Here is a 230686-nt window from a genome sequence, read left to right on the forward strand (position 1 = left end):
GCCGAGGTCATGCGCGGCCCCGAGATGATATAGGCCTCGTTGGTCGCGGCCTTCTGGTCGGCGGTCTGGGCCAGCGTGCCCGTCGGCAGCGTCCCGTCCTCGCTGAACTCGTATGCGGCGGCGAGCGCCAGGTAGTTGCTGGCGCTGACGATCTCCGTGTTCCAGCTGGTGATCTTCGCCTCCAGCGCCGCCTTTTCCGCCGCCGAGAGCGTGCCGCTGTTGATCTTGGTGCGGGCATCCGCGACCAGGCCGGACAACTCGGTGATGCGGGCGCCGAAGGTGGTGTTGACGTAGCTGTCGGGATCGTCGAGGTCGCTGGTCAGCGAATTGCGCACCATCTCCCGGGAATAGGTCTCGGGATCGATGTTGAAGGCGGTGAAGATGTAGTCCCGCATGCGGTCGTTGTTCAGCAGCTGGTCGACATTCGTCACGCTGTCGATGACGATGTTGTAGTAGCGCGTCTCCTCGGTCTGCACGTCGCCGAGATTGGCCATCGCGGCGGTGTAGAGGCCGATGATGTCGTCCATCTGCGCGTCCGACTGGGCAACCGCCGTCTCCTCCGCAAAGGAGAACGCCTGGGCGAACTCGCGGTAGCGCGTGTCCGTCAGGCGGTTGACGAAGCTGTTCTCGTCGGAGAGGTCGCTTTCCAGGACCTGCCGCATGAAGGCGGTGGCATAGGCCATGTCGTCGAGGCCGTAGGCCTTCATGGCATAGTTGAACAGGCGGTAGTCGCCGAGGAACTCGTCGACCGTCGAGACCTTGCCGATATTGTCGCGGTAGTACTGCGCCTCGCGCGCGTTGATGGTTTCCTCGGACTTCCTATTGAGCGTCGTCAGCATGTCTCGGGTGATGAGATTGTAGCTCGTATAGGTCGAAAGCATCCCGGAAATATCCCTTTGCATCGGCGCGGCGACGGAGAGGCCGCACGCGCGCGCATGTAACCTTTGCGATCATCGCAGGGGTCGCTTGCCCGGGGCTTTCGGGGCGGCGTTCACCAAACGGAAACCCTGCAGGACCGGCATTTTGCTAACCATCCGGCCGGGCAAAGCTTTCTTAACCGCGATTTTTAAGCCGGGCGGAACGGGCGGCGCCTAAGCTTCCCGACATAGAGGACGAAAAGTCCCGCGGAGAAGGGAAACCTGCTCTCAAGGAAGACAAGGGTGAAAGACAATGCTGAACACCGTTACCAAGCCGGCATGGGCCGGAAGCACGCTGAGACTCGATCCCAAGCGATTTCCCCAGCAGATCAGCTATGCGATGCGCAACACCACGGGTGACGTGACCATCACGCTGGACGAACGGGGCGCGGTGATGCGCAAGATCCTTCCCACGAGCGGCCTGCCGCTGTCGATCGCCCTGCCGGCGCGCGCCTTCAAGGGCGTTGCCGCCCGCGCCATCGACCACGGCAACGGCGAAGTCACCGTCACGCTCGAACTGCACCACGACGATCCGGAGCTGTGCATTCCGCTGCTCGTCGCCCACGACCTTTGCGACATCGCCGCCGACTGGCGGAGCTGGTCGGATGCCTACCGCATCCCGATGCTGATGGTGGAGGCCGACGGCGTGGCGCGTCCGCTGGAAATGCACCTCGGCAGCATTCCCGCCCGTCCGCCCCGGCAGCGGCGGCGCCATTCCTACTTCGCCGACCGGCGCCCGCGCTTCCTGGTGCGCCGCTCCACCGGCGATCTCGGCCTGATGATGCGGATCAACGGCGACGAGATCATCGCACGCAACTGACACTGCCGGCATAAAGGGGGCATCTGGGCACCCGGAATGCGACGAGGCCGCCCCTTTTCGGGCGGCCTTTTCGTTTGCGCGCTCAGGCGAAGGCGAGCGCCGCCAGCAGCCCGAGGAAGACGATCAGCCCGACGATGCCGTTGAACTTGAAGAGGGCGAGGCACTGCTCGCCGTCGTCGATGTCGATCGTGATGATCTGCCAGGCGAGCAGGGCGGCGGCGACGGCAAGGCCGGCATAGGCGAGGATGCCGGTGCCGGCGAGCGCGAAGGACAGGCCGATCAGGACGATGGCGAGGCCGTAGAGCGCGATGAGCCACCGGCGCGTGCGATCGCCGAACAGGCGGGCGGTCGAACGCACCCCGATCAGCGCGTCGTCCTCCTTGTCCTGATGGGCATAGATCGTGTCGTAGCCGATGGTCCAGACGACGGCGCCGGCATAGAGGGCGACGGGGGCGAGCGCCAGCGCGCCGAACTGCGCCGCCCAGCCCATCAGGGCGCCCCAGGAAAAGGCGAGCCCGAGGAAGAACTGCGGCCAGTCGGTGAACCGCTTGGCGAAGGGATAGACCGCCACGACCGCCAGCGAAGCGAGCGCCAGAACCACCGAAAAAGTGTTAAACTGCAGGAGTACGATCAAGCCGACGAGCGCCTGCAGCACGATGAAGAGCTTCGCCTGGCCGCGCGACACCCGGCCCGACGGCAGCGGCCGGGAGCGGGTGCGGGCGACCGCCCTGTCGATCTCGTGGTCGACGAGATCGTTGTAGGTGCAGCCGGCGCCGCGCATGGCAATCGAACCGATGACGAAGAGCAGAAGATGCCAGGCGAACTGCGAGAAGGAATAGGCCGCCTCGGCGCGCGCGACGATCGCCGCCAGCGCCGCCGACCAGAGGCAGGGCCACATCAGGAGCTGCCAGCCGATCGGCCGGTCCCAGCGGGCGAGCTGCGCATAGGGCCAAAGCGGGCGCGGCAGAACCCGATAGACCCAGTTGTCGGACGGCGCATCGGCCACACGGCCATTGTCGGGGCCCCCCGCGTTGGAGGGCCTCGTGTTGGAGGGTCCGGGACCGGAACGGCCGGAATCGGAAGGATTGGTGCTCATACCCCTTGGTTCGCAGCCTGCCGGCTCCGCGTCAAGCACCGATCCGGCACCGGTTCAACCGAAAGCCGCGGGCGTGCGGAACGAAACCGCCGCTGCGGCATTCCTGTCCCGGTTCAATGACGGGAGCGAATTTCATGAGTGCCAGCATGATGGAACTGAAGCTGAACGCCATCCGCTACGACGTCGGCCTCAGCCGCGGCGAGAAGATCGCCAAGCTCGAGCATCTGCGCAATGCCGCGAGCGCACTGAGGACGGCCGCCAGCACCAGCGCGCTGGCGCTCGAATACGGATGGTACGAGGAACTGCATCTCATCGACGAGGAACTGGCCGGCATGAGCGGCGGCAGCTACCAGGGCGCCACGATCACGTTTCGCTGAGAGCGGCCGCTCCGGGTCGGTCTTCCGGCCTTCGCCGGGACTTTGTCCCGAGGGCCGCCGTCGTCGCCCTTGACCTTTCGTCCCCGCCCGCTTAACCCGCGGGCACAGTTTGGCGGTTGCGGACGATGGGGGATCTGGCGATGAAGGTACTGTTGATCGGCGCGGGCGGACGCGAACACGCGCTCGCCTGGAAGCTCGCGCAGTCGCCGCTCGTCGAACAGCTGTTCGCCGCCCCCGGCAATCCCGGCATGGCGGAATGCGCACAACTCGTCCCCCTTGACGTCGAGGACCATGCGGCGGTTTCCGCCTTCTGCCGCGACAACGGCGTCGGCTTCGTCGTCGTCGGCCCCGAGGCGCCGCTGGTGGCCGGGCTTGCCGACCGGCTTCGCACAGACGGCATCGACGTCTTCGGCCCCTCGGCCGCGGCCGCCCAGCTCGAAGGCTCCAAGGGCTTCACCAAGGATCTCTGCGCCAAGTACGACATCCCGACCGGCGCCTACCGCCGCTTCACCGACGCCGCTTCGGCAAAGGCCTACGTGGGCGAACAGGGCGCGCCGATCGTCATCAAGGCGGACGGGCTTGCCGCCGGCAAGGGCGTGACGGTGGCGATGACCGTCGGCGAGGCGCTTTCGGCGATCGACGACTGCTTCGACGGCGCCTTCGGCGCGGCCGGCGCCGAGGTGGTGGTGGAGGCCTTCCTCGACGGCGAGGAGGCGAGTTTCTTCTGCCTCTGCGACGGCAAGAACGCGCTGCCGCTCGCCTCCGCCCAGGACCACAAGCGCGTCGGCGACGGCGACACCGGCCCGAACACCGGCGGCATGGGCGCCTATTCGCCGGCGCCGGTGATGACGGCGGAGATGGTCGAGCGGACGATGAAGGAGATCATCGAGCCGACGATCCGCGGCATGGCCGCCGACGGCCACCCCTTCTCCGGCGTGCTCTTCGCCGGGCTGATGATCACGAAGAAGGGCCCCGAACTGATCGAATACAACGTCCGCTTCGGCGATCCGGAATGCCAGGTGCTGATGATGCGGCTGAAAAGCGACCTGCTGCCGCTGCTGCATGCGGCGGCGACCGGCCGGCTCGACACGGTGACGGCGGAATGGAAGGACGAGACGGCGCTGACCGTCGTTCTCGCCTCGAAGGGCTATCCGGGCGCCTACGAGAAGAATACGCCGATCCGCTCCATCCCCGCCGACGGCGCGGCGACCAAGGTGTTTCATGCCGGCACAGCCCTGAAGGACGGGCAGCTCGTCGCAACCGGCGGGCGGGTGCTGAACGCCACCGCCGTGGCCCCGAGCGTGGCCGAGGCGCAGGCTGGCGCCTACGCGCTGGCCGACCGGGTGGAATGGGACAACGGCTTCTGCCGGCGCGATATCGGCTGGCGGGCGGTGGCGCGCGAGAAGGCCTGAGCGACAGCCGCGCGAAAATCGGCGTCTCATTCAATTTTTACCAATTCTCCTGACCGGAAGGTAACGGAAAACGCATAGTCTTTCCGTCGACCCTGGTGCATGACGTGCGCGCGAGGCCCTCCGGCTTTCACTCCGCCATGCACCGGACCCAAGCGGTGCCGCCGCCGGCCGGATGCGGCGCAACACGGAGAACAACGCATGCGCACCCTTCTGCCGACCCTTGCATTCGTGCTTCTTGCCGCACCCGCCATCGCATCCTCGATCGAGCCGATCGCCTCCGGCGGCACGGGCCGGGGCAGCGTCGCGACGATCTCCTGCGCGCAGTGCCCGCCGCTGAAGGAACACGAGCGGGAACGCTCCTACCTGGTGCCCGAGCTCGCGCCCGGCACGCAGAAGGTCGAGATCCGCGAAGTGGACGGCGAGCGCAAGATGTTCCGCAGCGAGGCCTGGTTCGGCGGCTCGCCGGTCGTCTTCGTCAGCAAGGCGCCCGAGCAGGCCGTGGCCGAGGCGCCGGCCGAGCCGGTGGCCGCCATCGACACCGCAGCCACGACCGGCGCGCTCGACGCCGGCGCGGCCGGGCGCACCGTGACGGCTGCCGCCGCCGCCGAGCCCGCCCCCTCACAGGAGCTTGATCCGTCGACATTTGAACTGCGGCTCAACTGATCCTATATTTCCCAAGTTCCCTGCCCCATCGGTCCCCCGCGGGCTGATCGGGCATCCGCCCTGCAAAGGCGCGGATGTCTTGCGCCCCTGAAGAGAAGCAGGGGCGCAAGCTCTTTTTGGCCACGTCGCGATCCTTTCGCATGTCCCTATCGCAAAACCGCTGCCCGCTCTTGCGCCACATGCTTCAGGGGCCGCGTCCTCCGCTGCCAGCACCGCCACCAGGCGGTCCACCTCCCGGTCCGAATAGACGGTGATACCGTGGCGCCTGAGCAGGGCCGCGGTGACCCCCTCGCCTTCGTGGCGCCGGCCGGAAAAACTGCCGTCATAGAGAAAGCCGGAGCCGCAGGACGGGCTGCCGTCGATCAGGAGCGCATGGCGACAGCCGTTTTCCTGCGCCACCGCAAGCGCACGCCGCGCGCCCTCGATGAAACCGTCCGAGACGTCGCGGCCGGTCGGCTCGACAACCTGCGCCGCCCCGTCGAGCACGTCGCCTCCGTCCATGGCACGGGCGATCTCGGCGGGCGGGCGCGGCACGGCAAAGCCGCCGGCAAGCTCGGGACAGAACGACACGAGCCGCCCCTCCTCCCGCCAGCGCGCCACCGCCGCGTGCAGCAGCGTCTTCGGCTTTCCGTCATAGCGCACGGGCAGGCCCATCAGGCAGGCACTGATCAGGATCTTTCCGGTCATGCGGATCGTCTCCCTGGTCGCGGTCGGCCCGGTCAACAGCCGACGACAGACGTTGGCACCCGGAGCGGATCAACCCGCCCCGGAGCTTCGCTCCGACCCTCCCCCTCGAGGGGAGGGTGAGTGGCCGCAGCGCCCTCCCCGCTCCCCCTAGAGGGCAAGGTGAATGGCCGCGGCGCCCTGCCCACCTCCCCCTTGAGGGGGGAGGTCGCCGCGAAGCGGCGGGTGGGGGTGACATCGACGGCGCGGCGATGACCGCCGTGCCCGGCGCGCGTCACCTGGAACGCAGTCGCGACCGCCCAACTTCGGCGCCCGGGGGCGATCACCCCACCCCGGAGCTGCGCTCCGCCCCTCCCCCTCGAGGGGAGGGTTGGCGCCGCCCCGCGTCAGCCGGCGATCTTGGAGAAGTCGGCGACCGTGCCGGTGGCGGCGCGGATGGCGGCGAGCAGGGCCAGGCGGTTGGCCCGGATCGCCGCGTCCTCGTCGTTGACGAGCACGTCGTCGAAGAATTTGTCGACCGGTGCCCTAAGCTTCGACAGCGCCGTCATGGCGGCGTGGAAATCCTCCTTCGCCACGGCGTCTGCCGCGCCGCGGGAGGCGATGACGATGGCCTCGTTCAGGTCCTTCTCGGCCGGCAGGCGGAAGAGATCGACGGAGACGCCGTCGGCGACGACCGTGCCCTTCTTCTCCTCGGCCGTCAGAAGCTGGGTGGCGCGCTTGGTGCCGGCGAGCAGGTTCCTGCCGTCCTCCGACGTGATGAACGCCGTCAGCGCCTCGACGCGGCGGGCGACCATCAGGAGATCGTCGGCATCCGGCGTCAGCACGGCGTCGATCAGGTCGTGGCGGGCGCCGAGATCGCGGAGATAGACCTTCAGGCGGTCGTGGAAGAAGGAGAGGAGGTCGCTTCGAATGGCCTCGACGTCGTTCACAAAGTTGGCAGCGAACTCAGGACCACCCGCCCTCCGGATCTGCTCGATGCGGACTTCAAGGGCAGTGAGAGTGTCCAGCGGCTTTTCGGATTCGCGGGCAACCTCGTCGAAAGAAGGCATTCGATCAACTAAGGCTCGGCCAAATTTGGCTGTTGCCGCTTCGACAATGGGGGTGGATAGAACCCTTCTCAAGCTGATCCTGACACCTCGCTCCAGCAAGATCCTGACCACGCCCAGCGCCGCCCGGCGCAGCGCGTACGGATCCTTCGAGCCGGTCGGCTTCTCGTCGATCGCCCAGAAGCCCGTCAGCGTGTCCAGCTTGTCGGCGAGCGCCACGGTGATGGCGACGGGATCCGACGGCACGCGGTCGGACGGGCCCTGCGGCTTGTAGTGGTCCTCGATCGCCTCGGCGACCGAAGGCGCCTCGCCCTGCAGGGCCGCATACTTGCGGCCCATGATGCCCTGCAGTTCGGGGAACTCGCCGACGGCCTCGGTGCGCAGGTCCGCCTTGGCGAGCACGACGGCGCGGTCGACAAGCGCCGGGTCGGCGCCGGTGACCCTGGCGAGTTCGGCGGCGAGCGCGCGGATGCGCTGCACGCGTTCGCCCTGCGTGCCGAGCTTGGCGTGGAAGGTGACGTTCAGCGCGTCGAGCTTGGCCATGCGCTGGTCGAGCGGCTTCTTCAGGTCGAGGCCGAATTTTTCGGCGGAGGCCTTCAGCGTGTCGAGGTCCGGCAGGTCGTGCTGGTCGCGGGTCCAGAAGTGGCGGGCGTCCGACAGGCGGGCGCGCACGACCTTGCCGTTGCCGTGGACGATCTCCCTGCCGCCGTCCTTCGCCTCGATGTTGGAGACGAGGATGAAGTGGTTGGAAAGGCCCTCGCCGCCCGCCGGGCGGGTGACGAAGCATTTCTGGTTGGTCTTGATCGTCAGGCGGATGATCTCGGCGGGGATCGCCAGGAATTCCGCCTCGAAGGTGCCCATCAGCACCTGCGGCCATTCGACGAGGCCGGAGACTTCCTCCAGGAGCCCCTCGTCCTCGACGAGCTCGAGCCCGTTGGCGAAGGCGATGTTCCGGGCGTCGGTGGCGATGATCTCCTTGCGGCGCTCGGCGTCGAGGATGACCCTGGCCTTTTCCAGTGCGGCGACGTAGTCGTCGAAGCGGCGCACGGTGATCGCCTCGGGGGCGTGGAAGCGATGGCCGTAGGTGACGTTGGAGGCGACGATGCCGTCGACCTCGAAGGGCACGACGCGGGTCTCCTCGGTTTCCGAGCCGAACAGGCAGACGATCGATTGCAGCGGCCGCACCCAGCGCAGCGCGCCGGACCGCGCTGACGCGGCGCCCGAGCGCATCGACTTCGGCCAGGGGAAGGTGCGGATGATGCCGGGCATGATCTCGGCGATGATCTCGTCTGCGGCGCGGCCGGGCTTCGAGATCACCGCGACGTAGAAGTCGCCCTTCTTCGGATCGGAGACCACCTGGGCCTGCGACACATCCGACAGGCCGGCCTTGCGCAGGAAGCCCGTGACCGCCTGTTCCGGCGCCTTGGTGGAGGGGCCCTTGATTTCCTCGCGGCTGTCGGCGGAGCGCGCGTTCAGGCCGCGGATGTCGAGCGTCAGCCGGCGCGGCGTCCAGTATTCGCGCGCGCCCTCGTAGGTGAGCCCTGCCTCGACGAGGGCGTCGGTGACGAGCTTGCGCAGGTCGCCGGCCGCCTTGCGCTGCATGCGGGCGGGAATTTCCTCGGAACGGAGCTCAAGCAGGAGATCGGGCATGGGATGCTTTTCTGGCAGATCGTTGGACTGCGGCGGACTTAGCAAGCCCGCGGCGAAAAGTCATCCTGGCAGAGGCGGAAAAGTCGCCCTTCAGGCGGCCTCATGAACCGGAATACGCTCAATCTCGCCGTGCAACCTTTCCGCCTCGATCTTGAGGTCATAGCCCGTCTGCAGGTTCATCCAGAATTCCGGCGTGGTGTCGAAGTACCTGGCCAGCCGCAGCGCGGTGTCGGAGGTGATGCCGATCTTCTCCGAAACGATCCGCTCAATGCGCGTCCGCGGCACGTTCAATTTCCTTGCCAGGGCGCCCGCGGTCATCTGCAGCGGTTCGAGATAGAGGTCCCGCAGGATTTCGCCCGGATGGATCGGAGGGAGCTTGCTCGCATTCATGATTTCCCGCTTTCGCTCAATGATAGTCCGTGATCTCGACATCTTCCGGCCCACCTTCCGTCCAGACGAAACATATGCGCCACTGCCTGTTGATCCGGATCGAATACTGGCCTTCACGGTCGCCCGAAAGCTTCTCCAGGCGGTTGCCCGGCGGCGAACGGAGATCCTTCACATCGCTCGCGGCATTCAGCAGCGTCAAAAGCTGCTGGGACCGACGGACGAGATCATCCGGAAAACCCTTGCGCACCGAGCCATCGGCAATCGATGCGGTGAGCCTGTCCCGGAACGACCGGATCATGCAGGGGCTCCGGCGGAAGTATCATCGGATGATACATGGTCGGCGCGAGCCGTCAAGGGGATTGTATCATTCAATGATACATACAATACCTCGCCGGAATCACCACCCCCCGCCACCGCCGCCGCCGCCGCCGCCGCCGGAGAAGCCGCCGCCGCCTGAGGAGCCGGAGAAACCGGAGGACGAACTCTTCGGCGGGGGCGGGAGCGAGGCGGTGAGCGTGCCGGCCATGGAGCCGGCGAAGCCGCCCATGCGGTCGGCGAAGCTGCCGGCGCCGTCGCCGCCGTACCAGGCGGGCTGGTAGCTCGCGGCGGCTGCGCCGGCAGCCGCGGTGGCGAGCCAGCGCTCGAAGGTCTGCGACCAGGGTTTTTCCACCCCGAGCGCCACCGCATAGGGCAACAGCGTCTCGTAGTGGCGCGGCGACATTTCCGGCGCGCCGGCCATGTTCATCCGTTCCTTCTCGGCCAGCGTCAGGTATTGCCGCAACCCCTCGATGCCGTCCATCATCTTCCGCCCGATCGGCGTCGGCGCGCCCATCAGGAAGAAGAACAAAAGGTTGAGCAGCAGGATGCCGCCGACGCCCGAGAGGATCGGCAGGAGCCCGTCGCGAACTCCGCTTGCGACGGCGCCCACGAACACCGCGCCGAAGACGGTGAGGAAGACGAAGCCGAAGAAGGCGATCATCAGGACGGCCATGATGCGCTGGGAGAGGCTGCGGGCGGCGCGCAGCGACTTGCCGAAGGTCGTCGCGAAGACCGAGACGAAGAAGGAGGCCGCGGCGGGGATAATGACGAGCGCGATCCCCTCCTCGTCCAGCCGGCCGAAGACCAAGAGCGCCAGGAGGCAGATCGCCGACAGCGCGATGCCGCCTGCGACATAGCCCCAGTTGGCGCGGTAGTACTTGCCCCGGTGCTCCGCCTCCATGGCGTTGCGGAAGCGGTTGCCGAGCGACTGCACCTCCTTGCCGTTCGCCTTGTCGATGGCAAACGGCTCCCCGGCCGCCTCGACCGCCTTCAGGAGCACGCCCTCGCCGGCCGGCAGCTTCTCGTCCAGCGGCTTGTCCGTGCGGGTGACGACGATCGCGTTCTTCAGGTCGTCGAGGGTGACGAAGCCCTTCACCGCGAGGTTCAGGAGCGCGGCCGACAGCGCCGTCCAGCCGGCGCCGCCGAAGCCGCGGTTGTCGATGTAGTTGACCAGCGCCGGCGAGGCGCCGTCCGGCGCATCCCAGCGCGGCACCATCACGCCGCGCGGCGGGTCGCGACCGACCCGGCTCCAGGCGCGCAGGTAGTAGAGCGCGACGAGGACCAGGCCGCCGATGCCGATCAGGGCGCCGGCATTATCCTGCAGCAACCATAGCCGCTCCTGGGTGGCGCTCGGCGGATCGATGCTGCCGGCAGGCATCATCACGCCGATCGTCAGCCCCTGGTGAGGGGCCAGCCTCCGCGTGGTGACGAATTCCGCCCGGTTGCCGGAGGCGCTGGCGCGGGCATTCTTGCCGGTGTCGCCATAGGCGCCGGTGAAATAGGTCAGTTCCTGCGGCTCGACGCCGGCCGGCAGCGTCACCGCCGCCGACACGGCGACGATCGGAAAGGCCCATTCGGTACCGGTGACGTTCCAGAAGAGCTCGTCGTGCGTGTCGAAATAGCGGATCTGGCGGGAGGTGCGGTAGGTCAGCGCGTAGACATGCCGCCCCGGGCGCAGCGTCACGTCGGCGGAGCCGAAATAGATGCGGATGCCGGAGGCGGCGCTCTCGGTGTGATAGGGTTCCTCCGCGCCGTCGCGGCGCACACCTAAGATCTCGAAATCCACCTTGCGCGTGCGCCCGCCGGCATCGACGAAGGTGAGCGGGAAATCGCGGTAGATGCCGCGGCGGATGCGGTCGCCCTCCGCATTGACGGTGATCGTCTCGGTGACGGTGATCTCCCCGTCCCTGGCCACGTCGATGTCGGCATGGAAGGCGGAGATGACCTCCTCGGCCCGGCCCGCGCCGGCCATGGCCAGCAGGAGGAAAAGCGCTGCGGCGATGCGGGCGACCATCGGCCGGTTCCTCAGAACTTCACCGTCGGCACGGCGCGGTCGGCGGGATTGTCGATCTCGAAATAGGGCGCCTTGGCAAAGGAAAAGGCGCTGGCGAGCAGGCTGGAGGGGAAGCTCTCGACCTTGACGTTGAGATCGCGGGCGGCGCCGTTGTAGTAGCGGCGCGACATCTGGATCTCGTCCTCGATCGTCTGCAGCGAGGCCTGCAGTTCGCTGAAGTTCTGGTTCGCCTTCAGATCGGGATAGGCTTCGGCAAGCGCCACCAGCTTGCCGAGCGCCTGGCCGAGCAGGCCCTCGGCGGCGGCGCGCCCCTGGATATCGCCGGCGGGCACGGCCTGGGCCTTGTTGCGCAGTTCGACGACCTGCTCGAAGGTCTCGCGCTCGTGCTTGGCATAGCCCTTGACGGTCTCGATGAGGTTCGGGATCAGGTCGGCGCGGCGCTTCAGCTGCACGTCGATGCCGGACCAGGCCTCCTCCTTGACCTGCCGCGCCTTCACCAGGCCGTTGTAGAGCATGATCGCGTAGAGCGCGATCACCGCTGCGATTGCCAGACCGATCATCCTGTCCTCCGTGGGAGCGAGCCAAACGCGGCGACATTAGCATTGACGCGGATGGAGGAAAGCCCTTTCCGCCGCTCGCGCACTGGTTGCCGGTGGAAAAGCGCAGGCGACGGACGGGCCGGTGAGGTCGCCGGCAGGCGGGCAGGTTTCTCGCTGTCCTTTCAAGGAGATCACCCCGGCGCAGCCCCGTTCACGCCGCATCTGCGCCCTGTTTCCCCGGGAACCGCGCACATCACACCGTCGGGGCGATACTCGGCCAACGATCAACCCACGCGGCCGTCATCGGAGCCAGCGCCCCAAGCCAGCGTCAACGACCATGAAGAAGCCAGCCCTCGCCCTCGACATCCTCGCCTTTGCCGCCCTCTTCCTCGCCTACACGGCGGCAGCCGAGGCCGAACGCCCCGCGGGCGTGCGGCGCGCGCTGCAGACCTATGCCGGCGAGGTCTCGGTCGACGCGCAGCCGGCGACGGATGCCGTCGTGCTTTCGCTCGCGGAAAGCCGCAGGGAGATATCGCAATGATGATCGCGCCAAGGACATTCGGCCCGGCCGGCGAGGCACGGGCGACCGTCTATCACGCAGCCTTCTCGACCCAGTTCACGCCGCCGGCGTCGGTGAGCAGGAAGGCTTCGCCGCAGGCTTTTGCGAGCGTGCGCACGCGCAGGATATAGCTCTGGCGCTCGGTGACGGAGATCACGCCGCGGGCGTCGAGCAGGTTGAAGACGTGGGATGCCTTGATGCACTGGTCGTAGGCCGGCAGCACGCATTTGTGCAGGCGACGGTTGTCGGCATCGCCGGGCGCGCCGGCCGAAAGCAGCGCCAGGCATTCCTTCTCGGCATCGACGAAATGGCGAAGCAGCATCGCGGTGTCGGCGAACTCGAAGTTGTGGCGGGAATATTCCTGCTCCGCCTGCAGGAAGACGTCGCCGTAGGTGATCTTCTCGTCGCCCTCGCGGCCGTTGAAGTTCAGGTCGTAGACGTTGTCGACGCCCTGCACGTACATGGCGAGCCGCTCCAGGCCGTAGGTCAGTTCGCCGGAGACCGGCGAGCACTCGATGCCGCAGACCTGCTGGAAATAGGTGAACTGCGAGACCTCCATGCCGTCGCACCAGCATTCCCAGCCGAGCCCCCAGGCGCCCAGCGTCGGGCTTTCCCAGTCGTCCTCGACGAAGCGCACGTCGTGCAGCAGCGGGTCGAGGCCGATCGCGGCCAGCGAGCCGAGATAGAGCTCCTGCAGGTTGGACGGGTTCGGCTTCAGGATCACCTGGTACTGGTAGTAGTGCTGCAGGCGATTGGGGTTCTCGCCGTAGCGGCCGTCGGAGGGGCGGCGCGAGGGCTGCACGTAGGCGGCCTTCCACGGCTTCGGCCCGAGCGCGCGCAGCGTCGTCGCCGGATGGAAGGTGCCGGCGCCGACCTCCATGTCGTAGGGCTGCAGCACCGCGCACCCCTTGTCCGCCCAGTAGTTGTGCAGCGTCAGGATCAGCCCCTGGAAGGAGCGGGTCGGGTGCATGTGGTCGGGCAGCGCGGCAGGGGCAAGCGGTTGGGTCATCGGTCCGGTCCGGATGGTCTTTCAGGTCGGCCGGACAGGTGCCACGGCGGGGCGGCAGGGTCAAGGGTGCCGCGCGTCCTTTGGGCCGATCAGTGCCGCTCGAGCGAGCGGAACAGGCCGGAGCCCGCCGGCTGGGTCGCCGCCGCAACCCGCCCGGGCGCAAGACCCGGAACGGTGCGGAAGACGGTGCGCGAGGCCGGCGAGAGGCGCCCCCGGTACCAGCCGGCGAGATGCTTCATCTCGCCCAGGAGCGTCGCCTCGGCCCGCCAGCCGAGCGCCTCGAGGGCCGCCGTCGAGACCTGCGAGCGGGTGACATTGGCCGGCCGGCCGGCCCCGAAGACGACGCCTGCCACCGGGTCCGGCACCGCATCGAGGACCATGCGGGCCACGTCGAGGATGGAATGGCTGCCGGGGGCGGCGACATTGTAGACGCCGTTCTTGTCGCCGCGGGCGATCACGGCGCGAAGGGCGGTGCAGAAATCCGACACGGCCAGGAAGGCGCGACGCTGGTTGCCGTTGCCATGCACCGTCAGCGGCTTGCCGACGGCGGCAAGCTCGAGGAAGCGCGGCACCAGCTTCTCGGCGTTCTGGCGCGTGCCGATCACGTTGACGGGGCGCAGCACGCGGATGTCGAGGTCATGCAGCGGCCGCAGCCCGGCCAGCAGCATCTCGGCTGCGGCCTTGGAGGCGCCCAGCGGGTTGTCCGGCCGCATCGGCGCCGTCTCCGTCGGCATGGCGGCGGCTTCGCCGTAGACCTCGGCGGTGCTGAGGTGGACCATCAGCGGCACCCGGTGCCGCGCCATCGCCTCGACCAGCACCTGCGTGCCGATGGCGTTGGAGAGGCTCGCGCGCTCCGGCGCAACCAGGGCGCGCTCGACATGGCTTTCGCCGGCGGCGTGGACAACGAGCTCGGCGCCCCTCAGGACATCGGAGACGAGATCGAGATTGCCGACGTCGCCCTGGCGCAAAGTGAGGCGGCCGGAGCGCAGCGCGCCGTCGAGGTTGGCCATGTCGGCGGCATAGGTGAAGGCGTCGAGCACGCGGATCTCGGCCATCGGGCAGGCCTGCAGCAGGTCGTCCACCACATGCGAGCCGATGAAGCCGGCGCCGCCGGTGACGACGATGGTGCGGATGCCGGCAAGGTCGAGCGAAGCCATGAAATCTGCCTTCCCAAACTTTTCAATCAGGAATGGCAGATTTCGCAGTTCGGGCGGCCGGCGCAACGTCCGCGCGGCCCCGGCCCGGCATTTATCGACGGTTAACCTTACCGGCGCCGGTTAACGTATCGTTGCGGGACAGATACGCGCCCGACAGTCCCGCCGACCGGACAGATGGGGGGGCGGCGGACCCTAAAGCCTGTCGCGCCTATTTGGAGCCCTTCGGGTTGGCCGAGAGGGGCCGGGGCATCTTTCCGCCGGGATCAGAGGCGATCGTCGCGACAGGCTTTAGTCGTCGTCGCGGCGCAGGCGATATTCGCCGGTCTTGGGATCCTTGACGAGGGTGCCGATCGCGTCGTTCTGGCGCTCGCGCTCGGCGGCGCGGCGCTTGCGGGTCAGCCGCTCGGCATCGGCGACGAACTTGCGGTAGCCCAGCCAGGCGACGGCGACGACCAGAAGCAGGAATAGGATCTGTACCATGCGTCCCCTCCCCCGGCGCTATCGACCGTAGCGCGCCCAGAGCGCCTTTTCTTCCGCGATCTCGGAGAGCGCGCCGATGCCGGCGGCAGCCGCCCGTTCGCCGGCGAGCGAGAGCATCCCCGCGCCGACGCCCGGCACCTTGCGGCCGAACAGGCCGCGCGCCGGCGAAATCAGCTTCAGGGACGCATTGGCGCCGTAGCGGCGGCGGATCTCGCCGCGCATGTCGGCCAGCCCGTCGATCAGGCCGAGCGCCAGGCCGCGCTGGCCGGTCCAGAACAGGCCGGTGAAGATATCGGGATCGTCGGCAAGCCGCGTGCCGCGACGCGCCTTCACCATCTCGATGAAGATCCCGTGGATCTCGACCTGCAGCGACTTCAGATAGTCGATGTCGGATTCCCGCTCCGGCTTGAACGGGTCGAGGATGACCTTGTTCTCGCCGGCGGTATAGACGCGGCGCTCGACGCCGATCTTCTTCAGGAGCTCGGGGAAGCCGAAGCCGCCGGAAACGACGCCGATCGAGCCGACGATCGAGGTCGGGTCGGCGAAGATCTCGTCGCCGGCCAGCGCGATCATGTAGCCGCCGGAAGCGGCGACGTCCTCGACGAAGACGAGCACGCGCTTGTTCTTCTCGGCGGCGAGATCGCGGATGCGCTGGAAGATCAGCCGCGACTGCACCGGAGAGCCGCCGGGCGAATTGATCGCGATGGCGACGGCGGGCGCGGCCTTGTCGGAGAAGGCCTTCTCCAGCACCGGGGCGACGGAGGCGAGATTGAGCGCCGGGCGGAACTGGCTGCCGCCGGCCATGATGGCGCCCTGCAGCCGCACGACCGGAATTGTGACGCCGTCGTTGCGGAACCGCTTCGGCATCAGCTTCCTCAAAAATCCGGCCATGTCGCTCTTCGGTCTCCCATCGTTTTCGTTATCGCCAGATGTATGCACGCGACGGCAAAACGCAATGGTTCCTGCACAAAATCGGGGCGTGTGGCGGCCGGGCGGCGATTTGCCTCAGGGAGCGGGCGCCTTCCCGCGGACCGCCCCCTGGCGCGGATAGGCGGCGCGGCCGTTGTTGAGGTCGTCGACGAAGGCGGAGAAGCGGTGGCTGTCGTCTTCGTGCATGACAAGCGGCGCACGCAGCAAAAGCCGCGCCCGCGAGCCCTTGACGGCGGTGACGAGGATGCGCACGGCGCTCTCGCCCGGGCGCGGGTGCAGGGCGGTGATCTCGATGCCGCCGAAGCGCCTGCCGCAGGCGTCGACGATCTCGGCGATCGATTCGGGCCTTGCGATCAGCGAGAGCTGGCCGCCGGGCTTCATGATCGCGCCGGCGGTGCGGATCCAGCGCTCGAACAGCCCGTCCTCCTTCGCATGCGCCTCGGCCTTCAGCGCATCGGGGGTGCGCCGGTCGGAGGCATCGTTGAAGGGCGGGTTCATGATGACGTGGTCATGCACCTCGTCTTCGAGCCCGGCTGCGAGCCGCGCCCGGCCGGTCAGCGCGACGTCGGCCTCGAGGATGGAGACGCGGTCGGCCAGATGGCGGTTTTCGGGAAGCGCCAGGCTCTTTCGCGCATAGCCGGCCATGGCGGGCGAGCGCTCGACCAGGAGCACGCGGGCGCCCTCGATGCGGGAGGCGACGGCGAGACCGGCCGCACCGGCGCCGGCGCCGAGGTCGGCGACGCTGAGCGGACCTTCGCCGGCGACGAGGGCGGCGAGCAGCATCGCATCCATGCCGGAGCGATGTCCGCCGCCCTTCGGCTGCACGAGGTGGAAGCGGCCGCGATGGAAGGCGTCGATGGTGAAATGGGGTGTCACGTGATGCCCCTCATCCGCCTGCCGGCACCTTCTCCCCGCGAGCGGGGAGAAGGACAAGCGTCGCATCGCCTGCGAAATTCTCCAGCGTTGCGCAGGCCACGTCCCCTCGCCCCGCTTGCGGGGAGAGGGTTAGGGTGAGGGGCAATCTCGACATCGTCACGACCGCAGCTCCGCGCCGAGGCCCGCGTCCGTCAGGATCCGGCGGGCGGCGTCCTCGCGGTCGGCCTCCACCAGCAGGCGGCGGGGCAGCATGCCGAGCGAGCCTTCGAGGATGCTCATGCCCTGGTCGGCGATCAGGCAATGGATGCCGGCGTCCTTCATCAGGCTCTCGGCGAAAGAGAGCAGCACCGCGTCGTTGGTCCGGATCAGTTCGATCATGCCTTTTTCCGTCTTATTTTCGCCGGGCTTGTCAATTCGCCTCTTGCTCCCGCAAGCCCCCCTTTCTATTGTCCCGCGACGGAATTGAACAGGAGTCCCCGCACGTGGGCGTCGTGATACCGCTGGACGAAAGTAAAAACAAACTGGCATCGGTAAAGCCGCTGGTGGATCTGACGAAAGCCGACATGGAGCGCGTCAACCAGCTGATCCTGTCGAAGGCCGGCTCGGACGTCCAGATGATCCCGGAAGTGGCCAACCACCTGATCTCGTCGGGCGGAAAGCGGCTGCGGCCGATGCTGACGCTCGCCTCGGCGGCGATGTTCGGCTACGAGGGCGACCACCACGTCAAGCTCGCCACCAGCGTCGAGTTCATGCACACGGCCACGCTCCTGCACGACGACGTGGTCGACGAGAGCGACCTCAGGCGCGGCAAGTCGACGGCGCGGATGATCTGGGGCAACCAGGCGAGCGTCCTGGTCGGCGACTTCCTGCTCGGTCAGGCCTTCAAGATGATGGTCGAGGTCGGCTCGCTGGAGGCGCTCGACGTCCTCTCGTCCGCTGCCACGGTGATCGCGGAGGGCGAGGTGCTGCAGCTTTCCGTCGCCAAGAACATGGAGACGACGGAAGACGACTATCTCGAAGTCATCCGCGCCAAGACGGCGGCGCTGTTCGCCGCCGCCGCCGAAGTCGGCCCGATCGTCGCCAATACCGGCCGGGCGGAGCGCAACGCGCTGAAGTCCTACGGCATGAACCTCGGCCTCGCCTTCCAGCTCGTCGACGACGCGCTCGACTACGGCGGCAAGGCGGCGGACCTCGGCAAGAACGTCGGCGACGACTTCCGCGAGGGCAAGATCACGCTTCCCGTCATCCTGGCGTGGCGCCGCGGCACGGCCGAGGACCGCGCCTTCTGGCGCAAGGCGATCGAGGGCGGCGAGAGCGACGATGCCAACCTCGAGCACGCGCTCGGCCTGATCACGCGCTACGGCGGCCTGTCGGACACGATCGCGCGCGCGCAGCACTACGGCACGATCGCCCGCGACGCGCTGGCGCCGCTGCCGGCGAGCCCGTGGAAATCGGCGCTTCTGGAAGTGATCGACTTCTGCATTTCGCGCGTCAGCTGATTACGAAATGTTGCGCGCCCGAGGGGACGGATTTTCTTGCCGCATCGCGCCAAAAAAGCCATTCTCTGAGGTCATGAGTCCACGCTGATTTGGACAGGATCGTGACGAACAAGCGGGCGGCAGGCCCGGCGTCCCCCCAAGCGAAAGGCATCTGCATGCGGCATTCCCTTCTCATCCGGCTTCTTTCGGGCGCGGCCATCGTTGCCGGCGTTGCGCTTGCCGGCCTGCCGGCTGCAAGAGCGGAAGAACCGGCCGCTGCCGCAGAGACCGAGACCTTCGACCCGGCGGTCGTCGACAGCTTCTCGGGCGCCTTCCTGGCGGCCCGGACGGCCGACGTCGACAAGGACTACAAGACCGCGATCGAGCTCTACCGGATCGCGCTGCAGTTCGACCCGACCAACACCGAGGTCAAGGAGCGGCTGATGATCACGCTGCTGCTCAACGGCGACTTCGACGAGGGCGTGAAGCTGGCCGAGGCGCTGAAGGACGATCCGGCCGTCGAGCGCATCACCACGGTGGTGCGCGGGATGGACGCGATCCGCAAGCGCGAATACCGCACGGCTGAGAAGATCCTCGTCTATAGCGGCCCGAACGATCTCGACCGCATGATGAACGGCCTCCTGCTGGCCTGGGCGAAGTTCGGCGACGGCAAGGCCAAGCAGGCGCTTTCCGGCATCAGCGAACTCGACGGCCCCGACTGGTTCTCGATCTTCAAGAACTACAATGCCGGCGCGATCGCGGCTGCGGCCGGCGACAAGGACACGGCGCGCAAGCGGCTGAACGACGCGATCCTCGACCGCAACGGCGGTAGTGCTGCGCCCGACACCTTCATGCGCGCGGTGATGGCCCTTGCCCGGCTCGAGGCGCGCGAGGGCAACAAGCAGAAGGCGCTGGACGCGATCTCGGTCGGCGAGAACCTGATCAACAGCTACGCGCCGCTGAAGGCGCTGCGCGACAGCATCGAGAAGGGCGAGAAGCAGGAGCAGCAGGTGCGCACCGCCACGCAAGGGGCCGCAGCCGTGCTGTTTTCCATCGGCGGCGCGCTGAACCGCGAAGGCGCCGAGGACATCGTTTCGCTCTACCTGCAGATCTCGCGGGCGCTCGATCCCGACAGCGCCGACACGCTGGTGATGCTCGGCGGCCTCGCGGAGACCCAGGAGAAGCCGGAACAGGCGATCGAGTTCTACCGCCAGGTGCCGGAAAACTCGCCGATGCGCCGCATCTCCGAGCTGCAGCTCGGCCTGCAGCTTGCCGACCTCGGCAAGGTCGACGAGGCGAAGAAGCACCTCAAGGCGCTGATCGACGAAGATCCGAAGGACATGCGCAGCTACCTCGCCTATGGCAGCGTGCTGTCGGACGCCAAGGAATACAAGGAGATGGGCGAGGTCTACGACCGCGCCGTCGACGCGATGGGCAACGTGCCCAACCGCTCGCAGTGGACGATCTACTTCCAGCGCGGCATCGCCTATGAGCGCCAGAAGAAGTGGGACCTGGCCGAGCCCAATTTCCGCAAGGCGCTGGAGCTGAACCCGGAGCAGCCGCAGGTGCTGAACTATCTCGGCTATTCCTGGGTCGACATGAACACCAATCTCGAGGAAGGCCTGGACATGATCCGCCGTGCGGTCAGCGCCAAGCCGGACGACGGCTACATCGTCGATTCGCTCGGCTGGGCCTATTTCCGCCTCGGGCAGTATGACGACGCCGTCACCGAGCTGGAGCGCGCCGCCGAACTGCGCGCGGGCGACCCGACGATCAACGACCACCTCGGCGACGCCTACTGGCGCGTCGGGCGGAAGCTCGAGGCGACCTTCCAGTGGAACCGGGCGCTGGGCCTGAAGCCGGAGGACGCCGAGATCCCGAAGATCAAGGCGAAGATCGAGAGCGGCCTGCCGGACGAAAGCAACAAGCCGCCGGCCGCGGCCCAGGCGATCGAGCAGAAAGAGCCGGTCAAGGCTCCCGCGCCGGGCGAGCCCGACAAGAAATCCTGACCCGTCCATGGCGCACGACGATGGCCTGCCCGGTTTCGGCCTGCCCGGTTTCGGCCTGACAGAGCCGGCACCGGCGAAGATCAACCTGGCGCTGCATGTTATCGGCCAGCGGTCCGACGGCTATCACCTTCTGGACATGCTCGTCACCTTTGCCGCCTTCGGCGACCGGGTCGCGGTCGCGCCGGCCGATGCCGACGCGTTCACGCTATCCGGCCGCTTCGCGGCGGAACTTTCGGATGGTCCTGAGACCGACAACCTCGTGCTGAAGGCCCGCGACCGGCTGCGCGCGGCACTCGGTGCACGCGGCATCCCCGCCCCGCCCGTCCACCTGCACCTGGAAAAGAACCTTCCGATCGCATCCGGCATCGGCGGCGGCTCCGCCGACGCGGCGGCGACGCTGCGCGCACTGTTGCGGCACTGGAACGCCGGGATCGAGGCCGACGCGCTCGGCGCGCTTGCGCTCGGCCTCGGCGCGGACGTGCCGATGTGCCTCGCTTCGCGGCCGCTGGTGGCCCGCGGCATCGGCGAGGAGATCGAGCCGCGCGCCGACCTGCCGGCCTACGCCATGGTGCTCGTCAACCCGCTCCTGGGCGTCTCGACGCCGGAGATCTTCCGGCGGCTGAAGGACAAGGACAATCCGCCGCTGAAGGTGCCGAAACCGGGCACCGGCGGGCCCTGCTGGCTTGCGGCGCTCAAGGCCATGCGCAATGATCTGGAGGCGCCGGCCGCCGCCCTCTGCCCACAGATCGAGGCGGTCAGGCAGGCGCTTGCCGCGGCCGGGCCCTTGCTCGTGCGCATGTCCGGCTCCGGGGCGACCTGCTTCGGGCTCTACGAGGACATGGAGGCGGCCGGGCGCGCGGCGCGGACGATCGAGGCCGGGCATCCCGGCTGGTTCGCCGTCGCCAGTGCGGCGTATCTGGGAGGGGATGACCATGGCGCGGCTTGACGAGACGAGACCCTTCATCCCGCTATCGATCGCGGTGCTGACCGTTTCCGACACCCGCACGCTCTCCGACGACCGCTCCGGCGACACGCTGGTCGAGCGGCTGGAGAAGGCCGGGCACCGGCTCGGCGCCCGGGCGATCGTTCCGGACGACAGGCAGGCGATCTTCGAGACGGTCGAGGCCTGGACGAAGGACGAGGCCATCGACGTCGTCATCACCACGGGCGGAACCGGCTTCACCGGCCGCGACGTGACCCCCGAGGCGCTGGAGCCGCTGTTCGAGAAGCGGATGGACGGCTTCTCCGAGGTGTTCCACCGGATCTCCTACGACAAGATCGGCACCTCGACGATCCAGTCGCGGGCGACGGGCGGGGTGGCGAACGCCACCTTCATCTTCGTGCTGCCCGGCTCGCCCGGCGCCTGCCGCGACGCCTGGGACGGGATCCTTGAAGCCCAGCTCGACTACCGGCACATGCCGTGCAACTTCGTCGAGATCATGCCGCGGCTCGACGAGCACCTGAAGCGTAAGTAGCCCCGCTGCCTGCCGCCGGCATGGAACGCAAGGCCGTTCCGCAAGGCCGCATGCCAATGTTCCCTTGGACGAGCTTCGCCGCGACGGGCGCCGCCGGCATTTGGCTTCGCTGTCAGAACCACAGGTCGCGAACGCAACGCCCGTCCCGCGGCAGGTCGTCGAAGGTATCGAGGCCGTCGAAGTGGTCGATCGGCAGGTGCGCCACCGCCTCGGGCGGCGCCAGGCGGACATTGACCGCCATGCGCCGGCGCCCGTCCTGCCCGACCTGCAGGCCCCGCCAGCACAGCACGCAGGCGCAGGTGGGGCAGAAGCGGATCTCGAGTGACGGCGTCCCGCTTCCCCTGCGGGTGAAGGCTCGGGTGGGGCCGTGCAGGCCGATGCGCCCGCCCCCATCACCGCGCCCTTCACCGTCGGCCTCGTAGTCATAGGCCCACAGGGCGCCGTAGCGGCGGCAGAGGCTACAGTTGCACGCCGTCACCGGGCCCGGATCGCCTTCCATGGCCCAGTGCGCCGCCTCGCAGAGACATGTGCCAATCAGCATCTGCACCCCCCGCGTTTCATCGTGGTCGTCAAACGCGCCGGTATTGTCCGGTCGATGCGCGTGGATTTCAAGGGCCGGCAGATGCGGGGACAGGGCCCGGACAGGACACCGGGCATGCACGTCCTGACCCTAGTCGCGCATGGCCCGAACGGCCCAGGCGGGGACGATCTCGGCCACGAGCTTGCGGGCGGCCAGGCCGGCGGCGAGTTCGTTGAGCTTCATGCCCTTGCGTACGATGGCGCAGGCCTGGCGCTTGGACACGAGCAGCCCGCATTCGAGCGGCGGCCGGCGCTGGACGAGGCGGCGCATGAAGGGCCGGCGATGGTTGCGCGAGCCGGCAAAACGCGCCGGTCCCTTGTTGAGCGAGACGTGCTCGGAGACCGCATCGACCCAGCCGAACAGCGGCCGGGCGCCGGGCTCCAGCAGCAGCAGCCAGTCGCCGCGGGCCGAGCGCACGATCTCGTCGACGCTCCATTCGGTCATGAAACGGCAGCCGGCCGCATCGGCGATCTGGGGCGAACCGTCGCCGGAGCCGTGATCCAGCACGATGACGTCGCGCACGATGCCTTCCACGGCACCCGCCACCAGCGCGGACAGCGTCTGCGCCAGTTCGGGTTCGTTGTCTCGGCTCTCCATGATCACCGTCAGCATGGTTGACCAATATCGCAATGCCACACCCAGCGCCACTGGCAACAATCGCCGGGGTTGCCGTTAGTGGTAGTAAATTGGTCAGCTGTGACCGGATCGCCGCCGCTGCGCATTTTGTTCTTGCATTGTTCTCATTTGGCCGTTAGGAATAAAGTCATTGCGGGGACACGATTCCCCGCGCGGAGAACCCCGATGACAGACCTGTCCAGTCTCAGGCAGGGCGCGCTGGCGCCTGCCCATACGGCCGATATTGCCGATGCGCTCGTGTCGCAGAGCGGCCTCAGGATCGATATCGACCGCCGCCGCGGGCGCGGGGCCGGGATGAATTTCTCCGGCCGCTTCGAACAGCAGGTGCGCGAGCGCTTCGACGACGGCTGGCAGACGCTCGAGGAGCTGCCGCCCTTCAAGACCGAGGTGCAGGTCGAAAAGCCGCGGAGCATCATCACCCGCAACGAGTCGCCGGACATTCCCTTCGACCGTTCGGTCAACCCCTATCGCGGCTGCGAGCATGGCTGCATCTACTGTTTCGCCCGGCCGACGCATGCCTTCATGGGCCTGTCCGCGGGGCTCGACTTCGAGGCCCGGCTGTTTGCCAAGCCGGACGCGCCGAAGCTTCTGGAGCGCGAGCTTTCGAAGCCCGGCTACAAGCCGCGGGTCATCGCGATCGGCACGAACACCGATCCCTACCAGCCGATCGAGAAGGAATGGCGGATCATGCGCCAGATCCTCGAGGTGCTGGAGACGGCCAACCATCCGGTCTCGATCGTCACCAAGTCGGCGCTGATCATGCGCGACATCGACATCCTTTCGCGCATGGCCGCCAAGGGGCTGGCGTGGGTCGGGCTTTCGGTGACGACGCTCGACCGCAAGCTCGCCCGCAGCATGGAGCCGCGGGCGGCGACGCCGCCGCGGCGGCTGGAAGCGATGCGCGCGCTTTCCGAGGCCGGCGTGCCCGTCAGCGTCATGGTGGCGCCGATCATCCCCGGGCTGAACGACCACGAGATCGAGCGGATCCTCGATTCCGGCAAGGCCGCCGGCGCGCAGGAGGCGAGCTACGTGCTGCTGCGGCTGCCGCTGGAGGTGAGCCCGCTGTTCCGCGACTGGCTGCTGCGCGAGTATCCCGACCGCTACCGGCACGTCATGTCGCTGGTGCGCTCGATGCGCGGCGGCAAGGACTATGACGCCGAGTTCGGCAAGCGGATGAAGGGTGCCGGTCCCTATGCCTGGCAGATCGCGCGCCGCTTCGAGCTGGCGACCAAGCGGCTGAAGCTGGTGCGGACGCGACGGAGCCTGTCTGCGGACCTGTTCGTGCCGCCCTCGGGCAGCGGGGTGCAACTGTCGCTGCTGTAGAACCTGCCGGCGGGGCGGTGCCTCCCCGGAAAACCCGCGGTTCGGGCGGTTGCTTGCCTGAGCCCGGCGACACCCACGGGACGGGTCGGCTTGCCGCTTGCCCTCCCGGCCCTCCTGCAGGCCGCCGCGTCGGCCGTGTCGGATCACCGGGGACGGACCGAGACGTGCCGGGACGCGCTTGGTGCACTGGGGCGTAATGGGGCGCACCGGGGCGCACTGCGGCCACCGGGGTGGGTGGGCGCATCCGGTGGACGCGGGACGGATGGTGTCGGGCGAGCGCGTCCAGACGACCGCGGGCAGACGGCCGTGACCAGGCGGTCGGGTGGCGAACCGGCCGACTGGCCGGGCCAATGACGGTTTTGGGCCTGCCGCCCCCTCGGGTGGCGTGCCGGCCATCAGGCGACGGGTCACCTGTGGACCCGCTGCCGCTTCCATTCGACATTGCCCTGTCCCCTCGCAATGTCGACGTTCCCGGGCGCCGCCGCCTGCCCGGGGACTTGCGGGGAATCGGTCGGTCGTGCGAGGGTCGCCGCATGCCACGCCGCGCGACCACCGATTCCCCCCTTCTCTTCGACCTTCCGGTCGGGCCCGATTTCTCGATGGAGCTTTCGGCGCGCCGGGCCGGGCAATGGCCGGTGGCGGGCGCGGACGAGGCCGGTCGCGGACCGCTCGCAGGACCGGTGGTCGCCGCGGCGGTCGTGCTCGATCCGGAGAGGATCCCGGACGGCCTGCACGATTCCAAGCAGTTGACCGCGGCGCGGCGCGAGGCGCTGTTCGTGGAGATCCTCTCCAGCGCCGTTGTCTCCGTCGCCTCCAGCGGCGCGCGGCGGATCGACAGCACCGATATCCGCAAGGCGAGCCTCGATGCCATGCGGCGCGCCGTCTTCGGCCTCACGCTGCGCCCGCAACTGGTCCTGACCGATGGCCTCGACGTGCCGCCGGGCCTTCCCTGCGACGGCCGCGCCGTCGTCAAGGGCGACGCCCGGGTGCTGTCGATCGCCGCCGCCTCGATCGTCGCCAAGGTCGTGCGCGACCGGATGATGGCCTGCGCCGACACGAGCTATCCGGGCTACGGCTTCGGCACCCATGCCGGCTACGGCACCGAGCGCCACCGCGAGGCGATTGGCGCGCTCGGCCCCTGCGCCCTGCACCGCATGACCTTCCGCCCCTTCCGTCCCGACGCGGCGGAGTGATCCCGGGGCCTGCCGGTTGAGCCTGCCGCTCGGGGCCTGCCAGTCTGAGCCTGCCGACCGGAACCTGCCGACTTGCCGGCCTGCCGACCAACCCAGCGCGGCCGGTCGTCAGCGGTGCGATGCGGCTTGCCTGCTGCTCTCTCCGCCATCCGCCGCACGGGAATCAGAACAAGCGGTGTCGCACCTATTTGGAGCCGTTCCGCCGGCGCAGGTTTTCGTCGGGGCGGAGGCGATCGGCGAAGGGCAGCCCTATGGCGCATCCGGGCCGATCGCTTCTGATCACGGCGGAAGGATGCCCGGTCCCTCGGCCGGCACTGGCTATTCGTTCGGCCGCGATAGCCGTGGCAGCCATGCTGCGCCGCGCGCCGGCCGGATGAACATCCGGCGCCGTCTCGGCCGACAGAGCGGCGCGAAATGGACCCGGCTGTGCGCTGCTCGTTCCGCCACGAGGATGGGCCGCCTGCTGCAACCGGGGACCTGAATCGCATCGCACCCAGACGACTTACCAACGGCGTCCTGGCAATGGCTGCCCTTCGGTCGGGGGACACGATGATCGGGGATGGGTGGTTCAGTGAAGAGCAGAGCCCCGGCGCTTCGGCGGGGCTCGACCCCGGCGGGTCTGCCCCGATCGCGGCCGGCAGATGGTGGCCACGGAAGAAGCGCGCTCGCCGCAGGAGACTGTGGCCGTCCGGAAGCGCGGCGCAGCATCGGACCGTGGCACCGGACTGTGGCACCGGACCGCCGGACCACCGGCGAAGGCCGGCGGACAAATGAAAAGGGCCGGATCGCTCCGGCCCCCACAATTCATCAATCCTGTCGAAGCTCAAGGCGCGTCGCGATCCTTCGGATTCGCTTCCGCGCCTCAGGTCCTCGCCCGACCTCGCAAGACTGCTCAGTTCAGGCGGGCCTTCACTTCGGTGACGGCCTTGTCGAACAGCGACTTGCTGGTCGCGGCGTCGGTCTTGCTGGCCAGCACGTTTTCTGCGGCGCTGATGGCGAGATCGACGGCAGCGGCGCGGACGGCGTTGATGGCGTCGGCCTCGGCCTGCTTGATCTTCTGCTCCGACAGCGCCGTGCGGCGGGCCACGTATTCCTCGGTCTTCTGCTTGGCCTCGGCGGCCAGCGCCTCGGCCTCGCGCTGGGCGACGGCGACGATCGAGGCGGCTTCGGCTTCGGCTTCCTTGCGCTTGCGCTGGTATTCGGCGAGCAGGCTCTGGGCCTCCTCGCGCAGGCGCTTGGCTTCGGCAAGATCGTTCGAGATCTTCTCGGCCCGCTGGTCCAGCGCGCTGCCCATCATGCCCGGAACCTTGAGATAGACGATCAGGGCCAGGAACAGGACGAGGCCGACGAAGGCGTAGAAAGTTGCGTCAAATGCCATGGTCCGCTCCTTACTTCGCTGCAGACTTCACCGCAGCCGAGATCTCGGCCTTGGTGGTCTTGCCGCCGATCAGCTGTTCGACGACGGCGGCTGCGGTTTCCTCGGCGATCGCGCCGACGTCGGCCAGCGCCTTTTCCTTGATCCCGGCGATGCGGGTCTCGGCGGCGGCGATCTTGCCGTTGAGGCTTTCCTCGTTCTTCAGGCGCTCGGCGTCGGCCTTGGCCTTGGCGGCCTCGCGGGCCTCGGAGGCAATGGCATTGCCCTTGGCGCGGGCGTCCGCCAGTTCCTTCTCGTAGGTCGAGATCGCGTTGTCGGCTTCGGCCTTCAGGCGCGATGCCTCGTCGAGGTCCTGGGCGATGCGGTCATGGCGGGTCTCGAGGATCGCGCCGATGCGCGGCACGATGACCTTGGACATGATCAGGTAGAAGATGCCGAAGGTGATCGCCAGCCACAGGAGCTGCGACGGGAAGGTCGAGGCGTCGAAGGGCGGGAAGACGCCGCTTCCGTGCTCTTCGCCATGCGCGACCCCCGTTTCGGTGTGCACCTCGCCCGCCGGAGCGGCGGCGCCGTGCGCGTCACCTGCCGGAGCGGCATCGTGCGTCTCCGTCGTGGTCTCGGCCTGAGCGATCTTGAATGGGATGGACTCGGCCTTGGCCGCGGTCGCAGACATGCTCACCTCCAGGTGCACTCAAAAATCAAGCGGACCACGGCTCCGAAAAAAAGAGCCGTGGTCCGGTCTTCGAGCCGTTATCAGACGGCGAAGAGCAGCAGCAGAGCGATGAGCAGCGAGAAGATGCCCAGAGCTTCCGTAACGGCGAAGCCGAATACGAGGCGGCCGAACTGACCGTCAGCAGCAGACGGGTTGCGCAGGGCGCCGGCGAGGTAGTTGCCGAAGATGTTGCCGAGGCCGAGGGCCGTGCCGGCCATGCCAAAGCATGCGAGACCTGCGCCGATGAACTTTGCTGCTTCCGCTTCCATGATGAACTCCTTCGAATGGGTTGTTGCGGCTTGGACTGGTGCGGAACGCACCAACGACTTTATCCTTAGTGGCTGCCCGGGTGGATCGCGTCATTGAGGTACATGCACGTCAGTACCGCAAAGACATAGGCCTGCAGGAATGCCACGAGGAACTCGAGACCGGTCAGGGCGACCGTCATGATGAGGGGCAGGATGGCGCCGCCGACGCCGAGCGCGCCGAGGGTTCCGAGCGAGGCGACGAAGCCTGCGAACACCTTCAGCGTGATATGGCCCGCCAGCATGTTGGCGAAGAGACGGACGGAGAGCGAGATCGGGCGCGACAGGAACGAGATGATCTCGATCGCGACGACGAGCGGCAGGAGCGCGCCGGGAACGCCGTGCGGCACGAACAGCTTGAGGAAGCCCAGGCCGTGCTTGAAGAAACCGTAGAGGACGACCGTGCCGATGACGAAGACCGCCAGCGCGAAGGTGACGATGATCTGGCTGGTGACGGTGAAGAAATACGGCATCATGCCGAGCAGGTTCGCCGTCAGGATGAACATGAACAGCGAGAACACCATCGGGAAGAACTTCATGCCGCTGCTGCCGGCGCCTTCGCGCAGCATAGAGGCGATGAATTCATAGGACATTTCGGAGACCGACTGCAGCCGGCTCGGGATGATGCCGCGCTGGGAGGTGGTCAGGTAGAGGAAACCGGAGGCGACGGCCGCAGAGGCGACCATGAACAGCGACGCGTTGGTGAACGAGAAATCGATTCCGCCAATCTCGATCGGAACAATCTTGTTGACCAGAAACTGATGGGTCGGATCGTTTGCCACCGCTTGTTCTCTCTCGTTTGCCGCCCAGTGGACGGTTATTCCTCTAAGGCCGGACCGCGCTCAGGCGCCGTCCTTGTTCGCATTCGTCTTGCCGGAGGCATCCCTGCCGGCCATCCGGTCGACGGGATGGGGAGACGCCACCAAGCCAGCCGACCGCATCACATTCAGCACGCCGGCGCAGAAGCCGAGCAACAGAAGCACGATCATCCCCCAGGGCGCCGTGCCGGCAAACCGGTCCACCAGGTACCCCAGAATCGCGCCGACGATGACCGCGGCGACGAACTCGCTGGAGAGCTTCATGGCGACCGCATAGCCCTTTCGGCTCTCGGCTGCCTTCTCCTCCGCGGCATCGTCTGCCGTATCCTCGGTGCGCCTCTTTGCGAGTTCCGCATCGAGACGCTGCAGGCGTTCTTCCAGACTTTCCTTGCGGCTGCCCTTCATGGCGCTTCCCTTCCCGCTCCGCCAGGACGCTTGCGCCCTATTGCAGACATAATCACGGCTAGGTTTTAAGCCAGCTTCAGGCCCGATTGAAGTCGGGCGCAACATAGTTTTAGGGGCTTGCATAGTCAAGGCGGGGAAAAGCTTTGACCAGTGCGAATTTAATCCAACAAATTCAAATATTTACTTGCCTTTCCACGATTCCCGGCAAAAGACGGGCGGGGAATCATGGGCGGCGCTACGACTTGTCACGCCCCCGCCGAAAGGGCGGGCCTTCTCAGATCCAGCCGCCACCATAGGTTCGATAGAAGACGTGCTTGCCGATCTTGGCGACGCGCTTCATCGTCGGGCCCCAGTTCGGCCTGACATAGGTGGCGTGGTAGTGGGTGGAGGAACCGATCTCGGGCAGCCAGATCTTGCCGGCGGTCACCGCCATGGCGACCTCCTTGGCGGTCTTCCAGTGCCAGGGCGCCAGCACGAGATCGGGAATGCGGTCGCAGGTGAAGGAGAACTGGCAGCCGGTGCGCAGATTTTCGCCCTGGTAGACGACGGCGCAGATCGTGTCCGGATAGGCCGGGTTGCGCACGCGGTTGAGGATCACCTGGGCGACGGCCGCCTGGCCCTTGAGGCTCTCACCCCGCGCCTCGAAATAAATGCCGGCGGTCAGGCATTTCTGCTCGGCGGCGGAGAAGACGGTGGCCGGAAGCGCGGTCGCCGCCCAGGCATGGTCTTCCGGCGAGATCTCGGGGACGAAGCGGCCGTTGTTCGGGTCCTTGCCCGTCAGGATCGAATCGAACGGCGAGACCCGCGCATAGTCCGGCTCCGCCGGCGCATAGGCGGTGGCGAGCACATCGGCGCGGTCGTTGTTGACGAGGCCGGCCAGCATCGCCGGCACGCCCGGATCGGCGATCACGGGCTTCTTGCGGTAGAAGGCGGTGGCGATCTCGATCTCCTTGCCGCGGATCTTCGGCGAGACGAAGCGCATGCGTTCGCCGGCGTCGAAATCGGGATTGATCATCATCGATGCCTGCCGATCGAGGACGGACCCGGCGGAGAACGCCTTCGGCGGCGCCACGGGGGTGACGGCGACGATTCGGCCCTTCTTGTGCGCCCGGGTGACGCGGTCCTCGTCGGGGGTGCCGCCCTGCCCCTTGCGGGCGTTGAGGAGCGAGGCCTCGCCGCCGCCCGGCAGTTCGAGCCCGGCGCCGCCTGCGAGCGCGCCGGTCGTGATCGGGTCGGCGAAGGCGACGTCGACCGCATGGATCGCGCCGGCCGGCGCGCGGGTCATGACCAGTTGCTGGTTGCCGCCCTTGCGGTTGACGCCGGAGAGGAAGGTGGCGAGGTCGGAATGGCCGACATCGAAGGCGGAGGCGGAAAACAGGGCGAGGCCGAGGGCGAGAGGCGCACGCCAGCCCTTGTGCGACAGGGCCTCTCTCAACATTCCAACGCAACTCTTACGCAACGTTACACTCCGACAACGCGGCCGCGCGGGATCGCAGCCCCGGACCGGCCGGGACGGCGCTGCACCTGCTGGCGATTACCTGCTGAAGCCCGCCCCGACGATGCGGGACGATTTCGGCCTGTTCGTTGATCGAGAATGAAGAATTAACCTTGATGGACAGTTAACGGCGCGCGCTCTCTCAAGCGGAAAGGCATATGCCGGCCCCTGCCCCGATCACATCCTTGCGAGACGCGGGGGGCAGCGGTGCGATACGGCCCTGGCGGCGGCGGCCGCGGATGGCGGTCTTCAGATGATGACCTGCGAGCCGAGTTCCACGACGCGGTTGGTCGGAAGCCGGAAATAGTCGGAGGGATCGACCGCGGCATTCGCCATGGCGATGTAGAGGCGGTCCTGCCAGTGCGGCATGCCGGAGTGGCGATCGGGAACGAGCTTGCGCCGGCCGAGATAAAAGGACGTCGTCATGATGTCGAACTTGACGCCGGACTTGCGGAACAGCCCCAGCGCCTGGGAGACGTTCTGCGTTTCCATGAAGCCGAAGCGGATCTGGATGCGGGCGAAGCGGTCCGACAGCCGCTCCATGCTGCAGCGCTCGGCGGGCGCAACCTTGGGCGTGTTCGTCGAGGTGATCGTCAGGATGAAGTTCTGCTCGTGCAGGACGCGGTTGTGCTTGATGTTGTGCAACAGGGCGGCCGGCGTCGAATCCGGGTCGCTGGTGAGGAAGATCGCCGTGCCGGAGACGGAGACGGGCGCATGCGCACTCTTCTTCTCGATCGACTTGACGAAGGCATCCAGCGGCACCTCGATGTGCCGCGTCTTCTCGCGCAGGAGCGCTGTGCCGCGCACCCAGGTCCACATCATCATCATGCAGGTGGCCGCGATCAGGATCGGCACGTAGCCGCCGTCGTGGACCTTCAGCAGGTTGGCGGACAGGAAGGTCAGTTCGAGCAGCAGCAGCGGCAGCAGCACGAGCGCCGCCGTCATCGGTTTCCAGCGCCAGCGCATGCGCAGGAACTCGAAGGCGAGCACGGTGGTCACCACCATGGCGCCAGTGACCGAGATGCCGTAGGCGGTCGCAAGCCCCTCGGACGAGCCGAAGACGAAGACGAGCAGCATGACGCCGAACAGCAGGATCGCATTGACCGCCGGCAGGTAGATCTGGCCGGTCTGGGTCTCGGAGGTGTGGAAGATCTCCATGCGCGGCAGGAAGCCGAGGTGGATCGCCTGCCGGGTGATGGAGAAGGCGCCGGTGATGACCGCCTGGCTGGCAATGATCGTCGCCGCCGTCGCGAGGATGACGGCCGGCAACAGTGCCCACTGCGGAAACAGGAGGAAGAAGGGGTTGTCGATCGCCTCGGGATGCTTCAGCACGAGCGCGCCCTGGCCCAGATAGTTCAACGCCAGCGCCGGGAACACCAGGCAGAACCAGGCCCACTGGATCGGCCGACGGCCAAAATGGCCGAGGTCGGCATAGAGCGCCTCGGCGCCCGTCACCGTCAGGAAGACGGCGCCGAGGACGACGAAGCCGAGATAGCCGTCCTGGTAGATGAAATTGACCGCATAGGCCGGGTTGAAGGCCAGAAGGATGCTGAGGTCGTCACCCAGGTGGTAGGCGCCGGCCACGCCCATCACCAGGAACCACAGGATGGTGATCGGCCCGAAGAACCGCGACACCGCCGCCGTTCCCCAGGACTGGACGGCGAACAGCACGACAAGGATGACGACGGAGATCGGCACCACGTATTCCGACAGCGCGGGGGTGACGAGCTTCAGGCCCTCGACGGCCGACAGCACCGAGAGCGCCGGCGTGATCATCGCATCGCCGATGAAGAGGGCGGCACCGGCCAGCCCCATGAAGAACAGGATCGCCTTGTGGCCGTTGGCCGTCTTCATCAAGAGCGCCAGCAGCGACAGCGTGCCGCCTTCGCCCTGGTTGTCGGCGCGCAGCAGGAAGAGAACGTATTTCAGCGTGACGATGATCGTCAGCGTCCAGATCACCAGCGAGATCAGGCCGACGACCTCCACCCAGGTGACGCCGTCGTGCGAGATCGGGCGCAGGGCTTCGCGGAAGGCGTAGAGCGGGCTCGTGCCGATATCGCCGTAGACGACGCCGACGGAGCCGATCGCCAGGATCAGGAGCGTGCGCGCGCGGCTGTGTCCGGCTACGGCATGGGCTTCGGTATGGGGCATGGCGGTCAACAGGCCCTAGAGCCAGCCTTTCCAGCGGAAGAAGAAAAACGGAATCACGGCCGAGGCGACCATCGCGGCGAGCGACAGCGGATAGGCATAGGTGGCGTGAAGCTCGGGCATGAAATCGAAGTTCATGCCGTAGATGGACGCGATCAGCGTCGGCGGCAACAGCGCCACGGAGGCGATCGAGAAAATCTTGATGATCTGGTTCTGCTCAAGGTTGATCAGGCCGAGCGAGGCATCCAGCAGGAAGGAAACGTTGCTCGAAATGAAGCTGGCGTGCTCGGCGAGCGACTGGATGTCGCGCGAGACGGTGCGGACCAGTTCGCGGCTCTCGCGATCCGGCTGCAGGACCGGGGCGGCATAGAGGAAGGTCATCAGCCGCGACAGCGACATCAGGCTGTCGCGCGTCTTGGCGACCAGGCGATGAAGTGCGGACACAGCCACCAGCCTGTCCTCCAGATAGCGCGGCTGGCGCTTCGTCAGGTGCCGGCGGTCGCCGAACACCTCCAGCGACAGCGTGTCGGCCCGGGCCACCGACACTTCGAGGATCTCGGCCGTCCGGTCGACGACGGTCTCGAGCAGCCGGGCCAGAAGCATGGTGCCCGACTGGCAGCCGCCGGTGATGCGCGGCATGGCCGCCTTGAACAGGTCGAAGGACCGCGGCTCGACATAGCGGATCGTCAGCAGGCAGCGGTCCGTCAGGATGAAGGCGACGTCGGTCAGTTCCGGCTGGTCGGTGTCCGCCTTGTAGACGATCGAGGCGGTCATGTAGACGGTGCCGTTCTCCATGTAGAGCCGGCTGGAAGGCTCGATGTCCTTCAACTCGTCCTTGGTCGGCACGTCGATGCCGAGAAGCTGCTCGACGAAGGCGTCTTCCTCATGCGTCGGGCGCAGGAGGTCGATCCAGACGACGCCGCTGGGCACGGCGGTCGGATCCGTCAACATTTCGGGGCCAAGAAGCAACGCTTCCCCGTTGGATCGGTAGACGGTCAACACTTGCGAGTGGCTCCGGGGAAGACCAACGCACACCTTTGCCTTGTCAGCTCAACGCATCCGCGTCCGCCCAGGACAGCCGAGCGGAAGCGCATATTGCGCGGTGCGGCTTCAAAATCAAGCCCGGTCACTTTTCCGTCATCCGGTCGCCGGGCGCGACGTCACTCGAAGACGATCGAGGGCGCGGAGCGGCCGCCGGCCGCCTGCCGCGCCTTCAGCTCGGCCCAGGTGCGCGCGGCGATCTCGCGGTAGATCCCGGCGGCGACCCCGTCCGGGTTGGAGACCACGACGGGTGTTCCGGCATCCGAGGTCTCGCGGATGTCCATCGTCAGCGGCACTTCGCCGAGGAAGGGAACGCCGATCTTCTCGGCTTCCTTCCGGGCGCCGCCATGGCCGAAGATGTCGTAGCGGCTGCCGGTGTCCGGCGCGATGAAATAGCTCATGTTCTCGACGATGCCGAGCACCGGCACCTCGACCTTGTTGAACATGTTCAAGCCCTTGCGGGCGTCGATCAAAGCGAGGTCCTGCGGTGTGGAGACGATGACGGCGCCGGCGAGCGGCACCTGCTGGGCCATCGTCAGCTGCGCATCGCCGGTTCCGGGCGGCATGTCGACGACGAGAACGTCGAGCTCGCCCCAGGCGACCTCGCGCAGCATCTGCATCAGCGCCGACTGGACCATCGGCCCGCGCCAGATCATCGCCACGTCCTCGTCGACCAGGAAGCCCATCGACATGACCTTGATGCCGTAGTTCTCCATCGGCTGGATGATGCGGTTGTCGACCTGCTGCGGGCGACCGGAGATCTTCAGGAGCCGCGGCATGGAGGGGCCGTAGATGTCGGCGTCGAGGATGCCGACCTTCAGGCCGTTGGCCTTGAGCCCCAGCGCCAGGTTGACCGCGGTGGTCGACTTGCCGACGCCGCCCTTGCCGGAGGCGACCGCGATGATCGCGCCGACGCCGGGAACGCCGATCTTGGCGCGCGGCGGCTGCTGGCCGGGGGCGGCATGGGCGTGTCCGGCATGGGCGTGTCCGGCCGGGGCCTGCCCGCGCCCGGCCGGCTGGGCGGACGGCTGCGGCCGCGACACCGGCGCGCTGCCCGTTGCGGCCCGCTTGTCGGCGGTCAGGGCCACCATCGCGGCGGTGACGCCGGGGATGTCCTTGACGACGCGCTCGGCCGCCGCGCGCATCGGGTCGAGCTCCTTGGCGCGTTCGGCCGGCACAGTGATCGAGAAATAGACCTTGCTGTCGGAAATGAAGACGTCCGACACCAGCCCGAGGTCGACGATGTTGCCTTCCATGTCCGGCCCGCGAACCGTCCTCAGCTTGTCCAGTACCTGGTCCTTGGAAATATCGGTCATGCCTGCCTCGCCTGAATGATTGGCGCGTTGATAGCGCATTCGGGCGCGAAGCGGAACGATTTTCGGACCGACAATCAGCTGATCAGGCCGCGACGAATCGCCTTCACGACGGCCTGCGTGCGGTTGACCGCCTCGAGCTTGCGGGTGACCTGGTTGAGGTAGTGGTTGACGGTGTGCTCCGACAGGCCGAGGATCTCGGCGATTTCCAGGCTCGTCTTGCCGGCGGCCGTCCAGCTCAGGCATTCGACCTCGCGATCGGTCAGCATCACCTGTCCGGTCTTCCAGGCGGCGCCGATCTCGGCGAGCCGGTTGAACACCTGGATGGAGATCATCTGCAACAGCAGCCGGCTGTCGAAGCCGAGATCGCCGCCCTCGCCGCTCCACACCATCACGCCGCGATTGCCGAGCGCATCGTGCACCGGAAAGAAATGGCCGAACCGCAATCCATGCCGCTGAAGCATTTCGGCGAGCTCGGCGAGCGGCTTCTCGGACGGCACCGCCTCGGCGATCCAGGCGGCCAGCTCATAGGAGAAGGACACCGTCGTCGTGCGCAGTTTGCGGATGCTCGGACTGCGGCGGATCATGTTCAGCGCGTCGTACTTGGCCATCAGTTCCGACGGCCAGTTGCTGACGATCGAATGCGGCGACAGCTTCTCCGCCTCGAAGCCGGGCAGCGAGAAGGCGATGAAATGCTTGAGTGCGAACGCCTCGCCCGTCCGCCGCAGGAAGCGGACGATGTCGAACTGGGTCTCCAGGCCGGCGATTTCGGCGCCGAAATCCTGGCCGCCGCCCTGTCCCGGCTCCTGAACCGTCATATCGTCCCGCATCCATGCACTCCGAAGTCCGCAGGTTTCCCCTCGATCCTGCGATATTGTCTGCTGTCGCCGTCCCCGGCCAGGGTCATGTCAGAAGTCCGGCCCGGATCGCCTTGGCGACCGCCTGAACGCGGTTGACGGCCTCGAGCTTGCGCGTCGCCCGGTTCAGGTAGTGATTGACGGTATATTCCGAAAGCCCGAGGATTCCGGAGATCTCGATGCTGGTCTTGCCGGCGGAGACCCAGGACAGGCATTCGATCTCGCGCCCGGACAGCGGCACCAGGGCGTTCGCCTCGGCCCGAAATTCCACGACCCTGGTGAAGACGAGATTGGCGATGGCATTGAGTTCGGCCATTTCCATGTGGGCCAGCGGCGGACGGTCGCCGGCGAATGCCAGCGCGCCGCGCTGGCCGAGCGGATTGTGCGCCGGGAAATAGGCGCCGCGCGACAGGCCGTACTGCCTGAAGAGGTTGATGGCGATCTCCGTCTTTCCGTCCACGCGGGCGTGGTTGGTGCCGACCACATCGAAGGCGAAGGGATTGGTGCTGCCCCGCAGGTGGCGGATGACGGGACTGCCGAGAATGAGGCCGGCGTCGTCGTAGCTCCGGAGCATCTCGGTCGGCCAGTTCGTCACCAGCACGTGCGGCAGGAGCTCGGTGGCCGTGCTCGCCGGCAGGACGGCCAGCAGATAGCCGCGGAAGCCGTATTCACCGGCCATCTCCGCCAAAAGCCGGGTTATGTCCTGTTCCGATCCCGCCTCGGTGAACCGGCGCACCCACCGCAGCGACGTCCTCGGGGCGATCACGATAGGCTGCTCGGTCATCCGGTGTCTTTCCAGAAAAGAAATTATGTATGCAACCAGGCGAGCCTCCAGCCCGCCGGCGTTCAATTAGTACTCGAATTGCAACTCCATGCTGCGGTATCCGATCGTCGCGACACGACCGCGAAACGAAGCACCCAGAAATGTTCATTGAAACAGAGGCTAAACGTGGCCTATTTATCCGTCCAGCGTGTTCTTCTAATTTACCGTAAAATCGCAGTGTAAGACAGCCCCTGCGCGCATGCGCCGCGCAGCGCAATCATCCCTTGGGTCCGAGGCGGGCGGCGATCTCCTCCATGACGGCCTCCGCCGCCGCCCGAACCAGCGGCGCCCAGGTGTCCAGCATCTCCTCGCCGACCCTGTAGGCCGGCCCCGTGACCGAGACACCGCCGACGAAGGTGCGCTCCTGATCGAAGATCGCAGCCGCCACGCAGCGGATACCCGCCTCGTGCTCCTCGCGGTCGAAGGCGTGGCCGGCCTTGCGGATCGCGGCGATCTCGGCCTCCAGAACGGGGCGCGCGACGATCGTGTGCTGCGTGAAGGGCCTGAAGTCCATGACGTCGAGCAGCGCATCGAGGCGGGACTGCGGCAGCGCCGCCAGCGCCGCCTTGCCGACGCCGGTGCAATAGGCCGGCGAGGCCCGGCCGATCTGCGAGGCCATGCGCACGGCCTGGCGGCTTTCGACCTTGTCGAGATAGATGATCTCCGTGTCCCGCAGCATGCCGAGGTGGATCGTCTCGCCGGTCGCATCGTGCAGCGCCTGCAGGTGGGGGGCTGCGAGCCGCCGCAGGTCGCTCCGCCCCCAGGCCCTGGAGGCGAGCTTGAGCAGGCGCAGGCCCGGCTCGTAGCAATGGTCGGCGTTCAGTTCCAGCAGCCCCTCCTCGACCAGATGGCCGAGCTGGCGGTGCAGGGTGCCGCGGGGCTGGCCGGCCAGGTCAAGGATATCGGTGAAGCGCAGGGGCCGCTCCGACAGCGCCACCAGCTCGACGAGCGCGATCGCCTTGCCGAGCGTGCCGGTGCTGGGAGACACTGTCTCCGAAGTCGATACCGCCGTCATTGCCTGACCTTTGCTTGACAAGTCCCCGTTGCTGATCATAATTCCACATATTCAAATAAAGTTCCAGATAATGGAACTATCTATTTTCCAACGCCCGTCGAAGCCGGCAGGAGACTGACATGTCCGTGAGCGTCGCGTCCTATCCCGACCTGCGCGACCGTGGCGTCGTCATATCCGGCGGCGGCTCCGGTATCGGCGCGGCCCTGGTCGAGGCCTTCGTCCACCAGGGCGCCCGCGTCGCCTTCGTCGATATCGCCGAGGAGGAGAGCCGCGCCCTCGTCGCCCGCCTCTCCGAAGGCGTCGCCCACCGGCCGATCTTCCTGAAGACCGATATCCGCGACATCGAGGCCTACCGTTCGGCGATCGCGCTCGCCGGCGAGGCGATCGGCCCGGTGCGGGTGCTGGTCAACAATGCGGCCCGCGACGACCGGCACGAGCTGGCCGACCTGACGCCGGCCACCTGGGACGAGAGTCAGGCAGTCAACCTGCGTCACCATTTCTTCGCCGCGCAGGCGGTCGCGCCGTCGATGCGCGAGGCGGGCGGCGGCTCGATCATCAATTTCTCGTCGATCGCCTTCATGCTGAACATGGGGGAACTGCCGGCCTATGCCGCCGCGAAGGCCGGCATCATCGGCCTGACCAAATCGCTCGCCGGCAAGCTGGGGCCGGACAATATCCGCGTCAACGCGATCCTGCCGGGCATGGTGGTGACCGAGCGCCAGCTCCGGCTGTGGATCGACGAGGCCGCGATCGCGGCCATGCTGGACGAGCAATGCCTGAAGCGGTCGCTGACGGCCGAGGACATGGTGGGGCCCTGCCTCTTCCTGGCCTCGGACGCGTCCCGCGGCATGACCGCACAATCCATGATTATCGACGGGGGAGTTTTCTGATGACCAAGCCAGCCTATGTCGCCGTCGACTGGGGCACGTCCAGCTTCCGGCTCTGGCTGATCGGCAGCGATGGCAGCGTGCTGGCCGAGCGCCGCAGCGGCGAGGGCATGACCACGGCCGCCACGGCCGGCTTCGCCGCCATCCTTGCCAGCCACCGCCAGGCCGTCGCAGCGCCCGAGAGCCTGCCGGTGATCGTCTGCGGCATGGCCGGCGCACGGCAGGGCTGGGTCGAGGCAGGCTATCTCGACGTGCCCGCCGCCCTTTCCGCCATTCCTACAGCGGCCGTGCGGGTTCCCGGCGTTGCGTCGGACATCCGCATCCTGCCCGGCCTCGCCCAGCGCGATCCCGCCCGCCCGGACGTGATCCGCGGCGAGGAGACGCAACTGCTCGGCGCGCTCGATGCGCTGTCGGACGGTAACGGCCTCGTCTGCATGCCCGGCACGCACAGCAAATGGGTGCACATCAGGAACGGGGCCGTCACCCGCTTTTCGACGTTCATGACCGGCGAGCTGTTCGACGCGATCGGCAGGCACACGATCCTCAGCCATTCGATCGGCGATGCCGGGCCGTTCGACGGCGGCAACGCGGCTTTCGTCCAGGCGGTGACCGAGTGCATCCGCAATCCCGCGACGGCGAGCAATCTGCTGTTCAGCGCCCGCTCCGGCATGCTCCTGCACGGGCTTTCGGCAACCGACGCGAAGGCGCGCATCTCCGGCATCCTGATCGGGCTCGAGATCGCCGGCGCGCTCGACGGCGCCGAGCCGGACGCCTCCGTCACGCTCGTTGCCTCCGGCCCGCTCGGCGCTCTCTACGAAAGCGCGCTCGAGGCGGCAGGCGCGGCCCCCGTGGTCGTCGACGCGGACGCAGCCGTCCGATCCGGCCTCGCCGTCGCAGCCCGCGCGCTCTGGGACATCTGATCCTCTTTTTGCCGAATGGAAGGCCACCCGATGAACCGCATTCCCTTTCCCCCCATGAAATATCCGCTGATCGCGATCCTGCGCGGCCTGAAGCCGGCCGAGACGGAGGGCGTCGTCGGCGCGCTGATCGAGCACGGCTTTTCCGCAATCGAGATACCGCTGAACTCGCCCGATCCGTTCCGCTCGATCGAGATCGCCGTGAAGATGGCGCCGGAAGGCTGCCTCATCGGCGCCGGCACCGTTCTCACCACCGAACAGGTGGAAAAGCTCGATGCCGTCGGCGGCCGGCTGATGGTCAGCCCGAACGTCGAGCCGGCGGTGATTTCGCTCGCGGCCGAAAAGGGCATGGTGACCATGCCGGGCGTCTTCACCCCGACAGAGGCGCTGGCGGCCGCCCGCGCCGGCGCCACCGGCCTGAAATTCTTCCCGGCAAGCGTCCTCGGACCTTCGGGGATCCATGCGATCCGGGCGATCCTGCCGCCCGAGCTCGAGATCGCCGCGGTCGGCGGCGTCTCGGAGGCGAATTTTGGGGACTATGCGAAAATCGGCGTGAAGAGCTTCGGGCTCGGCTCGAGCCTCTACAAGCCCGGCATGGGCGCGGCCGAGGTCGGCGCGCGGGCGCGGGCGACGGTCGAGGCCTACGACCGCGTCTACGGAGGCGGCCAATGACCGAACCCCTCCCCTTTTCCGGCAGCATCCTCTGCCAGGTCAACAGCGAGCTCGGCGAGGGTCCGAGCTACGATCCGGCGACCGACACGGCCTGGTGGTTCGACATCAAGGGCCGCAAGCTGCATGAACTGAAGCTCGGATCGGCGACAAAGACGGTGCACGCCCTTCCCTTCATGGGCAGCGTCTTCGCCGTCATCGACGCTAAACGGCAGTTGATCGCCTCCGACCAGGGCCTGTTCGTCCGGCGGGCCGACACCGGCGCGCTCGACCATCTCGTCGCGATCGAGGACAAGCCGGAATGCCGCTCGAACGACGGCCGGGTGCACCAGAGCGGCGCGCTCTGGATCGGCACCATGGGCCGGTCGGCGGAAAAGGGTGCCGGGGCCATCTACCACGTAGCCGGCACCACGGTGACGAAGCTCTTCTCTCATGTCAGCATCCCGAACGGCATCTGCTTTTCGCCGGACGGGGCCACGGCCTATTTCACCGATTCGGCGGTGAACCATTTCATGCGCGTCGCCGTCGATCCCGCGACCGGCCTTCCCGCCGGAGCGCCGGAAATCCTCAGCGACGAGAGCGGTTCGCCGGGCGATATCGACGGGGCGGTCTGCGATGCGGACGGACTGATCTGGAACGCGCGCTGGGGTGCGGGGACGATCGACGTCTACCGGCCGGACGGCGCCAAGATCCGCCGCCACGCCGTGCCGGTCGTCCAGCCGAGCTGCCCGGCCTTCATCGGCGCCAAGGCCGACCGGCTGCTGATCACGTCGGCCTGGCAGGGCATGGACGAGGCCGGACGGGCCGCCGACATCCATGCCGGCCGCACCCTGGAGCTCGGCATCGCCGTGCGTGGCCGCTTCGAGCCCGCCTTCAGGCTTTAGAGCCGGGAAGACCGCCTCCGCTGCAGCCTCGGATTGTCGGCCGAGGCTGTTTTTTAATGACAATTCCGTCGCGCCGCCGCCGACTTTTCTGCGGAACCATTCCTGCTTGCGTGAGTTTTCCAAGCATCAGCCGGTGCGGACGGACAGCCAAAACGGATCCGCCGCTCCTTGACCGCAAGCAAAGAAAGGCAGGTTCGACATGACCAACAAGCTTCTCACTTCCGTTGCCGCTGGTGCCATCTTCCTCGGTGCCGCCATCGCACCCGCAGCCTATGCGCAGGACACCACCCAGCCGCAGACCGCCCCGGCGATGGAGGCTCCGGCCGCCGCGCCTGACGCCGGCACCCCGGCGCAGCCGATGGACGACATGAACGAGGCCCAGACCACGACGCCGCCGGCGGCCGGCGAAACGGCCACCGACACGGCAGCGGCCACCCCCGACACCTATCTGACCGAGCAGGCACCGACCCAGATCAGCGCCAACACCTATATCGGCCAGTCGGTCTACAACTCCGCCGATGAGAGCATTGGCTCGATCAGCGACCTGATCATGGAGAAGGACGGCGGCATCACCGCAGCGGTGATCGGCGTCGGCGGCTTCCTCGGCATCGGCGAAAAGGCCGTGGCCGTCCCGTTCAACAACATCACCGTCAACCAGGCGCCGGACGGCGGCGAGGTCAAGCTGACCACGACCGAAACGGCCGAGACCCTGCAGGCAGCCCCGGAATTCAAGACGCTGTCCGAAAAGGTCGCGGAAACCGAGCAGGTCGACACCTCGACGACCTCGTCGACGACCACGACGCCTGCTGCTCCGGCGACGGAACCCGCTCAGTAAGCGGAAGATCGGAGCCGACAAGCCCGGCGACGCGCGAGCGTTGCCGGGCTATTTCCTTTCATTCTACCCGCGGCCATCGGGGCCGCGATCAGGCGACCCTGGCTTCGGGACCGTCCTCATAGGCCGGGTAGTCGGTATAGCCTTCGGCACCGCCGCCATAGTAGGTCTCGCGGACGGGCTTCGCCAAAGGCAGGTCGCGCCGCAGGCGGTCGACCAGATCCGGATTGGCGATGAACGGCTGGCCGAAGCCGGCAAGATCGATGAGATCGTCCCTGAGAAGCCGTTCGGCGCGGCCCTTGTCCATCGAACCGGCAAGGATCAGCGTTCCCGTATAGGCTCGGCGGAATTTCCGCAGGAAGGCTTCCGATATCGCCGGCGCCGCGGCGTTTCCCTGGTCCATCAGATGAACATAGGCAAGCCCGCGCGCCTGAAGCGCGGCCGCGAGGTGCAGGTAGGTCTCCTCGATCTGCGGATAATGGGGCATGTCGAACAGCTTGCCGAACGGCGAGAAGCGGATGCCGACCCTGTCGGCGCCGATGCGCGCGACCACCGCGTCCACGACCTCCAGGACAAACCGCGTCCGATCCTCGACATTGCCGGCGCCATAGCGGTCGGTGCGGTCGTTGACATGCGGATTGAGGAACTGTTCGAGCAGATAGCCGTTGGCGCCGTGGATTTCCACGCCGTCGAACCCGGCCTCCACGGCGTTCGCCGCGGCATTGGCGAAGTCGTCGACGACCCTTGCGATCTCCTCGGTCCGCAGCGGCCGCGGCACGCTCGCCTCGACGAAGCCGGCGGTCCCGTCCTCGCCGAAGGCGAAGGCCATGCTCTTGTCGTCGCGTGCCGGTATGGCGCCGGCGCTGACCGGCTGCCCGCCGCCCGGCTGCAGCGAGGTGTGCGACATGCGCCCGACATGCCAGATCTGCGCGAAGATCGTCCCGCCCTGCGCGTGGACGGCGCGTGTGACGCCGTCCCAGCCCGAGACCTGGGCCTTCGACCAGATGCCGGGAATGAAGGCGAAGCCCGTTCCCTCCTGCGATATCGGCGTCCCCTCGGAGACGACCAGGCCGGCGCCGGCGCGCTGGCGGTAATAGAGGGCGGTCTGCAGGTCGGCGACGCCGTCCCTCGCCCTCGCCCGGGTCATCGGCGCCATGACGATACGGTTGCCGAGGCGGCGTCCGCGCAAATCGTAGGCTTCGAACAGAGACTTCATGATCCATACTCCTAAAGGGTGTTGCTTCTCATCGAGGAAAGACATATTTCTTAGAGCTAAATAAATCCAATAGATGGATCTCATGATGTCTATCAATCATGCTCATATCCTGAAGTTCGACCTGAACCTGCTGGTCGCGTTCGACGCCTTGATGAGCGAGCGCAACGTCACGCGGGCGGCGCAGCGGATCGGCACCTCCCAATCCGCCCTGAGCCACAATCTCGGGCGCATGCGGGCGCTTCTCTCGGACGAGCTGTTCGTCCGCTCGGCGCGGGGCATCGAGCCGACGCCGCGGGCGCAGGAGCTCGCGGACACGGTGAGCGGCGTCCTGTGCACGATCCAGTCGCGCCTGATCGAGCCGGAGCCATTCGACCCTGCAACGGACGAGCGAATTTTTACGCTCGGGTTGACCGACTATCTGGAGAGCCTGCTGATGGCGCCGCTACTCGCCGCAGTTCACGAGCAGGCGCCGAATGTCAATTTCGTTGTACGGCCGATTGACCAGGACTATCCGGCAGATCTGCTGGACAGTGGCGAGATCGACCTCGCGATCGGCAAAGTGGACACTGGCAACGAACTCCATAAACGCCGCAAGCTCTGGTCCGAGCGCTATGTCATCCTGAGCAACCCCGAAACGACCGGGCAATCCGGGTCGATCGATCTCGAGACATTTCTCTCGACGCCGCAGGCGGTGATCGTCAGCAAGGACGGTCGTTGCCGCCTCGTGGACGAGGTTCTGGCTGACCGAGGCCTGAAACGGCGCGCGGCTGTCACCACACCGCACCTCTTCACGCTGCCGGTGCTGGTTCGGGACGCGCACATGATCGCGGCTGTGCCGGCAAGTTTCGCCCGGGCTTGGGCGCCGGTCTTTGGCCTCGCCATCAGCCCCGGGCCGGTGGGCATCCCGCCCTACGACATCTCGCTCGCATGGCACACATCGTCCGACCGCAACGCCGGCAATGCATGGCTGCGCAAGATGGTTCTCGCGGCGCTGGAGCCCGTTCGGGCCAAGGTACTGCAGGCGAACGCCGCGCCGGACGTCGCCATGGTCGCCGCGGAATAGCCCAAGGCCTGAAAACCAGCGCGCCTCAGAACAGCACGCCGTAGCGCAAGCCGTCGTAGATGCCGGCGTGGATGTTGCGGCTGTGGACGGCGTCGCCGATGCGGATCAGGTCGAAGGCCCCGTCCGGATTGCGCGGCTCGATCGGGTTCTGCTGGCGGATCAGCGCCTTGTAGTCGACGGCGCCGAGGTTGCGCGACCTCGGCTTCAGCTCGAAATAGAGCTCGGCCATCGCCATGGTGCCGTGTTCGACCACCACCTGCGCCACCCGCCGCTCCGTGCGCGCGGTGTCGGAAAAATCCGAGCCCAGCGTCGCCACCAGCCCGTTGCCGTCGCGGCGGACGGCCTTCAGCCGGGTGTTGATCGTCACCCGCACGTTCTTCTCGGCAAAAGCCCTGGCATAGGGAACGTGGTTCATGCCGCCGATCTCGGGCGCGAAGAAGCGTTCCGGCGAGACCACCTCCAGCTCGACGCCGGCATTGGCGATGAGCTCGGCGGCGGTCATGCCGGAATGGGTGCCGGCGTCGTCGTAGAGCAGCACCGGCCCGTCGGGCTTCACCGCACCGGCGATGATGTCCCAGCTGGAGACGACGAGTTCGTCGCCCGCCTCCAGCTCCGGGTTCTGGGCGATGCCGCCGGTGGCGATCACCACGAGATCGGGCTCGCGCTCCAAAACGTCCTCGGCGCCGGCGAAGACGTTGTAGTGGATCGGGACGCCGAGGCGCTCCAGTTCCGACAGCCGCCAGTCGACGATGCCGATGAGTTCCTTGCGGCGCGGGTTGCGGGCGGCGAGCAGGATCTGGCCGCCGGCCGCGCCCGTCGCCTCCAGTATTTCGACCGCATGACCGCGCTCGGCCAGCACGCGCGCCGCCTCCAGCCCGGCCGGGCCGGCGCCGACGACGACCGCCTTGCGCAGCCGCCCCGTCGTTTTCGAGATCACGTGCGGGACGATCGCCTCGCGGCCGGTCGCCGCATTGTGGATGCAGAGCGCGCCGCCGCCCTCGTAGATGCGGTCGAGACAGTAGGTGGCGCCGACGCAGGGGCGGATCTGCGCCTCCAGGCCCGCCTCGATCTTCCTCACGATATGCGGATCGGCGATGTGGGCGCGGGTCATGCCGACCATGTCGAGCTTGCCCTCGGCGATCGCATGGCGCGCCGTCGCCACGTCGGCGATGCGGGCGGCATGGAAGACCGGGAACTTCGTCGCCGCCCGCACCTCGCCGGCGAAATCGAGATGCGGCGAGGCGGCCATGCCCATGATCGGAATGACGTCGTTCAGATGCGCGTCGTGATCGATATGGCCGCGGATGATGTTGAGGAAATCGATCTTGCCGGAGCCGGCCAGGCGTCTGGCGATCTCGATGCCGTCCTCCTTCGTAAGCCCGATGTCCCAGGCCTCGTCGGCGACCATGCGGATGCCGACGATGAAATCCGGGCCGACCGCCTTGCGCACGGCATCGATCACCATGTTGGAGAAGCGCGTGCGGTTTTCCAGCGAACCACCGTATTCGTCGTCGCGCCGGTTGGTGGCCGGCGACCAGAAGCCGTCCAGCAGATGGCCGTAGGCCTCGATCTCGATGCCGTCGAGGCCAGCCGCCTGCATGCGGCTTGCGGCTGCGGCATAGTCGCCGACGATGCGCTCGATGTCCCAGTCCTCGATCTCCTTGGGGAAGGCGCGGTGCGCCGGCTCGCGGATCGGCGAGGCGGACAGCACCGGCAGCCAGTCGCCCTTGTTCCAGCTGGTGCGCCGGCCGAGATGGGTGAGCTGGATCATCACGGCGGTGCCGTATTCGTGACAGTCGTCGGCGATCTTCTTCAGCCAGGGGACGATCTCGTCGGAATAGGCGTAGAGATTGCCGAAGGCGGGCGGCGAATCCTCCGACACCAGCGCCGAGCCCGCCGTCATCGTCAGCGCGATCCCGCCCTTGGCCTTTTCCACATGGTAGAGTCGGTAGCGGTCCTTCGGCATGCCGTCTTCCGAATAGGCCGGCTCATGCGAAGTCGACATGATGCGGTTCTTCAGGGTGAGATGCTTGAGCGTGTAGGGCTGGAGCAGCGGGTCTTTCGAATGCGTCATTGACGGAATGTCCTTGGGGGCAGGCTGTTCAGTACCAGGCGTCGGCCATGGCCGCCTTCCTGCGGGCGACATAGTCGCAGAGTGCTTCGTCGACGGCGAGGTCCAGCGGCGGCGCTTCGTATTCGGCGAGCGTCTTTTTCCAGAGGCGGTTGGCGCGGGTGGCGATGTCGGTCGAGCCGCCCTCCTCGCTCCATTTCTCGAACGGCTCGTTGTCGGAGAGCGCCGAGTCCCAGAAGGCCGTCTGGTAGTTGCGCATGGTGTGGTCGCAGCCGAGGAAGTGGCTGCCGGGACCGACCTGCAGGAAGGCATCCATGGCGAGCGTATTGTCGTCGACGGTGACGCCGGCGAGGTAGGAATGCAGCGCGCCGCAGAGATCGGCGTCCATCACGAACTTCTCGTAGGACATGGCGAGCAGGCCGTCGAGGAAGCCGGCCGAATGCAGGATGAAATTGGCGCCGCAATGGACGGCCGACAGCATCGACATCAGCCCCTCCTGCATCGCCTGGCCGTCCGGCAGCTTGGAATTGGAGAAGTTGCCGGCGCAGCGCAGGGGCAGGTTCAGGCGGCGGGCGAGCTGGCCGACGACCATGGAGCCGATCGCCGGCTCCGGCGTGCCGAAGGTGGGCGAACCGGAGCGGAGCGACATGGAGGAGAGGAAGTTGCCGAAGATCACCGGCGCGCCCTTGCGCTCCAGCTGCGTCAGCGCGCAACCGGCGAGCGTCTCGGCGAAGGACTGGGCGATCGCGCCGGCGTTCGTCACCGGCCCCATGGCGCCGCCGAGGATGAAGGGGACGATGACGGCCGCCTGGTTGGCACGGGCATAGGCCCTGAGCGACTTCGTCATCGTGCCGTCCCAGACGAGCGGCGAATTGACGTTGACGTTGCCGAGGATGACGCAGTTGGCATCGACGAAATCGGCGCCGAAGACGATGCGCGCCATGTCGATGGAGTCCTCGGCCCGCTCCTCGGCGGTGATCGAGCCCATGAAGGCGCGGTCGGAATACTTGACGTGGCTGTAGACCATGTCGAGGTGGCGTTTGTTCACCGGCACGTCGACCGGCTCGCAGATGGTGCCGCCGGAGTGGTGCAGCCAGGGGCTCGACTGGGCGAGCTTGATGAAGTTCTGGAAATCCTCCAGCGTGCCGTAGCGCCGGCCCTTGTCGAGGTCCATGACGAAGGGCGATCCGTAGGCCGGGGAAAAGACGACGTTCCTGCCGCCGATCCGGACGTTCTTCTCCGGATTGCGGGCATGCTGGGTGAATTCGGCAGGCGCCGACGCGACGATCTCCCGCAGCATCCCCGGCTCGAAGCGCACCAGCACGCCTTCCACCTTCGCGCCCGCCCGCTTCCAGTGCTCGATCGCGACCGGGTCGTCGCGGAACTCGATGCCGACCTCGGAAAGGATGCGGTCCGCCGTCCGCTCGATCTTCTCGAGGTTCTCCTCGGAGAGGATGTCGTAGGTCGGAATGTTGCGGACGATGTAGGGCACGCCTACGGCCTTGCCGGCGCCCTCGCGGCGCTGCGGCCGCCCGCTCCTCGTCCGACGCGTCGCATTGTCCACCACCGCTGTCGCCACCATGTCGTCCTCCATAATCTCAGGCGATGCTATTTGGGAACGATGCGCCTGTAACGCTGGAAAAAACTTGGGACTGGTATAAACCTCACTTATGGAAACACTGCGCCGACTGCTGCCGTCCGCCGCAAGCCTGATCGTCTTCGAGGCGGCCGGGCGGCACCTGAATTTCACCCGCGCGGCCAAGGAGCTGGGCATGACCCAGGCGGCCGTCTCCTACGCGATCCGCGGGCTCGAGGAGCATCTGGGCGTGCTGCTGTTCCACCGCGTCCATCGCGCCGTGGCGCTGACGGAGGCCGGCGAACGCTTTCACACCGAGGTTTCGCTGGGGCTTTCGCGCATCCAGAAGTCGGCCGAGGACATCCGGGCCAAGGGACGCGAGGTGAACGTGACGCTCGCGGCCTCGACCGCCTTTGCCTCGATGTGGATGCTGCCGCGGCTCGCAAGGCTGCGCGAGGACCTGCCCGAGATCGACCTGCGCATCCAGACGAGCGTGCGCGACCTCGACCTGGAGGAGGAGCCGATCCCGCTCGGCATCCGCGGCGGCGATCCGGCGGACTGGCCGCGCTATCATGCCGCCCTGCTCGCGCCCGAGGTGATCAACGCGGTGGCGAGCCCGGCCTTCATCGAGGCGCACGGCATGGCGCAATCGCCGCAGGAGTTGCTGCGGCTGCCGCTGATCCACCTGGAGGAGCCGGTGCGGCAGGCCTGCGACTGGCCGGAATGGTTTGCGAGCGCGGGCCTGCGCTATCCCGCGCAGTCGCGGCGGCTGACGATCAACGACTATGTCCTGGTGATCCAGGCGGTTCTGGCCGGCGAGGGCATCGCGCTCGGCTGGCAGCACCTGATCTCGCAGCAGGTCAGGTCGGGCGCGCTGGTGCCGATCGGCACCCATGTGCTGAAGACGGGGCTGGCGTTCTACGTGGTCTGGCCGCGCTCCCGCGAACTGAACAGCCAGGCGCGGCGGGTCCGCGACTGGCTGCTGGACGAAGGCAAAAAGGATCTTCCGCTGGCAGGAACGGCAGCCGTCAGCGGCGCATGACCGGCTTCACTTCCTCGTGGAAGAAGCGGAAATAGGACGAGATCTGCGCCAGCGCATTGGTGTTGAGCTTGTATTCGATGCCGACGCGGCCGTTGTTGTACCAGCGGACCGTGCCCGACAGGCGCCCGAGTTCCTCGCTGTCCATGGTGATGATCTGCCCGGGAACGATGCGGATCGGCTTTTCCAGATCGAGCGCCATGCCGGACGGCGACAGGTCGACGACCCGCGCGCGGCTTTCCTGGTGCATGACCTTCACATTGGCGAAAATGCGGACCTTCGAGCGATCCGAGGCCCGGACAGGCATATCCTTGATGTTCTGCTGCATCCCACAATCCCTTTGTTTTTTCAGGACGGGGCTACTTTAGCGCGCGTGCATTTATTCCGACCTAATTCCCATGGTTAACGAGCGATCACCGTCGCGGAATCGGTCTCAGGCGAGCAGCGCCTTCGGCTCCAGGCCGACATAGCGCTCGGAGAGGTAGCGCAGCGTCGTGACCGCGTCGGCGGGCTTGCCGTAGAAATAGCCCTGGCCCATGCCGCAACCGAGCGCCTTGAGCTTCAGCGCCTCGGAGAAATCCTCGATCCCCTCGGCCACCACTTCGAGGTCGAGGCCTTCGCACATCGCGACGATCGCCTTGATGATGTGCTCGGAGACGCGATCGTCGGAGATGCGCGAGACGAAGGCGCGGTCGATCTTGACCTTGTCGAAGGTGAAGTCGCGAAGCCGCCCCAGGCTGGACTGGCCCGTGCCGAAATCGTCGAGCGAGACGCGCACGCCGGCGGCGCGCAGTTCGGCGACGATCTTCTGGGCGGTGGCTGCATCCGTCATCACGGCCGTCTCGGTGATCTCCAGTTCCAGCCGGCGCGGATCCAGGCCGACGCGGTTGAGGATCGCGAGCGTGGTCAGGCTCGTCTTCGGATCCATCAGCTGGGCGGAAGAGAGGTTGAACGACAGGAACAGTTCCTTGGGCCAGTAGAGCGCCGCTTCCGCGGCCTTGCGCAGGAGCGCCTCGGAGAGCGCGTCGATGAAGCCGCGCTCCTCGGCCAGCGGCACGAAGATGGCCGGAGAAACATAGCCGAGATCGGCGTCGCACCAGCGGGCGAGCGCCTCGAAACCGACGACCAGATCGTCCTTCAGGCGGACGATCGGCTGGAAATGCACGTCCACCTCGTTGGCCATGATCGCATTGCGCAGCGCCTGCTCCAGGTGCGTGGCGCGCTTCATCTCCTGGGCGATCTCCTGCGAATAGACGGTGATCTGCCCGCGCCCGCGCCGCTTGGAGCGATAGAGCGCGGTATCGGCGCTCTTCACCAGCTCGGCGAACTCCTCGCCGGCGAAGGGATAGATCGCAAAGCCGAAGGAGGCCGACAGCCGCACGTTCCGGTCGCCGAGGTCGAAGGGCGCCGAGAGCACCTCCCGCAGCATCTGGCCGATCTTCTCCGCCCCCTTGCGCTCGAACACCAGCGGAAAGAGGAAGGCGAACTCGTCGCCGCCGTGGCGCGTCACCGTCGCGCCGTCGGGAATGCAGGCCTTGAGGCGATAGGCGACCTGGCAGAGGATCTCGTCGCCGGCCTCCGGCCCGAACAGATCGTTGATCGGCTTGAAGCCGTCGAGATTGGCGATGGCGACGGTGAAGGGCGCGGGGTCCTCGGCGCGTTCGGCGGCGAGCTGGCGGACCTTGTCGCGCAGGCGGTAGGTATTGCCGAGTCCGGTCAAAGGATCGGTGTAAGCCATGGCATGCAGGTCGCTCTGGGAAACGTCCGCCACCGAATACTTACCCGACTTCATTTACGCAATTCCCGACGCCTTGATAGACTTGAAGGATGAAGCATGGGAATTAACAAAGGCATAGCAGCCATGCTCTGATCTATCGACAACTCTCCCCATATATCGGGAGTTGACAGCAAAGACGGCGATCAGGCTGCGTTCCTCCCCTCCGCATCTGCGACATACTTGTTGTAGATCCTCTCGATCATGTCCGGACTGACAGGCTTGGTGATGTAGTCGTCCATGCCGGCATCGAGACAATTCTGCATGTCGACGTTCAAGGCCTGCGCCGTAACTGCGACGATCGGCGTATGGACGCCGAGCAACCTTTCGGCCTCGCGGATCTCGATCGTGGCGTCGATGCCGTTCTTCAGCGGCATGGCGATGTCCATCAGCACCAGCCGCGGCATGTACTTGCGCCACAGCGCCACCGCCTCCTCGCCGTTCTCGGCCACCCGGTGCGAGACGCCGAGGCCCTCGAGGATCTGCGAGAACACGAACTGGTTGACCTGGTTGTCCTCGGCGACGAGCACCTCGATGTCGCCGCGCATGGCGGGCGCGAGCGCGTCGAGTTCGGTCGCGATGTGCCAGTCGTCGAAGAGCGAGGACGGCACCGTCGCGCCCGCATCCGCATCGTCCACCTCGACCAGCACCGTGTGCGGCTCGACCAGCGCGCGGAAGAAATCCGCACCGATGCCCTCCGGCGCGATCATCCGCACGGGCAGGCCCGCCTGCGCCACCGCCTCGTGCCCGTCCATCGCGCCGTCGAGCAGCACGATCTCGATCGCCACGCCGCAATCGCGGGCGGTGTCGACGAAGGTCTGGAATGCCTCATGCGACTGCACAGCCCAGCAATCGGCCCCGCGGGCCCGCAGCTCGGAAAGGACCAGCCTCTCCGTCCTGGCGTTGTCGGTCACGACCAGGATCCGCATGCCGGCGAGGTCGGACCTCTCGTCGGAACCGCACTGCTCCACAAGCAGCCGCTTCTCCACCGCCCGGACGGGATCGAAGTGGTTCTGGCCGCCCTGGAAGCGGATGCCCGGGCGCAGGGCGAGCCGGTTCGCGGCCGCATCCGGCTGGGCGATGTCGGTGACGTCCTCGGTGACGGTCACGAGCATCGGCCGGTCGGGCGGACCGGTCCTGTATTTGCGGGTGATGGCATAGAGCAGGCTGCCGTCGGCTCTGACGATCTGTTCGGCGACCTGGAACGGCACGCCGGTCGCAAGCACCTGCCGGTCGCATTCCTCGATCCGGGCCGCGTTGTCGGGGTCGACCAGATCCCAGCTCGTGCGCCCCAGGATGGCTTCGCCCTCCAGCCCATGGACGGTGCGAAACGCCTTGTTGAGGGCGACGTGGGCGAGGTTGCGGTCCTTGATCGTCAGCGGATGCGGCAGCGTGTCGAGGATCTGCTCGGTCACCGCGGCCCGCTCCATGTCGGCCCGCCAGGCGTCCTCCTGCTTTCGCTGCTCGGTCACGTCGGTGAGGGTGGAGATGTTGTAGCCATTCGGCAGCCGCCGCTTGCGGAAGCGGATCCAGCGATCCTTGCCGGTCCGCTCGACGGTGTCGTGCTGCTCGCGCCAATGGGCGGAGATGCGCGTGGAGATCCAGTCCTCGCGGTTCACCCTGTGCCGCTGGTCGGAAGCGACGCCGTAGCGCAGGCCCGCATCGAAGATCGCGCCGAGGACGTCGCGCAGGCGCGTGCCGGCGACCAGAGTCTTCGGATCGAGCGGCAGCAGCTGCTGGATCTGGCGGCTGGCGAAGACCAGGCAATCGTTGCGGTCGTAGACGAACACGCCCACGCCGAGGATATCGCAGGCCGCGTTGAAGATCTCAGACTGGATGTTTGCGTCGACGGACGCGCCATCGGTCATTTTCGTGCAGGCTCCGCCGCCGCTCGCCAGGTAAGAAGCATGCTGATCGGGCGGTAAGCCCTTGGACGGGAAGGTGCCAGCGGCCAGCGACGCTGAACATGTCCGCCGGATTGCCGGCCAGCTTGTCCTCATACAAGCAAGAACAAGACGTTCGCAGTATTTTATTAAAGCTGCATTAAACCCGGCTGCCCGCTCGCATGCGCAACGCGCCGGAAACGGTTGGAGAACCGCAACCGTGGCGCTTTCCATCTTTCCACGGGCGGGCGAATCCCCGAAAATGGGGCCATGACGATACAGCAGCTGTCCGAGACCCTCATCAACCAGATTGCCGCGGGCGAGGTCATCGAACGGCCGGCGAGCGCCGCCAAGGAACTGATCGAGAACGCCATCGATGCCGGTGCGAGCCGCATCGAGATCGCGACCGCCGGCGGCGGCAAGACGCTGCTGCGCGTCACCGACAACGGCTTCGGCATGTCGCCGGAGGACCTGGCGATGGCCGTCCGGCGGCACTGCACCTCGAAGATCAGCGACAGCCTCGACGACGTGCGCACCCTCGGCTTTCGCGGCGAGGCGCTGCCCTCTATCGGGTCGGTGGCGAAATTGTCGATCCAGAGCCGCACGCGCGAGGCGTCCGAAGGCTCGCTGATCGCCGTGACCGGCGGCAAGGTCGAGCCGGTGCGGCCGACGCCGGCCAATCCCGGCACGGTGGTCGAGGTGCGCGACCTGTTCTTCGCCACGCCCGCGCGGCTGAAATTCATGAAGAGCGAGAAGGCGGAGGCCGCGGCGATCACCGAGGTCGTCCGCCGCATGGCGATCGCCTTCCCCTCCATCCGCTTCGTGCTGTCGGGTCCCGACCGTTCGACGCTGGAGCTCGCCGCCACCGGCGACGACCGGCTGGCGCGCATCGCCCAGGTGCTGGGCAAGGACTTTCGCGACAACGCCATCGAGATCGACGCCGAGCGCGAAGGCGTGCGGCTCACGGGCTTTGCCGGCGTGCCGACCTTCAACCGCGGCAACAGCCTGCAGCAGTTCGCCTTCGTCAACGGCCGGCCGGTGCAGGACAAGCTCGTCTGGTCGGCGCTGCGGGCGGCCTATGCCGAGACCATTCCGAGCGGCCGCTATCCGATCGCCGTGCTGGAGATCGAGATCGATCCCGAGCTCGTGGACGTCAACGTGCATCCGGCCAAGTCGGACGTGCGCTTCCGCGATCCGGGGCTCGTGCGCGGGCTGATCATCGGGGCGATCCGGCAGGCGCTGTCGCGCGAGGGCGACCGGGCGGCGACGACGGGGGCGGCCGGCCTGATGCGGGCCTTCCGGCCGGAACAGCCGCGGCCGGCACAGCCCTGGACGCCGTCGGCCTCGCCCTGGCGACCGCTTTCGGACGCGCCGGTCCCGAACGGCTTTGCCGAAGCCCGGCAGGCCGGATTCGACATGGGCATCCAGCCATCGGCCCGCGCCGAGCCGATGCCGGCAGTGGTCCAGACGGAGACGGCGCAGGAGACCGTGCGCCACCCGCTCGGGGCCGCACGGGCGCAGCTGCACGAGAACTACATCGTGGCGCAGACGGAGGACGGCCTCGTCATCGTCGACCAGCACGCCGCCCATGAGCGGCTGGTGTTCGAGGCGATGCGCAACGCCCTGCACTCGCGGCCGGTCCCGGCGCAGAGCCTGCTCATCCCGGAGATCGTCGATCTGCCGGAGGACGATTGCGACCGGCTCGTCGCCCATGCGGAGCACTTCGCAATCCTCGGGCTCGGCATCGAGCGCTTCGGCCCCGGCGCGATCGCCGTCCGCGAGACGCCGGCGATGCTGGGCGAGATGGACGCGGCGGGGCTGGTGCGGCAGCTCGCCGACGAACTGGCCGAATGGGACACGGCGAACGGCCTGGCGAGCCGGCTGGAATATCTGGCGGCGACCATGGCCTGCCACGGCTCAGTGCGCTCCGGCCGGCGCATGCGCCCGGAGGAGATGAACGCGCTGCTGCGGCAGATGGAGGTCACGCCCGGCTCCGGCCAGTGCAACCACGGACGGCCGACCTATATCGAGCTCAAGCTCGCCGATATCGAGCGTCTTTTCGGGCGAAGCTGAAAGTGCTGGAAATCGGCTGACGGTCGCGATATGGCACAGGGAATGCCGTGCATCATGACGAGGCGGCGGATGTCCGCGCGGCGACTGCCGCTTGCGGCAGATGTTCTGAGAAATGCCGGCGCGCGGTTCCTCGGCCCGGGCGGGACGTGGGGGCGAGCGCGATGCACCGATCAAGAGTGTTGCGGCCAGCAGCGCCCGCCCTGCCCGGCGAGCGGCGCCGGCGGCGGGGCCAACAGGAGATGCGGATGATGAACCGACTTGAAGGTAACGGGAGCCGGGAGGCGAAGGTCCGCTATCTCGACGCGGACTTCCAGATCCTCGTGCCGGGCTCCTACGTCGTCTGCGCGATCACCGGCGAGCAGATCCCGCTCGACGAGCTGCGCTACTGGAGCGTCGCCCGCCAGGAAGCCTATGCCGACGCCGACGCCTCGCTGAAGGCGGAACTGCGGGCCGGTGGTCACCCGGCAAGCCGCTGAGCGGAGCGCCCCATCCCCTCTCATCGCTGCAATGGCGGGAAGCCCGGCCCTGCATTTCACCGACGCGACGCCGCGCCTGCGGGACATGCCCTAGGTGGGCCTCGCACCCTCGAGCTTGCGCTTTCTGGCCGAGGCCAGTGCGGCGTCGATGATCTTGTCGGGCGCGCGCGGGTCGTCGAAGCGGATCTCGACCTCGATCACCCGGCTTCTCTCTTTCAACACTGCCGCCTGCCCATGTTCGCCGGCCAGCCGGACGCTGTCCTTCGCCGTCGTCACGACGGCATAGTCATGGGCGTCGGCGTGGTCGAGGATGTCCGTGGCTTCGTCGTCGGAGATGTGGTGATGGTCGGGGAAGCTGCGCGTGGCGTAGAGGCTGGCGCCGGTGCCCTCGACGGTGCGGAAGAACTTGTCGTTGTCGGCAAGGCCCGACCAGGCGAGCACGGCGCGGCCGGCGAGGTCCTGTGCATCGACGGTTGCGAGCGTCGCGGTATGCACGGGCTTGCCCGCACGGGCGGCCTGGCGGATCAGTGCGTCGGCCGCCTTGCCGTCGCCGACCACGAGAAGGGCCGAGGTCTGGCGCAACTGCTCCTGTAGCGGGGCGCGGACCGGGCCGCTCGGCACCAGATAGCCGTTCCCCAGCCCGCGCCGGGAATCGATCACCAGCAGCGCATGATCGAAGACGAGCCTGGCGCTCTGGAAGCCGTCGTCCATGATGATCAGGTCGACGCCCTCCTCGACCAGCCGGCGCGCGCCGCCGACCCTGCGGCGGGAAATCACCGTGAGCGCCTCGCGCGCCAGAAGCAGCGGCTCGTCGCCGACGTCGCGGGCCCTGTGGCGATCCGGATCGACCACCGTGATGACGTCGAGCGAGCCGCCATAGCCGCGGCTGAGGAAGCCCGGGCGCAGGCCGCGCGCCTTGGCGGCGCGCGCGAGCGCGATGGAGGTGGGCGTCTTGCCGGCGCCGCCGACGGTGAAATTGCCGACGCAGATGATCGGGACCGGGACGGCGGCCCGGCGGGCCCGGCGCATCCGCGCGCCCGCAATGAGGCCGTAGAGCCGTGACACCGGCCACAGCGCATAGGCGCGCCAGTCCGGCTTCGTCCACCAGAAGGGCGGAGCCTCAGAAACCATTCACTTCCCCCGATCCCGTCGCCCCGCGACGGCATGCCCCATGCGCCAGAGGCGCGCTCCCACGACTGCACCGCGGGCACGCCTCATGGGTCGCCACTCAGACAACAATGCCCGGAAATCGAACGAATGCAACGATTTCAGGCGCGCGGTGCGCGCGCCGGGGCGCCTTCGGGCAGAAGCGCGGGCAGTTCGGTGATGTCGTTCAAGCAATAGTCGGAGGCCTGGGCCAGCGAATCCCGCGATCCGGTGCCGGTCAGAACAGCGACGGTCAGGCCGGCGCCGGCGCTTCGCCCCATGTGCAGGTCGTGGTTGTTGTCGCCGACGACGGCCACCTGCTGCGGATCGAGCCCGGTCGCGGCACAGAAGCCGAGCACCATGCCGGGCTCGGGCTTGACCCCGTGGCCGCTGTCGTAGCCCGCGACATAGTGGAGATACTGCTCGAAGCCGAAGCGGCGCGCGGTCTCGCGGATCGAGCGCTCGTTGTCGCTCGAGGCGACGCCCAGCCGGTATCCCCGCTCATGCAGCGCCGCGAAGAAGCCGGCGAGATCGGTCACCGCCACCGCCATCGACGCCGACTGTGCGAACAGGCCGTCGAACAGGGCGGCGAGTTCGGCGGCCCCCATCGGCGAGCCGGCTGCGACCATGCCCTCGGCAATCTCGACGGTGTTGCCGGCGGCCAGCAGGGTGTCGGGCGCGACGTGGCCGGTGTCGGGATCCATGCCGCAGGCCGCCAGGAGCCGGCGGGCGAGTTCCTCGTCGCCGGCGGCTGCGATGCGGGCGAGCTCGTAGTTCACCGGCACCCAGCTCTTCGCATAGTCGAGCAGCGTGCCGTCCTTGTCGAACAGGATGCCGGAAATGGCTTGGGCCTTGGTCATGTCGGCTCGCTCGTCACTGTTCGCGCGGGTGCAGCCGCGCCTTCACCGTCAACGGGTTGAGGTAGGGCTCCAGCCCGCGGATGGTGTCGGCCAGCGCGCCGCGCATCTCGTGGACCGTGTCATGGCCGGCCTCGATCATCTTGTTGCGCATGTCGGCATGGCTCAGCAGATAGCCGACGCCCTTGGCCAGCATCTCGACGTCGCGCACCATTTTTGCGCTGCCGCTCTTGGCCAGGCGCTGGTAGCTGTCGCGGAAGTTCTGCACGTTGGGGCCGGACAGGATGGCGCAGCCGAGCATGGCCGGCTCCAGCGGGTTCTGCCCGCCCTCGCCGAAGAGCGACCGGCCGACGAAGGCGATTTCCGTCATGCGCAGGTAAAGTCCCATCTCGCCGATCGTGTCCCCGAGAAAAATGTCGGTGTCCGCAGTCAGCGGATCATTGCGCGTCCGGCGCGCCACCTTCAGTCCCTTGGCGACAAGCGCTTCCTCGATCGCGTCAGACCGCTCGGGATGGCGCGGGACGACGATCGTCAGGAGCTTGGTGCGCTCTCTGAGTGCCCGGTGGACGGAACCGGCCGCCAGTTCCTCGCCTTCGAAGGTGGAGATCGCCGCCCAGGTCTTTCGGTCGCCGAGTTGGCCGAGATAGCCTGCCAGTACCGCCGGGTCATAGGGCGGCGCGTCGGTCTCGACCTTGAGGTTGCCGGTGACGATCACCGGCAGCGCTCCCAGCGCGCGGAAGCGCTCGGCATCGACCTCCGACTGCGCCACTACCAGGGCGAACTTTTCGAACAGGGCGTCGGCGATCGCCGGACGCTTCTTCCACCGCCTGAAGGACCGGTCGGACATGCGCCCGTTGACCAGGACCTGGGCGATGTGGCGCGCGCCGAGCTCCAGGATCGTCATCGGCCAGATCTCCGATTCCGCCATCACGGCGAGATCGGGATGCCAGTGGTCGAGGAAGCGGCTGACGGTCGGCTTCAGGTCGAGGGGGACATACTGGTGGATCACCGTCTCGCCGAGCCGCTCGCGCGCGACGCGGGCGGAGGTGACGGTGCCGGTGGTCAGGACGACATTGATGCCGCGGCGGCGGACCTCGCGGATCAGCGGCAGCAGCGCATTGGTCTCGCCGACGCTTGCGGCGTGGAACCAGACGAGCGGGCCTGCGGGCCTTGCGACGCTGGCGTGGCCGAAGCGCTCGCGCCGGCGCCCGCGCTCCTCCTTGCCCTTGGCGGCGCGGATGGCGAGGTAGGGCCGCATGACCGGGTAGAGGCCGAGGCCGATCCAGCGATAGGCGGACAGTGCGAAGCGCGCCAGAGCACTGCTCATCGGCGCCCCCTGGCTGCAATGATCCGTCCGCGAGGCTTCATGGGAATTCCGGTCATCGGTAGGCCCCCGGCGTCAGCGGACGCCGGAAGGCAAATGGCGGCATCAGCCGTTTTCGGGATCGAGCAGCTTGTGCATGTGGACGATGAAATAGCGCATGTGCGCGTTGTCGACCGTCTGCTGCGCCTTCGACTTCCAGGCCACGAGCGCAGACGCATAGTCGGGATAGATGCCGACGATGTCGAGCTTGTCGAGGTCGCGGAACTTTACGTCCTTCAGCGTGGTGAGCTCGCCGCCGAAGACGAGGTGCAGGAGCTGCTTGCTGTCGCCAGTCTCTGTCATTTTCATCTCATCGATAGTGGTATTTTTCACACAGGGTTTGAGCCATCCGGACGAAAAGGTCAATGGCCGTCAAGGCCGCCCGCGGCGCTTATCAACCTTCCAAGCCAGGCCGATCCCGCAGCGCAGAGCACGCCGTGGCGCACGTCGGGGCGATTGTAGGTGAGCGGCCTGCCGTCGAGATCAACGAGCCCGCCGCCAGCATTGGCGAGGATCAGGTCCGCGGCGGCGAGATCCCAATCCTGCGAATTGGTCTTCACCAGCGTGCCGTCGATCCGGCCCTCGGCAACCATCGCCAGCCGATAGGCGAGCGAAGGCACGTGGGGGATGCGTTCGACCGCGCCGAGTGCCGCCGTGTCGAGCCGGGAAACCATGTCCGCCGCGGCCGCGAGCCGCAACGGCTGCACCCCGTCCGGCGCGGCGACGCGGACGGGGTTGCCGTTCTTCAGCGCCGGGCCGCCCTCTGTCGCGGCGAACACTTCCTTCAGAGCGGGGGCGAAGAGCACGCCGGCCACCGGGCGGCCCCGATGGACCACCGCCGCGCTCACGCACCAGAGGTCGCTGCCGGCGATGAAGGCGCGGGTGCCGTCGATCGGGTCGATGACGAACAGCGTCTCGCAGGACAGGCGCGCCGGGTCGTCGTCGGTCTCCTCCGACAGCCAGCCGTAGTTCGGCCGCGCCTTCAGGAGCATCGACTTCAAAGTATCGTTGGCGGCGATGTCGGCGGCGCTGACGGGCGAGCGGCCCTGGTTCTTCCACCAGACGTCCGGGTCCTTGCGGAAATAGGACATGGCGATCTCGCCGGCCGCCAGCGCGGCCTCGTGCAGAAGATCGAGGTCGTCTGCCCAACGATATCGGGTGTTGCCGGCCGGCGTGTCCATCATCCGTTTCGCTTCCGGGGCGCGCCGTGGCGCCCAACATCTGTCGCGGCGCTCGATTGCCGCCAAAGACGGCCTATTCAAGGCCGCCGCCGAAGAAGGGCAACGGCGCGTGTCTAGAGGCCGGCCAGCGTCATGCCCTCGATCGCCAGCGTCGGCGCGGCGACGCCGAACTTGCGGTCGATGTCGCTCGCCGGCGTGATCCGCAGGAACATGTCGGCGAGGTTGGAGGCGATCGTCACCTCGGAGACCGGATAGGCCAGTTCGCCGTTCTCGATCCAGAACCCGGAGGCGCCGCGGCTGTATTCGCCGGTGACCATGTTGGCGCCGTGGCCGATCAGTTCGGTGACGTAGAAGCCGGTGCCGACGGAGCGGATCAGTTCCTCCGGCGACATCTCGCCGGGCTCCAGCGCCAGGTTGGTGCTCGCCGGGCCGACGGTGGTGCCGCCGCGGACGCCGCGGCCGTTGGTCTTCAGGCCCAGCTCGTTCGCCGTCGAGGTGGAGAGGAACCAGTGGTTCAGCACCCCATCCTCGATCATCACCAGGCGTTCGCCTCTGACCCCTTCGCCGTCGAAGGGCCGCGAGGACGAGCCGCGCACGACCAGCGGGTCGTCGGTCACCGAAAGCCCGGCCTTCAGGACCTGCTTGCCCATCTTGTCGCGCAGGAAGCTCGTCTTGCGGGCCACGGAGGCCCCGTTGATGGCGCCGGCGATATGGCCGGCGATCCCGCGCGCCATGCGCGGATCGAAGACGACGGTGACGTTCTTCGCCGTCGGCGCCTGCCGGGGGTTGAGGCGCTTGACGGCGCGCTCGCCGGCAGTGCGGCCGATCTCGGCGGCATCGCGCAGTTCGGCGAAGTAGAGCCGGCTGTCGTAGTCGTAGTCGCGCTCCATCTTCGTGCCTTCGCCGGCGATCGCGCTGACGGAACGGCCGAAGCGGCTGGCGCTGTAGGCGCCGGAAAAGCCGTGCGAGGTGACGAGCACGAGGCCGCCCATGCCGGCAGACGCGCCGGCACCGCTCGAATTGGTGACGCCGGCGACGTCGAGGGCGGCGGCCTCCATGGCGAGCGCCGCCTCGGTCAGGGTGTCGGAGGAGATCTCGGTCGGATCGAAGAGATCGAGATCAGGCCACTCGCGCGCGAGATCGGACGGATCGGCGAGCGAGGCGAAGGGATCCTCCGGCGAGGCCTTGGCCATGGCGACGGCGCGCTCCGCCAATTGCTGCAGGTCGAAACCCGGATTGGCCGAGACGCTGGCGACGCGCTTGCCGACGAAGACCCTGAGCGAGAAATCGTCGCTCTCGGAGGCCTCGGTTCCCTCGACCTTGCCGAGGCGCACCGAGACGGACCGGGACGCGCCGCGGACGACGACGGCATCGGCGGCATCGGCGCCCGCCTTGACGGCACGGTCGATCAGTTCTCCGGCACGAGCGAGAAGGCTTCCGGAATCGATGGTCTCTGACATGATTTGGCCTTTCATTCCTGTCCCATTTATTGTGCAGTGGCTGGGGCATCAAGGGCTGGCCTGTGATTCTTGCCTCCCGCCAATCCACATACCGAAGGAATCCCATTCGCATGGCCGATACGCATGCGCTGTTCGCCGAAGTATTGATTCTCCTCGGGGGGGCCGTTCTGGCCGCCCCGATCTTCAAGCGCCTGGGGCTCGGAACGATTCTGGGCTACCTGGCCGCGGGCGTCGTCATCGGCCCGATCCTGCACTACATCCACGACGGCGAGGAAATCCTGGGGGTGGCCGAGCTCGGCATCGTCTTCCTGCTGTTCCTGATCGGCCTGGAGCTGCAGCCCTCGCGGCTGTGGCAACTGCGGCGGGAGATCTTCGGACTGGGAACGGTGCAGGTCATGACGACCGGGCTGGCGCTGACGGCGCTGGCGTTGCTGATCGGCGTGGAAGGCTGGCAGGCGGCCCTGATCATCGGCTTCGGCCTCGCCCTGTCCTCCACCGCCTTCGCGTTGCAGATCCTCGACGAGAAGGGCGACACCAACACGCGCTACGGCCAGCGCGCCTTCTCACTGCTGTTGTTCCAGGATCTCGCCATCGTGCCGCTGCTGGCGGTGATCCCGCTGCTCGCCAAGCAGGCGCCGGAGGATACGACCACCGCCTTCCAGGACTTCATGGTCGCGATCGCCGCGATCCTGTCGATGCTGGTCATCGGCCGCTACGTCCTCAATCCGCTGTTCCAGGTGATCGCCCGGACCGGCGCGCGCGAGGCGATGATCGCCGCCGCCCTCTTCGTCGTGCTCGGATCGGCGACGCTGCTGCAATTCGCCGGCCTCTCCATGGCCATGGGCGCCTTCCTCGCCGGCGTGCTGCTGTCGGAATCCTCCTACCGCCACGAGCTGGAAGCCGACATCGAGCCGTTCCGCGGAATTCTGCTCGCGCTCTTCTTCATGGCCGTCGGCCTGTCGCTCGACATCGACGTGGTGTACCGCAACTACCAGGTCATCCTCGTCGCGGTGCCGGCGCTGATGGTGGTGAAGGCGATCGTGATCTACCTGATCTGTCGCATGGGGCGCTCGCCGCACAACGATGCGGTGCGGGTGGCGCTGCTTCTGCTACAGGGCGGCGAGTTCGGCTTCGTGCTCTTCTCGGCCGCGGCCAGCGCCGGCGTGTTCTCCTCTGCCGTCGCCTCCCTGCTCGTCGTCATCGTCACCGTGTCGATGGCGCTGACGCCGATCGCAGCCCTTCTCTCCAGCGTGCTGATCAAGGACGACGCGCGCGAGGAGATCGAGGAGGACTTCGAGGGCGCGGGTTCGGACGTGCTGATGGTCGGCTTCTCGCGCTTCGGCCAGATCGCCTCGCAGATCCTGCTCGCCAGCGGCCGCGACGTGACGATCATCGACTTCTCCGCCGACCGCATCCGCCAGGCGGCGAGCTTCGGTTTCCGCATCTATTTCGGCGACGGCACGCGCAAGGAGGTGCTGCGCGCCGCCGGCATCGAGCGAGCCAAGATCGTCGCCGTCTGCACCCACAAGGCCGAGATCACCGACCGGATCGTCGACCTGGTGCAATCGGAATATCCCAATGCGCGGGTGTTCGCGCGCTCCTACGACCGCATCCATACGCTGTCGCTGCGCTCCCGCGGCGTCGACATGGAGGTGCGCGAGACGTTCGAGTCCGGCCTGGTCTTCGGCAGGCGGACGCTCGAGGCGCTGGGCGTGGCGGACGAGGAGGCGCTGGCGATCACCAACGACATCCGCCGCCGCGACGAGGCCCGCCTGAACCTGCAGGCGGCAGAAGGGCTGGCCGCCGGGCGCGACATGCTGCATTCGCGCCCCGTCCGGCCGGAGCCGCTGATCAAGCCGAAGCACACCGAGCAGATCGCCGACGAGGAGGACGACCTGATCGTCCCGGAGACGCAGCCGGCGATGGACTGAGAAACGTCCGCCGCGGGACCGCGCGCCGGCGCTCCAGGTTGACTGCCTGCGCGCGGGCGGCCTTCAGCCGCGCATTCTCGCATGGCGCTCGAACTGGGCTTCGAGCGCGCGCTTGAACTCCTCGCGGATGCCGGCCGTGTGCTCCAGGATGTCCTTGGCCCGCAGGAAATCGAGGACGCGGAAACGGCCGACCTCGGGGCGGAAGAAGAGGTCGGGCGCGCCCTGCTTCAGCTTGAGATTGATCATCGAGCGCATCGTCAGCTGGCTGGCGCCGTAGAGGCTGTCGATGCTGTTGGGGATCTGGCCGTCGTCGCCGGTCGGCCGGCCCACGACGTCGACGCCGACGGTGATGTCGGCGGTGCCGGCGACGTGGTCGAAGGGGACCGGGTTCCACAGGCCGCCGTCGACAAGCACGCGCCCGTCGATCCTGACCGGCAGGAACAGGGCCGGCAGCGCGGCGGAGGCGGCCAGCGCCGGATAGAGCGCGCCGGTCTCGCAGACGCGCTCGCACTGTTCGTAGAAGTCGGCCGCGATGACCTTCAGCGGGATCTTCAGCTCCTCGAAGCGGTCGGGGATGCCACGATGAAGAAAGGCCCGCAAGACGCGCTCGAGGTTGAACTGGCTGATGCGCAGGCCGTTCGACCAGAAGTCGGACAGCGTCGCCGGGCGCAGGCCCCAGATGCGGCCGAGCGCTTCGGCCGGCCGGCCCACGGCGTCGAGCGTGTGTTCGCGGATCTCGCGGCCGCTGAGACCCGCCGCCATCGCCGCCCCCATGATCGCGCCGATGGAGGAGCCGGCGATGAGCTGCGGGCGGACGCCGAGTTCGTCCAGAACCTCGATCACATGGATATGCGCCAGTCCGCGCGCGCCGCCGCCGCCGAGCGCGATCGATACGGTCGGCGTCGCGGCCGGTGCAGGGCGTTCGGAGGGCAGCGGTTCGCGGGCGTCGTTCGGCATCGAGGCTCCTTGGCGAAGGCTTCGTTCGGGCGGCGTGTCGTGCCGTCCGATGCACACATGATCGGCGTACCCTCGGGTGGCCTGCGCGATCGTTCCACCACGCGCTGCCGGGCCGGAGCTTGCGGCGGCGCGCGCCTGCGATCAGGCGGGCGCGTAGCGGTAGAAGTGCATGCGGGTATCGCCGAAGGTGCGCTCTTCGAGGAATTCGTAGCCCGCGATCGGTGCGGGTGCAACATCGGCGCGCTCTTCGAGGATCGCGAGTGCGCCGGGCACCAGCCAGCCGCCCGTTGCCGCCGCCGCCATCGCCTTTTCGCCGAGGCCGCGCCCGTAGGGCGGATCGGCGAAGAGCAGGTCGAACGGCTCCATCGTCCCGACCGTGCCGAGCGCGGTGGCGTCGCGCCGGAAGATCTTGGCCCTGCCCTGCAGGCCGAAGGCCTCGATGTTGGTGTGGATCAGGCCGCGCCCCTCGACGCCCTGCTCGACGAACAGGGCCGCCCGGGCGCCGCGGGAAATCGCCTCCAGGCCGACGGCGCCGGTTCCGGCGAACAGGTCGAGGACGCGCGCGCCCTCGATGTGCTCGGGATAGCCGTGGCTCAGGATGTTGAACAGGCTCTCGCGCGTGCGGTCCGTCGTCGGGCGGATGTCATCGCCCTTCGGCGTCGCAAGCGGCCGGCCGCGGAATGTGCCTCCGACGATGCGCACGGCGCGTCAGTTCCCCCGGCCGCGGGGCTTGCCGCCGGCCGGGCGTCCGCCCGGCTTGCCGCCTGCCCTGCCCCCGCCGGGCTTGCCGCCGAACGGCTTGCCGCCGGCAGACTTCCCGAACGACGGCTTACCGCCGAAGGACTTGCCGCCGAATGACTTGCCGCCACTGGGCTTGCCGCCGAAACCGCGCTCGCTGCGGCCGCCTGCGGGACGGTCGCCGAAGGAGCGCTCGCCCGCAAACGTCTTGCCGCGCGGCTTGCGGCCGTCGCCGGCGCCCTCGCGGGGCGGGCGATCGTCACGGAAGCCGCGATCGCCCCGGGGCGGCCGGTCGCCGAAATCGCGCGGCGGACGGTCTCCGCCGCGGCCGAAGCCGCGGCCGCCCTCGTCGCGGCCGTGCCGCTCGGGCTCGCTGGCGCGGATCCAGTCGTCGCCGTCCTCGCTGCCCAGCACGCGCGGCTTGCGGCCGCGCTCGGAATCCGGATGCGAGGTGGTCGAGCGGCCGGGCGCCTTCTTGCGGTCGGGATCGAACTTGTAGGTCGTGCGGGTCGCCTCGCCGTCGCGGGTGCGGCCGTAGCGCTTGGTCTTAGGCGCGCCTTCGGGGCGGGCGCGGGGCTCGCGCCTGACCGCCTCTTCGCCCTCGGCCGCCTGTGCCTTCTTCTCGGCGACGGGACGGGCGCCGGGCGCCATCCAGACGTTGGACTTGCGGGCGCGGTTGCCCGGCTCGCGCTTCGGCCTGTCGAAGCGATCCTCGTCGCGGTCACGGCCGCGATCGTCGCCCCCGCGCCTGTCGCCGCTCCGCTTCTCGCCGCCGCGGCCGCCGTCGCGCTTCGTGTCGAGACGGGCGCGCGCCTTCTCGCGGCGATCGCCGTCCTTCTCGCGGTGGTCGCGTTCCCAGCCGCCCTTTTCGGCGCGGGCCGGCTTTTCCTCCTGCTCGCCCTGTGCCTGGTCGAACAAGGGCGCCTCGAAATTGGCCTTGGCCTCGTCGATCAGCCGCGGGCCGAGCTGATCGCGCAGCGTGCGGCCGCGGATTTCCTGGGCGTGGCCTTCCGGCAATTCGCCGAGCTGGAACGGGCCGTAGGAGATGCGGATCAGGCGATTGACCTCGAGGCCGAGCGCGCCGAGCACGTTCTTGATCTCGCGGTTCTTGCCTTCGCGAAGCCCCATGGTGATCCAGACGTTGGATCCCTGCACCTTGTCGAGCGTCGCCTCGATGCCGCCGTAGAGCACGCCCTCGACCGCGATGCCGTCCTTCAGGGCGTCGAGCGCCTCCTGCTCGATCTTGCCGTGGGCGCGCACGCGGTAGCGGCGCAGCCAGCCGGTCGCCGGCAGTTCCAGCACGCGGGCCAGGCCGCCGTCATTGGTCAGAAGCAGCAGGCCCTCGGTGTTGATGTCGAGGCGGCCGACCGACATGACGCGCGGCAGGTCTTCCGGCAGGTGCTCGAAGACGGTCGGGCGGCCTTCCGGATCGGCATTGGTCGTCACCAGCCCTGCAGGCTTGTGATAGAGCCACAGCCGGGTGCGCTCGATGCCGCGGATCGGCTGGCCGTCGACCTCGATACGGTCGGCGAAGGTGGCGTTGAGGACCGGCGTGTCGAGCACGACGCCGTTCACGCTGACGCGGCCTTCCATGATCATCCGCTCGACATCGCGGCGCGAGGCGACGCCGGCGCGGGCGAGCAGCTTGGAAATGCGCTCGGGTCCCTGGGCTGCCGCATGATCGGCGGCACCGGCAGACGCCGCCGGCCGCGGCCTTTCCGGCTTGCCGGACGCAGCCTGCGCGAACGCCTTCTTGCCGCCGGCGGTCTTTTCCGGCGCGCGCTCGCTCCTGGAGGGGCCGCCTGATTTCGCATTGGCGCCGAAGGGCTTCTTGCCGCCCGGCTTGCCGGCACCGGCCTTGCGGGCACCGTCCTGCGGCTTGCGATCACGGTCGAAGGGCCGGGCGCCCGGCCGTCTTGGCTTGTCTTTGGATGTCATTTGAAGTTTGCCTAGCGTTTTGGCGTGTCGTATCAGGTCAGACGGCCCGGGTTAAGAGGAATTCTGAGCGGAAATGTCGAATAGCTTCATGGACGAGGCGCTGGCGGAGGCCCGCGGCGCGGGTGAGCGCGGCGAGGTGCCGATCGGCGCCGTGGTCGTGCTCGACGGCGCGATCGTCGGCCGCGGCGGCAACCGCACCCGCGAGAAGAACGACGTCACCGCCCATGCCGAGATCGAGGCGATCCGCGCGGCGGCCGGCCGGCTCGGGCAGGAACGGCTCACCGGCGCCGACCTCTACGTGACGCTGGAGCCCTGCGCGATGTGCGCCGCGGCGATCTCGTTCGCCCGCATCCGCCGCCTCTACTACGGCGCCGAGGATCCGAAGGGCGGCGGCGTCGACCACGGCGGCCGCTTCTATGCGCAGCCGACCTGCCACCACGCGCCCGACGTCTATTCCGGCATCAGCGAAGGCGAAGCGGCGGCGATCCTGCGGCAGTTCTTCCGGGAGCGGCGCGAGGACGACTGAGCGCAGCCGGCCGCGACGGCCGGGCCGGCGTTCAAGGCTTCGTCGCGCATTCAGGTCGCGCATTCAGGCGGCAATCGCCGTCACCTCGCGCCCGTCGATGACGATGCGGTTGCGGCCGCCCGACTTCGCCCGGTAGAGCTCTGCGTCGGCGCGGCGGAAAAGCTCGATCGCCGCGCAGGGCGCGCTCGCACAGGCGATCCCGATGCTGACGCTCAAGGCCACCGGCTGTCCGTCGGCCACAAGCGTCGTTTCCGCAACGGCAAGCCGCAGGCGCTCGGCGGCCGCGATCGCCGCGCTGCGCCCGGTGTCTACCAGCAGTGCCGCGAACTCCTCACCGCCGATCCGGCCCCAGATGCCGATGCCGCCGATCGCGCCTTCCATGGCGGCGCCGATGCGGCACAGCGCCTCGTCGCCGACGAGGTGGCCGAAGCCGTCGTTGATCTTCTTGAAGTGGTCGGCGTCGGCGACGACCAGCGCCATCGGCCCCTTGCCGTCTGCCGCCGCCTGCTCCAGCGCCGCGAAGAAGGCGCCGCGGTTGAGGCCGCCGGTCAGCGCATCGGTGCGCGCCCTCTCGCCGAGGTCCGCATGCAGGCGCTCGAGCTCGGCATGCGCATCCTCGAGCCGCACATGCATGCGGGCGATCGCGTCGCGCTGGCGGGCGATGACGTCCACCTGATGGAACTGGTAGAGGCTGGCCGGTCCGGCGATGACGAGCGGGCAGAGCACGCTCATCCAGAAGCCCGGCCCGTCCGGCTGGCCGCCCAGCATCGGCACCAGCAGGAGCACGATGCCGACGGACGCCACCACGGACGCCGCCGTCGCGATCGCCGCCTTCACGGCCGTCTTCTTTCCGATCCCCAACATGGCGAAGACGCTATCCGGGCGGCGTTAACAGGTGGTGAGGCCGAGGCGGAATTCTGTCGCGATCGGCCGATAGCGGCGCGCCGCCCTTCGGCCGATATCAGCCGGCGGCGAAGGCCTTCAGGCGGTCGCCGGACAGGCGGTAGCGCGTCCATTCGGACTGCGGCTCGGCGCCGATCGCCTCGTAGACGCGGATCGCCGGCTCGTTCCAGTCCAGCACGCTCCACTCGAAGCGGCCGCAGCCCTCGGCGACGGCGACCTTGGCGAGGTGGCGCAGCAGCATGCGCCCGACGCCGGCGCCGCGGTGTTCGGGGGTGACGTAGAGATCCTCGAGGTACAGTCCGTTGCGGGCCTGCCAGGTCGAGTAGCTGAGAAACCAGATCGCAAAACCCGCCGGCTCGCCGGCATCGGTCTCGCAGATCACCGCGCGGGTGACAGAGCCCGGGCCGAAGATCGACTGGGTCAGCGTTTCCACCGTCGCCTCGACCTCGTGGCCGGCATTCTCGTAGACGGCGAGCTCGGTGATGAAACGCAGGATGACCGCGGCATCGGCCGCGGTCGCGTTACGGATGCGGTAGTTCATGGACGGCCGGACCTGCGGTTAGAAAGGCCACCACTTCTTGGCGCCGGAGTTGGCGACTTCGGCCTCCTTCTTGCGGCGGCGCTCCTTCTTCTTCTCCGGCTCGCCCAGATCGTTCGCCGCCTCCTCGGGCAACTTGCGGTAGTCGAGCGGCGGGTCGCTGAGGTAGCGGCGCTTGTCGGAGTAGAGCCCCTGCTGCAGCTTGCGGGCCTCGCGATACTGCTCCTGCTGCTCCTTGGTGGAGAGCTTGCGATTGGTGCTGAACTGGCTTGCGAGCGGCGAATCGTAGCCGATCTTGCGTTCGTTCTCGTCCGCCTCGGCCCGCAGGCGCTCGCGCGTCTCCTCGGGGCTTTCCACCCATTGCGGATTTTCCTCGGTGGAGGCGAGCGTCTTCTGCGGCTGAACCAGCGCCGCTTCGCCCTGCTTCGGCACCACGAGGCCGCCGCGCGGCTGGTAGGCGATCTTCTTGTCGCCGCCGTTCGGCGGCTTCAGCATCACGGCGTTGCCGATGTCGTCCATCAGCTGCTCGCCGCTGGACTTGTCGGTGCCGTAGGTCGGGCCGCCGATGCAGCCGGATAGAATGGCGCATGCCCCAAGCAGTGCCGCCACGCCGGCGCCCAGTCGAATCTTCCGCGTCATTGCCATGCAAACCCTTCCCAGCAGAGCCGGTGAATCGCGACCATCATGTCCGTCGAATGCCGTGCGTTGGCCGAAAAATCCGACGATTTTCAGGCACGAATACCGGATGAGCCGCAAAAGCGCAATTCATCCGGTCATTTACGCGCCTTGTTCACAACCTTTCGTGATCGCGCCGCTCAGGCAGCGGCGCGAAAGCCGATCTCGCGCAGGGCGGCCGCGTCGCGCGCCGAGACGTCCGGATAATCCGGATCGGAGCCGACGTCGGTGGTGATCCGCCAGGAGCGGGCGCACTTCCTGCCCTCGGCGAGCTTCGGCTCGACGGCGACGCCTGCGACCTCGGCAAGGCGGAACGCCTCGGCCGGGCCCTCGCCGGCGACCAGCGTGATCGCCGAGGTGATGCAGATCTCGGCGAAGTCCTCGCCTTCGAGCGCGGCCACCAGGACCGGATCGTTGACGTGGACGACCGGAGCCGCCTCCAGCGACGAGCCGATCCGCTTCTCGCGGCGCTCGATCTCGAGCGCGCCAGTGACGACGGTGCGCACCGTGCGGATCTTCTCCCACTTTTCCTCCAGCGCATCGTTGCGCCACTCGGCCGGGATTGCCGGGAACTGCTCCAGATGCACCGAGACCGCATCGGGCTTGAGCGACAGCCAGGCTTCCTCGGTGGTGAAGGGCAGCATCGGCGCCAGCCACAGGACGAGGCAGTCGAACAGCTTGCGGATGACGGCGAGTGCGGCCCGGCGGCGCAGGCTGGAGGGCGCGTCGCAGTAGAGCGCATCCTTGCGGACGTCGAAGTAGAAGGCCGACAGCTCGACGTTGGCGAAATCGATCAGCGCGCGGGTGATCTTCTTGAAGTCGAAGGCGTCGTAGCCCTCGCGCACGAGCTGGTCGAGCTCCGACAGCCGGTGCAGCATCAGCTTTTCCAGCTCCGGCATGTCGGCATAGGCGATCTCCTCGCCCTTGTCGTGGGCGAGCGTGCCGAGCATCCAGCGCACTGTGTTGCGCAGCTTGCGGTAGGCGTCGATGTTGGTCTGGATGATCGTCTTGCCGAGCCGCTGGTCTTCCCAGTAGTCGGTCGTCATCACCCAGAGCCGCAGGATATCGGCGCCGGCGTCCTTCATGACGTCCTGCGGCGAGACGACGTTGCCCTTGGACTTCGACATCTTCTCACCCTTCTCGTCCATCGTGAACCCGTGGGTGACGACGGCGTTGTAGGGCGCGCGGCCGCGCGTGGCGCAGCTTTCGAGCAGCGAGGAGTGGAACCAGCCGCGGTGCTGGTCAGAGCCTTCCAGGTAGACGTCGGCCGGCCACTTCAGGTCCGGGCGGTCTTCGAGCGTGAAGGTGTGAGTGGAGCCCGAGTCGAACCAGACGTCGAGGATGTCCATCACCTGCTGCCACCTGGCATGGTCGTGGTCGTTGCCGAGGAAGCGTTCCTTGGCGCCTTCGGCGAACCAGGCGTCGGCACCCTCCTTCTCGAAGGCTTCGAGGATGCGGGCGTTGACCGTCTCGTCGACCAGCACGTTGCCGTCGTCATCGGCGAAGATCGCGATCGGCACGCCCCAGGCGCGCTGGCGCGACAGCACCCAGTCCGGGCGGCCCTCGATCATGGCGCGCAGGCGGTTCTGGCCGGCGGCAGGCACGAAGCGGGTCTGGTCGATCGCCGACAGCGAGCGCGAACGCAGCGTCGTGCCGTCACCGAAGTCCTTGTCCATGGTGACGAACCACTGCGGCGTGTTGCGGAAGATCACCGGCTTCTTGGAGCGCCAGGAATGCGGATAGGAGTGCTTCAGCCGGCCGCGGGCGAAGAGCGCATGGCGGGCGATCAGCGCCTTGATGACGCGGTCGTTGGCATCGCCCTTCTTGCCCTTGTCGTCGATGACGCGGGCGGGGCCGCCCTCGGCGTCGGGGCCGAAGCCCGGCGCGTCGAGGGTGTAGAAGCCGGCGTCGTCGACCGGGAACGGGATCGCCGACGAGATGCCCCGGGCTTCCAGTTCACGCGCCTTGTCCATCCAGGCGTCGAAGTCCTCGCGGCCGTGGCTGGGGGCGGTGTGGACGAAGCCGGTGCCGGCATCGTCGGTGACGTGGTCGCCGTCGAGCAGCGGTACCTTGAAATCGTAGCCGCCGCCGAGGCCGTGCAGCGGATGGGCGCAGGTGACCGCGCCCAGTTCATCGGCCTCGATGTCGCGGACGAAGTCGAAAGTCAGCTTGGCCTTGGCGGCGGATTCCTCGGCAAGACGCTTGGCGAAGATCAGCTTCTCGCCCGGCTGCGGACCGAAATCGTTCTCGGCGGTCGCGACCTCGTAAAGGCCGTAGGCGTAGCGCGACGAATAGGCGATCGCGCGGTTGCCGGGGATCGTCCACGGGGTCGTCGTCCAGATGACGACGAAGGTGCCGACGAGCGCATCCGGGCCCTCCTTGACCGGGAACTTCACCCAGATCATGTCGCTCTCGACGTCGGCATATTCGACCTCGGCCTCGGCGAGCGCGGTGCGCTCAACCACCGACCACATGATCGGCTTGGAGCCGCGGTAGAGCTGGCCGCTTTTGGCGATCTTCATCAGTTCGCCGGCGATGCGGGCCTCGGCGTGGAAGGCCATGGTCGTGTAGGGGTTTTCGAAGTCGCCCTCGATGCCGAGGCGCTTGAACTCCTCGGTCTGGACCTTGATCCAGCCGGTGGCGAAGTCACGGCATTCCCGGCGGAATTCGTTGACCGGGACCTCGTCCTTGTTCTGGCCCTTCTCGCGGTACTTCTCCTCGATCTTCCACTCGATCGGCAGGCCGTGGCAGTCCCAGCCGGGCACGTAGTTGGCGTCATAGCCGCGCATCTGGAACGAGCGGTTGATGACGTCCTTGAGGATCTTGTTCAGCGCATGGCCGATGTGGATGTTGCCGTTGGCATAGGGCGGGCCGTCGTGCAGGACGAACTTCTCGCGGCCGGCGGCGGAGGCGCGCAGCTTCTTGTAGAGGTCCATCTTCTGCCAGCGGGCCACCGTTTCCGGCTCCTTCTGCGGCAGGCCGGCGCGCATCGGGAAATCCGTCTGCGGCAGGTAGAGGGTGGAGGAATAGTCGATCTTCTCGGACGTGTCGTTCATGGCTCAAGCAATCGTTTCATCGCGCGATCTTTCGCGCAGGCGGGGAAGAATTGTCGGTGACGGCGCGGGCGCGTCGGAAACGCCCAAAAACCCGGACCTCCCGGCCTCGCTCAGAGCGCGCGGAAGGCCGGGCCACTAATTCGGGATATGACACAAAAGCTGTGTGGCGCCATGGTGGCGGTTGTTTATGTGTTTTTGGGCGAAAAAGAAAGAGGGGCGCGCCAGGAATAGCAGATCCCGGGCATGCCCGCCGCCGGGCTGCCGCAGGCGGCTTCGGCTCGTCTCAGAACGCGATCTTCGCGTCGATGGCGCCGATCGGGCGCACGCCGGCGAGCAGGGCCCGCGCCTCCTCCTCGTCGCGCTTCATCTGCACGACCAGCGCTTCGAGGCCGTCGAACTTCAGCTCGTCGCGCAGGTGCTCGAAGAAGGACACGGTGCAGGTCTCGCCGTAGAGGTCGCCGGAGAAATCGAAGACGAAGGTCTCCAGCAGGGGCACGCCGTTGCTGTCCACCGTCGGGCGGCGGCCGAAGCTCGCCACGCCGTCGAACAGCGCGCCGTCGCCGCGGCGGAAGCGGACGGCATAGATGCCGTTGCGCAGCGGGACTTCCGGCGGCAGCTGCATGTTGGCCGTCGGGAAACCGAGCGTGCGCCCCAGTTGCTTGCCGCCGATGACCTCGGCCTCGACGGTGTAGTGATAGCCGAGCAGGCCGGCGGCTTCCGTCACCGCGCCCTCGGCCAGCAGCGCGCGGATGCGGCTGGAGGAGATCACCTCGGCATTCTCGTCGCGATAGGCATCGACCAGCGTGACGCCGAAGCCGTTTTCATCGCCGGCGGCCATCAGGAAGGCCGGGCCGCCTTCCCTGCCCTTGCCGAAGTGGAAATCGAAGCCGGTGACGATGTGGCCGGCATGCAGCCATTCCATCAGCACCTGGCGGACGAAATCGCCGGCCGACATCTGCGAGAACTGCCGGTTGAACGGGTATTCGATGACCGCGGCGAAGCCCATGCCTTCCAGGATGCGCGCCTTCAGCGGCGCCGGCGTCAGGCGGAAGACGGGATGATCGGGCTGGAAGACGGTGCGGGGATGCGGCTCGAACGTCAGCACGAGCGCAGGAACGCCGCGCGCCGCGGCGATGTCCAGCGCCCGCTGCAGGACCGACTGATGGCCGCGATGGACGCCGTCGAAATTGCCGATCGCGATGACGCCGCCGCGCAGGTGCTCGGGCAGCGGCTCCCTGGTCTCGTTGCGGTGAAATACGGCCATGGTTCGCTCGTCCGTTACTTGAGGCGCGGCATCCACCATTTGGGCGCCACCTTCTCCCGCGCAAGAAAATCGTCGAGGGCCGCCTCGTCGGTGCGGCCGTCGCGGACATATTCCTCGGCGTGAATGCCGCCGGAAACATAGAGCACGTCCAGCCCGAACGCTTCGGCGCCGCGCACGTCGGTCGGCATGCCGTCGCCGATGGCGATGACGCGCGACAGGTCGAAGCTGCCGCGCACCTCGCGCGCCTCTTCCAGCGTCTTCTCGTAGATCGGGCGATGCGGCTTGCCGGCAATCAGGGTCGAACCGCCCATCTCGCCGTAGATCTTCGCCACCGCGCCCGCGCAGGGGATCAGCCGGTGCCCGCGCTCGACCACGAGATCCGGGTTGGCACAGATCAGCGGCAGGTGGCGCGCCGCGAGCTTCTCCATCTCGGCCCGGTAGTCCTCCGGGGTTTCCTGCTCGTCGTTGCGCAGCCCGGCGAGCACGATGATGCCGGCGTCCTCGGCCGATACGGCCTCGACGCCCAGCCCGTCCAGCAGCGGCAGATCCTTTTCCGCGCCGATGAAATAGACCTTTTCCGGACCCGAGGCGATGAGCGCGCGGGTCACGTCACCCGAGGTGACGATGCGGTCATAGGCTTCGTCCAGCACGCCGAGGCCACGGATTTGCACCTTGACGCCCGGAAACGGCCGCGGCGAATTGGTGATCAGGACAACCGTCAGGCCGGCAGCGCGGGCCTGCGCCAGCGCCACCGAGGCATCCGAAAAGGCCTCGACGCCGTTGTGCAGCACGCCCCAGACATCGCAGAGCACGACGTCGTAGCGATCGGCGATATCGCGGAAGGACTGAATGCGCTTGGCCATGCTTGTTTCCCGATCCAGATGAGCCCGGCTGACATCGCAAAGCTCGACCGAGAAAACAAGGGCCAGACGGCAAAAATGGCAATTAGACCAGCGAGAGCGCGCTCAGGGCATAGCCGGCGACCGCGCTGATCATCAGCGTCCGGACGATGCCGAGCCGCAGGCGGAACAGCATCACGGCGGCCGCCGCGGTCAGCCCCAGCGCCCACAGGTCGATGGAGGCCGGATCGGGCCATACGAGCGACAGCGGCCCCGCCTCCAGCCGCCCCACCTGCCGAAAGACGACGTGCAGCCCGAACCAGACGGCAAGGTTCAGGATCACGCCCACGACGGCTGCCGAGATCGCCGCGAGGGCGCCGGAAAGGGCCGCGTTCGACCGAAGGCGCTCGACATAGGGCGCACCGAGGAAGATCCAGAGGAAACAGGGCACGAAGGTGACCCAGGCGGTGAGGAACGCGCCGATCAGGCCGGCCGCCAGGGGATCGAGGCCGCCGGTGTCGCGGAATGCCGCCAGGAAGCCGACGAAGGACAACACCAGGACGAGCGGTCCCGGCGTCGTCTCGGCGAGCGCGAGCCCGTCCAGCATCTCGCCGGGCTTCAGCCATTGATAGGTCTCGACCGCCTGCTGGGCGACATAGGCGAGGACGGCATAGGCGCCGCCGAAGGTGACCACCGCCATCTTCGAGAAGAAGACGCCGATGGCCGCAAAGGCACCGGGGCCGTCCGGCAAGAGCGGCAGCATGGCGAAGGGCGTGAGCCAGCAGAGCGCGCCGACGGCGAGGATTACGATCGATCCGCCCAGCGTCCGCGGCCTGTCGGCAAAGCCCTCGCCGATCACGGAAGGCTTGTCGGGGGCATGCGCCTTGTGGCCGGCGGGCGGCCGCAGCCAGTCGGGCGACCTGCGGGCGACCACGTAGCCGGCGATGCCGGCGCCTGCGACCACGAGCGGGAACGGCAGCGCGAAGAAGAACAGGCAGACGAAGGCGAGCGCTGCCAGCAGGCGTGCGAACGGCGTCTTCAGCGCGCGGCTTGCGACCCGCACCAGCGCCTCCAGCACGATCGCCAGCACCGCCGCCTTCAGGCCGAAGAAGAGGCTCTGCAGCCAGTCGGTCCGCTGGAACAGGGCATAGGCGGCCGAGAGCGCGCAGATGACGACGAAGCCGGGAAGCACGAACAAGGTGCCGGCCACGATGCCGCCGCGGGTGCCATGCAGCAGCCAGCCGACATAGGTCGCAAGCTGCTGCGCCTCCGGTCCCGGCAGGAGCATGCAGTAGTTCAGGGCATGCAGGAAGCGGCTCTCGGATATCCAGCGGCGTTCGTCGACCAGTTCCCGGTGCATCAGCGCGATCTGGCCGGCAGGCCCGCCGAAGCTGAGGAAGCCGATGCGGGCCCAGACGCCCAGCGCCTCGCGGAAGGCAGGATGCGGCGGCACCGCATCCTGCGCCGTGTCCAAAGTCAGGGGTTTATCCACGGCTGCCGGCATCCTTCCTGCGCGGTGTGTGGGACACCCAGTCGTGCTTCTCGTCCACCGCGTCCCGCGCCCATCGGTAGAGCGCGTCGTAGACGAGCATGCCTGCCTCAAGCTGTTCGAGATCGTCGGCATACATGCGGGAAAGCCCGAGCGAAACGGCCAGCAGCCCGGCCGCCTGCGGCTCGAGATCGGGCCTGTTGGTGTCCGCCCCGCGCACGATTCGGGCGACATGCTCCAGCGGCGGCAGCGCCAGGCCGAACGCCTGCACCATGACGTCGAAGGTGCACAGTTCGCCGCGATGGCTCCAGTGCACGCCCTCGATGTCGAACGGCGTGGCGCCGAAGCGCTCGGCGACCGCCGTCACCTCCGGCGGCGACACATAGAGAAACCGCGCCTCCGGATCGACGAAGCGACGGATCAGCCACGGGCAGGCGATGCGGTCGATCTTGGGGCGCGAGCGCGTGACCCAGAGCGTTCCGCCCGTCGCCTTTCGCTGCGGCAGGCTCGCCACCGGAACAAGCGGAAGCGCCGCTTCCTGCCAGGCGACGACGCCCCCTTCCAGGATTTCCGCCTGAATGCCGGCGCTGCGGAGCAGGGCCGCGACGCCTTCGCTGAGCTTCAGCCCCTTCTGGCAGGCCACGACGACCCAGCGGCCACGGTATTTCGGCGCCCAATCGTCCACGTCCGCGTGGCCTCTCCGGATTGCCGACGGGATGAGCGACGGCGTCGCTTCGAAATCGTCATCGTCGCGCACGTCGACGATCACCGGAGCCTTCGGCGTGCCGATCAGTCGCGCAAGTTTTTCAGGGGAGATTGCATTGTAGGAAGCCATGATACGTCCCTCCATGAGGTGCAAAGGACGCGAAGTTCGGCATGGCGCCTCGTGGGGTGTTCGCAAACCCCATGCCACCGTTAAACCGCTTCCGGACAATCAAGTCAATCGGTTCCAAATGGGAGATCTTTTTTTGAAGCCCTGTTCTTGACTCAATTCGGGCTCAAGCCTATCTCCGCCTTCGCTAGCACTCACCGACCACGAGTGCTAACACCAATCCATCGGACCGTTTCGCGGTTCGAGAATGTCATTCGATCGAGGGATTAGACAATGGCAACCACCAACTTCCGCCCGCTTCACGACCGCGTCGTCGTCCGTCGCGTTGAATCCGAAGAAAAGACCAAGGGCGGCATCATCATTCCCGATACCGCAAAGGAAAAGCCGCAGGAAGGCGAAATCGTCGCCGTCGGTTCCGGCGCGCGTGACGAGTCCGGCAAGGTCGTTCCGCTCGACGTCAAGGCCGGCGACCGCGTCCTGTTCGGCAAGTGGTCCGGCACCGAGGTCAAGATCAACGGCGAAGACCTTCTGATCATGAAGGAAGCCGACATCATGGGCATCATCGGCTGATCGCCGGTTTTCCAAGCCTATCCCGCAAATTCAAGCCGGCAGATCCGGCATTTCGAAACCAGGAGTTTTGAAAATGGCAGCCAAAGAAGTCAAGTTCGGCCGCACCGCGCGCGAAAAGATGCTGCGTGGCGTCGACATCCTCGCTGACGCAGTGAAGGTCACCCTCGGCCCCAAGGGCCGCAACGTCGTGATCGACAAGTCCTTCGGCGCTCCGCGCATCACCAAGGACGGCGTATCGGTCGCCAAGGAAATCGAGCTGGAAGACAAGTTCGAGAACATGGGCGCCCAGATGGTCCGCGAAGTCGCTTCGAAGACCAACGACGTCGCCGGTGACGGCACCACCACCGCAACCGTTCTGGCCCAGGCGATCGTCCGCGAAGGCGCCAAGGCCGTTGCCGCCGGCATGAACCCGATGGACCTGAAGCGCGGCATCGACCTCGCCGTCAAGGAAGTCGTCAAGGACCTCCAGGCCAAGGCCAAGAAGATCAACACCTCGGAAGAAGTCGCCCAGGTCGGCACGATCTCGGCCAACGGCGAGCGCCAGGTCGGCCTCGACATTGCCGAAGCCATGCAGAAGGTCGGCAACGAAGGCGTCATCACGGTTGAAGAAGCCAAGACCGCCGAGACCGAGCTCGAAGTCGTCGAAGGCATGCAGTTCGACCGCGGCTACCTGTCGCCCTACTTCGTCACCAACCCGGAGAAGATGGTCGCCGACCTCGACGACGCCTACGTTCTCCTGCACGAGAAGAAGCTGTCGAACCTGCAGGCGATGCTGCCGGTCCTCGAAGCCGTCGTCCAGACCGGCAAGCCGCTGGTCATCGTCGCTGAAGACGTCGAAGGCGAAGCCCTTGCGACCCTCGTCGTCAACAAGCTGCGTGGCGGCCTGAAGATCGCCGCCGTCAAGGCTCCGGGCTTCGGCGACCGCCGCAAGGCCATGCTCGAAGACATCGCCATCCTGACGGGCGGCACGGTGATCTCCGAAGACCTCGGCATCAAGCTCGAGAACGTCACCCTCGACATGCTCGGCCGTGCCAAGAAGGTCTCCATCTCCAAGGAGAACACCACGATCGTCGACGGCGCTGGCCAGAAGGGCGAGATCGAAGGCCGCGTTGCCCAGATCAAGGCGCAGATCGAAGAGACCACCTCCGACTACGACCGCGAGAAGCTCCAGGAGCGCCTGGCCAAGCTCGCCGGCGGCGTTGCCGTCATCCGCGTCGGCGGCTCGACGGAAGTCGAAGTGAAGGAAAAGAAGGACCGCATCGACGACGCGCTCAACGCGACCCGCGCTGCCGTCCAGGAAGGCATCGTGCCCGGCGGCGGCGTCGCCCTGCTGCGCGCCTCCTCCCAGCTCAAGGTCAAGGGCGAGAACGCCGACCAGGAAGCCGGCATCAACATCGTTCGTCGCGCCCTGCAGGCTCCGGCCCGCCAGATCGCCGAGAACGCTGGTGACGAAGCCTCCATCGTCGTCGGCAAGATCCTCGAAGAGAAGGCCGACAACTACGGCTACAACGCCCAGACCGGCGAATATGGCGACATGATCGCCATGGGCATCGTCGACCCGGTCAAGGTCGTTCGCACCGCGCTGCAGGACGCAGCCTCGGTTGCCGGCCTGCTGGTCACCACCGAAGCCATGATCGCCGAGCTGCCGAAGAAGGACGCTCCGGCAATGCCGGGCGGCATGGGCGGCATGGGCATGGACGGCATGATGTAATCGGATTGCCATCCGGCTACAACCATACGGGGCGGCCTTCGGGCCGCCCTATTTTTTCGTCTACTCAGTTAGCAACTTCGAATTTACTTGATACATTCCATTTTTTTGATGCGACCCATTGCCGGTTGCAGGCAACGCGGTATAGATACCCCAAAAAAATCTAGATGGACTGGAAACGGGAGCAGGGTTCTGGACGCGCGGCGCCGTAGGTGCGTTTCGCGCTATCCGTGTATCCACAGACCCTTTGAAGTCAGCATAACGCATTAATTCAAGTTGTCGGCGCGACGAGGGATCGGGTTGGCTGCTGGCCAGTCATATCCCCGATCGTTTCGACAGCAGTGCCATCCGCATGCCGGCAAAGCCCGCAACTTTGCCGGCATGCTCATTGGGGGACGGTGCGCTTCCTGAGGGATGCGCTGGGGGTCGGGCGGCCGACTGGGGTTTAGTTTGTTCAAGATTGCAAAGTCCACTTACACGATGCCATTCCTTCCGGGATCGGTCGCCTTCGACCACTCGGACAACGAGTGCCTGTCGCAATACTGCGTGACCGAACGCTGGGCCGGGGACCTGTCCAACGGCCTCTTCCAGCTCGGCGAGCGGGCGGCCCGCCTGCACGGGCTGGAACAGCGCAGCTGCGGCCTGCTCAATCTCGTCCGCTGCTATACGCCGCAGGACCGCGCCCACGTGCTCGAGCTGTTCGAGCAGGCGGCCACGGTCTCGTCGTCCTTCTGCTTCTCGACCACGGTGGAGGTCGCCGGCGCGCCGCGGCAACCGGTCATGTGCATCGGCGAATCGATGGGCCTGGAACAGCGCTACGCCGGCGCGATCGTCGGCGTCTTCATCTTTCCGCGCTTCCAGCTCGACAGTCCCGGCGCGGCCGTCCACCAGCAATAGAGCGGGGCCGACGGCGATCCCGTTGCGCGGCGCCGAGGTCCTGCCTCAGGCGACCTTCGAGGTCAGCGCAGCGCGATCGGCGTTTTCCATCGGCGCAGGCCGGCCGAGATAGTAGCCCTGCGCCTGGTCGCAGCCCTCGTGCAGCAGGATGCCGAGCTGCTCCCGCGTCTCGACGCCTTCGGCCAGGACCGGGATCGCCAACGTCTGCCCGAGCGCGACGATCGCCCGCAGGATCGCCTTTGCCTGGGGATTGTCCTCCACCTCGACCATGAAGCTGCGGTCGAGCTTGATCTTGTCGAAGGGGAACGAACGCAGCGTTTCGAGCGACGAATAGCCGGTGCCGAAATCGTCGATGGCGATGGTCACGCCGAGCGAGCGGATCCGGCCCAGGGTGAGCAGCGCGCGTTCCTTGTCGCGGATGATCGTGGTCTCGGTGATCTCCAGTTCGAGCCGGTGCGGGGCAAGGCCGGTTTCCACCAGGATCCGCTGGACGAGATCGGCGACATCGGCGTTGGCCAGCTGGACCGGCGAGAGATTGACCGCGATCTTGTAGGGTTCCTGCCAGCTTGCCGCCTCCCGGCAGGCCTCCCGCAGCACCCATTCGCCGATCGGCAGGATCGCGCCGCATTCCTCGGCGATCGGGATGAATTCCATCGGCGAGACCATGCCGCGCTCGGGATGCTGCCAGCGCAGCAGCACCTCGTATCCCGTCACGACACCGGTCTCGACCGCCTTCTGCACCTGGTAGTGCAGCCGGAACTCGTCGCGCTCGGCGGCAAGCCAAAGGTCCCGTGCCAGCACGCGGCGGCTGCGGGCCGCCTCGTCCATCGAAACCTCGTAGAAGCAGACCGACTGGAGCAGCTCGTCCTTGGCGCGATACATGGCGAGGTCGGCGTTGTTGAGCAACGCCTCGAGATTGTCCGCATCCTGCGGATAGATGGCGACCCCGAGGCTGGCGCCCGGCTTGATCTCGAGACCGTCGATCTCGATCTCCTCGTGGAAGCAGCGCTCCAGCCTCTGGATGAAGTCCTCGAGCTCGGCGATATCCTCGTAGCGCTTGCTGGCGGCGAACTCGTCGCCGCCGAAACGCGCCACCGTTTCGCCCGCCTCGAGGCAGGCCTGCATGCGCTGCGCCAGCGTCGTCAGGACGAGGTCGCCGGCGGCATGGCCGCGGGTGTCGTTGACCTCCTTGAACTTGTCGAGGTCGATGCCGATCGCCGCCACCTTGGTGGACGAGCGCTGCGCATCCTCGATCGCGGCAGCCAGCGTATCGTTGAATTCCGCGCGGTTCGGCAGGCCGGTCAGGCTGTCGTGCCGGGCCATGTAGGCGATCTGCTCCTCGTTTCTGAGCCGCTCGGAGATGTCCTCGTAGGTGGCGACCCAGCCGCCGTCGGCAAGGGTGCGGTAGCGGACCTGCACGGAGGTGCCCGTCGACAGCTTCTCCACGATCGCCCCGCCGCCATCGGCGATGATCTGGCGATGGCGGGCATAGAGCTCGGCCGCCAGCGGCAGCCAGGTGGCGGGCAGGCCATAGCTCTCGGCCATGGCGCGGTCGATCAGCTCCCTGAACGTCGTGCCCGCATCCAGCCGCTCGACCGGAAGCCCGAGGATCTCGGCGCTGCGCCGGTTGGACAGCACCAGCCGCTCGTCACGGTCGAACAGGAACAGGCCCTGCGATATGTTTTCCAGCGCCAGGTCGAGGTTGCGGCTCACCTCGGCGATGCGGTCCGCATCGGCCTTTTCCTTTGTGATGTCCTTGGTGATCTTGACATAGCCCAGCACGGTGCCGTCCGCGTCATGGATGGCATCGATGACAACATGGGCCAGGAAGCGGGTGCCGTCCTTGCGATAGCGCCAGCCTTCCGCCTCGTGCTTTCCCTGCTCGCGGGCGATCTGCAGCGCCTGCTGCGGAATGCCCGCCCTGCGGTCCTCCTCGCTGTAGAAGCAGGAGAAATGCCGGCCGACGATCTCGTGGGCCTTGTAGCCCTTGCTGCGCTCGGCGCCGGCATTCCAGTTGGCGATGATGCCGTCCGCGTCGAGCATGTAGATCGCATAGTCCGACACCCCCTGCACGACGACTGCGAACTGGCGCATGCTCTCGTTCACCGCCGTCTCGGCCCGGCGGGCGAAAACGGCGGTCGTCAGCCCGGTGAAGAGAAGCGAGAAGGCGACGGTGGCGATCAGCGGCACCATCAGCGCGGGCGAGAGCGTCATGCTGTCGAAGGTCACGACGGGTTCCGGCACGACGGTGACCGCGGCCATGCTGACGAAATGCAGCGTCACCACGCCGAGCGCCATCAGCGCGCCCGCGGCGATCCGCGCCCGCGCGCCATGGCGCCGCTGCAGGACGATGAGCGACAGGCAGCAGAAGGCGGCCCCGGCACCGAGCGACACCGCAACCAGCGGCCGGTCCCATTCGATCCGGCCCGGCAGCTGCATCGCCGCCATGCCGAGGTGGTGCATGGTGGCAATGCCGGTGGCGACGACGAGCCCGCCGCCGGCGGCCGCGGCCATCCCCGGCAGGCAGGTCGCAATCGCCGCACCCGCACTCGTCACCACGATCGCGACCGCGAGCGAAACCAGCGTCAGGTGCGCGCCGTAACCCGCCACCACGCCGGGATCGTAGGCGAGCATGGCGATGAAATGCGTCGCCCAGATGCCGAAGCCGCTTGCGACACCGGTCGCGCAAAGCCACAGCGCGCGGGCGCGCCCGGTTGCGGAGCGGGCCTGCTGGAGCAGCGACACCGCGGCGTGACACGCAAGCAGGCAGATGATGGCAGCGAGAAGAACCAACCGCAGATCATGCTCCACGGTGATACAGGTGAGGATGCGCAACATTGAATTTCCGGTTGTCCTGGCGTTTGGGTGCACTCCGCTGGACAAAGCTGAAAAATGGATGAATCGGCGTCCGAATGCGGGACGCGAGCCGTCGCATTCGTCGGAAAATACTTAACGAAAACCGAAGGTCAGGCGGACGGGGACGACGGCCGTGGCCGGCGCGGGCGGCCGCCGGCCGTCAGAGCGTCAACGCCTTCAGGTCGGTCGCCGGATCCGACAGTGCCGCCCTGTCCGGCGTGCGCCCCTGCTCCAGCAGCTTCTTGCCGACGACATAGGCCTTGGCGTCGTTGACCGCGTCGACCGCGATGAAGCGGCCGTCGCGGAAGTACCAGACCGAGACGCTGCCTTCGCGCTGGCCGGGACGGACGAGCGTATCGTCATAGCCGGCGCAGAAGCCGGCGATCTGCAGCTTGACGTCGTACTGGTCGGACCAGAACCAGGGCTTCGGCACATAGGGATCGGTGCCGCCGGCGATGACGGCGGCGGCGGCCTCGGCCTGGTCGACGGCATTCTGCACCGATTCCAGCCGCACCCGGCTGCCCTCGAAGGGAAGTACCGCACAATCACCCATGGCGAAGATCGCAGGATCGGAGGTGCGGGCATGCTCGTCGACGACGATGCCGCCTGCGACCTCCAGCCCCGCCTCGCGGGCGAGGCGATCGTTGGCGGCAACACCGATGCCGACGATGACGATGTCGGCCGGCAGCACGAAGCCGTCTGTGAGTTCGGCGCCGGTGACCCGGCCGTCCTCGCCGATCAGCCGGACGAGGCCGGTCTTCTCGCGGATGTCGACGCCGCGGGCGATGTGGATCGCCTTCAGGATCGTGGCGGTCGCGGGCGAGGCGACGCGCTGCAGGATGCGGTCGGCCATCTCGATGACGGTGACGTGCAGCCCCCGGCCGCGCGCGACCGCGGCGGCCTCGAGCCCGATATAGCCGCCGCCGACGATCAGCGCCCGGCGGCCCTCGGTCATCTCCAGCCCGAGCCGGTCGGCGTCCAGATAGTCGCGCACGGTATAGACGCCCTTGAGGTCGCCGCCGATCTCCGCCGGCAGCCGGCGCGGGGCGGCACCCGTGGCAAGCGCCAGGTGCCCGTAGGAAAGCCGCGTGCCGTCGCCCAGCACGACCGCCTTGTTCTTCCGGTCGATTTCGGTGACCTCGGTCGACAGCCTGAGATCGACGTCGTTTTCCGGGTACCAGGTTTCGGGACGGAAATGCAGGCGGCCGAGGTCGGCCTCGCCGAGCAGGTATTTCTTCGACAGCGGCGGGCGCTGGTAGGGCGGGCTCGCCTCGGCGCTGACGATCGTGATCGGCCGCGTGTCCTTCAGCGCCCGGAGCTTGGCGACCAGGGCAAAGGCGGCCTGGCCGCCGCCGACGACTACCAATCTTCCCGTCACGATGATGTTCCTGCCCTCGTTCTTTTGCCGGAACAGGTAGCGCGGCGGGACGGGCGGCGTCAACGCATCAACGCGCCGCCCGCTCGCGCCTTTGCGTCACGCCTCCGGGGCCCTGGCGGGAATGTCGATGCCCTTCTTCGAGGCCGGCCGGGCCATGCAGCGCTCCAGCCAGGCCATGACGGCGGGGAAGTCGGCGTAGCCGATCACCTCGCGGCCGCCATAGAAGACGTCGGCGCCGCGCACCCAGGGGAAAAGCGCGATATCGGCCACCGTATAGGTGTCGCCGACGATCCATTCGCGGTCCTTCAGCTGGGCTTCCATGACGCCGAGCAGCCGCTTCGCCTCGTCGCGGTAGCGCTCCATCGGATAGGAATTGTTGGCGACCTTCTCGGCGGCGAACTTGTAGAAGTGGCCGAACTGGCCGAGCATCGGCCCGATCCCGCCCATCTGGAACATGACCCAGCAGAGCGTCTCGTACTTCTTCGCCGGATCGGCGGGGACGAGCTTGCCGGTCTTCTCGGCGAGGTACCAGAGGATGGCGCCGGATTCGAACAGGCCGATCGGCTTTCCGTCCGGACCATGCGGGTCGATGATCGCCGGAATGCGGCCGTTCGGGTTCAGCGAGACGAACTCCGGCGTCTTCTGGTCGTTCGTGCCGAACTCGATGCGGTGCGGCTCGTAGGGCAGCCCGAGTTCCTCGAGCGCGATCGACACCTTCACGCCGTTCGGCGTCGGCAGGGAATAGAGCTGGATGATGTCGGGGTTTCTGGCGGGCCACTTCTTGGTGATCGGGAAGGCGGAAAGATCGGTCACGGACTGCTCCTGCAAGTTGGCGTCGCGCATAGATAGGACGCCGGGACGGAAGGTGAAAGGGGGTGGAGGGAGGTGGCGCCGACGTGTGCCAAATTGCTGCCACCGAGCCGTCGCCCCATTCAGCCGCACCCGATCGAGCCGTCCCCACTATCTCTCCGTCACACCGGCCCCGAGCCGGCGTCCAGCGGCGCCGCGTCCGCGGCGCCGGGAAATGCTCTTTTCGCGCAAGGACTTGCGCGGGCTGGATACCGGCTCGAGGCCGGTATGACGGAGGTCTTGGGAGCGACAACCGTCTCTCGGCCGGGGCGAGACCTCAGAGGGCGCCGCGCACCGCCGCGACGATCTCCCGGACGACCGGATCGCCATCGTGGCCGGGCTTGCGGGCGCGTACGAGGCAGGCCTCCGACTTCAGGATGACGCCGTCGGAGAGGATCTTCAGGTGGTTGGCGTTGAGCGTCGAGCCGGTGGAGGTGATGTCGACGATGATGTCGGCGGAACCCGATGCCGGCGCGCCCTCGGTCGCCCCCAGGCTCTCGACGATGCGATAGAGCTGGATGCCGTGGTTGCCGGAGAAGAATTGCTGCGTCAGCCGCCAGTACTTGGTGGCGATCGTCAGCCGGCGGCCGTGACGGGCGCGGAAATCGGCGGCGACGTCGCCGAGGTCGGCCATCGTCTCGACGTCGAGCCAGATCTCCGGCACGGCGACGACGACATCGGCATGGCCGAAGCCGAGCCGGGCGCAGAACTCCACCCGCTCGTCGGCCTGGGCCAGGCCCTCGCGCACCAGATCCTCGCCGGTGACGCCGAAATCGACGCTGCCGTTGCCGATCTCGCGCGAAATCTCGGAGGCCGAGAGGAAGGCGATCTCGATATCGTCGCGACCCTCGACGCGGCCGCGATAGGAGCGGTCGTTGCCGACGGAGACGATGGGGTAGCCGGCGCGCTGGAAGATCGCCGAGGCGTCCTCCTTCATGCGGCCCTTGGAGGGAAGCGCGATGGTGACGGTCATGCGCGCGCTCCTTGTTCGATCGCCTGCTCGATACGGTCGAGCCACAGCGAGAAGCCGACGGCGGGGATGCGCGTCTTCGCCCCGAGCAGCGTCATCAGCCGGTCGAAGCGGCCGCCGCCGGCGAGCACCGCCGGATCGTCGCCTGCCGTGATCTCGAAGACGAGGCCGGTATAGTAGTCGAGCGGGCGGCCGAAGGCGCTGCGATAGGCGATCGCCGCGGTGTCGACGCCGGCGGCGGCGAGCGCCTGCGCCCGCGCCTCGAATGCCGAAAGTGCCGCCTCGATCGCAAGCCCGTGGCCGCGGGCGAAATCATAGAGCGCCTGCGGCGCCCCGGACAAAGGCACCTCGATCGACAGGAAGGCGCGCAGCGTCTCAAGCGTGCCGGCGTCGAGGCGGGTGCTGGCGAGCTCCATCTTCTCGCGCAGGCGGCGGGCGATCTCGGCCGGGCTTCGGCTGGCGTTGGTGGAATAGCCGGTCGCCTGCATCGTCTCGTCGATGTGGCTTTCGAGCTTCGCCGCGTCGTCGAGGATGCCGAGGATCGCCAGCCGCTCGACCTCGGCGCCGAACACGCCCTTCGAGGCCGGCTCGGAAAGCTCGGCCAAGAGGCCGCGCAACCGATCCTGGTTGCCGAAGGCATGGATCAGCCGCTTCTGCCAGCCGCCGGGCAGGCCACAGGCGGCGACGACCGCCTCGAACACCGACTGGTCGCCCAGCACCACCTTGAGCGCGCGGCCGGGCAGGCGATTGGAAAGCACCATGAGCGCGTCATGGACGGCGCGGGCATCGGCGCCAGCGACGTCGCCCTCGCCCAGATCCTCGATACCGGCCTGGTAGAATTCGCTGCCGCCCTCGCGGCGCTGGCGGAACACCTCGCCGAGATAGGCATAGCGCCGCGGCGTGCCGGTGGCGCTCTCGATGTGGCGCAGGCAGACGGGAATGGTGAACTCGGGCCTGAGGCACAGGCTCTCGCCGGTCTCGCTCTCGGTCATGAAGATGCGCCGGCGCAGGTCCTCGCCGGCCATGTCGAGGAAGGGCTCGGCCGGCTGGATCACCGGCGTGTCGACGCGCTCGGTGCCGAGGCCCGCGAAGTCGGCCAGAAGATCGGGCGCAAAGGCGGGGAGATTGATCAGCGGCATGGGAAAACGTCTCCGGGAATACCCCCTCCGCCCTGCCGGGCATCTCCCCCACGAGGGCCGGGAAGGGATGGGGCGGCAAATCGCACGAAGTGCGATGGCGCGATCCGCTCGCCCCTCATCCGCCTGCCGGCACCTTCTCCCCGCAAGCGGGGAGAAGGACGGGTGCCGTGCGCTCCCTGGTCCCCTCTCCCCGCTTGCGGGGAGAGGGTCAAGGTGAGGGGCAAATGCCGAATTTCGCGACAGGCGCGACGCCCCCCGCCCTGCCGGGCATCTCCCCCACGAGCGGGGAGAAGGAAGGCGGCGGCGCCGCGGCCTGGCCCCTCACCCGTGTGGGGAGACGCTGGGGTGGCGTTTGGGCAGTTCGAGGCCATCAGCCCCTGCCCGCCCGCTTGCGGTCGTCGGCCTGGTGGGCGAGGATCTCGCGGATGCGCTGGACCATGTCCTCCTCGGAGACGACCACCTGGGCGACGCGGGCCTCGCGCCAGGTGACGTTGTCCTCGATCTCGCCGGAGAGCCGCTTGCCCTCGATCAGGTCCTTGATCTGGACGACGCCGAGGGCGCGCTCGTCGCCGCCCTGGATGACGGCGATCGGGCAGTCGCGGCGGTCGGCATATTTCAGCTGGTTGCCGAACTTCTTCCAGTTGCCCTGGTACATCTCGGCGCGGATGCCGGCCGAGCGCAGCGCCTGGGTGAAGCGCTGGTAGCGGCCCATGCTTTCGACGTCGCCGTCCATGACGGTGACGAGCACGGGGGCCACGACCTCGTCCTGGCCGAGCTTGCCGAGGTTCTTCAGGGCGGTCATCAGCCGCGAGACGCCGATCGAGAAGCCGGTCGCCGGCACCGGCTGGCCCATGAAGCGCGAGACCAGCCCGTCATAGCGACCGCCGCCGCCCACCGAGCCGAACACCACCTTCTCGCCCTTCTCGTTGACGACCTCGAACTGCAGCTCCGCCTCGAAGACGGGGCCGGTATAGTATTCGAGGCCGCGGACGACGGAGGGGTCGATCTTGATGCGGTCGCTCTCGTAGCCTGCCGAGGTGACGAGATGGCCGATCTGGTTCAGCTCGTCGACACCTTCCGAACCGTTCGCCGTGCCGGCGACGAGCTCGGCAAGCCTGTCGGCGCTTTCGGCGTAGTCCTTGATGCCGACGAAGAAGAGGACCTTGTCGATCTGCTCGTCATTTAGCCCCGCGCCTTTGGTGAAGTCGCCGCTCTCGTCCTTGCGGCCTTCGCCGAGCAGCAGCCGGACGCCCTCGGGGCCGAACTTGTCGAGCTTGTCGATGGCGCGCAGCACCGTCAGGCGGCGGCCGGCGTTCTCCTCGCCGCCGAGGCCGATCGCCTCCATGACGCCGTCGAGGACCTTGCGGTTGTTGACCCGGATCACGTAGTCGCCGCGCTTGATGCCGAGCGCTTCCATCGTGTCGGCCATCATCATGCACATCTCGGCGTCCGCCTGCACGCCGGCAGCCCCCACCGTATCGGCGTCGAACTGCATGAACTGGCGGAAGCGGCCGGGGCCCGGCTTCTCGTTGCGGAAGACGTAGCCGGCGCGATAGGTGCGGTAGGGAAGCTGGATCTCCTGGAAATTCTCGGCGACGTGGCGGGCGAGCGGCGCGGTCAGGTCGTAGCGCAGGCTCATCCACTGGTCGTCGTCGTCCTGCAGCGAGAAGACGCCCTCGTTCGGACGGTCGGCGTCGGGCAGGAACTTGCCGAGCGCGTCGGTATATTCGAACAGCGGCGTCTCGACCGGATCGAAGCCGTAGCGCTCGTAGACCTCGCGGATCTTGCCGGTCATCTCCTCCACAGCGCGGATGTCGGCAGCCGTGCGGTCGACGAAGCCGCGCGGCAGGCGGGCCTTCAGTTTCTGCGGTTTCTTCTGCTTTTCGCTCATCGGGACGCCCGGAATTTCTGACAGGGATTTTCGGTCGCTTCCCTAGCGGATCGGGCCGGTTGCGGCAAGGGCGGCGGTGGCCGCGGGGACGGCATTCGCAGAAGGGTTCCGGCCCGCCCTCCTCTCCCGCGGGTCGTCGTCGAAAGCAGGTTCCTGCCGCAACGGGCGAACGGGCCCTTTTCAACGGCGCCCCGACACCCTAGGTTCATGTGATGAGACGGCTTTTCCTCCTCCTTGCCATGCTTGCCGCGATGGTGTCCGGCTGGACGCCGGCGCTGGCGGCGACGCAGCAGGCCGGGATGGCCGGCATGCACGCTGCCCATGGCCCCGCGCCACAGGCCGCCGGCCATCACGGCGACGGCCACCATCGCGGCCATGGCGACGATCGGCGCGCCGATGCGGAGCAGGCCGCGCAATCCCCCGGCGGAGAGCATCGCGACGGCCAGAGGCACGCCGCCCAGCATCCGCTCCTCTGTTCGGCCTGTTTCGCCGTCGTCGCGGAAAGCGAGACCCTGCCTTCGACCTTCGCCAAGGCCGGCGCCACGGCGCTGCCCGTCAGCATCTTTTGCGGCGGCGAGGTCCTGCCGCCGGTGCCTCCGCCCCGTCCCGTCCGCAGCTGAATTTTCGTCACGCCGCGGGGCAGCCGCCCCGCGAACCGAAAGTCCATCTTGAAGGACAAGACATGTTGAGAAAATCCATCGCGCCGGCCATCGCGCTCGCGCTTCTTTTCGCTCATCCCGCACTCTCGCAGGATCATTCCGACCATGGCGGCATGGAGATGGCCGCGCCGAAGGGTGACCAGGGGCCGTCCAGCAAGGCGTTTGCCGAATCGAACGCCCGCATGCACGCCGGCATGGACATCGACTTTAGCGGCAATGCCGACGTCGATTTCGTCCGGGGCATGATCGCCCATCACCAGGGCGCGATCGACATGGCCCGGATCGAACTGGAGTACGGCAAGGACCCCGAGCTGCGCAAGCTCGCCGAGGAGATCATCCGCGCCCAGGAAGGCGAGATCGCCATGATGAAGGCCTGGCTGGAGAAGAACGCCAAGTAGCCGAAACGGCTTGACATGGATGGGCCCGGCGTTCCGCTGCCGGGCCTGTCCCCTGCCCGTCGGACCCCCTATTTCGCAGGCTGCGCGCCGGTGGCGACGGAGGCCTCCAGCAGAGAGGCCGCGATCACCTTGGCCAGCATCATGCTGTGCTGGCGAATTTCAGTATTGTTTCCGATGCGCGCGGATCTGATAAGGTTAAATCCCTCGCGAAGGACTATTTCCTCGGCCTTGCTGCAGGCCCACATCTCGATCTTCTGGCCGTTCTGCGTCATCTATCCCCCGTCGGCTAAATCATTTAGCACCGCAGGACACGCCCCAGGTCGAAAACGCAATATTGGCCCAGATGAAATCAGTCTTTCCAAACGCCCCGCAACCCAGACGATACATGATTCTCTAAAAAACACAGCCCGAAAGTATGGGCCGGTTGCAGCGGCGCAATCCTCGCACAAGCTACCGTTACGGGCGTTTCAGGGCGTGCAGCGTTTCAGGGATGCTTCGGGGGCGGTCAGGAGGCTGCGGTGGCGGTGAAGCGACGATCCAGGGCGCGACGCATCATCTCCACCTCCGGTTGGCAGAAGCAGCCCTCGAGATGGTCGTTGACCAGGCCCATCGCCTGCATGAAGGCATAGACGGTGGTCGGCCCGACGAAGGTCCAGCCGCGCTTCTTCAGGTCCTTGGAGATCCGCGTCGAGGCGGGCGTGCTCGGATTGGCCATCAGCGTCTCGTAGTCCATCACGCCCGGCCGCTCGCCGGCCGGCGGCTCGTGGCTCCAGAAATAGCGGGCGAGCGAACCGAACTCGGCCCGCATCTCCTGCGCGCGGCGGGCGTTGTTGATGGTGGAGACGATCTTGCCGCGGTGGCGGACGATGCCGGGATCGGCGAGGCAGCGGGCGATGTCGTCGTCGCCGAAGGCCGCGACCCGATCGTAGTCGAAGCCGGCGAAGGCTGCGCGGAAGTTCTCGCGCTTGCGCAGGATCGTCAGCCAGGAGAGGCCGGACTGGAAGCCTTCCAGGCAGATCTTCTCGAACAGGCGGAAATCGTCGGTGACGGGACGGCCCCATTCGGCATCGTGATAGCGGCGGTAGTCCTCCAGGTTGCCGTGCCAGGCGCAGCGCTGCCGCCCGTCGTCGCCGACGATGATCCCGCGTGCCGTCATTTTGCCCGTCCTTCCGTTTCCTCTTTGTTCGCGTTTACCACTCATCAACCAGATTCGGAAAGCCGGCAATAACCCTACCCGGAGGTTTCCGGCTTCGGTCGCCCTTTAATGAACGGGAATTTACCTTTCGCTTTCCCCGCGGTGCGAGCATCGCGGCAGAGGCGGCGCTTCGGCGCCCGCTCCGTTCGACGTCCGCCGCCCGCCGGGGCGGCGCGTCATCCTGTCCGGCGAAAAGTTTGAGAGTACGCCCGATGCTGAAGAAATCGCTATTGCTTGCCGCAAGCCTCGTCCTCGCAGGTCCGCCCGCCTGGGCGGACGACCGCTATGCGACCCGCCCGCCCGTCATCGTCAGCCCCGACCTGACCGCACCCTGGGTCATGCAACTGACCGGACAGGGGGTAAGCCCCGCCGTCTCGTCGCGCCGCATCGTCACCCGCCAGCAGGCGCAGCAGCGCCGCGTGCTCCGGCAGCGCAACCCCGACGGCGTCCAGCTTGCGGCGGTGACCGGCGCGGCGCGGCCGGTGCAGACGCAGATGGACCCGATGTTCCTGCCGCAGATCGTCGACTACGAGACGGCGCACAAGGCCGGCACGATCGTGATCGACACCAACAACCGCTTCCTCTACCTCGTGCTCGGCGACGGCAAGGCGCGGCGCTACGGCGTCGGCGTCGGCAAGCCGGGCTTCGAGTGGGCGGGCACGCACAAGGTCACCTCCAAGCGGGAATGGCCGAGCTGGACGCCGCCGAAGGAGATGATCGCCCGCGAGGCCGCCAAGGGCCACTACCTGCCGGCCTTCATGGAGGGCGGGCCGGAGAACCCGCTCGGCTCGCGCGCCATGTATCTCGGATCCACGCTCTACCGCATCCACGGCACCAACGCGCCCTGGACGATCGGCTACGCCGTCTCGTCGGGCTGCATCCGCATGCGCAACGAGGACGTGATCGATCTCTACGAGCGGGTCGAGGTCGGCACCAAGGTCATCGTCATCTGAGCCCCGACGGCCGGCGTCGGGCACGTCGGCCGGCGCCTGTCACGCCTTCACGGTCCGGCCCGGCGGTCCTGCGGCCGGACTGTGCGCGTTGCGCAACACCTGTGCTAATATTAGCGCCTCATTGCCTTCACAATCGGCCTTTACGGCGCCCCGCCGCTTGAAACGCGACGGGAGTTCGCTAGCGTTTCGGGGAAATGCGACAAAGAGGAAGACAGGAAATGAGGAAACTCGTTCACGCGCTGCTGGCCGGAGGCATCGTCCTTGCGACCGCGCTGCCGGCAGCCACGGCGAACGCTTTCGTGCCGGCAGCAGGTGCTGTGCCGGGCACGGCATCGACCGACGTCATCACCATTGCCCAGCAGAAGCCGGTGCCGCAGAAGTACCAGCGCCGCGTGGTCCGCCTGACGACGGACGAGCGGCCGGGCACGATCATCGTCGACACCAACAACAAGTTCCTCTACCTGGTGGAAGGCAAGAACCGCGCGATCCGCTACGGCATCGGCGTCGGGCGCGAAGGCTTCGGCTGGTCCGGCGTCGTCAAGGTCGGCCGCAAGGCGGAGTGGCCGGGGTGGACGCCGCCGCCGGAAATGGTCATCCGCGAACGCAAGAAGGGCCGGATCCTGCCCGCCTACATGGAGGGCGGCATCAACAATCCGCTCGGCGCGCGCGCGCTCTACCTCTACAACAAGGCCGGCCACGACACCGCCTTCCGCATCCACGGCACCAACGAGCCCTGGTCGATCGGGCTGAACATGTCCTCCGGCTGCATCCGGATGATGAACAAGGACGTCGAGCATCTCTACGCCCGCGCCGATGTCGGCGCCAAGGTGATCGTCGTCGGCCCCGGCGGACGGCAGGGCAAGGTCAGCTTCGACGACCGCGGCGTCGATGTGCTGCGCACGCTGTTCGGCAGCTTCGGCGGATAACGGGCCGCAACGGCATCCCGACGATCACAGGCCACGCGGCTCCGAGCCGCGTGGCCTGTGCCGTTTTCGCGGCCCGGCTGGCAGCCATCGGCCCTCGTCTCACGCCGCCTTGCTGAAGGCGCGGCCGCCCTTGCCGAGATAGGCGTCGAAGGCGGAGGCGGCTATGCGCACGACGAAGCGGTGATGCTCGTCGACGCTCAGGGTGGCGCCGTCGATTGCGATCAAGCCGTCGCGCCGGAGTGCTGCGAGCGTCGGATTGTCCGAAAGGAGCGGCATTGCGGAAAAGCCGTGCCGTTTCGCCACCGCCTCGACGTCGACGCTGAAGTCGCACATCACCCGTTCGATGAGTTCGGCCCGCAACCGGTCCTCCGCGGTCAGGGCGTATCCCTTCGCCGCGGCAAGCTGGCCCTGCCCGATGCGCTCGGCATACTGGCCGAGCGGTACCGCGTTCTGGATGTAGCCCTCCGCAAACTTGCCGATCGCAGACGCGCCGAGCCCGATCAGCGTGCGACATTCGTCGGTGGTGTAGCCCTGGAAATTGCGATGCAGGCGGCCGGTGCGCGCGGCAATGCCGAGATCGTCGTCCGGCAGGGAGAAATGGTCGAGGCCGATCCGCTCGTAGCCGGCGGCCACCAGCGTCTGCGCGATCGCCTCGGCCTGCTCGTTGCGCTGATGCGCATCGGGAAGGGCGTTCTCGTCGATCATCCGCTGGTGCTTCTTGAAGTCGGGCACATGGGCATAGCCGAAGACGGCCAGGCGGTCCGGCCGCAGCGCAACGGCCGCTTCCACCGTCTCGACGCAGGATGTGACGGTCTGGTGCGGCAGGCCGTAGATGAGGTCGAAGCTCAGCGCGGAAATGCCCGCCTGCCGCAGCCTTTCCACGGCGAGCGCGGTGCACTCGACGCTCTGGATGCGGTTGATCGCCTTCTGCACGACCGGATCGAAGCTCTGGACGCCGAGGCTCGCGCGGGTGACGCCGGCGGCGCCGAGGGCGGCGGCCATCTCCGCAGTCAGGGTGCGCGGGTCGATCTCGACTGCGACGTTGACCTTTTCGGCAAAGCCGAGCCGGTCCCGCAGGGCGTCCATCAGGCCCGTGAACTCGGCCGGCTGCATGATCGTCGGCGTACCGCCGCCGAAATGGATCTCGCCGACGTCGAGCGGGCCGCCGCGCGCCGAAGCGACCAGTTCGGCCTCCCGGTGCAGCAGAGCCACATAGTCGATGATCGGCTGGTCATGGCGGGTGATCGTGGTGTGACAGCCGCAATACCAGCACATGGCGCGACAGAAGGGCACATGCAGATAGAGGGAGGTCCGCTCGCCCTTCGGTATCGCGCCGATCCATCCGCCGTAGAGCCCGACATCGTCGAGCGGGCCGAAATGGGGGGCGGTCGGATAGCTGGTGTAGCGGGGCAGACGGGCCTCGCCGTATTTCGCCATGATGGCCTGGGACATCGGTCTTGCTTCCGTTCGTTCTGATCCGGAAGCGACCCTAGGAGGCTCCGCAGGGGCCGTCTTTGACGAATCTCAAACGGGCGGGCGCGTCGACAGTCCCGAACGGGCGATGCACGGAGGCCGCCGGCGCTCGTCCGGCGGCCTCCGTTTCCAATGGCCGTCTCCGTCAGGCCAGGATGAAATCACTGGTCGAGAGCGAGGTCACCTTGCTGAGGGTCGCGACCAGCACGCCGTCGGCTTCGTTGCCGGTGCCGTCGGCGTCGTACCAGAGGCGGCCGTTGTCCTTCTCGAAGAAGAACTGCGGCGCCGAGCCGGTGGCCTTCAGATCGTTGCCCGAATAGAGCGCCAGCTTGGAGAAGCCGAAGACGGCCTTGCTGACGACGAGCTTGTCCTCGCCGCGCTTGAAGTCGGTGATCTGGTCGCCGGAGCCGATGGCCTCGGCGGTGGCGTAGATGAACTGGTCGGCACCCGTGCCACCGGTCAGGAGGTCGCCCTCGCCGCCGCCTTCCAGCTTGTCGTTGCCGGAACGGCCATCCAGCTTGTCGTCGCCGAGCCCGCCCTTGAGCACGTTGGCGGCGCTGCTGCCGAGGATCGTGTCGTCATTGTCGCGGCCGCTGACGTTCTCGATGCCGGACAAGGAAAGGCCCGAGGCGACGCCGCCGTTCCTGGCGTTGTTCTGCAGGTCGACGATCACGGCATGATCGGAGACGATGTTGAACTCGAGGGTGTCGACGCCGCTCCCGCCGGAGAAGAAGTCCGTGCCGGTCTCGTCGGTGTAGCGGACGAAGTGGTCGTTGCCGGCGTCGCCGTAGAGCTTGTCGTTGCCGGTGTCGTCGACCAGGTAGTCGTTGCCGCTGCCGCCCTTCAGCGTGTCGTTGCCCGCGCCGCCGTTCAGGTAGTCGATCTGCTGGCCGCCGGTGACGGTGTCGCGACCGCGGCCGCCCAGGTAGTCCAGCGCTTCCATGCCGTTGAAGGAGGTGGTGGCGTTGACCTTCACCGTACCGGTGCTGAAGGCGAAGTTGACGTCGAAGCTCTCCTCCTTGAAGTCGACGACGACACGGTCGGCGCCGGAGCCGCCGGCAGCGTAGTCGCCGACGTTCATGTAGATTATGTCGTTGCCGGCATCGCCGTAGAGGCTGTCGCGGTCGCTGTCCTTGATGCCGCCGCTGCCGTAGATCGTGTCGTTGCCGTCGCCGCCATAGATCTTGTCGGCACCGTACCAGCCGGTCAGTTCGTCGGCGCCGCCGAGACCCTTGAGCGTGTCGTTGCCGGCCATGCCGTTGATGTAGTCGTCGAGCTTGCCGGCCGTCAGCGTGTCGTGGCCCTGGCCGGACGAGATGTGGACGCGCTCGAAGTTCTTCGCCTTCACGTCGCCGTTGACGAGCGTGGCGTTGGAGGACAGCGTGAACGACAGGTTGGCCCTGCTGTCGTAGCGGTTGACCCAGAGCGTGTCGACGCCCGAACCGCCGTCGGTGCTGTAGCGCCCGGCCGTCGAGCCGCCCGCATTGTTGACGGTCACGGTGTCGTCGCCGGCGCCGCCGAGCATGGTGGTGAGCGCGGTGCCGTATTCGGTGTCGGCGGAGAGGTAATCGTCGTCACTGCCGCCGTCGAGCAGGTTGGTGCCGCCGCCGGAATCGATGAGGCGGTCGTCGCCGGAGCCGCCCTTGACGGTGTCGTTGCCAGAGGTCGAATAGAACTGGTCGTTGCCCTTGCCGCCGGTCATCCGGTTGTTGCCGCTGCCGGCGTCGAAGTCCACATGGCTGAGGCTTCCGGCCGACAGGACGTCGTTGCCGCTGCCGGTCTCGATGGTGAAGCTCTCGCCGCTGGTGATCACCGTGCCGTCCGAGAGCTTGGCCGTCGTGCCGGAGATGCTGAAGGTCAGGTTGCTCTTGCTGTCGGAACGGTCGATCCAGACCGTGTCGAAGCCGCTGCCGCCCCGGATCGTGTCCTTGCCGCCGCTGCCGACGATCAGAAGGTCGTTGCCGTCGCCGCCGTCGAGCACGTCGATGCCGAGGCCGCCGTCCAGGTGATCGTTGCCGCCTTGGCCGCTCAGCGTGTCATTTCCCGAAAACCCCGACAGCGTGTCGCTGCCCGAATAGCCGGTGATCTTCTCGTTCTTCTCCGTGCCGCTGATCGAATAGGCCTCGAAATTGACGATCGTGGTGCCGTTCGAAAGCGTCTGCTTGGTCGAGGACGCCTTGGCGGTGAAGGTGCCGGTGAGGCCGGAGAGCGTCAGCGTGTCCGTCCCGGTCCCGCCGTCGAGCACATCCTTGCCGTCGCCGGCCCAGCTCTCCATGCTGTGGCGGATAGCGTCGTTGCCCGAGCCGCCGCGCACGGTATCGCTGTCGCTCTCACCGGCGAGGCTGTCGTTTCCCGTGCCACCGTCGATGATGTCGCGGCCGCTGCCGCCCTGGACCGTGTCGTTGCCGGTGTCGCCGTTGATGCGGTCGTTGCCGGCATGGCCGTACATGGTGTCGTCGCTGCCGCCGCCGGACATCGTATCGTTGCCGGCGTCGCCGGCGACGTAGTCGCGGCCGTAGCCGCCGGAGATGTAGTCGTCGCCGTCCAGGCCCATCAGCGAATCGCTGCCGTTGCCGCCGTAGAGCTTGTCGTTGCCGGCGCCGGCGTCGATCCAGTCGTCGCCGATCTCGCCCTTCAGGGTATCGTTGCCGGCGCCGCCGACGAACCAGTCCTTCCAGCGGCCGCCGAGAAAGGTGTCGGCGTGGTTGCTGCCGGTCAGGTTGAAGCGCTCGACATTGACGATGCTCGCGCCGAGCAGCGACTTCGCCTTGGCCGGGTCGAAGGCCGTGAACGAGACGCCCCTGCTCGAGGCGGAGAAATTGATGCCGAGTTCGTCGAAGCCGAGGCCGCCGTCGATCCGGTCGCCCGAAAGGGACGGCACATCGAGATTGGAGATGTAGTCGTCGCCGGTGCCGGCATTGATCGTGTCGGCGCCGAGGCCGCCGTTCAGGTAGTCCCGTCCCGAGCCGGTGCTCAGCGTGTTCTTGCCGGCATCGCCGATGGCGCTCTGCGCACCGACACCGGGGATCGTGTAGCTTGCGGCGAGCGGATCGAGCGCGAGCGCAACGTCCAGCGGCGCAATGACTTTCAATTTGTTGCTCATGGGCTTCCTCGATAGTTAAGGTTGCAGCGCCGTCATGACGCTCGCCCACTGCTAGACAACCGCGCAGCCGCCGGTTGTTCCTGCGGGAACAGGCTCGCCCGGCCGAGCTGCGAGCCTTTCCCCCGTCCCGGTCGCAGAAGCCGCCGGACTGCTCCGGCGGCTTCCCTTGTCGGACGCCTTGTTCCCGCTCAGATCAGGAGGAAGTCGCTGGTGGAGAGCGAGGTGACGTTGTCGAGGGTCGCGACCAGCACGCCGTCGGCCTCGTTGCCGGTGCCGTCGGCGTCGTACCAGAGCCGGCCGTTGTCCTTCTCGAAGAAGAACTGCGCCGCCGAGCCGGTCGACTTCAGATCGTTGCCGGAATAGAGCGCCAGCTTGGAGAAGCCAAAGACGTACTTGTCGATGACGAGCTTGTCCTCGCCGCGCTTGAAGTCGGTGATCAGGTCGCCCGAACCGACCGCCTCGCCGCTGGCATAGATGAACTGGTCCGCCCCGGAGCCGCCGGTCAGCGTATCGCCGTGGCCGCCGCCTTCCAGCTTGTCGTTGCCGGCGCGACCGTCCAGCTTGTCGTCGCCGAGCCCGCCCTTGAACACGTTGACGGCGCTGTTGCCGTAGATCGTGTCGTCGCTGGTGCGACCGATGACGTTCTCGATGCTGGACAGCGAGAGGCCCGAGGCGACGCCGCCGTTCCTGGCGCTGTTCTGCAGGTCGACGATCACCGACTGATCGGAGACGATGTTGAACTCGAGCGTGTCGACGCCGCTGCCGCCGGAGAAATAGTCCTTTCCGGTCTCGTCGGTGAAGCGGACGAACTCGTCGTTGCCGCTGTCGCCGTACAGCTTGTCGTTGCCCTTGCCGTCGATGAGGTAGTCGTTGCCGTTGCCGCCCTTGAGCGTGTCGTTGCCGAGCGCGCCGTCGAGATAGTCCTCATTGGTGCTGGCGGTCACCACGTCACTGCCGGCGCTGCCCAGGTAGTCGATCGCCTCCATGCCGGTGAAGGACGTGTTCGCATTGACCTTGACCAGGCCGGTGCTGAAGACGAAGGAGGCGTTGAAGGTTTCGTCGGAGAAATCGATGTAGACGCGGTCGGCGCCGGAGCCGCCGTTGGCATAGTCGCCGGCGTTCATGTTGAGGATGTCGTTGCCGTTTTCGCCGTAGAGTCTGTCGGCGCTGGTATCCTTGATGCCGCCGGCGCCCCAGAGTTCGTCGTTGCCGTCGCCGCCGTAGAGCTTGTCGCTGCCGTACCAGCCGGTCAGCTCGTCGTTGCCGCCGAGGCCCTTGAGCGTGTCGTTGCCGGCCATGCCGTTGAGGTAGTCGTCGAGCTTGCCGGCCGTCAGCGTGTCGTGGCCCTGGCCGGTCGAGAGGTGGACGCGCTCGAAGTTCTTCGCCGTCACGTCGCCGTTGACCATCGTCGCGTTGGTCGAGAGCGTGAAGGAGAGGTTCTTGGTGCTGTCGTAGCGGTTGATCCAGAGCGTATCGGTGCCGGTACCGCCGTCGGCGATGAAGCGCCCCGCCGTCGAACCGCTGGCGTTGTTGACGGTGACCACGTCGTCGCCGGCGCCGCCGATCATCGTCGTCAGGCCGGTGCCGGAGCGGGCATCGGCGGAGACGTAGTCGTTGCCGTTGCCGCCATCGAGCCGGTTGGCGCCGCCGCCGTCGACGATGCGGTCGTTGCCGTCGCCGCCGGTGACCTTGTCGTTGCCGGTGGTGGAGTAGAACTGGTCGTCGCCCTTGCCGCCGGTCATGGTGTTGTTGCCGCTGCCGGCATCGAAATCGACGTGCCCCAGGGTCCCGGCCGACAGGACGTCGTGGCCGCTGCCAGTCTCGATGGTGAAGCTCTCGCCGCTGGTGATCACCGTGCCATCCGAGAGCTTGGCCGTCGTGCCGGAGACGCTGAAGGTGAGGTTCGCGGTGCTGTCGGAGCGGTAGATCCAGACCGTATCGTAGCCGCTGCCGCCCTTGATCGTGTCCTTGCCGCCGCTGCCGACGATCAGAAGATCGTTGCCGTCGCCGCCGTCGAGAACGTCGATGCCGAGGCCGCCGTCGAGATGGTCGTTGCCGCCGAGGCCGGTCAGCGTGTCGTTGCCGGACATGCCCGACAGCGTGTCGTTGCCCGTATAGCCGGTGATCTTCTCGCTGCCCTCCGAGCCGCTGATCGTATAGACCTCGAAGTTGACGATCGTCGTTCCGTCCGCAAGCGTCTGCTTCGTCGAGGATGCCTTGGCGGTGAAGGTGCCGGTGAGGCCGGAGAGGGTCAGCGAATCCGTGCCGGTGCCGCCGTCGAGGGTGTCCTTGCCGTCGCTCGCCCAGCTCTCGAGGCTGTGGCGGATGATGTCGTTGCCCGAGCCGCCGAGAACGGTATCGTCGTCGGCGTCGCCCGAGAGAATGTCGTTGCCGGTGCCGCCGTCGATGTAGTCGCGACCGCTGCCGCCCTGGACCGTGTCGTCGCCGCTGTCGCCGTAGACCTTGTCGTTGCCCGTGTGGCTGTAGAGATAGTCGTCGTCGGCCCCGCCGGCGAGCGTGTCGTCGCCCTCGTCCGCCGAAAGCCAGTCCCTCCCGTAGCCGCCGGACATGTAGTCGTTGCCGGCACCGCCGAGCAGCGAATCGTCGCCGTTGCCGCCATAGAGCTTGTCGTTGCCGTTCTCGCCTTCCACCCAGTCCTTGCCGATGCCGCCGTTCAGGGTGTCGTTGCCGTCGCCGCCCTCGAACCAGTCGTCCCAGCGCCCGCCGGTGAAGGTGTCGGCAAAGCTGCTGCCGTCCAGCCGGAAGCTTTCGACATTGACGATCGTCGCGCCGAGCACGGACTTGGAGACGATGGGATCGAAAGCAGTGAAGGAGACGCCCTTGGTGGAGGCGCCGAAATCGATCGCCAGCTCGTCGAAGCCGAGGCCTCCGTCGATCCGGTCGCCGGTCAGCTCGGCTGCGCTCAGGTTGCGGATCTCATCGTCGCCCGTCCCGGCATTGATGGTATCGCCGCCGAGGCCGCCGGTGATGGTGTCGTTGCCGGAGCCGGTGCTCAGCGTGTTCTTGCCGGCATCGCCGGTGGCCGTCTGCTCGCCGACGCCAGGGATCGTGTAGCTCGCCGCGAGCGGATCGAGCGCGAATGCCGGCTGCAACGGCGCGATGACTTTCAGTTTCTTGCTCATGGGCTTCCTCGACAGTTAAGGTTGCAGCGCCTCTTCGGCGCACGCCCATTGCTAGACAAGCGCGCAGCCGCCGGTTGTTCCTGCGGGAACAGGCCGAACGGGCCGGTTTCCCTTCTTATCTTGCGGCGCGACTTGGCAAATCATATCAACAGGTTCACGCTGCAGATCGGTGCCGAGGCACGGACGGGACGACCGGCGGGACGGGAAGGCAAGGGGCACAGGATGAGCGCGAAGGACTTCCCGGTTTCACCGACGAACAGGGTGTGGCGCGGATCGCTGCGCACGCTGCTCGCCTGCGTCATGGTCGCCCTGCTGCTCGCCGTCTCCGGCGTCCTGATCGCGATCGACTTCAATCGCGCCCGCAACGCCGCCTTCGCGGCGGCCGAGGACCATATGCGCGGCTTCGAGGAGCGCCTGATCACCCGGATGCAGAGCCTGTCCGGCGACACCTCCGGCCTGGTCAACCTGATCGTCTCGATCGCCAATTCGTTCCTCGCCGAGGCGGACGAACGCGTCGCCGACAAGGTGACGATCCTGCGGGCGGCGCTCGCCCGCTCCCCGCAGATCGACGGCGTCTACGCCGGCTATCCCGACGGCAGCTTCTTCCACGCCGTCAACCTTGCCTCGACCGACTGGCGGACCGCCCTGAACGCGCCGCCCAATGCCACGATGGCGGTGCGGATCCTCAATCCGAACGACGGCGCGCCGATCGAGCATGTGCTGTTCTACGATACCGCCGGCAAACAACTGCTGCGGCGGACGGTCACCGGATGGGACTACGACCCGCGGCAACGCCCGTGGTACCGGGCGGCAGCCGGAGGGAGCGGGCCGGTCGCCACCGGGCCCTACACCATGGCGACGACGAAGACGCTCGGCATGACCATCTCCCAGGCGCACAAGGGCAATCGCGACATCGTCATCGGCGCCGACGTGGTCCTCGACCACGTCACCCGCTTCATCGCCAGCGAACGTCTGACGCCGAGTGCGGTCGCCTTCGTCGTCGATGCGCAGAAGAAGCCGCTGATCCATTCCGACCGCCGGCTGATGATGGCGATCGCCGCCTCCAAGAGCGAGCGCGACTTCGACCCGGCAGCCCTGCGGGACCCGCTGTTGGAGGCGATCAAGGCCAAGCCGCCGTCCCTCGACACGATGGGGATCGTCGAGGCGGACGGCCGGCGCTGGGTGGTGCTGGGCTCGGAAGTCGACAGCGCCATTCTCTTTCCCGGTCACATCGCCGTCATCGCCGCCCCGGTGGACGAACTGATGGCGCCGGCGATCCGCGGCCTCTACCAGGGGCTCGCCATCTCGGGCGCGGTCGTCGTGCTCGCCATCCTCGGCGCGCTTCTTCTCGCCCACCTCGTCACCAAGTCGCTGCATCAGCTCACCGACAGCGCCAACCGGCTGCAGGACCTCGACTTCCGCACCCCGATCGAGGTGCCGACGCGCGTCAGCGAGATCGCCACGCTCGGCGGCGCGATGAACCGGGCACGCGACGCGATCTTCACCTTCGGGCTCTACGTGCCGAAGGAGCTGGTGCGAAAGGGGCTGGAGTCGGGCAATTTCGGCCGGACGGCGCGGCGGCAGGAAGTGACCGCCATCTTCACCGACATCTACGACTTCACGACGATCAGCGAGCGCCATTCGCCGGAGGAGGTCGTCAGCATGCTGTCGGAGTACTTCGACATCCTCAACGATACCGTGAGCGCGCACGGCGGCACGATCATCCAGTTCCTGGGGGATTCGATCTTCGCCATGTGGAATGCACCGGCCCCCGACCCCGACCACGCCGAGAACGCCTGTCGCGGGGCGCTGTCGATGCGGGCGCGCATCGACGCCTTCAACGAGAAGCAGCGGCAGCTCGGCCTGCCGCAATTCCGCACCCGATTCGGCATCCATACCGGCACCGCCGTCGTCGGCAGCGTCGGCGCCTACGACCGGCTGCAATACTCGGCGATGGGCGACAGCATCAACGTCGCCTCGCGGCTGGAGGGGATGAACAAGAGCTACGGCACCACGATCCTCGCCAGCGGCGCCGTCGTCGAGCAATGTCACGACAGGATCCGGTTCCGGCCGCTCGGCAAGGGTCAGGCGAAGGGGCGCACGACCGAGCTCGATCTCTACGAGGTGATCGGCGTGGTCGGCCGGCAGGAGGAGCCGGAGCCGCATGTCCTTGCGGCGCGGCCCCTGCCCTCCGGCAGCTGAGGCCACGCATACTGCGCGGGGATCAGAACGTCGGCGGCGTGCAAGCGCTGATGACCTCGCAGGGGGCCGGCCCGACGCAGCGGAAGCGATGCGGCCTGCGGCTTTCGAAATAATAGGCGTCGCCGGGGCCGAGGATGCGCCGCTCGTCGTCGACGGTGACCTCGAGCCGCCCGGACAGCACGATGCCGCCCTCCTCGCCGTCGTGGACGAGCGGCACCTTGCCGGTGTCGGCGCCGGGCTGGTAGCACTCCTTCAGGATCTGCAGGGCCCGGCCGAACAGGTTCTCGCCGATCTGGCGGTAGGAGATCGGGCCCTTGCCGATCTCGACCAGTTCGTCGGCCCGGTAGAAGGCCTGCTTCGAGCGCGCCGGCTCGAAGGCGAAGAACTCGGCAAGGCCGATCGGGATGCCGTCGAGGATCCGCTTCAGCGCGCCGACGGACGGGTTGGAGGCGTTGGATTCGATCAGCGAGATCGTCGAATTGGTCACGCCCGCACGCCTGGCGAGCTCGCGCTGGGAGAGATTGTGGGCGATGCGCAGGCTGCGCAGCCTGTTTCCGATGTCGACCGACATGAGACCTCCCGCAATCCTGCCGCGACCGCCTGTTTGCCTTGTTCGAAATATCGAAACTCCGGCATGCGCGATCCATAGATTTCAATGGGTTCATAGCAGGCAGAAAAGGACTTGTTCAAGATCGCAAAGCATGGCCTCAATCCGGCCAGCCAGAGGAGGTCTCCATGAACGTCCACAACAAGCCCAACGCGCCGGTGCTCGACAGCTACTGGATGCCGTTCACCGCCAACCGCCAGTTCAAGGCGGCACCCCGCCTGCTCGCCGGGGCCGAGGGCATGCACTACACCACCCATGACGGCCGCACCGTGCTGGACGGCACGGCGGGTCTGTGGTGCGTCAATGCCGGCCACGGCCGCCGCCAGATCGCGTCCGCCGTCGAGCGGCAGCTGTCCACCATGGACTACGCGCCGTCGTTCCAGATGGGCCATCCGATCGCCTTCGACTTCGCCGAGCGGCTGGCCGAGATCGCGCCCGGCCCGGAAGGCGCCAGGCTCGACCGCATCTTCTTCACCGGCTCCGGCTCGGAATCGGTCGATACCGCGCTGAAGATCGCGATCGCCTACCAGCGCGCGATCGGCCAGGGCACGCGCACGCGCCTGATCGGCCGCGAGCGCGGCTATCACGGCGTCGGCTTCGGCGGCATCTCCGTCGGCGGCCTCGTCAACAACCGCCGCGTCTTCCCGCAGCTCCCCGGCTCCGACCACCTGCGCCACACCCACGACCTGGCCAGGAACGCCTATGTGAAGGGCCAGCCCGAGCACGGCGCCGAGCTCGCCGACGATCTCGAGCGGCTGGTGGCCCTGCATGGCGCCGAGACGATCGCCGCCTGCATCGTCGAGCCCGTCGCCGGCTCCACCGGCGTGCTGGTGCCGCCGAAAGGCTATCTCGAGCGGCTCAGGGCGATCTGCGACAGGCACGGCATCATCCTGATCTTCGATGAGGTCATCACCGGCTTCGGCCGCCTCGGCGCGCCGTTCGCCACCGATTTCTTCGGCGTCACCCCGGACATCGTCACCACCGCCAAGGGCCTGACCAACGGCGCGATCCCGATGGGCGCGGTGTTCACCAGCCGCAAGGTGCACGACGCGCTGATGCAGGGACCGGAGGGCGCGATCGAGCTCTTCCACGGCTACACCTATTCCGGCCATCCGGCCGCCTGCGCCGCCGGCATCGCCACGCTCGACATCTACCGCGACGAGGGCCTGCTCACGCGGGCGACCGCGCTGCAGTACGACTGGCACGCGGCTATGCATTCGCTGAAGGGCCTGCCGCACGTGATCGACATCCGCACGATCGGCCTGATCGCCGGCATCGAGCTCGCCTCGCGCGACGGTGCCGTCGGCGCGCGCGCCTACGACGTCTTCGTCGACTGCTTCGAAAAGGGCCTTTTGATCCGCGTCACCGGCGACATCATCGCGTTCTCGCCGCCGCTGATCGCCGAGAAGACGCACTTCGAGGAGATCGTCTCGGTGCTCGGCGAGGCGCTGAAGCGGGCAAAATGACCTGGTCGTGCTGAAACAGGAAAGGCCGGTCTTCGCAGACCGGCCTTTCTTTTTGTTGCGATCCTGATGCGGTCAAATCTAGAACTTGACGGCGAGGCCGATGATCGGCCCCTGCTCGACGACATCGAAGACGAAACCGTCATTGCTGTAGTCGACGCCGAGCGCGCGGTAGCCGATCACCGAGGAGAAGGTTTCATTGAACTTGTAACCGACCGTCGCAGCGACGTCCCAGTCGATGTCGGCGCCACCGCCGCCGACCAGGCCCCAGCCGGTCAGGAACAGATTCGGCGTGATGAAATAGGTACCCTTGACGCCGCCGACGGCATCGACCCAGGTGTCGCCGTCGCTCGTCGAACGGCCGTCCAGCAGGCCGCCGCTCAAGGAGATCGTCGTATCGACCGACCAGACGCGAACGCCGCCGACAATATCGAGATTTCCGGTATTGTCCTGCAGGACTGAGTAGCCGACGCCGAGAAGCCCAGCGAATGTCTCGGTATCCACTTTCGCCTCGTCGGCCACAATGCCCCTGGGTGTGCCGGCACTGCCGGACAGCTTTATATAGATGAGATCCGAGAAGACACTGTAGCGATCATGTCGGGCTTCGCCGAGCGCCATGAACGCGAAATCGAGATGATCCCAGATATCGCCGAAGGACGCGTCCACATCGACAGTGGGGTGAAAGCGCCCGATGTTCATGCCGACGTCGCCGGACATGCCTGCCGCCCAGAAATAGGGCGCGACGGTGAAGATCCAGCCGCTCTCGGTCTCGACCTGCTTGACTTCCGGCGTCATGACGGGGGCGACGTCCGCGGCAGCGGCGTCCTGTCCCAGCACGCAGAGCCCGACGCAGAAAAGGGTGGATGCGATGCGAAGCGTCATATGTCCCTCCAGGGGTCGCAAGGCGACCGTTCATATGTCACAGCATTTCCCGGTGGGCACAGTCCCCACTGCCACACCCTCGGCGTCGGGCGAATCATCGATCCCCACGCCCTTGCATGACACCAAGTTAGAGGATGCTTGACAAGCATTTCCGGCCATGACCGGCGCGAGGTGGCTGAATTCAGAAAGAGGATGCGACAGAAATCACGCACCGGGCGCGCCGGTCTCCTCCGGCCTGATCCCGGATTTTTCGACCCGCGGGGCGGATTTTTCCGCCGTCGATGTCGGGATCGGCCGCCCGCAGCCGTCTTTCCTGTGAAGCCTAATTTGGAAACGCACGCGGAGAACGGACATGCGCAAGATCGTTGTCGGAGCCTTCATGAGCCTTGATGGCGTGATGCAGGCGCCCGGAGGACCGGACGAGGACCCCGTCGGCGGGTTCCGGCACGGCGGCTGGGCCGTGCCCTATTTCGACGAGGCGATGGGCGCGGCGGTGGACGCGATGCTGTCCCGGCCCATCGACCTTCTGCTCGGGCGCAAGACCTACGACATCTTCGCCGCCCATTGGCCCTACGCGGGGCCGGACGATCCGATCGGCACCCTGTTCGACCGCATCACCAAATTCGTCGCCACGCGCGATCCGGACTTCGATCCCGCCTGGAAGAACAGCCGCACGCTCGGCCCGGACGTGGTCGCGACGCTGCGCAAGCTCAAGAGCGAGGACGGGCCCGACCTTCTGACGCAGGGCTCGACCGACCTGCTACAGACGCTGTTCCGCGAGGACCTGGTGGACGAACTCTACGCGTTCGTGTTTCCGGTGGTGCTGGGCGGCGGCAAGAGGCTCTTTGCGGACGGCGCCGCCCCGCTCGCCCTGACGCTCGAAAGCTCGAAGACCTCGCCGTCCGGCGTCACCGCCAACCGATACAGCCGCGCCGGCGCGGTCCGGACCGGCTCGTTCGAGTTCGAGCAGCCGACCGCGGCGGAACTGGAGCGGCGGCGGAAGCTGAGGTGAGAGCTCGCGACAGCGGGGCGGCCGGCGGGCTTCCACGGCAGAGGAGACAATCCGATTGCAAATTGCAATCGGTATTGCTACCCTTCCGGCGTTGTCGGGAGGCGAGGAGGAAACCGTGAGCCCCATCCTGTATGCGCACCCGTTCTCGTCCTACTGCCAGAAGGCGCTGATCGCGCTCTACGAGAACGAGACCCCCTTCGAGTTCCGCATGCTCAGCCCGGAGCATCCGGACATCCTGCAGGAATTCGAGGCGCTGTGGCCGGTGAAGAAGTTTCCGGTGCTGGTCGACGGCGACCGGACGCTTCTCGAAGCCACCGTCATCGTCGAATACGTGGCACTCGCCTATCCCGGCCCGTTCAGGCCCATTCCGCAGGACCCGGCCGCGGCAATCGAGGTACGCATTCTGGACCGCCTCTTCGACAACTACATCAGCACCCCGCAGCAGAAGGTCGTCCTCGACGCGATCCGTCCGGAGGCGAACCGCGATCCCTATGGCGTGGCCGAGGCCAGGACGATGCTGGAACGCGCCTACCAATGGCTGGACCGGCATATGCAGGGGCGCGAATGGGCGGCCGGCGCGGCGTTCAGCCTGGCCGACTGCGCCGCCGCACCCTCGCTCTTCTATGCCGACTGGACCCATCCGATCGATCCGGCGCTGACCCATCTTTCGGCCTACCGCGCCCGCCTGCTCGCCCGGCCCTCCTTCGCCCGCGCCGTCGACGAGGCACGGCCCTACCGGAAGTATTTCCCGCTCGGCGCGCCGGACCGGGACTGACGCTCGGCGCAATCGATCCGTCTGAATTTTTGACCGGAGGGCGCCGCACGGGTTGCGGGCGGCGCCGGTCGGGTTGACGCCGCAACTGCTTGCCCACACACTTTGCCCGGTGGATGACGGCGCGCGGCAAGCGTGTCGAAACGGGAGGTCTCATCCGCGGGAGGAACACATGACGGAATCCATCAGGCTCTTTCGGGGCCCGTTCGGCCATGTCTCGCTGCTCAATGTCGGCGGCAATCTCGTCACCCATGCCCATCCGGAAGCGCATATCGTCATCTGGCTCGCCGGCGCGCCGGGCCGCATGACGGTGGGCGAGCGGACGATCCGGCCGGAGCGCGGCATGGCGATCGGCATCAACTCGTTCGAGCCGCACAACCACGTCTTTTCCGAGGGCGAGGTGCCGGGTCAGTTCCTGGCCTTCTATATCGACATGGACTGGCTCAGGTCCCGGCGCGGCCTTCCGGTGGGCGCCGATGCCTTCCACTGCCCCGACATCCCGCTCGACGGCTGGATGGCGGCGAACATCGAGGCGCTGACGTCGCGGCTGATGTCGATCGACGAGGACTACGATCTCATCGCCTACGAGCTCGAGCGCTTCATCGACCACGTGCTCGACACGGCCGAGGCGACGCGGCCGAAGAACCGCGCCTGCCGCGGCGCCCTGACCGGGCGCGACTACCGTATCCGCAAGGCGATCGCGCTGATGGAGGCCAATGTCGGCGAGCGCATCTGCTTCGACCAGGTGGCCCGCAGTGTCGGCCTCTCCCGGCCGCATTTCTTCGCGCGCTTCAAGGAGCAGATGGGCGTCACGCCGAATGTCTACTGGAACACGCTCAGGATCGCCGAAGCCCTGCGCTGCCTGCAGTCAACCGACGAGACGCTGATCACGGTGGCCTGCCATCTCGGCTTTTCCACCCAGGGCAACTTCTCGCGCTTCTTCCGCGAGCATACCGGCGTGCCGCCGACGGTCTACCGGTCCGCCGCCAACGAGGGCCCCCGGCCGCTCACGGACGATGCCGGCGGACGATTGCCCGCGGCCTACTGTCGGTAGGATGCTTTTTCAGACGCTCGGATAGGCCGCCAAGACTTTTCGATAAGCGGGCCCGGATGGCAGGCGTAGGCTGCCGGCAACCGAGACCGACAGGAAAAGATCCATGGCAAACGTCTTCATCTCCTCCGTCATTCCCGCACCGATCGACAGCGTCTGGGCGAAGATCCGCGACTTCAACGGGCTGCCGGACTGGCATCCGCGCATGGTCAAGAGCGAGATCGAGGGCGGCCTGCCGGCCGACCGGATCGGCTGCGTGCGCAGGTTCGAGCTGGTCAGCGGCGCGACGCTGCGCGAGCAACTGCTGGCCTTCTCCGACATCGACCGCTCCGTCAGCTACGCGATCCTGGAAACGCCGCAGCCGATCACCAACCACAGGGCGACGCTGACGCTGCGCCCGATCACCGACGGCGACCAGACCTATGCGGAATGGACCGCCACCTTCGACGCGCCGGCGGAGGAGGCCGACAAGATCGCCGCCGGCATGGGCGCCAACGTGTTCCAGGGCGGCTTCAACGCACTGAAGGAACACTTCGCGGCCAAGGCCTGAGGAGGCGACGATGGGGCTCGCGCTCAAGACCTACCCGACCCTCACTGCGGCGGGCGAAGCGCTCGCCGCGCAGGCCACGGCGCGCTACATCGGCGGCGGCACCCTCGTCGTGCGCGACGCCAACGAGGGCGACCTGCGCTTCGACACCTATGTCAGCGCCAGCGACCCGGCGCTGTCGGCGATTGCGGTCACGGACGGGCAGGCCACGATCGGCGCCGGCGTAACCATGGCAGGAATCGTCCGCGAACCGGCGCTCGGCTTCCTCGCACCGGCGGCCAAGGCCGTGGGCGGCCCCGCGATCCGCAACATGGCGACCGTCGGCGGCAACCTGTTCGCTCCGACGCCCTATGGCGATTTCACCGTGGCGCTCGTGGCACTCGACGCCAGCCTCGACATCGAGGGCGCAGCGGTGCCCGTCACCGACTTTCTTGCCGGACGCGAGACCATTCATGCCCGTGCGCTGGTGCGCGCCGTCTCGTTCCGCCTGCCCGCGGAAGGATCGTTCCGCTTTGCCAAGGTCTCGCGCATCCGGCCGAAGGGCCTGTCGGTCGTGACCATTGCCGCCGTCGTGGAGGAGCGATCGGGGGCGATCACCAGCGCGCGGATCGCCTATGGGTGCATGGCGGACCGGCCGATCCGCGCGCCCGCAGTGGAGAGGGCATTGATCGGCAAGGCGCGCACGAAGGACGGGATCGCCGCAGCGCTCGCGGTTGCGACCGAGGGTACGTCGCCGCCGACCGACGCGATCGCCAGCGCCTGGTATCGCAACGAGGTGCTGCCGGTGCATCTGGGGAGGCTGCTGCTTTCGCCGTGACGGCGGCAGGCCGGCCGCACGGACGGCGCTCGAGGGCCGCGTTTACAATTCCGCCAGTCGAACGACAGGCCAACACGGTTCGGGAGGACCGCATGAAGAAGGTTCCGGTGCAGTTCGTGCTCAACGGCGAGGAAAAGGCCGAGTTCGTCGAAAGCGGCGCCACGCTGCTTCGGGCTCTGCGGGAGAAGATCGGCGACACGTCGGTCAAGGCGGGCTGCCAGCAGGGCACCTGCGGAAGCTGCGCGGTGATCGTCGACGGGGAGCTTCGCCTCTCCTGCCTGACGCTGGCCGAGCGCTGCGGCGGCTGTTCCATCGAGACGACCGGGGGGCTGGCGCATGGCGAGGTGCTGCATCCGCTGCAGCGCGCCTTCAACGAGGGCTTTGCCACCCAGTGCGGCTTCTGCACGCCGGGGATGATCATGGCGGCGAAGGCGCTGCTCGACCGCAACCCGCAACCGAGCCGCGAGGACGTGGTGGAGGCGATCTCCGGCAACATCTGCCGCTGCACCGGCTACGAGCCGATCATCCAGGCGATCCTGGCCGCCGCCCGCGCCAACTCGCTGAGCGCGGCCTGAGGGGGAGACGACGATGGAACTGCGCAAGACCTATTTCGCCGACGAGCGCAAGGACGACCTGAAGGAGATCGGCCAGCCGCGGCTGCGCTCGGACGCGCTCGGGCACGTCACCGGAACGACGACCTTCTTCGCCGACCGCAACCTGCCGGGCCTGCTTCACCTGAAGATGGTGCGCAGCCCGCACCACCACGCCCGCATCCGCTCGATCGATCTTTCCGAGGCCGAGAAGCACCCGGGCGTCGTGCGCATCCTGACGGCGGCCGACGTGCCGCACAACGTCTACACCATCCTGATCCTGATCCAGGTCGGCCCCGAGGACGAGACGGTGCTGGCGAGCGACAAGGTGCGCTGGAAGGGCGAGGCGGTGGTGGCGATCCTCGCCGACAGCGAGCGGGCCGCACAGGAGGCGGCGGCGAAGGTGAAGGTGGACTACGAGGTGCTGCCGGCGGTGCTCTCGATCGAGGAGGCACTGGCGCCCGGGGCGCCGATCGTCAACGAATACCACGGGCAGAACTACTATCGCTATGACAGCGGCGAATGCCGCAAGGTGCGCTACGGCGACGTCGAGGCCGGCTTTGCCGGCGCCGACCACATCCTCGAGCAGACCTACGGCTCCGGGCCGATCGAACACGCACCGACCGAGACGACGGGCTGCATCGTCGTGCCCGAGGGCAGCGGCCGCTTCACCTGCTACACCAACACGCAGGCGATGTTCTTCACCCTCGACAACGCCTCGATCATCCTGCAGATGGACGGCGCCAAGCTGCACATGGTCGGCGGCACCGTCGGCGGCGGCTTCGGCGGCAAGGTCGACGTCACCGTCGAACCGATCGCCATCCTCGGCGCCAAGCTCACCGGCCGCCCCGTCTCCTTCATCTACAGCCGGGAGGAGGAGATGCAGATCTCCTCGCCGCGCGCGGCCGAAAAGCTCGTCATCAAGGACGGCGTGATGAAGGACGGCCGCATCGTCGCCCGCTACGTCAAGGCCTATATCGATGCCGGCGCCTATTCGCGGCATTCGCCCTACGGCGCGCAGAAATCCGCCGCCCACTTTCCCGGTCCCTATACGGTGCCGAACGTCTGGGTGGACAGCTACTGCGTCTACACCAACCGCACGCCGTCCAGCGCCATGCGCGGCTTCGGAGTGACGATCGGCGACTTCGCGCTGGAAGTGCAGATGGACAAGCTGGCGCGGCTCGTCGGCATGGATCCGCTCGAATTCCGCTTCGTCAACGCCTATCGCGACGGCGACATGAAGGCCCATCGCCAGCCGACCGAGGGGGCGGCGCTGATCGAATGCATGCAGGAGGCTTCGCGCGCGGCCCGGTGGCCGGTGGCGGAGAAATACCTTGCGATGTCGTCCGCACGGCGGGAGGGCTGACCGATGGCGATGAAGCGCGGCCGCGGGGTGGCGGCAGTCAACTACCCGACCGGCATGAACCTCGGCGGCGACCCGACCCAGGCGCTGGTGCATTCGACGCCGACCGGAAACTTCATGGTGACGCTGTCGAGCGTCGACCTCGGTCAGGGGATGAAGCAGATCATGGCGCAGATCTGCGCCGAGACGATCGGCGTGCCGACCGAGCGCGTGATCGTCGACACCGCCGACACCGACACCGGTCCGCACTGCATGGGCACGTTCGCCTCGCGCGGCACCCACCGCGCCGGCAATGCCGTGATCGCGGCGGCGAAGGAGGCGCGACAGGTGATGCTGGAGGTGGCGGCCGAGGAGCTCGAGGTCAACGCTTCCGACCTCGACACCGACGGCGCGGGCAACATCCACGTCAGGGGCGCGCCGCAGCGTTCGATCTCGATCTTTGACACGGCCCTTGCCGCCCATTTCAAGCGCGGGCGCTCGATCTCCGGGCGCGGCATGTTCCTGATCCCCCGCTCCTACCCGGACACGGAGACCGGCGCGATGAAGCCGTCGACCTGCTATGCCCATGCCTGCACGGTGGCGGAGGTGGAGGTCGACGACGAGACCGGCGAGGTCAACGTGCTGACGGTGAAGAACGTCTTCGAGATCGGCCGGGCGCTGAACCCGAAGATGGTCGAGCAGCAGCTCGTCGGCGGCTCGTGGATGGGGATCAGCCACGCGCTCTACGAGACGACCGAGCCCTACTATCCGAGCCGCGAGCATGGCGGGCGCGACTTCAACGAATACCTGATGCCGGGCCCCGGCGACCTCGCCGAGACGGAGGTGATCGTGCTGGAGCGCCCGGCGGCGGACGGCCCCTACGGCGCCAAGGGCCCGGGTGAGATGTGCGCCAATCCGCAGATCCCGGCGATCGCGAACGCGATCTTCGACGCGGTCGGCGTGCGGATCGACACGCTGCCGATCACGCCGGAGCGGATCCTGCGCGCCCTGAAGGCGAAGGCGGCGCAGGAGCGCGCGGAGGCCGTGGCGCATTGAGGACGGATGCCCGCCGCCGGGAGCGGACCCGGCGCAAAGGGCGCGGGGCGCAGGAGAGATCGATGATGCGGGAGAATTCCGCGAGCACCATGCTGGACACGCCGGAGACGGTCACCGCACGCCTGGAGGACGTCGCCTACATCGCCGACGACGGGCTTGCGACCGCGGTGTTCCTGGCCGTGCAGCTCGGCAAGCCGCTGCTTCTGGAGGGCGCGCCCGGCGTCGGCAAGACGGAGGCGGCGAAGGCGGTGGCCGACATCCTCGGGCGGCAGCTGATCCGGCTGCAATGCTACGAGGGGATCGACGCCCAGCACGCGCTCTACGAATGGAACTATCAGCGACAGCTTCTCGCGATCCGCCAGGCGGCCGAGCGCGAGGCGGACATCTACGACGACCGCTTCCTGATCGCCCGGCCGCTGCTGCGCTCGCTGCAGGCGCCGGAACAGACGGTGCTGCTGATCGACGAGATCGACCGTTCCGACCACGAATTCGAGGCGCTGCTGCTCGAATTCCTCTCCGATTTCCAGATCTCGATCCCCGAGCGCGGCACGATTGCGGCGGCCAGTCGCCCGATCGTGATCCTGACCTCCAACCGGACGCGGGAACTCGCCGAGGCGCTGCGCCGGCGCTGTGTCTACCACTGGATCGCCTATCCCGACGCGCTGCTGGAGGCGGCGATCATCATGCTGAGAGCGGGCACCGTGGCCGAGCGGACCGCGCGCGCCGTCGCCGCTGCGGTCGGGGCGATCCGCACCCGGCCGCTCGCCAAGCCGCCCGGCATCTCCGAGGCGGTGGAATGGGCGAACGCGGCGACCGTGCTCGAAAAGGGCGGCAGCCCCTGGCCGGAAGCCTTCCGGCGGGCGATCGGCGTGCTGATCAAGGACGAGGAGGATCTCGCCTACATCGCCCCGCAGCTGGACGCCATCGTGGAGGAGGCCCTGGCATGAGGCGCCCGGCCGGCAAATCGAACCCGCCGAAACGCCCCGGGGCGGACAGGCCGCCTTGCGGCAGGGCGGCGCGCGCCGCCCGGAACGGCCGCGGGTCGCGCCGGCACAGTCGCGATCGGGATGGCCGGCCATGATGGCGGCGGCGACGGGCAGGCATGGACGGCGGGCCCTGCTTCCCCGGGAATGCGCCCCCTTCATGACCTTCGTGCAGGCCCTGCGGGCGCATGGGTTCGCCATTGCGCCGGAGCAGGCGACGGGCTTCCTGGCCGCCGTCGCGCTCGTCGGGCCGCGCAGCATGGAGCATATCCGCCAGGCGGCCGTCGCGACGCTGGCGCCGCCGCCGGAACGGCGCGCGGCGTTCGAGGCCCTGTTTCGCGCCACCTTCTTCGGCGAGACGGCCCTTGCAGCCGGCGGCGCGGATGAAGAGGAGCCCCCTGTCCGCGATGCCGGCGGCGCGGCGGAACGGCAGGAGATGCCGTTGAAAAAGGAGAAGGGCGGCGCGGCCGCGTCCGGCACCGAGCAGCTTTCTGTCCGACGCTTCGAGACCGGCTGCGATCCGGCGCTGCAGGTCCTGCGGCGTTCGCTCGCACGGGGAATGCCGGTTCGTCGCTCGTTCCGCCTGACGAAGACCAGTTCGCGCGGCACGATCGACCTCCGGCAATCGATGCGGGAGATCGTGCGGGGCGACGGCGACCTGCCCTCGCCCGCCTATCGCCGGCGCCCGTCGGTGCCGCGCCGGCTGGTGCTCCTGGTCGATGTTTCCGGATCGATGAAACGGCATTCCGAGGACTATCTCCGGCTGGCGCATGCGGCGGTGCAGGCGACCGGCACGGCGGAAGTCTTCACCATCGGCACGCGGCTCACACGGATTTCGCGGGCGCTGAGGGTCCGCGACCGCGCACGGGCGCTCGGGCTCGCCGCCGACGCCGTAGCCGACTGGGACGGGGGCACGCGGATCGGGCCAGCGCTCTTGGCGTTTCTCTCCGTGCCGCGCTTTGCCGCACTCGCCCGCGGCGCCGCCGTGGTGCTGCTCTCCGACGGGCTGGAGCGCGGCGACCACCTGGCGCTGGAGACGGCGATGCGGCGGCTTTCGGCGCGCGCCTTCCGGCTGTCGCTCGCAACGCCGCTCGCTGGCGATCCCCGGTTCCGACCACAGACGGCCGCCCTAGCCGCGATCCTGCCTTTCCTCGACGACCTCGTCGACGGTTCTTCCATTCCGGCACTGACGGATTTCATGGTTTCGCTCGGCCGACCCGCACCGCGCGCCGAGGCGATCTGGGGGAGGAAGGCGCATGAAGCAGGGTATCGTTGATTCCCATTTCCATATCTGGCGGCAGAAGGACCTGCCGTGGCTGAACGGGCCGATGGTGCCGCGCATCTTCGGCCCCTACGAGCCGATCCGGCGCGACTATCCGATCACCGAATATCTCGGCGACCTGCAGGGCACCGGCGTCGAAAAGGCCGTCTATGTCCAGACCAACTGGGCCAAAGCCGACTTCGAGGACGAGGTGGACTGGGTGAGTGCGACGGCGAAGGAATTCGGCTGGCCGCACGCGATCGTCGCCTTTGCCGACATGAGCGTCGACGACGTGCGGCCGCAGCTCGACCGTCTCAAGGTCTATCCGCTGGTGCGCGGCGTGCGCATGCAGCTGCATTGGCACGCAGTCGAGCAGTACCGCTTCGCACCGCATGCCGGGCAGGTCGTCGATCCGGCCATCCGCGCCAACATTGCCAGGCTGAAGGACTACGGCTTTTCCTTCGACCTGCAGCTCTTTCCGGCGCAGATGAAGGACGGCGCGCGGCTGGTGGCGGAGAATCCGCAGACGGATTTCATCCTCACCCACTGCGGCATGCTGGTGGACCGGGAGCCGGCGACGACGGCCGCCTGGCAGGACGGCCTGCGGCAGTTCGCCGGGCTGAAGAACTTCTACGCCAAGCTTTCCGGACTCGGCACCTTCGTCCACCGCAACGATCCGGAGCTCGTCGGCTTCGTCGTCGACCAGGCCGTCGACATCCTCGGCAGCGACCGGCTCATGTTCGGCTCGAACTTCCCGATCGAGAAGCTCTGGACCGACTATCCGACGATCATCGAGACCTATCGGCAAGCGACCGGGCTGCGCGATCCGGCGGCGCAGCGGACCATGCTGCGCGAGACGGCGATGCGGGTCTACCGGCCGATGTGAGGGACGGCTTTCCGGTTCAGAGGAGGCTGCGGGCGGCGAGGTTGCGCATCAGCTCGGCGATGCCGAAGGTCCAGGGCGGGCATTCGGTCGAAAGCCGCACCGTGCTGACCAGCGCGCCGAGCTCGGCGTTCGAGATCGTCACCCGGTCGCCGATCTTGTGGGTGAAGCCCTCGCCGGCGACGTCGCGATCCTCGACCGGGGCGAACAGCGTGCCCATGAACAGCATGAAGCCGTCGGGGTACTGGTGGTGGCGGCCGATCGTCTGGGCGACGAGGTCGAGCGGGTCGCGGCTGATCTCGCGCATCGTGCTCGAGCCCTTGAGAATGAAGCCGTCCTCGCCCTCGATCTTCAGATCGAGATCGGCCTTGCGGACGTCGTCGATCGAATAGGTCTCGTCGAACAGGCGGATGAACGGGCCGAGCGCGGCAGAGGCATTGTTGTCCTTGGCCTTGCCGAGCAGCAGCGCCGAACGTCCCTCGACGTCGCGCAGGTTGACGTCGTTTCCGAGCGTGGCGCCCTTTACCCGGCCGCGGCTGTCGACCGCGAGCACGATCTCCGGCTCGGGATTGTTCCACTTCGAGATCGGATGCAGCCCGACGGAGGCGCCCCAGCCGACGGCGGAAAGGACCGGCGCCTTGGTGAAGACCTCCGCATCCGGGCCGATGCCGACCTCCAGATACTGCGACCAGACGCCCTCCTCGATCAGCGCCGCCTTGACCTTCGCGGCGGCCTCCGAACCGGCCTTGAGGTTGCGCAGGCTGTCGCCGATGATCGCCGTCACGCGCTCGCGGATCTTCAGCGCCAGCGCCGGATTTCCGGCCGCCTTCTCCTCGATGACGCGCTCGATCATCGAGCGTGCGAAGGTGACGCCGCAAGCCTTGACCGCCTGCAGGTCGCAAGGGGCAAGCAGATGGACGCGCGAGAGATCGCCGGCGCCCTCGACGGACTGCGCAAGCACGGCGGCGAGCGGAGCGAGGGCCTCGCCGGCCGCGGCGCGGACATGGGCGACCGGGTCGTCCAACTCGAGCAGATCACGCATCGTCGGCGCCTGCTTGGAGGTTATATCGACCAGCACGCCGTCGCGGACCACGACGAGCGACGGCCCCATCCGGTCCGGCCGCCACACGCGCCCGACGAAAATACCGCGACCGAATTCTCCTGCCTGCAATGCCATGATGCGCTCCTCCCGAACTGCGGCGCTATTCATGGCGAAGACGAGGGCGCGGGGCAAGGGCGAACGTCGTTCCGCCACCACATCGCCTTGACGAAGTAAGGGATTATCCTTACTTTCGTTCGGAGACCATGGAGGCTCGCATGCCCGCTCTGTTGCGGAAAGTCAGTACGATCACCGAGAAGGGACAGGTCACGATACCCAAGTCCGTCAGGGAAGCACTTGGGCTCGACTATGGCGGACGGATCGCCTTCTATGTCGACGAGAATCGCAAGGTCTCAATCGAACGTGACGACCAGGACGAGGACGACCCCGTGATCGACAGCTTCCTCGCATTCCTGGCGAAGGACATGGAGAGGGACCCCTCGCGGATCAGCGCGATTCCCGATGCATTGCGCGAACGAATGCAAGGGCTGATCAAGGGCATGAATGTCGATCCGGACGATCCGATCGAAGGCGACGTCGATATCTAGCCGATGCCTGACATTCACGGCTGGACCGTCCGCGCGCACCCCCTGCTTCTGGATCAACTGGAGAAGCTGACATCGTCGGTGGAGGAACTGGCGCGAAAGCGGCCGGACGACTACCAGGAAAGCGCCAACGCAAAGCTTCTGGCGTCGCTCGTGGCCCTCATCTTCGACAAGATTCCGCGAGATCCCACCTCCACTGCCTATGTGCAGGGCAAGACGCTCGGCACCAAGCGGCGCCATTGGTTCCGGGCCAAATTCGGCAATGGACGATTCCGCCTGTTCTTCCGCTACAGCAGCCAGGCAAAGGTGATCATTTTCGCCTGGGTCAATGACGAGAACTCGCTTCGAACCTATGGCTCCAGAACGGATGCTTACGCCGTCTTCAAAAGCATGCTGGAAAGCGACAATCCGCCGGACGACTGGACGAAGCTGCTGAACGCCGCCTCCGGAAAATCGGTCGAGCAGCGACTGGACAACGCCTACTCCAGGAACGCTGGGAAGCAGGACTAGCCGCGAGGATGGCCGGAGGCGCGGCCGCAGTTCCGGGCGGCGGCGCCACCCGGCCCCCTCAATCCACGCGGTTCCCCTTCTCGTCGAAGACATGCAGGTGCTTCTGCGGGAAATCGACGCGCACCTTCGGGCCGGCCGAGAGCGCCTCGCGGTCGAGGGTGAAGATCTTGAAGGGCAGGCCGTGCAGCGACAGGTGGAGGATGATGCCGAAGCCGGTGGGCTCGACCAGTTCGACGCCCGCCTCCAGCATGCCGCTGTCGCTGATGACGACGTGTTCGGGGCGGATGCCGAGGGTGACGGCCGCATCCGGCCCGATGCCGGTGCGCCTTGCGACCGGGACGACAGTGCCGTCGGAGAGGCGGATGCCCGCGCCCTCACCCGTGACCACGTAGCGGCCTTCCAGGAAATTCATGCCCGGCGAGCCGATGAAGCCGGCGACGAAGAGGTTGGCCGGGGTGTCGTAGAGCTCCAGCGGCGTTCCGACCTGCTGGACGACGCCGCCGTGCATGGCGACGATGCGGTCGGCGAGCGTCATCGCCTCGATCTGGTCGTGGGTGACGTAGATCGAGGTGGCCTTCAGGTCGGCGTGCAGCTTCTTGATCTCGGCGCGCATCTGCTCGCGCAGGCGGGCGTCGAGGTTGGAGAGCGGCTCGTCGAACAGGAAGGCCTTGGGCTGGCGGACGATGGCGCGGCCCATGGCGACGCGCTGGCGCTGGCCGCCCGACAGCGCCTTCGGCCGACGCTCCAGCAGCGGATCGAGGCCGAGCTTGGTGGCGGCGCTGCCGACGGCGCTGGCGATCTTCTCCTTCGCCGTCTTCCGCAGGCGAAGGCTGTAGCTCATGTTGTCGGCGACCGACATGTGCGGATAGAGCGCGTAGGACTGGAACACCATGGCGATGTCGCGATCCTTCGGCGCCAGGTCGTTGACGCGGTTGCCGGAGATGCGGATCTCGCCCGAGGTCACCTCCTCCAGGCCCGCGATCATGCGGAGCAGCGTCGATTTTCCGCAGCCGGACGGGCCGACGAGGACGATGAACTCGCCGTCCCTGATCGTCAGGTCGACGCCGTGCAGGACAGGAAAGGGGCCGTAGCTCTTGCGGACGCTTTCGATATCGATGGAAGCCATTGCGATTGTTCCTTGGGCAATTATCCCTTGACCGCGCCGGCCGTCAGGCCCTGCACGAGATAGCGCTGGATGAGGAGGAAGAAGAGGCAGGCGGGGATGAGGGCCAGCACGCCGGCGGCCATCATCTGCCCGAAATCGACGGAGAACTTCGAGACGAAGGTGAGAAGCCCGACCGGGAAGGTGGCGGCGTCGTTGCCGGAGATCAGCATCAGCGCGAACAACAGCTCGCTCCAGGCCGCGGTGAAGACGAAGCCGAGCGTGGCGGCGATGCCCGGCAGCGTTAGCGGCAGGATGATCTGGCGGAAAGCGACGAACTGGGTGGCGCCGTCGATCATCGCCGCTTCCTCCAGATCCTTCGGAATGCCGTCGAAGAAGGACTGCATCAGGAAGGTGGCGAAGGGAACGTTGAAGGCGGAGTAGACGATGACGAGGCCGGTCAGGCTGTTGGTCAGCCCCAGCGGCGACAGCATCTTGAAGATCGGCGCGACCAGCATCACCAGCGGGAACATCTGGGTGATCAGCATCAGCGCCACGATCCAGTATTTCGCCCGGAAGGTGAAGCGCGACAGGGCATAGCCGGAGAGCGAGGCGAGGATGGTGACGACGACGGCGGTGGCACCGGAGACGATCAGGCTGTTCTTGAAGAAGGTCGGAAAGGCGCTGTGGGCGATGACGAACTGGAAATGCTCGAAGGTCGTGCGCGACGGCCACATGCGCACGCCTTCGCTGTAGAGCAGGTCGTTCGGCGTCACCGAGACCTTCAGCAGCCAGAACAGCGGAAACAGCGCGAAGACCACATAGACGAGGATCGCCAGGCGATGGGCACCGGTGAGGAGAAGCTTGCCGGATCTCATGGTATCAGCCCTTGTTCAGCATGGTCTGGCGCAGAAGCACGATCAGCATCGAATAGACGAGCAGCAGCACGAGCAGCACGAGCGCGATCGCCGAGGCATAGCCGAAGTCGAGCCGCTTGAAGGCCTGGGTGAAGATGTAGCTGGCGACGATTTGGGTGCGGTCGGCCGGCCCGCCATTGGTCATGACGACGATCAGGTCGGCGAAGTTGGAGATCCAGACGGTCCGCAAAAGCACGGTGATGGCGATCGTCGGCGCCAGGAACGGCAGGGTGATCGACAGGAAGCGCTGCACCGGGCCGGCGCCGTCGATCGCGGCCGCCTCGTAGAGATCGCGCGGGATCGCCTGCAGGGCGGCAAGCAGGGTGATGGCGAAGAAGGGAATGCCCCACCAGACGTTCGCCACGATCGGTCCCCACATGGCGAGGTTCGGATCGGAGAGGATGTTGTGCGGCGCATCCAGCAGGCCCAGCGCATGGAGCCAGTGCGGCAGCGGGCCGATCACCGGATTGAACAGCCAGGCCCAGTTCAGGCCGGCGAGGAAGCTCGGCACCGCCCAGGGCAGGAACACCAGCGCCTGCACGAGACCGCGGCCGTAGAACGGCTTGTCGAGCAGGAGCGCCAGGATCAGGCCGAAGGTGAACTGCAGCAGGACCGAGGCGCCCGTCCACCACAGCGTGTTGCGCAGCGCGCCGAAAAAGGCCTGGTCCTGTCCCAGCGCGCGGAAATGATCGAGCCCGATGAAGCCGCCGGAGAACGGGTTCAGAAGCTGGATGTCCCGGAAGGCATAGGAGATGCCGAGGACCAGCGGCACGAGCATCACCGCGACAATCAGGATGAGCGCCGGCGCGCTGTAGAGATAGGGCTCGGAGGCATCGGCGAGCCGCTTCCTGAGCGGCGGGCGATGTTTCGCGATCGGCTGGTGCATCATTGCAAGTCTTCCGTTGGCGTAATGGGTCGGCGCACGTGCGTGGGCGGCGCACCGGAAATTGCGAAGCGAAGCCGCCGGGGAAGGTTGGGCGTAGCCGTCCCTCATCCGCCTGCCGGCACCTTCTCCCCGCAGGCAGGGAGAAGGACACTCGCGGCCACGTCTGCGTCCCCTCTCCCCGCTTGCGGGGAGAGGGTCAGGGTGAGGGGCAATCGCTGCCCGTGCCCGAGACGCCGACGGCCATGTGGCTCTCTCCCTGGACCGTCCGCACGTCGCAGTCCGGGCTCCATCACCCTCTTTACGCCACCTACTTCTTGGCGAGGTACTTCTGCTGCGCCTTGGTCAGGTAGTCGGCCCACTGGTCGGCCAGTTCCTGCGGGGTGATTTCGCCCAGCAGCGCCTTCTGGGAGGTCTGGATCACCAGCGAATCCTTGAAGAAGGCGAACTCTTCCAGATAGGTCGGCATCACGGTCGGCACCGCGTCCTTGTCCTCGAGCTCGGCGAACCAGCCCTTGAACTGCTCGCTGGCATAGAAGGGGTCCTTCTCGGCGGAGGTGTGGACCGGCAGCGCGCCGGTGCGCTTGTTCCACTCGACGTTGCCTTCCGGGCCTTCCAGCGTCTCGATCAGCTTCCAGGACAGGTCCTTGTTCTCGCTCGCCGCCATCATCGACCAGCCGGCATAGCCGATCGTCGGGAAGGTCTTGCCGGCGGGGCCCTTGGGCATGGTCATGATGCCGTAGTCCTCGGCCTTCATGCGCTCGGCGATCGCGATCAGCGCGTCCGGGTCCTGGTCGAGGAAGGCGCAGGTGCCGCTGTAGAAGCCGGCGACGATCTCGTTGAAGCCCCAGTTGACGCTGTCCTTCGGCGCATAGCCGTTCTTGTAGAGGTCGATCAGCCAGGTCAGGCCCTTGACCCAGCCTTCGCTGTTCATGGTCGAGGTGCCGTCCTCGTTGAAGAACTTGTTGTCGCCGGCCATGCTGGCGCCGAACATCATCCAGCCGTTCAGGCCGCCCGGGCCGCCGCGCAGGCAGTAGCCGGACTTGCCGGGAAGTGCTGAGACCTTCTTGGCGGCTTCCGCGAACGCGTCCATCGTCTTCGGTGGCTCGGCCACGCCGGCCTCTTCGAGCAGCTTCTTGTTGTAGAACATCGCCCGCAGGTAGAAGCCGTAGGGCAGCATGTAGGCGGTGTCGTTGACGTCGCGGCCGAGTTCGAGCGCGCGGTCGGTCAGGCTCGTGGTGTGCTCCCACTTGGCGAGGTACGGCTCGAGGCTCTCCAGCATGCCGTTGTTGGCATAGAGCGACAGCCAGGTGTCCGGCATCTCCATGACGTCGGGGATCTCACCGGCCGAGACCATGGTGGCGAACTTCTGGAAGGCCTCGCCCCAGGGCAGCGAGATGATCTCGACCTTGGTGCCCGGGTTGGCGGCCTCGAACTTGCCGACGATGGACTTCAGCGTCTCGGTGCGCTCGGGGCTGGTGATGACCTCGACGAGCTTCAGCGTGGTGTCGGCCAGGGCGGTGCCCGACATCATCGCGGCGAACAATGCGGCAGTCAGTAGTCTTTTCATGGTCGCTCCCCCTTATGGGCTTTCGGTTTATTGCTCTTACGTTTGGGAAGCGGCGGCGATCGCCGCCTCCAGATCACTCCACAGGGCCCCGGTTCCTTCGAGGCCGACATGGAGACGCACGGACCGCAGGTGAATGCCGAAGGCATGCGCGGAATTGGGCTGGGCTTTCTGCTGCAGCACGACCTGCCCGGGCACGATCAGGCTCTCGTGGCCGCCCCAGCTGACGCCGAGCTTGAAGAGGTCGAGCTTGTCGGCGAAGGCGCGGATGTCGATGCCTTCGCGGAAGATGAAGGAGAACAGGCCGGAGGTGCCGGTCAGGCCGGGCGGCAGGCGGTTGGCGAGGGCTGGATGCTGGACGCTTTCGACGATCGGGAGCGCCTGCAGGCGGCGGGCGATCTCGAGGCCCGAGGCCTCGTGCGCCTTCATGCGGATCGGCAGGGTGCGAAGCCCCCGCACCAGGAGCCAGGCATCGAAGGGCGAGAGCTTGCCGCCGAGATAGGGATAGGCCTCGGCGCGGATACGGCCGATCAACTCCTTCGAGCCGGTGACGACGCCGGCGACGACGTCGCTGTGGCCGCCGAGATATTTCGAGGCGGAATGCAGGACGAGATCGACGCCGAGCGACAGCGGCTTCTGGAAGACCGGGCTCGCCCAGCTGTTGTCGATCACCGAGACGATGCCGTGGCGCTTGGCAAGGGCTGCCAGCGCGCCGACGTCGTGGACGTCCATCACCCAGCTCGTCGGGCTTTCCATGTAGAAGAGCTTGGCGCCCGGCAGCGCGCGGGCGACCTCCTCCTCGTCGCGGCCGTCGACATAGGTCACCTCGATCTTCATCCGCTTCAGGATCGTGCCGAACAGGCGGAAGGCGTCGGGATAGACGTGCTTGACCGCAACGATGCGGTCGCCGGGCTCGACGAAGGAGAGGACCGTGGAGGAGATCGCCGCCATGCCGCTGGCAAAGCCCATGGCATCCTCGCCGCCTTCCAGCTTCGCCAGCATTTCCTCGAAGGCGCGCACGGTCGGGTTCAGGCCGCGGGTATAGATCGGCCGGACGATCTCGCCGCGATAGGCCGCGACCATCTCGTCATAGGAGGAGAAGGTGAAGAGCGAGGTCTGCACGATCGGCGGCACCACGGCCTCGAAGGCGTTGCTCTCGTCGTGGGCGACGATGAGCGAGGCGAGGTCGATCGGATCGGAGCCGTTGATCATTTGGACATTTCCTTGATGTCTTCCTCGACGACGTCGAGAATCTTGAGCGTTTCGCGCCGGGCAGCCTCGGTGTCCTGGGCTGCGATCGCGTTGAAAAGCGTGCGGTGGAAGGGAAAGGAGCGGCGGGCGAAGTCCGGACGATCGAAGGGCTCGTCCCAGAAGCGTTCGAAGGCCTCGCGCATCTGCTCCAGGAGCTGGCGGAACAGCGGGTTGTGGGTGGCGTCGTAGATCGCCAGATGGAAGGCGAGGTCCTCGGGCCCGGAGGTGCCCTTGGCCAGGTGCACGCGCTCCATCGCGTCGAGCTTCTCCTCGATGACGACCAGATCGGCGGCCGTGCGGCGGCGGGCGGCGACCATGTTGGCCTCGCACTCGATGCCGCGGCGGACCTCCAGCGTCTGCAGCAGCGCGTCGCGCAGGTGCACGGCATCGAAGGACAGCGGCATGTGGATCGTCGCGGTCGTCACCGGCTTCAGCAGGTAGGTGCCGCTGCCCTTGCGGGTCTCCATGACGCCGAGCGCCTGGAAATGGCGGATGACCTCGCGGATGGTCGAACGGCCGACGGCAAGCGCCGTCATCAGCTCGCGCTCGGCGGGGAGCCGGTCGCCGGCCCTGAGATTGGCCTGGCCGATATAGGTCGCCAGCGCCTCGGTGACCTGGCGGGCCCGGTCCATCGGCGGCAACGGCATGATTGCCGGCTTGGCATCCATTCTCGCCGTCATGCGGCCAATTCCCCGTTTGATGTCAGCTTCTCAAATTGGTCTGACATCTGAGCATTATGGAGACACCTTCTCCGGAGTCAAGAGCGCCGCGGGAAATCCTGAAATTTGAAAAATCCCTTCATTTTCCGATACTTATAAGCCAGGCTCGTACCTTTTCACCGCAACCGGTCCCGTTGCATTCGATCCCGCAGCCGGATATGCAGTTCCCTCCGCCAAGCGCCATCCGACAGGAAGCCTTCATGAGCATCATCGACGAACTGCAGACCGCGCTGGGGCCGGACAGGGTGCTGACCGGCACGGCGATCGGCGAGCGCTACCGGAGCGACGAGAGCCTGACGGGGCGGGTCCTGCCGCTGGCCGTCATCCGTCCCAGGAGCGTCGACGAGGTCTCGGCTGCGCTGCGCATCTGCCATGCGCATGGCCAGCCGGTCGTCCCGCAGGGCGGACTGACGGGGCTGGCCGGCGGCGCCAATGCCGCGGGCGGCGAAGTGGCGATCTCGCTGGAGAACCTTTCCGGCATCGAGGAGATCGATACGGCGGCCGGAACGATGACGGTCAAGGCCGGGACCGTGCTGGAGACGGCGCAGATCGCGGCGGCAGACGCCGGCATGCTGCTGCCGATCGACCTCGGCGCGCGCGGAAGCTGCCAGATCGGCGGCACCATCTCGACCAATGCCGGCGGCATCCGGGTGATCCGCCACGGCGTGACGCGCGACAACGTGCTGGGCCTGGAAGTCGTGCTCGCCGACGGCAGCGTGCTCTCGATGCTGAACAAGATGACGAAGAACAACACCGGCTACGACCTGCGCCAGTTCTTCATCGGCGCGGAGGGAACGCTCGGCATCATCACCCGCGCCGTGCTGAAGCTGAAGCCGCTGATGCCGGGACGCCGGACCGCGCTCGCGGCGCTTGAAGACTACGAGGCGGTCGTGCGGCTGCTCGGCAAGGCGCAGCGCGAACTTGCCGCCCTCTCCGCCTTCGAGGCCATGTGGCAGAGCTATGTCGGCTTCAACGCCAGGGCCGCGGCCGTCAAGCTCTTCGACGCCGACTATCCCTTCCTCGTGATCATCGAGCAGGACGACGACGGATCGGATGCGGCGCGCGAGCGCTTCGAGGCCTTCCTCGGCGAGGCGCTGGAGGCGGAGCTGATCGTCGACGCGCTCATCGCCCAGTCGGAAAAGGAGGCGCAGCGCTTCTGGTCGGTCCGCGAGGGCCACCTGATGGGCCAGCTTCTGCCGTCACTGGTCAATCTCGACGTCAGCCTGCCGATCGGCGAGATCGGGCGCTATGCGGAGGCGTGCGAAGCCGCCCTGCTGCAGCGCTTTCCCGGCGCCCATGTCTCCTTCTTCGGCCATATCGGCGACAGCAACCTCCATGTCGCCATTTCCATCGGCGCGGCATCGGAGGACGACCTGCATGCGATCGACGAGATCGCCTATGGGCTGGTGCAGCGCTTCAACGGCTCGATTTCCGCCGAGCACGGCATCGGCACGCTGAAGCGCGCCTATCTCGACCGCTCGCGCAGCCCGGAGGAGCTTGCGGCGATGCGGCGGATCAAGCAGGCGCTGGATCCGAAGGGGATTCTCAATCCCGGCAAGGTCATCTGACAAAAACGGGTGGCGGAACCGTGCCGTTCACCTATAGGCTGCATGCGTGGAACCTAAAGCGGACTGCCCCGTTTCCGGCCCACGAAAGGAAGGGTTCATGCCGGCACGGATATTGCTCGTCGTTCTCGTGGTCATGGTCGCCTCGATCCTGAGCATCGTGGTGCTTCAGCAGACGTCAGGTTCGGGCAGCGATACGCCGCCGCCGGAGGGCGAGCTCCTGTCGACGCCGGCGAAGATGGTGCACGGATCCTAGGCGGCACCGGCCGGACGGCCATCGCCGGCGGGACCGCGCCAGCGCGCCTTTCGCTCCGCCATCACGCATTCTTCTCCTTCCGGTTTTCGTCTTCCGGCTCTAAGCACATCGGGACAAGCACCGGGCGTCCGCCTGCCCGGCCGAACGATCGGCGGGCCGGCCAACATGCGAGGGTTCAGATGACAGACGGCAAACGACGCGTTCTCGTGACGGGCGCAACCCGCGGGCTGGGGCTGGAGATCGCCCGCGCCTTTGCGCGCGAGGGGGCGGCGGTCGCCCTCAACGGACGCGACCGCGACCTGCTCGAGGCGCATGCGGCGCGCCTGCGCGACGCGGGCTGCTCGGCCGCGGCGCTCGTGGGCGACCTCGTTGCCGAACCGGAGGACATCGTTCGCCGGACGTCGGCTGTGCTGGGCGGGCTCGACGTGGTCGTGCATGCGGCGAGCCTGCGCGACCGGCGGCCGACCGAGGCACTCGACGGCGCCGCCTTTGCCGCCCTGCTCGACGTCAACCTGACGGCGGCCTACCGGCTGGCGCGGGCAGCCCTTCCGCTGCTGCAGCAATCCCGTGCCGGGCGGCTGATCTTCGTGACCTCGATCGCCGCGCGGATCGCCCGCGCGCCGGATCCGGCCTATACCGCGTCCAAGGGCGGGCTGGAGGCGCTCACCCGCTCGCTCGCCGTCGAATTCGGCTCCGACACGCTGACGGTGAACGCGATCGCGCCCGGCTGGTTCGTCACCGATCCGAACCGCACCATGGCGGAGGACCCGCGCGTGCAGGCCTTCGTCGATGTCCGCATTCCGCTGAGACGCTGGGGCCGGCCGGAGGAACTGGCGCCGGCCGCGCTCTTCCTCGGCTCGCCGGCCGCGAGCTTCGTCAACGGCATCACGCTGACGGTCGACGGGGGCATGTCGGCGCAGATGTGAGAGAGGCCGGCATGCGCCGGCCCGGCCTCATGCCTTCTGGCAGTGTTTAGCTTCTGCCGCATCGCCCGTCTCGAAATCGCCGGGCTGCGGCGGAGCGATCGGCTTGAACAGCGACCGGTCGGGCTTCAGGTCGAGCAGCGGCGTGCCGTCCAGGCAGTCGAGACCGCGCACCAGCAGGACGTTGCCCTCGACGCCCTCCAAGAGCACGATCGAGCTGCCGATCGGGTTCGGCCGGACGGGAGAGCGCAGCGAGAAGGTGCCGTGCACCTTGCCGTTGCTGGCCGGGCTCTGCAGCACGAGGTCGCGCCGCGACCGGTCCAGCCAGTAGAGCACCTCCAGCCGCTCGAACGCCTCGACGCCGGCGAGCGCCGGCACCCAGGGCTCGAAGATCTCGATCCGGCACAGCGGCCCGTCATGGCGGCCCTGCCGCGGGCACATCAGACGCGATTCCCACGGCGTGCGGATGCGGCCGATGAACGTCAGCCCCGCATCGACGGGCTCCGGCGGCGAGACGGCGACCTCGTTTTCCCGGATTTCGTTTTCCCGTACCATGGCTTGCTCCTGTCATCCCGCAGCCGGACCGTACGTCCTGCTTTTCGCCCGCGCAATGTCCCGGACGGGCGGGCGTTTCGCAAGCGATATATTTCTGGAAATATAACACTAGCCATCAGCCCCAGACCGTTATATCCATTGAAATATTTCGCACAACAGGAGCACAGCATGGAATTCAAACGTCGTCATCTGGCGAGGGTCGCGCTCGCCACGTTCGCCCTAGCCTGGCTGGGCGTCGCCGCCGTGCACACGCCGGCGTCGGCCGCAGACAAGATCACCGTCTTCGCAGCCGCCAGCCTGAAGAACGCCCTCGATGCCGCGAATGCGGCCTGGGACAAGGAAAAGGGTACGGAAACCACCGTTTCCTATGCGGCGAGCTCCGCGCTCGCCAAGCAGATCGAGGCCGGCGCGCCTGCCGACGTCTTCATCTCCGCCGACCTCGCCTGGATGGACTACGTGGCCGAGAAGAAGCTGATCAAGGAGGACACGCGCGCGAACCTGCTCGGCAACCGCATCGTGCTCGTCGCCCCGAAGGACGCCGCCAAGCCGGTGGAGATCAAACAGGGCTTCGACCTCGCCGCCCTCGTCGGCGACGGCAGGCTCGCCATGGGTGCGGTCGACAGCGTGCCGGCCGGCAAGTACGGCAAGGCGGCGCTGGAGAAGCTCGGCGTCTGGTCCTCGGTCGAGGGGAAGGTCGCCGGCGCGGAAAGCGTGCGCGCGGCGCTGGCGCTGGTCTCCCGCGGCGAGGCGCCCTACGGCATCGTCTACCAGACGGATGCCGCCGCCGACCCGGGTGTTGCGATCGTCGGCACCTTCCCGGAGGACAGCCATCCGCCGATCATCTACCCGGTGGCGATCCTCAGCGGTTCGACGAGCACCGAGGCTGCCGCCTATCTCGACTTCCTGAAGTCGAACAAGGCCGCCCCCTTCTTCACCGAGCAGGGCTTCACCATCCTGAAGTGACCCCCCGCCTTCGCGCCGCGCGCCCTTGTTGGTGCGCGGCGTCGATTTTGTTAGAGACTTTGCGCTAGCGTGGCCGTCCCTCGCATCCCGACCTGCGGCTCCGGCCGCCCTGCGCCATCGTGAGTGACCCGAATTGGACTGGCTGACCCTCAGCGAAGACGAAGTGACGGCGATCCGGCTCAGCCTGCTGGTCTCCTCCGTCGCCGTCGCAACAAGCCTGCCCTTCGGCATCCTCGCGGCGCTGGCGCTCTCGCGCGGCCGGTTCTTCGGCAAGTCGATCCTCAACGGCGTCGTCCACCTGCCGCTGATCCTGCCGCCGGTCGTGACCGGCTTCCTGCTGCTGATCCTGTTCGGCCGCAAGGGGCCGATCGGCGCCCTCCTCGACCAGTATTTCGGCATCGTCTTCTCGTTCCGCTGGACCGGGGCGGCACTCGCCTGCGCGGTGATGGGCTTTCCGCTGCTGGTCCGCTCGATCCGGCTCTCGCTCGATGCGGTCGACCGCAAGCTGGAGGACGCCGCCGGCACGCTCGGCGCCAATCCCGCCTGGGTGTTCCTGACCGTCACCCTGCCCCTGATCCTGCCCGGCATCATCGCCGGAATGATCCTGTCGTTCGCCAAGGCGATGGGCGAGTTCGGCGCGACGATCACCTTCGTCTCCAACATTCCCGGCGAGACGCAGACGCTGTCGGCGGCGATCTACACTTTCACCCAGGTGCCGGGCGGCGATCTGGGGGCGATGCGGCTGACGATCGTCGCGATCGTCATCTCGATGGCCGCCCTGCTCGCCTCCGAATTCCTGGCGCACGTGATCGGCAAGCGGGTCAACTTCGAATGACGCTTTCCGTCCAGGTCCGCCATCGGCTCGGCAACTTCCGTCTCGATGCCGCTTTCGAGGCGGAGGGCGGCGTGACCGCGCTGTTCGGCCGTTCGGGCTCGGGCAAGACCTCGCTGGTGCGGGCGATCGCCGGCCTGATCCGCCCGGACGAGGGCCACATCACGCTCGACGGCGACGTTCTCTTCGACGGCAAGCGGGGCGTCTTCGTGCCGAAGCACCGGCGGCGCTTCGGCATCGTGTTCCAGGAGGCGCGGCTGTTCCCGCACCTCTCCGTCCGCGGCAACCTGACCTACGGCCGCTGGTTCGCGCCGCGCGGCGCCGTTACCGAGGAGCTCGACCACGTGGTCGATCTCCTGGGCATCGGCCACCTGCTGGAGCGGCGGCCGGCCAATCTTTCCGGCGGCGAACGGCAGCGCGTCGCCATCGGCCGGGCGCTGCTCGCCGCACCGCGGCTGCTGTTGATGGACGAGCCGCTCGCGGCACTCGACGAGGAGCGGAAGGCCGAGATCCTGCCCTATCTGGAGCGGCTGCGGGACGAGACGAAAGTGCCGATCGTCTATGTCAGCCACGCCGTCCACGAGGTGGCGCGCCTTGCCGACCGGGTCGTGATGATGCGCGAGGGCGAGGTCGAGGCGGTCGGGCTGGTATCGGACGTGCTCAGCGGCCCCGGCCTTGCGACCGCGGCCAATCGCCGCGAGGCGGGCAGCGTGCTCACCGGCGTGGTCGAGGCCTTCGATCCGCCGCACCGGCTGGCGACCGTGCGCCTCAAGGACAATTGCCTGCACGTGCCGAACGCCGAGGTCGGCGTCGGCAAGACGGTGCGGCTGCACATTCCCGCCCGCGACGTGATGCTGGCGACCAGCCGGCCGACCGGGCTCAGCGCGCTCAACATCCTGGAGGGCACGATCGAAGCGATCGCCGACGACGGCGAAGGCATGATCACCGTCCGCATCGGCTGCGGCGGCGACATCGTCCACGCCCGGATCACGGCGCTTTCCGGGGAGCGGCTGGAGCTTGCGCCGGGCAAGGCGGTCTTCGCCATCATCAAGACGGTCGCGCTCGACCTTCGCTAGCGGCGGCCTTGCTGGTCCGCGCCGTCCTGCGCCCGATGGGACTGCAGCCAGTCGAGATCGTCGCCGATCGCCTCCCGCGCCTTCGCCTCCATCTTCCGGAACCGCGCCAGCAGTTCCTCGCCGAAGGCGGTGACGACGGCGCCGCCGCCCTGCTTGCCGCCGCGCTGGGATTCCACCACCGGGATGGCAAACATGCGGTTCATCGTGTCGACGAGCATCCAGGCGCGGCGATAGGACATGTCCATCGACCGGCCGGCAGCCGAGATCGAGCCGGTCTCGATGATCCGGGACAAAAGCATGATCTTGCCGCGCCCGAGCCGCTCCTCGCGCGAGAAATCGATCCGCAGATTGACGGCGATGTCATCCGGGGCGCTCGTTGTCATCGCATCTCTTCCCTCTGAGCTTCCGGCCACGCTAGCCGATGGCCGATACATTGCCAACGCGCGTCTGCGGCATCCACATCCGATTCGACGGTGCAACACCCTTGCGCCATCGCGCGGCGCACGCCAAGAGTGCCGCGGTGGAAACGGAGACGATGGACGGGATGGAACGGGACGAGATCGCGGTCATCGGCGGCGGTCCTGCCGGGCTTGCGGCGGCCGAGGTGCTGTCGGCGGCGGGATGGCCGGTGGCCGTGTACGAGGCGATGCCGACGGTGGCGCGCAAGTTCCTGCTGGCCGGAAAGTCCGGGCTGAACATCACCCATTCCGAGCCGTTCTCCCGCTTTGCCGAACGCTTCGGCACGGCATCCGCCCGTCTCCGGCCGCCGCTCGAGGCGTTCACGCCGGACGACGTGCGGCATTGGGCGGCCGGGCTCGGCATCGAGACCTTCGTCGGCACGTCGGGCCGCGTCTTTCCGACGGCGATGAAGGCTTCGCCGCTGCTGCGCGCCTGGCTGCGCCGCCTCGAGGCGCAGGGGGCAAAGGTCCACACGCGCCATCGCTGGGTCGGCTTCGACGGCGACGCGGTCGTCTTCGAAACGCCGGAGGGGCGCAAGAGCCTGTCCTGCCGTGCCGTCTTGCTGGCGCTCGGCGGCGCCAGCTGGCCGCGGCTCGGCTCCGACGCCGCCTGGGTGGAGCACCTGCAGGAGCGCGGCGTGCCGGTGCGCCCCTTCCGTCCCGCCAATTGCGGCTTCGACCTGGCCTGGAGCGAGGGCTTCGTCGAGCGCTTCGCCGGCCAGCCGCTCAAGGGCGTCACCGCGACCTCCGACGCCGGCACGTTTCCCGGCGAGTTCGTCGTCTCCCGGCACGGTATCGAGGGCAGCCTCGTCTATGCGCATGCCGCGGCACTCCGCGACCGGATCGAGGCGGAAGGCACAGCAACGCTCGTGCTCGATCTGGCGCCGGGGCGGGAGGCGGCCCGCATCGCGCGGGACCTTGCCCGCCGGGGGACGAAGGAGAGCTTCGCCAACCGCCTGCGCAAGGGCGCGGGCCTCGCCGGCGTCAAGGCCGGCCTCCTGCGCGAACTGGTCCCCGATGCGTCCCGATCCGCGCCCGACGCCCTGGCGCGGACGATCAAGGCGCTGCCCCTGCCCCTGCTGCGCCCCCGGCCGATCGCCGAGGCGATTTCCTCTGCCGGCGGCATCGACTGGGTGGGGGTCGACGACGGCTTCATGATCAAGGCGATGCCGGGCGTCTTCGCCGCCGGCGAAATGCTCGACTGGGAAGCTCCCACCGGCGGCTATCTCCTGACCGCCTGCCTCGCGACCGGACGCGCCGCGGCACGGGGCATCATGCAGCGTCTCAAGGACACCCGTTAGGTCGAAAAGACCGAGCGTAGAGCGGCGCGAAGCTCCGCTCTGCACCCTGCCCGGAAGAATATCCGGCGGGTGCCGAAATCCATTCGGATCGTTCTACGAACACCCTCCAGTCGAAAGTCCCGTCGTTTTCTCATCTTTGGACAACCGGATGTATCGTTATGACGCATAACGTACTTAACAAGCAATGAATGTTGATTTGAACCTGCGATAATTGATGATACAAATATATCCAGCACATGCTGGGGCTGTTCGTGACTGAAAAACACAACTTGATCACCTTGCCGGGCAACCGCGTCCTTGCCTCGTTGCGGCCGGATGCGCGCGATTTCCTGTTCGAGCGGGGTGAAATACGACCGATACTTGCCGGCGAGACCGTCTTCGACGACGGCGCAGCGCTGACCCATGTCGTCTTCCCGCTGGAGGGGGTGATATCCTACGTCACGGATATCGCCAGCGGCAGGAACGTCGAGAAGGCCTCGCTCGGCCGCGAGGGCGCGCTGGGGCTGGCCGTCGTCCTCGGCGGCGACCGGGCGCTTGGCCGGTCGGTCGTCCAGGTGCCGGGCCGGGCGCTCTTTGTCGCGGCCGCCGAGTTCGAACGGGCGCTCGCACGGTTCGAGGGCATGCGGAGCGCGATGTTCGGCTATGTCCGCGCCTTCATCGAACAATTGATGGAATCGGCCGCCTGCAACAGCCGGCACACGGCCGAGCAGCGGGTCTCGCGCTGGCTGCTGCAGGCACACGACCGGATGGCCGGCGACGAGTTCCAGATCACCCAGGAGGCCATATCGCAACTGCTCGCGCTGCGGCGCGCGACGGTCAACGCCGTCTGCACCGACCTGATGAACGCGGGCGCCATCACCTACAATCGCGGCCGCCTGGTCGTGCGCAGCCGCCATGTCCTGCACGGTCGCTGCTGTTGCTGCTACGACCGGATGCAGAAGGCGCTGGACGTGTAGTGCCGGGCGCCTGTCCCGGCTTCTTGCGCGCGATCAGAAGCCGCTGATCAGTTCTATCTTGGAGCCGTCGGTGAAGCGCGACAGGCGGAAATCCCGCGGGTCGACGATCGGGGTGTCGCCGGCGACGAGATCGGCCATCAGCCGTCCCGCCCCCGGTCCGATGCCGAAACCGTGGCCGGAGAAGCCGGTGGCGATGTGGAAGCCGGGAATGCGGTCGACGGCGGAAATCACCGGCACCGCATCCGGGGTGACGTCGATCATGCCGCCCCAGCGCTGGGCGACCTCGGCCTTCTCGAACACCGGAAAGGCGCGGCGCAGGTTGGCCAGCGCGTGGTCCGACATCCTCTTCGACGGCACGGGATCGAGGACGCGGCAGTATTCGAACGGGCTCGGCTCGTCCAGCGCCCAGCGGTCGGGAATGCGGGCCTCGTCGAGGAAGCGCCAGCCGGCGCGGAACTTCAGCGCACGCCACTCCTTCTTCAGCGCCGGCAGGAAGTCGACGGCGAAGCGGAAGGATTTCGGCACGATGTCGACGATGTTCTCGTGGCCGGAGGCGACCGTGTAACCGCCGTCCTGGCGCTTGCGGAAGGCGAAGCCCGATGCCCACATCGTCTGCTCGGGCGCGCCCTCCAGCGGCCTGGTGCGCAGCACAGAGTTCAGCACCTTCAGCTGCGGCAGATGGATGCCGAGCGTGCCGGCGAACAGGCTGGACCAGGCGCCGCCGGCCAGCACCACCGCCCGGCAGGCGATCGCGCCGCGCTCGGTGACGACGCCGCAGACCGCGCCGGCCGCCGTCTCGATGCCGCGCACGGCGCATTCGGTGAGGATCGCCGCTCCCCTTGTCCGCGCGGCCTCGGCAATGGCGGGGGCCGCCTTCTGTGGCTCGGCCCTCGCGTCGGTCGGCGTATAGAGCGCCCCCTTCAGGTTCATCGTGGTGCCGGGATACATCCTGCGGAACTCGGCGCCGTCCAGCATGCGCGCCTCGATGTCGTAGCCTTCGAGGTTCTTGATCCAGCGGCCGTGATCGGCGAACTCCCGCTCCGTCGAGGAGGTGAAGATGATGCCGGCGCGCCGGAAGCCGGTATCGCGGCCGGTGCGCTGGTCGAGCGTGTCCCAGATGCGCAGCGACTGCGCCATCAGCGGCACCTCGCGCGGGTCGCGGCAGGCAATGCGCACCCAGCCCCAGTTGCGGCTCGACTGCTCCTGCGCGATCCCGCCCTTCTCGCACAGCGCGACCCGCAAGCCCCGCTCGGAAAGCTCGAGCGCCGTCGACGTGCCGATGATGCCGCCGCCGATCACGACGACGTCGACCTCCTTCGGCAGTTCTGGATCACCGTGGACGGGCACGACATAGGGACCGGGCATGTTGGGAAAATCCTTCGGGCAGGCAGGGGTGGGGAAAGGCGACCGCCTGCCGTCGTCCCGCAGTCGCGCCGCGATGTCAAGCCGGGAGCCACCGCCGCCCGCCCTGAGGCGCGGCGGCGCGTATCTCCCCCTCTCGCACCGGGGTCAGCGCGACCATGTCCAGTCGCGGATCTCCGGCATGTCGTCGCCATAGGCGCGGACGTAGTGATGGTGTGCGTCGAGCCGGCCCTGCAATTCGGCCACGACCTCGGGCGCCCGCTGTTCCAGTCCCGGCACCCACCTTATGGCGGCCAGCGCCAGGTGGTAGCGGTCCAGCTCGTTCATCACCGTCATGTCGAAGGGCGTCGTCGTCGTGCCCTCGTCGATGAAGCCGTGCACATGGATGTTGCCGTGGTTCGCGCGCTTGTAGGTCAGCCGGTGGATCAGGTAGGGATAGCCGTGATAGGCGAAGACGACCGGGCGGTTCCTCGTGAACAGCGCGTCGAAATCGGCATCGTCGAGGCCGTGCGGGTGGCGATACTGCGGCTGCAGCGCCAGCAGGTCGACCACGTTGACCACCCGGATCTTCAGATCGGGGACATGTTCGCGCAACAGGTCGACGGCCGCGAGCGTCTCCATGGTCGGCACGTCGCCGGCGCAGGCCATGACCACGTCCGGCTCGCCGCCCTCGTCGTTGCTGGCCCATGCCCACCGGCCCATGCCCGCCTCGCAATGACGGATGGCCTCGTCGATCGAGAGCCATTGCGGCTCGGGCTGCTTGCCGGCGACGATGACGTTGATGCGGTCGTAGGTCTTCAGGCAATGGTCGCCGACCCACAGCAGCGTGTTGGCATCGGGCGGCAGGTAGATGCGGACGATGTCCGCCTTCTTGTTGGCGACGAGATCGACGAAGCCGGGATCCTGGTGGCTGAGCCCGTTGTGGTCCTGGCGCCAGACATGCGACGTCAAAAGGTAGTTCAGCGACGACACGGGCTTGCGCCAGGGCAGTTCGCGCGACACCTGCAGCCACTTGGCGTGCTGGTTGAACATCGAATCGACGATGTGGATGAAGGCTTCGTAGCAGGAGAAGAAGCCGTGCCGGCCCGTCAGCAGGTAGCCCTCCAGCCAGCCCTGGCAGAGGTGTTCGCTCAGCACCTCCATCACCCGGCCGTCGGGGGAGAGGTGCACGTCATAGGGCAGGATGTCCTGCATCCAGACGCGGTTGGTCGCCTGGAAGACGTCGCCGAGCCGGTTCGATTCCGTCTCGTCGGGGCCGAAGACGCGGAAGTTCGCATGCTTGTCGTTCATCCGCAGCACGTCGCGCAAATAGCTGCCGAGCACCTTGGTCGACTGGCCGTTCGCCTGTCCCGGGCTTTCGACCGTGAGCGCGTAGTCGCGAAAGTCCGGCGTCTCGAGCTCGCGGCGCAACAGGCCGCCATTGGCATGCGGGTTCGCGCCCATGCGGCGGCGGCCCTGCGGCGCCAGGGCCCGCAGTTCCCCCTTCAGCCGTCCTGCGGCATCGAACAGATCCTCGGGATCGTAGCTGCGCAGCCAGTCCTCGAGGATCTTGCGGTGGCCTTCGTCGCCGCGGCAGTTGGAGACCGGAACCTGGTGCGAGCGCCAGAAATCCTCCACCTTCAGGCCGTCCACCTCCTTCGGCCCCGTCCAGCCCTTCGGGCTCCTGAGCACGATCATCGGCCAGCGCGGGCAGGCGTGCCCCGCCCGGCCGGCGCGCGCTTCGGCCTGGATCGCGGCGATGATGTCGAAGACCTCGTCCAGCACCTCGGCCATGCGGGCATGCATCTTCTCCGGTTCGTGGCCCTCGACGAAAAAGGGCTGGTAGCCGTGACCGGAAAAGAGGCCCCTGAGATCCTCGTCGCTCATCCGGGCAAGAACGGTGGGATTGGCGATCTTGTAGCCGTTCAGATGCAGGATCGGCAGCACCGCCCCGTCGCGGGCGGCATTGAGGAACTTGTGCGACTGCCAGCTCCCTGAAAGCGGCCCGGTCTCCGCCTCGCCGTCGCCGACGACGCAGGCGACGACGAGGCCGGGGTTGTCGAAGGCGGCGCCGTAGGCGTGCACGAGCGCATAGCCGAGCTCGCCGCCCTCGTGGATGGATCCGGGCGTCTCCGGCGCCACGTGGCTCGGCACGCCGCCCGGGAAGGAGAACTGCTTGAAGAGCTTCTGCATGCCGGCAGCGTTCTCGGCGATCTCCGGGTAGACCTCGCTGTAGGTGCCTTCCAGATAGGTGTTGGCGACCATGCCCGGCCCGCCGTGGCCCGGACCGCAGACATAGATGATATCCGCATCGCGGGCGCGGATGATCCGGTTCAGGTGGGCGTAGACGAAGTTCAGCCCCGGCGTCGTGCCCCAGTGGCCGAGCAGCCGCGGCTTGATGTGCTCGGCCTTCAGCGGCTCGCGCAGCAGCGGATTGTCGAGAAGGTAGATCTGACCGACCGACAGATAGTTCGCCGCCCGCCAGTAGCGGTCGATCAGGGCGATCTCGCCCGCGTCCAGCCGACGTCTCTCGGTTCCGGTCGTATTCGGTGTCATGGAATGTCTCCTCATTCTTCCCGGTAACGGTCTGGCGAAGGGCGTGTGGCGTTTCCTATCGCAGGAACTGCCTGAAGCGGCGCAGCGAGAAATAGAAGAAGATAGCCCCGATCACGCAGAGTGCCAGGAGCTGCGGCCAGACGACCGACAGCCCCGCCCCGCGGAACAGGATCGACTGCGCCAGGATCACGAAATGGGTGTTGGGCGCTGCGAGCATCAGGGTTTGGATGAATTCCGGCATGCTCTCTCGCGGCGTCATCGCCCCGGAGAGCACCTGCAGCGGCAGAAGCACGAGCATCAGCAGCAGGCCGAACTGCGGCATGGTGCCGGCGACGGTGGCGAGGAAGATGCCCATGCAGGTGGTGGCGAAGAGCTGCAGCGCAGTGCCCGCCAGAAACAGCGCGAACGAGCCCTGCAGCGGAACGTCGAGGATGAGGCGCACGACGACGAGCAGCGAGAGCGCCGAGGCGACGAGGACGACGAGCCCCATCGACCAGATCTTGCTCACCATGATCTCGGTCGGGGTGACCGGCATCACCAGCAGATGCTCGATCGTGCCGTGCTCGCGCTCGCGGATCAGCGCCGCGCCCGTCAGGATGATCGACAGCATGGTGATCGAGGTGATGACGTTGGCGATCGGCATGAACCAGCCCTTGTCGAGCTGCGGATTGAAGGCGGCGCGCAGGACGAGTTCCACCGGGACGTCGGCGGTGTCGCGATGGCGGTTCAGGTATTCGTCGATCTCGCCCGCGACGATCGACTGCACGTAACCGCCGCCGGAAAACGCCTGCGACATGCGCGTGGCGTCGATGTTGAGCTGGATCGCCGGCGACCGGCCGGCCAAGAGGTCGCGCTGGAAGTTCGGCGGGATGTCGAGGGCGAAGGTATCGAGCCCTGCGTCCATGCGGCTGTCCATCTCCGCCTGGCCGATCAGCTTGGGCACGGAGAAGAGCGGCGGGTAGAAGGCGGTGATGATGCGGGAGGACACCGGCGACTCGTCCTCGTCGACGATCGCGATCGCCGCGTGGTTCAGCGTCTCGGGCTGGGCGTTGGAGGCCGAATAGATCGACAGCGAGAACGAATAGACGATCAGGATCAGCAGCACCGGGTCGCGCGCCAGTCCCCACAGCTCCTTGATCCCCAGCCGGTAGACGTTGGCGAGCCTCATGTCACGTCGCCTGCTTCTTGAGGAAGGCCGCGCCGAGGCCGAGGAGCAGCGGGACCGCGATCAGCAGCGGCACGAAGGAGGGGCCGAGATCGGCAAACCCCAGCGCCTTGGAGAACGAGCCGCGCGAGATCGTGACGAAATAGGTGGTCGGGAAGATGTTGCCGACGAAGGCGCCGAAGCCCTGCATCGAGGAGACCGGATCAATCATGCCGGAATACTGGACGGCGGGGACGAGCGTCAGAAGGGCGGTGCCGAAGATCGCGGCGATCTGGCTGTTGATGAAGCTCGAGATGACCAGCCCCATGCTGGTGGTGACGACGACATAGAGAAGGGCGGCGGTGCCGAACACCAGGGAGCTTCCCGTGAACGGCACGCGGAAGACGAAGATGGCGAAGGCCGTCAGGATCACGACGTTCAGGGCGGCGAGCACCACATAGGGCAGCTGCTTGCCTAGCAGGAACTCGAAGCGGGTGACCGGGGTCACGTAGAAATTGATGATCGAGCCCAGTTCCTTCTCCCGCACCACGCTCAGGACGGTCAGCATCGAGGGGATCATCAGGAGCAGGATGGGGATGATCGCGGGCACGATGGCGACCACGCTCTGCACATCGGGGTTGTAGCGATAGCGGATCTCGATCTGGTAGCTTCCGGCGGTGGCGTTTCCGGAGCGTTCGCGCGCCTTCTGCGCCAGCCAGGTGGCGTGCATGCCCTCGACATAGCCGCGCACCGTCTCGGCCCGGGTCGGCATGGCGCCGTCGATCCAGGCGCTGACCTCGGCGCCCTCGCCGCGCGCCACGTCGCGCCCGAAGCCCGCCGGGATTTCGATCGCCAGGCTGATCTCGCCGGCGCGCATGCGCCGGTCCAGATCGTTGTAGTCGACGATCGGCGGCTGCTCGATGAAGTAGCGGGAGCCCGCGATCTGCAGCGCGTAGTCGCGGCTGATCGTCGTGTCGTCGCGGTCGAGGACGGCGAAGGTCAGGTCCTCGACGTCGAGGTTGATGCCGTAGCCGACGACGAACATCAGGACGAGGCTGCCGATCAGGGCGAGCGTGGCGCGGATCGGATCGCGCCTGAGTTCCAGCGTCTCGCGCCGGGTGTAGGCCAGCATGCGGCCGAAATCGAAGAAGCGGCCGGCGCGCGCCTGCGCGGCGGCGGCATCGGCGGCAATCTCCGGCGGCGGTGCGGCAGCGCCGGCCGCCGCGGCCTCCTTCTCGCCGATCGCCTCTTCGAGGAATTCGACGAAGGCCTGCTCCAGGGTATCCGCCTCGCGCATCTTCACGATGTTTGCCGGCGTATCGCTGACCAGGACCTTGCCGGCATGCATCAGCGAGATGCGATCGCAGAGCGCCGCCTCGTTCATGAAGTGGGTCGAGACGAAGATCGTCACATCGTCCTTGCGCGACAGGTCGGCGAGGATGCTCCAGAAGCCGTCGCGGGCGACCGGATCGACGCCGGAGGTCGGCTCGTCGAGGATCAGGATTTCCGGGGAATGCACCATGGCGACGGCGAGCGACAGGCGCTGGCGGATGCCGAGCGGCAAGGCGTCCGGCATCGCGTCCATCACGTCCGTCAGGTCGAACCGCCGCGCCATCTCGGCGATGCGATCGGGGATCGCCGCCTCCGGCATCTCGAACAGGCGGGCGTGCAGATCGAGGTTCTGGCGGACCGACAGCTCGGTGTAGAGCGAGAAGGCCTGCGACATGTAGCCGATGCGCCGGCGCACGGCCATGTCCTTCGGATCGACCGTGCTGCCGAACAGCCGCGCCGTGCCCTCGCTCGCCGGCAGGAGCCCGGTCAGCATCTTCATCGTCGTCGTCTTGCCGCAGCCGTTCGAGCCGAGGAAGCCGAAGATCTCGCCGCGGGGGATGCGGAAGCTGACGTCGCTGACGGCGGTGAAGTCGCCGAAGCGCATCGTCAGGTGCTCCGCCTCGATCGCGATCTCCTCGCCCTCGCGCAGCTGACGCGGCGGGATCGCGAGTGCGACGTGGCCGCGGCGCTTCTCCTCCGGGAGCAGCGCCACGAAGGCGGCGTCGAGGTCGGCGGTCGCGGTGCGCCGCAGGAGTTCGCCCGGCGACCCGGTGGCGAGCACCCGGCCCGCATCCATCGCCACCAGCCAGTCGAAGCGCGCCGCCTCCTCCATGTAGGCGGTGGAAACGATCACGCTCATGCCCGGCCGGTCCTTCCGGATCCTGTCGATCAGCTCCCAGAACTGGCGGCGCGACAGCGGGTCGACGCCGGTGGTCGGCTCGTCGAGGATCAGAAGGTCCGGATCGTGGATCAGCGCGCAGCAGAGCCCGAGCTTCTGCTTCATGCCGCCGGAGAGTTTTCCCGCGGGGCGATCGGCGAAGGGACCGAGGCCGGTGCTTCCCAGCAAGGTCGCGATGCGCGCCTTGCGCTCCGCGGCGTCCTGGCCGAACAGGCCGCCGAAGAAATCGGCGTTCTCGAACACCGACAGCGTCGGGTAGAGGTTCTTGCCGAGCCCCTGCGGCATGAAGGCGATGCGCGGCGAGGTCAGCCGGCGGTGGCGGCTGTCGGCGATGTCGCCGCCGAGCACCTCGATCCGGCCGCCCTGCAGGGCGCGGGCACCGGCAATGAGCGAGAGCAGGCTGGACTTGCCGACGCCGTCCGGCCCGATCAGGCCGACCATGCAGCCGGCCGGGATGTCGAGGGTGACGCCGGAAAGCGCCCGTGTGCTGCCGTAGGACAGCCCGACGTCCTGCAGCCGCGCGACCGGTCCCTGTGCCGCTCCGGTCGCCGGCGCGCTCATTTCACGACGTTTCCGAGCCATTCCGGCCATTCGGCGTCCGGCGAGACCTTGACATAGGCCATTCCCGGCAGGCCGGTCTTCACCTGCCGGACGTACCGCTCCAGCAGCTCCGGGGCGATCCGCGCCTTGATGCGGAACATCAGCTTCAGCCGCTCCTCCTGCGTCTCGACGGTCTTAGGCGTGAACTGGGCGACGTCGGCGACGAATGTCGCCCGCGCCGGCACGACATATTGCGGGATGGCGTCGAGCACGATGCGGACCTCGCTGCCGAGCTCGACGCGGCCGGCCTGCTCGGTCGGCAGGAAGAAGGTCATCGAGACGTCGGTCAGGTCGACGAGATTGAGGACGCGCCCGCCAGCGGACAGCACCTCGCCCGGCTGCGCCACCCGGTACTGGACACGGCCTGTGCGCGGGGAGCGGAGGATGCTGTCGTCGAGGTCGGCATCGATGCTCTCGATCGCCGCATCCGCCGCCTCGACGGCCGCCTTGGCATCGATCACCTGCGCCTTGGCGCTGCCGACGCCGGCTTCGGCGGCCGCCTGCTGCGCCCTTGCGGCGGCAACGGTGGCGACGGCGGCCTGGTACTTGGCGCGGTCGTCGTCGAGCACCTGCTGCGACACGGTGTTGCTCTTCAGGAGCTGCTCCGAACGGTTGCGCCGCGTCTCGGCCGCGTTCAGCTCGGCCTCGCGCTGTTCGATCAGCGCGCTGGCCGCCTCCAGCTGCGCCTGCTGCTGCCGGACCAGGCTTTCCGCCGTCTCGACGCCGACCTTGGCACGGGCGAGTTCGGCCTCCGCCTGGCGGCGGCGGGCCACGAGCTGGGCGGTGTCCATCCGCGCCAGTTCCTGGCCGGCTTCGACGAAATCGCCCTCGTTCACGTAGATTTCGGCAATGCGGCCGGCGATCTTGGAGGAGATGTCGATCTCGACCGCCTCGATGCGGCCGTTGCCGCTGGCGATCCCGGCGGGCAGGCCCGATCCGCGCAGCGTGCTCCAGGCGTAGTAGCCCGCCAACGCCACGAGCGCCAGCACCGCTGCGGCGATCCAACCCTTTCTGGTCATCCGGCGAGTCCCTCCAGTTGCAGGCCATCTAGCGGACGGCGCACTTCTCGACCTTGATTTTTCTCAACGGCCGGTTGACCGGGTCGATAGTAGGAAGAGCATGGAGGGGTGGCAACCGAATTGTGCGACGACGGCGGCGCCGGTTGCAGCTGGAACGCGGCCGCCGCGGGGCGGACCGGTTCAGGTCCGGAAGGCCGGCGCTCCGGGTGCGGAAAGCCCGTCATTGCGGCGCAACCGCCGCAACTGCCTGACGAGCGTGCGGGCGCCGGAGGCGCTGGCGGCCGAGCGTTCGGAACTGCCGGCAATCACCGCCAGCACGCTCTCCGCCTCGTCGGCGGAGACGATGCCGCGCGCGGCGAGGTCGCCGACGAGAAGGATCAGCGCGCTCTCGACCGCCAGCGAACGCCGCTCGACTTCTTTCTGGTTCGACATTTCATGCATCTGACTTTCTCCTTGCGTCGCTAGGTCAACGACATCTTGCCGCAATGGTTCCGATGGTTTTTCGTCCCCGAAGGGCCGGCGCGGTGGACAAGGAGGGTTCCCGAGATCGTCGCTCAGCCCCGATAAAAACCTGCTCCGGCAGAATGGCTCCACATGGATGCCGAGACGCCTGACGGCGCCGCACCATCATCCGGAGAAACCGGCTCACGCAAAGAGACAGTCGCGCTGCGATGCCCGTCGCCCGAATGGCGTATGAACGGTAAGGGACATACCTGGCCGGACATAAATGTCGCAGGTCACCTCAATCTTCCGGACGCGGTTGGCAAGGCCGGAAAAGACGTGTTCAATGGTCTCCATGGCCGTTCAATCTGAGTCTCTGCTCAAGAACCCTGACTGCCGAAAATGCTTCGCCTCCGACGAGACGGACGCCGCAGTCCTTGCGACCGCCACATCACACAAATCACCGGGGATGCCAATTATGTGAAAGGAACATTGATCCATGAAATCCGTTTTCCTGTATAATGATTCCACAGGCCTTGATTCCATCCGACTTACGCCGGTTGTCGCAGGAGACAAACATGCAAAGGGGTGAATCCGACGTCTTCAATCTGTTTTCGGAGATCTACTCCAGCACTGCGCGCGAGGAGATGTCTCTTCAGGAATATCTCCTAGCCTGCCGAGATGACAAAAGCATGTACGCCACCGCACAGGAGCGGATGGTCGAAGCGATCGGCGAACCCACGCTGATCGATACCAGCACCGACGAACGGCTCGGTCGCATCTATTCCAACCGGACCATCAAGATCTATCCCACCTTCTCCGAATTCTACGGGATGGAGGACACGATCGAGCGGATCGTCGGCTATTTCCGCTATGCGGCACAGGGGCTGGAAGAGCGCAAGCAGATCCTCTACCTGCTCGGTCCCGTCGGCGGCGGCAAGTCGTCTTTGGCCGAACGGCTGAAGAAGCTGATGGAAGTTCGGCCGATCTACACGCTGATGGTGAACGGCAAGGTCAGCCCGATCTTCGAAAGCCCGCTGGGCCTGTTCCACCCCGAGCGGATGGCCGATCTTCTGGAAGACAAGTACGGGATCGCCCGGCGCCGCCTCACCGGGCTGATCTCGCCCTGGGCCGCCAAGCGGCTCGACGAGGTCGGCGGCGACATCTCCAAGTTCAGCGTCGTCAAGATGCTGCCGTCGCGGTTGCGGCAGATCGCGATCGCCAAGACCGAACCCGGCGACGAGAACAACCAGGACGTCTCCTCGCTGGTCGGCAAGGTGGACATCCGCCAGCTCGAGAACTACAGCCAGGCCGATCCGGACGCCTATTCCTACTCGGGCGGCCTGAACCGGACGACGCAGGGCCTCTTGGAATTCGTCGAGATGTTCAAGGCGCCGATCAAGGTGCTGCACCCGCTCCTGACGGCGACCCAGGAGGGCAACTACAACGGCACGGAGAACTTCGGCGCCTTCCCCTACCAGGGCGTCGTGCTGGCGCACTCCAACGAATCCGAGTGGCTGCAGTTCAAGAACAACAAGAACAACGAGGCCTTCCTCGACCGCATCCTCGTCGTCAAGGTGCCCTACTGCCTGCGCGTGACCGAGGAACGGCAGATCTACGAGAAGCTCCTGCGGGAAAGCGAGCTCGCCAAGAACCCGTGCGCGCCGGAGGTGCTGGAAACGCTCAGCCGCTTCACCGTCTCCACGCGGCTCGCCGTACACGAGAATTCGTCGCTCTACACCAAGATGCGGGTCTATGACGGCGAGAACCTGAAGGACGTCGATCCCAAGGCGAAGTCCGTTCAGGAGTATCGCGACGCCGCCGGCGTCGACGAGGGCATGACCGGGGTCAGCACCCGCTTCGCCTTCAAGGTGCTGTCGGAAACCTTCAACTACGACACGAAGGAAGTGGCCGCCGATCCGGTCCACCTGATGTACATCCTCGAGCAGGCGATCCGGCGCGAGCAGTATCCCAAGGAGACCGAGGCCGCCTATCTCGACTTCATCCGCTCCGAACTCGCCAGCCGCTATGCCGAGTTCATCGGCCACGAGATCCAGAAGGCCTACCTGGAATCCTACAGCGAGTACGGCCAGAACCTGTTCGACCGCTACATCGCCTATGCCGATGCCTGGCTGGAAGACCAGGACTTCAAGGATCCGGACACGGGCCAGATCCTCAACCGGCAGATCCTCGACAGCGAACTGTCGCAGATCGAGAAGCCCGCCGGCATCGCCAACCCGAAGGACTTCCGCAACGAGGTGGTGAAGTTCACCCTGCGGGCTCGGGCGAAGAACAACGGCCGCAACCCGTCCTGGACCAGCTACGAGAAGCTTCGCGAGGTGATCGAGAAGCGGATGTTCGGCCAGGTCGAGGATCTGCTGCCGGTGATCAGCTTCGGCTCGAAGAAGGACAGCGCCACCGAGAAGCAGCATGCCGAATTCATCAGCCGCATGATCGAGCGCGGCTACACCAAGCGCCAGGTCCGCCGGCTGGTCGACTGGTACATGCGCGTCAACAAGGCCGGCTGACGCCGGATGAAGGCGGTCCGGGGGTGCATCGCCATCCCCTGCCCGCGACCGTTTGCACTCCGCCCGGAGGGATTTCGGACATGGCGGCAACCGCGGCTAGGCGAAACGACCGTCGCAGCGATCGAAGCGCCGGCCTGCAATGGCCGCGGACACCGCCTCCGACATCCTGCCATAAATTACCTGAATTGGCGGTCCACTGTTCGCACGGCTTGTCCATTGCGACGCTCTGCGCCATCCTTTCGGACAGGCGGACGGTTGAGGCAGCAGCATGAATGACAACCACCATCCGGGGCGCTGAAACATGCCGAATTTCATCGACCGGCGTCTGAATCCGAAAGACAAGAGCATCGGCAACAGGCAGCGCTTCCTGAAGCGGGCGCGCGAGGAACTGAAACGCGCCGTCAAGGAACAGGTGAAGTCGATCGGGATCGCCGATGTCGGCTCCGGGCAGAGCGTGTCGATGCCCACGCGCGGCGTCGGCGAGCCGACCTTCCAGCCCGCCGGCGACACTGGCGACCGCGAGCGGGTGCTTCCCGGCAACCGCGAGTTCTCGCCCGGCGACCGGCTGCGCAAGCCGCAGGGCGGCGGCGGCGGCCGGGGCGGTGCCGGCACCGGCGAGGACGAGGACGACTTCCAGTTCTCGCTGTCGCAGGACGAGGTGCTGGACCTGTTCTTCGAGGACCTCGAACTGCCCGACATGGTCAAGCTGTCCCTGAAGGAGACGCTGACCTTCAAGCCGCGGCGCGCCGGCTATGCGGTGACCGGATCGCCGACCAACATCAACGTCGCCAAGACGATGCGCAACAGCCACGGCCGGCGCATTGCGCTGCGACGGCCGAAGCAGGCGGAGCTCGACGCGCTCGCAGCCGAAATCGCCGAGCTCGAGCAGAAGCCCAAGCCGACGCCGAAGGACAAGGAACGGCTCGGCATGCTGCAGGCCGAACTGGAGTGGCTGGATCGCCGGCGGCGGCGCGTGCCCTTCATCGACACCGTCGACATCCGCTTCAACCGCTTCGAGCAGCAGCCGCTGCCCAACGCCAGCGCGGTGATGTTCTGCCTGATGGACGTCTCCGCCTCGATGGGCGAGCGCGAGAAGGATCTGGCCAAGCGCTTCTTCGTGCTCCTGCACATGTTTTTGAGGCGGCGCTACGAGCGGATCGAGATCGTCTTCATCCGCCATACCGACGAGGCGCGCGAGGTCGACGAGGAGACCTTCTTCTACTCGACCCAGAGCGGCGGCACTATGGTCTCGACCGCGCTTGAGGAAATGCTGCGGGTGATCGAGGCGCGCTACCCGGCGAGCGAGTGGAACATCTATGCCGCCCAGGCCTCCGACGGCGACAACATCTCCGGCGATTCCGAACGCTGCGTGACACTGCTGTCGACGGTGATGAAGTATTGCCAGTACTACGCCTATGTGGAGATCATCGACGAGCGCGAGAGCGAGATCTTCGCGCGCACCGACAACGGCACCTCGCTCTGGCGCGCCTACCGCACCGTCGACGGCGACTGGCCGAATTTCCAGATGACCCGCATCGCCAAGCCGGGCGACATCTATCCCGTCTTCCGCAAGCTCTTCGCCAAGCAGCCGCAGACGCTGCGCCAGCCGCGCAAGTAGAAGGATCCGCCATGACGCGCTCCGGCAAGCTGCTGTTCGACGGGTCCGACTGGAACTTCGAAACGCTGTCGCGGACCTATGACGCGATCGAGGAGATCGCGCTCGGCGAACTGAAGCTCGACATCTATCCGAACCAGATGGAGATCATCTCGTCCGAGCAGATGCTGGACGCCTATTCGTCGGTGGGCATGCCGCTGATGTACCAGCACTGGTCGTTCGGCAAGCGCTTCGTGTTCGAGGACCACCTCTACCGCAAGGGCCGGCGCGGGCTGGCCTACGAACTGGTGATCAACTCCAATCCCTGCATCGTCTACCTGATGGAGGAGAACACGATGGCGATGCAGGCGCTGGTGACCGCGCATGCCGCCTTCGGCCACAACCACTTCTTCAAGAACAACTACCTGTTCCGGCAGTGGACCGACGCCAGCGCGATCCTCAGCTACATGGAGTTCGCCAAGAAATACATCGCCAAGTGCGAGGAGCGGCACGGCACGGCCGCCGTCGAGGCGATCCTGGATTCGGCGCATGCGATCATGGACCAGGGGGTCTTCCGCTACCGCCGCCCGCCGCGGCTGTCCTCCGAGCGGGAGCGCGAGCGGGCGCGCGAGCGGCTGGAATACGAGGAACAGACCTTCAACGACCTGTGGCGCACGCTGCCGCCGTCGACCTCGGCCAAGGAGCGGGCGGAGGCCGAGCGCGACGCCTCCGAACGCAAGAAGGCCTTGAACCTGCCGGAGGAGAACCTGCTCTACTTCCTGGAGAAGACGAGCCTGATCCTCGAGCCGTGGCAGCGCGAACTCTTGCGCATCGTGCGGGTGATCGCGCAGTACTTCTATCCGCAGCGGCAGACCAAGGTGATGAACGAGGGCTGCGCCACCTTCGTCCATCACACGATCATGAACCGGCTGTTCGAGAAGGACCAGGTCAGCGAAGGCACGATGCTGGAGGTGCTGCAGAGCCACTCGAACGTGGTGTTCCAGCCCGGCTTCGACGATCCGCGCTACTACGGTATGAACCCCTATGCGCTGGGGTTCGCGATGATGCAGGACATCCAGCGGATCTGCACGGAGCCGACCGCGGAGGACCGGGACTGGTTCCCGGAGATCGCCGGCAACGGCGCGTGGCGGGAGACGCTGCTCGACGCCTGGACGAACCACCGCGACGAATCCTTCATCCTGCAGTATCTGAGCCCGGCGCTGATCCGCAAGTTCCGGCTGTTCCTCCTGACCGACAGCTCGGGCGACAACTACCTCGAGGTCGCCTCGATCCACAACGAGCGCGGCTACCAGGCCGTGCGCGCGGCGCTTGCCCGCAGCTACGACATCGGGGCGAACCAGCAGGACATCCAGGTGGTCGACGTGGATCTCCTGGGCGACCGCCAGCTTCGCCTCCAGCACAACGTCAAGAACGGCGTGTTGCTGGAGGAGACCAGCCGTGACGCCACGCTGCGCCACATCCGCCATCTCTGGGGCTACGACGTCAGCCTCGTCGGCGTCGATGAGAGCGGCGAGGAGCTCTACGAGTGCTCGACCGACGAGGACGGCCTGTAGCCGCCGCCTGTCGCAGGACTATTCGGCGGCGTTGCGCGTCTCGACCTCGACCTCGACGTCGTAGGAATAGCCGTCCAGCATGCCGTAGGCCTGCTCGATGTCCTTGATCTGCGCCTCGGCCTTCTCGATCGCATCGGCGATCGCCTCGCTGCGGGCCCGCAGCATGCTGCCGAAGACGTCCGTCGACGGGCGCTTGCCGACGCGGTCCATGTGGTTGCGGATGCGGGCGCGGTGACGCTCCATCTCCATGATGTGGAAGCGCGCATTGACGATCTCGTTCGTCAGCTTGCGGCGGATGGTGGCGATCGGATCGAAGCTTCCGGGCTCGCGCTCGTCGAGGATCACCTCGTTGATCAGCTTCTCCAGCACCATCAGGCCCTTGAGGTCCTTGGTATCGGCGAGCTCGGGATCATAACCGGTATCGTCATAGACCTTGCGGCGGACGGGATCGAGCAGCAGCTCATAGGCCGCCTTCAGTCGGGCGAAGGTGTCGGCGTCGCCCCCGGAATCGGGATGGGCAGACTTGGCGCGGCGGCGGTAGGCGGCCTTGATGGAGGCCGTGTTGGCATCGCGCGCGACACCGATGATGTCATAGGGATCGATCACAGTTTCACCCGTCTTCGGCAAGTTCGACCAGAACTGGCCTTTTCCTAAAGGCTGGCGCCGCCCGCCTCAAGCCCGGAGAAGGCGTCATGCCCACTTCCTTGCCCTGCCACGTTTCGAAGGCGAGAACCATAGCCGAAATCCGGCAATCCTATGTTCGCACGACAGCGGGACGACCACAATCGCATGCTCATCCACCGATTTCGGAAACGGGCGCCTCGTCGCTGCCGACCCGCCATGCCCGTCGAGCATCGCCGCACCCACGTCCGGCGACGCAATGCGCCCTCAGTGGGGACGCGTGCCCTGATCGCGCATGTCGCCGAGCGCGCGGACGGCATCGCGCTGGCCGGTGGCGGCCAGCGCCTCGAAGATCCGCCGCGCATCGGCATTGCGGTTCAGGCCCTTGTAGGCGTAGCCGCGCAGGACCATGAGGTCGGCGCGTTCGGTGCGCAGCTGCGCCAGCTGGTCGAGAAAGAGGATGGTTTCGCGGAACCGGCCGGCGTCGAAGGCGGCGACGGCGCGGTCCGACAGGATCGCCGCCTGCAGCTCGACGGCGCGCGCGCGCGGCTGCTTCGCCTTGGTCGCGGCGACGGCGGCCTCCCGGAACAGACCGGCGCGGATATAGGCGAGGCTCTGGCCGTAGGCCGCATCGCGCTGCACGTCCGGCGCCGTCGTGCGCAGGGCGGCGTCGAAGGCGGCGGCGGCTTCCAGCGGACGGTTCAGCTCCATCAGGCACCAGCCGCGCGCAAGGGCCGCAGCCGGCGGCAGGGTCTGCGGATCGACGGTCGTCCTGCAGCCGGCGACGGTCCGGGCGGTGCGCGCGGCGGGCGCGGCCCGTCGCACCGCGCGTTCCTCGCCCACGGGGCGGACATAGGTCACGGGCGCTTCATAGGTCACGACGCGCGGTTCGCCGGTCGCCGCGGCCGCCGGCCGCACGGTCGTCTCCAGCGCGCGTCCGCCGCGGGTCACGGGCTCCGGTTCGCCCACGCGCGCGATGCGCTCCGAGCGCCCCTGCCACAGCGCCTGCACGGCCCGCATCCCCGTCAGGTCCCGCAGCCGGAGGCGGGCAACGGCGAGGCCGTAGGCCGAAGGCTCGTCGTCCGCCTTCCAGTTCAGCGCCGACAGGAACCACTGCTCGGCCGTCTTCGGCTGGTCGAAGGCGAGCGCGTACCAGCCGAACTGCTGGGCGCTGGCCGGATCCTTCTCCTTCAGTGTGGCGGCCGCCATGCGCTGCAGCACGTCCGCGGCGATGACCACGGGGGGATCGGTCGCAAGCGTGTTGGCGACGGCGGCGAGATAGGTCTTCTTCGTCTCGTCGGAAGCGTCGTACCAGCGGAACATGACCTCCTCGGCCTCGAGCGGCATCTTGCGGTCGATCAGGGCCAGCGCCAGCCCCTGCGACGCCGAGGCGGTGTCCTCGATGCTGCGCGCCTTGCGGAACCAGCGCTCGGCCGTCGGCATGTCGTCGCGGCGCAGCGCGTACCAGCCGAGCAGCAGCGCATCCGAGGCGAGGTTTTCGCGCTCCACCAGACGCTCGACGCGCTGGATGTAGGGCACGGCGACGGCGAGCTTGCCGTCCTCGTCCCCCTCGGCGACGAACCGGCGGGCGAGATCGTCGCGGATGCTCTCGAACTCGCGGGTGCCGTCCGGCAGGGTGTTCTCGTAGCCGAGCAGTTCCTGGATGTCGGCATAGCCGAGCAGGGCGGCGGCCTTCTGGATGGTGGCGATCCGCTCGGCCTGGTTCGTGCAGTTGCGCAGCACATAGGTATAGGCATCGCGGGCGCGCATCGCGCGGTCGGTGCCGGCAAACGCCTCGGCCACGCGCCAGAGGATGTCGACGTCGCTGCAGGTCAGAAGGCTCGGCGTCTCCGCGGCGAGGGCCACGACCTCGGCGAAACGCTTCGCGTCCGAGGCGGCGATCAATTGGCTGCGGCGCTCGGCGATCGCGAGACGGTCGAGGAGGTCGGCCGGCGGCGTCCAGCCGGGCTCGCGCGCCTGCCGGTCGGCGATGGCGGTGCGGACGTCGGCGTAGCGCGCCTCGGAATAGAGCTGCCACATGCGTTCCAGCTGCTGGTCGGCGTTCTGCGGCACGGCGAGCGGATCGCGCGGCGGCGTCCAGTTCGGATAGAGCGCGCGCAGGCGGGCGATCTCGGCTTCGAGGCGGGCCTTGTCGCCCTTGCTGGCAAAATAGCGCAGCGCGCTTTCGTCGACGACAGGGGCGGACGGGCCGGGCGCGGGTGCGGGCTGCTGCTCCGGGGTCTGCGCCGGCGCTTGCGTCTGGGGCTGGGCCTGGGCATGAACGTCCCCCTGCCCCTGCGACCGAGACGGCTGGGCGATCTCGGCCGTGTCCGCGCCGACCCTGCTCATGCGGGAAGACACGGCCCTGGCGGCGCCGTCCGGAACCACCGAGGCGGTCTGGTTCATCCTGTCGATGGCCTGGCCGAACACGTCGATCTCCGGCCTGAGCACGCCGACGACGCTGCTGACCGCCGCTCCCATACATGCCATGGCCAGAACTACGGATCTCATCGTGATGCCAGTCTCCACCAAGGGCGTCCGCGCCATGCAGCATGCGCCCCAACAAGAACCGGCCCCCGCACGGATCCGGCCGGGGCTAGCTGCGGACGGACCGGATCGATCCGCTCCTGTGCCGGTTGGCCGGCGGCACGCGATTCCACCGGCAGACGAGATATCGACAAAGCCAGACTATGGTTAACGATCGGTAAATACGGCCGTTCCCTGCCCATGCCTACCTGCGTTTTCCGAAGCGGCCGAGCAGCGAGAAGGTCACGAGGCCCAGAAGCACCGACAGGCAGGCCAGCAGCACCGCGTAGGAGAGGATGTTGGTCGACAGCCAGTTCGCGGCGATCAGCCGGTAGTTCCAGATGGAGAACGGTTGGGTCGGGAGGAAGGAGACGCGGGTCACCGGCCGCGTCTCCATCGGCTTGTCGCCGACCCCGAGCAGCGTCAGCGAACCGGAGAGAAGCTCCCAGTTGGCGTTGCGCACCAGGGTGGCGGCCCCGGCCTGCAGCTTCTCGGGCGTCGGCGCGGTGAGCACGAGCCAGGCGCCGCCGCCGGACGGACCGATGCCCTGCGCCACCACCAGGTTCGCCGTATCGGGCGGTACGAACATCGCCTCGTCGCCGGGCCGAAACCGCAGCGAGCCGAGGGAAATGTCGAAATTCCGGTCCAGCCAGTCGCTGACGGCCATGAACGGCTTCTGCCATGCGTTGCTGCTGGTCTTCTGGCGCCACGCGTCCAGCATGTCGGCGTTGGCGTCCGGGGATGCGCTCTGGGCGGAGGTGCCCCAGATCTTGGCGGTGTCCTCGGACAGATGGGTCTGCGCCAGGGCCACCGGCGGGATCTGCGATATCGGGCCGACGAAGATCGCGTTGCCCTCGCCCGTGGCGGCGGCGGAAGCCTTGGGGACGGTCGCGACCGGCCGCCCGGCCATGACGGCGAGCTGGCTGAGAAGCGTCGCCGTCGCCGAGAGCGTCTGGTTGTCGATCCGGTCGACGATCAGGTCGACGGTCTCGCCGCCCCGGCCGTAGGGAAAACCCGTGCCGGCCACCGCGCCGAGGTTGGGAAGCTGGGCGATGCGGGCGAAATCGCCGACGCGGAACTCCGAGGTGTCGAACAGGGCAAAGCGCGGCTCGTTGCTGGCCGTCGTGCCCGGCACGCACACCTCGTCGGCGCGGGTCTGCAGCACGGCCTCGATCTCGATCAGATTGGCGCCGGGGCGGAAATGCCGCATGGTGAAGCGGATCGGCAGATGGCGCAGCACGTCGCCGCCCGCCCGGGTGATCGGCACCGTTGAGGCGATGCTGCCATTGACATAGACGTCGATGTGGCTGCCGGGCAGGACGTCGCGCGAATAGGCGGCATCGAGCAGGATCCTCGCCTCTCCATAGGCATCCCCGTAGAAGTCGGAGGGAATGCCGACATAGAAGCCGGTGCGGAACCGCCGGCCGCTGAACTCGGCCGACTTCAGGCCGAGCGCCGAGAACGGCAGGCGCGAGCTGCCGGTCAGAAGCGGGGTGTTCATCCCGGTCCAGCGCTGGGTCGCCAGTGCCGACCGGGTGGAATTCTCCGACCGGTTGACCGGCGCCAGGATGTTTTCCACCACGCTCTCGACGGCCTCCCAGCTGGGGCCGGTCAGCACCAGGACGGGCGCCTGCGTGACGGGGTTCTCCATGAAGGCCGCAATGCCGCCCGAGCGCGCACCGTCGGGCAGCCGCGGCAGGATCCCCTCGAGCTCGGCCGCGGTGCCGACGACGACCGTCAGTTCGCCGGAAGCCGCCTTCGACGGCAGGGCGGTCGAGAACTCGAACACCTGGTTCGGCATCGTCGCCAGCATGCCGAGCGCCTGCGACAGCCGCAGCAGCGGCGTCGTCGTCGCGGACTGCTCCAGTTTCGGCACGACGATGTTGAAGCGCGTCTGACCCTTCTCGTCGACGCCGACGGCGCGGATGTCGTCCAGGGTCGGGGCCGCGGTCATCTTGGCGGCGTCGAATTCGAGGAATGTCCGCTCGGGCAGGACATCCGACCAGAGCTCGTAGGTCGACTGCACCGTGCAGTCGGTCCTGTGGCGCTGGGTTGCGCTGAACCCGATCTTGTTCGTTCCCGGCCGCATCAGCCCGTAGGGGATCTCGAAGCTCCTGTCGGCCACGCCGCCCGGCGATTGGACCGGCACCTGGCCGATCAGGGTGTCGTTGACATAGACCGACAGGTTCGAGGCTTCCGGCGCCACATAGATACTGTTGCGGTAGCCGAAGTCGAGTTTCGCGGCCGCCTCGGCCTGCTCGGGAGTAAGGTAGATCGTCCAGTCGCGGGTCGCGTATTCGCCGGCGAGGTTGAGGCGATCGGACGGCACGACGTAGAAGCGCGGGCCGGCCGCCGCGGCGGCGGGCTGCGGCGCAGGCAATGCGGCGGGAGCGGCCGGAGGCTGCGGCGACGACGGCTGCGGACTCGCCTGCGGGCCGGGCTGCGGCGCCAGCGGCTGGCCGGATTGCGGCACCGCCGGCGGGGGGCTTGCGGGCGAAGGGCTTGCGCCCGGTTGCTGCGCCCGCTCACCGCTCATGTCGAAGGGCACCTGCTGCGCGGCCACGGAGGCTGCGAAGGCGCAGGAGGCGATCAGCGTCGCGGCGAGGATGGGCCTCATCGGGTGGCCTCCCTGACGGCACCCGCCTCGGCGGCTGCCGCCTTCGGCTTCATGCTGCGCGCCAGATAGACGAGGCCGCGGCTCGTCTGGTAGAGCGCCACGCGCAGGAACCAGAGGGTTCCGAACAGGATGCCGGGATTGCCGCGCCGGGCCAGCTGGAAATCGCTCCACTGGTTGGAATTGGCGAAGATGAGATCGGCGACGAGGCTGTGATGGCGCGCCACGCAGGGCGTGAAGCGGCAGCCGATCGCGGTCAGGTCGCCATGGCCCTCGACATTGCGCACCTGCACCGGCAGTTCTTCCGGCTCGTCGCCGCCATAGGGAATGAAGCGGATCGCGGCATCCATGTCGAGCCCGACGGTCTGGCGGTCGATGCCGTAGACCTGCACCCGTGCCCCGTTCGCCGAGACGTTCTCGATCGTCGCAGGAAAGCTGCGGCCGTCGGTGACGAAGTCGCAGCGGCGGCTGACGCGGACGCGCCGGCTCGCGGACTTCTCGCCGCGCTCGGAGACGACGCCGAGGGCGCAGCCGGCGATGATCAGGTTGAGCAGGTTCCAGCCGCCGACGACCAGCGTCACGTCGGCCTTGTAGGGCTCGGCATAGAAGCGGTAGACGCTGACCAGCAGGGCCACGAACAGCACGCCGAAGATGACGAAGAACGGCCGGCTGATCTCCGAGAGGCGGCTGACGAGGACGGATTCGTCCTTCGCCGTCACCTTGAACGTCGGCTTGCGCGGGTTGAGGATCACCGAAACGACCGCCGGCAGCAGGTGCACGCTCTGCACATACTCGTAGAGCTCGGAAATCCAGGGCCAGCGGAACGTGCCGTACAGGTAGTTCTGCATCATCATGTTCACCAGCATGTAGGCGAGCGTGTAGCCGAGGAACTCGCCCCCCGAAGCGGTGAAGATCTGCAGGTCGAAGAAGAGGTAGAACAGCGGCGCGATCAGGAACATCGTCCGCGGGAACGGGAAGAACCAGAACAGCGTCGACGACATGTAACAGAGGCGCTGGGGGATCGACAGCCCGCGCTTGAACAGCGGGAAGCGGAACCGCAGGATCTGGATCATGCCCTGAGCCCAGCGGCTGCGCTGGCCGATGAAGCTCGCGAACGTGGCCGGCTGGAGGCCCGCGATCAGCGGCTTGTCGACATAGACGCTGTTCCAGCCGAGCGAATGCAGCGCGATCGCGGTCTCGCAATCCTCGGTGATGGAGACGCCACTGAAGCCGGCGGTCTCCTTCAGCGCCCGCCGGCTGAGGACCGCCGCCGAGCCGCAGAAGAAGGCGGCATTCCACTTGTCGAGGCCGCGCTGGATGATGCCATAGAACATCTCGTTCTCGCTCGGCATCTTCTCGAAGGTCCTGAGATTGCGCTCCAGCGGGTCCGGGTTGAGGAAGAAGTGCGGCGTCTGGACGAGGAAGAGCCTCGGATCGTCGTCGAAGTAGCCGACGGTCTCGCGCAGGAAATCGCGCGCGGGCGCATGATCGGCGTCGAACACGGCGATCAGCTCGCCGTCCGAATGGGCCAGGCCGTTGTTGAGATTGCCCGCCTTGGCGTGCTCGTTGCGGGCGCGGGTGAGATAGTGCACGCCGAGATCGTCGCAGAGCTGGCGGAGCGTGTCGTGACGGGCAAGCGCTGCCTGCGCCTCCAGCACCTTGCTCGAATTCCGCTTCTGCTCGGTGCTGCCGTCGTCGAGCAGCCAGACCTGCAGCTTGTCGGCCGGATAGTCCATCGCCTTGGCGGCGGCCAGGGTGTTGGCCAGCAGCGCCTCGTCCTCGTTGTAGCTCGGAACGAACACGTCGACCTTGGGAAAGGTTTTCAGCTGTCCGCTGCGTTCGGCGCGGGGCGCCAGCGGCATGGAAACGACGAAGAGGCTCAGCGCGAGCATTCCGACGCTGTACATCTCCGCCAGATAGAGCAGGAAGCCGGGGATGAAGTTCTCGAGCTGGCTGAGCGGAGGCAAGGTGCTGGTGGAACGCCAATAGACGTAGCGAAGGACGACCGCGGTGCCGAGCGCCAGCGCGATGAGGCGCCAGATGCCTTCGCCCTTCAGGATCTTGATGACCGCCATCAGCGCCACGATGGTGATGCTGGCGATCAGCTGCGTCTGCAGGTTGATCGGCAGTGCAATCAGGGCAATGACGCAAAACGTGACGACTGCCCAGATGGCGACGGTACCGATCCTGTTCATTCCGATTCCTTCGTCTGCGGGCAGTATCCTAGAATTAGCCGCTTCCCGTTAACGAAAAATTAGCCCGCCAGAAATTCGCGGTCAGGCTTCAATTGCAGCCGGCGGCGCCATAGACGCAGCCGGGCGCCGGCACGACGACCGCGCCGCCGGGTGCCGCCGGTTCCGTGCCGGCAACCGGCGAGGGAACGGCGACCGTCGGGCGCAGCGGCTGCCCGCCCTCGCCGCTCTGAGCCTCGCGCTCGATCGCGACGCGCTGCACCCTCCCGGGGGCGGCGGCCGGGCGGGGGGCGCGTGTCGAAAGCTCGGCGGCGGCGGGCAGGATCGGGCTGGAATCCTCGCCGAGCGTCGGATCCACCGGCCGCGGCGGACCGTAGGGGTTCCAGCCCTGCGGCTCGAAGGTCCCGTTGATCGTGTAGCCATACATGACCGAAAGCAGTTCCCGCTCGTCGGCGTCGCTGTCGCACAGTCGCGCCCGGACCTGGATGTTGCCACGGTTCTGGAAGAGCGTGCGCTCGTCGTCACGGGCGCGCAGCTGCTGCCAGCCGTAGAGACAGGCATCACCCGCGGCACTGCGGCCGAAGGCATAGCCGAACGGACCGTACTGGTTCTGCAGGTAGAGCGGCGAGGTGCGCATGGCCACGCCCGGGATCTGCTGGCGCATCTCGCTGGAGAGCCTGGAGACGTGCACGGGGCGGAAGCCCAGCCGGCTCTGGCCGTCCAATGTCGCCTCCATCGGCCCGTACATCTGGATGCTGAGGTAGTTCTGGCCGGGAATCGTGGAGGAGGTGAAGAGCGAGACCTTCTGCTCCACCGCATTGGAATAGTCGCGCTGGACGACATCGACGACGGCCGGGCCGCCTGCGGCCGGAACGATCAGAGCTTCGTTTTCGGACACGATGCGATTGGCGGCGGGAAGCCGCACGCCGTCGCGGGCCGCACACCCGGCAAGCAAGGCAGCGGCTGCGAGCATGGCAACGCCGGTCATCGGCCAGAATTGTCGTTCGCCGCAAGCCGTTGGCAAGAGCAACGCCCCCGAATCAGATCCGCGTTCCTTCAGTCCGTCTATAGATCACAAGGAAAGGCAGTGAAACCCGCGGCATGAGCGGCAGCGCCCTCGCACAGGGAAATGTCAGGCCGGAACTCCCGATCGCCGGTTCGCCTGCGGTGCGGCGTCAGTCCGCCGGGCGCGCGGCCGAGCGTCCCTCGACCGGAATGTGGCCGGGGCCAGCCGGGCTCAGCACGGCGGTCAGGATCTCCGCTGCGGCCAGGGTTGCGATCACCGCGGGGCGCTTGTCGTGGAGCATCGCTCCGCCGATCGGGCAGACGAGACGGTCGGCAAGCGTAGCCGGCCCGCCCTCGCGGGAGAGCCAACTCCTGAAGGTCGCGCGTTTCGTCTTCGAACCGATCATGCCGACATAGGCGGCATCGTCCCGGCGCAATGCCTCGGCGGCGATCAGGAAGTCGAGCGCATGATCATGCGTCAGGACGACGAAGGCGCTGCCTTTCGGCGCTTCGCGGACCACCGCCTCGGGCACGGCCGTCAGGCGGGTCTCGACGCCGGGGATGCGCGCTGCGGCAAGCTCGTCGGCGCGGCCGTCCACGAGGATCGTGCGAACCGGGGCGAGCGACAGCGCAAGGGCGAGCGCGTTGCCCACATGCCCCGCACCGAACAGATGGACGGAAGGGCGGGCCGCGACCTCGCGGTCCCGCCGCTCGAGGAGGCGCGCGGCGAGCGCCGGGGTGACCGTTACGAAGACGAGCCGGACGCGCCCGCCGCAGCACTGGCCGATCTCCGGCCCGAGCGGAATGGTCAGCGGGGCGGCCGGCTGCCCCTGGCGCAGCGCCCGGCGGGCGTGGTCGATCGCCATGAATTCGAGCTGGCCGCCGCCGATGGTGGCGAAGGTGGCGGTCGCCGAGACGAGCATCCAGGCACCCGCCTCGCGCGGCGTCGAACCGTCCACCGCCGCCACCTCGACCAGCATGCAGCCGCCGTCTGCTTGCAGGAAGGCGCGGAGATCGTCGCAGGCGACAGGCATTGACCAGGTCCTTGTCCGGCCGGCCGGGCCCGTTGGGCGCCAGGACCGGTGAATTTGCACAAGGATGATAGTGCGCAACCACGATCGCGGACAACAAGGCGCTGCATTTTCATCCCGCATGCGCTATCGATCGGCAATCGCCACAGGCAGAACCGCAGCCGCAGGGAGACACGCATGACCGATCGAACCTATGTCGCGCCGAAGGGCGGCGCCCCCCTGCAGACGCAGCTGCTCACCGGCCGGGCCGTCTTCACCGAAGCCTATGCCGTCATCCCCAAGGGCGTGATGATGGACATCGTCACGAGCTTCCTGCCGTTCTGGACCGGCACCCGGCTCTGGGTGCTGTCGCGCCCGCTCTCCGGCTTCGCCGAAACCTTCTCGCAGTACATCATGGAGGTGGCGCCCGGCGGCGGCAGCGACCGGCCGGAGACCGATCCTGCGGCCGAGGGCGTGCTGTTCGTGATGGAGGGCGAGGTGACAGTCACGCTCGGCGGGCAGAGCCATGTGCTGACGCCCGGGGGCTATGCCTACCTGCCGCCCGCCAGCGGCTGGCGGCTTGCGAACGCCGGCGCGGATGCGGCCCGCTTCCACTGGATCCGCAAGGCCTACGAGAAGGTCGACGGGCTCGACGTTCCCGAACCGCTGTTCCTGAACGAAAAGGACATCGCGCCGGCGCCGATGCCGCATACGCAGGGAAAGTGGGCGACGACGCGCTTCGTCGATCCGTCCGACCTGCGCCACGACATGCACGTGACCATCGTCACGCTCGAGCCCGGCGCGGTCATCCCGTTTGCCGAGACGCATGTGATGGAGCACGGGCTCTACGTGCTCGAGGGCAAGGCGGTCTACCGGCTGAACCAGGACTGGGTGGAGGTCGAGGCCGGCGACTTCATGTGGCTGCGCGCCTTCTGCCCGCAGGCCTGCTACGCCGGCGGCCCGGGCAGCTTCCGCTACCTGCTCTACAAGGACGTCAACCGGCACATGAAGCTCTCGCGCTGACGCGACGCGGCAGTCATTCGGACGCCGCGCAAGGACCAAATGCGGCAGGCTCGGCAGCGGCTTGGAAAAAACGGCCCCTCGGCGACCGATTTGCCCGGCCTGCGGATTGCAACGGAAGCCTCGATCGGTAAAGATAAATTTATGGCGCGCAGCAAGCATCGATTTGCGGCCTGCGCTACACGCTATCCCCATTCACGAAGAGGTTCCGATTCGATTCGATATGTTTGCTGATGCCTGACAAGTTACTGCTTTTTCTCTTACTTCTTCCCTTTGTCGGCAGCATCGTGACTGCCTTCCTTTGGCGTACCGCCGCCCGAACGCTTCCAGCCTCGCTCGCAGGCGGCGTGGCACTGGGCGCCACGATCCTGACGGCCCTCTACTATCCCTCGGTGACCGCCGGCAAGGTCGTGCGCTTCGAGGTGCGCTGGCTGCCGGAACTCGGCCTGAACTTTACGCTCCGGATGGACGGCTTCGCCTGGCTTTTCGCCATGCTGGTGACGGGGATCGGCTTCCTGGTGACGGTCTATGCCCGCTACTACATGTCGGCGGAGGATCCGATCCCGCGGTTCTTCTCCTTCCTGCTCGCCTTCATGGGGGCGATGCTGGGCGTCGTGCTGTCCGGCAACATCATCCTGCTCTCGATCTTCTGGGAACTGACGAGCATCTTCTCGTTCCTTCTGATCGGCTACTGGTACCACAACGCCAATGCCCGCGACGGCGCCCGCATGGCGCTGACGATCACCGGCATCGGCGGTTTCTGCCTGCTGGTCGGCTTCCTGCTGATCGGCCACATCGTCGGCAGCTACGACCTCGACGAGGTGCTGGCGGCCGGCGCGGTCATCAAGGAACACCCGCTCTACCTGCCGGCGCTGATCCTGATCCTCATCGGCGCTTTAACGAAGAGCGCGCAGTTCCCGTTCCATTTCTGGCTGCCGAACGCGATGGCGGCGCCGACGCCGGTCTCCGCCTACCTGCATTCGGCGACGATGGTGAAGGCGGGCGTGTTCCTGCTCGTCCGCCTGTGGCCGGCGCTTTCGGGCACGTTCGAGTGGTTCTGGCTGGTCGGGTTTGCGGGGATCTCCACCCTCCTGCTCGGCGCCTACTTCGCGATCTTCCAGCGCGACCTCAAGGGGCTGCTCGCCTATTCGACCATCAGCCATCTCGGGCTGATCACGACGCTGCTCAGCCTCGGCAGCCCGCTGGCCGCGGTCGCGGCGATCTTCCACATGGTCAACCACGCCACCTTCAAAGCCTCGCTGTTCATGGCCGCCGGCATCATCGACCACGAGACCGGCACCCGCGACATGCAGAAGCTCTCCGGGCTGTTCCGCTTCATGCCCTACACGGCGACGCTCGCGATGGTCGCCTGCGCGGCGATGGCGGGCGTGCCGCTCCTGAACGGGTTTCTGTCGAAGGAGATGTTCTTCGCCGAAGCCGTCGAGACGCATGCGGATTCGGTCCTCGACCGGGCGCTGCCCTATATCGCGACGCTTGCCGGCGCCTTCAGCGTCGCCTATTCGATCCGCTTCATCCACACGGTGTTCTTCGGCCCGCCGCCGACCGACATCCCCAAGCCCAACCCGCACGAGCCGCCGCGCTGGATGCGCTTTCCCCTTGAGTTCCTGGTGTTCGCCTGCCTGATCGTCGGCATCGTGCCGTCGCTCTCCATCGGGCCGTTTCTCAGCACGGCGGTGATTTCGGTGCTCGGGCCCGACACGCCGCAATACAGCCTGCACGTCTGGCACGGCTTCAACCTGCCGCTCGCTATGAGCGTGATCGCGATGATCGGCGGCGCCGCGCTCTACTTCGCGCTGCACAACTACCTGGCCCATGCCGAGGATGGCCCGCCGGTCCTCCGGCACCTGCGCGGCCAGCGCATCTTCGAACGCATCCTCGTGACCGTGTCCTGGAAATGGGCGCGGTGGCTGGAGGCGAACCTCGGCACGCGGCGGCTGCAGCCGCAATTGCGGCTGGTGGCCGGCATCAGCTTCCTCTCGGCCTTCGTACCGCTCTACATCTCCGGCTTCGAAGCCAGGCTGCCGCCGCTTTCCGGGGTCGATCCCGCCTTTGCGATGATCTGGGTGATCGGCATGCTCTCGGCGCTGACGGCGGCGGTCGTCGCCAAGTATCACCGGCTTGCGGCGCTATTGATGATCGGCGGCGCGGGCATCGTCACCTGCGTGACCTTCGCCTGGCTGTCGGCGCCCGATCTCGCGATCACGCAGCTGCTCGTCGAGATCGTCACCACCGTGCTGCTGCTTCTCGGCCTGCGCTGGCTGCCGAAGCGCCTGGGCAAGGTCGATGACAGCACCACCTTCTCCGCACGGCTGCGGCGCCTGCGCGACTTTGCGATCGCCGTCGTCTGCGGCGTCGGCATGTCGGTGCTGGCCTATGCGGTGATGACGCTGCCGGTGCCCAACACCATCGCCAACTACTTCCTCGAGCACGCCTATACCGAAGGCGGCGGCCGGAACGTCGTCAACGTCATCCTGGTCGACTTCCGCGGCTTCGACACGCTCGGCGAGATCGCCGTCCTCGGCATCGTCGCGCTGACGGTCTTCGCGCTGCTGCGCCGCTTCCGCCCGGCGGCGGAGAGCATCGAGGTGCCCGAACAGCAGCGGATCCAGAACGCCTACGACCAGGACCAGCCGGAGCGGCAGGAGGGCGACACCGTGCGCGACTACCTGCTCGTGCCTTCGGTCGTGATGCAGTGGCTGTTCCCGGTCGTCATCACCTTTGCGATCTTCCTGTTCATGCGCGGCCACGACCTGCCGGGCGGCGGCTTTGCCGCGGGCATCACCATGGCGATCGCGTTCCTGCTGCAGTATCTCGGCGGCGGCACGCGCTGGGCGGAGGACCGGCTGCGGATCCTGCCGCTGCGCTGGATCGGCTTCGGGCTGCTCGTGGCGGTGGCGACGGGCGCGGGATCGTGGTTCTTCGGCTACCCCTTCCTGACGTCGCATTCGCAATACCTGACGCTGCCGCTGATCGGCAAGGTCCCTGCCGCCACCGCGCTGTTGTTCGATCTCGGCGTGTTCGGCCTGGTCGTCGGCGCGACCGTGCTGATCCTGATCGCCATCGCCCACCAGTCGATCCGAACCTACCGGGTCAAGACCGTGCCGAAAACGGAGGACGCCTGATGGAACTCATTCTCTCGCTCGGGATCGGCATCATGACGGGGTCCGGCGTGTGGCTGATCCTGCGGCCGCGCACCTATCAGGTCATCATCGGCCTGGCGCTTCTCTCCTATGCCGTCAATCTCTTCATCTTCGGGGTGGGCGGGCTGAAGGTGAACGCGCCGGCGATCCTCGCCGACGGCGTCCCCGTCTCCGACTATACCGACCCGGTGCCGCAGGCGCTGGTGCTAACGGCGATCGTGATCGGCTTCGCGACGACGGCGCTCTTCCTCGTGGTGCTGCTCGCCTCGCGCGGGCTCACCGGCACCGACCATGTCGACGGGCGAGAGCAATCGCAATGAGCCTCGCCCAGCATCTCATCGTCGCGCCGATCCTGATCCCGCTCGTCACGGGCGCCGTGCTGCTGCTGTTCGACGAGCGGCAGCGCACGCTGAAGGCCTTGATCGGGCTTGCCTCCACCGTCGCGATCTTTGCGGTGGCGGTCGCGCTGTTCCGGTTCGCCGGCCGTATCGACGGACCGGAGACCGCCCAGCAGGGGGTCTATCTCCTCGGCAACTGGGCCGCCCCGTTCGGCATCGTGCTCGTGGTCGACCGTCTCTCGGCGCTGATGCTGGTTTTGACTTCGACGCTGGCGGTTCCGGCGCTGATCTTTTCGATGGCGCGCTGGCACACCGCCGGTGCGCACTTCCACAGCCTGTTCCAGTTTCTGCTGATGGGGCTGAACGGCGCCTTCCTGACCGGCGACCTGTTCAACCTGTTCGTCTTCTTCGAGGTGATGCTCGCTGCGTCCTACGGCCTCCTGCTGCACGGTTCCGGGCTTCTGCGCGTCAAGGCCGGGCTGCACTACATCGCCGTCAACCTCGCCGCCGCGCTCCTGTTTCTGATCGGTGTCAGCCTGATCTACGGCGTGACCGGGACGCTGAACATGGCCGACCTCGCCGTGCGCGTCGCCACCGTCGGCGCCGAGCAGCGCATGCTGCTGGAGGCGGGCGCCGGCATTCTCGGGGTCGCCTTCCTGATCAAGGCCGGCATGTGGCCGCTGAACTTCTGGCTGCCGCCGGCCTATACGGCGGCCTCCGCCCCGGTCGCCGGCATCTTCGCCATCATGAGCAAGGTCGGCGTCTACGTCATCCTGCGGCTGACGCTGCTGGTCTTCGCAGAAGGCACGCCGTCCTCCGGCTTCGGGCTGCATGTGCTTCTGATCGGCGGGCTCGCCACGATCGCCTTCGGCGCCATCGGCGTTCTCGCCTCGCAGGCGCTCGGGCGGCTTGCCGGCTTCTCCGTGCTCGTCTCCTCCGGGACGCTGCTGACGGCGATCGGCCTCGGCAGCAGCGGCATCACCACGGGCGCGCTGTTCTATCTCGTCAGCTCGACGCTGACGATCAGCGCCTTCTTCATGCTGATCGAACTCGTCGAGCGCGGCCAGGATGCCGGCGCCAGCGTCCTTGCCGTGACGATGGAGGCCTATGGCGATGCGGACGCCGACGACGAGGAGGAAGAGGGCGGCGGCGGCTTCGCCATGCCCGGCACCATGGCGATGCTCGGCATCTGCTTTGCCGCCTGCGGTATCCTGCTCGCCGGCCTGCCGCCGCTGTCCGGCTTCGTCGCCAAGTTCGCCATGCTCTCGGCGATGCTGAACCCGGCGGGCGGCGAAAGCGCCGCATCGGTTCCGGGCTACATCTGGTTCGTCGTCTTCATGATCATCCTGTCCGGCCTTTCCGCCCTGATCGCCATGACGCGGTCGGGCATCCGCACGTTCTGGGCGTCGATGGAGGGCACGGAGCCGCGCGTGCTCGTCATCGAGATGGCGCCGGTGCTGATGCTGCTGCTCGCCTCGCTGATGCTGACCGTTCAGGCCGATCCGGTCATGCGCTACATGGACGCGACCACGGAGGCCCTCAGTGCCACACATCACTACGTGGATGCCGTGACGAACGCCCGCCGCGCCGGCGCGGCCGGCCCGCAGGTGCTGCCATGAGCGTGCTTCCCTACCCGCTCCTGTCGCTGTCGCTGGTGCTGATGTGGATGACGCTGAACAGCTTCACCATCGGCCACCTGATCCTCGGCGGCATCATCGCCACCTTCGCCTCCTGGGGGATGGCGGCGCTGCGGCCGCACAAGCCGCGCATCCGCCGCTGGCACCTTCTGCCCCATCTGATCGCCATCGTGCTCTACGACATCGTCCGCTCGAACTTCGCCGTCGTGTCGATCATCGTGACCGGACGCCGCCGCAGGCACAGGTCCGGCTTCATGACGATCCATCTGGAGGTGAAGGATCCGACCGCGCTCGCCATCCTGGCCGTGATCCTGACGAGCACGCCGGGCACGGCCTGGCTCGAGTACAACTCCTCCGACGGGTCGCTTCTGATGCACGTGCTCGACCTGGTCGAGGAGCAGGAATGGACCGACCTCGTCAAGAACCGCTATGAAAGGCTGCTGATGGAGATCTTCGAATGAGCGTCACCATCCTCTACTACGCGCTCACGGCGGCCCATGTGATACTGTCGATCGCGATGGCGCTGGCGCTGCTGCGGATGATCCGCGGACCGCGGGCCCAGGACCGGGTGCTCGGACTGGACACGCTCTACGTCAACTCCATGCTGCTGCTCTTGACCTTCGGCATCGGCAGCGGCCGGACCATCTACTTCGAGGCGGCGCTGATCATCGGCCTGCTCGGCTTCGTGGCGACGGTGGCGCTGGCGAAATTCCTGATGCGCGGGGAGGTGATCGAATGAGCCAGGCCGCCGACCTGCCACTGTGGGCGGCGATCGCCGTCTGCTTCTTCCTGCTCCTCGGCGCCACACTCGCGCTGATCGGCACGATCGGGCTGACGCGCCTTCCGAGCTTCTACGAACGCCTGCATGCGCCGACGCTCGGCACGAGCTGGGGGACGGGCGGCGTCGTCATGGCGTCGATGATCTTCTTCACCGTCACCGGCGCCCGTCCCGTCTTCCATGAAATTCTGATCGGCATCTTCGTGACGGTGACGACGCCGGTGACGCTGATGCTGCTCGCCCAGGCCGCGCTGCACAGGGACCGCGCGGAGGGCAACGCCAACGTGCCGCCCTCGGCGACCGCGGGAACGGCCTCCGGAAAGGACGCACCCGCCGCCGGTGCCGCCGATTGACGGGCAGTGCGTCCGACACCCCGCAGCCGCCGCCCGCCAGCGCCTCTGACCGGGTCAGACCACGATGCCGCGGACGAGATCGGATTCGCTGAAGACGAGGCCCGGCCGGAAGCCCTGCTTGACGAGAATCTCGCGGCGCGGGTGCTTGGACGTGACGACGGCCGCCGCATCGGCGATTTCGGCGGTCGGGTTTTCCGGCGTCGCGATGACCTCGATTGCCGGATCGAGCCCGAGTTCCTTCAGGACCCCTCCGACCGTCCGGACGTCCGGGAATGCGTCGAGCACGAGATAGCGCAGCCCGGAGACCGCGTTGACCTTGCGGGCGAGGATCTGGAGGCTGGCCATCAGCGGCAGCTGTTCCTTGAGCCTGAGAATATCCGGATGCTTGTCGAGGCCGGCGAGGCAGATGCGGGTGTAGAGCTCATAGGCCTTGATGAACTCCTTCCTGGCCGCCCAGAGCCGCATGGCGACGCTCATGCGGATCGCCGTGAACTCGCCGCAGGCCTGGGCCAGCTTGCTCCGCTTGTCGCCGGACAGGTCCAGCTGTCCGTGCCGCTCGGCCATGTAGATGAGGTACTCGATGCCGCCGCGGTAGCGATCCCAGGCGGTCATGGTCTCCTCGAGGCCCGCCTGGTCGCGGTTCTGCGCGACGGGGCTGTGGGTGACGGAGCGGTAGAACGGCTTGTCGAGGAAGGCGACCGCTCCGAGATCCAGCGCCTGGGCGATATAGGAAAAGGCCCAGTAGCAGAAGTCGCGCGGCACCATCACCGTGCGGAGCACGTCGGCGCGGTAGACCGCGATTTCCGGGAAGACGTGTCCCTCGAGGATGAAGCCCAGGAGCGGCCCGAACTTGCGCTGCTCGAACCGGCGGGGCTTGTCGACCGCATAGAAGAGCTTCTCGTCCTTGCCCATCACCGCGTCATGCAGGTACCAGGGTGCGTGGCAGACGGTCACGTCCGGGTTGGCGTCCAGGTATTCGATCGTCGCACGCAGCCCGTCGAAGATGAGCAGGTCGTCGTCGGCGAGATGCATCGCATACCGGCCGATGGCATTCTGGTAGGCGTTGAGCAGGTTCGGCCAGCCGCCACCATTCACCTCCCGCCGGAAATACCGGATCGGCAGGCCGAGCGCGCGGAACTCTTCCGCGACGGCACCGGTATCGTCGGGGGAGGCGTTGTCGGAGATCACCAGCTCGTAGGAAAAGCCCAGGTCCTTCTGCTCCAGGAAGCTCTCCAGCAGAAAGCGCAGATAGGGGGCGCGGTTGTAGGTCGGAATGCAGATGCTGAGCTTGACGTCGGTCATGCGTCGGTCTCCGGTGTGAAATAGGCGCAGGTCGCGTCCCTGTTGTTCATGGTGGTCGGGGCCATCGGCCAGGCGATCGCGAAGGCCGGATCGTCCCAGCGCACGCAGCGTGCGAGCTCGGGAACGTAGGCCGCCGACATCTGGTAGAAGACTTCGCAGTCGTCCTCGAGGGTGAGCAGCCCGTGGGCACAGCCCTCGGGAATGTAGAAGGCGTTTCTCCGCCGCCAGTCCAGCTCGACTGCGTCCCAGGCGAGATAGGTGCCAGAACCGGGGCGCAGGTCGACGGCGACGTCGAAGACCCGGCCGCGCGTGGCGCGCACCAGCTTGGCCTCCCCATGCGGGGCCGCCTGGTAGTGCAGGCCGCGCAGGGTGCCTCGCACGGCGCTGTAGGAGACGTTGCACTGCGGAAACCGGGTGACGAGGCCGTGTGACGCGAATGTCTCGGCGCAGAAGGTGCGCGCGAACAGGCCGCGCTCGTCGCCGTGGCCATCGACATCGATGAAGAATGCGCCTGCGATGCGGCTCGGGGCAAACCTCATGTCAGCACGGCGAGTTCTGGGACGGCGATGACGTAGCGTCCGCCCCAGGCCGAGATGTCGTTGTTCGCGACGATCTCGGCGCTGATGTTCCACGGCAGGATGAGCACGTAGTCGGGCTTCGTCTCGGCCAGCCTTTCGGGAGCATGGATGGGCAAGCGGCTGCCCGGGAGCAGATGGCCCTGCTTGTGGGGGCTGCGGTCGACGACATAGGCGATCAGGTCGGTGCCGATGCCGCAGAAATTCAGGAGCGTATTGCCCTTTGCCGCTGCCCCGTAGGCCGCAACGCTGCGGCCTTCCGCCTTCGCCTTGCGGAGGAAGGCGAGCAGTCCTTCCCGCACCGGGAGGATGGTCTGCTGGAAGGCGCGGTAGCGGGCGACATCGGCAAGCCCGGCCGCGCGCTCGTCGTTGCGGACCTTCTCGACCCCTTTGGTCGGCCTGTGGGCGGCGGAACTTCCGCGCGCTGCCGTTACCCGCAGGCTGCCGCCATGGGTCGGCAGTTCCTCGACGTCGACCACGACGAGCCCGTGCCTTGCCAGCACGTTCTCCACCGCGAGCAGCGAGAGATAGTAGAAATGCTCGTGGTAGATCGTATCGAACTGCACGTTCTCGATCAGCTGCAGCAGATGCGGGAACTCGAAGCTGACGACGCCGTCGGGCTTGAGGACGATCGCCATGCCGCCGACGAAATCGTTGATGTCCGGCACGTGGGCGAGAACGTTGTTGCCGACCACGAGATCGGCCAGCAGGCCTCTTTCGGCGAGGTCCGTCGCGGTCTCGCGGCCGAAGAAGCGGCATTCGGTCGGAACGCCCGCCTCGCGGGCCACCTTCGCGACGTTCTGCGCCGGCTCGATCCCGAGTGCGGGGATGCCGCGGGAAACGAAGTGGCGCAGCAGATAGCCGTCGTTGCTCGCGACCTCGATCACCTGCGCGCGCGCCGTCAGTCCGAAGCGCTCGATCGCCCCGTCGGCAAAGCGGCGGGCGTGCTCGACCCAGCTGTCGCTGAAGGAGGAGAAATAGGCATAGTCGCTGAAGATCTCCTGCGGCGAGGCGAAGGCCTCGGCCTGCACCAGCCAGCATTCGTCGCAGACGAAGGCCCGCAGCGGATAGGTCGCGTCGGGGGAGCCGGCGTCGGCAGGCTTGACGTAGGCGTTGGCCAGCGGCGTGACGCCCAGGTCGGCGAAGACATGGACGAGCGGGGCATTGCAGAAGCGGCACAGCCTGTCGGTCATGCAAGCAGTCCTTCGTATTCGGAGATCTGGCCGAGCGTGAACGCGCGCATGTCGGCGCCGGCCCGCCAGGCCTTGTACCAGGCGCAGGTCCAGTCGACGGTGCGGCGGAGATCGAGCCGCGGCCGCCAGCCGATCGTGGTCGCGGCCAGCGTCGAATCGAGCGTCAGCTGTGCGGCTTCCGGCGGATGGACGCCTTCGGCCCGCCGCCAGCCGCTGCCGGCGTCCCAGACGCGCGCGAGTTCTTCGGCAAGCTGCGAGACGGTCGCGACGTTGTTCGGGTCGGGACCGAAGTTCAGGGCGTCCAGCTGCGCCGCGGGGTCTTCGTGGAGGGCCTGCGCGAACATCAGATAGCCCGACAGCGGCTCCAGCACATGCTGCCAGGGGCGCGTCGCATCGGGGTAGCGCAAGCTCACCGCCTCACCGGCGCAGAAGGCGCGCACCATGTCGGGCACCAGCCGGTCCTCCGACCAGTCGCCGCCGCCGATGACGTTGCCGGAGCGCGCCGTCGCAAGGCCGATGCCCGCCCCGGCCATGAAGCTCTGGCGATAGCTGCGGCAGAGCAGCTCGACGCAGGCCTTGGAGTTGCTGTAGGGGTCCTTGCCGCCGAGCGCATCGCCCTCGCGGTAGGGCACCCCCGTTCCGGTCTCGGCGTAGACCTTGTCGGTGGTGATGACGAGAACCGTCTTCACCGGGCCTGCCGCCAGCACCGCGTCCAGGAGATTGACGGTGCCGGTCACGTTGACGGCATAGGTCTCGGCCGGCTGGCGATAGGAGCGCCGGACGAGCGCCTGGGCCGCAAGATGAAGCACGATCTCCGGCGCGAAGTCTTTCACACGGCGCTGGAGCTGCTGCGCGTCGCGGATGTCCACCGCGTGGTGGTGGCGGCCGTCCCATGGCCCGGCGAGCGTATAGATGGAGGGGGACTGGTCCGGATCGAGCGCAATTCCGCAGACCTCGGCGCCGAGGCGTTCGAGCCAGAGAGTGAGCCACGTTCCCTTGAAGCCGGTATGGCCGGTGACGAGGACCCGTTTTCCCTTCCAGAACGCCTTCAATTCCAGACCTTCCACGGTGCCCGGCCCGAGTTCCACAGGTCCTCCAGCATCATGCGCTCGCGCAGCGTGTCCATCGGCTGCCAGAAGCCGTCATGGCGGAAGGCTACCAGTTCGCGGCTCTCGACGAGCCTGGCCAGCGGATCGCCTTCCCAGACCGTCGCGTCGTCCTCGATGAGGTCGATGACGGAGGGATCGAGCACGAAGAAGCCGCCATTGATGCGCTGGCCGTCGCCGTGCGGCTTCTCGGTGAAGCGCGTCACGAGATCGCCCTCGATGTGGGCGGCACCGAAGCGCCCGGGCGGCGTCACCGCGCACATCGTCGCCTTGCGGCCGTGGGCGCGGTGGAAGGCGATCTCGGCTGTGATGTCGATGTCGCCGACGCCGTCGCCATAGGTCAGGCAGAACGGCTCGTTCGGGTTCAGGTATTCGCGAATGCGGCGGATGCGGCCGCCGGTCATGGAGTGGAGACCGGTATCGACGACCGTGACGCGCCAGGGCGGGCATTCGCGATGATGGTACTCGATCCTGTTCGTCCGCAGCTCGATCGACACGTCGCTGTGATGGAGGATCAGGTTAACGAAGTACTCCTTGATCATGTAGCTCTTGTAGCCGGCGCAGATGATGAAGTCCGTCAGCCCGTGATGGGAGTAGATATTCATGATGTGCCACAGGATCGGCTTTTCGCCGATTTCCACCAGCGGCTTGGGGCGCAGGATCGTTTCCTCTGCAAGGCGAGATCCAAGACCGCCGGCAAGTATGACAACTTTCATTTCAGACATCCGGCATGAGTTGGCACCAGGAACGCACCAACTCATTATTGATCCTATGTTGCGCGGACCTTGAGCGGCGGCAGGGCTCCTGCACGGCGGCCGGTCATTTCACCAGCCACGCGCCCGGCGCATTGGCCCAGGGGAAGCGGCTGAGCGGCTTGTCGATCTTGCGGCTGCGGGCAAATTCGTCCCAGGCCAGCGTCTCCCCCGGCCACTTGCTGGTCGCATATTCGTCGAGCACGAGCACGCCACCGGGCACGAGCCGATCCCAGCACTCCTCGAGGATGACCCGGGTCGGCTCGTAGATGTCGACGTCGAGGTTGAGAAGGCAGAAGCGGGCCTCCGAGTTCTCCTTCAGCCAGGCCGGCAGGGTCTTGCAGATATCGCCCTTGACGATGCTGCCGCGGTTGGCGGGGATGACCGAGTCGGCATTGTGGAGGGCGAGCAGCGCCTGGAACTCCTCCAGGAAGCTCTCGGAGCTCAGACCGCCCACTTCCTTCTGGATGCTGCCGTCGGTCTTGCCGTCCTCGTCCGCCAGACCGGGAAATCCCTCGAAACTGTCGAAGCCGATCACCTTCTTGTGGGTGGCCGTCGGCGTGAAGGTCTCCAGGAACTTGTGCCAGCTGAAGAACGACTTGCCGAAATAGACGCCGAAATCGGCATAGTGACCGGGAAGGTCGATGGTCAGCTTGAAGAGCTCGTAGTGGGCAAGCTGCCGGATGAAGGAACGGCGGCTCGCATAGACCGGGAAGAGGTCGAGGTAGTGCCGGACATCGTGCGGCCACTTCGCGATCAGTTCCTCGAGCTTCCTGAAGAAGCCGTCCTCGCCTGCCGAGGGGTAGTAGAATGTATCGGACGCCATCATTTGTCTCCGTTTTCCCTTTAGCCGGCCATCGGGTCAGATGCGGCGCAGAAAGCCATCCGCCGAGGCGGTGATGACGATCTTGTGTTCAATGGTCTTGTCGGTCGCAAACTGAAGCTTCGCGCCGTCGGCAGCGGTCCGGCCCTCGCCGGAAAGCCGCTTCAGATATTCCCAGACGGCGGTCTTCGGATTGTCGCCCTTGCCCCAGGGGCGATTGGCGCACATCTCGTCCGGCAGGTCCTCCACGCCGGTGTCCCAGACGACGCAGTAGGAGCCCTTGGACGTCAGCGGCGCATAGAGCTCCAGTTCCGCCAGCACGTGCTCATGGGTGTGGTTGGAATCGAGGAACACCATGATGCGCTCATAGCCCTCGGCATGGGCCCTGACCTTTTCGAACACCTCGGGCGCGATCGACGAACCCTCGACGGTCTTGATCTTGTGGGCGAGCGGATGCGCCTCGATGCCGGCGCGATTGTGGGCGCGGATGTCGATGTCGACGCCCACGACCTTGCGGCGGCTCGCCTTCGGGTCGAGCACCGTGCCGGCGGCGACGGCGTCGCAGTAGTCCAGCATGGCCAGCATCGAGGCGCTGAGCACGAGCGAGCCGCCATGGGCGATGCCAGTCTCGATGATCAGGTCGGGGCGGCAGGTCCAGATCAGTTCCTGGATCGCGTAGACGTCCTGCGGGACCTGGATGACCGGCCTGCCGAGCCAGGTGAAATTCTGCGCATAGTTGTGACGTATGGCCTCTCTCACCCAGATGCTGGACAGGCCGAGAAAGGCCGTATCCTTGCCAATGCCTTCAATGTTTTTGCTGACGTATGCAGCGAACTGGGCTTCTGCCGACATGTTTCTTTCGGTCCTGGGTTCAGTTGAGACGAGTGCAGTGTATGTCCCACCATTGGGTTCGCGGGGCGAGACGATTGCCGCCAAAGTCGCGGACGGTCCTGCTGTAGAGGTCGACCATGTCGTCATATGACATCCACGGCCCTTCGATGTCGGGGCCGAGCGGGCCGGAGGAGCCCGGCGCGAAGACATGGCCGAGGCGGACGTCCGTCAGCGTGGGCACGGTCGACTGGTCGAGCAGCTTGAAGCCGTCGTAGCCGCACGCAAAGAGCGTCTTCATGTATTCAAAGCCGAAGCGGCAGTCTTCGACGCTGACGAATTTCGGCAGGTGGGACACGCTCAGGAGTTGATCCAGCACGACATGGTCCACGCCCTCGACATCAATCTTGAGGTAGTGGGGTACGGCATACTCGTCGAAGAGCTCGGGCAGCGTCACGCAGCGGACGGTGATCTCCCGGCACGCACTGTTGTCCCGTCCGGCCCAGCCGATATCGATGCTGCTCCAGTGGTCGTTCTGCAGATTGACAAAGAAATTCGTCTCGCCCGACGTCTCCCAGACGGCCGCATTTACGATCTTCAGCCGGCCATCAGCCACGGCTTGAGAAAAACGCTTCGAGGCCCGTTCGCAAAGGGCGGGGTTGGCCTCCACGGCGACAACATCGTAGCCGAGCCGCAGGTAATAGTCCGTATCGTCGCCATTGTTCATGCCGAGATCGAAGATGAAGCCGCTGTCCTGCGCAAATCTGGTCATGGCGAAACTTTCCGTTCACGCGGTATCGCATAGACCACCGCGCCCGTTCCGCACCAGCTGTGCAGCCGCATCAGGAAGCGGTAGTCGTCGAGATGCTCCATCAGCCAGGCCGGCGTGCGCCAGATGCCGTCGGCATTGTGATAGGTCGTGACGGCGAGAACGGGCCGGCTGGAGCGGATCGTCTCAAGGCCGCCGCGCAGGGCGTCGAGTTCACCGCCCTCGAGGTGGAGCTTCACGAAATCGGGGAGGAGGCCGAAGCTGTCGAGCGTCCGCGACGTCACGATGCGGCTGCCGGTCTCGGAAAACTGGGAGGCATAGCCGAGGCCATCGTGGAACGTCCGCCGGCGCTCGACCGCGTCGAGCGCGTGCGGCTCGAGGCGGACACGCGCCGCGACCTCGCGCGAAAGCTGCGACTGCATGCGGCCAAATGCTGCGAAATGGTTCTCGTCCGGCTCGAAGGCCACGATCGCGGCGAGATCGGCGCCGGCCTTCGCCACGAAGCGCTCGATGACGCCGCCCCGGTGCGCGCCGCCGTCGACGAAGACGCGGACGCCTTCGAGATGCGGCTCGACCTCGGGGATGAAGAAGCGGTTGTCCCCGGTCACCGGGGCGCCGTCGAAGGTCCACTCTTCCCGCAGCCGCCGCCAGGCGAGGAACTGCAGGTGGTGGGCGCGCGACAGATCGTCGTCCCAGCCGTCCAGCACGGTCGCAGTGCTCTGCAGCTCCCCGGTCGGCAGAGGTTCGGCGAACCAGCCGTTCGAAAGCGGATGACGATGGCGCTGGCTCTCGGCAAGGTCGTAGAAGGGCACGATGTCCGACCAGCCTTCGGCGGCCAGATGATCGCCGATCGCGCAGAAGGGCGCCGTCGCGATGCAGACCGCGAGCTGCGCCGTCTCCTTGAACTCGGCCGGAACCTCCGCGGGCTCGACCAGCCGGACGCCCGCCCAGAAGGGATCGCTGCGCAGGCGCGCGGCATCGCGATCCACGACGAGCGCGACGTCCACGCCGACCGTTCGCAGGTGATCGAACGCCAACCGGCCGAGGTCGCCGGCTCCATAGAGCGCGAGCGGGGCGCGGGGGTGGCGCGGGGCGCTGCGGCAGACGCCGTCGTTGATGCGCGCCAACAATGCGCGCGCCGCCGGACATCCCGGCAGTTCCGGAAAATTGCGACCGCGACAGGGCGCCGCCGGCGGCCCCCCTGCCCTGAATTTCCTGCTTGATAGATGGGCAGCGGTCATTTCAGTTCGATCGCGTGGTTGGTATAGAGATTTCCGGAAACGCGGACGCACGTGACGGAAGGTGGCAATGACCACTGTGACCACCTTTACCAGAGACGACCTTTTGCGAGCCTTGCGATGAGCGTCGTGCTCCTGACCGGCGCCACCGGCTTTATCGGGCGGCAGATCCACAAGGAACTGACGCGGAAGGGCCATCGGGTCCGCGTCGTGCTGCGCCCCGGCACAGCCGCCCGGCTGGCGGCGCCCGCAGCCGACATCATCGAAACCGACGATCTGTTCGCGCGCGATGCCGGATGGTGGGCGGAGGCCTGCGCCGGCGTCGACGCCGTCATCCACAGCGCATGGTACGTCGAACACGGACGCTACATCGACGCGCCGGAAAATGCCGCATGCGTCGCCGGCAGCTTCCAGCTTGCGCGCGGCGCGAGCGAGGCCGGCGTGCGGCACTTCATCGGCATCGGCACCTGCATGGAGTACCGCCTGCCCGGCGAGCGGCTGGCGGTCTCTTCCCCGCTCGAGCCTGCGAACTTCTATGCCGCCTGCAAGCTCTCCACCTTCCACATGCTCCGGGAATGGTTCGCCAGGCACGACACGCTGTTCTCCTGGTGCAGGGTGTTCTACCTGCACGGAGAGGGCGAGCATCCGCGGCGCCTTGCCGCCTACGTTCACGATCAGCTTGCAAGGGGCGAGACCGCGCGGCTGTCGGCCGGCACCCAACTCCGGGACTTTCTCGACGTGGCGGAAGCCGGCGCGATGATCGCCAGCCTCGTCGACACACGCCAGCCTGGCGCAATCAACATATGTTCAGGTCAGCCCGTAACGATCCGCGCGTTTGTCGAACGGATTGCAGATGCCTATGGCAGACGGGACCTCCTGGAGTTCGGCACCGCCCTACCCCATCCCTCCGACCCTGCCGCCGTCGTCGGCGTCTGCAATCTCGTCAAAGCGGCGGGACTGCCGGAGACGAATGATGAAAGCGCAGCTGAAGCCGAGAATCAATCTGGATGACCGGACCGCCCTCGAGACGGTGATCCCGCTCGAGACACCGTTCATCGTCTTCGTCGACCCGGCCAGTTCCTGCAACTTCAAATGCACCTTCTGCCCGACCGGCCATCGCGACATGATCGCCGAGACCGGCCGTTTCCAGGGGGCGATGAAGTACGAGGTGTTCCAGAAGGTCGTCGACGACCTCGGCGCCTTCGACAAGCCGATCAAGGTGCTGCGCATGTACAAGGACGGCGAGCCGCTCCTGAACAAGCGCTTCGCCGACATGGTCGCCTACGCCAAGCAGAGCGGCCATTGCGACTACATCGATTCCACCACGAACGGCACCTTCATCACGCCGGAGCGGATGGCGCCGATCATCGAGGCCGGGCTCGACAAGCTCAACATCTCCGTCGACGGCATGACGCGCGAGCAGTACCAGCGCTTCACCGGGTTCAACTTCGACTTCGACAAGTTCGTCGACAACGTGAAGTGGCTCTACGACAACAAGGGGCAGATGGAGATCTCCATCAAGATCCCCGGCGAGCTGATCACCGAGGCGCAGCGGCAGGAATTCTTCGACACGTTCGGCGACTATTGCGACCGCATCTTCATCGAGAACTTCGCCCCCTGCTGGCCGGAGTTCGACATCGAGAAGCATACCGGTGTGAAGATCACCGGCGGCATCTACCAGCAGGAGATCGGCGACACCGACACCTGCCCCTACATCTTCTACGGCTATTCGGTGAATGCCGACGGGCTCGTCAGTTCCTGCTTCCTCGACTGGGGTCGCAAGCTCGTCATCGGCGACGTGCGCCAGCAGTCGATGAAGGAGATCTGGAACTCCGACAAGATGAACGCGCTGCGCCTCCAGCATCTCGAAGGCCGGCGCCGCGAGAACGGCGTCTGCGGAAACTGCGGCCAGCTGAGCCACTGCCTGCCCGACAATATCGACGCCCACCGGCCGATGCTGCTCGACAAGTTCAAGGCGCATGTGGACATCAACCCCGCCATTCCGGCTCCGGGCGGCATCAAGACCCCCAGCGTGGTCGCCGCCGAATGAGAATCCTGCACGTCGCCGCGCATCTCGGCGGCGGCGTCGGGAAGGCGCATTCCAGCCTGGTTGCGGCCGATCCGTCCTTCGTCGAGCGCCACTACGTGCTGATGGAGGCCCCGCGCGACCCGCGCTATGCCGCGAGCATCGCCGCCTGTGGCGCGGCGATCACCATCGCGCCCACGCCCGAGGAGCTTGCGCGCCTCGCCGCCGAGGCGGACATCGTCCAGATCGAATGGTGGAACCACCCGCGCATCTACCAGTGCCTCTGCGAGACGGCCTGGCCCGTGATGCGCACGGTCGTCTGGTGCCACATCTCGGGGCTTGCCGCCCCGTTCGTGCCTGCGGGCCTGATGACGGCCGGCGACAGGTTCCTGTTCACGTCCTCCTGCTCGCTCGCCTCGCCCACGGTCGCAACGCTCAAGCCAGACGCGCGGCGCAGGCTCGGCGTCGTCAACAGCGGCTTCGGCTTCCTGCCGCGCCAGAAGCGGTCGAGCCGGCGCCGCAGGCCCGGTTCGGTCGGCTATCTCGGCACGGTCGACTTCTCCAAGATGAGCCGGGAGTTCTTCGATGTCGTCGACGCGGCGGCGGTCGACGGCGAGCCGGTCTCCGTCTGGGGTGCGGTCGATCCGGCCTCGGAGGTGATGCAGGCCGCGCGCGCCATGCGGCGGCCGGACAGCATCCGCTTCCGCGGCCACGCCGAGGATCCGGCAGCCGCGCTCGCCGACATCCAGATCCTGCTCTACCTGCTGCGCCGCGACCATTTCGGCACGGCCGAGAACGCGCTCGTCGAGGCGATGTCCTGCGGCTGCACGCCGATCGTCTTCGCAAACCCGGCGGAGGCCGCGATCGTCAGGGACGGCGAGACCGGCTTCGTGGTCGACGACGCGGGCGAAGCGGCCGACCGGCTGGCCTTCCTGCTCGCGCATCCCCAAGCGGCGGTCGCGATGGGAAGGAACGCGGCCGAGGATGTCGCGGCGACGCGCATGCCGACCTACAGCGCCGCCGCCTTCGCCCGGATCTACGGGGCGCTGATCGCGCGGGACAAGCGGCCGGTCGACTTTCTCGCCGCCCTCGGCACATCGGCGGCGGACTGGTATCTGGGAACCCGATCGGTCGACGGTTCGATGATGCCATCGGGCGAAATCGAACGCGGCGCCGCCGCCAAGGGCACGATCGATCACTTCTTTTCCTGCTATCCGCAGGACGAATCCCTGCAGCGCCTCGTCGGGGGCGGTCGCGCCGGCTGAGACGGAGCCCGGACCTGGCCATTGCGCTATCGCGCCGGGCCGCGCGGCGCTATCGTCGGGCCGATCGAAAACAATCCTGCCGCATCCTGCACGCCATGACCAAGCTCAAGCTCGAGACCTTCCTGCCCTATCGGCTCAACCGGATCAGTGCTGCGGTGTCGCGGGAATTCCGCTCCGTCTACGGGCCGGACTTCGACCTCACGGTGCCGGAATGGCGCGTGCTCGCCACGCTCGGCCAGTTCGAGGTGGCGACGGCCAAGGCGATCGGGGCGCATTCGGCCATGCACAAGACCAAGGTGAGCCGGGCGGTGAAGGCGCTGGAGGACCGGCGCTGGCTGCGGCGGCGGCAGAACGACGAAGACCGCCGCGAGGAACTGCTGCAGCTCACCGACCTCGGCCGCGGCATCTATCTCAAGATCGTGCCGAAGGCGGAGGCCTTCGAGAAGCGGCTGATCGCCTCGCTCGGCGACGACGCCGGCGCTTTCCTGCGCGGGCTGGCGATGATCGAGGCGCAGCGCTTCGACAGCGCCCTGCAGGACGGCCCGACCGAAGGCGACTTCGACGAGGGCAGCCAGGTCTAGCGCAGGCGCCGCCGGCGCGGCCCGACAGGATCCGTCACTACGGATCAGTCGCCGGGCGTCAGGCGGAGCAGGCGACCGGGGCTGTTGTCCTCGATGAGCCAGATCGCGCCGTCCGGCCCGACGGCGACGTCGCGGATGCGGTCGTCCATCTCCCAGCGGTCGGCCTCGTCGGCCCCGCCGCTGCCGTCGAAGGCGACGCGGATCAGCGCCATGGCGCCGAGCCCGCCGATCAGGGCCGAGCCCCGCCAGGCGGGGAACATCGCCCCGTCGTAGACCACCATGCCGGCAGGGGCGATCACCGGGTTCCAGTAGAGCGGGGGTGCGGCAAACTCCGGACGGGTCGCGTGCCGGGGAATGGGCGTGCCGCTGTAGTTGTCGCCGTTGGAGACGACCGGCCAGCCGTAGTTCTTCCCCGGCTCGATCAGGTTGAGCTCGTCGCCGCCGCGCGGGCCCATCTCGTGCAGCCAGAGCTTGCCGTCGGGCGCAAAGGCGAGGCCGTAGGGATTGCGGTGGCCCATCGTCCAGGTCTGGGCGCGCGCGCCGCCGGCAGTGGCCTGCGGGTTGTCGGCGGGTGTCGATCCGTCGAGGTTGAGCCGCAGCACCTTGCCGCGGGTGTCGTCCGAATCCTGCGCCGTCTGCGGCCGCATGCGGTCGCCGGAGGTGAGGAAGAGATGGGTGCCGTCGGGGTCGAAGGCGATGATGCCGCCGGGCTGGCCGCGCCCGCCGCCCGGCTGCTGCCGCCAGATCACGGCAAGGTCCTCCAGCGCCGCCGCCCCATCGCTCTCTGCCAATTTGGCGCGGGCGAGCGCGAGGCTGCCGCCGCCGGAGCCCGGCTCGACATAGGTCAGGTAGACGGTGCGGCTCTCGGCGAAGTCCGGCGCCGGCGCGATGTCCAGCAGACCGTTCTGGCCGGCGGCGACCACGTCGGGAACGTTTTCCACAGGCGTCTTCCCGCCTTCGCGGGTGACCAGGAAGATGGCGCCGGGCTTCTCCGTCACCAGCATGCGCCCGTCGGGGAGGAAGGCGATCGCCCAGGGGGTATCGAACGCCGCCACCGCCTCGACCGCGAAGGGCCTTTCCGCCGTTGCCGGGCGCTCGCCGGCATTGATGCTTTCCGCCCTTGCGGCCGTCGCAAAGGCGACAGCCGCAATCCCGAACGCGATCGAAAAGGTCCTGCCTGCCATCCGGTCGTTCCTGTCGCTGACATTGTCCTGCGTCGTACCCAATCACCCCGAACGCCGCGGCGCCAGCGCCGTTTCTTCACGTCTGCGTGTCCCCGCCGTGACGGCGGCTTTGCACGACATGCCGTCGTCGTCCAGCACGATGAGAATGTCGTAGACAGGCTCTACTGGTGGTGACACAAGCCCTAATATCCGCCTCCGGTATCAATCAGGGTCGCACGCAATGGCTGAATTTCCCACACACGCAAAGGTCGTCATCATCGGGCTCGGAGGCATCGTGGGCGCCTCGATCGCCCATCACCTGATCGAGCGCGGCTGGGACGACATCGTCGGTATCGACAAGTCGGGCATTCCGACCGACATCGGCTCGACGGCGCATGCGTCGGACTTCTGCTACACGACCAGCCACGACTATCTCTCAGTCTGGACGACCCAGTACTCGATCGATTTCTACGAGAAGATGGGCCACTACGCCCGCATCGGCGGCCTGGAAGTGGCGCGCACCGGCGACGACACCTGGATGGAGGAGATCAAGCGCAAGCTGACCTCGGCCAAGGCCTTCGGCACCCGCGCGCACTACGTCTCCCCCGCCGAGATCAAGAAGCTCTTCCCGCTGATCGAGGAGAACATGGTGCAGGGCGGCATGTTCGACCCCGACGCGGGCCTCGTCATCCCGCGCTCGCAGACGGTCGCCGGCAAGCTGGTCGACGCTGCCGAGAAGAGCGGCAAGCTGAAGATGTTCGGCAATACGCCGGCGAAGTCGCTGATCGTCGAGAAGGGCCGGATCAAGGGCGTCGTCACCCATCGCGGCACGATCATGGCCGATCACGTCATCGTCTGCGCCGGCATCTGGGGCCGGCTGATCGCCGAGATGGTCGGCGAGGACCTGCCGGTGATGCCGGTCGACCATCCGCTGACCTTCTTCGGCCCGTTCAACGAATTCGAAGGCACCGGCAAGGAGATCGGCTACCCGCTTCTGCGTGACCAGGGCAATTCGGCCTACATGCGCGACACCGGCGATCCGAACACCACCGAGGGCGGCCAGATCGAGTGGGGCTACTACGAGACCGACAATCCGCGCCTCTGCCATCCGCGAGACATCCTGGAAAAGGACCAGGCGCGGCTTTCGCCGTCGCAGCGGGACCTCGAGATGGAGCAGATCCTCGAACCGCTGGAACGCGCGATGGAACTGACGCCGATCCTCGGCGAACTCGGCTACAACGAGGGGCATTCCTTCAACGGCCTGCTGCAGGTCTCCGCCGCCGGCGGCCCCTCCTGCGGCGAGAGCCAGAAGGTCCGCGGTCTCTGGTACTGCGTGGCGATCTGGGTCAAGGACGCCCCCGGTTACGGCAAGCTGATCGCCGACTGGATGACCGACGGGCGCACCGAGATCGACCACAACTCGATCGACTATGCGCGCTTCTACCCGCACCAGCTGGAGGAGAAGTTCATCGAGGGGCGCACCTTCGAGGCGGCGCAGAAGATCTACTTCCCGGCCATCCATCCGCGCGAACCCTATGCCACCGGCCGCAACGTCAAGCGCTCGCCCTTCTACGAGCGCGAGAAGGAACTCGGCGGCTACTTCATGGAGCTCGGCGGCTGGGAGCGCGCGCACGGCTATGCCGCCAACGAGCACCTGCTGGAGAAGTACGGCGACCGCGTGCCGGTGCGCGAGAACGAATGGGACAACCGCCATTTCTGGCGCGTCTCCAACGCCGAGCACCTGGCGATGAGCGAGGATTGCGGCATCGTCAACCTCAGCCACTTCCACATGGTCGACATCGAGGGACCGGATCACGTCGAGCTGCTCGAATGGCTCTGCGCCGCCAAGATCGGCGGCGACGCCAACATCGGCAAGGGCATCTACACCCACTTCCTCGACGACGAGGGCATGGTGCGCGCCGACTTCACCGTCTTCCGCATGGCCGATCGCTGCCGGCTCGTCAACGGCGCCGACGCCGGCCCGCGCGACTTCCACTACATGAGGCGCGTGGCCGAGGATCGCGGCCTCGACGTCACCATCACCGACGTCTCCGAAAAGTTCGTCACCATCGGCATCTGGGGCCCGAACGCCCGCGCGACGCTGAAGAAGGCGGTCGCCGACCCGGCCGGGCTCGACCCGGAGAACTTCGCCTTTGCCGCGATCAAGCCGATCGAGATCGCCGGCAAGCCGGTCACCGCCTTCCGCATCTCCTATGTCGGCGAGCAGGGCTGGGAACTGCACATGAAGTACGAGGACGGCCTTGCCGTCTGGGATGCGCTGCGCGCCACCGGCGTGATGGCCTTCGGCGTCGAGACCTATGCGAACTCGCGGCGCATGGAAAAGAGCCTGCGCCTGCAGAACGCCGACCTTCTCACCCAGTACAACCTGATCGAGGCCGATCTCGCCCGCCCGAAGGTGAAGGACGCCGATTTCCGCGGCAAGGCCAAGCACCTGGAGTACAAGGCCCGCGAGCATCAGCCGGCGATGCTCTGCACGCTGGTGATGACGGAGAACACGGACGCGAAGGGCGTGAAGCGCTATCCGGTCGGCTCGATGCCGGTGCTCGACCCGGAGACCGGCAAGACGCTGGTCGACAGGCTCGGCCGCATCTCCTACACGACCTCGGTCGCCTACGGCCCGACGATCGGCAAGAACATCGCGCTCGCCTACCTGCCGCAGGAATACTGCCAGGTCGGCCGCAAGCTGAACGTAGAGTATTTCGCCGAGACCTATCCGGTCGAGGTGGTCGGCATCGGCTACAAGCCGCTCTACGACCCCGAGAACCTCAAGCCGCGCACCTGATCGCCGCAGCGCCCGGACCGGGTCCGGGCCACCGTCCGACTGTCACCGAAGCCCGCCACCGGCGGGCTTCTTGCCGAAGGGGCCTCCCCCTCGCCAGCGCGGCGCGTTTCCCAAGGGGACGCGGCTACGCCCACGCCCGCATCAGGCGGAAAGACATTCGCGCTCCGCCGGCGCCGTTTCCTGGACGAAATGGCCGGGAGAGACCTCGACATAGGCCCGCTTCGGCGGAACGTAGCCGTAAGGACGGACGGGGCTCTTGATCTCCTCGTCGAGCGGCGGCCGGAGCAGTCCGCGCCGCTTCGGGTCGGGCAGCGGCACCGCGGCGATGAGGCGGCGGGTATAGGGATGCTGCGGGTTGCCGAAGACGGCGGCGCGGGGTCCGATTTCGACGATCTCGCCGAGATACATCACCGCGACGCGGTGGCTGACGCGCTCGACCACCGCCATGTCGTGGGAGATGAACAGATAGGCGAGGCCCCGCTTCTCCTGCAGGTCGAGCAGCAGGTTGGAGACCTGCGCCTTGACCGAGACGTCGAGCGCGGAGACCGCCTCGTCCGCCACGATCAGCTGCGGCTCGAGCGCGAGCGCGCGGGCGATGGAGATGCGCTGGCGCTGGCCGCCGGAAAACTCGTGCGGGTAGCGGTCGGCCATCGCCGGCGAGAGACCGACCTGCTCCAGCAGCTCGGCCACGCGCTCCCTCGCCTCGCGCTTGCCCATCAGCCCGTGCGACAGCATCGGCTCGGCGATCGCGGAGCCGATCGCAATGCGCGGGTTCAGCGAGGCGAAGGGATCCTGGAAGATCATCTGCGAGGTGCGGCGCATGCGCCTCAGCGCCGTCGTCCCCGCCCTCGTGACATCCTCGCCACCGATGACGATCGAACCGGCGGTCGGCTCGATCAGCCGGATGATGGCTCGCCCGGTGGTCGACTTGCCGCAGCCGGATTCGCCGACGAGCGCCAGCGTCTCCCCCGGGCGCAGATCGAAGGACACGTCCTCGACGGCATGCACGCGGCCGTTCGGCAGGTCGAAGCGGACGGTGAGGCCGTCGACCTTCAGGATCGGCGCGACGTCGGTCGCGACCGGCTTCATCTCGCGGCCGGCGGCCGCCTCGCCGGTGTCCGGATCGATCTCGGGGAAGCGCCGCGGCGCCCTGGCCTCGCCCATGGTTCCGAGCCTGGGGATCGAGGCGAGCAGCGATTTCGTGTAGGGCGCCCGCGGCGCCTCGAAGATGTCCCCGGTGGCGCCGGCCTCGATCATGTCGCCGCGGAACATCACCACCGTCCGGTCGGCGACCTCGGCCACCACGCCCATGTCGTGGGTGATGAACAGCACGCCCATGTTCTCTTCGCGCTGCAGTTCACGGATCAGATGCAGGATCTCCGCCTGGATCGTCACGTCGAGGGCCGTCGTCGGCTCGTCGGCGATCAGAAGCTTCGGCCGGCAGGCGAGCGCCATGGCGATCATGACGCGCTGGCGCATGCCGCCGGAGAACTTGTGCGGATATTCGTTGAGCCGGGTCTTCGCTGCCGGAATGCGGACCCGCTCCATCAGCCGCAGCGCTTCCGCCTCGGCGGCCTTCCACGAGAGATCCTGGTGGAGGACGAGGGCTTCGGCAATCTGGTTGCCGATGGTGAAGACCGGGTTCAGCGAGGTCATCGGCTCCTGGAAGATCATGCCGATCGCGCCGCCGCGCACCGCGCGCATCTCGGCTTCGGAGGCCTTCAGGAGATCGCGGCCTTCGAGCAGGATGCGCCCTTCGCAGCGCGCCTTGCCGGGCGGCAGCAGACGCATGGTGGACAGGGCGGTGACGCTCTTGCCCGAGCCGGATTCGCCGACGATCGCGACCGTCTCGCCGGCGTGCACCGCAAGGCTGATGTCGCGGATCACGGCGCGCCAGCCGTCGGGCGTCCGGAAGGAGGTCGTGAGGTTTTCGATGGACAGCACCGGCTGGCCCGCAGAGGCGATTTCACGCATGGTCAGCTTTCCTTCGCAAGCCGCGGATCGACGAGATCCCGCAGGCCATCGCCGAGCAGTTGCAGCGACAAGACCGAGAAGACGATGGCAAGGCCGGGGAAGACCATCAGCCAGGGCGCGTTGTTCATGTATTCCCGCCCCGACGCCAGCATGGTGCCCCAGGTCGGCATGTCGGTGGAAACGCCGACGCCGAGGAACGACAGGCTGGCCTCCGCCAGCATCGCCGATGCGAACACGAACGTCGCCTGCACCAGAATGGGTGAGGCAAGGTTGAGCAGCACGTGGCGCAGCAGGATCTGCCATGTCGGCAGGCCCATGGCGACCGCCGCCTCGATATAGGGCAACTCGCGCAGGACCAGCGTCGAGCCGCGCACGATGCGGGCCAGGCGCGGGGCATAGGTGATGCCGAGCGCGAGGATGACGGTTGCAAGCGACGGTCCGAGGGCTGCGACCAGCGCGATCGCGAGCAGGATGTCGGGAAAGGACATCATCGCATCGAGCAGGCGGGAGATCGGCGCGTCGAGCCGGCGGAAGAACCCAGCGGCCACGCCCAGGAGCACGCCGAGGACGGTGGAGATGCACACGACCCCGAGGCTGACGAGAAGCGAGATGCGGCCGGCGAAGATCGCCCGGGAGAAGATGTCGCGGCCGAACTCATCCGTGCCGAAGACATGGACCAGCGACGGCCCTTTGAGCTTGTTGACGATCGACAGCTTGTTGGGCGCATAGGGGGCGACCCACGGCGCGAGCAGCGCGGCAAGCACCACGACCAGCAGGATGACGGCCCCGAACAGGATGGCGCGGTTGCCGAACAGGCGGCGCAGGCCTGCGGCGAACGGGCGAGCGGCGGAGGCGGTCGTCATAGGCGCACCCTCGGATCGACGAGAATGTAGAGCATGTCCACGGCGAAGTTGATGAGCACGTAGATCGCCGCGACGACCAGCAGCGCGCCCTGGATGACGGGATAGTCGCGGCGCAGCACCGCGGAGACGACGAGGTTGCCGATGCCCGGCAGGCCGAACACCGTCTCGGTGACGACCGCGCCGGCGACCAGCATGGCGATGGAGAGGCCGATGACGGTGATGATCGGGATCATTGCATTCTTCAGCGCGTGCTTGAGGATGACCCGGCGCTCGCTCGCGCCCTTGGCGCGGGCGGTGCGAACGTAGTCGTCGCCGAGAACGTCCAGCATGGCGGCGCGCGTGAAGCGGGTGATCAGCGCCGAGTTGACGATCCCGAGCGCGATCGCCGGCAGGACGAGGTGATGCAGCCGCACGAGGAAGGGCGTATCCGGGCCGCCATAGCCCGACGCCGGAAACCAGCCCTGGCCGACGGCGAGGACCTGGATCAGCAAGAGGCCGAGCCAAAAGCTGGGGACGCTCGCCGCCACCATGGTCAGGGTGACGACGATCTGGTCGAACAGCGTGCCGCGGCGGACGGCGGAGAGGATGCCGACCGGCAGCGCGATCGAGACCGCGATCAGGATGGAGAACAGGGTCAGGAAGAAGGTCGGCTCGGCGCGGGCTGCCAGTGCCTGGGCGACCGGCTGGTTGAGGAAGATCGACTGGCCGAGATCGCCCTTCAGCAGGCCCAGCACGAACTGGACGTACTGGACGAGAAGCGGCGCATCGAGGCCCATCTTCGCGCGCAGGTCGGCGATGTCCTGGGGCGTGGCATCCGCCCCAAGCATGACGGCGGCCGGATCGCCCGGCGTCACCCGGACGATGACGAAAACGACCGTCACCACGATGGCGAGCACGATCAGCATGCCGCCAAGCCGGTTCAAGAGTGTCCGGGCGATCCTTGCCATGGTTGAGAGCCTCAGTTCTTCGGGGTGACGTTCCAGAAATGCGGCCAGTAGGTCGGCGTATAGCCGCCGATGGAGCCCGCCACGCCGGCGACCGCATTGAAGTTGCCGACCTTGAACAGCGGCGCATCGTCATAGATCGCCGCCTGGATCGCTTCCCAGGCCTTCAGCTTGTCGTCGTCGCTGGCGGCTTCCATGTAGGCGGCGACGACCTTGGCCTTCTGGTCGGAGACGTACCAGCCCGGATAGGTGTCGGTGATCGTGTTGATCGTCGTCGGGTCGCCGGGGAAATTGGAATGGGTGATGAAGATGTCCCATTCCTTCGGGTCGGCACGGCGGGTGGTCAGCGTCGCCCAGTCGACCACCTGCAGGTCGACCTTGAAGCCGGCGGCCTCGAGATAGGCCTTGGCGACCTCGCCGATCTTGTAGTGGAACTCGTACTGGCGGCTGGTCATCAGGCGGATCGGGGTGCCGTCGTAGCCGGCGGCCTCGAGGAGTGCCGCGGCCGCCTCCGGATCGCCTTCGCCGTAGCGGGCCACGCCGGCCTCGGTGTGCCAGAAGGAGCCGGTCGGGAAGATCGACGCATCGACGCTGAAGAAGCGGTCGTCGGAGAAGGCGGCCAGCATCATGTCGGAGGGGTTGAGCGCTGCCTGAACCGCCTGGCGGAGTTCCTTCTTCGTCAGCACCCCTTCCTTCATGTTCATGTTGAGCGAGGCCCAGCCGGCGTTCTCGAAGATCACAGGCTTGGCGGTGCCGCTCGCCTCGACGCGCTCATAGGCGCTGACGGGCAGCGCGTCCGCATAGTCGAACTGGCCGGAAATCAGGCCCTCGACGCGGGTGTTCGCATCCGGCACCGGCACGAAGCGGACTTCCTTAGCGATCGCCTCGCGCTTGCCGGCATAGTTGCTCGGCTCGCCTTCGGGCGACTTGTAGCCGTCGAAGCGGACGAGCTGGGTATACTGGTCGGGCTTGCGCTCCTTCAGGGCGTAGGGGCCGGTGCCGACGAATTCGGTGAGGGTGTCGGCCACCTTTTCCGACGGCAGGATGATCGAGGCCTGCGACAGGGTCGCCAGCAGCGGCGCGTAGCGGGACTTCAGCTTGATGACGACGGCATGGGCGCCATCCTCGGCGAGGCTCTCGACGATCGTCGCAACCTGCTTGCCCTTGGAGTTGACCGCCATCCAGCGGGTCAGCGAGGCGACCACGTCCTTGGCGTCGAAGGCGCTGCCGTCGTGGAACGTCACGCCTTCGCGCAGCGGAATGCGATAGGTGAGCCCGTCCTCGGAGACGTCCGGCATCGCGGCCGCCAGCAGCGGCACCGACTTCCACTGGGCGTCATAGGTGTAGAGCGTCTCGAAGATGTGCTGGTCGATCATCAGCACGATGTCGGTGGGCGTCTGCATGGCATCCAGCGTCGGCGGCTCGCCGATGGTGGCAACCGTCAGGATGCCTTCGGAGGCCGCCTGCGCGGGCACGAGCCCGGTGGAAGCGGCCAGGGCGGAGGCCAAGGTCGCGATGAGAAAAGTCTTCTTCATGAGGTTCCCCTTTCTTTCACTAGGATGCGTGCGTTTCGCGCACACCGGTTTGTCGCAACTGCTCGAGGCTTCGGGCCGGCACGGAGGCCGGGCCCGGGTCAGCTTTCCAGCCCCAGCGGATCGGCGACGCGCGGCCACAATTCGAGGCTCGCCTTTCGGTAGGGCGTCGTTGCCGGGTCCGTCGGGTAGGAGGTCGGCGCGGCGATGTAGACGATCTCGGAGGCGATCGGCTGGAACCCCGCGTGAAAGTGGTTGGTCGACTTCACGAGCAGCATGCGCTTGGCGGAAAAATCGATGCCCAGGTTGGAAAAGATGTCCGGCTCGTAGGTCTGGGTGCGGCTGGTGATCAGCACGATGTCGGTTTCGGTCCCGAGCGGGCGGACGACCGCGGCACTGCCGAGCGTGACGCGGCTGTTGCGGAAGCTCTGCCAGCCGCTGTCCACGACGCGCTCCACCCGGACCCGCAGGTCGAGCGGTTCGCCGCCCTGCGGGCCGGACTTGCCGCCGATGCGCAGGTCGAGCTCCGCCCCCTCGCCTGCCGCATGGCAGAAGGAAACGGCAACGGGATCCCAGATCGTCGCCACGGCGATGTCGTCGAGGCCGCGCTCCATCATCCGGCGCAGGACATGGGTGGCATCGCCCGCCACGCCGCCGCCCGGATTGTCCCAGACATCGGCGATCACCACCGGCTTGTCCGGGCAGGTAGCGCGCAGTTCGAGCGCGCGGTCGAGCCCGGCCTCGGTATCGAGCATCGGCATCGCCGTCTGCCGGCGCATGCCGTAGAGCTCGCGGCCCAGCGCGCTAGCGAGCGCGTCACCCTTCTCCCGGGCGTCGTCGGTGACGACGACGATGCGGGTGCCCATGTCGGGCACGTCGCCCGCCATGAAGCCGTGGATGACCGAGATCGAGACGATGCCGTCCTTGCCTTCCATCGCCTTCAGGCGATCGACGAAGGAGCGCATCGGCTCGCGGCTGGTCGGATAGATCGTGATCATCCGGCAGTCGAAGGTGGAGATCACCGGCTTGAGCTTGCCGCTCAGCGTCCTCAGCGCCAGCTCGACGACGTGTTCGCCGCGCTGCTCGAAGTCCGTGTGCGGGAACTCCAGGAAGGCGGCCAGGATGTCGAGATTGGCGACGCGGAGCGCCGTCAGGTGGCTGTGCGGATCGAACTCGGCGGCGACGAGGACATCGGGTCCGACGATCGCGCGGACCCGCGAGAGGAAATCGCCTTCCGGGTCGTCGTAGCCCTGCGCCACCATGGCGCCATGCAGGCCGAGGACGACGCCGTCGACCGGCAGGGCGGCCTGCAGCTCGCCCAGGATCCGGTCCCGCAGCATCTCGTAGGTCCGGCGCTGGATCAGGCCGGCGGGCTCGGCCCAGCACGACGTGCCCTCGATGACGGTGAAGCCCTCCGCCCGCCCGCGGCGGCGCAGGATCGGCACGACGGACGAACAGAGCGTCGGCGTGTCGGGGTGCTCGCCGGGTCCCGCATAGAACGCCGCCTTGAACGCGTGCATGTCGGTCGGGACGGGAGAGAACGTGTTGGTTTCGGTCGCCAGCGAGGCGGTGAATATGCGCATCAGAAATCCCAAATCTGTCCCGGCCGATGGCCGCGTCGTCTGCGGCGCCCATGCCGATCGGCAAGGCCCGCCGCCATTTCATTTGCGACCGGCGTACCCGGAGGGCGCACTTCGACCCGGCGCGCGCTGCCCCAGAGAAGGGACGACGCATGCCCGTTTTCGAATTACGACTGGTTCCGGAGGCTTGCCTGCCTGCTGTTCCTGCTCACCCGTTCACTGTTGTTCAGTGTAATTTATTTTCTTCATAATGCGTCCGATCGCCAGAATGTCAACGAACTTCTGATACGCATCGTCAGTTTATGTAATTCTTTTACATAACGCATACGAAGTCGCGAATATTTTCACGACCTCCGGCGTGCGCGCCGATGGCAGGGCCTGTCCGTCCGTCCATTTTCTTTTGAAGATCAGGAGCTTCCGCGGCGCCTGCGTCCGGGCCCGCCGCGCGGCGCGCAAGCTGGCCATGAAAAACGCGCCGGGAAATCGCGCCCCATTTTCGCCGTCCGGCGCGCCGGCGCCGGGTCCGAAAGGCGAATTCCGGGCCCGGCACGAAAAAAGTTTCAGGTCGGCCGGGGTTTCACCACACCGTGCCGCGCGCATCCACCGTTTCGACGCGGGTCACGACGCCGCCGCGATGGAACACCATCCGGTCGAAGAGATTGCTGACCACGCAGGTGTGGTTGGGCACCACCCTGACCCTTTCGCCGACACCGGGAAAGACACCCGTCACATCCTTCAGGTCGACCACCGCATGCTCCTCCGACAGGGAGACGATGCGCGCGCCCTCTAAGCCCTCGATCATGCCGTAGTCGCTGAAGCCCAGGAGGTCGGAGGTCAGGGCCTTCGAGCCGCAATCGAGAACGGCGCGATCGGGCGCCGGCCGGGAGACCACGGTCGCCAGAATGTGCATGGCGAGATCGTCGGCCGTGCAGTGACCGGCCCGAACCATGCTGCGGTCGTTGTAGACATAGGTTCCGGCGCGGTGCTCGGTGGCGGACGGCACCAGATGCGCCGAAAACAGGTCCGGCGAGCCGCCGTTGGAGCGCACCGGGCACGCGATATCCTTCTCCGCCAGCAGGTTCATGGTGCGGGCGATGAATGCCTCGACCCGCTCCGCCCCGCCGGTCGCCGGATAGGTCAGGATGCCGGCAAAGCGCAGGCCGGGGGCGGCCGCGATCTTCTCCGCCAGGGCTGCGGCATCCTCCGGCGTCTGCACGCCGCAGCGGCGGCCGCCGGTGTCGCATTCGACCAGCACCGTCAGCGGCCCGCCCGCATCGAAGGTCCCCGCGAGCCCTTCGACGACCGTGGCGCTGTCGGCAACCACGGCAAGCCGCCCGACCCGTTCATTGAGCGCGCGCAGGCGCGCGAGCTTGGGCGCACCGAGGATGTTGTAGGTGATCAGGATATCGTCGAAACCGGCATCGGCGAATACCTCCGCCTCGCTGATCTTCTGGCAGTTGATGCCGACGGCGCCGGCCTGAAGCTGCTGGCGCGCGATGGCGGCGATCTTGTGCGTCTTGATGTGCGGGCGGAACACCTTGCCGTGCGCCTCGACATAGCGCTGAGCCCTTGCGATGTTCGCGGCCAGACGCTCCTCGTCGATCACGGGCATGGGGGTTGCGACCTGATCGAGCGGCGTGCCGGCTTCCGGCCAGGGATTGAACATGGATACACCTCTATGGTCCTGCTGAAGCGCCGCGACCTGCGGCAGCGGCGGATTGTTATTTATTTTCGTTGAAGCATCTGCTTCCGTTGAAGCTCCCGCGCACTATGCTATGAAATAGCGCTGGAGAGAAATTCATTTTCACGATTTTGGAACTTCGCGCCGCAGCGCCAGCGTTCAGGGAACTCCCATGGATCTTTTTCACGGCCTCTCCGACGAGGACGGCAAGCTGTCCGGGCTGGAGAAGAAACTGGCGCGGCTGGTGCTCGACGACGTCGAGTTCGTGGTCAACTCCTCGATCATCGAGCTGGCCGAGCGGGCGGGCGTTTCGCCGCCGACGGTGACGCGGTTCTGCCGGCGGCTGGGATGCCAGGGCTATTCGGACTTCAAGGTGCAGCTGGCGCGGATGACCTATGTCGGGCTGCGCTACCTGAAGCCGGAGGCCCCGACGGCCACGCCGGAAGAGGTCGCGGAAGACATCGTCACCAAGGCGCAGAACGCGCTGTTCGAGCTGCACCGCCAGCTCGACCTCGCCACGCTGGACAGGGCTGCCCATCTCCTGCGCGGCGCGGAATTCATCCAGGCCTTCGGCGCCAGCGGCAACTCCGCCATGATCGTCAACGAACTGCACAACCGCCTCTTCCGGCTCGGGTGCCGCATCAACGCCTCCAACGACCACAACATGAACGTGATGATGTCGGCCGCCGCGCAGCCGGGCACGGTCGTCTTCGGCTCGTCCTTCACCGGACGCGACCTCGGCCTCGTCCACTGCCTCGAACTGCTCCGCCAGGCCGCCATTCCGACGATCGTCATCACCCAGCCGAACTCCCCGGTGGCCGCAGCCGCCGACGTGGTGATCGCCATCGAACTGCCGGAGGGGAAAAACATCTTCCGCCCCACCTCGACGCGCTACGCCTATCTCGCGGCAATCGACATCCTCGCCAACCTGGTCGCCTATGCCGATCGCACCAAGGCGATCAAGGCGCTGCGCAGCATCAAGGAAGAACTGGTGCGCCATCGCGACGGCGACGACCGCCAGCTGCTGGGCGACTGAGCCCCAGACGGGGACCAGTGCCAGGTCGCGTTTGGGCCGACATTCGTCCGCCGGCACGACGGGCGGGCGTCAGTCGAGCGGCTTGTAGGCGATCACGTCCATCTCGACCTTCGCGTCGACCATCAGCGGCGACTGCACGGTCGAGCGGGCGGGCGGGTGATCGATGAAGTGCTTCTGGAAGACGGCGTTGAAGCTGGAGAAGTCGCGCGCGTCATCCAGCCAGACATTGACCTTGACGACGTCGGCCAGCGTGCAGTCGGCCAGCGCCAGCACGGACTTGATGTTGGCGACGACCTGCTCGGTCTGGGCGACGATGTTGCCGGAAACGACCTCGCCGTCCACCGTCGGCACCTGCCCGGAGACATAGACGAAGTCGCCGGCCCTGACGGCCTTGGCGAAGGGACGACGCTGGCCGCCGGCCTGGTTGTCGGCCGCTTCGAGGCGAACGAGCTTTTTCTGGGACATGAGCGCTCCTGCAATTCATTTTCATATTTTGGTGAATTGGCATGACGATAGCGCCTGAATTCACCGACGTCCATCACACTATGAAAATTATTTCCATATCCCAGGCTGGATCACGGGCCAGTTTGCCGCATTGAATGCGGCAGGCGCGGTGGATATGGTTCCGGTCGCGTCGCAATGGCGCGTTGGGGAAATCATGGTCGGGCGTCTGAGCTTCGTCGAACATTGCATGGTGCGTGCGCTCTGCACGCTCGCCCTGCTGTTCGTCGGCTTCGCGCACAAGCCGGCGATGGCGGCCCCATGGCTGCCGGCTGCGACCGAGCTTGCGCAATACGTGCTGCCGGACGGCACGCTGCCGGTCCTCTGCCTTTCGTCCGAGCACGGCAAGGCCAGCCATGACGGGCAGGACCAGGGCTCGGGCTGCGAGGCCTGCCGGCTCTCGGCCTCCGTTCTGCTGCCGGTGCCGCAAGCGGAGGCCCTTGAGCCGATCCTGCGCGAGATCGCCCGCTCCATGCCGCTCCCGGCCGAAGCGCACCACCGGCAGCTCTTCCCGCCGAACACCGCTCCGCGCGGTCCTCCATCCGGCCCGCAAGCCTGAGCCGCTGCCGCTGATTGCGGCGGCATCTTCAGCCGTGCCGGAAACGGTCTGCCACGAGCGTGCCCGTGTCCGTGCCCCCTTCCGCGCGCATCGACGGCGGCCATCGCCGGACCGCCACCGCCAACAACCCGCCGAAGCGCGCGCCGCGCCGGCGACCCTCACCATCCACCCGCAAACCACATCAAACCCATACTGGAGACAATCATGAAGAAATCGACATCGACGCTTCTCGCCCTCGCCCTGTTGCTGTCCGGTCCGGCCATGGCGCTCGCCCATGACTTCAAGGTCGGGCAGATCGAGATCGACCATCCCCATGCGCGCGCCATGCTCCCCGGGGCAAAGGTGGGCGGCGGCTACCTCAGCATCACCAATGAGGGCGCCGACGACCGCCTCGTCGCGGTCGCCACCGCGCGTGCGGCAAGCGCCCAGCTGCACGAGATGAAGATGGACGGCGGCATCATGGTCATGCGCGAACTGAAGGACGGGGTGGCCGTTCCGGCCGGGGCCACCGTCGAACTCAAGCCCGGCGGCTACCACGTCATGTTCATGAACGTCGCCGAGCCGTTCAAGGAAGGCGAGAAGATCGCGGCGACGCTGACCTTCGAGAAGGCCGGCACCGTCGAGGTGGAGTTCACCGTCGGGCCCGCCGCCGGCGGCGGGCAGGATGCGAACAAGGGACACGGGCAGTGACACGGCACCCTGCCGTCGTTGCGGGGGCCTGGCTGGCGGGCCTCCTCATCGCCGTCCTCGTCGGCGTCATGATCTCGGTTGCCGCCGACAGGAGCAGGCCCGGCCCGTTTCGGGGGCAGTTCGCGCTGGTCGACGACAGGGGCGAGGCCGTCGACCAGTCGATCTTTCATGGAAGCCCGTCCCTCGTCTATTTCGGCTACACCCGCTGCCCGGAGGTCTGCCCGACGACGCTCTACGAGGTCGCCGACTGGCTGAAGGCGATCGGGCCGCGGGGCAAGGGCCTGAAGGCCTATTTCTTCTCGGTCGACCCGGAGCGCGACACGCCGGACGTGATGCACGGCTGCGTGACCGCCTTCACCGACCGCATCCGCGGCATCACCGGCGCGCCGGAGGAAATGCGGAAGGTCGTGGACGGCTGGATGATCCATGCCAGCCGGCTGCCCGGCGCGGACGGGGACTACCACATGCGCCACACCATGTCGCTGCTGCTCGTCGGCGCCGACGGGCGCCTGAAGGCGATGATCCCCTACGGGATGGATCGCGACGCGGCGATTGCGCGCATCGAGGAGACGCTGCTCGCCAGGACAAGCGATCCGGCATGAGAGGCTGCCGGCACCGTTTGTGACAGAATTGGAAAGGAATTGGAAAAGACCGTTACAGCTCTGACATGAGAGCCGGCTAGGGCCTTCCTGCGGCGCGTCCGACAGTCCGAGACGCGCCGGTGCGGAGAAGCGGCCCATGAAAATCATCCAGATCACCGACACCCATTTCAGCCCCGAAAAGACGCATTTCAACGGCAACTGGGCGCCGCTCCTGAACTTCATCGAAGACAGCGGCGCCGATCTCGTCGTCCACACCGGCGACCTGACGGTGGACGGGGCCGACAAGGAAGCCGACATCACCTTTTCGATGGAGCTGATGCGGCAGGTGACGGCGCCGATGCTGATCGTGCCCGGCAACCACGACGTCGGGCATTTCGCGCACATGGACCAGCCGGTCAACGCCGAACGCCTCGCACGCTGGCGCCGCATCGTCGGCGGCGACCGCTTCGTCGAGGACGCGAACGGCTGGCGTCTCGTCGGGCTCAATGCGCTTCTTCTCGGTCACGAGGACGAAGAGGAAGAGGCGCAGTTCGAATGGTTGCGGACCGCATTCGAAGAGCGCGACGGACGCCGGCTGGCGCTGTTTTCCCACAAGCCGCTGTTCGTCGACGCGCTCGACGAGGGCGACACGGGCTACTGGAGCGTTCGGCCGGCGCAGCGCAAGCGGCTCTACGACCTGATCGCCGCCCATGACGTGGCGCTGTTCGCCAGCGGCCACCTGCACTGGGCCTGGCAGGGCCGGTTCGGCAACACCGCGATCACCTGGGGACCTTCGGCCGCCTTCGTCATCGACAAGATCGAGCGCGAGATGCCGGGCGAACGCCTGGTCGGCGCGGTCGTCCACACCTTCGCCGACGACGTCAAAAGCGAGATCGTCGCCGTTCCGGGCATGACCGCGCACGTGATCGACGAGGTGATCCACGAGGTCTATCCGCGCGCGGCGAAGAAGGCGGCGGCGGAATGAGCGCGCTCGTTCTCCGCGACATCGCGAAATCCTTCGGCGGCAACCAGATCCTCAAGGGGGTGACGCTGGAGGCGGAACCGGGCGAGTTCATCGCGCTGGTCGGTCCGTCCGGATGCGGCAAGAGCACCCTCCTGCGCATTCTCGCCGGGCTCGAGACGCCCGTCAGCGGCGAGATCGTGCTTGCCGGCCGCGACATGACCACGGCCCATGCCGCCGACCGCAACATCGCGATGGTCTTCCAGTCCTACGCGCTCTATCCGCATCTGACGGCCGCGCAGAACATCGCCGTGCCGCTGATGATGCGGCGGCTGACGCGCGCCGGGCGCCTGCCTTTTCTCGGTGCCCTGGTGCCCGGCCGGCGCAAGGCGGTTGCGAGCATCCAGCGTGACGTGCGCGAGATGGCGGCGTCGCTCCGGATCGACCACCTGCTCGACCGCAAGCCGGGGCAGATGTCCGGCGGCCAGCGCCAGCGCGTGGCGCTCGCCCGCGCCATGGTGCGCCGTCCCTCGATCTTCCTGATGGACGAGCCGCTGTCCAACCTCGACGCGAACCTGCGCGTCCATGCCCGCGGCGAGATCGTCGACCTGCACCGCCGCGCCGGCGTGCCGACGCTCTACGTCACCCACGACCAGGCCGAGGCGCTGTCGATGGCCGATCGCGTGGCCGTGATGATCGGCGGGTCACTGCTGCAGCTCGCCTCACCGCAGGTGATCTACGACGATCCGCAGCATGTCGAGGTGGCGAAGTTCGTCGGCCAGCCGCGCATCAACCTGATCGCCTCGCAGGTCGAGGAAGGCGGCACGGTGGCGCTGGGCGGCACACGCTGCCGCCTCGCCGACCATGCGGCGGCCGGTTCGGCGGTGACGCTCGGCGTGCGGCCGGAATTCGTCACCGTCATACGCCAGGGCGGCGAAGGCCTGCCGGCCCGCGTCGAGCGCCTGGAATTCCTCGGCTCGGAAGTCATCGTCCATTGCCGGCTCGACGCCATCGGCGAGACCATGGTCGCCAAGGTGAGCCCGGCCGAAGCGGCCGGTCTTTCCGCGGGCACGCCGGTGCGGCTCCATGCCGACGCCCGGCGCATCTTCGTCTTTTCCGCGGACGGCGGCCGCCTGGCGGCCGCGCCGCTCTCCGACACCGTCGTGCGGGAGGCGCTGCATGGCTGATCTCGCCGCCCCTTCTGCCGGACTTGCGCGCGCCGTGCCGCGCGCCGCCACGCCGGAACGGCGCGAGGCGCGCATCGCCTGGCTGCTCGCCGCACCCGCGCTGCTGCTCGTGCTCGTCTTCATCGTCCTGCCGGTCGCCGCGGTGATCGGCCTCGGCTTCACCGATTTCGAGCTCGGCTATGCCGACTTCCGCTTCGTGGGTTTCGAAAACTATGCCGAGCTTTTCGGCGACCGCACCTTCCTGCGCTCGCTCGGCAACACCGCCGTCTATGCCGGCGTCGTCACCCCCGTCTCCATCTTCCTGGCGCTCGCTCTCGCCATGCTGATCGAGGCGGAAGGCATCGGCCGGTCCTTCTTCCGCACCGCCTATTTCCTGCCGGTGGCCTCGCTGCTGGTGGCGATGGCGACGGTCTGGCAGTATCTCTTCCACCCGACCATCGGCCCGATCAACGCGATGCTGGCGACGTTCGGGATTGCCGGCCCGAACTGGCTCGGCGCGTCCTCGACCGTGCTCTACAGCCTGGCCATCATCGGCATCTGGCAATCGGTCGGCTTCAACCTCGTGCTCTTCCTCGCCGGCCTCACCGCCATACCGCGCGAACTCTATGCCGCGGCCGAGGTCGACGGGGCGAAGTCCGCCTGGGATCGCTTCCGGCTGGTCACCTGGCCGATGCTGGGACCGACGACGCTGTTCGTCACGACCATCAGCATCATCAATTCGGTGAAGGTCTTCGAGACGGTCAAGACGCTCACCGAAGGGGGGCCGAACAAGGCCTCGGAGGTGCTGCTCTTCACCATCTACCAGGAGGGTTTCGTCTATCTGCGCGTCGGCTACGCCTCGGCGATGACGGTGGTCTTCCTCGCCATCCTCGTCGTGCTGATGGTCCTGCAGTACCGCGCCCAGGACCGGCAGGTGCACTACGCATGACCGCTTCCAGCCTCACGCCCGGGCGCATCGCCCGCCTGTCCGTCCTCGGCTTCGGCGCCGCCGTCTTCCTCGCGCCCTACGTCTTCATGGTCTCGACGGCCGGCAAGGCGCAGAGCGACATCTTCACCGCGTCGCTGTCGCTGATCCCGCAACAATGGTTCTACGTGCAGAACTTCGCCAAGGCGCTGTCGCGGGTCTCCATGGGGACGCTGCTGATGAACGGGGTCCTCGTCTGCGCCCTGATCCTCGCCTTCCAGGTGGTGATCGCCATTCCCTGCGCCTACGCCATGGCGAAGCTGCGTTTCCGCGCCGCCCGCGCCATGATGGTGCTGGTCATGCTCGGCCTGCTGGTGCCGATCCACGCCACGGCGCTGCCGCTCTATGTCGCCTTCGACCGCGCCGGCGCGCTCAACAGCTACGTGGCGCTGGTGGCGCCCTTCACCATCTCGGTGTTCGGCATCTTCCTGTTCCTGCAGTTCTTCCGCGCCATGCCGGACGATCTCATCCATGCCGCGCGTCTGGACGGCATGAGCGAGCCCGGCATCATCGCCCGCGTGATCGTGCCCAATGCCTTTCCGGCCATCACCGCGTTCTCGATCTTCTCGGTCGTCGCGCACTGGAACGACCTCTACTGGCCGCTGATCGTGGTCTCGAACCAGGCCTATGCGACGCCGCCGCTCGGCCTGCTCTACTTCCGCGCCGCCGAGGCCGGGGACGACTACGGCGCGCTGATGGCCGCCACGCTGATCATCACCTTCCCGCTCGTCGCCGCGTTCCTGTTCGCACAGAAGCGCTTCGTCGAGGGCATAACCATGACCGGTCTCAAGGGTTGACCGGCCTTTCACCAGGAGCCATGCGATGAAGCACTTCAGCACATTCCTTGCCGCCGCGGCGGTGACCCTGTCGGTATCGCTGCCGGCCCGGGCCGAGACGACGCTGACCGTCCACTATCCGATGCCGGGCTTCTTCAAGGACGTGATGGACACGATCTCGAAGAAGTTCATGGAGGAGAACCCGGACATCAAGATCCAGTTCGCCAACCCGTCCGCCACTTACGAGGAAGGCATCCAGACCATCATGCGCCAGGCCGGCACCGACGAGATGCCGGACATCACCTTCATCGGCCTCAACCGCCTGCGCATGGCCAACGAGCGCGACATTCCCGTCGACATGGGCCCGATGATCGCCAAGGACAAGGCGACGATGGCCGAGCAGGGCTTTTCGGACAACATCCTCAAGCTCGCCCAGGTGGGCGGCAAGCAGGTCGGCCTCGCCTTCGCCACGTCCAACCCGATCATGTACTACAACGCCGACCTGGTGAAGGCGGCCGGCGGCAACCCGGACGAGCCGCCGAAGACCTGGGACGAGGTCATCGCGCTCGGCGCCAAGATCAAGGCGCTCGGCGACGGCGTCGATTCCGTCGACTTCCGCTGGCAGGGCGACGACTGGATGTTCTCCGCGCTCCTGTTCGGCGCCGGCGGCACGATGCTTTCCGAGGACGAGAGCGAAGTGGCCTTCAACGGCCCGGCCGGCCAGCAGGCCATGAATGTGGTCGACCGCCTGGTCAAGGAGGCCGGCATGCCGGTCTTCACCAAGCAGGCCGGCGAGCAGGCCTTCGTCGCCGGCAAGGTCGGCTTCGCCTTCCAGACCACCGGCGCGCTGCGCAACACGATCAAGAACGTCGGCGGCAAGTTCGACCTGCGCACGGCCGAGATCCCGCTGCTCGACCCCGTCAACGGCAAGCTGCCGACCGGCGGCAATGCCGTCGTCATCCTGACGCACGACGAAGCCAGGCAGGACGCCGCCTGGAAATTCGCCAAGTTCGCCGCCGGCCCCTACGGCGCCTCGGTCGTCGTTCCGGGCACCGGCTACGTGCCGAACAACGAGCTCGCCGCCAAATCTCCGGAATATCTCGGCGACTTCTACAAGCAGAACCCGCTGTTCCAGGCCGGGCTGAAGCAGATGCCGCGGATGATCCCCTGGTACGCTTTCCCCGGCTCCAACGGCGTCCGCGTCACCCAGACCATCGTCGACAACACCTCGCGCGTCGTCGACCAGTCGGCCACGCCGGAAGAGGCTTTGGACGACGCCGCCAACGAGGTGAAGCGCCTGCTGCCGCGCAGCTGAGCGGCTGCCACGACCTGACCAGCGAGGGCCGTCGTCCGTTCCGGGGCGGCGGCCTTCTCGTTGCCAACTACACGGCGCGCACCGTGCCGCCGCGGCGCAGCAAATGGTCCAGGGCGAAGTGGCGGGGCGGGGCGCCGTTCTCGGCGATGTCGAGCAGCAGCGAGGCTGCCGTCGTGCCCATGCTGGCATCGGGCATTTCGATCGTCGTCAGCGGCGGGTCGAGCATCTGCCCCATCTCGATGCCGTCGAAGCCTGCGACCGAGACATCGCGCGGCACGCACAGCCCCTCCCGCCGCAGCGCGCCGATGACGCCGAAGGCCAGGAGATCGTTCGAGGCGATGATCGCGGTCGGCGAAGACCGGGCGAGCACGGTATCGAGCTCGAGCTGGCTGTAGCCGCCGACGAAGGCGATCTGCAGGGGCTCGAGCGGGTCGACACCCGCCTCCGCCATCGCCTGCAGGTAGCCGTCATGCCGCGACCGGGCGCGGTCGGAGGCGGTGAAGTTTCCGGAGATGAACAGGATCCGGCGATGGCCGAGATCCAGCAGGTACCGGGTCAATTCGTAGCCCGCGGCGACGTTGTCGACGCAGACGGCCGCCGGAAACGCGGCCGTCGGGCGATTGCCGAGGAGGACGGTGGGCGGCAGGTCGGACGGCAGGTGCGCGTTCGCCCCCGGGTCGCACAGGGTCAGGATCAGCCCGGTCGGCCGGTCGTTCAGAAGCGCCTTTACGGCATCGGCCTCGCGCGCGGGATCGTAGTGGGACTGGGCGATCACGACGCCATGGCCGGCAACCAGCATCCGGTTCTCGATGCTGGAGAGGGAGGAGGAAAAGACGGGATTGGTGATGCTCGGCACGAGCACGCCGATGACCCGCCGCCCGGCCTTCCCGCCGGCGGGCGACTGGCGATAGCCGAGTTCGGCGGCTGCGCGCCGCACCTTGCGGATCATGGCGTCGCTGACGCAGCCGTTGCGGGTGAGCGCACGGCTGGCGGTCGCGACCGAGCAGCCCGCTCTCAACGCCACTTCCTGCAGCGTAGTCATCGAACATCCCTTCCGGCCGACACCGCCCATGGCCGACCAGGCGTGGTTTTCACGGTTTCTCATGAAAGATTTGTGTCAGGCGCGCCGGCCGACATCCGCACGGTCCGCATCCATCCGCCAGCACTGGAAAGTTTGTCCCGAAATATCTATAAGCAGGAAATTCGGCCACAAAGGAGACAGCCATGCGCGAGGTCGGCTTCATCATGGAGGACGGATTCCAGGTGATGGGCCTGGCCGCCCTGTCCGCCTTCGAATTTGCCAACGAGACGCTCGGCGCCGATACCTATCGGCTGACGGTGATGTCGGAGAAGGGCGGCACCGTTTTCTCCTCGCTCGGCATCCGCATCGAGACGCAGCCGCTCGGGGCCTTCCCCGATACGCTCATGGTCGTGGGCGAACTGGTGCCGCGCCGGGCCTCGCCCGGCCTGCGCGACTACCTCAAGACGGCCGGGCACGAATCACGGCGGGTCGCGGGCGTCTGCACGGGCGCCTTTCTTCTGGCGGAGGCCGGCCTGCTCGACGGCCGCGGCGCGACCACCCACTGGGCGCATGCCAGGGCCCTGCAGGAACGCTTTCCCCAGATCGCCGTCAACGAGGACCGCATCTTCGTCAATGACAGCAACATCTGGACCTCGGCCGGCATGAGCGCCGCCATCGACCTGACCCTGGCGCTGATCGAGGAGGACCACGGCGCGGAGCTGGCGCGCTCGATCGCGCGGAAACTGGTGGTCTACCATCGTCGCCCCGGCGGCCAGTCGCAGTTTTCCGCGCTTCTGGAACTGGAACCGCGTTCGGACCGCGTGCGCCGGGCCTTGGTCTATGCCAAGGAACACCTTCGCAACGCGCTCAGCGTCGAGGAACTGGCCGAGGCGGCCAGCCTCAGCCCGCGCCAGTTCAGCCGCATCTTCCGCGAGGAGACCGGTCAGTCGCCCGCAAAAGCGGTCGAACGGCTGCGGCTCGAGGCTGCGAAGGTGATGCTGGAGGACGGGCGGCACTCCATGGACATCGTCGCGCGTGATACCGGATTTGCCGACCGCGACCGAATGCGGCGGGCGTTCCTGCGCTTCTTCGGCCAGCCGCCGCAGAGCCTGCGCCGCAGCCTTCGCCTGATCGAAGGCGACAGCACGGAGGACGCCGCCTGAATCGCGACCCTCGCCATGTCCTAAATTGACGTTTCTATGTCATTTGAGACACGACAGGCATGGGCCATGATCCTTCCATCGAAACCGGCCGCGACCGCAGCCCGGCGCGACACCCGAAGGAGCCAGGATCATGCAGACCACCGACAACACCATCTTCATCACCGGCGGCACGTCCGGCATCGGCCGGGGGCTGGCGGAAGCCTTCCACAAGCTCGGCAATAAGGTCATCATCGCAGGCCGCCGCAAGAAGCTGCTGGACGAGGTCGCCGCCGCCAATCCCGGCATCGAGGGCATCGAGCTCGACATCGCCGATCCGGCGGACATCGATCGCGTGGCCGCCCGGCTGATCCGTGAGTATCCGAGCCTCAACGTGCTCATCAACAATGCCGGCATCATGCCGTTCGACGACGCCGGCGGCCGGATCGACGACGCGCAGTCGCGCAGCATCATCGACACCAACCTTTTGGGCCCCATCCGCCTGACCTCGGCGCTGATCGAGCACCTGAAGCGGCAGCCGCGGGCCACCATCATCCACAACACCTCCGTGCTGGCCTATGTGCCGCTCGCCAGCACCGCGGTCTATTCCGCCGCCAAGGCGGCGCTGCATTCCTACGCGCTCTCGCAGCGCTTCCAGCTGCGCAACACCAACGTGACGGTGCAGGAAATTGCGCCGCCGTGGGTCGATACCGACCTGATCAGGAAGAGCGGCGATCCGCGCGCCATGCCGCTCGACATCTTCATCGAAAAGACCATGGCCGGCCTGGCCACGGATGCCGAGGAGGTGATCGTCGACGAGATCCGCGCGCTGCGGGACAATCCGGGAAGCGGCGAACATGCATTCGTCCACGGCTTCAACGAATCCGTCGTCGCCAACCCCATCCCCGTCTGAGCGGAAGGGCCGGACCGGCTGCCCGAAGGGGCGGCCGGTCCGGAAGCAGTCTCTCGCCAAGGCCGCCGCCGCAGTGCATGGCGGCGGCCGGTCTACCAGCGGCGACCCCTGACCAGCATGGGGGCGTATTCCACCACGAAGAGGCCGAACGCGACGAGCCACAGGACGCCGGACACGGCGTAGATCTCGGCGGCATGGTCGGGCAGGAGACCGGCGGCCGGCCGGGCGAATGCGCAAAGGACGATCGCGGCATAGGATATCGTGGTCAGTCCGGATGCCGTCAGGTCGCGCCCGGTATGGCCGCGGGTCGCCCGGGTCATCACGGCGACCATCATGGTCGCGACCGCCCCGATCGTCATGACGTGCAGCGTCGAGGTCGGATCGACAAGGTCGATGGCCGACAACGAGATCGCCAGAAAGCCCAGCGGCACGAAGACATAGGCGACGTGCAGGACGGCGACGAGCATTTCCGCCGCTGTCGTCCAGCCGCGCCAGCGCAGCAGCCGTACCGCATGGAATGCCGCGGCCGCGGCCGCACCGATCGCCGTCACCCGGCTGTCCGGCAGCGCGATCCAGAGGCCCAGCGCGGCGATGCCGATGGCGATCGCGCTCGCGTCGAAGCGGTTGTAGGCAACGGGAAAGTCCGTCCGGCCCTGCTTGTTGATCCAGTTGCGGGTGAAACTCGGAATGATCCGGCCGCCGATCACCATCACCAGACCGACATAGGCTGTGATCGCAAGACGATAGGCCCGATCGGGATGGTCTCCCATGAGGACTTCGTAGTGGAAGCCGGCATTGGCAATCGACAGGGCAAGAAGACCGGCGATGACTTTCAGGTCGTTCCACTTCTTGCCGGCAACGACTTCGCGCACGCAAATGAAGAGGAGCGCGGGCAGGAAGATCATGTCGGCCAGGACGGCGAGATCGACCCCGATGACATCCGACGCCAGGAACGCGATCCGGCCGAGGGCCCAAAGCGAGAAAAGGCCAAGCAACGGCCAGCCCGAGACCGGCAGGCGTCCGGTCCAGTTCGGCACGGCCGTCAGCAGGAAGCCCGCCAGGACGGCCGAGGCGTAGCCGAAGAGCATCTCGTGCGCATGCCAGTGATGGGCGCCGTACTCCGTGGCGAAGTCGACGACGCCCGAGAGCGCTGCGATCCACAGCACCATGGCGGCGATCGCCCAGAGCGCGCCTCCGAGGAAGAAAGGACGGAAACCGTAGGAAAAGAGTATAGGCCCGGTGCGCGCCAGCCCACGCGGCATGCCGCCAGTCCTTACCTGTGATGTCGAAGTGCCAGTCATGCGATCGCTCCTGTATTCAGGGCGATCCCTAAACAAAATGTCGCACCCTTCTTTGATATCTCGCAAGCAATCGCGCAGTAAAGTTTGCGGGGGATCAAAGACCACTTTGGCGCGTGGCGTAGATTTTTCTCCAACGGAACGGGATAGCCCGCTCCTGTTCAAGGAGAAGACCATGACTGAACAACTCCAGATGACCAGACGCTCGATGTTGGCTGGCGCTGCGTTCGCGGGGGCGATGATCCCGATCATTACAGCTACGTTCGCCCAGGCCGCCGAGGAGGCTCCTGCCGTAGAGATGAAACCGGCCGACCTGTCGGCGCTCGAGCACGTCAAGGTCGAGCTCGTCAAGCCGCCCTTCGTGCACGAGCACACCCAGAAGGCCGTGGGCGGCCCCAAGGTCGTCGAGTTCACGCTGACGATCGAGGAAAAGAAGATGATCCTCGACGACGCCGGAACCGAAGTCAACGCCATGACCTTCAACGGTTCGGTCCCCGGCCCGCTGATGGTGGTCCACCAGAACGACTACGTCCAGGTGACCCTCGTCAATCCCGAGACCAACACCCTGCAGCACAACATCGACTTCCATTCGTCGACCGGTGCGCTGGGCGGCGGCGGACTGACGATCGTCAACCCGGGTGAAAGCGCGGTCCTGCGCTTCAAGGCCACCAAGGCCGGCGTCTTCGTCTACCATTGCGCACCTCCCGGAATGGTCCCCTGGCACGTCACCTCGGGCATGAACGGCGCAATCATGGTCCTGCCGCGCGAAGGCCTGACGGACGGTCACGGCAACGAACTCGTCTACGACCGCGTCTACTATGTCGGCGAACAGGACTTCTACGTTCCGAAGGACGAGAACGGAAAGTACAAGAAGTACGAGAGCCCCGGCGACGCCTATGCCGATACGCTCGAAGTCATGCGCACGCTGACCCCGAGCCACATCGTCTTCAACGGTGCCGTCGGTGCGCTGACCGGCGAGAACGCCCTGAAGGCCGCCGTCGGCGAGCGGGTGCTGATCGTCCATTCGCAGGCCAACCGCGACACCCGTCCGCACCTGATCGGCGGCCACGGCGACTACGTCTGGCAGACCGGCAAGTTCAACAACGTGCCGGATCGCGACCAGGAAACCTGGTTCATCCCGGGCGGCACGGCGGGTGCTGCGTTCTACACCTTCCAGCAGCCCGGCATCTACGCCTACGTGAACCACAACCTGATCGAGGCGTTCGAACTTGGTGCGGCGGCACACTTCACCGTCACCGGCGACTGGAACGACGATCTCATGACGGCGGTCAAGGCTCCCTCGCAGAGCTGAGTCATGAGACCCGTGCGGGCCACCACTCTCGGCCCGCATACCTTGCTGCCGCACGTCCGCGTGCGGCAGCGCCTTTTCATCGTCTGGCCCGTCCGGCCATACGAGCCGTTTCGCCTTCGGGGGCCCAAATGTCGATTTTCCCCGCCTATCTCTCCCGCCCGTTCCTCCAGACGCTTCTTCCCGTGGCGATCATCGCCGGACTTGTCGGCGGCATCGCCCACCAGACCGGCTTTCTGGCCGAGCCCCCGGCCACGGCCCAGCTCTTCCAGCCGCAGACCGTCACGATCCCGCCGCGGACGTTCAGCTACCGCGAGGACGGCGAGTTCCTCAAGGCCAACTACGTCACCGACGCGCCGATGCGGACCGTCACGATGCGCCGGCCGTTGATCATCATGAAGCATCAGGTCTCCCTGGCCGAATACACCGCCTGCGTTTCCGAAGGCGCCTGCAGCGCGCCGGCCGGCGTGTCGCACGATCTCGGCAACGTCCCGGTGACGGGCGTCAACTTCGACGATGCCCGCGCCTATGCGCGGTGGCTGTCGGACAAGACGGGTGAGGTCTGGAGCCTGCCGACCGACGAGCAACTGGCCTTCGCAGCCGGCAAGAGCTTCCCCGACGACGCGTTCGGCATCGAGGACGACGCAAGCAACCCGGCCATTCGCTGGCTCGCGGACTATCGCCGCGAGGCGGCGGAGCGTTCGAAGCGTGACCCGGTTCCGCGCATTCTCGGAAGTTTCGGGGAGAACGAGTACGGCCTGTCCGACTTCGGCGGCAACGTCTGGGAATGGACGAACACCTGCCATCGCCGGGTGGAGCTCGACGCGGACAACATGATCCTTCGCAGCGAGGACCTCTGCGGCGTCTATGTCACCGTCGGCAATCACCGCGCGCCGATGACGTCGTTCATCAAGGATCCCAAGGGCGGCGGCTGCGCGGTCGGCACCCCGCCGGACAATCTCGGCTTCCGGCTGGTCAGGTCGACGCAATGGTATGCGCCGCTCCTGAAGGCGCTGCGGGACCGGGGGATCGCACTGTAGCACCGGGAGAGCCGCACGGCGCGGACCGCTCCGCGTCATTCTGATCCATGTCAATGCAAGCATTCGACGAAGCTGCTGCCTTGCGCTGATGCCGCCGCCGGTCGTAAAACCGTGCGGTGGCAGCGAGGGAGAGGCAACAGTGAAGATCGACAAGAGCCTGGTCAGGTCCATCCCGCTCTTCGACCGGATGAGCGATGCCGATCTCGACAAATTCCTCGGCCACGCCATCTCCCGCCGCGTCCCCGTCGGCGAGGCGGTTTTCGAACAGGGCGCGGCCGCCACGCATTTCTTCCTGCTGCTGCATGGCCGGCTGAAGGTCACGCAGGTCACCGAGGACGGCCAGCAGATCATCGTCCGTGTCGTCCATCCGGGCGACCTGTTCGGCTTTGCCAAGGCGCTGCAGCGCTCGGACTATCCGGGCACGGCCCTGGCCGTGGCCGAGAGCATCGCGCTCTGCTGGCCGACCGAGCTCTGGCCGCAGTTCGTCGATCGAAACCCGCGCCTCGCGGTGACCGCCATGCAGACGATCGGCCAGCGCCTGGAGGAGGCGCACACCCGCATCCGCGAAATGTCGACCCAGGAGGTCGAGCGCCGCGTCGCGCACGCCGTCCTTCGCCTCGCCAACCAGGCGGGCCGGAAGGAGGGATCGGGCGTGCGGATCGATTTTCCCATCTCGCGCCAGGACATCGCCGAGATGACCGGAACGACCCTGCACACCGTTTCCCGGATCCTGAGCGCCTGGGAGGCCAAGGGACTGGTCGAGGGCGGCCGCCAGAAGCTTATCGTCCTCGACATCAACGGACTGGCGGCGCTGGCGGACCACGTCAAGGAATAGGCGGCGGACCGCCGCGTTCACGCCAATGTTTGCGCTGTGTCAAAGATGACATGGCCAGTCGGGATAATCTGCTCCTGACGAAGCCGCTAGGGCTTCCGAGCCAGGAGTAAAGAAATGAAGACGTTCCTTCGTACTTTGGCGGGCGCCGCTTTTTTGACCGCCGCACTGGGCGGCTACGCCGTCGCCGCCGATCATGAGATCCACATGCTGAACAAGGGCAAGGACGGCGCGATGGTGTTCGAGCCCGCCTCCCTGAAGATCGCCGCGGGCGATACGGTTTCCTTCGTGCCGACCGACAAGTCCCACAATGCCGAAAGCGTCAAGGACCTGATCCCGGACGGCGCGCAGCCCTTCAAGGGCAAGATGAACGAAGCCATCAAGGTCACCTTCGACTTGCCCGGCGCCTATGCGGTCAAGTGCGCACCGCATGTGGGCATGGGCATGATCGCCCTCGTCGTGGTCGGCGATGCGCCGGCGAACGCCGACGCCATCAAGTCCGCGAAACTGCCCAAGAAGGCGCGCGACCGCCTCGACGCGGAAATCGCCGCAACCGGGCTCTAGTTTCGAAGTCGGACGCATCACAAGGATGGCCCCGCAAGGGGCCGTCCGCTTTCCCGGCCATGCCGGGCCAACCCGCCGCCTCTCCGGAAAAACAGCCATGGATATCGTCGACGATCTGCGCGTTCACCTCGGCTATCTGAGCCGGACCGTGCTGTTGCAGGTGCGGGACCATGACGTCCGGCGGGACCACGACGGGATCCATGCGGAGACGGAGGGGCGCTGCCGCGAGGACGACGGATCGGCCGCCCCGTCGACACCGTCCGCCGATCGCTCGCCGGCAGCAGGCAGGGGCCGCCGCGTTCCCTAGGCGTCCTCCGATTCTACGTCTTGTTTGCCCCGCGACAAAAAGATGCGGGCGACAGGCCGATAGTCTCGAAGGATCGGGGGCGCGCCGGCCCGGTCCCCGATATCCCGACCGGGGGCCGATGGAAAACAACATGTCGAATTCCGAGAACATACCGCTGATCGACGTCAGGACGATTGCTCCGCAGGAGCGCCACCCCAGGATCTTCGGGGTGCTGACCGCCCTTGCGCCCGGCGGCATGATGCACGTCGCGAGCGACCACGACCCGCGGCCGCTGCACTACCAGATCGAGACCCGCTATCCCGAGCAGTTCGAATGGACCTATCTCGAGCAGGGCCCGGCCGTATGGCGGGTGTCGATCAAGAGGCACGACAGCTCGGGCTGCGACTGCTGCTGCGGTCACTGAGCAGGACACCTTTTCCGACGGGGCGATGACGATGCCTGGTGCCACGCTATCCAGATGGACGATGTCCTACTTCGCCGCAGCACTGGTGTTCCTGCTCTGCGGCGAGGTCCTGCTGGCGGCGGGGTTCGGCTACCCGGCCCTGCCGCGCGAGGCACCCGAGACGCTGGTGATCGTCCACGCGCTCGGCATCGGATGGCTCGGGCTCCTCTTCTCCGGCGCCCTTCTGCAGTTCGTCCCGGTCCTGGTCGCGAGACCGCTGAGGGCGCCGTTTCTGGCACTGCCCGCGCTGATCCTCATCATCGGCGGGCTCTTGACCCTGCTTTCAGGGTTTCTCGGCCTCGGCGGCCGCCTCCCCGTCCCACCCGCGGCGCTGCCGGCCGGCGGGGTCCTGCTTGCCGGCGGCTTCGGCGCCCTCGCAGCGAGCCTCAGCGCCACGATATGGTCGGCGCGGCCGCTCGCCCTGCCCGGCCGCTTCGTCGTGGCCGGGCTCTTCGGCATGGGGCTGACCCTGTCGCTGGGGCTGTGCTTCACGCTCGTCCTGTCGGGGCTGGTGCAGGAGAGCCATGCGATCAATCTCGTCGTCGGCGGCGTCGGCCTGCATGCGACGATGGGCCTGTTCGGCTGGATGACGGTCATGGCCGTCGGCGTCTCCTACCGGCTGCTTGCGATGTTCCTGCTGTCGCCGGAGCACGATCGCAACACCTCGCGGATCGTGCTGGCCGCCGGCGTCGCGGCGATCCTGCTCTTGGCGGGGCAGATCCTGGCGACGGCCATGGGGAGCGACGGCACCTGGCCCGCGATCGGCGCAGCCGCGCTGGCGTTCGTCGGGCTCGGTCTCTACGCGGTCGACGTCGCAACCCTGTTCCGCCAGCGCCGGCGCAAGGCGGCGGAGCTGAATACGCTCCTCAGCCTCGCAGCCGTGTCCTTTCTGATTATCTCGGTCGGGCTGTTCACAGTCTCCGCGCTCACGGGAACGCTGGACGACAACGCCGCCACGCTGATCTGGCTCGTCGCCATGGGATGGCTGACCTGCCTCGGGCTCGGGCAGCTCTACAAGATCATCCCCTTCATGACCTGGCTCGAATGCTACGGGCCGGTGCTCGGAAAAGCCGCCGTTCCGCGCGTGCAGGACCTCGTGAACGAGCATCGGGCCGTCTGGTGGTTCGGCCTCTACGTCATGACCGTGGGCGTCTGCGCCCTGGCTTTGTTCGTCCACGACCCGCGTGTGTTTACCGCCGGCGGCATTCTGCAGATACTGGCGACGCTGGGCCTGATCGCGGAGTTCGTCAGGGCGCGGCGGCTCTCCTGGGCGCCAGCCGAGGTCCGGCTGCCTTCGGGCGTCCTGCCCCCTCATCTCTTTCTTACGCACCGGAGACAAAAATGAACGAAGACTTTGCGGAACTGGACGTCCGTCCGATGCTGAAGAACGGCGGCGAACCCTTCCAGGCCATCATGAGCGCCGTGGATGCCTTGCGGCCCGGACAGGGGCTCCGGCTTTTCGCCCCGTTCCGTCCGCAGCCGCTCTACGGGGTGATGTCCAACCGGGGCTTCGACCACGAGGTGATCGAAATGGAGGGCGGCGACTTCGAGATCCGCTTCACGCCCAGGAAATTGCCCGAAATCCAGCTCTCTTCGGATGCCGGCGAGCCCGAGCTCTGGGCGGACCCGATCGTGGACCTCGATCTCACCGGCCTGCTGCCGCCCGAGCCGATGGTGCGGATCCTGTCGGAAGCCGAGAAACTGCAGGACGGCGACGTCATCTTCGCCCTCCTTTCGCGCGAGCCGCTCCTTCTCTATCCGGAACTGGCCAAGCGCGGCCATCAATGGGTCGGCAACTTCGACGAGGCGCGGACGACCTATCGCATCATGATCCGCGTCGGGAAGGACAAGTAGATGCCGGACGACGCCCTCGCCCGGCGGATCCGGGACGCGCTTTCCATCGTCATCGATCCCGAGCTCGGCAGGAACGTCGTGGAGATGGGCCTGATCTATGCGATCGAATGCGGCAGCGACGGAACGGCCGCCATCGCGATGACGACCACCACGCGCGGCTGCCCGGCCGCCTCTTTCCTGACCGAAGCCGTCAGGGCGTGCGCCGCCGAGGTCGCGGGTGTCCGCGCGGTGGACGTCACCCTGACCTACGACCCGCCCTGGACGCCGGACATGATGGCCGGCTGAGATCCGCCGCTCACCGTCACCATGCATGACCGGACGGTGAGAGCGGGCTCGACCCCGGCGTTGAACGCGGTGTCGGTCGTCCTGATGCTGGGCTCCGGCTTCCTGGCGCTGTTGAGCGTCGCGGTCCAGCGGGAAAGACCGCACAGTGGGCGGCGGGCGCGGCCAGGATGAATGAAAAGGTGGGTGAAACTTCCCTGCATGCAATCCACGTCGTTGCCAGACGCCAGAAACGCGCAGCTCCATACGCCTGGTTGCGGACCCGCTGGAGAATGACACGTTTCGAAGGCTCTCGTCCAACGTCACAGCCGCGGGTCTATGGGTTCGCTTTCGAGAGCCAGGATCGCAAAGACGCATTCGTGGGTTTTCCGCAGCGGCGAATATCCGGTAAAGCGGGTCAAGGCTTCATGGCCAAGCGCAAACTCCCTCAGCGCGGCGGACCGCTTGGCGCCCAGCCCGCGCGCTCTGAGCCGCTCGAGGTTTTCCGGCAGGTCATACTCCGGCCCGTAGATGATGCGGAGATATTCAGGCCCCCTCACCTTCAAGGCGGGCTGGATCAACCCCTTGCTGCCGCGCGGTGCGAAGACGAGCGGCTTGACAACCATGCCCTCCCCACCGTTGCCGACAAGCTGCTCCCACCATCCGATGGCATCGGCAATGGCGGTATCGTCGGCCAAAGAGACTTGCCGCATCGCCGTGGGGGCGAGCGACGGCACCCCGGTCTCGACCAGCCGACGGGTGATTTCCATATGCCAGGAATGGTCGCGATCAAAGTGAACGGCGCCCTCGCTGGCGAGGAGATGGAAGGGCGCAACCTTGATGTCGTCGAGCGACGATACCGGCCAGACATAAGGGCTCCAGGCCTTCGCGTAGGCGGAAGCCTTCGCTTTGCGGGCGGCAAACCGGTCGTACAGGTCATTGACCGGTATGCCGCGCTGGATAGCCCTTTCCATGGCCGCGTGGACAGCTGCCAATCCGGCCTCCGCCGACACCGCAACCGGCTCGTACTGTTGCTCGATCAGGCTTGAGGCCTTCGCCGACCACGGCATGATTTCGGCATCGAGCAGCAACCAGTCGGTCGAGAGCTCATCCCAGATTTTCGCCTGATCGGCGGCACACCTCAGCCGATCCAGGATCGCGTCAGTCGTCGCATGATCAGAAAAGAACGAACGGCCGGTGCGCGTCCAGATCGCCCCGGCATCGGTGCCGACGGTTCCGAAGCGCCGACGGGCAACCGCGTCGTCGCGACACAATGCGATGATCGCACGCGATCCCATGTGTTTCTCTTCCAGCACCAGGTCCTGCTGTCCGCGCTCCCGAAAGAACGCGAAGGCCTCTTCCGGTCGCTCCAGAAAGCCTTCCTGCTTGCTGGTCTCGACCGGCGACATGGTCGGTGGCAGATAGATCAGCCACTGGGGCGCAATGGCGAAACGGCTCATCACCTCCAGCGCGGCGGATGCGTTCTCTTCCGCAACCACGATCCGCCGCATCAGGGAGGTATCGATCCAGCGGCGACCGGAGACGTCTGCATAGTCCAGCAGCGCATCGGCTTCGGCCTGCGAGGACGTCCCGGCCGCTGGTATCGCGATCGGACGCAATGGCTCCGACCAGACTGCCTTTGCGGCAACGCTGACGATCTCCTTTTCCGGCCACCGCAGCGCAGTCAGCTTTCCGCCGAAGACACAGCCGGTGTCGATGCAAATCGTATTGTTCACCCATTCGGCATCGACGACCGGCGTGTGGCCATAGACAACCGCCGTCTTGCCGCGATAGGACGCTGCCCAGTCTGCACGGACAGGCAGGCCGAATTCGTCCGTCTCGCCGGTAGTCTCGCCGAACATTGCGAAGGAACGGACGGCGCCCGATCCTCGGCCGATCATTTCCTCCTTCAATCCGGCATGCGCCACCGCAAGCCTGCCGCCATCGAGCCAGTAGTGGCTGCGCAGCTCATCGAGGAAGATGCGGACCTTCCGTCGGAACTCTTCCGTTTCCCCGTGGAGCTGATCGATGGATTGCTGCAGTCCGTGGGCAATCTTGACATCGCGCCCGCCAAGCCAGCGGGCCAGCTTCTGGTCGTGGTTTCCGGCCACGGCATAGCCGACCCCGCTTTCGACGGCAGCCATGGCCAGACGCAACGCATCCGGCGTTCGCGGACCACGATCCACAAGGTCGCCGGCAAAGACCAGTTTGCGTCCATGCGGCGAGAGGATCATTGGCTCGCCCGCGGCCCAGTCAACCTGATAGCCAAGCTGGACGAGTAGTTTTTCCAGTTCATCGGCACAGCCATGGACATCACCAATGATGTCGAAGGGGCCACGCTCCTCTCGCTTGTCCGTCCAAAGCGGCTTCCGCTCGATTTGCGCCGCATCCGCCTGCTCGATGGTGTCAAGGCGCCAGACCTGCCGAAACCCTTCCTTGGGCAACCCACGCAGGCCCTTGCGTATCTCCTGGACCATGCGCTGTGGCACGGATGCCCCGAAATTCCTGTCGGGCCTCGCCTTGTTGCGTTCGATGCAGACGTCGAGGCCCGGATCGAGGACGATGGCGACAGGCAGAGCGTGCCACTTGCGAGCGATCTCGACCCAGGCCCGCCTTTCGCTCGCGCGGACATTCGTCGCGTCGATCACCGTCAAGCGGCGGTGCTTCAGGCGCTTTTCGGCGATGGCCGTCACCAGCTCGAAGGCGTCGCTGGAGACGGACTGATCGTTTCCATCGTCCGAGACCATGGCCCGGCATTGGTCGGAAGACACGACTTCGCTTCGCAGAAACCATTTTGAAGCAAAGGTCGATTTGCCCGCGCCGGTCGCACCAATCAGGACGACCAGGGAGAAATCCGGGATTTCGAGCAGGACCGGATCCAAGACACTCATCGGGTCAGCACCGCCATCTGGGTTGGGGAACCATGAGCGTCGTCCTCGGGGCCAATGCCGCTCAGGTGCGCGCTGTATCCGTAGCGATCCTCAATCCCATTCACCCAGTGCCTGAATTCCTCGCGGCTCCATTCGAAACGATGATCCGCGTGACGCAGGCTGCCGTCAGGCAGGTTCGGAAAAAGGACGTTGTAGTCGCGGTTGGGCGTCGTCAGGACAACGGTCCTGGGACGCGCCTGTCCGAAAACGATCGCTTCGAATGCGGGAAGCCGGTCTTGATCAAGGTGCTCGACAACCTCGACAAGTGCGGCTGCATCCACCTCATGCCATCGCACGTCGCGGTAGGTCAGCGCTCCATGGAGTAGCGCGACTTTATCCTTCAGGCGGCTGCCCGGCTGATCGAGCTTCAGCCGTTCGGCAGCACGTTCCAGCGATCGCATGGATGCGTCCAGTCCTATGATCTTCTGGAATTGCCGCTCGCGGGCTAGACGATGGAGCAGCTTTCCCTCGCCGCATCCAAGATCGGCGACAGTGCTCGCACCGCTCGCCACAAGCTGCGTCAGGACGGTATCAAGCCTGAGATCGTGAAGGTTGATGCGCTCTTCGAGCAGCTCTTCCTGATCTTCTGCCTGTTGCTCGACAATGTCACTCTCGTCTTGCTCGTCCGGTGCGAGGCGGGCCAGAGCCTGCCGCGTCAGGCTACGCTGACGGCGGAGATAGCGGCTGGCGATCTGCTCCCGTGCGGGATGCCCAGGAAGCCAGGCCCCACCCCGCTCGATCAGCTTTGCAACCTCATCCTCGCCGACCCAATAGTGCTTTTCGGCATCAAGGACCGGGATGAGGACGTAGAGATGCGACAGCGCCTCGGAAAGCCTCATCTCGCCCTTCAGAGACAGAGAAACATAGCCCGATGGCCCGGACGAACCGTCGAGACGCGTGATTTCCACAGTCCATCCGAGCGGCTCGAAAAGCGTATGGACGAAAGCGTTCGAGCCCGGCAGCGGCGTGACGTTGATTTCGAGTGGAAGCGGTCTGACAGCAAGCTCAGGCCGATGTTCGGACGTCCCGGTAAATGCTGTTCGAAATGCCCTATTGAGCGCCACGGAAAGGAAAGAGGACGCCGCGTAAGGACGATCGTTGACGTATTGGGACATCAAGCCCTTCGCCGCACCGCGACCACGGACCAGGCCGACCGGATCGACGTCCAGGACGAGGGCAACTTCGCACCGCTCCTCGCTTGCCTCAGGAAAAAACACGGTTGCCTTGCCGAAGCTGAGGTCGAATCCATGCACCCTGTCGGGATGCTTCATCAGCAGGAAACCAAGATCGGCGGCAGGCCGGTATGTCGTTGCAATCGATAGGAACATGAAACACGCAGATCAAAACCAGAGCTGCTTATCGCAACTTCGATAGACTTCCGCAGGTTGTACTGGCGGCAATTGAAAAGGCCGGCGCGGCGACTTGGGATTGCGGCTTGGCGGAACGCGTCATCCGTCGTCCCGATGCCGGTGTCTTCAATTTGCACAAGCGAGCCAAGGGTCGCCGTAGGAGCTTACAGCCCTGCTTATCAGGCGCGACCAGCCCGCGGCCGAACGTGAAAAGCCCCGGCGTCGGCCGGGGCTCTCGGGTAGGCGGGTCCGGGTTTCTAGAACAGCGCGGCCGTGTTTTTCAGCGTCACCCAGATGCCCCAGAGGAGCGGGATGCCGACGACGGCCCAGGCGAGCGCCGCCTTGGCGTCCAGGCCGCCCGTGCCGATGCCGAAGGAGCCGGTCGGGCCTGCCGTGGCTGCGGCGGTCTTGGCCTGCAGCGCGGCGACCTCCTCGTCCGACATGAACCACTTGTCGGAGAGCGGCCGCACCAGGAGGTTGGCGATGAAGCCCAGGGCCAGCATGCCGGCGAGGATGTACATCGTGCCGGTGTAGAGTGCGGGGCCCGGCTCGACGCCGGCTGCAATCTGCGCCTCGCGGATGTAGTTCACCACGACCGGGCCGACGATGCCGGCGGTCGCCCAGGCCGTCAGCAGGCGGCCGTGGATCGCGCCCACGAACTGCGTGCCGAAGATGTCGGCGAGGTAGGCCGGGATGGTGGAGAAGCCGCCGCCATACATCGACAGGATGATGCTGAAGGACAGCACGAAGAGCGCCTTGCTGCCCATGTCCGCCAGGGTCGGAGCCAGGGCGTAGAGCACGATGCCGAGGACGAAGAACGTGTAGTAGGTGTTCTTGCGGCCGATCTTGTCGGAGAGCGAGGCCCAGAAGAAGCGGCCGCCGATGTTGAACAGCGACAGCAGGCCGGTGAAGCCGGCCGCGATCGCGGCGATCGCCGCCTTCTGGCTGGTGTCGAGCTGGCTGAAGGTGAGATCCGGCTGGCCGATGAGGCGACCGCCGAAGATCTCCTGCAGCATCGGCGAGGCCATGCCGATGACGCCGATCCCCGCGGAGACGTTGAGGCAGAGCACTAGCCAGATCAGCCAGAACTGCGTCGTCTTGTGGGCGTCGCGCAGGTGGACGTGCTTGGTGGTGATCATCGTCGACTTGGAGGCCGGCGGCGTCCAGCCTTCCGGCCGCCAGCCGGCCGGCGGGATGCGGTAGCCGAAGGCACCGCCCATCATGAAGCAGAAGTAGATCGCGGCCATGACGAGGAAGGTCTGCCAGACGCCGGCCGTCGTGTCGGTCTTGAAGATGTTCATGAGGATGTTGGCCAGCGGCGCACCGATCATCGCACCGCCGCCGAAGCCCATGATCGCCATGCCGGTCGCCATGCCGCGCCGGTCGGGGAACCACTTGATCAGCGTGGAGACCGGCGAGATATAGCCGAGCCCGAGGCCGATGCCGCCGATGACACCGGCGCCGATCCACATCAGCCAGAGCTGGTGCGTGACGACGCCGATGGCCGCCACGACGATGCCGCCGCACCAGCAGCAGGCGGAGACGAAACCGGCCTTGCGCGGGCCGACGCGCTCCAGCCAGCCTCCCCAGATGGCCGCCGAACAGCCGAGCAGCACGAAGAACAGCGTATAGATCCAGCCGAGATCGGCCACGCGCCAGTTGCAGCTCGTGGTGAAGAGCGCGGAGATGAGGTTGAGATCGGCGCAGGCCGCATCGGCAGCGCCCGGAATGGCCTTGGACAACGGCAGCCAGAACACGCTGAAGCCGTAGGCCATGCCGATGCACAGATGGATGGCGAGCGCGGCCGGCGGAACGAGCCAGCGGTTGAAGCCGGGCCTGGCGATGATGCGCTCCCGGTCGAGGATGCTGCCGGAATAGCCGCCGGCAAAGGTCTCGGTCGATACAGTCATATTTCTCCTCCGCAGCGCATCCCCCGGATGCGCAGATGTCGCGACAGGGAGAGGAACGATTGCCCCCGCAGCCGGCGAACCGCCCGCATCCTCCATGCAGACGGCAGGCCGCCGGACCTCCCGCTGCGGGCCGTTGCAAGGTGCGTGCCAAAGAGTATGACTTTTGAAATCAGCGGCTTAGGGAAACGGCGAGGCGAAAGAAGGACATTTTGTCCCTGCGGCGGACAGATTGTCCGCTCACGCCGCCTCGGGCAGCCAGACGGTGAAGGTCGCGCCCTCGCCCGGCCGGCTTGCGACAGAGATGGTCCCGCCCTGCCGCCTCACCAGCGTCTGGCTGATGGAAAGGCCGAGGCCGGTGCCCTGCTGCCGCTTGGTGGTGAAGAACGGATCGAACACCTTTGCCGCCACGTCCGGGTCCATGCCGACACCGCTGTCACTGACGACGATCGCGACGCCCGGCCGTCCGCCGCGGTCGCTGTCGCGCGTCTCTATGCGGAGCCTGCCGCCGTCGGGCATGGCATGGATGGCGTTGACCATGAGATTGACGATGACCTGCTGCAGCTCCGTACGGTTCATCAGCACCAGCCGCTCGGCCGTGTTCTCCAGCCGCACGTCGATCGCTGCCCGGGCCAGCAGGTGCTGGACGAGCGGCAGGCAATCGGCGACCGCCGGGCCGGGCGCGTGCCGATCGACGAAGCCGGCGAATTCCTCCGGCCTGGCGAACTGCAGGAGCTTCGTGACGATCTGGCTGATGCGCTGGATCTGCTCGTCGAGAAGCTGGAATTCCACCTTCGCCTGCTCGGCCCGGTCGCCGACCACCGCGCGGATGACCTCCAGGTTGCCCTGCATGACGGCGATGGGATTGTTGATCTCATGGGCGACGCCGGCGGTGATCTCGCCGATGGCGGCGAGCTTTTCGGACATGATGAGCTGCTTCGTGGTGGCCTCGAGCTGCCGGTTGGCCAGCTGCAGCTCCCGGGTGCGCTCGTCGACGCGGGCGTTCAGCTCCTCGTTCCAGCTTCGAAGCTGGCGATCGCTCCGTTCCAGTTGGTCGAGGAGATCGTCGAGATGCACGGCGACGCGGCCGATCTCGTCCTGGCTGTCGACCGGGCCGGTGCGCGCGCCGAGATTTCCGCTCTCGACCTTGGCGATGGTGGCGTCGACGCGCTCGAGCGGCTCGAAGATGCCGCGCGCCCAGCGCAGGAAGATCGGCACGCTCGCCGCCGTGATCGCCAGGAAGGCAAGGCCGATGGTGAGCACCGTCTGGTGCTTCGCCGCGGTGAAGGGCGCCTCCAGGAAACCGACATAGAGCATGCCGACCCGCTTGCCATGGCTGTCGGTGATCGGCTCGTAGGCGGAAATGTACCAGTCGTTGACGACGAAGGCGCTGTCGAGCCAGGTCCTGCCCTCACCGAACACCGCCGAGCGCACCGCCGCGGAAACGCGCGTGCCGAGCGCCCGGCGGCCCTCGAAGAGGCGGACGTTCGTGCTGATGCGCACGTCGTCGAGAAACAGCGTCGCCGTGCCCTGGCTGCCCTCCGGCAGGCTCGCCGCGCGGTAGACGAGATCGTTGATCGTATCGATGAAGACGAGGTTCTGGTTGAGCAGGATGCCGCCGACGAGCACGGCCTTGCGCCCGCCGCCGAGCGTCACCGGGCTTGCGCTCTGCACGACCATGCCGCGCGTCTCCTCCGTGCGCTCCGTCGGCACCGCGTTCGGCGTCGGGACGAGCGGCAGGCGCGCGCGGGCGGCAAGGTCGGGAGAGAGGTTCTTCAGGTCGGCATCGTCGAAAATGTCGATGCCCGTCGAAGACCGGCCCGAGAGCGCGTCGCGGATGACGGGCCAGTCGGTGCGAAGGGAAGCCGCGGTCTCGGCGGTGACGGATGTGACGAGCCCGCCGTCCGGATCGATCACATACAGAAAATCGAGCTCCAGCCGCACCCGCGCCGCGTCGAGCAGGGCCTTGAGCCCGGCCGCGTCGTCGGCCGCATCGCGGAAGCGCACCGAGCCGCCGAGGGCGGCGATCTGCTCGCCGGTGTTGTCGAGGATATGGGCGAGGTACTGGTGGGCGATGGTCAGGTCGCCATTGACCTTGGAGATCAGTGCGGCATCGAACTTCTCGTTCCAGCGATAGACGGTGACGCCGAGCAGAAGCGGCAGGATGACCAGCATGGGCAGCAGCGCGATGGCGAGCAGCCGGTAGCGCACCGAGCGCGCCGGGCGGATTGTGCGGCTGCGGTCAATCATCCCAGGCGGCCAGCTTCCGGTCGATGGTCTTGCGGGAAATACCGAGCTGGCGGGCCGCCTCGTCGCGCTGGCCGTTGCAGGCGGCAAGCACGGCCAGGATATGCCGGCGCTCCACATCCGCCAGCAACCCGCCCGCCCCGGCCGCCGGCGCCGCGTTCGAGCCGAAGCCTTCGGGGAAGCGGCCGAGGATCAGCGTCCGCTCGACGAGATTGCGCAATTCGCGCACGTTGCCCGGCCAGTCATGGGCCATCAGCGCCTGGCGCACCGCCGCATCGATGGGGACGGCCGGCATGGCGAGCTGCGCGGAGAGCTTCTTCATGAAGAGCGCCGCAAGCTCCACCGAATCGCCGTCCCGCTCCTTGAGCGGCGGAAGATGGATTTGCATCACATTGATGCGGAAGAAGAGATCGGCGCGGAAGCGGCCGGCCCGCACCTCCTTCTCCAGCTCGGCATTGGTGGCGAAGATGAAACGGAGATCGACCGGCACCTCGCGCTCGGAGCCGACGGGCCGCACCTTGCGGTCCTCCAGCACGCGCAGCAGCTTGCTCTGCGTGGCGAGCGGCATCTCGCTGATCTCGTCGAGGAACAGCGTGCCGCCCTGGGCGTGCAGGAACAGGCCCTCGCGCGCCCGCTCGGCGCCGGTGAAGGCGCCCTTCAGATGGCCGAACAGCTCGCTCTCGATCATGTCGGGCGGGATCGCCCCGCAATTGACCGGCACGAAGGGCTTGGCGGAGCGGTCGGAGAGCGTGTGCAGCGAACGCGCCGCCACTTCCTTGCCGGTGCCGGACTGCCCCGTCAGCAGGACGGAGGTCGGCAGCGGCGCGACGCGGGCGATCGTCTCGCGCACCCTGGCTATGGCGGCGGATTCGCCGATCAGCCGGTCGCGCAGCAGGATATGGTCGGATGTCGCCTTCAGTTCGTGGCGCAGCACGTAGTTCTCGCGCTGCAGGCGGATGCGATCGAGACAGCGCGCCACGGCGTTGAGCAGCTGGTTGGAACGGAAGGGCTTGAGGATGAAATCGACCGCGCCGGCACGCAAAGCCTGGATCGCCGTCTCAAGGTCGGCATAGGCGGTCATCAGGATGGCATCGGCGAAAAAGCCGATCGCACGCTGCTCGGCGAGCCATTCGACGCCGTTCTTCTTCGGCATGATGTTGTCGAGGATGACGACGTCGAAATGATGCTGATCGAGCTTCTGCGAGGCCTCGTTCGTATCGGCCGCCAGTTCCAGCCGCTTGCAGCGTGGCCCGAGCGTGCGCATGAGGAAGTTGCGCATCCCCGGCTCGTCGTCGACGACGAGAATGGATGCCTGCGCCAGCCAGGGGCCGAATTCCGGATCGGCGGACGTGTCGCGCAGCGCGCCCACGGCTTCAATCGGCACCTGGTCTCCTCCTCCCGGCGTCAGTCTTCTGTTGACCTACCATAGGAAGCCTGCGCCGCAAGCACAAGGCGGCGCCGGACAGGCGACACGCGCAGGACTTTCAGACGTCCACTGCGGAGCGCATGGAGAGCTGGAGGGCCTCGAAGTGGCGGTAACGCCGCTGGTGGATGTCCGCGATCTCGCCGCCCGCCGGCTCGTAGGTCGCAGCGACGGTGCTGAGCGCCGCCATGGCGGCAGCGACATCGGCGAAGCAGCCGGAGGCGACGGCGCCGAGAATGGCGGCGCCGAGCAGGACCGGTTCTTCCGCACCCGGTGCGACGACCGGCTTGCCGCAGGTATCGGCAAGAAGCTGCCGCACGATGTCGCTCCGCCCCGCCCCGCCGCTGATCACGACGCGCTCGACGGATGCGCCCTCGCGCGCCTGCGTCTCGATGATCTGCCGCAATCCATAGCCGATACCGCAGAGACCGGCGATATAGAGCCCGACGAGGCTGCCGAAGTCCCGTTCCATGCCAAGGCCGGCGATGACGGCTCTTGCATGCGGATCGGCGAAGGGGGCGCGGTTGCCGAGGAATTCGGGCACCACGTGCAGTCCGGCGGCGAGGCGGACGGCCTCGGTTGGCGACGAGGCCCTGGCCGAGGCCGCCTCGGCCATGAGAACGGGCAGCGGAACGCCGCGCGCCTGTGCCTGCGCTGCCGCCTCCGGCGCGGCGGGATGGAAGGCGAGCAGCTGATCGATCGCGGCCCCCGCCGCACTCTGGCCGCCCTCGTTGAGCCACAGGCCGGGCACCATCGCCGAGTAGTACGGCCCCCAGACACCGGGCACGAAGACGGGCGTTCTCGTCGAGGTCATCGTGCAGGACGAGGTCCCGAAGACATAGGCGAGGTTTTCCGTCGGCCGGCCGCCGATGCCGACCGTGCCGATGCCGCCGGCATGGGCGTCGATCATGCCCGCGCCCACGGCCGTTCCGGGCCGCAAGCCCATCGCGGCCGCCGCTTCCGGCGTCAGCCCCTGGCCCAGTCGCGTGCCGGGGTCGACGATGCGGGTGCCGATGCGGCCGAAGCCCTCTGCGGCGAGCTCGCCAAGGCCGATCCTCTCGAAATAGCCGGGATCCCACCGGTTCTCGTGCGCGAGGTAGGTCCATTTGCAGGTGACGGTGCAGGTCGAGCGCGCGAGGTCGCCCGACGCCTTGAAGGTGAGGAAATCGGCCAGGTCGAAGAACTGCCAGGCAGCGGCAAACACCTGCGGCCGGTTCTCCTTCAGCCAGAGCAGCTTCGGCGTCTGCATTTCCGGCGAGACGCGCCCGCCGACATAGCGCAGCACCTCGTGGCCCATCGCGTTGATCCGCTCCGCCTGGCCGACGGCGCGGTGGTCCATCCACACGATGATGTCGCGCTCCGGCTTTTCCGAAGGGCCGACGGCAAGCGGCACCGCGCCCTTGCCGAGCACGACGAGCGAACAGGTGGCATCGAAGCCGAGGCCGATCACCGCGTCCGGGTCGACGCCCGCCGCGGCCACGGCCTCGCGGATACTCGCGCAGACCGCGTCCCAGATTTCCGTGCTCGACTGCTCGACGATTGCGCCCGCTTCGCGAAACAGCGAAATGTCCCGCCTGGCGGACGCAAGCATCGTGCCGGAAAGGTCGAACAGGCCGGCCCGCGCGCTGCCGGTGCCGACATCGACACCGACGACATAACGGGCATTGCGGTCCGGGGACTGGATCATGGAGCCATACTCTCGGAGGGTTCGACGACCGTGTTCTACCGGCTCGCCACGAAGTCCGCCATGCGGCGGATCAGGAAGGCGCCGACCGTCGCGCCGGCATCCTGCAGGCCGACGGTCTTTTCCTGGAATGCCGCCGCCTTGCCATGTTGGGCGAGCATGGACTTGGTGGCTTCCAGCGCCTGTTCCGCCGCATCCGCCGCCGCCTTCAGAGCGTCGGAAAGCGGCGCGCCGGCGGAAGCCTGCGCCTCGAGCGTCGTCGCGATGGGGTCGAGGACGTCGAGCAGCGTCTTGTCGCCGACCTTCGCCTTGCCGCGTTCGGCGACGCCGTCGCGATAGGCGCGCCAGAAGGCGGCCATGTCGGCGGTCTCCAACGCGTCCCTGCCTTCGACGGCCTTGCTCGCGCGCAGGAACCCGGTTGCCGTCAGCGTTCCCATGGTGGAGGGCGCGGTGCGGGCCATCGTGGCGCCAGCGGTGCGCAGCAGCCTGGCGATGCCGGCCGCCTCGCCTTCGGCCTCCAGCGCCTCGGCGGCGGCGGCGAAGGACTTGCTCATGGTGATGCCGAGATCGCTGTCGCCCACCTTGCCGTCGAGCGCGATGAGGAACTCGCGCTGCTCGGCAAAGAGGTCCTTCCAGCTCTTGAAGAGATCGATGAGATCTGCGGCCTTCAGTGTCTGCATGGTCATCGTTTCACCCCGCCACGTGCTGGAAGAAGGGGGTGTTGGCCGGGGCGGCGACGAGGCGATCCAGTTCCTCGTCGAGATGCAGGATCGAGATCGAGGCGCCGGCCATTTCCATCGAGGTGGCAAATTCGCCGACCCAGACATGTTTCGCGGTGACGCCACGCGCCTCCAGGAGCTGCGAGACCCGACGGAAGAGGATATAGAGCTCTTCCAGCGGCGTGCCGCCGAGGCCGTTCACCAGCACGGCGACATCGTCGCCCGCCTTGTAGTCGGTTTCGGCGAAGATGCGGCCCATCATCTCGTCGACGACGGCATCGGCGGATGCCAGCTTCTTGCGGCTGATGCCCGGCTCGCCATGGATGCCCATGCCGATTTCCATCTCGTCCTCGCCGATCGAGAACGTGGCATGGCCGATTTCCGGCACGACGCAGCTCGAAAGGGCAACGCCCATCGTGCGGGTGCGCAGGCGTGCCTTGTCGGCAAGACGCGTGACCTCGTCGAGCGGGAGGCCTTCCGCGGCGGCCGCACCGGCTGTCTTGTAGATGAAGAAGATGCCGGCGACGCCGCGGCGCTTGTGCTCCTCGCCGACCACCGAGGAGGCGACGTCGTCGTTGCCGACGACCTGCCTGACGGCGATGCCGTCCAGATCGGCAAGTTCGGCGGCCATGTCGAAGTTGATGATGTCGCCGGTATAGTTGCCGTAGATGTAGAGGACGCCGGCGCCCTGATCGATATGCTTGGTGACCTGGTACATCTGCTCGGCGCTGGGCGACTGGAAGACGCCGCCGACGGCCGCACCGTCCAGCATGCCGTCGCCGACGAAGCCGAGGAACGTCGGCAGATGGCCGGAGCCGCCGCCGGTGGCGATGCCGACCTTGCCGGGCTTGGTCTTCGCCGTCACGAGGCAGCGCAGGTCCCCGGCCGCATGGGTGACGGCGGGATGCGCCTTGTAGATGCCTTCGAGCATCTCGTCGACGAAGTTGACGGGGTCGTTCAGGAATTTCTTCATTGGGCTCCTCCGGGGAGTGGGGGTTATTTCTTGCGCTGGCGCGTGACGAAGAAGGCGGCGGCGAGCAGGATGAAGCTGCCGACGACGAGACGCTGCCAGGTGCTGGGAATGCCGACCATGACGAGCACGCTGTTGAGCACGACGATCAGCAGCACGCCCAGAAGGGTGCCGAGAACGGTGCCGGTGCCGCCGGTGATGCGCGCCCCGCCGAGTACGACGGCGGCGATGACGTTGATCTCGGTGCCGACCAGATCGAAGGGGTTGGCCTGCCGGTTGGCGCAGACATGGATGATGCCGGCGAGACCGGCGAGCGCGCCGGCATAGCCGAACAGGAAGACATGCACGGTGCGCAGACTGTAGCCGAGGCGGCTTGCGATGTCGGCATTGCCGCCGACGGCGAAGATGGCGCGGCCCATCAGGGTGCGGTTGAGGATCCACCAGGTGACGAAGGCCGCCACAGGCAGGACGAGGAAATAGAACGGCAGCGTGATGAGCGCGCCGTTGGCGGCTTCGAACTGGACGAGCGGCATGCGGCCGAAGGCGCCCATCTGCGGCGGCAGCGACATGATCCAGACCGTGCCGATGAAGGAGAGCAGGAAGCCGCGGAAAAGATACTGCGTGCCGATGGTGACGATCAGCGACGGCACCTTCAGGTGATGGACGAGCAGGCCGTTGATGATGCCGAGCGCCGCTCCGCCGAGCGTTGCCATGAGGATGACGACGACGATGGGCAGGCCCGGCAGGTAGCTCTGCACCAGCACCGTCATCGAATACATGGTGAAGGCTGCGATCGCCGTGAACGACACGTCGATGCCGCCCGCCGCCAGGATGATGAAGACGCCCAGCGCGAAGAGCCCCATGACCACGCTGGCGCGGCCGATGTCGATGAGCGTCGAAGGCTGCAGGAAGGCCGGGTTGGCGATGGCGACGCCGACGCAGATCGCGACAAGGAGAAGGAAGGTGATCGTCTCCGGGCGGCGGCGCACGAGGTCGCCGAAGCTGAAGGAACGCGACGGGAGGGCTGCGCCGTGGAGTTCATCGGTTCGTGAGGCGCTCATTGCACAGTCTCCGTCGTGGTCGCCAGCATCGCCTTGTAGAGCTGGTCTTCGGTTGCCTGCTCCGCGTCCATTTCCGCGACCGCCCGGCCACCGTTCATGACGAGGATGCGGTCGGCGTTCTGCAGAAGCTCGGGCAGGTCGTCGCTGACGATGACGAGGCCCATGCCCGCTTCGGCGAGGGCCTGGATGACGCGATAGATCGTATCCTTGGAGCCGACGTCGACGCCGACGGTCGGCCCGTGAAGCACGAGCAGTTTCGGCGCGATGCTCAGCCAGCGGCCGATCAGCACGCGCTGCTGGTTGCCGCCCGAAAGCGCGCCGACCGGCAGGTCGAGATCCCTGGTGTTGAGCCGCATCTCCTCGGAGAGGCGGGCGGCGATCCTGCGCCCCTCCTCCCGGTCGACGACGCCGAGCGCATTGGCAAGGCGCGAGACGATGAGCGCGATCTCGTTTTCGAAGATCGACTTGTCGAGGAAGAGGCCTTCGGCCAGCCGGTCCTCCGGCACATAGCCGATGCCCTGCGCGATGGCCTCGCCGGGCGAGCGCACGGAAACGGCCTTGCCGTCGAGCATCACCGTGCCGCCGGTCGCGGGTGCGACGCCTGTCAGCGCCATGGCGAGTTCGTTGCGGCCGGAATCGGCAAGGCCGGTGATGCCGAGGATCTCGCCCTTCCGGACGGAAAAGCTCATCTCCCGGACGCCGTCGGCTGCGAGGCGCTCGACCCTGAGGAGTTCGGTGTCGGACGGCCTGCCGGTGCGATAGCGCTGCGCATCGATGGAGCGGCCGGTCATCAGCTCGGCCAGCTGCTTCTTGCTGTAGTTCGCGATGGGGCCCTGCGCGACGCACTGGCCGTCGCGGAAGACGACGGCATGGCCGCCGATGCGGTAGCATTCGTCCAGCTTGTGCGTGACGAAGAGCACGGCGACGTTTTCCGAGCGCAGGCGCTCGACGACGCGGATGAGATTGTCGACCTCGCGGCGGGTCAGCGAGGTGGTCGGCTCGTCCATGATGACGAGCTTGGCCCGGGTCGCAATGGCCCGCGCGATGGCGACGAGCTGGCGGGCGGCGAGCGGCAGGTCGGAGACGATGGTGTTGAGGAAGGCGCGGTCGGTCGGCAGACCGGCTGTGGCCAGCGCCCGCTCGGCCGTTTCCTTCAGCCGCTTGCGATCGAAGAGGCGCGCGAGGCGGCCATTGGCATCGACCAGCTGCTCGTTCAGCGCGACATTCTCGGCGACCGTGAGATTGGGCAGCAGCGACAGGTCCTGGTAGACGGTCTCGATGCCAGCGGCGAGCGACTGGATCGGCGTCAGGGACGAAAACGTCTCGCCGCCGAGGACGATTTCTCCCGAGGTCGGCGCATGGGCGCCCGACATGATCTTGATGACGGTGCTCTTGCCGCAACCGTTCTCACCGAGAAGATGATAGGCCTCGCCCGGCTGGAGCGTCAGGTCGATGCCGCGCAGGGCATGGACGCCGCCGAACCATTTCTGGATGTTCCTGAGTTCAAGGAGCGCTGCCGATCGCTGCGCGGAGTGTGCTTGTGCCGCCACGGAAATTGTCCTCATGCTGACCGGCGTGTCGCCACGCCAGACGGATCCGGCCGGAAGGCGAGCCTCCCGGCCGGCTGACGGTTCGCGGATTAGAACAGGTGTTCCTTGTAGGTCGCCTTGTCGGCCAGAACCATGCCGTTGCCGAGGATCAGCAGGCCCTTGCCCGGGCCCTGCTTGACCGAGACCTTGTTGTAGCCCTCGACGCCGAGGTCCATGCCGTCGGTCACTTCCTTCTTCTCCAGCAGCAGCTTGGCAACGGCATTCATCGCCATGCCGGCCTTCTGCGGGTCCCAGAAGCCGATGGCCGTGATGGCGCCGGACTCCAGAAGGTCTGCCGAGGGGTTCGGCAGGCCGGTGCCGACGAGGCACACCTTGCCGCTCAGGCCCGCTTCGTCGATGGCGCGGCCGACGCCGAGGACGTCGTTGCCGGCCGAGGTCTGGAAGCCCTTGATGTCGGGGTGCTTGCGCAGGATTTCCTTGGCCTTTTCATAGGTGCCGTTGGCGTCGTCGAAGGATTCGTTGTTCGGATCGACGAGTTCCATGCCGGGATACTTCTTGGCGTTCTCCTCGCCGGCGCCGACCCACTGCATGTGCGTGCGGCTGCCGAGCGAGCCGACGAAGGTCGTCCACTTGCCTTCCTTGCCCATGCATTCGGCCAGGCGCTCGTTCAGGGCCGCGCCGTAGTCGGCGTTGTCGAAGGCCTCGACGTCGGCAAGCGTATTCATCTGGTTGTCGGCTTCGTGGGTGACGACAACGATGCCGCGATCCATCGCGCGCTGGAACGTGCCTTCGAGAACGGCCGGGTCCATCGGCACCACGGCAAGCGCGTTGACGCCCTTGGCGACGAGGTCGTTGACGATCTGCAGCTGCTGGGCGGAGTCCGCCGTCGCCGGGCCGCTCTGGCTTGCCACGACGTCGGGATTGGCTTCCTGATAGGCCTCGACGCCAGTGTTCATGCGGTCGAACCACGGAATGCCGCTGATCTTGACCACGGTGGCGATGACCGGCTTTTCCTGGGCAGCCAGCACACCGATCGAGCCTGCGAGGGCGACGGCTGCAACCGTGGTTCCAGCCAGTACCTTCTTCGAAAATGACTTCATGTTTTCCTCCACGAATTTTCCCTCCTGTTTCACTTCGGCGCTTGAGGGACAGGCACCGAAGGGGTTTGCGCGCGGCGTCCGGGGGACAGGAAGCCGGCGATGTCGAAGCGGCCGACGGCCAGGAACGCGAGCAGCAGCAGGCCCCAGGCGAAGTCGCGCACGAAATTGGAAAGACCGCCGAAATTGAGCAGGCTGGACATGAGCTGCAGGGCGACCGCGCTGAGCACGACGCAGACGACGCGCCCGTAGCCGCCCTCCGGCTTCACGCCGGCCATCACGGCGATGAGGATGGCGATGAGCAGGTAGGAGCTGCCGTAGTCGAACTTCACGTTGACGTTGCGCGCCGCGATGATGACGCCGACGAGTCCCGACAGCGTGCCGGAGATCGCATAGGTGGCGACGATCACGCCGTTTCTGGGAAAGCCCGCATAGACGGCGGCCTTGGGATTGGTGCCCATCAGCATCAGCCACAGGCCGTAGGGCGTGAACTTCAGCAGCGCGGCGACGACGCCCGCGACCAGCATGAAGACGAGGAAGCTGATCGGCACCGCGGCCACCATGTCGTTGCCGATGCTGGAAAGCAGCGCCGGGCTGCCGACCGTCACCGCCTTGCCGCCGGAGACCACGACCGCAAGCCCCATGAAGGCCATCTGCGTGCCGAGCGTGCAGAGGATCGGCGTGATGTTGAGCCGCGAGATGAGCAGGCCGTTGATGACGCCGCCGGCAAGGCCGACAAGGAGCGCGCCCGCGATGAAGGCGAGGCTGAACGCCGCCCCGCTCTCCGCCGCCGACAGGAAGGACGAGACGATCACGGCAGACAGCACGCCCGAAAGGTTGGCGAGCGCAATGCCCGACAGGTCGATGCCGCCATTGCCGGCGCACATCGCCAGCATGACGCCGATCGCCAGAAGGCCGATTTCCGGCACCTGGCTCGCCATGGACTGGAGATTGAAGATGGAGAGGAACGAGCCGCCGGAGATCAGGCCGCCCGCAACGAGCAACAGGCCGTTGATGACAAGCAGCATCGCCAGCTGAGCGCCGGTTTTTTGCATGATTCCTCCCATTCGTTCACTAAACAAAGTCTAGCTTCACTAAAACGCTAGCAAAGGAAATTTGCGCTGACAAGCCCCGTTTGTGCGGCAAATCGGTTGCGAACCGCGCCGATTTGGCCTAGGTCTCGCAAATATCGGCTAAATCGTTTAGTAAACTTGTTCGCAGCCGCAGCATAAGGGCCAGGCCGTCTCCGCATGAAGAAACCGGGAAAACTGACCATCAGGGACATTGCCGAAGCGGCGGGCGTATCGCCCGCGACGGTTTCGCTCGTGTTGAACGGCAAAGGAGAGATTTCCGGCGTCACGCGGGCGCGGGTGCTGGAGGCGGTGGCCAGCCTCAACTACGTGCCCCGGGCGACGCGCAGCAGCGCCGAACCCGGCGAAACGTTGCGCTTCCTGAAGATCGCTAAGCACGGCCACACCGTCAACCGCGACCACAGCGTCTTCATCTCCGACTACATCGACGGCATGTCGGCCGAGGCGACGCGGCGCAACTACACGCTGGAGGTCGTCAGCTTCGAGGGCCAGCCGATCAGCACGGTGGCGGAATCGCTGGCCGGCGCGCCGATTTCGGGCGTGATCGCGCTCGGAACGGAGCTGACGGAAGCTGATATCCGGCTCATCCAGGGCCTCGGCCTGCCGACCGTCTTCATCGACACGTTCTACGACGTGCTCGAGGCCAACTTCGTCGACATGAACAACGAGGACGCCGTCTACAAGGTGCTGTCCCGCTTCCGCATGCAGGGTTTCCAGCGCATCGGCTTCGTCGCCTCCCATGTCGACACGACCAACTTCCGCCTGCGCCGCGAGGCCTTCTTCAAGAACATGGCCCGGCTCGGCCTGCCGGTGAACGAGGCCGATATCCTCTCGGTGGAATCGACCTATGACGGGGCCTATCTCGATACGCGCGCGCTGCTTTCCACCGGGCTCGAGCTTGCCGAATGCTATTTCTGCACGAATGACATCATCGCCTACGGTTTCATCCGCGCGCTTCGCGAACACGGCGTCTCGATCCCGCAGGACGTCTCGATCATCGGCTTCGACAACCTGCCGCAGAGCGCGACCATGGAGCCGGGCCTGACGACCATCGACGTCTCGAAGCGCAAGATCGGCTACCTCGCCGTGACCGTGCTCGACGACCTGATCGCCGCCGCCGAGCCGCAGCCGCCGGTCAAGATCCTCGTCGGCGCGGAGCTCGTCCTGCGCGCCAGCCACGAACACGGCGTATCCAAGACCACCCAGGACCGCCCGCGGCGGACGGCGCGGCAGCCGGTGGAACAGCCTTAAGGAGGAAGATCATGGAATACAGGACGCTCGGCCGCACGGGCCTCAAGGTTTCGGCCATCGCCATGGGCACCTTCTCCTTCGGCGGGGTCGGCGCCTTTTCGCGGGTGGCCAACCAGGGGGTGGCGGACGCCCGCCGCCTGATCGATTGCTGCATCGACGGCGGCGTGAACCTCTTCGACACGGCCAACATGTATTCGCTCGGCCGCTCCGAGGAAATCCTGGGCGAAGCGCTCGGCGACAAGCGCGAGAAGGTGCTGATCTCGTCCAAGGCCCGCATGCGCATCGGCGACGGCCCCAACGACGAGGGCACCTCGCGCTACCACCTCATCCGCGAGTGCGAACTGAGCCTCAAGCGGCTGAAAACCGACCGCATCGACATCTATTTCATGCACGAATGGGACGGGGTGACGCCGCCCGAGGAAATGCTGTCGGCGCTCGACACGCTGCGGCAGCAGGGCAAGATCCGCTATATCGGCTGCTCCAACTATTCCGGCTGGCACATCATGAAGGCGCTGGGCGTGGCGGAGGCGAA

205 protein-coding genes and 1 pseudogene (2 of these 206 cut by a window edge) are annotated in these 230686 nt (G+C 67.0%); 90 read left to right on the forward strand and 116 right to left on the reverse strand.

From position 1 onward, the window contains the following. Positions 1–881, reverse strand: partial view of a DUF1217 domain-containing protein gene (locus tag P0086_RS06940; protein ID WP_112606297.1) — the 5' end (the start) only. The gene continues 1426 nt to the left of window position 1, outside the view; 881 of the gene's 2307 nt are visible here — the first part of the coding sequence; it begins with the start codon at positions 879–881; its stop codon lies off the left edge, out of view. Between the two features lie 289 nt (positions 882–1170). On the opposite strand from P0086_RS06940, the gene P0086_RS06945 reads away from it, so the two are divergent. Next, positions 1171–1737: a DUF6101 family protein gene (locus P0086_RS06945; RefSeq protein ID WP_112599284.1), complete on the forward strand. Its 567-nt coding sequence runs from the start codon at positions 1171–1173 to the stop codon at positions 1735–1737. A gap of 82 nt (positions 1738–1819) precedes the next feature. Here P0086_RS06945 and ubiA read toward each other — a convergent pair whose 3' ends face one another. After that, complete coding sequence (gene ubiA / locus P0086_RS06950; protein WP_275783889.1) at positions 1820–2743, reverse strand: 4-hydroxybenzoate octaprenyltransferase; 924 nt, start codon at positions 2741–2743, stop codon at positions 1820–1822. 224 nt (positions 2744–2967) lie between these two features. Between ubiA and P0086_RS06955 the strand changes: the two genes are divergently transcribed. The 3 genes from P0086_RS06955 to P0086_RS06965 all read left to right on the forward strand — a co-directional run bounded on the left by P0086_RS06955 (position 2968) and on the right by P0086_RS06965 (position 5285). Next, positions 2968–3210: a hypothetical protein gene (locus P0086_RS06955; protein ID WP_112600596.1), complete on the forward strand. Its 243-nt coding sequence runs from the start codon at positions 2968–2970 to the stop codon at positions 3208–3210. Positions 3211–3350: 140 nt separating this feature from the next. After that, positions 3351–4622, forward strand: coding sequence for a phosphoribosylamine--glycine ligase (purD, locus tag P0086_RS06960; protein WP_275783894.1), 1272 nt, complete (start codon positions 3351–3353; stop codon positions 4620–4622). Positions 4623–4820: 198 nt separating this feature from the next. Beyond that, a complete protein-coding gene (locus tag P0086_RS06965; protein WP_275783897.1) occupies positions 4821–5285 on the forward strand; it encodes a plant virulence effector HPE1-like domain-containing protein in 465 nt (154 codons plus the stop codon). Between the two features lie 195 nt (positions 5286–5480). On the opposite strand, the pseudogene P0086_RS06970 reads toward P0086_RS06965, so the two are convergent. The 6 genes and pseudogenes from P0086_RS06970 to P0086_RS06995 all read right to left on the reverse strand — a co-directional run. Next, positions 5481–5972, reverse strand: a pseudogene (locus P0086_RS06970) (DUF523 domain-containing protein); the annotation flags it as partial. A 383-nt stretch (positions 5973–6355) separates the two neighbouring features. After that, entirely contained in the window at positions 6356–8665 is a 2310-nt protein-coding gene (glyS, locus tag P0086_RS06975; RefSeq protein WP_275783900.1) for a glycine--tRNA ligase subunit beta, read from the reverse strand. 90 nt (positions 8666–8755) lie between these two features. Further along, a complete protein-coding gene (locus P0086_RS06980) occupies positions 8756–9055 on the reverse strand; it encodes a HigA family addiction module antitoxin (RefSeq protein ID WP_112606307.1) in 300 nt (99 codons plus the stop codon). Positions 9056–9071: 16 nt separating this feature from the next. After that, positions 9072–9353 (reverse strand): type II toxin-antitoxin system RelE/ParE family toxin, encoded by a 282-nt coding sequence (locus tag P0086_RS06985; protein ID WP_275783904.1) that lies wholly within the window; start codon positions 9351–9353, stop codon positions 9072–9074. A 99-nt stretch (positions 9354–9452) separates the two neighbouring features. Next, a complete protein-coding gene (locus P0086_RS06990) occupies positions 9453–11387 on the reverse strand; it encodes a DUF2207 domain-containing protein (RefSeq protein ID WP_275783906.1) in 1935 nt (644 codons plus the stop codon). 11 nt (positions 11388–11398) lie between these two features. Beyond that, entirely contained in the window at positions 11399–11947 is a 549-nt protein-coding gene (locus P0086_RS06995; protein WP_112612065.1) for a LemA family protein, read from the reverse strand. Positions 11948–12263: 316 nt separating this feature from the next. Here P0086_RS06995 and P0086_RS07000 point away from each other — a divergent pair, with 316 nt between their 5' ends. Next, positions 12264–12467, forward strand: a complete 204-nt coding sequence (locus P0086_RS07000; RefSeq protein ID WP_275783911.1) for a hypothetical protein — start codon at positions 12264–12266, stop codon at positions 12465–12467. A 52-nt stretch (positions 12468–12519) separates the two neighbouring features. Here the strand turns inward: P0086_RS07000 and P0086_RS07005 are convergent, their stop codons facing one another. From P0086_RS07005 to P0086_RS07030, 6 genes are all read right to left on the reverse strand, one after another. After that, on the reverse strand, positions 12520–13494 hold the full coding sequence (locus P0086_RS07005; protein WP_112600446.1) for a glycine--tRNA ligase subunit alpha: 975 nt from the start codon (positions 13492–13494) through the stop codon (positions 12520–12522). An 89-nt stretch (positions 13495–13583) separates the two neighbouring features. Then, positions 13584–14651 carry an NAD-dependent epimerase/dehydratase family protein gene (locus tag P0086_RS07010; RefSeq protein ID WP_275783915.1) on the reverse strand — a complete coding sequence of 356 codons (1068 nt, stop codon included), beginning with the start codon at positions 14649–14651 and terminating at the stop codon, positions 13584–13586. A 288-nt stretch (positions 14652–14939) separates the two neighbouring features. Further along, positions 14940–15131, reverse strand: coding sequence for a hypothetical protein (locus P0086_RS07015; protein WP_112600448.1), 192 nt, complete (start codon positions 15129–15131; stop codon positions 14940–14942). Positions 15132–15149: 18 nt separating this feature from the next. Next, a complete protein-coding gene (locus P0086_RS07020; protein WP_112600592.1) occupies positions 15150–16022 on the reverse strand; it encodes a S49 family peptidase in 873 nt (290 codons plus the stop codon). Positions 16023–16136: 114 nt separating this feature from the next. Continuing rightward, positions 16137–16937, reverse strand: coding sequence for a methyltransferase (locus P0086_RS07025; protein ID WP_275783918.1), 801 nt, complete (start codon positions 16935–16937; stop codon positions 16137–16139). 156 nt (positions 16938–17093) lie between these two features. Continuing rightward, positions 17094–17315 (reverse strand): DUF2007 domain-containing protein, encoded by a 222-nt coding sequence (locus P0086_RS07030; RefSeq protein WP_112598875.1) that lies wholly within the window; start codon positions 17313–17315, stop codon positions 17094–17096. 104 nt (positions 17316–17419) lie between these two features. Here P0086_RS07030 and P0086_RS07035 point away from each other — a divergent pair, with 104 nt between their 5' ends. From P0086_RS07035 to moaB, 4 genes are all read left to right on the forward strand, one after another. Beyond that, entirely contained in the window at positions 17420–18436 is a 1017-nt protein-coding gene (locus tag P0086_RS07035) for a polyprenyl synthetase family protein (protein WP_112598874.1), read from the forward strand. A 155-nt stretch (positions 18437–18591) separates the two neighbouring features. Then, on the forward strand, positions 18592–20424 hold the full coding sequence (locus P0086_RS07040) for a tetratricopeptide repeat protein (RefSeq protein ID WP_275783924.1): 1833 nt from the start codon (positions 18592–18594) through the stop codon (positions 20422–20424). Between the two features lie 25 nt (positions 20425–20449). Next, positions 20450–21370, forward strand: a complete 921-nt coding sequence (locus tag P0086_RS07045; protein ID WP_275784431.1) for a 4-(cytidine 5'-diphospho)-2-C-methyl-D-erythritol kinase — start codon at positions 20450–20452, stop codon at positions 21368–21370. Further along, positions 21357–21899 (forward strand): molybdenum cofactor biosynthesis protein B, encoded by a 543-nt coding sequence (moaB, locus tag P0086_RS07050; RefSeq protein ID WP_112598894.1) that lies wholly within the window; start codon positions 21357–21359, stop codon positions 21897–21899. The genes P0086_RS07045 and moaB overlap by 14 nt, the downstream gene beginning before the upstream one ends. A gap of 112 nt (positions 21900–22011) precedes the next feature. Here moaB and P0086_RS07055 read toward each other — a convergent pair whose 3' ends face one another. Together P0086_RS07055 and P0086_RS07060 are read right to left on the reverse strand one after the other, a co-directional pair. After that, a complete protein-coding gene (locus P0086_RS07055; protein ID WP_275783931.1) occupies positions 22012–22440 on the reverse strand; it encodes a GFA family protein in 429 nt (142 codons plus the stop codon). 129 nt (positions 22441–22569) lie between these two features. Further along, a complete protein-coding gene (locus P0086_RS07060; protein WP_112598867.1) occupies positions 22570–23091 on the reverse strand; it encodes a glycosyl transferase in 522 nt (173 codons plus the stop codon). Positions 23092–23280: 189 nt separating this feature from the next. Here P0086_RS07060 and P0086_RS07065 point away from each other — a divergent pair, with 189 nt between their 5' ends. Further along, positions 23281–24438 carry a PA0069 family radical SAM protein gene (locus P0086_RS07065; RefSeq protein WP_275783934.1) on the forward strand — a complete coding sequence of 386 codons (1158 nt, stop codon included), beginning with the start codon at positions 23281–23283 and terminating at the stop codon, positions 24436–24438. A 533-nt stretch (positions 24439–24971) separates the two neighbouring features. Continuing rightward, positions 24972–25631, forward strand: coding sequence for a ribonuclease HII (locus P0086_RS07070; RefSeq protein ID WP_275783937.1), 660 nt, complete (start codon positions 24972–24974; stop codon positions 25629–25631). Between the two features lie 892 nt (positions 25632–26523). Here the strand turns inward: P0086_RS07070 and P0086_RS07075 are convergent. From P0086_RS07075 to P0086_RS07130, 12 genes are all read right to left on the reverse strand, one after another. Further along, positions 26524–27009, reverse strand: coding sequence for a F0F1 ATP synthase subunit B (locus P0086_RS07075; RefSeq protein ID WP_112598862.1), 486 nt, complete (start codon positions 27007–27009; stop codon positions 26524–26526). Positions 27010–27019: 10 nt separating this feature from the next. After that, a complete protein-coding gene (locus P0086_RS07080) occupies positions 27020–27679 on the reverse strand; it encodes a F0F1 ATP synthase subunit B (protein WP_112598861.1) in 660 nt (219 codons plus the stop codon). Positions 27680–27759: 80 nt separating this feature from the next. Then, entirely contained in the window at positions 27760–27987 is a 228-nt protein-coding gene (locus tag P0086_RS07085; protein ID WP_112598859.1) for a F0F1 ATP synthase subunit C, read from the reverse strand. 65 nt (positions 27988–28052) lie between these two features. Beyond that, positions 28053–28805 (reverse strand): F0F1 ATP synthase subunit A, encoded by a 753-nt coding sequence (locus P0086_RS07090; protein ID WP_112598857.1) that lies wholly within the window; start codon positions 28803–28805, stop codon positions 28053–28055. Between the two features lie 60 nt (positions 28806–28865). Then, positions 28866–29246 carry an AtpZ/AtpI family protein gene (locus tag P0086_RS07095; protein ID WP_112598856.1) on the reverse strand — a complete coding sequence of 127 codons (381 nt, stop codon included), beginning with the start codon at positions 29244–29246 and terminating at the stop codon, positions 28866–28868. A 274-nt stretch (positions 29247–29520) separates the two neighbouring features. Beyond that, entirely contained in the window at positions 29521–30684 is a 1164-nt protein-coding gene (locus P0086_RS07100) for a cell wall hydrolase (RefSeq protein ID WP_148178679.1), read from the reverse strand. 306 nt (positions 30685–30990) lie between these two features. Then, positions 30991–32892 carry a potassium transporter Kup gene (locus P0086_RS07105; RefSeq protein WP_275783950.1) on the reverse strand — a complete coding sequence of 634 codons (1902 nt, stop codon included), beginning with the start codon at positions 32890–32892 and terminating at the stop codon, positions 30991–30993. Positions 32893–32907: 15 nt separating this feature from the next. Then, positions 32908–33891 carry a magnesium transporter CorA family protein gene (locus P0086_RS07110; protein WP_275783953.1) on the reverse strand — a complete coding sequence of 328 codons (984 nt, stop codon included), beginning with the start codon at positions 33889–33891 and terminating at the stop codon, positions 32908–32910. A 158-nt stretch (positions 33892–34049) separates the two neighbouring features. Next, positions 34050–35246 (reverse strand): iron-sulfur cluster carrier protein ApbC, encoded by a 1197-nt coding sequence (gene apbC / locus P0086_RS07115; RefSeq protein WP_275783956.1) that lies wholly within the window; start codon positions 35244–35246, stop codon positions 34050–34052. Between the two features lie 74 nt (positions 35247–35320). Continuing rightward, positions 35321–36073: a LuxR family transcriptional regulator gene (locus tag P0086_RS07120; protein WP_112598850.1), complete on the reverse strand. Its 753-nt coding sequence runs from the start codon at positions 36071–36073 to the stop codon at positions 35321–35323. Between the two features lie 73 nt (positions 36074–36146). Beyond that, positions 36147–36884, reverse strand: a complete 738-nt coding sequence (locus tag P0086_RS07125; RefSeq protein WP_275783960.1) for a LuxR family transcriptional regulator — start codon at positions 36882–36884, stop codon at positions 36147–36149. Positions 36885–37140: 256 nt separating this feature from the next. Then, positions 37141–37938 (reverse strand): IclR family transcriptional regulator, encoded by a 798-nt coding sequence (locus P0086_RS07130; protein WP_148178682.1) that lies wholly within the window; start codon positions 37936–37938, stop codon positions 37141–37143. A 119-nt stretch (positions 37939–38057) separates the two neighbouring features. Here P0086_RS07130 and P0086_RS07135 point away from each other — a divergent pair, with 119 nt between their 5' ends. The 5 genes from P0086_RS07135 to P0086_RS07155 all read left to right on the forward strand — a co-directional run bounded on the left by P0086_RS07135 (position 38058) and on the right by P0086_RS07155 (position 42130). Further along, on the forward strand, positions 38058–38828 hold the full coding sequence (locus P0086_RS07135) for an SDR family oxidoreductase (protein ID WP_112612733.1): 771 nt from the start codon (positions 38058–38060) through the stop codon (positions 38826–38828). Then, positions 38828–39745 (forward strand): 2-dehydro-3-deoxygalactonokinase, encoded by a 918-nt coding sequence (locus tag P0086_RS07140; protein ID WP_275783967.1) that lies wholly within the window; start codon positions 38828–38830, stop codon positions 39743–39745. The genes P0086_RS07135 and P0086_RS07140 overlap by 1 nt, the downstream gene beginning before the upstream one ends. A 30-nt stretch (positions 39746–39775) precedes the next feature. Beyond that, on the forward strand, positions 39776–40414 hold the full coding sequence (locus P0086_RS07145; protein ID WP_112611608.1) for a 2-dehydro-3-deoxy-6-phosphogalactonate aldolase: 639 nt from the start codon (positions 39776–39778) through the stop codon (positions 40412–40414). Further along, positions 40411–41295: an SMP-30/gluconolactonase/LRE family protein gene (locus tag P0086_RS07150; protein ID WP_275783971.1), complete on the forward strand. Its 885-nt coding sequence runs from the start codon at positions 40411–40413 to the stop codon at positions 41293–41295. Before P0086_RS07145 ends, P0086_RS07150 begins: the two co-directional genes overlap by 4 nt. A 199-nt stretch (positions 41296–41494) precedes the next feature. After that, positions 41495–42130, forward strand: a complete 636-nt coding sequence (locus P0086_RS07155) for a PRC-barrel domain-containing protein (protein WP_275783974.1) — start codon at positions 41495–41497, stop codon at positions 42128–42130. An 88-nt stretch (positions 42131–42218) separates the two neighbouring features. Here P0086_RS07155 and P0086_RS07160 read toward each other — a convergent pair whose 3' ends face one another. Next, positions 42219–43343 (reverse strand): alkene reductase, encoded by a 1125-nt coding sequence (locus P0086_RS07160; RefSeq protein WP_275783977.1) that lies wholly within the window; start codon positions 43341–43343, stop codon positions 42219–42221. Between the two features lie 73 nt (positions 43344–43416). Between P0086_RS07160 and P0086_RS07165 the strand changes: the two genes are divergently transcribed. Beyond that, positions 43417–44406 (forward strand): LysR family transcriptional regulator, encoded by a 990-nt coding sequence (locus tag P0086_RS07165; RefSeq protein ID WP_275783980.1) that lies wholly within the window; start codon positions 43417–43419, stop codon positions 44404–44406. 25 nt (positions 44407–44431) lie between these two features. Here the strand turns inward: P0086_RS07165 and P0086_RS07170 are convergent, their stop codons facing one another. After that, entirely contained in the window at positions 44432–46480 is a 2049-nt protein-coding gene (locus P0086_RS07170; RefSeq protein WP_275783982.1) for an NADH:flavin oxidoreductase, read from the reverse strand. Between the two features lie 28 nt (positions 46481–46508). Beyond that, on the reverse strand, positions 46509–48059 hold the full coding sequence (locus P0086_RS07175; RefSeq protein ID WP_112612849.1) for a trimethylamine methyltransferase family protein: 1551 nt from the start codon (positions 48057–48059) through the stop codon (positions 46509–46511). An 88-nt stretch (positions 48060–48147) separates the two neighbouring features. Between P0086_RS07175 and P0086_RS07180 the strand changes: the two genes are divergently transcribed. Continuing rightward, a complete protein-coding gene (locus P0086_RS07180; RefSeq protein ID WP_112598835.1) occupies positions 48148–49095 on the forward strand; it encodes a LysR substrate-binding domain-containing protein in 948 nt (315 codons plus the stop codon). Here the strand turns inward: P0086_RS07180 and P0086_RS07185 are convergent. The 3 genes from P0086_RS07185 to P0086_RS07195 all read right to left on the reverse strand — a co-directional run bounded on the left by P0086_RS07185 (position 49082) and on the right by P0086_RS07195 (position 52734). Beyond that, a complete protein-coding gene (locus P0086_RS07185; protein WP_112598834.1) occupies positions 49082–49420 on the reverse strand; it encodes a PilZ domain-containing protein in 339 nt (112 codons plus the stop codon). The two genes, P0086_RS07180 and P0086_RS07185, sit on opposite strands and share 14 nt — an antisense overlap. A gap of 105 nt (positions 49421–49525) precedes the next feature. Then, positions 49526–50884, reverse strand: coding sequence for an EAL domain-containing protein (locus P0086_RS07190; protein WP_112598832.1), 1359 nt, complete (start codon positions 50882–50884; stop codon positions 49526–49528). Between the two features lie 128 nt (positions 50885–51012). Further along, on the reverse strand, positions 51013–52734 hold the full coding sequence (locus tag P0086_RS07195) for a response regulator (protein WP_275783990.1): 1722 nt from the start codon (positions 52732–52734) through the stop codon (positions 51013–51015). A 285-nt stretch (positions 52735–53019) separates the two neighbouring features. On the opposite strand from P0086_RS07195, the gene mutL reads away from it, so the two are divergent. Then, positions 53020–54822: a DNA mismatch repair endonuclease MutL gene (mutL, locus tag P0086_RS07200; RefSeq protein WP_275783992.1), complete on the forward strand. Its 1803-nt coding sequence runs from the start codon at positions 53020–53022 to the stop codon at positions 54820–54822. Between the two features lie 245 nt (positions 54823–55067). Continuing rightward, a complete protein-coding gene (locus tag P0086_RS07205) occupies positions 55068–55298 on the forward strand; it encodes a DUF2093 domain-containing protein (protein ID WP_275783995.1) in 231 nt (76 codons plus the stop codon). Between the two features lie 90 nt (positions 55299–55388). On the opposite strand, the gene lpxK is transcribed toward P0086_RS07205, so the two are convergent. From lpxK to P0086_RS07235, 6 genes are all read right to left on the reverse strand, one after another. Then, entirely contained in the window at positions 55389–56429 is a 1041-nt protein-coding gene (gene lpxK, locus P0086_RS07210; protein WP_275783998.1) for a tetraacyldisaccharide 4'-kinase, read from the reverse strand. 137 nt (positions 56430–56566) lie between these two features. Next, positions 56567–57304 carry an HAD family hydrolase gene (locus tag P0086_RS07215; RefSeq protein WP_275784000.1) on the reverse strand — a complete coding sequence of 246 codons (738 nt, stop codon included), beginning with the start codon at positions 57302–57304 and terminating at the stop codon, positions 56567–56569. Between the two features lie 13 nt (positions 57305–57317). Then, entirely contained in the window at positions 57318–58628 is a 1311-nt protein-coding gene (gene waaA, locus P0086_RS07220) for a lipid IV(A) 3-deoxy-D-manno-octulosonic acid transferase (RefSeq protein ID WP_112598825.1), read from the reverse strand. A 102-nt stretch (positions 58629–58730) separates the two neighbouring features. Then, entirely contained in the window at positions 58731–58967 is a 237-nt protein-coding gene (locus tag P0086_RS07225; RefSeq protein WP_112598823.1) for a DUF4170 domain-containing protein, read from the reverse strand. 59 nt (positions 58968–59026) lie between these two features. Further along, positions 59027–59845 carry a 3'(2'),5'-bisphosphate nucleotidase CysQ gene (locus tag P0086_RS07230; protein ID WP_275784434.1) on the reverse strand — a complete coding sequence of 273 codons (819 nt, stop codon included), beginning with the start codon at positions 59843–59845 and terminating at the stop codon, positions 59027–59029. Between the two features lie 113 nt (positions 59846–59958). Then, complete coding sequence (locus P0086_RS07235; RefSeq protein WP_275784004.1) at positions 59959–61305, reverse strand: TldD/PmbA family protein; 1347 nt, start codon at positions 61303–61305, stop codon at positions 59959–59961. Positions 61306–61415: 110 nt separating this feature from the next. Here P0086_RS07235 and P0086_RS07240 point away from each other — a divergent pair, with 110 nt between their 5' ends. Next, the gene (locus P0086_RS07240; RefSeq protein WP_112598819.1) at positions 61416–63236 is read left to right on the forward strand and encodes a monovalent cation:proton antiporter-2 (CPA2) family protein; all 1821 of its coding nucleotides are present in this window, start codon (positions 61416–61418) and stop codon (positions 63234–63236) included. 63 nt (positions 63237–63299) lie between these two features. On the opposite strand, the gene P0086_RS07245 is transcribed toward P0086_RS07240, so the two are convergent. The 3 genes from P0086_RS07245 to P0086_RS07255 form a co-directional block, all read right to left on the reverse strand. Further along, positions 63300–64193 (reverse strand): patatin-like phospholipase family protein, encoded by an 894-nt coding sequence (locus tag P0086_RS07245; protein WP_275784006.1) that lies wholly within the window; start codon positions 64191–64193, stop codon positions 63300–63302. 141 nt (positions 64194–64334) lie between these two features. After that, positions 64335–64895 carry a 16S rRNA (guanine(966)-N(2))-methyltransferase RsmD gene (rsmD, locus tag P0086_RS07250; protein ID WP_112598816.1) on the reverse strand — a complete coding sequence of 187 codons (561 nt, stop codon included), beginning with the start codon at positions 64893–64895 and terminating at the stop codon, positions 64335–64337. Positions 64896–64901: 6 nt separating this feature from the next. Further along, the gene (locus P0086_RS07255) at positions 64902–66869 is read right to left on the reverse strand and encodes a pseudouridine synthase (RefSeq protein WP_275784009.1); all 1968 of its coding nucleotides are present in this window, start codon (positions 66867–66869) and stop codon (positions 64902–64904) included. A gap of 73 nt (positions 66870–66942) precedes the next feature. Between P0086_RS07255 and P0086_RS07260 the strand changes: the two genes are divergently transcribed. Continuing rightward, the gene (locus P0086_RS07260) at positions 66943–67395 is read left to right on the forward strand and encodes a nucleoside deaminase (RefSeq protein ID WP_275784012.1); all 453 of its coding nucleotides are present in this window, start codon (positions 66943–66945) and stop codon (positions 67393–67395) included. Between the two features lie 63 nt (positions 67396–67458). Here the strand turns inward: P0086_RS07260 and P0086_RS07265 are convergent, their stop codons facing one another. The 8 genes from P0086_RS07265 to P0086_RS07300 all read right to left on the reverse strand — a co-directional run bounded on the left by P0086_RS07265 (position 67459) and on the right by P0086_RS07300 (position 76994). Beyond that, entirely contained in the window at positions 67459–68259 is an 801-nt protein-coding gene (locus tag P0086_RS07265) for a GGDEF domain-containing protein (protein WP_275784014.1), read from the reverse strand. Positions 68260–68356: 97 nt separating this feature from the next. Continuing rightward, positions 68357–68839: a GNAT family N-acetyltransferase gene (locus P0086_RS07270; protein ID WP_275784017.1), complete on the reverse strand. Its 483-nt coding sequence runs from the start codon at positions 68837–68839 to the stop codon at positions 68357–68359. An 18-nt stretch (positions 68840–68857) separates the two neighbouring features. Continuing rightward, a complete protein-coding gene (locus P0086_RS07275; protein WP_112598807.1) occupies positions 68858–69481 on the reverse strand; it encodes a hypothetical protein in 624 nt (207 codons plus the stop codon). Between the two features lie 170 nt (positions 69482–69651). Next, complete coding sequence (gene ileS / locus P0086_RS07280) at positions 69652–72567, reverse strand: isoleucine--tRNA ligase (protein WP_275784020.1); 2916 nt, start codon at positions 72565–72567, stop codon at positions 69652–69654. 283 nt (positions 72568–72850) lie between these two features. Further along, a complete protein-coding gene (locus tag P0086_RS07285; RefSeq protein ID WP_112598804.1) occupies positions 72851–73831 on the reverse strand; it encodes a bifunctional riboflavin kinase/FAD synthetase in 981 nt (326 codons plus the stop codon). Positions 73832–73845: 14 nt separating this feature from the next. Further along, complete coding sequence (locus tag P0086_RS07290) at positions 73846–74694, reverse strand: TIGR01459 family HAD-type hydrolase (RefSeq protein ID WP_275784023.1); 849 nt, start codon at positions 74692–74694, stop codon at positions 73846–73848. Positions 74695–74776: 82 nt separating this feature from the next. After that, on the reverse strand, positions 74777–76162 hold the full coding sequence (gene chrA, locus P0086_RS07295; protein WP_275784026.1) for a chromate efflux transporter: 1386 nt from the start codon (positions 76160–76162) through the stop codon (positions 74777–74779). Further along, complete coding sequence (locus tag P0086_RS07300; protein WP_275784029.1) at positions 76155–76994, reverse strand: sulfurtransferase/chromate resistance protein; 840 nt, start codon at positions 76992–76994, stop codon at positions 76155–76157. Before P0086_RS07300 ends, chrA begins: the two co-directional genes overlap by 8 nt. Positions 76995–77264: 270 nt before the next feature. Here P0086_RS07300 and groES point away from each other — a divergent pair, with 270 nt between their 5' ends. From groES to P0086_RS07315, 3 genes are all read left to right on the forward strand, one after another. Then, complete coding sequence (groES, locus tag P0086_RS07305; RefSeq protein WP_112598799.1) at positions 77265–77561, forward strand: co-chaperone GroES; 297 nt, start codon at positions 77265–77267, stop codon at positions 77559–77561. Between the two features lie 73 nt (positions 77562–77634). Further along, on the forward strand, positions 77635–79272 hold the full coding sequence (groL, locus tag P0086_RS07310; protein WP_275784033.1) for a chaperonin GroEL: 1638 nt from the start codon (positions 77635–77637) through the stop codon (positions 79270–79272). Positions 79273–79719: 447 nt separating this feature from the next. After that, complete coding sequence (locus P0086_RS07315) at positions 79720–80166, forward strand: hypothetical protein (RefSeq protein WP_275784036.1); 447 nt, start codon at positions 79720–79722, stop codon at positions 80164–80166. A 45-nt stretch (positions 80167–80211) separates the two neighbouring features. Here P0086_RS07315 and P0086_RS07320 read toward each other — a convergent pair whose 3' ends face one another. The 6 genes from P0086_RS07320 to hisS form a co-directional block, all read right to left on the reverse strand. Further along, a complete protein-coding gene (locus P0086_RS07320) occupies positions 80212–83004 on the reverse strand; it encodes an EAL domain-containing protein (RefSeq protein WP_275784039.1) in 2793 nt (930 codons plus the stop codon). 178 nt (positions 83005–83182) lie between these two features. Next, positions 83183–84400 carry an FAD-dependent oxidoreductase gene (locus P0086_RS07325; protein WP_148178704.1) on the reverse strand — a complete coding sequence of 406 codons (1218 nt, stop codon included), beginning with the start codon at positions 84398–84400 and terminating at the stop codon, positions 83183–83185. Between the two features lie 96 nt (positions 84401–84496). After that, positions 84497–85213 (reverse strand): glutathione binding-like protein, encoded by a 717-nt coding sequence (locus P0086_RS07330; protein ID WP_275784044.1) that lies wholly within the window; start codon positions 85211–85213, stop codon positions 84497–84499. 313 nt (positions 85214–85526) lie between these two features. Continuing rightward, positions 85527–86222: an ATP phosphoribosyltransferase gene (gene hisG / locus P0086_RS07335; protein WP_112612757.1), complete on the reverse strand. Its 696-nt coding sequence runs from the start codon at positions 86220–86222 to the stop codon at positions 85527–85529. Then, positions 86219–87358 (reverse strand): ATP phosphoribosyltransferase regulatory subunit, encoded by a 1140-nt coding sequence (locus P0086_RS07340; protein WP_275784049.1) that lies wholly within the window; start codon positions 87356–87358, stop codon positions 86219–86221. Before P0086_RS07340 ends, hisG begins: the two co-directional genes overlap by 4 nt. Before the next feature lie 370 nt (positions 87359–87728). Further along, entirely contained in the window at positions 87729–89249 is a 1521-nt protein-coding gene (hisS, locus tag P0086_RS07345) for a histidine--tRNA ligase (RefSeq protein ID WP_275784051.1), read from the reverse strand. Positions 89250–89461: 212 nt separating this feature from the next. On the opposite strand from hisS, the gene P0086_RS07350 reads away from it, so the two are divergent. Continuing rightward, a complete protein-coding gene (locus tag P0086_RS07350; protein WP_275784082.1) occupies positions 89462–89869 on the forward strand; it encodes a hypothetical protein in 408 nt (135 codons plus the stop codon). A gap of 62 nt (positions 89870–89931) precedes the next feature. Beyond that, positions 89932–90306, forward strand: a complete 375-nt coding sequence (locus P0086_RS07355; RefSeq protein ID WP_112598786.1) for a DUF305 domain-containing protein — start codon at positions 89932–89934, stop codon at positions 90304–90306. A gap of 68 nt (positions 90307–90374) precedes the next feature. Here P0086_RS07355 and P0086_RS07360 read toward each other — a convergent pair whose 3' ends face one another. Continuing rightward, positions 90375–90578, reverse strand: coding sequence for a hypothetical protein (locus tag P0086_RS07360; protein ID WP_112598785.1), 204 nt, complete (start codon positions 90576–90578; stop codon positions 90375–90377). Positions 90579–90811: 233 nt separating this feature from the next. Continuing rightward, entirely contained in the window at positions 90812–91462 is a 651-nt protein-coding gene (locus tag P0086_RS07365) for a DNA-3-methyladenine glycosylase I (protein WP_275784088.1), read from the reverse strand. A gap of 251 nt (positions 91463–91713) precedes the next feature. On the opposite strand from P0086_RS07365, the gene P0086_RS07370 reads away from it, so the two are divergent. After that, positions 91714–92454, forward strand: coding sequence for a L,D-transpeptidase (locus P0086_RS07370; protein ID WP_148178709.1), 741 nt, complete (start codon positions 91714–91716; stop codon positions 92452–92454). 218 nt (positions 92455–92672) lie between these two features. Then, the gene (locus P0086_RS07375; RefSeq protein WP_275784092.1) at positions 92673–93380 is read left to right on the forward strand and encodes a L,D-transpeptidase; all 708 of its coding nucleotides are present in this window, start codon (positions 92673–92675) and stop codon (positions 93378–93380) included. Between the two features lie 99 nt (positions 93381–93479). Here the strand turns inward: P0086_RS07375 and hemN are convergent, their stop codons facing one another. From hemN to P0086_RS07390, 3 genes are all read right to left on the reverse strand, one after another. Then, a complete protein-coding gene (gene hemN / locus P0086_RS07380) occupies positions 93480–94832 on the reverse strand; it encodes an oxygen-independent coproporphyrinogen III oxidase (protein ID WP_275784094.1) in 1353 nt (450 codons plus the stop codon). Between the two features lie 166 nt (positions 94833–94998). Further along, a complete protein-coding gene (locus P0086_RS07385) occupies positions 94999–97956 on the reverse strand; it encodes a calcium-binding protein (protein ID WP_275784097.1) in 2958 nt (985 codons plus the stop codon). 188 nt (positions 97957–98144) lie between these two features. Then, the gene (locus P0086_RS07390; RefSeq protein ID WP_275784100.1) at positions 98145–101099 is read right to left on the reverse strand and encodes a calcium-binding protein; all 2955 of its coding nucleotides are present in this window, start codon (positions 101097–101099) and stop codon (positions 98145–98147) included. Positions 101100–101321: 222 nt separating this feature from the next. On the opposite strand from P0086_RS07390, the gene P0086_RS07395 reads away from it, so the two are divergent. Further along, on the forward strand, positions 101322–103301 hold the full coding sequence (locus tag P0086_RS07395; protein WP_275784103.1) for an adenylate/guanylate cyclase domain-containing protein: 1980 nt from the start codon (positions 101322–101324) through the stop codon (positions 103299–103301). 22 nt (positions 103302–103323) lie between these two features. Here the strand turns inward: P0086_RS07395 and P0086_RS07400 are convergent, their stop codons facing one another. Further along, on the reverse strand, positions 103324–103872 hold the full coding sequence (locus tag P0086_RS07400) for a cupin domain-containing protein (RefSeq protein WP_275784106.1): 549 nt from the start codon (positions 103870–103872) through the stop codon (positions 103324–103326). 164 nt (positions 103873–104036) lie between these two features. Here P0086_RS07400 and P0086_RS07405 point away from each other — a divergent pair, with 164 nt between their 5' ends. Then, positions 104037–105374: an aspartate aminotransferase family protein gene (locus P0086_RS07405; protein ID WP_275784109.1), complete on the forward strand. Its 1338-nt coding sequence runs from the start codon at positions 104037–104039 to the stop codon at positions 105372–105374. 78 nt (positions 105375–105452) lie between these two features. Here the strand turns inward: P0086_RS07405 and P0086_RS07410 are convergent, their stop codons facing one another. After that, positions 105453–106253: a hypothetical protein gene (locus P0086_RS07410; protein ID WP_275784112.1), complete on the reverse strand. Its 801-nt coding sequence runs from the start codon at positions 106251–106253 to the stop codon at positions 105453–105455. Positions 106254–106605: 352 nt separating this feature from the next. Here P0086_RS07410 and P0086_RS07415 point away from each other — a divergent pair, with 352 nt between their 5' ends. From P0086_RS07415 to P0086_RS07465, 11 genes are all read left to right on the forward strand, one after another. After that, on the forward strand, positions 106606–107265 hold the full coding sequence (locus P0086_RS07415; protein ID WP_275784114.1) for a dihydrofolate reductase family protein: 660 nt from the start codon (positions 106606–106608) through the stop codon (positions 107263–107265). A 115-nt stretch (positions 107266–107380) separates the two neighbouring features. Next, positions 107381–108040, forward strand: coding sequence for a glutathione S-transferase family protein (locus tag P0086_RS07420; RefSeq protein WP_275784116.1), 660 nt, complete (start codon positions 107381–107383; stop codon positions 108038–108040). Between the two features lie 169 nt (positions 108041–108209). Then, positions 108210–109091 carry an AraC family transcriptional regulator gene (locus P0086_RS07425; protein ID WP_275784119.1) on the forward strand — a complete coding sequence of 294 codons (882 nt, stop codon included), beginning with the start codon at positions 108210–108212 and terminating at the stop codon, positions 109089–109091. A gap of 103 nt (positions 109092–109194) precedes the next feature. After that, positions 109195–109638, forward strand: coding sequence for an SRPBCC family protein (locus tag P0086_RS07430; RefSeq protein ID WP_148151416.1), 444 nt, complete (start codon positions 109195–109197; stop codon positions 109636–109638). Positions 109639–109648: 10 nt separating this feature from the next. After that, a complete protein-coding gene (locus tag P0086_RS07435; protein WP_275784123.1) occupies positions 109649–110452 on the forward strand; it encodes an FAD binding domain-containing protein in 804 nt (267 codons plus the stop codon). Positions 110453–110544: 92 nt separating this feature from the next. Beyond that, the gene (locus P0086_RS07440) at positions 110545–111027 is read left to right on the forward strand and encodes a (2Fe-2S)-binding protein (protein ID WP_148178719.1); all 483 of its coding nucleotides are present in this window, start codon (positions 110545–110547) and stop codon (positions 111025–111027) included. A 13-nt stretch (positions 111028–111040) separates the two neighbouring features. Next, positions 111041–112408: a xanthine dehydrogenase family protein molybdopterin-binding subunit gene (locus tag P0086_RS25295; protein WP_112612773.1), complete on the forward strand. Its 1368-nt coding sequence runs from the start codon at positions 111041–111043 to the stop codon at positions 112406–112408. Positions 112409–112411: 3 nt separating this feature from the next. Beyond that, complete coding sequence (locus P0086_RS25300) at positions 112412–113440, forward strand: molybdopterin cofactor-binding domain-containing protein (RefSeq protein ID WP_345799304.1); 1029 nt, start codon at positions 112412–112414, stop codon at positions 113438–113440. Between the two features lie 65 nt (positions 113441–113505). After that, positions 113506–114387, forward strand: coding sequence for a MoxR family ATPase (locus tag P0086_RS07455; protein WP_275784437.1), 882 nt, complete (start codon positions 113506–113508; stop codon positions 114385–114387). 196 nt (positions 114388–114583) lie between these two features. Further along, entirely contained in the window at positions 114584–115699 is a 1116-nt protein-coding gene (locus P0086_RS07460) for a VWA domain-containing protein (RefSeq protein WP_275784126.1), read from the forward strand. Then, positions 115680–116570, forward strand: coding sequence for an amidohydrolase family protein (locus tag P0086_RS07465; protein WP_275784128.1), 891 nt, complete (start codon positions 115680–115682; stop codon positions 116568–116570). Before P0086_RS07460 ends, P0086_RS07465 begins: the two co-directional genes overlap by 20 nt. 16 nt (positions 116571–116586) lie before the next feature. Here P0086_RS07465 and P0086_RS07470 read toward each other — a convergent pair whose 3' ends face one another. Further along, positions 116587–117744, reverse strand: coding sequence for a fumarylacetoacetate hydrolase family protein (locus P0086_RS07470; RefSeq protein WP_275784131.1), 1158 nt, complete (start codon positions 117742–117744; stop codon positions 116587–116589). Between the two features lie 140 nt (positions 117745–117884). Here P0086_RS07470 and P0086_RS07475 point away from each other — a divergent pair, with 140 nt between their 5' ends. Continuing rightward, positions 117885–118214 carry a type II toxin-antitoxin system PrlF family antitoxin gene (locus P0086_RS07475; protein WP_275784134.1) on the forward strand — a complete coding sequence of 110 codons (330 nt, stop codon included), beginning with the start codon at positions 117885–117887 and terminating at the stop codon, positions 118212–118214. 3 nt (positions 118215–118217) lie between these two features. Beyond that, positions 118218–118721 (forward strand): type II toxin-antitoxin system YhaV family toxin, encoded by a 504-nt coding sequence (locus P0086_RS07480; protein ID WP_275784137.1) that lies wholly within the window; start codon positions 118218–118220, stop codon positions 118719–118721. Between the two features lie 58 nt (positions 118722–118779). Here P0086_RS07480 and ugpC read toward each other — a convergent pair whose 3' ends face one another. The 6 genes from ugpC to P0086_RS07510 all read right to left on the reverse strand — a co-directional run bounded on the left by ugpC (position 118780) and on the right by P0086_RS07510 (position 125121). Next, a complete protein-coding gene (gene ugpC / locus P0086_RS07485; protein WP_112610136.1) occupies positions 118780–119847 on the reverse strand; it encodes a sn-glycerol-3-phosphate ABC transporter ATP-binding protein UgpC in 1068 nt (355 codons plus the stop codon). 20 nt (positions 119848–119867) lie between these two features. Then, positions 119868–120701 (reverse strand): carbohydrate ABC transporter permease, encoded by an 834-nt coding sequence (locus tag P0086_RS07490; RefSeq protein WP_112598746.1) that lies wholly within the window; start codon positions 120699–120701, stop codon positions 119868–119870. 4 nt (positions 120702–120705) lie between these two features. Next, complete coding sequence (locus P0086_RS07495) at positions 120706–121629, reverse strand: sugar ABC transporter permease (protein WP_275784142.1); 924 nt, start codon at positions 121627–121629, stop codon at positions 120706–120708. Positions 121630–121933: 304 nt separating this feature from the next. Then, complete coding sequence (locus tag P0086_RS07500) at positions 121934–123193, reverse strand: sugar ABC transporter substrate-binding protein (protein ID WP_112598743.1); 1260 nt, start codon at positions 123191–123193, stop codon at positions 121934–121936. 36 nt (positions 123194–123229) lie between these two features. Continuing rightward, the gene (locus P0086_RS07505; protein ID WP_275784147.1) at positions 123230–124402 is read right to left on the reverse strand and encodes a PLP-dependent transferase; all 1173 of its coding nucleotides are present in this window, start codon (positions 124400–124402) and stop codon (positions 123230–123232) included. Continuing rightward, the gene (locus P0086_RS07510; protein ID WP_112598740.1) at positions 124399–125121 is read right to left on the reverse strand and encodes a FadR/GntR family transcriptional regulator; all 723 of its coding nucleotides are present in this window, start codon (positions 125119–125121) and stop codon (positions 124399–124401) included. Before P0086_RS07510 ends, P0086_RS07505 begins: the two co-directional genes overlap by 4 nt. 239 nt (positions 125122–125360) lie before the next feature. On the opposite strand from P0086_RS07510, the gene P0086_RS07515 reads away from it, so the two are divergent. The 3 genes from P0086_RS07515 (at position 125361) to P0086_RS07525 (ending at position 127907) form a co-directional block, all read left to right on the forward strand. Then, positions 125361–126728, forward strand: a complete 1368-nt coding sequence (locus tag P0086_RS07515; RefSeq protein ID WP_275784151.1) for an FAD-binding oxidoreductase — start codon at positions 125361–125363, stop codon at positions 126726–126728. A gap of 97 nt (positions 126729–126825) precedes the next feature. Further along, positions 126826–126981, forward strand: a complete 156-nt coding sequence (locus tag P0086_RS07520) for a hypothetical protein (protein ID WP_162702429.1) — start codon at positions 126826–126828, stop codon at positions 126979–126981. A 179-nt stretch (positions 126982–127160) separates the two neighbouring features. Beyond that, entirely contained in the window at positions 127161–127907 is a 747-nt protein-coding gene (locus tag P0086_RS07525) for an SDR family oxidoreductase (protein WP_148151401.1), read from the forward strand. 27 nt (positions 127908–127934) lie between these two features. Here the strand turns inward: P0086_RS07525 and tsaA are convergent, their stop codons facing one another. Then, on the reverse strand, positions 127935–128459 hold the full coding sequence (gene tsaA, locus P0086_RS07530) for a tRNA (N6-threonylcarbamoyladenosine(37)-N6)-methyltransferase TrmO (RefSeq protein WP_112598735.1): 525 nt from the start codon (positions 128457–128459) through the stop codon (positions 127935–127937). Between the two features lie 168 nt (positions 128460–128627). Here tsaA and modA point away from each other — a divergent pair, with 168 nt between their 5' ends. The 3 genes from modA to modC all read left to right on the forward strand — a co-directional run bounded on the left by modA (position 128628) and on the right by modC (position 131330). Beyond that, entirely contained in the window at positions 128628–129422 is a 795-nt protein-coding gene (modA, locus tag P0086_RS07535) for a molybdate ABC transporter substrate-binding protein (RefSeq protein ID WP_275784161.1), read from the forward strand. Between the two features lie 133 nt (positions 129423–129555). Continuing rightward, positions 129556–130257, forward strand: coding sequence for a molybdate ABC transporter permease subunit (gene modB / locus P0086_RS07540; protein WP_112598732.1), 702 nt, complete (start codon positions 129556–129558; stop codon positions 130255–130257). Beyond that, positions 130254–131330: a molybdenum ABC transporter ATP-binding protein gene (gene modC, locus P0086_RS07545; protein ID WP_275784164.1), complete on the forward strand. Its 1077-nt coding sequence runs from the start codon at positions 130254–130256 to the stop codon at positions 131328–131330. Before modB ends, modC begins: the two co-directional genes overlap by 4 nt. On the opposite strand, the gene P0086_RS07550 is transcribed toward modC, so the two are convergent. Then, positions 131327–131713, reverse strand: a complete 387-nt coding sequence (locus tag P0086_RS07550) for a winged helix-turn-helix domain-containing protein (protein WP_275784167.1) — start codon at positions 131711–131713, stop codon at positions 131327–131329. The genes modC and P0086_RS07550 overlap by 4 nt on opposite strands. Before the next feature lie 161 nt (positions 131714–131874). On the opposite strand from P0086_RS07550, the gene P0086_RS07555 reads away from it, so the two are divergent. Continuing rightward, positions 131875–133089, forward strand: coding sequence for a TIGR03862 family flavoprotein (locus P0086_RS07555; RefSeq protein ID WP_275784440.1), 1215 nt, complete (start codon positions 131875–131877; stop codon positions 133087–133089). Between the two features lie 269 nt (positions 133090–133358). Continuing rightward, the gene (locus P0086_RS07560) at positions 133359–134045 is read left to right on the forward strand and encodes a Crp/Fnr family transcriptional regulator (RefSeq protein WP_275784170.1); all 687 of its coding nucleotides are present in this window, start codon (positions 133359–133361) and stop codon (positions 134043–134045) included. 33 nt (positions 134046–134078) lie between these two features. Here P0086_RS07560 and P0086_RS07565 read toward each other — a convergent pair whose 3' ends face one another. The 6 genes from P0086_RS07565 to P0086_RS07590 form a co-directional block, all read right to left on the reverse strand. After that, entirely contained in the window at positions 134079–135410 is a 1332-nt protein-coding gene (locus P0086_RS07565) for an FAD-binding oxidoreductase (RefSeq protein ID WP_148151399.1), read from the reverse strand. Positions 135411–135554: 144 nt separating this feature from the next. Next, positions 135555–137942, reverse strand: a complete 2388-nt coding sequence (locus tag P0086_RS07570) for a phosphoketolase family protein (RefSeq protein ID WP_275784174.1) — start codon at positions 137940–137942, stop codon at positions 135555–135557. Between the two features lie 55 nt (positions 137943–137997). After that, positions 137998–139110 carry an ABC transporter permease gene (locus P0086_RS07575; protein ID WP_112610162.1) on the reverse strand — a complete coding sequence of 371 codons (1113 nt, stop codon included), beginning with the start codon at positions 139108–139110 and terminating at the stop codon, positions 137998–138000. Between the two features lies 1 nt (position 139111). Further along, complete coding sequence (gene rbbA / locus P0086_RS07580; protein ID WP_275784177.1) at positions 139112–141877, reverse strand: ribosome-associated ATPase/putative transporter RbbA; 2766 nt, start codon at positions 141875–141877, stop codon at positions 139112–139114. Beyond that, positions 141874–142935, reverse strand: coding sequence for an HlyD family efflux transporter periplasmic adaptor subunit (locus tag P0086_RS07585; protein WP_112610166.1), 1062 nt, complete (start codon positions 142933–142935; stop codon positions 141874–141876). Before P0086_RS07585 ends, rbbA begins: the two co-directional genes overlap by 4 nt. Before the next feature lie 180 nt (positions 142936–143115). Next, complete coding sequence (locus tag P0086_RS07590) at positions 143116–143376, reverse strand: hypothetical protein (protein WP_148652298.1); 261 nt, start codon at positions 143374–143376, stop codon at positions 143116–143118. A gap of 153 nt (positions 143377–143529) precedes the next feature. Here P0086_RS07590 and P0086_RS07595 point away from each other — a divergent pair, with 153 nt between their 5' ends. The 4 genes from P0086_RS07595 to P0086_RS07610 all read left to right on the forward strand — a co-directional run bounded on the left by P0086_RS07595 (position 143530) and on the right by P0086_RS07610 (position 149072). After that, positions 143530–143748, forward strand: a complete 219-nt coding sequence (locus tag P0086_RS07595) for a hypothetical protein (RefSeq protein WP_275784182.1) — start codon at positions 143530–143532, stop codon at positions 143746–143748. Positions 143749–143954: 206 nt separating this feature from the next. Next, positions 143955–145904 (forward strand): PrkA family serine protein kinase, encoded by a 1950-nt coding sequence (locus P0086_RS07600; RefSeq protein WP_112597863.1) that lies wholly within the window; start codon positions 143955–143957, stop codon positions 145902–145904. Positions 145905–146205: 301 nt separating this feature from the next. Next, positions 146206–147522, forward strand: a complete 1317-nt coding sequence (locus tag P0086_RS07605; protein WP_275784186.1) for a YeaH/YhbH family protein — start codon at positions 146206–146208, stop codon at positions 147520–147522. Between the two features lie 11 nt (positions 147523–147533). Continuing rightward, positions 147534–149072 carry a SpoVR family protein gene (locus P0086_RS07610; RefSeq protein WP_112597867.1) on the forward strand — a complete coding sequence of 513 codons (1539 nt, stop codon included), beginning with the start codon at positions 147534–147536 and terminating at the stop codon, positions 149070–149072. An 18-nt stretch (positions 149073–149090) separates the two neighbouring features. Here P0086_RS07610 and P0086_RS07615 read toward each other — a convergent pair whose 3' ends face one another. The 6 genes from P0086_RS07615 to xdhC form a co-directional block, all read right to left on the reverse strand. Continuing rightward, positions 149091–149678: a J domain-containing protein gene (locus P0086_RS07615; RefSeq protein ID WP_112610298.1), complete on the reverse strand. Its 588-nt coding sequence runs from the start codon at positions 149676–149678 to the stop codon at positions 149091–149093. 282 nt (positions 149679–149960) lie between these two features. Continuing rightward, positions 149961–152204 carry a cellulose synthase gene (locus P0086_RS07620; protein WP_275784193.1) on the reverse strand — a complete coding sequence of 748 codons (2244 nt, stop codon included), beginning with the start codon at positions 152202–152204 and terminating at the stop codon, positions 149961–149963. 220 nt (positions 152205–152424) lie between these two features. Then, entirely contained in the window at positions 152425–154836 is a 2412-nt protein-coding gene (locus P0086_RS07625) for a cellulose biosynthesis cyclic di-GMP-binding regulatory protein BcsB (protein WP_275784196.1), read from the reverse strand. Next, positions 154833–157028: a UDP-forming cellulose synthase catalytic subunit gene (bcsA, locus tag P0086_RS07630; RefSeq protein ID WP_148151392.1), complete on the reverse strand. Its 2196-nt coding sequence runs from the start codon at positions 157026–157028 to the stop codon at positions 154833–154835. The genes P0086_RS07625 and bcsA overlap by 4 nt, the downstream gene beginning before the upstream one ends. An 88-nt stretch (positions 157029–157116) precedes the next feature. Next, complete coding sequence (gene bcsN, locus P0086_RS07635) at positions 157117–158013, reverse strand: cellulose biosynthesis protein BcsN (RefSeq protein ID WP_275784200.1); 897 nt, start codon at positions 158011–158013, stop codon at positions 157117–157119. 187 nt (positions 158014–158200) lie between these two features. Further along, positions 158201–159064 carry a xanthine dehydrogenase accessory protein XdhC gene (gene xdhC / locus P0086_RS07640; RefSeq protein WP_275784203.1) on the reverse strand — a complete coding sequence of 288 codons (864 nt, stop codon included), beginning with the start codon at positions 159062–159064 and terminating at the stop codon, positions 158201–158203. Positions 159065–159238: 174 nt separating this feature from the next. On the opposite strand from xdhC, the gene P0086_RS07645 reads away from it, so the two are divergent. The 7 genes from P0086_RS07645 to mnhG all read left to right on the forward strand — a co-directional run bounded on the left by P0086_RS07645 (position 159239) and on the right by mnhG (position 166327). Next, complete coding sequence (locus tag P0086_RS07645; RefSeq protein ID WP_112597880.1) at positions 159239–160063, forward strand: bifunctional allantoicase/(S)-ureidoglycine aminohydrolase; 825 nt, start codon at positions 159239–159241, stop codon at positions 160061–160063. A gap of 224 nt (positions 160064–160287) precedes the next feature. After that, positions 160288–163203, forward strand: a complete 2916-nt coding sequence (locus P0086_RS07650; RefSeq protein WP_275784207.1) for a monovalent cation/H+ antiporter subunit A — start codon at positions 160288–160290, stop codon at positions 163201–163203. Then, on the forward strand, positions 163203–163541 hold the full coding sequence (locus tag P0086_RS07655; protein ID WP_112597884.1) for a Na+/H+ antiporter subunit C: 339 nt from the start codon (positions 163203–163205) through the stop codon (positions 163539–163541). Before P0086_RS07650 ends, P0086_RS07655 begins: the two co-directional genes overlap by 1 nt. Continuing rightward, a complete protein-coding gene (locus P0086_RS07660; RefSeq protein WP_275784211.1) occupies positions 163538–165178 on the forward strand; it encodes a monovalent cation/H+ antiporter subunit D in 1641 nt (546 codons plus the stop codon). Before P0086_RS07655 ends, P0086_RS07660 begins: the two co-directional genes overlap by 4 nt. Next, entirely contained in the window at positions 165175–165657 is a 483-nt protein-coding gene (locus P0086_RS07665) for a Na+/H+ antiporter subunit E (RefSeq protein ID WP_275784215.1), read from the forward strand. Before P0086_RS07660 ends, P0086_RS07665 begins: the two co-directional genes overlap by 4 nt. Further along, complete coding sequence (locus tag P0086_RS07670) at positions 165654–165935, forward strand: K+/H+ antiporter subunit F (protein ID WP_112597890.1); 282 nt, start codon at positions 165654–165656, stop codon at positions 165933–165935. The genes P0086_RS07665 and P0086_RS07670 overlap by 4 nt, the downstream gene beginning before the upstream one ends. Continuing rightward, on the forward strand, positions 165932–166327 hold the full coding sequence (mnhG, locus tag P0086_RS07675) for a monovalent cation/H(+) antiporter subunit G (RefSeq protein ID WP_112597892.1): 396 nt from the start codon (positions 165932–165934) through the stop codon (positions 166325–166327). The genes P0086_RS07670 and mnhG overlap by 4 nt, the downstream gene beginning before the upstream one ends. A gap of 54 nt (positions 166328–166381) precedes the next feature. Here mnhG and P0086_RS07680 read toward each other — a convergent pair whose 3' ends face one another. From P0086_RS07680 to P0086_RS07720, 9 genes are all read right to left on the reverse strand, one after another. Next, positions 166382–167629 carry a glycosyltransferase family 2 protein gene (locus P0086_RS07680; RefSeq protein WP_275784220.1) on the reverse strand — a complete coding sequence of 416 codons (1248 nt, stop codon included), beginning with the start codon at positions 167627–167629 and terminating at the stop codon, positions 166382–166384. Then, positions 167626–168168: a dTDP-4-dehydrorhamnose 3,5-epimerase gene (rfbC, locus tag P0086_RS07685; protein WP_275784223.1), complete on the reverse strand. Its 543-nt coding sequence runs from the start codon at positions 168166–168168 to the stop codon at positions 167626–167628. The genes P0086_RS07680 and rfbC overlap by 4 nt, the downstream gene beginning before the upstream one ends. Continuing rightward, a complete protein-coding gene (locus P0086_RS07690; protein ID WP_275784225.1) occupies positions 168165–169397 on the reverse strand; it encodes a class I SAM-dependent methyltransferase in 1233 nt (410 codons plus the stop codon). The genes rfbC and P0086_RS07690 overlap by 4 nt, the downstream gene beginning before the upstream one ends. Continuing rightward, positions 169394–170455, reverse strand: coding sequence for a CDP-glucose 4,6-dehydratase (gene rfbG / locus P0086_RS07695; protein WP_275784443.1), 1062 nt, complete (start codon positions 170453–170455; stop codon positions 169394–169396). Before rfbG ends, P0086_RS07690 begins: the two co-directional genes overlap by 4 nt. Continuing rightward, complete coding sequence (gene rfbF, locus P0086_RS07700) at positions 170446–171219, reverse strand: glucose-1-phosphate cytidylyltransferase (protein WP_112597900.1); 774 nt, start codon at positions 171217–171219, stop codon at positions 170446–170448. Before rfbF ends, rfbG begins: the two co-directional genes overlap by 10 nt. A gap of 103 nt (positions 171220–171322) precedes the next feature. Further along, entirely contained in the window at positions 171323–172081 is a 759-nt protein-coding gene (locus P0086_RS07705; RefSeq protein ID WP_275784228.1) for a TylF/MycF/NovP-related O-methyltransferase, read from the reverse strand. A 36-nt stretch (positions 172082–172117) separates the two neighbouring features. Next, positions 172118–172930: a cephalosporin hydroxylase family protein gene (locus P0086_RS07710; RefSeq protein WP_275784232.1), complete on the reverse strand. Its 813-nt coding sequence runs from the start codon at positions 172928–172930 to the stop codon at positions 172118–172120. Between the two features lie 19 nt (positions 172931–172949). Next, positions 172950–173678 carry an FkbM family methyltransferase gene (locus P0086_RS07715; RefSeq protein WP_275784234.1) on the reverse strand — a complete coding sequence of 243 codons (729 nt, stop codon included), beginning with the start codon at positions 173676–173678 and terminating at the stop codon, positions 172950–172952. After that, entirely contained in the window at positions 173675–174805 is a 1131-nt protein-coding gene (locus P0086_RS07720) for an FkbM family methyltransferase (RefSeq protein WP_275784237.1), read from the reverse strand. Before P0086_RS07720 ends, P0086_RS07715 begins: the two co-directional genes overlap by 4 nt. 228 nt (positions 174806–175033) lie before the next feature. Here P0086_RS07720 and P0086_RS07725 point away from each other — a divergent pair, with 228 nt between their 5' ends. The 4 genes from P0086_RS07725 to P0086_RS07740 all read left to right on the forward strand — a co-directional run bounded on the left by P0086_RS07725 (position 175034) and on the right by P0086_RS07740 (position 178785). Beyond that, positions 175034–175924 (forward strand): NAD(P)-dependent oxidoreductase, encoded by an 891-nt coding sequence (locus P0086_RS07725; protein ID WP_275784240.1) that lies wholly within the window; start codon positions 175034–175036, stop codon positions 175922–175924. Next, complete coding sequence (locus P0086_RS07730; RefSeq protein ID WP_275784242.1) at positions 175887–176963, forward strand: radical SAM protein; 1077 nt, start codon at positions 175887–175889, stop codon at positions 176961–176963. Before P0086_RS07725 ends, P0086_RS07730 begins: the two co-directional genes overlap by 38 nt. Next, positions 176960–178204 carry a glycosyltransferase gene (locus P0086_RS07735; protein WP_275784245.1) on the forward strand — a complete coding sequence of 415 codons (1245 nt, stop codon included), beginning with the start codon at positions 176960–176962 and terminating at the stop codon, positions 178202–178204. Before P0086_RS07730 ends, P0086_RS07735 begins: the two co-directional genes overlap by 4 nt. 95 nt (positions 178205–178299) lie before the next feature. Next, the gene (locus tag P0086_RS07740) at positions 178300–178785 is read left to right on the forward strand and encodes a MarR family transcriptional regulator (RefSeq protein WP_112610200.1); all 486 of its coding nucleotides are present in this window, start codon (positions 178300–178302) and stop codon (positions 178783–178785) included. Positions 178786–178829: 44 nt separating this feature from the next. Here P0086_RS07740 and P0086_RS07745 read toward each other — a convergent pair whose 3' ends face one another. Next, complete coding sequence (locus P0086_RS07745) at positions 178830–179969, reverse strand: PQQ-dependent sugar dehydrogenase (RefSeq protein ID WP_275784249.1); 1140 nt, start codon at positions 179967–179969, stop codon at positions 178830–178832. A 220-nt stretch (positions 179970–180189) separates the two neighbouring features. Between P0086_RS07745 and P0086_RS07750 the strand changes: the two genes are divergently transcribed. After that, the gene (locus tag P0086_RS07750; protein ID WP_112597916.1) at positions 180190–182751 is read left to right on the forward strand and encodes an FAD-dependent oxidoreductase; all 2562 of its coding nucleotides are present in this window, start codon (positions 180190–180192) and stop codon (positions 182749–182751) included. A 141-nt stretch (positions 182752–182892) separates the two neighbouring features. Here P0086_RS07750 and P0086_RS07755 read toward each other — a convergent pair whose 3' ends face one another. The 6 genes from P0086_RS07755 to P0086_RS07780 form a co-directional block, all read right to left on the reverse strand. Beyond that, positions 182893–184725, reverse strand: coding sequence for an ABC transporter ATP-binding protein (locus P0086_RS07755; protein WP_275784252.1), 1833 nt, complete (start codon positions 184723–184725; stop codon positions 182893–182895). 2 nt (positions 184726–184727) lie between these two features. Further along, entirely contained in the window at positions 184728–185588 is an 861-nt protein-coding gene (locus tag P0086_RS07760; RefSeq protein WP_275784255.1) for an ABC transporter permease, read from the reverse strand. Continuing rightward, entirely contained in the window at positions 185585–186526 is a 942-nt protein-coding gene (locus P0086_RS07765) for an ABC transporter permease (RefSeq protein WP_112598040.1), read from the reverse strand. Before P0086_RS07765 ends, P0086_RS07760 begins: the two co-directional genes overlap by 4 nt. A 20-nt stretch (positions 186527–186546) precedes the next feature. Further along, positions 186547–188067 (reverse strand): ABC transporter substrate-binding protein, encoded by a 1521-nt coding sequence (locus P0086_RS07770; protein WP_275784258.1) that lies wholly within the window; start codon positions 188065–188067, stop codon positions 186547–186549. Between the two features lie 98 nt (positions 188068–188165). Further along, positions 188166–189647 (reverse strand): M81 family metallopeptidase, encoded by a 1482-nt coding sequence (locus P0086_RS07775; RefSeq protein WP_275784260.1) that lies wholly within the window; start codon positions 189645–189647, stop codon positions 188166–188168. Between the two features lie 574 nt (positions 189648–190221). Further along, positions 190222–191310: a D-TA family PLP-dependent enzyme gene (locus tag P0086_RS07780; RefSeq protein ID WP_275784261.1), complete on the reverse strand. Its 1089-nt coding sequence runs from the start codon at positions 191308–191310 to the stop codon at positions 190222–190224. Positions 191311–191497: 187 nt separating this feature from the next. On the opposite strand from P0086_RS07780, the gene P0086_RS07785 reads away from it, so the two are divergent. Next, positions 191498–192361, forward strand: a complete 864-nt coding sequence (locus P0086_RS07785) for a MurR/RpiR family transcriptional regulator (RefSeq protein WP_112597928.1) — start codon at positions 191498–191500, stop codon at positions 192359–192361. A 69-nt stretch (positions 192362–192430) separates the two neighbouring features. Here the strand turns inward: P0086_RS07785 and P0086_RS07790 are convergent, their stop codons facing one another. After that, complete coding sequence (locus P0086_RS07790; RefSeq protein WP_112610212.1) at positions 192431–192826, reverse strand: RidA family protein; 396 nt, start codon at positions 192824–192826, stop codon at positions 192431–192433. 193 nt (positions 192827–193019) lie between these two features. Here P0086_RS07790 and P0086_RS07795 point away from each other — a divergent pair, with 193 nt between their 5' ends. The 8 genes from P0086_RS07795 to P0086_RS07830 all read left to right on the forward strand — a co-directional run bounded on the left by P0086_RS07795 (position 193020) and on the right by P0086_RS07830 (position 199895). After that, entirely contained in the window at positions 193020–193421 is a 402-nt protein-coding gene (locus tag P0086_RS07795) for a hypothetical protein (protein ID WP_275784264.1), read from the forward strand. A 204-nt stretch (positions 193422–193625) separates the two neighbouring features. Further along, positions 193626–194111, forward strand: coding sequence for a copper chaperone PCu(A)C (locus P0086_RS07800; protein WP_275784266.1), 486 nt, complete (start codon positions 193626–193628; stop codon positions 194109–194111). Next, positions 194108–194713: an SCO family protein gene (locus P0086_RS07805; protein WP_275784269.1), complete on the forward strand. Its 606-nt coding sequence runs from the start codon at positions 194108–194110 to the stop codon at positions 194711–194713. The genes P0086_RS07800 and P0086_RS07805 overlap by 4 nt, the downstream gene beginning before the upstream one ends. Before the next feature lie 136 nt (positions 194714–194849). Continuing rightward, on the forward strand, positions 194850–195677 hold the full coding sequence (locus P0086_RS07810) for a metallophosphoesterase (RefSeq protein ID WP_275784272.1): 828 nt from the start codon (positions 194850–194852) through the stop codon (positions 195675–195677). Further along, positions 195674–196840, forward strand: coding sequence for an ABC transporter ATP-binding protein (locus P0086_RS07815; RefSeq protein ID WP_275784274.1), 1167 nt, complete (start codon positions 195674–195676; stop codon positions 196838–196840). Before P0086_RS07810 ends, P0086_RS07815 begins: the two co-directional genes overlap by 4 nt. Then, positions 196833–197768 carry a sugar ABC transporter permease gene (locus tag P0086_RS07820; RefSeq protein ID WP_275784275.1) on the forward strand — a complete coding sequence of 312 codons (936 nt, stop codon included), beginning with the start codon at positions 196833–196835 and terminating at the stop codon, positions 197766–197768. The genes P0086_RS07815 and P0086_RS07820 overlap by 8 nt, the downstream gene beginning before the upstream one ends. Next, positions 197765–198601: a carbohydrate ABC transporter permease gene (locus P0086_RS07825; RefSeq protein ID WP_275784277.1), complete on the forward strand. Its 837-nt coding sequence runs from the start codon at positions 197765–197767 to the stop codon at positions 198599–198601. Before P0086_RS07820 ends, P0086_RS07825 begins: the two co-directional genes overlap by 4 nt. Positions 198602–198626: 25 nt before the next feature. Further along, on the forward strand, positions 198627–199895 hold the full coding sequence (locus P0086_RS07830) for an ABC transporter substrate-binding protein (protein WP_275784279.1): 1269 nt from the start codon (positions 198627–198629) through the stop codon (positions 199893–199895). A gap of 67 nt (positions 199896–199962) precedes the next feature. Here the strand turns inward: P0086_RS07830 and P0086_RS07835 are convergent, their stop codons facing one another. Continuing rightward, complete coding sequence (locus P0086_RS07835; protein WP_275784281.1) at positions 199963–200937, reverse strand: substrate-binding domain-containing protein; 975 nt, start codon at positions 200935–200937, stop codon at positions 199963–199965. Between the two features lie 182 nt (positions 200938–201119). On the opposite strand from P0086_RS07835, the gene P0086_RS07840 reads away from it, so the two are divergent. Both P0086_RS07840 and P0086_RS07845 read left to right on the forward strand, forming a co-directional pair. Further along, a complete protein-coding gene (locus P0086_RS07840) occupies positions 201120–202079 on the forward strand; it encodes a GlxA family transcriptional regulator (RefSeq protein WP_275784283.1) in 960 nt (319 codons plus the stop codon). 130 nt (positions 202080–202209) lie between these two features. Beyond that, on the forward strand, positions 202210–202968 hold the full coding sequence (locus tag P0086_RS07845) for an SDR family NAD(P)-dependent oxidoreductase (protein WP_112597954.1): 759 nt from the start codon (positions 202210–202212) through the stop codon (positions 202966–202968). Positions 202969–203060: 92 nt separating this feature from the next. Here the strand turns inward: P0086_RS07845 and P0086_RS07850 are convergent, their stop codons facing one another. Next, positions 203061–204269, reverse strand: coding sequence for an NnrS family protein (locus P0086_RS07850; protein WP_275784286.1), 1209 nt, complete (start codon positions 204267–204269; stop codon positions 203061–203063). 172 nt (positions 204270–204441) lie between these two features. Here P0086_RS07850 and nirK point away from each other — a divergent pair, with 172 nt between their 5' ends. The 9 genes from nirK to P0086_RS07895 all read left to right on the forward strand — a co-directional run bounded on the left by nirK (position 204442) and on the right by P0086_RS07895 (position 210899). Beyond that, on the forward strand, positions 204442–205578 hold the full coding sequence (nirK, locus tag P0086_RS07855) for a copper-containing nitrite reductase (RefSeq protein ID WP_275784288.1): 1137 nt from the start codon (positions 204442–204444) through the stop codon (positions 205576–205578). Between the two features lie 128 nt (positions 205579–205706). After that, a complete protein-coding gene (locus tag P0086_RS07860; RefSeq protein WP_275784290.1) occupies positions 205707–206615 on the forward strand; it encodes a formylglycine-generating enzyme family protein in 909 nt (302 codons plus the stop codon). 139 nt (positions 206616–206754) lie between these two features. Next, positions 206755–207450 carry a Crp/Fnr family transcriptional regulator gene (locus P0086_RS07865; protein WP_112597962.1) on the forward strand — a complete coding sequence of 232 codons (696 nt, stop codon included), beginning with the start codon at positions 206755–206757 and terminating at the stop codon, positions 207448–207450. 114 nt (positions 207451–207564) lie between these two features. Continuing rightward, the gene (locus P0086_RS07870) at positions 207565–208011 is read left to right on the forward strand and encodes a pseudoazurin (protein WP_275784293.1); all 447 of its coding nucleotides are present in this window, start codon (positions 207565–207567) and stop codon (positions 208009–208011) included. Between the two features lie 97 nt (positions 208012–208108). Then, the gene (locus P0086_RS07875) at positions 208109–208318 is read left to right on the forward strand and encodes a hypothetical protein (RefSeq protein ID WP_275784295.1); all 210 of its coding nucleotides are present in this window, start codon (positions 208109–208111) and stop codon (positions 208316–208318) included. Positions 208319–208448: 130 nt separating this feature from the next. Continuing rightward, a complete protein-coding gene (locus P0086_RS07880) occupies positions 208449–208721 on the forward strand; it encodes a DUF2249 domain-containing protein (protein ID WP_162702427.1) in 273 nt (90 codons plus the stop codon). A 61-nt stretch (positions 208722–208782) separates the two neighbouring features. Beyond that, positions 208783–210105 carry a hypothetical protein gene (locus P0086_RS07885; protein WP_275784299.1) on the forward strand — a complete coding sequence of 441 codons (1323 nt, stop codon included), beginning with the start codon at positions 208783–208785 and terminating at the stop codon, positions 210103–210105. Further along, positions 210102–210614: a DUF2249 domain-containing protein gene (locus P0086_RS07890; protein WP_275784302.1), complete on the forward strand. Its 513-nt coding sequence runs from the start codon at positions 210102–210104 to the stop codon at positions 210612–210614. The genes P0086_RS07885 and P0086_RS07890 overlap by 4 nt, the downstream gene beginning before the upstream one ends. After that, complete coding sequence (locus P0086_RS07895) at positions 210615–210899, forward strand: metal-sulfur cluster assembly factor (protein ID WP_275784304.1); 285 nt, start codon at positions 210615–210617, stop codon at positions 210897–210899. Between the two features lie 299 nt (positions 210900–211198). On the opposite strand, the gene P0086_RS07900 is transcribed toward P0086_RS07895, so the two are convergent. The 12 genes from P0086_RS07900 to P0086_RS07955 all read right to left on the reverse strand — a co-directional run bounded on the left by P0086_RS07900 (position 211199) and on the right by P0086_RS07955 (position 228867). After that, complete coding sequence (locus P0086_RS07900) at positions 211199–213766, reverse strand: polynucleotide kinase-phosphatase (RefSeq protein ID WP_275784307.1); 2568 nt, start codon at positions 213764–213766, stop codon at positions 211199–211201. Continuing rightward, complete coding sequence (locus P0086_RS07905; RefSeq protein ID WP_275784309.1) at positions 213763–215133, reverse strand: 3' terminal RNA ribose 2'-O-methyltransferase Hen1; 1371 nt, start codon at positions 215131–215133, stop codon at positions 213763–213765. The genes P0086_RS07900 and P0086_RS07905 overlap by 4 nt, the downstream gene beginning before the upstream one ends. Before the next feature lie 278 nt (positions 215134–215411). Further along, positions 215412–217064, reverse strand: a complete 1653-nt coding sequence (locus tag P0086_RS07910; RefSeq protein ID WP_112610244.1) for an OFA family MFS transporter — start codon at positions 217062–217064, stop codon at positions 215412–215414. A 237-nt stretch (positions 217065–217301) separates the two neighbouring features. After that, entirely contained in the window at positions 217302–219311 is a 2010-nt protein-coding gene (locus P0086_RS07915; protein ID WP_275784312.1) for a cache domain-containing protein, read from the reverse strand. Further along, the gene (locus P0086_RS07920) at positions 219304–220686 is read right to left on the reverse strand and encodes a sigma-54 dependent transcriptional regulator (protein WP_275784446.1); all 1383 of its coding nucleotides are present in this window, start codon (positions 220684–220686) and stop codon (positions 219304–219306) included. The genes P0086_RS07915 and P0086_RS07920 overlap by 8 nt, the downstream gene beginning before the upstream one ends. A 106-nt stretch (positions 220687–220792) precedes the next feature. Then, complete coding sequence (locus tag P0086_RS07925) at positions 220793–222418, reverse strand: FGGY-family carbohydrate kinase (RefSeq protein ID WP_275784316.1); 1626 nt, start codon at positions 222416–222418, stop codon at positions 220793–220795. Positions 222419–222453: 35 nt separating this feature from the next. Continuing rightward, a complete protein-coding gene (locus P0086_RS07930; RefSeq protein ID WP_275784318.1) occupies positions 222454–223101 on the reverse strand; it encodes a dihydroxyacetone kinase subunit L in 648 nt (215 codons plus the stop codon). Between the two features lie 4 nt (positions 223102–223105). Beyond that, positions 223106–224107, reverse strand: coding sequence for a dihydroxyacetone kinase subunit DhaK (locus P0086_RS07935; protein WP_275784321.1), 1002 nt, complete (start codon positions 224105–224107; stop codon positions 223106–223108). Between the two features lie 23 nt (positions 224108–224130). After that, complete coding sequence (locus P0086_RS07940; RefSeq protein ID WP_148189145.1) at positions 224131–225165, reverse strand: ABC transporter permease; 1035 nt, start codon at positions 225163–225165, stop codon at positions 224131–224133. Then, the gene (locus P0086_RS07945; protein WP_275784326.1) at positions 225162–226715 is read right to left on the reverse strand and encodes a sugar ABC transporter ATP-binding protein; all 1554 of its coding nucleotides are present in this window, start codon (positions 226713–226715) and stop codon (positions 225162–225164) included. Before P0086_RS07945 ends, P0086_RS07940 begins: the two co-directional genes overlap by 4 nt. A gap of 89 nt (positions 226716–226804) precedes the next feature. Continuing rightward, positions 226805–227815 (reverse strand): substrate-binding domain-containing protein, encoded by a 1011-nt coding sequence (locus P0086_RS07950; RefSeq protein ID WP_275784329.1) that lies wholly within the window; start codon positions 227813–227815, stop codon positions 226805–226807. Positions 227816–227844: 29 nt separating this feature from the next. Beyond that, positions 227845–228867 carry an ABC transporter permease gene (locus P0086_RS07955; protein WP_275784331.1) on the reverse strand — a complete coding sequence of 341 codons (1023 nt, stop codon included), beginning with the start codon at positions 228865–228867 and terminating at the stop codon, positions 227845–227847. Between the two features lie 195 nt (positions 228868–229062). On the opposite strand from P0086_RS07955, the gene P0086_RS07960 reads away from it, so the two are divergent. Both P0086_RS07960 and P0086_RS07965 read left to right on the forward strand, forming a co-directional pair. Further along, on the forward strand, positions 229063–230154 hold the full coding sequence (locus P0086_RS07960; protein WP_112600729.1) for a LacI family DNA-binding transcriptional regulator: 1092 nt from the start codon (positions 229063–229065) through the stop codon (positions 230152–230154). An 11-nt stretch (positions 230155–230165) separates the two neighbouring features. Beyond that, a protein-coding gene (locus P0086_RS07965) for an aldo/keto reductase (protein ID WP_275784334.1) crosses the window boundary here: on the forward strand, positions 230166–230686 show its 5' portion. The gene runs 541 nt beyond the window's last position; the window shows 521 of its 1062 coding nt (coding positions 1–521); the start codon lies at positions 230166–230168; its stop codon lies beyond the right edge, outside the window.

The organism is Mycoplana sp. MJR14 (assembly GCF_029210525.1).
Lineage (GTDB): Bacteria > Pseudomonadota > Alphaproteobacteria > Rhizobiales > Rhizobiaceae > Mycoplana.

Excerpts from the sequence above, each read along its gene's own strand:
- P0086_RS06945 (WP_112599284.1), top strand. The coding sequence starts at position 1,171 with ATGCTGAACACCGTTACCAAGCCGGCATGGGCCGGAAGCACGCTGAGA.
- P0086_RS06955 (WP_112600596.1), top strand. The coding sequence starts at position 2,968 with ATGAGTGCCAGCATGATGGAACTGAAGCTGAACGCCATCCGCTACGAC.
- purD (WP_275783894.1), top strand. The coding sequence starts at position 3,351 with ATGAAGGTACTGTTGATCGGCGCGGGCGGACGCGAACACGCGCTCGCC.
- P0086_RS06965 (WP_275783897.1), top strand. The coding sequence starts at position 4,821 with ATGCGCACCCTTCTGCCGACCCTTGCATTCGTGCTTCTTGCCGCACCC.
- glyS (WP_275783900.1), bottom strand. The coding sequence starts at position 8,665 with ATGCCCGATCTCCTGCTTGAGCTCCGTTCCGAGGAAATTCCCGCCCGC.
- P0086_RS06980 (WP_112606307.1), bottom strand. The coding sequence starts at position 9,055 with ATGAATGCGAGCAAGCTCCCTCCGATCCATCCGGGCGAAATCCTGCGG.
- P0086_RS06985 (WP_275783904.1), bottom strand. The coding sequence starts at position 9,353 with ATGATCCGGTCGTTCCGGGACAGGCTCACCGCATCGATTGCCGATGGC.
- P0086_RS06990 (WP_275783906.1), bottom strand. The coding sequence starts at position 11,387 with ATGGTCGCCCGCATCGCCGCAGCGCTTTTCCTCCTGCTGGCCATGGCC.
- P0086_RS06995 (WP_112612065.1), bottom strand. The coding sequence starts at position 11,947 with ATGATCGGTCTGGCAATCGCAGCGGTGATCGCGCTCTACGCGATCATG.
- P0086_RS07000 (WP_275783911.1), top strand. The coding sequence starts at position 12,264 with ATGAAGAAGCCAGCCCTCGCCCTCGACATCCTCGCCTTTGCCGCCCTC.
- P0086_RS07005 (WP_112600446.1), bottom strand. The coding sequence starts at position 13,494 with ATGACCCAACCGCTTGCCCCTGCCGCGCTGCCCGACCACATGCACCCG.
- P0086_RS07010 (WP_275783915.1), bottom strand. The coding sequence starts at position 14,651 with ATGGCTTCGCTCGACCTTGCCGGCATCCGCACCATCGTCGTCACCGGC.
- P0086_RS07015 (WP_112600448.1), bottom strand. The coding sequence starts at position 15,131 with ATGGTACAGATCCTATTCCTGCTTCTGGTCGTCGCCGTCGCCTGGCTG.
- P0086_RS07020 (WP_112600592.1), bottom strand. The coding sequence starts at position 16,022 with ATGGCCGGATTTTTGAGGAAGCTGATGCCGAAGCGGTTCCGCAACGAC.
- P0086_RS07030 (WP_112598875.1), bottom strand. The coding sequence starts at position 17,315 with ATGATCGAACTGATCCGGACCAACGACGCGGTGCTGCTCTCTTTCGCC.
- P0086_RS07040 (WP_275783924.1), top strand. The coding sequence starts at position 18,592 with ATGCGGCATTCCCTTCTCATCCGGCTTCTTTCGGGCGCGGCCATCGTT.
- moaB (WP_112598894.1), top strand. The coding sequence starts at position 21,357 with ATGGCGCGGCTTGACGAGACGAGACCCTTCATCCCGCTATCGATCGCG.
- P0086_RS07055 (WP_275783931.1), bottom strand. The coding sequence starts at position 22,440 with ATGCTGATTGGCACATGTCTCTGCGAGGCGGCGCACTGGGCCATGGAA.
- P0086_RS07060 (WP_112598867.1), bottom strand. The coding sequence starts at position 23,091 with ATGCTGACGGTGATCATGGAGAGCCGAGACAACGAACCCGAACTGGCG.
- P0086_RS07065 (WP_275783934.1), top strand. The coding sequence starts at position 23,281 with ATGACAGACCTGTCCAGTCTCAGGCAGGGCGCGCTGGCGCCTGCCCAT.
- P0086_RS07070 (WP_275783937.1), top strand. The coding sequence starts at position 24,972 with ATGCCACGCCGCGCGACCACCGATTCCCCCCTTCTCTTCGACCTTCCG.
- P0086_RS07075 (WP_112598862.1), bottom strand. The coding sequence starts at position 27,009 with ATGGCATTTGACGCAACTTTCTACGCCTTCGTCGGCCTCGTCCTGTTC.
- P0086_RS07080 (WP_112598861.1), bottom strand. The coding sequence starts at position 27,679 with ATGTCTGCGACCGCGGCCAAGGCCGAGTCCATCCCATTCAAGATCGCT.
- P0086_RS07085 (WP_112598859.1), bottom strand. The coding sequence starts at position 27,987 with ATGGAAGCGGAAGCAGCAAAGTTCATCGGCGCAGGTCTCGCATGCTTT.
- P0086_RS07095 (WP_112598856.1), bottom strand. The coding sequence starts at position 29,246 with ATGAAGGGCAGCCGCAAGGAAAGTCTGGAAGAACGCCTGCAGCGTCTC.
- P0086_RS07100 (WP_148178679.1), bottom strand. The coding sequence starts at position 30,684 with ATGTTGAGAGAGGCCCTGTCGCACAAGGGCTGGCGTGCGCCTCTCGCC.
- P0086_RS07105 (WP_275783950.1), bottom strand. The coding sequence starts at position 32,892 with ATGCCCCATACCGAAGCCCATGCCGTAGCCGGACACAGCCGCGCGCGC.
- apbC (WP_275783956.1), bottom strand. The coding sequence starts at position 35,246 with ATGACCGATATTTCCAAGGACCAGGTACTGGACAAGCTGAGGACGGTT.
- P0086_RS07120 (WP_112598850.1), bottom strand. The coding sequence starts at position 36,073 with ATGCGGGACGATATGACGGTTCAGGAGCCGGGACAGGGCGGCGGCCAG.
- P0086_RS07125 (WP_275783960.1), bottom strand. The coding sequence starts at position 36,884 with ATGACCGAGCAGCCTATCGTGATCGCCCCGAGGACGTCGCTGCGGTGG.
- P0086_RS07130 (WP_148178682.1), bottom strand. The coding sequence starts at position 37,938 with ATGACGGCGGTATCGACTTCGGAGACAGTGTCTCCCAGCACCGGCACG.
- P0086_RS07135 (WP_112612733.1), top strand. The coding sequence starts at position 38,058 with ATGTCCGTGAGCGTCGCGTCCTATCCCGACCTGCGCGACCGTGGCGTC.
- P0086_RS07140 (WP_275783967.1), top strand. The coding sequence starts at position 38,828 with ATGACCAAGCCAGCCTATGTCGCCGTCGACTGGGGCACGTCCAGCTTC.
- P0086_RS07145 (WP_112611608.1), top strand. The coding sequence starts at position 39,776 with ATGAACCGCATTCCCTTTCCCCCCATGAAATATCCGCTGATCGCGATC.
- P0086_RS07150 (WP_275783971.1), top strand. The coding sequence starts at position 40,411 with ATGACCGAACCCCTCCCCTTTTCCGGCAGCATCCTCTGCCAGGTCAAC.
- P0086_RS07155 (WP_275783974.1), top strand. The coding sequence starts at position 41,495 with ATGACCAACAAGCTTCTCACTTCCGTTGCCGCTGGTGCCATCTTCCTC.
- P0086_RS07160 (WP_275783977.1), bottom strand. The coding sequence starts at position 43,343 with ATGAAGTCTCTGTTCGAAGCCTACGATTTGCGCGGACGCCGCCTCGGC.
- P0086_RS07165 (WP_275783980.1), top strand. The coding sequence starts at position 43,417 with ATGGATCTCATGATGTCTATCAATCATGCTCATATCCTGAAGTTCGAC.
- P0086_RS07170 (WP_275783982.1), bottom strand. The coding sequence starts at position 46,480 with ATGACGCATTCGAAAGACCCGCTGCTCCAGCCCTACACGCTCAAGCAT.
- P0086_RS07175 (WP_112612849.1), bottom strand. The coding sequence starts at position 48,059 with ATGGTGGCGACAGCGGTGGTGGACAATGCGACGCGTCGGACGAGGAGC.
- P0086_RS07180 (WP_112598835.1), top strand. The coding sequence starts at position 48,148 with ATGGAAACACTGCGCCGACTGCTGCCGTCCGCCGCAAGCCTGATCGTC.
- P0086_RS07185 (WP_112598834.1), bottom strand. The coding sequence starts at position 49,420 with ATGCAGCAGAACATCAAGGATATGCCTGTCCGGGCCTCGGATCGCTCG.
- P0086_RS07190 (WP_112598832.1), bottom strand. The coding sequence starts at position 50,884 with ATGAAGTCGGGTAAGTATTCGGTGGCGGACGTTTCCCAGAGCGACCTG.
- P0086_RS07195 (WP_275783990.1), bottom strand. The coding sequence starts at position 52,734 with ATGACCGATGGCGCGTCCGTCGACGCAAACATCCAGTCTGAGATCTTC.
- mutL (WP_275783992.1), top strand. The coding sequence starts at position 53,020 with ATGACGATACAGCAGCTGTCCGAGACCCTCATCAACCAGATTGCCGCG.
- P0086_RS07205 (WP_275783995.1), top strand. The coding sequence starts at position 55,068 with ATGATGAACCGACTTGAAGGTAACGGGAGCCGGGAGGCGAAGGTCCGC.
- lpxK (WP_275783998.1), bottom strand. The coding sequence starts at position 56,429 with ATGGTTTCTGAGGCTCCGCCCTTCTGGTGGACGAAGCCGGACTGGCGC.
- P0086_RS07215 (WP_275784000.1), bottom strand. The coding sequence starts at position 57,304 with ATGACCAAGGCCCAAGCCATTTCCGGCATCCTGTTCGACAAGGACGGC.
- waaA (WP_112598825.1), bottom strand. The coding sequence starts at position 58,628 with ATGAGCAGTGCTCTGGCGCGCTTCGCACTGTCCGCCTATCGCTGGATC.
- P0086_RS07225 (WP_112598823.1), bottom strand. The coding sequence starts at position 58,967 with ATGACAGAGACTGGCGACAGCAAGCAGCTCCTGCACCTCGTCTTCGGC.
- P0086_RS07230 (WP_275784434.1), bottom strand. The coding sequence starts at position 59,845 with ATGGACACGCCGGCCGGCAACACCCGATATCGTTGGGCAGACGACCTC.
- P0086_RS07235 (WP_275784004.1), bottom strand. The coding sequence starts at position 61,305 with ATGTCAGAGACCATCGATTCCGGAAGCCTTCTCGCTCGTGCCGGAGAA.
- P0086_RS07240 (WP_112598819.1), top strand. The coding sequence starts at position 61,416 with ATGGCCGATACGCATGCGCTGTTCGCCGAAGTATTGATTCTCCTCGGG.
- P0086_RS07245 (WP_275784006.1), bottom strand. The coding sequence starts at position 64,193 with ATGCCGAACGACGCCCGCGAACCGCTGCCCTCCGAACGCCCTGCACCG.
- P0086_RS07255 (WP_275784009.1), bottom strand. The coding sequence starts at position 66,869 with ATGACATCCAAAGACAAGCCAAGACGGCCGGGCGCCCGGCCCTTCGAC.
- P0086_RS07260 (WP_275784012.1), top strand. The coding sequence starts at position 66,943 with ATGTCGAATAGCTTCATGGACGAGGCGCTGGCGGAGGCCCGCGGCGCG.
- P0086_RS07265 (WP_275784014.1), bottom strand. The coding sequence starts at position 68,259 with ATGTTGGGGATCGGAAAGAAGACGGCCGTGAAGGCGGCGATCGCGACG.
- P0086_RS07270 (WP_275784017.1), bottom strand. The coding sequence starts at position 68,839 with ATGAACTACCGCATCCGTAACGCGACCGCGGCCGATGCCGCGGTCATC.
- P0086_RS07275 (WP_112598807.1), bottom strand. The coding sequence starts at position 69,481 with ATGGCAATGACGCGGAAGATTCGACTGGGCGCCGGCGTGGCGGCACTG.
- ileS (WP_275784020.1), bottom strand. The coding sequence starts at position 72,567 with ATGAACGACACGTCCGAGAAGATCGACTATTCCTCCACCCTCTACCTG.
- P0086_RS07285 (WP_112598804.1), bottom strand. The coding sequence starts at position 73,831 with ATGGCCGTATTTCACCGCAACGAGACCAGGGAGCCGCTGCCCGAGCAC.
- P0086_RS07290 (WP_275784023.1), bottom strand. The coding sequence starts at position 74,694 with ATGGCCAAGCGCATTCAGTCCTTCCGCGATATCGCCGATCGCTACGAC.
- P0086_RS07300 (WP_275784029.1), bottom strand. The coding sequence starts at position 76,994 with ATGGCTTCCTACAATGCAATCTCCCCTGAAAAACTTGCGCGACTGATC.
- groES (WP_112598799.1), top strand. The coding sequence starts at position 77,265 with ATGGCAACCACCAACTTCCGCCCGCTTCACGACCGCGTCGTCGTCCGT.
- groL (WP_275784033.1), top strand. The coding sequence starts at position 77,635 with ATGGCAGCCAAAGAAGTCAAGTTCGGCCGCACCGCGCGCGAAAAGATG.
- P0086_RS07320 (WP_275784039.1), bottom strand. The coding sequence starts at position 83,004 with ATGTTGCGCATCCTCACCTGTATCACCGTGGAGCATGATCTGCGGTTG.
- hisG (WP_112612757.1), bottom strand. The coding sequence starts at position 86,222 with ATGACCGTCACCATCGCGCTTCCCTCCAAGGGCCGCATGAAGGAGGAC.
- P0086_RS07340 (WP_275784049.1), bottom strand. The coding sequence starts at position 87,358 with ATGCCGCTGATCAATCTCCCCGCCTTTGCGCCCGATCTTCTGGCCGAC.
- hisS (WP_275784051.1), bottom strand. The coding sequence starts at position 89,249 with ATGAGCGAAAAGCAGAAGAAACCGCAGAAACTGAAGGCCCGCCTGCCG.
- P0086_RS07350 (WP_275784082.1), top strand. The coding sequence starts at position 89,462 with ATGAGACGGCTTTTCCTCCTCCTTGCCATGCTTGCCGCGATGGTGTCC.
- P0086_RS07355 (WP_112598786.1), top strand. The coding sequence starts at position 89,932 with ATGTTGAGAAAATCCATCGCGCCGGCCATCGCGCTCGCGCTTCTTTTC.
- P0086_RS07360 (WP_112598785.1), bottom strand. The coding sequence starts at position 90,578 with ATGACGCAGAACGGCCAGAAGATCGAGATGTGGGCCTGCAGCAAGGCC.
- P0086_RS07365 (WP_275784088.1), bottom strand. The coding sequence starts at position 91,462 with ATGACGGCACGCGGGATCATCGTCGGCGACGACGGGCGGCAGCGCTGC.
- P0086_RS07370 (WP_148178709.1), top strand. The coding sequence starts at position 91,714 with ATGCTGAAGAAATCGCTATTGCTTGCCGCAAGCCTCGTCCTCGCAGGT.
- P0086_RS07375 (WP_275784092.1), top strand. The coding sequence starts at position 92,673 with ATGAGGAAACTCGTTCACGCGCTGCTGGCCGGAGGCATCGTCCTTGCG.
- hemN (WP_275784094.1), bottom strand. The coding sequence starts at position 94,832 with ATGTCCCAGGCCATCATGGCGAAATACGGCGAGGCCCGTCTGCCCCGC.
- P0086_RS07385 (WP_275784097.1), bottom strand. The coding sequence starts at position 97,956 with ATGAGCAACAAATTGAAAGTCATTGCGCCGCTGGACGTTGCGCTCGCG.
- P0086_RS07390 (WP_275784100.1), bottom strand. The coding sequence starts at position 101,099 with ATGAGCAAGAAACTGAAAGTCATCGCGCCGTTGCAGCCGGCATTCGCG.
- P0086_RS07395 (WP_275784103.1), top strand. The coding sequence starts at position 101,322 with ATGAGCGCGAAGGACTTCCCGGTTTCACCGACGAACAGGGTGTGGCGC.
- P0086_RS07400 (WP_275784106.1), bottom strand. The coding sequence starts at position 103,872 with ATGTCGGTCGACATCGGAAACAGGCTGCGCAGCCTGCGCATCGCCCAC.
- P0086_RS07405 (WP_275784109.1), top strand. The coding sequence starts at position 104,037 with ATGAACGTCCACAACAAGCCCAACGCGCCGGTGCTCGACAGCTACTGG.
- P0086_RS07410 (WP_275784112.1), bottom strand. The coding sequence starts at position 106,253 with ATGACGCTTCGCATCGCATCCACCCTTTTCTGCGTCGGGCTCTGCGTG.
- P0086_RS07415 (WP_275784114.1), top strand. The coding sequence starts at position 106,606 with ATGCGCAAGATCGTTGTCGGAGCCTTCATGAGCCTTGATGGCGTGATG.
- P0086_RS07425 (WP_275784119.1), top strand. The coding sequence starts at position 108,210 with ATGACGGAATCCATCAGGCTCTTTCGGGGCCCGTTCGGCCATGTCTCG.
- P0086_RS07430 (WP_148151416.1), top strand. The coding sequence starts at position 109,195 with ATGGCAAACGTCTTCATCTCCTCCGTCATTCCCGCACCGATCGACAGC.
- P0086_RS07435 (WP_275784123.1), top strand. The coding sequence starts at position 109,649 with ATGGGGCTCGCGCTCAAGACCTACCCGACCCTCACTGCGGCGGGCGAA.
- P0086_RS07440 (WP_148178719.1), top strand. The coding sequence starts at position 110,545 with ATGAAGAAGGTTCCGGTGCAGTTCGTGCTCAACGGCGAGGAAAAGGCC.
- P0086_RS25295 (WP_112612773.1), top strand. The coding sequence starts at position 111,041 with ATGGAACTGCGCAAGACCTATTTCGCCGACGAGCGCAAGGACGACCTG.
- P0086_RS25300 (WP_345799304.1), top strand. The coding sequence starts at position 112,412 with ATGGCGATGAAGCGCGGCCGCGGGGTGGCGGCAGTCAACTACCCGACC.
- P0086_RS07455 (WP_275784437.1), top strand. The coding sequence starts at position 113,506 with ATGCGGGAGAATTCCGCGAGCACCATGCTGGACACGCCGGAGACGGTC.
- P0086_RS07460 (WP_275784126.1), top strand. The coding sequence starts at position 114,584 with ATGACCTTCGTGCAGGCCCTGCGGGCGCATGGGTTCGCCATTGCGCCG.
- P0086_RS07465 (WP_275784128.1), top strand. The coding sequence starts at position 115,680 with ATGAAGCAGGGTATCGTTGATTCCCATTTCCATATCTGGCGGCAGAAG.
- P0086_RS07470 (WP_275784131.1), bottom strand. The coding sequence starts at position 117,744 with ATGGCATTGCAGGCAGGAGAATTCGGTCGCGGTATTTTCGTCGGGCGC.
- P0086_RS07475 (WP_275784134.1), top strand. The coding sequence starts at position 117,885 with ATGCCCGCTCTGTTGCGGAAAGTCAGTACGATCACCGAGAAGGGACAG.
- P0086_RS07480 (WP_275784137.1), top strand. The coding sequence starts at position 118,218 with ATGCCTGACATTCACGGCTGGACCGTCCGCGCGCACCCCCTGCTTCTG.
- ugpC (WP_112610136.1), bottom strand. The coding sequence starts at position 119,847 with ATGGCTTCCATCGATATCGAAAGCGTCCGCAAGAGCTACGGCCCCTTT.
- P0086_RS07490 (WP_112598746.1), bottom strand. The coding sequence starts at position 120,701 with ATGAGATCCGGCAAGCTTCTCCTCACCGGTGCCCATCGCCTGGCGATC.
- P0086_RS07495 (WP_275784142.1), bottom strand. The coding sequence starts at position 121,629 with ATGATGCACCAGCCGATCGCGAAACATCGCCCGCCGCTCAGGAAGCGG.
- P0086_RS07500 (WP_112598743.1), bottom strand. The coding sequence starts at position 123,193 with ATGAAAAGACTACTGACTGCCGCATTGTTCGCCGCGATGATGTCGGGC.
- P0086_RS07505 (WP_275784147.1), bottom strand. The coding sequence starts at position 124,402 with ATGATCAACGGCTCCGATCCGATCGACCTCGCCTCGCTCATCGTCGCC.
- P0086_RS07510 (WP_112598740.1), bottom strand. The coding sequence starts at position 125,121 with ATGACGGCGAGAATGGATGCCAAGCCGGCAATCATGCCGTTGCCGCCG.
- P0086_RS07515 (WP_275784151.1), top strand. The coding sequence starts at position 125,361 with ATGAGCATCATCGACGAACTGCAGACCGCGCTGGGGCCGGACAGGGTG.
- P0086_RS07520 (WP_162702429.1), top strand. The coding sequence starts at position 126,826 with ATGCCGGCACGGATATTGCTCGTCGTTCTCGTGGTCATGGTCGCCTCG.
- P0086_RS07525 (WP_148151401.1), top strand. The coding sequence starts at position 127,161 with ATGACAGACGGCAAACGACGCGTTCTCGTGACGGGCGCAACCCGCGGG.
- tsaA (WP_112598735.1), bottom strand. The coding sequence starts at position 128,459 with ATGGTACGGGAAAACGAAATCCGGGAAAACGAGGTCGCCGTCTCGCCG.
- modA (WP_275784161.1), top strand. The coding sequence starts at position 128,628 with ATGGAATTCAAACGTCGTCATCTGGCGAGGGTCGCGCTCGCCACGTTC.
- modC (WP_275784164.1), top strand. The coding sequence starts at position 130,254 with ATGACGCTTTCCGTCCAGGTCCGCCATCGGCTCGGCAACTTCCGTCTC.
- P0086_RS07550 (WP_275784167.1), bottom strand. The coding sequence starts at position 131,713 with ATGACAACGAGCGCCCCGGATGACATCGCCGTCAATCTGCGGATCGAT.
- P0086_RS07555 (WP_275784440.1), top strand. The coding sequence starts at position 131,875 with ATGGAACGGGACGAGATCGCGGTCATCGGCGGCGGTCCTGCCGGGCTT.
- P0086_RS07565 (WP_148151399.1), bottom strand. The coding sequence starts at position 135,410 with ATGCCCGGTCCCTATGTCGTGCCCGTCCACGGTGATCCAGAACTGCCG.
- P0086_RS07570 (WP_275784174.1), bottom strand. The coding sequence starts at position 137,942 with ATGACACCGAATACGACCGGAACCGAGAGACGTCGGCTGGACGCGGGC.
- P0086_RS07575 (WP_112610162.1), bottom strand. The coding sequence starts at position 139,110 with ATGAGGCTCGCCAACGTCTACCGGCTGGGGATCAAGGAGCTGTGGGGA.
- rbbA (WP_275784177.1), bottom strand. The coding sequence starts at position 141,877 with ATGAGCGCGCCGGCGACCGGAGCGGCACAGGGACCGGTCGCGCGGCTG.
- P0086_RS07585 (WP_112610166.1), bottom strand. The coding sequence starts at position 142,935 with ATGACCAGAAAGGGTTGGATCGCCGCAGCGGTGCTGGCGCTCGTGGCG.
- P0086_RS07590 (WP_148652298.1), bottom strand. The coding sequence starts at position 143,376 with ATGCATGAAATGTCGAACCAGAAAGAAGTCGAGCGGCGTTCGCTGGCG.
- P0086_RS07595 (WP_275784182.1), top strand. The coding sequence starts at position 143,530 with ATGGATGCCGAGACGCCTGACGGCGCCGCACCATCATCCGGAGAAACC.
- P0086_RS07600 (WP_112597863.1), top strand. The coding sequence starts at position 143,955 with ATGCAAAGGGGTGAATCCGACGTCTTCAATCTGTTTTCGGAGATCTAC.
- P0086_RS07605 (WP_275784186.1), top strand. The coding sequence starts at position 146,206 with ATGCCGAATTTCATCGACCGGCGTCTGAATCCGAAAGACAAGAGCATC.
- P0086_RS07610 (WP_112597867.1), top strand. The coding sequence starts at position 147,534 with ATGACGCGCTCCGGCAAGCTGCTGTTCGACGGGTCCGACTGGAACTTC.
- P0086_RS07620 (WP_275784193.1), bottom strand. The coding sequence starts at position 152,204 with ATGAGATCCGTAGTTCTGGCCATGGCATGTATGGGAGCGGCGGTCAGC.
- P0086_RS07625 (WP_275784196.1), bottom strand. The coding sequence starts at position 154,836 with ATGAGGCCCATCCTCGCCGCGACGCTGATCGCCTCCTGCGCCTTCGCA.
- bcsA (WP_148151392.1), bottom strand. The coding sequence starts at position 157,028 with ATGAACAGGATCGGTACCGTCGCCATCTGGGCAGTCGTCACGTTTTGC.
- bcsN (WP_275784200.1), bottom strand. The coding sequence starts at position 158,013 with ATGACCGGCGTTGCCATGCTCGCAGCCGCTGCCTTGCTTGCCGGGTGT.
- xdhC (WP_275784203.1), bottom strand. The coding sequence starts at position 159,064 with ATGCCTGTCGCCTGCGACGATCTCCGCGCCTTCCTGCAAGCAGACGGC.
- P0086_RS07645 (WP_112597880.1), top strand. The coding sequence starts at position 159,239 with ATGACCGATCGAACCTATGTCGCGCCGAAGGGCGGCGCCCCCCTGCAG.
- P0086_RS07655 (WP_112597884.1), top strand. The coding sequence starts at position 163,203 with ATGGAACTCATTCTCTCGCTCGGGATCGGCATCATGACGGGGTCCGGC.
- P0086_RS07660 (WP_275784211.1), top strand. The coding sequence starts at position 163,538 with ATGAGCCTCGCCCAGCATCTCATCGTCGCGCCGATCCTGATCCCGCTC.
- P0086_RS07665 (WP_275784215.1), top strand. The coding sequence starts at position 165,175 with ATGAGCGTGCTTCCCTACCCGCTCCTGTCGCTGTCGCTGGTGCTGATG.
- P0086_RS07670 (WP_112597890.1), top strand. The coding sequence starts at position 165,654 with ATGAGCGTCACCATCCTCTACTACGCGCTCACGGCGGCCCATGTGATA.
- mnhG (WP_112597892.1), top strand. The coding sequence starts at position 165,932 with ATGAGCCAGGCCGCCGACCTGCCACTGTGGGCGGCGATCGCCGTCTGC.
- P0086_RS07680 (WP_275784220.1), bottom strand. The coding sequence starts at position 167,629 with ATGACCGACGTCAAGCTCAGCATCTGCATTCCGACCTACAACCGCGCC.
- rfbC (WP_275784223.1), bottom strand. The coding sequence starts at position 168,168 with ATGAGGTTTGCCCCGAGCCGCATCGCAGGCGCATTCTTCATCGATGTC.
- P0086_RS07690 (WP_275784225.1), bottom strand. The coding sequence starts at position 169,397 with ATGACCGACAGGCTGTGCCGCTTCTGCAATGCCCCGCTCGTCCATGTC.
- rfbF (WP_112597900.1), bottom strand. The coding sequence starts at position 171,219 with ATGAAAGTTGTCATACTTGCCGGCGGTCTTGGATCTCGCCTTGCAGAG.
- P0086_RS07705 (WP_275784228.1), bottom strand. The coding sequence starts at position 172,081 with ATGGCGTCCGATACATTCTACTACCCCTCGGCAGGCGAGGACGGCTTC.
- P0086_RS07710 (WP_275784232.1), bottom strand. The coding sequence starts at position 172,930 with ATGTCGGCAGAAGCCCAGTTCGCTGCATACGTCAGCAAAAACATTGAA.
- P0086_RS07715 (WP_275784234.1), bottom strand. The coding sequence starts at position 173,678 with ATGACCAGATTTGCGCAGGACAGCGGCTTCATCTTCGATCTCGGCATG.
- P0086_RS07725 (WP_275784240.1), top strand. The coding sequence starts at position 175,034 with ATGAGCGTCGTGCTCCTGACCGGCGCCACCGGCTTTATCGGGCGGCAG.
- P0086_RS07730 (WP_275784242.1), top strand. The coding sequence starts at position 175,887 with ATGAAAGCGCAGCTGAAGCCGAGAATCAATCTGGATGACCGGACCGCC.
- P0086_RS07735 (WP_275784245.1), top strand. The coding sequence starts at position 176,960 with ATGAGAATCCTGCACGTCGCCGCGCATCTCGGCGGCGGCGTCGGGAAG.
- P0086_RS07740 (WP_112610200.1), top strand. The coding sequence starts at position 178,300 with ATGACCAAGCTCAAGCTCGAGACCTTCCTGCCCTATCGGCTCAACCGG.
- P0086_RS07745 (WP_275784249.1), bottom strand. The coding sequence starts at position 179,969 with ATGGCAGGCAGGACCTTTTCGATCGCGTTCGGGATTGCGGCTGTCGCC.
- P0086_RS07750 (WP_112597916.1), top strand. The coding sequence starts at position 180,190 with ATGGCTGAATTTCCCACACACGCAAAGGTCGTCATCATCGGGCTCGGA.
- P0086_RS07755 (WP_275784252.1), bottom strand. The coding sequence starts at position 184,725 with ATGCGTGAAATCGCCTCTGCGGGCCAGCCGGTGCTGTCCATCGAAAAC.
- P0086_RS07760 (WP_275784255.1), bottom strand. The coding sequence starts at position 185,588 with ATGACGACCGCCTCCGCCGCTCGCCCGTTCGCCGCAGGCCTGCGCCGC.
- P0086_RS07770 (WP_275784258.1), bottom strand. The coding sequence starts at position 188,067 with ATGAAGAAGACTTTTCTCATCGCGACCTTGGCCTCCGCCCTGGCCGCT.
- P0086_RS07775 (WP_275784260.1), bottom strand. The coding sequence starts at position 189,647 with ATGCGCATATTCACCGCCTCGCTGGCGACCGAAACCAACACGTTCTCT.
- P0086_RS07780 (WP_275784261.1), bottom strand. The coding sequence starts at position 191,310 with ATGTTCAATCCCTGGCCGGAAGCCGGCACGCCGCTCGATCAGGTCGCA.
- P0086_RS07785 (WP_112597928.1), top strand. The coding sequence starts at position 191,498 with ATGGATCTTTTTCACGGCCTCTCCGACGAGGACGGCAAGCTGTCCGGG.
- P0086_RS07790 (WP_112610212.1), bottom strand. The coding sequence starts at position 192,826 with ATGTCCCAGAAAAAGCTCGTTCGCCTCGAAGCGGCCGACAACCAGGCC.
- P0086_RS07795 (WP_275784264.1), top strand. The coding sequence starts at position 193,020 with ATGGTCGGGCGTCTGAGCTTCGTCGAACATTGCATGGTGCGTGCGCTC.
- P0086_RS07800 (WP_275784266.1), top strand. The coding sequence starts at position 193,626 with ATGAAGAAATCGACATCGACGCTTCTCGCCCTCGCCCTGTTGCTGTCC.
- P0086_RS07810 (WP_275784272.1), top strand. The coding sequence starts at position 194,850 with ATGAAAATCATCCAGATCACCGACACCCATTTCAGCCCCGAAAAGACG.
- P0086_RS07815 (WP_275784274.1), top strand. The coding sequence starts at position 195,674 with ATGAGCGCGCTCGTTCTCCGCGACATCGCGAAATCCTTCGGCGGCAAC.
- P0086_RS07820 (WP_275784275.1), top strand. The coding sequence starts at position 196,833 with ATGGCTGATCTCGCCGCCCCTTCTGCCGGACTTGCGCGCGCCGTGCCG.
- P0086_RS07825 (WP_275784277.1), top strand. The coding sequence starts at position 197,765 with ATGACCGCTTCCAGCCTCACGCCCGGGCGCATCGCCCGCCTGTCCGTC.
- P0086_RS07830 (WP_275784279.1), top strand. The coding sequence starts at position 198,627 with ATGAAGCACTTCAGCACATTCCTTGCCGCCGCGGCGGTGACCCTGTCG.
- P0086_RS07835 (WP_275784281.1), bottom strand. The coding sequence starts at position 200,937 with ATGACTACGCTGCAGGAAGTGGCGTTGAGAGCGGGCTGCTCGGTCGCG.
- P0086_RS07840 (WP_275784283.1), top strand. The coding sequence starts at position 201,120 with ATGCGCGAGGTCGGCTTCATCATGGAGGACGGATTCCAGGTGATGGGC.
- P0086_RS07845 (WP_112597954.1), top strand. The coding sequence starts at position 202,210 with ATGCAGACCACCGACAACACCATCTTCATCACCGGCGGCACGTCCGGC.
- P0086_RS07850 (WP_275784286.1), bottom strand. The coding sequence starts at position 204,269 with ATGACTGGCACTTCGACATCACAGGTAAGGACTGGCGGCATGCCGCGT.
- nirK (WP_275784288.1), top strand. The coding sequence starts at position 204,442 with ATGACTGAACAACTCCAGATGACCAGACGCTCGATGTTGGCTGGCGCT.
- P0086_RS07860 (WP_275784290.1), top strand. The coding sequence starts at position 205,707 with ATGTCGATTTTCCCCGCCTATCTCTCCCGCCCGTTCCTCCAGACGCTT.
- P0086_RS07870 (WP_275784293.1), top strand. The coding sequence starts at position 207,565 with ATGAAGACGTTCCTTCGTACTTTGGCGGGCGCCGCTTTTTTGACCGCC.
- P0086_RS07875 (WP_275784295.1), top strand. The coding sequence starts at position 208,109 with ATGGATATCGTCGACGATCTGCGCGTTCACCTCGGCTATCTGAGCCGG.
- P0086_RS07880 (WP_162702427.1), top strand. The coding sequence starts at position 208,449 with ATGTCGAATTCCGAGAACATACCGCTGATCGACGTCAGGACGATTGCT.
- P0086_RS07885 (WP_275784299.1), top strand. The coding sequence starts at position 208,783 with ATGTCCTACTTCGCCGCAGCACTGGTGTTCCTGCTCTGCGGCGAGGTC.
- P0086_RS07890 (WP_275784302.1), top strand. The coding sequence starts at position 210,102 with ATGAACGAAGACTTTGCGGAACTGGACGTCCGTCCGATGCTGAAGAAC.
- P0086_RS07895 (WP_275784304.1), top strand. The coding sequence starts at position 210,615 with ATGCCGGACGACGCCCTCGCCCGGCGGATCCGGGACGCGCTTTCCATC.
- P0086_RS07900 (WP_275784307.1), bottom strand. The coding sequence starts at position 213,766 with ATGAGTGTCTTGGATCCGGTCCTGCTCGAAATCCCGGATTTCTCCCTG.
- P0086_RS07905 (WP_275784309.1), bottom strand. The coding sequence starts at position 215,133 with ATGTTCCTATCGATTGCAACGACATACCGGCCTGCCGCCGATCTTGGT.
- P0086_RS07910 (WP_112610244.1), bottom strand. The coding sequence starts at position 217,064 with ATGACTGTATCGACCGAGACCTTTGCCGGCGGCTATTCCGGCAGCATC.
- P0086_RS07915 (WP_275784312.1), bottom strand. The coding sequence starts at position 219,311 with ATGATTGACCGCAGCCGCACAATCCGCCCGGCGCGCTCGGTGCGCTAC.
- P0086_RS07925 (WP_275784316.1), bottom strand. The coding sequence starts at position 222,418 with ATGATCCAGTCCCCGGACCGCAATGCCCGTTATGTCGTCGGTGTCGAT.
- P0086_RS07930 (WP_275784318.1), bottom strand. The coding sequence starts at position 223,101 with ATGACCATGCAGACACTGAAGGCCGCAGATCTCATCGATCTCTTCAAG.
- P0086_RS07935 (WP_275784321.1), bottom strand. The coding sequence starts at position 224,107 with ATGAAGAAATTCCTGAACGACCCCGTCAACTTCGTCGACGAGATGCTC.
- P0086_RS07940 (WP_148189145.1), bottom strand. The coding sequence starts at position 225,165 with ATGAGCGCCTCACGAACCGATGAACTCCACGGCGCAGCCCTCCCGTCG.
- P0086_RS07950 (WP_275784329.1), bottom strand. The coding sequence starts at position 227,815 with ATGAAGTCATTTTCGAAGAAGGTACTGGCTGGAACCACGGTTGCAGCC.
- P0086_RS07955 (WP_275784331.1), bottom strand. The coding sequence starts at position 228,867 with ATGCAAAAAACCGGCGCTCAGCTGGCGATGCTGCTTGTCATCAACGGC.
- P0086_RS07960 (WP_112600729.1), top strand. The coding sequence starts at position 229,063 with ATGAAGAAACCGGGAAAACTGACCATCAGGGACATTGCCGAAGCGGCG.